This window comes from Paenibacillus barcinonensis, from assembly GCF_003217495.1.
Classification (GTDB): domain Bacteria; phylum Bacillota; class Bacilli; order Paenibacillales; family Paenibacillaceae; genus Paenibacillus; species Paenibacillus barcinonensis.
The window spans coordinates 1-230,686 of sequence record NZ_QJSW01000001.1 but is presented as its reverse complement, the minus strand read 5'-3'; the positions used below and the strand labels follow the sequence as shown (position 1 = coordinate 230,686).

The 230,686-nt window shown below is 47.7% G+C and carries 212 protein-coding genes (1 of these 212 cut by a window edge); 194 read left to right on the top strand and 18 right to left on the bottom strand.

The annotated features are described in order from the left end of the window. Both DFQ00_RS01065 and DFQ00_RS01060 read right to left on the bottom strand, forming a co-directional pair. Positions 1–1,906, bottom strand: the 5' portion of a protein-coding gene (locus DFQ00_RS01065; RefSeq protein ID WP_110893296.1) for a non-ribosomal peptide synthetase family protein. The gene continues 1,796 nt to the left of window position 1, outside the view; 1,906 of the gene's 3,702 nt are visible here — the first part of the coding sequence; the start codon lies at positions 1,904–1,906; its stop codon lies beyond the left edge, outside the window. Between the two features lie 43 nt (positions 1,907–1,949). Further along, a complete protein-coding gene (locus DFQ00_RS01060; RefSeq protein WP_110894037.1) occupies positions 1,950–3,692 on the bottom strand; it encodes a methyl-accepting chemotaxis protein in 1,743 nt (580 codons plus the stop codon). Positions 3,693–4,193: 501 nt separating this feature from the next. Here DFQ00_RS01060 and rpiA point away from each other — a divergent pair. The 10 genes from rpiA to DFQ00_RS01010 all read left to right on the top strand — a co-directional run bounded on the left by rpiA (position 4,194) and on the right by DFQ00_RS01010 (position 16,056). Beyond that, positions 4,194–4,865, top strand: a complete 672-nt coding sequence (gene rpiA / locus DFQ00_RS01055; RefSeq protein WP_110893294.1) for a ribose-5-phosphate isomerase RpiA — start codon at positions 4,194–4,196, stop codon at positions 4,863–4,865. A 71-nt stretch (positions 4,866–4,936) separates the two neighbouring features. Continuing rightward, positions 4,937–5,398 carry a MarR family winged helix-turn-helix transcriptional regulator gene (locus DFQ00_RS01050; protein ID WP_110893292.1) on the top strand — a complete coding sequence of 154 codons (462 nt, stop codon included), beginning with the start codon at positions 4,937–4,939 and terminating at the stop codon, positions 5,396–5,398. A 273-nt stretch (positions 5,399–5,671) separates the two neighbouring features. Beyond that, positions 5,672–6,772: a cobalamin B12-binding domain-containing protein gene (locus DFQ00_RS01045; protein ID WP_110893291.1), complete on the top strand. Its 1,101-nt coding sequence runs from the start codon at positions 5,672–5,674 to the stop codon at positions 6,770–6,772. A gap of 4 nt (positions 6,773–6,776) precedes the next feature. Continuing rightward, positions 6,777–8,543: an ATP-binding protein gene (locus DFQ00_RS01040; RefSeq protein ID WP_110893289.1), complete on the top strand. Its 1,767-nt coding sequence runs from the start codon at positions 6,777–6,779 to the stop codon at positions 8,541–8,543. Positions 8,544–8,612: 69 nt separating this feature from the next. Continuing rightward, positions 8,613–9,554 carry an alpha/beta hydrolase gene (locus DFQ00_RS01035; protein WP_110893287.1) on the top strand — a complete coding sequence of 314 codons (942 nt, stop codon included), beginning with the start codon at positions 8,613–8,615 and terminating at the stop codon, positions 9,552–9,554. Between the two features lie 216 nt (positions 9,555–9,770). Beyond that, positions 9,771–10,208, top strand: coding sequence for a GNAT family N-acetyltransferase (locus tag DFQ00_RS01030; RefSeq protein ID WP_110893285.1), 438 nt, complete (start codon positions 9,771–9,773; stop codon positions 10,206–10,208). Positions 10,209–10,448: 240 nt separating this feature from the next. Next, positions 10,449–10,907: a MarR family winged helix-turn-helix transcriptional regulator gene (locus tag DFQ00_RS01025; protein WP_110893283.1), complete on the top strand. Its 459-nt coding sequence runs from the start codon at positions 10,449–10,451 to the stop codon at positions 10,905–10,907. Next, positions 10,904–14,071 carry an MMPL family transporter gene (locus DFQ00_RS01020; RefSeq protein ID WP_110893280.1) on the top strand — a complete coding sequence of 1,056 codons (3,168 nt, stop codon included), beginning with the start codon at positions 10,904–10,906 and terminating at the stop codon, positions 14,069–14,071. The genes DFQ00_RS01025 and DFQ00_RS01020 overlap by 4 nt, the downstream gene beginning before the upstream one ends. Positions 14,072–14,277: 206 nt before the next feature. Beyond that, entirely contained in the window at positions 14,278–14,904 is a 627-nt protein-coding gene (locus DFQ00_RS01015; protein ID WP_110893278.1) for a GDSL-type esterase/lipase family protein, read from the top strand. 210 nt (positions 14,905–15,114) lie between these two features. Next, complete coding sequence (locus tag DFQ00_RS01010) at positions 15,115–16,056, top strand: phosphotransferase (protein ID WP_110893277.1); 942 nt, start codon at positions 15,115–15,117, stop codon at positions 16,054–16,056. 100 nt (positions 16,057–16,156) lie between these two features. Here DFQ00_RS01010 and DFQ00_RS01005 read toward each other — a convergent pair whose 3' ends face one another. After that, complete coding sequence (locus DFQ00_RS01005) at positions 16,157–16,834, bottom strand: tetratricopeptide repeat protein (protein ID WP_174812287.1); 678 nt, start codon at positions 16,832–16,834, stop codon at positions 16,157–16,159. 88 nt (positions 16,835–16,922) lie between these two features. Further along, the gene (locus DFQ00_RS01000; protein WP_208643736.1) at positions 16,923–17,861 is read right to left on the bottom strand and encodes an AraC family transcriptional regulator; all 939 of its coding nucleotides are present in this window, start codon (positions 17,859–17,861) and stop codon (positions 16,923–16,925) included. Between the two features lie 140 nt (positions 17,862–18,001). Here DFQ00_RS01000 and DFQ00_RS00995 point away from each other — a divergent pair, with 140 nt between their 5' ends. Both DFQ00_RS00995 and DFQ00_RS00990 read left to right on the top strand, forming a co-directional pair. Further along, positions 18,002–19,522 carry a tagaturonate reductase gene (locus DFQ00_RS00995; protein WP_110893273.1) on the top strand — a complete coding sequence of 507 codons (1,521 nt, stop codon included), beginning with the start codon at positions 18,002–18,004 and terminating at the stop codon, positions 19,520–19,522. After that, entirely contained in the window at positions 19,519–21,033 is a 1,515-nt protein-coding gene (locus DFQ00_RS00990; RefSeq protein ID WP_279630380.1) for a UxaA family hydrolase, read from the top strand. Before DFQ00_RS00995 ends, DFQ00_RS00990 begins: the two co-directional genes overlap by 4 nt. 163 nt (positions 21,034–21,196) lie before the next feature. Here the strand turns inward: DFQ00_RS00990 and DFQ00_RS00985 are convergent, their stop codons facing one another. Continuing rightward, entirely contained in the window at positions 21,197–23,227 is a 2,031-nt protein-coding gene (locus tag DFQ00_RS00985) for a beta-galactosidase (protein ID WP_110893271.1), read from the bottom strand. 150 nt (positions 23,228–23,377) lie between these two features. Between DFQ00_RS00985 and DFQ00_RS00980 the strand changes: the two genes are divergently transcribed. The 17 genes from DFQ00_RS00980 to coaD all read left to right on the top strand — a co-directional run bounded on the left by DFQ00_RS00980 (position 23,378) and on the right by coaD (position 44,386). After that, the gene (locus DFQ00_RS00980) at positions 23,378–24,211 is read left to right on the top strand and encodes an AraC family transcriptional regulator (protein WP_110893269.1); all 834 of its coding nucleotides are present in this window, start codon (positions 23,378–23,380) and stop codon (positions 24,209–24,211) included. Positions 24,212–24,350: 139 nt separating this feature from the next. Beyond that, a complete protein-coding gene (locus tag DFQ00_RS00975; protein ID WP_110893267.1) occupies positions 24,351–25,139 on the top strand; it encodes an alpha/beta hydrolase in 789 nt (262 codons plus the stop codon). A 90-nt stretch (positions 25,140–25,229) separates the two neighbouring features. Next, on the top strand, positions 25,230–25,889 hold the full coding sequence (locus DFQ00_RS00970) for an SGNH/GDSL hydrolase family protein (RefSeq protein WP_110893265.1): 660 nt from the start codon (positions 25,230–25,232) through the stop codon (positions 25,887–25,889). A 16-nt stretch (positions 25,890–25,905) separates the two neighbouring features. Beyond that, positions 25,906–26,799, top strand: a complete 894-nt coding sequence (locus DFQ00_RS00965) for an SMP-30/gluconolactonase/LRE family protein (protein WP_110893262.1) — start codon at positions 25,906–25,908, stop codon at positions 26,797–26,799. 328 nt (positions 26,800–27,127) lie between these two features. After that, positions 27,128–30,205 (top strand): X2-like carbohydrate binding domain-containing protein, encoded by a 3,078-nt coding sequence (locus DFQ00_RS00960; protein ID WP_425270997.1) that lies wholly within the window; start codon positions 27,128–27,130, stop codon positions 30,203–30,205. 263 nt (positions 30,206–30,468) lie between these two features. Beyond that, positions 30,469–32,007 carry a response regulator transcription factor gene (locus tag DFQ00_RS00955; RefSeq protein ID WP_110893260.1) on the top strand — a complete coding sequence of 513 codons (1,539 nt, stop codon included), beginning with the start codon at positions 30,469–30,471 and terminating at the stop codon, positions 32,005–32,007. A gap of 54 nt (positions 32,008–32,061) precedes the next feature. Then, positions 32,062–33,834, top strand: coding sequence for a cache domain-containing sensor histidine kinase (locus DFQ00_RS00950; protein ID WP_110893258.1), 1,773 nt, complete (start codon positions 32,062–32,064; stop codon positions 33,832–33,834). A gap of 334 nt (positions 33,835–34,168) precedes the next feature. Next, complete coding sequence (locus DFQ00_RS00945; protein ID WP_208643735.1) at positions 34,169–35,467, top strand: extracellular solute-binding protein; 1,299 nt, start codon at positions 34,169–34,171, stop codon at positions 35,465–35,467. A gap of 131 nt (positions 35,468–35,598) precedes the next feature. Continuing rightward, the gene (locus tag DFQ00_RS00940) at positions 35,599–36,498 is read left to right on the top strand and encodes a carbohydrate ABC transporter permease (RefSeq protein WP_110893256.1); all 900 of its coding nucleotides are present in this window, start codon (positions 35,599–35,601) and stop codon (positions 36,496–36,498) included. Continuing rightward, positions 36,491–37,321: a carbohydrate ABC transporter permease gene (locus DFQ00_RS00935; protein WP_110893253.1), complete on the top strand. Its 831-nt coding sequence runs from the start codon at positions 36,491–36,493 to the stop codon at positions 37,319–37,321. Before DFQ00_RS00940 ends, DFQ00_RS00935 begins: the two co-directional genes overlap by 8 nt. A 165-nt stretch (positions 37,322–37,486) precedes the next feature. Beyond that, entirely contained in the window at positions 37,487–40,537 is a 3,051-nt protein-coding gene (gene lacZ / locus DFQ00_RS00930; protein WP_110893251.1) for a beta-galactosidase, LacZ type, read from the top strand. Between the two features lie 233 nt (positions 40,538–40,770). Next, positions 40,771–41,076: a hypothetical protein gene (locus tag DFQ00_RS00925; RefSeq protein WP_110893249.1), complete on the top strand. Its 306-nt coding sequence runs from the start codon at positions 40,771–40,773 to the stop codon at positions 41,074–41,076. Between the two features lie 138 nt (positions 41,077–41,214). Then, the gene (locus DFQ00_RS29390) at positions 41,215–41,532 is read left to right on the top strand and encodes a hypothetical protein (protein ID WP_208643734.1); all 318 of its coding nucleotides are present in this window, start codon (positions 41,215–41,217) and stop codon (positions 41,530–41,532) included. A 54-nt stretch (positions 41,533–41,586) separates the two neighbouring features. Further along, positions 41,587–41,892 carry a hypothetical protein gene (locus DFQ00_RS00915; RefSeq protein ID WP_110893245.1) on the top strand — a complete coding sequence of 102 codons (306 nt, stop codon included), beginning with the start codon at positions 41,587–41,589 and terminating at the stop codon, positions 41,890–41,892. A gap of 213 nt (positions 41,893–42,105) precedes the next feature. Further along, complete coding sequence (locus DFQ00_RS00910; protein WP_167433562.1) at positions 42,106–42,990, top strand: AraC family transcriptional regulator; 885 nt, start codon at positions 42,106–42,108, stop codon at positions 42,988–42,990. A 279-nt stretch (positions 42,991–43,269) separates the two neighbouring features. Then, the gene (gene rsmD / locus DFQ00_RS00900) at positions 43,270–43,878 is read left to right on the top strand and encodes a 16S rRNA (guanine(966)-N(2))-methyltransferase RsmD (protein ID WP_110893241.1); all 609 of its coding nucleotides are present in this window, start codon (positions 43,270–43,272) and stop codon (positions 43,876–43,878) included. Between the two features lies 1 nt (position 43,879). Beyond that, positions 43,880–44,386 (top strand): pantetheine-phosphate adenylyltransferase, encoded by a 507-nt coding sequence (gene coaD / locus DFQ00_RS00895; protein ID WP_110894027.1) that lies wholly within the window; start codon positions 43,880–43,882, stop codon positions 44,384–44,386. Here the strand turns inward: coaD and DFQ00_RS00890 are convergent. Continuing rightward, positions 44,364–45,734 (bottom strand): nucleoside recognition domain-containing protein, encoded by a 1,371-nt coding sequence (locus DFQ00_RS00890; protein ID WP_110893239.1) that lies wholly within the window; start codon positions 45,732–45,734, stop codon positions 44,364–44,366. The two genes, coaD and DFQ00_RS00890, sit on opposite strands and share 23 nt — an antisense overlap. A gap of 247 nt (positions 45,735–45,981) precedes the next feature. On the opposite strand from DFQ00_RS00890, the gene DFQ00_RS00885 reads away from it, so the two are divergent. Next, complete coding sequence (locus DFQ00_RS00885) at positions 45,982–47,022, top strand: SepM family pheromone-processing serine protease (RefSeq protein WP_110893237.1); 1,041 nt, start codon at positions 45,982–45,984, stop codon at positions 47,020–47,022. A gap of 98 nt (positions 47,023–47,120) precedes the next feature. Here the strand turns inward: DFQ00_RS00885 and DFQ00_RS00880 are convergent, their stop codons facing one another. Beyond that, positions 47,121–48,365, bottom strand: coding sequence for a nucleotidyltransferase (locus DFQ00_RS00880; RefSeq protein ID WP_110893235.1), 1,245 nt, complete (start codon positions 48,363–48,365; stop codon positions 47,121–47,123). A 654-nt stretch (positions 48,366–49,019) separates the two neighbouring features. On the opposite strand from DFQ00_RS00880, the gene DFQ00_RS00875 reads away from it, so the two are divergent. The 19 genes from DFQ00_RS00875 (at position 49,020) to trmD (ending at position 66,992) form a co-directional block, all read left to right on the top strand. Then, entirely contained in the window at positions 49,020–49,526 is a 507-nt protein-coding gene (locus DFQ00_RS00875) for a YceD family protein (RefSeq protein WP_110893233.1), read from the top strand. A 65-nt stretch (positions 49,527–49,591) separates the two neighbouring features. Beyond that, entirely contained in the window at positions 49,592–49,765 is a 174-nt protein-coding gene (rpmF, locus tag DFQ00_RS00870; RefSeq protein WP_090923906.1) for a 50S ribosomal protein L32, read from the top strand. A gap of 370 nt (positions 49,766–50,135) precedes the next feature. Continuing rightward, positions 50,136–50,753, top strand: a complete 618-nt coding sequence (fapR, locus tag DFQ00_RS00865) for a transcription factor FapR (protein ID WP_110893231.1) — start codon at positions 50,136–50,138, stop codon at positions 50,751–50,753. Then, positions 50,750–51,745, top strand: coding sequence for a phosphate acyltransferase PlsX (plsX, locus tag DFQ00_RS00860; RefSeq protein ID WP_110893229.1), 996 nt, complete (start codon positions 50,750–50,752; stop codon positions 51,743–51,745). The genes fapR and plsX overlap by 4 nt, the downstream gene beginning before the upstream one ends. A gap of 8 nt (positions 51,746–51,753) precedes the next feature. Continuing rightward, complete coding sequence (locus tag DFQ00_RS00855) at positions 51,754–52,743, top strand: beta-ketoacyl-ACP synthase III (RefSeq protein WP_110894025.1); 990 nt, start codon at positions 51,754–51,756, stop codon at positions 52,741–52,743. A gap of 26 nt (positions 52,744–52,769) precedes the next feature. Beyond that, on the top strand, positions 52,770–53,711 hold the full coding sequence (gene fabD / locus DFQ00_RS00850) for an ACP S-malonyltransferase (RefSeq protein WP_110893227.1): 942 nt from the start codon (positions 52,770–52,772) through the stop codon (positions 53,709–53,711). A gap of 151 nt (positions 53,712–53,862) precedes the next feature. After that, entirely contained in the window at positions 53,863–54,612 is a 750-nt protein-coding gene (fabG, locus tag DFQ00_RS00845; RefSeq protein WP_110893224.1) for a 3-oxoacyl-[acyl-carrier-protein] reductase, read from the top strand. Positions 54,613–54,763: 151 nt separating this feature from the next. After that, positions 54,764–54,997: an acyl carrier protein gene (gene acpP / locus DFQ00_RS00840; RefSeq protein WP_024630176.1), complete on the top strand. Its 234-nt coding sequence runs from the start codon at positions 54,764–54,766 to the stop codon at positions 54,995–54,997. A gap of 175 nt (positions 54,998–55,172) precedes the next feature. Further along, entirely contained in the window at positions 55,173–56,411 is a 1,239-nt protein-coding gene (fabF, locus tag DFQ00_RS00835; protein ID WP_110893222.1) for a beta-ketoacyl-ACP synthase II, read from the top strand. Positions 56,412–56,424: 13 nt separating this feature from the next. Further along, the gene (gene rnc / locus DFQ00_RS00830) at positions 56,425–57,123 is read left to right on the top strand and encodes a ribonuclease III (protein ID WP_110893220.1); all 699 of its coding nucleotides are present in this window, start codon (positions 56,425–56,427) and stop codon (positions 57,121–57,123) included. Positions 57,124–57,311: 188 nt separating this feature from the next. Continuing rightward, positions 57,312–60,881, top strand: coding sequence for a chromosome segregation protein SMC (smc, locus tag DFQ00_RS00825; protein WP_110893218.1), 3,570 nt, complete (start codon positions 57,312–57,314; stop codon positions 60,879–60,881). An 84-nt stretch (positions 60,882–60,965) separates the two neighbouring features. Then, complete coding sequence (gene ftsY, locus DFQ00_RS00820; protein ID WP_110893216.1) at positions 60,966–61,979, top strand: signal recognition particle-docking protein FtsY; 1,014 nt, start codon at positions 60,966–60,968, stop codon at positions 61,977–61,979. Between the two features lie 147 nt (positions 61,980–62,126). Then, positions 62,127–62,774 (top strand): PAQR family membrane homeostasis protein TrhA, encoded by a 648-nt coding sequence (gene trhA, locus DFQ00_RS00815; protein ID WP_110893214.1) that lies wholly within the window; start codon positions 62,127–62,129, stop codon positions 62,772–62,774. A gap of 267 nt (positions 62,775–63,041) precedes the next feature. Next, the gene (locus DFQ00_RS00810; RefSeq protein WP_110893212.1) at positions 63,042–63,392 is read left to right on the top strand and encodes a putative DNA-binding protein; all 351 of its coding nucleotides are present in this window, start codon (positions 63,042–63,044) and stop codon (positions 63,390–63,392) included. Positions 63,393–63,457: 65 nt separating this feature from the next. After that, positions 63,458–64,834, top strand: a complete 1,377-nt coding sequence (gene ffh / locus DFQ00_RS00805; protein WP_110893210.1) for a signal recognition particle protein — start codon at positions 63,458–63,460, stop codon at positions 64,832–64,834. 54 nt (positions 64,835–64,888) lie between these two features. Then, positions 64,889–65,161 carry a 30S ribosomal protein S16 gene (gene rpsP / locus DFQ00_RS00800; protein WP_056700527.1) on the top strand — a complete coding sequence of 91 codons (273 nt, stop codon included), beginning with the start codon at positions 64,889–64,891 and terminating at the stop codon, positions 65,159–65,161. A gap of 23 nt (positions 65,162–65,184) precedes the next feature. Further along, positions 65,185–65,415: a KH domain-containing protein gene (locus DFQ00_RS00795; protein WP_024630185.1), complete on the top strand. Its 231-nt coding sequence runs from the start codon at positions 65,185–65,187 to the stop codon at positions 65,413–65,415. 301 nt (positions 65,416–65,716) lie between these two features. Then, complete coding sequence (gene rimM, locus DFQ00_RS00790) at positions 65,717–66,229, top strand: ribosome maturation factor RimM (protein WP_110893208.1); 513 nt, start codon at positions 65,717–65,719, stop codon at positions 66,227–66,229. A 1-nt stretch (position 66,230) separates the two neighbouring features. Continuing rightward, a complete protein-coding gene (gene trmD, locus DFQ00_RS00785) occupies positions 66,231–66,992 on the top strand; it encodes a tRNA (guanosine(37)-N1)-methyltransferase TrmD (protein WP_110893206.1) in 762 nt (253 codons plus the stop codon). Positions 66,993–67,127: 135 nt separating this feature from the next. Here trmD and DFQ00_RS00780 read toward each other — a convergent pair whose 3' ends face one another. Then, positions 67,128–68,075 (bottom strand): polysaccharide deacetylase family protein, encoded by a 948-nt coding sequence (locus DFQ00_RS00780; protein ID WP_110893204.1) that lies wholly within the window; start codon positions 68,073–68,075, stop codon positions 67,128–67,130. Positions 68,076–68,476: 401 nt separating this feature from the next. Here DFQ00_RS00780 and rplS point away from each other — a divergent pair, with 401 nt between their 5' ends. The 8 genes from rplS to DFQ00_RS00740 all read left to right on the top strand — a co-directional run bounded on the left by rplS (position 68,477) and on the right by DFQ00_RS00740 (position 75,550). After that, positions 68,477–68,818 (top strand): 50S ribosomal protein L19, encoded by a 342-nt coding sequence (gene rplS / locus DFQ00_RS00775; RefSeq protein ID WP_110893202.1) that lies wholly within the window; start codon positions 68,477–68,479, stop codon positions 68,816–68,818. 303 nt (positions 68,819–69,121) lie between these two features. After that, a complete protein-coding gene (gene lepB, locus DFQ00_RS00770) occupies positions 69,122–69,742 on the top strand; it encodes a signal peptidase I (RefSeq protein WP_110893200.1) in 621 nt (206 codons plus the stop codon). A gap of 35 nt (positions 69,743–69,777) precedes the next feature. Beyond that, the gene (ylqF, locus tag DFQ00_RS00765; protein WP_110893198.1) at positions 69,778–70,641 is read left to right on the top strand and encodes a ribosome biogenesis GTPase YlqF; all 864 of its coding nucleotides are present in this window, start codon (positions 69,778–69,780) and stop codon (positions 70,639–70,641) included. Positions 70,642–71,056: 415 nt separating this feature from the next. Continuing rightward, positions 71,057–71,767 (top strand): ribonuclease HII, encoded by a 711-nt coding sequence (locus DFQ00_RS00760; protein ID WP_110893196.1) that lies wholly within the window; start codon positions 71,057–71,059, stop codon positions 71,765–71,767. A gap of 30 nt (positions 71,768–71,797) precedes the next feature. After that, positions 71,798–73,849, top strand: coding sequence for a DNA ligase (locus tag DFQ00_RS00755; RefSeq protein ID WP_110893194.1), 2,052 nt, complete (start codon positions 71,798–71,800; stop codon positions 73,847–73,849). Further along, positions 73,846–74,157 (top strand): EscU/YscU/HrcU family type III secretion system export apparatus switch protein, encoded by a 312-nt coding sequence (locus DFQ00_RS00750; protein WP_110893192.1) that lies wholly within the window; start codon positions 73,846–73,848, stop codon positions 74,155–74,157. Before DFQ00_RS00755 ends, DFQ00_RS00750 begins: the two co-directional genes overlap by 4 nt. Beyond that, the gene (locus DFQ00_RS00745) at positions 74,151–74,549 is read left to right on the top strand and encodes a YraN family protein (protein WP_110893190.1); all 399 of its coding nucleotides are present in this window, start codon (positions 74,151–74,153) and stop codon (positions 74,547–74,549) included. The genes DFQ00_RS00750 and DFQ00_RS00745 overlap by 7 nt, the downstream gene beginning before the upstream one ends. Before the next feature lie 449 nt (positions 74,550–74,998). Then, positions 74,999–75,550: a nitroreductase family protein gene (locus DFQ00_RS00740; protein ID WP_110893188.1), complete on the top strand. Its 552-nt coding sequence runs from the start codon at positions 74,999–75,001 to the stop codon at positions 75,548–75,550. A 132-nt stretch (positions 75,551–75,682) separates the two neighbouring features. Here the strand turns inward: DFQ00_RS00740 and DFQ00_RS00735 are convergent, their stop codons facing one another. Further along, positions 75,683–77,302: a YifB family Mg chelatase-like AAA ATPase gene (locus DFQ00_RS00735; RefSeq protein ID WP_110893185.1), complete on the bottom strand. Its 1,620-nt coding sequence runs from the start codon at positions 77,300–77,302 to the stop codon at positions 75,683–75,685. Positions 77,303–77,640: 338 nt separating this feature from the next. Between DFQ00_RS00735 and DFQ00_RS00730 the strand changes: the two genes are divergently transcribed. From DFQ00_RS00730 to DFQ00_RS00210, 104 genes are all read left to right on the top strand, one after another. Then, positions 77,641–78,096, top strand: coding sequence for a MarR family winged helix-turn-helix transcriptional regulator (locus DFQ00_RS00730; protein WP_110893183.1), 456 nt, complete (start codon positions 77,641–77,643; stop codon positions 78,094–78,096). 250 nt (positions 78,097–78,346) lie between these two features. Next, complete coding sequence (gene sucC, locus DFQ00_RS00725; RefSeq protein WP_110893181.1) at positions 78,347–79,507, top strand: ADP-forming succinate--CoA ligase subunit beta; 1,161 nt, start codon at positions 78,347–78,349, stop codon at positions 79,505–79,507. A gap of 63 nt (positions 79,508–79,570) precedes the next feature. Continuing rightward, positions 79,571–80,500, top strand: a complete 930-nt coding sequence (gene sucD / locus DFQ00_RS00720) for a succinate--CoA ligase subunit alpha (RefSeq protein WP_110893179.1) — start codon at positions 79,571–79,573, stop codon at positions 80,498–80,500. A gap of 243 nt (positions 80,501–80,743) precedes the next feature. Then, entirely contained in the window at positions 80,744–81,874 is a 1,131-nt protein-coding gene (gene dprA, locus DFQ00_RS00715) for a DNA-processing protein DprA (RefSeq protein ID WP_110893177.1), read from the top strand. A gap of 188 nt (positions 81,875–82,062) precedes the next feature. Then, positions 82,063–84,162 (top strand): type I DNA topoisomerase, encoded by a 2,100-nt coding sequence (gene topA, locus DFQ00_RS00710; RefSeq protein WP_110893175.1) that lies wholly within the window; start codon positions 82,063–82,065, stop codon positions 84,160–84,162. Positions 84,163–84,187: 25 nt separating this feature from the next. Next, the gene (gene trmFO, locus DFQ00_RS00705) at positions 84,188–85,522 is read left to right on the top strand and encodes an FADH(2)-oxidizing methylenetetrahydrofolate--tRNA-(uracil(54)-C(5))-methyltransferase TrmFO (protein ID WP_110894023.1); all 1,335 of its coding nucleotides are present in this window, start codon (positions 84,188–84,190) and stop codon (positions 85,520–85,522) included. A 24-nt stretch (positions 85,523–85,546) separates the two neighbouring features. Beyond that, positions 85,547–86,089 (top strand): ATP-dependent protease subunit HslV, encoded by a 543-nt coding sequence (gene hslV / locus DFQ00_RS00700; RefSeq protein WP_110893173.1) that lies wholly within the window; start codon positions 85,547–85,549, stop codon positions 86,087–86,089. Positions 86,090–86,206: 117 nt separating this feature from the next. Next, positions 86,207–87,613 (top strand): ATP-dependent protease ATPase subunit HslU, encoded by a 1,407-nt coding sequence (gene hslU, locus DFQ00_RS00695; protein WP_110893171.1) that lies wholly within the window; start codon positions 86,207–86,209, stop codon positions 87,611–87,613. Positions 87,614–88,591: 978 nt separating this feature from the next. After that, on the top strand, positions 88,592–88,999 hold the full coding sequence (gene flgB, locus DFQ00_RS00690) for a flagellar basal body rod protein FlgB (protein ID WP_110893169.1): 408 nt from the start codon (positions 88,592–88,594) through the stop codon (positions 88,997–88,999). A 5-nt stretch (positions 89,000–89,004) separates the two neighbouring features. Continuing rightward, positions 89,005–89,457 carry a flagellar basal body rod protein FlgC gene (gene flgC / locus DFQ00_RS00685; RefSeq protein ID WP_110893167.1) on the top strand — a complete coding sequence of 151 codons (453 nt, stop codon included), beginning with the start codon at positions 89,005–89,007 and terminating at the stop codon, positions 89,455–89,457. A 54-nt stretch (positions 89,458–89,511) separates the two neighbouring features. Next, positions 89,512–89,823 (top strand): flagellar hook-basal body complex protein FliE, encoded by a 312-nt coding sequence (gene fliE / locus DFQ00_RS00680; RefSeq protein WP_110893165.1) that lies wholly within the window; start codon positions 89,512–89,514, stop codon positions 89,821–89,823. Positions 89,824–89,954: 131 nt separating this feature from the next. Then, the gene (gene fliF, locus DFQ00_RS00675) at positions 89,955–91,541 is read left to right on the top strand and encodes a flagellar basal-body MS-ring/collar protein FliF (protein WP_110893163.1); all 1,587 of its coding nucleotides are present in this window, start codon (positions 89,955–89,957) and stop codon (positions 91,539–91,541) included. An 11-nt stretch (positions 91,542–91,552) separates the two neighbouring features. After that, positions 91,553–92,569, top strand: coding sequence for a flagellar motor switch protein FliG (gene fliG, locus DFQ00_RS00670; RefSeq protein WP_110893161.1), 1,017 nt, complete (start codon positions 91,553–91,555; stop codon positions 92,567–92,569). Next, on the top strand, positions 92,562–93,419 hold the full coding sequence (locus DFQ00_RS00665; RefSeq protein ID WP_110893159.1) for a FliH/SctL family protein: 858 nt from the start codon (positions 92,562–92,564) through the stop codon (positions 93,417–93,419). Before fliG ends, DFQ00_RS00665 begins: the two co-directional genes overlap by 8 nt. Next, complete coding sequence (gene fliI / locus DFQ00_RS00660; RefSeq protein WP_110893157.1) at positions 93,406–94,725, top strand: flagellar protein export ATPase FliI; 1,320 nt, start codon at positions 93,406–93,408, stop codon at positions 94,723–94,725. Before DFQ00_RS00665 ends, fliI begins: the two co-directional genes overlap by 14 nt. Before the next feature lie 11 nt (positions 94,726–94,736). Further along, complete coding sequence (gene fliJ / locus DFQ00_RS00655; protein ID WP_110893154.1) at positions 94,737–95,189, top strand: flagellar export protein FliJ; 453 nt, start codon at positions 94,737–94,739, stop codon at positions 95,187–95,189. Between the two features lie 45 nt (positions 95,190–95,234). Then, positions 95,235–96,173 carry a MotE family protein gene (locus DFQ00_RS00650; RefSeq protein ID WP_110893152.1) on the top strand — a complete coding sequence of 313 codons (939 nt, stop codon included), beginning with the start codon at positions 95,235–95,237 and terminating at the stop codon, positions 96,171–96,173. Between the two features lie 30 nt (positions 96,174–96,203). Continuing rightward, a complete protein-coding gene (locus DFQ00_RS00645) occupies positions 96,204–97,565 on the top strand; it encodes a flagellar hook-length control protein FliK (RefSeq protein WP_110893150.1) in 1,362 nt (453 codons plus the stop codon). A 19-nt stretch (positions 97,566–97,584) separates the two neighbouring features. After that, a complete protein-coding gene (locus tag DFQ00_RS00640; RefSeq protein ID WP_110893148.1) occupies positions 97,585–98,157 on the top strand; it encodes a flagellar hook capping FlgD N-terminal domain-containing protein in 573 nt (190 codons plus the stop codon). Further along, positions 98,154–98,537 carry a TIGR02530 family flagellar biosynthesis protein gene (locus tag DFQ00_RS00635; RefSeq protein WP_110893146.1) on the top strand — a complete coding sequence of 128 codons (384 nt, stop codon included), beginning with the start codon at positions 98,154–98,156 and terminating at the stop codon, positions 98,535–98,537. The genes DFQ00_RS00640 and DFQ00_RS00635 overlap by 4 nt, the downstream gene beginning before the upstream one ends. A gap of 81 nt (positions 98,538–98,618) precedes the next feature. After that, positions 98,619–99,434, top strand: coding sequence for a flagellar basal body rod protein FlgG (gene flgG / locus DFQ00_RS00630; protein ID WP_110893144.1), 816 nt, complete (start codon positions 98,619–98,621; stop codon positions 99,432–99,434). A 60-nt stretch (positions 99,435–99,494) separates the two neighbouring features. Next, positions 99,495–99,716 (top strand): flagellar FlbD family protein, encoded by a 222-nt coding sequence (locus tag DFQ00_RS00625; protein ID WP_056700597.1) that lies wholly within the window; start codon positions 99,495–99,497, stop codon positions 99,714–99,716. Continuing rightward, a complete protein-coding gene (locus DFQ00_RS00620) occupies positions 99,716–100,177 on the top strand; it encodes a flagellar basal body-associated FliL family protein (RefSeq protein WP_110893143.1) in 462 nt (153 codons plus the stop codon). The genes DFQ00_RS00625 and DFQ00_RS00620 overlap by 1 nt, the downstream gene beginning before the upstream one ends. A 39-nt stretch (positions 100,178–100,216) precedes the next feature. Next, complete coding sequence (fliM, locus tag DFQ00_RS00615) at positions 100,217–101,215, top strand: flagellar motor switch protein FliM (RefSeq protein ID WP_110893141.1); 999 nt, start codon at positions 100,217–100,219, stop codon at positions 101,213–101,215. Beyond that, complete coding sequence (gene fliY, locus DFQ00_RS00610; protein ID WP_110893139.1) at positions 101,205–102,506, top strand: flagellar motor switch phosphatase FliY; 1,302 nt, start codon at positions 101,205–101,207, stop codon at positions 102,504–102,506. The genes fliM and fliY overlap by 11 nt, the downstream gene beginning before the upstream one ends. A 28-nt stretch (positions 102,507–102,534) precedes the next feature. Then, complete coding sequence (locus DFQ00_RS00605; protein WP_090923862.1) at positions 102,535–102,900, top strand: response regulator; 366 nt, start codon at positions 102,535–102,537, stop codon at positions 102,898–102,900. Positions 102,901–102,911: 11 nt separating this feature from the next. Further along, on the top strand, positions 102,912–103,448 hold the full coding sequence (locus tag DFQ00_RS00600; protein ID WP_244213668.1) for a flagellar biosynthetic protein FliO: 537 nt from the start codon (positions 102,912–102,914) through the stop codon (positions 103,446–103,448). Further along, entirely contained in the window at positions 103,445–104,200 is a 756-nt protein-coding gene (gene fliP, locus DFQ00_RS00595; RefSeq protein WP_110893136.1) for a flagellar type III secretion system pore protein FliP, read from the top strand. Before DFQ00_RS00600 ends, fliP begins: the two co-directional genes overlap by 4 nt. Positions 104,201–104,225: 25 nt before the next feature. Next, positions 104,226–104,495, top strand: coding sequence for a flagellar biosynthesis protein FliQ (gene fliQ, locus DFQ00_RS00590; RefSeq protein ID WP_110893134.1), 270 nt, complete (start codon positions 104,226–104,228; stop codon positions 104,493–104,495). 10 nt (positions 104,496–104,505) lie between these two features. Beyond that, positions 104,506–105,294, top strand: a complete 789-nt coding sequence (fliR, locus tag DFQ00_RS00585) for a flagellar biosynthetic protein FliR (RefSeq protein ID WP_110893133.1) — start codon at positions 104,506–104,508, stop codon at positions 105,292–105,294. After that, entirely contained in the window at positions 105,291–106,400 is a 1,110-nt protein-coding gene (gene flhB, locus DFQ00_RS00580; protein WP_110893131.1) for a flagellar biosynthesis protein FlhB, read from the top strand. The genes fliR and flhB overlap by 4 nt, the downstream gene beginning before the upstream one ends. Before the next feature lie 24 nt (positions 106,401–106,424). Continuing rightward, positions 106,425–108,458, top strand: a complete 2,034-nt coding sequence (gene flhA, locus DFQ00_RS00575) for a flagellar biosynthesis protein FlhA (protein ID WP_110893129.1) — start codon at positions 106,425–106,427, stop codon at positions 108,456–108,458. After that, positions 108,455–109,819 carry a flagellar biosynthesis GTPase FlhF gene (gene flhF, locus DFQ00_RS00570; RefSeq protein WP_110893128.1) on the top strand — a complete coding sequence of 455 codons (1,365 nt, stop codon included), beginning with the start codon at positions 108,455–108,457 and terminating at the stop codon, positions 109,817–109,819. The genes flhA and flhF overlap by 4 nt, the downstream gene beginning before the upstream one ends. Then, complete coding sequence (locus DFQ00_RS00565; protein ID WP_110893126.1) at positions 109,816–110,703, top strand: MinD/ParA family protein; 888 nt, start codon at positions 109,816–109,818, stop codon at positions 110,701–110,703. Before flhF ends, DFQ00_RS00565 begins: the two co-directional genes overlap by 4 nt. A 32-nt stretch (positions 110,704–110,735) precedes the next feature. Next, positions 110,736–112,175, top strand: coding sequence for a protein-glutamate methylesterase/protein-glutamine glutaminase (locus DFQ00_RS00560; protein ID WP_110893124.1), 1,440 nt, complete (start codon positions 110,736–110,738; stop codon positions 112,173–112,175). Between the two features lie 32 nt (positions 112,176–112,207). Beyond that, positions 112,208–114,289: a chemotaxis protein CheA gene (locus tag DFQ00_RS00555; RefSeq protein ID WP_110893123.1), complete on the top strand. Its 2,082-nt coding sequence runs from the start codon at positions 112,208–112,210 to the stop codon at positions 114,287–114,289. 42 nt (positions 114,290–114,331) lie between these two features. Further along, positions 114,332–114,793, top strand: coding sequence for a chemotaxis protein CheW (locus DFQ00_RS00550; RefSeq protein ID WP_110893121.1), 462 nt, complete (start codon positions 114,332–114,334; stop codon positions 114,791–114,793). A 37-nt stretch (positions 114,794–114,830) separates the two neighbouring features. Beyond that, positions 114,831–115,424 (top strand): chemotaxis protein CheC, encoded by a 594-nt coding sequence (locus DFQ00_RS00545; RefSeq protein WP_110894021.1) that lies wholly within the window; start codon positions 114,831–114,833, stop codon positions 115,422–115,424. Then, positions 115,417–115,914, top strand: coding sequence for a chemotaxis protein CheD (locus DFQ00_RS00540; protein WP_110893120.1), 498 nt, complete (start codon positions 115,417–115,419; stop codon positions 115,912–115,914). The genes DFQ00_RS00545 and DFQ00_RS00540 overlap by 8 nt, the downstream gene beginning before the upstream one ends. A gap of 4 nt (positions 115,915–115,918) precedes the next feature. After that, positions 115,919–116,359 (top strand): TMEM16 family protein, encoded by a 441-nt coding sequence (locus DFQ00_RS00535; RefSeq protein WP_244213650.1) that lies wholly within the window; start codon positions 115,919–115,921, stop codon positions 116,357–116,359. A 15-nt stretch (positions 116,360–116,374) separates the two neighbouring features. Beyond that, a complete protein-coding gene (locus tag DFQ00_RS00530; RefSeq protein ID WP_110893116.1) occupies positions 116,375–117,163 on the top strand; it encodes a FliA/WhiG family RNA polymerase sigma factor in 789 nt (262 codons plus the stop codon). 60 nt (positions 117,164–117,223) lie between these two features. Then, entirely contained in the window at positions 117,224–118,633 is a 1,410-nt protein-coding gene (locus tag DFQ00_RS00525; RefSeq protein WP_110893114.1) for a DUF342 domain-containing protein, read from the top strand. Positions 118,634–118,685: 52 nt separating this feature from the next. Then, complete coding sequence (locus tag DFQ00_RS00520) at positions 118,686–119,000, top strand: hypothetical protein (protein WP_110893112.1); 315 nt, start codon at positions 118,686–118,688, stop codon at positions 118,998–119,000. Between the two features lie 63 nt (positions 119,001–119,063). Beyond that, complete coding sequence (locus DFQ00_RS00515; protein WP_110893110.1) at positions 119,064–119,657, top strand: hypothetical protein; 594 nt, start codon at positions 119,064–119,066, stop codon at positions 119,655–119,657. A 3-nt stretch (positions 119,658–119,660) separates the two neighbouring features. Continuing rightward, on the top strand, positions 119,661–120,287 hold the full coding sequence (locus tag DFQ00_RS00510) for an endolytic transglycosylase MltG (RefSeq protein ID WP_110893109.1): 627 nt from the start codon (positions 119,661–119,663) through the stop codon (positions 120,285–120,287). Between the two features lie 241 nt (positions 120,288–120,528). After that, the gene (gene rpsB / locus DFQ00_RS00505) at positions 120,529–121,227 is read left to right on the top strand and encodes a 30S ribosomal protein S2 (RefSeq protein ID WP_024630243.1); all 699 of its coding nucleotides are present in this window, start codon (positions 120,529–120,531) and stop codon (positions 121,225–121,227) included. A gap of 116 nt (positions 121,228–121,343) precedes the next feature. Beyond that, positions 121,344–121,994 (top strand): translation elongation factor Ts, encoded by a 651-nt coding sequence (gene tsf, locus DFQ00_RS00500; RefSeq protein ID WP_110893107.1) that lies wholly within the window; start codon positions 121,344–121,346, stop codon positions 121,992–121,994. Positions 121,995–122,225: 231 nt separating this feature from the next. After that, positions 122,226–122,954, top strand: coding sequence for a UMP kinase (gene pyrH, locus DFQ00_RS00495; protein WP_110894019.1), 729 nt, complete (start codon positions 122,226–122,228; stop codon positions 122,952–122,954). Next, positions 122,954–123,508, top strand: coding sequence for a ribosome recycling factor (gene frr, locus DFQ00_RS00490; RefSeq protein WP_110893105.1), 555 nt, complete (start codon positions 122,954–122,956; stop codon positions 123,506–123,508). The genes pyrH and frr overlap by 1 nt, the downstream gene beginning before the upstream one ends. An 89-nt stretch (positions 123,509–123,597) precedes the next feature. Continuing rightward, entirely contained in the window at positions 123,598–124,365 is a 768-nt protein-coding gene (locus DFQ00_RS00485; protein ID WP_110893103.1) for an isoprenyl transferase, read from the top strand. 16 nt (positions 124,366–124,381) lie between these two features. After that, a complete protein-coding gene (locus DFQ00_RS00480) occupies positions 124,382–125,176 on the top strand; it encodes a phosphatidate cytidylyltransferase (protein ID WP_110893101.1) in 795 nt (264 codons plus the stop codon). 89 nt (positions 125,177–125,265) lie between these two features. Then, positions 125,266–126,405: a 1-deoxy-D-xylulose-5-phosphate reductoisomerase gene (locus DFQ00_RS00475; protein WP_110893099.1), complete on the top strand. Its 1,140-nt coding sequence runs from the start codon at positions 125,266–125,268 to the stop codon at positions 126,403–126,405. A 113-nt stretch (positions 126,406–126,518) separates the two neighbouring features. Next, on the top strand, positions 126,519–127,790 hold the full coding sequence (gene rseP / locus DFQ00_RS00470; protein WP_110893097.1) for an RIP metalloprotease RseP: 1,272 nt from the start codon (positions 126,519–126,521) through the stop codon (positions 127,788–127,790). A gap of 62 nt (positions 127,791–127,852) precedes the next feature. Continuing rightward, on the top strand, positions 127,853–129,307 hold the full coding sequence (gene proS, locus DFQ00_RS00465) for a proline--tRNA ligase (protein ID WP_110893095.1): 1,455 nt from the start codon (positions 127,853–127,855) through the stop codon (positions 129,305–129,307). A gap of 150 nt (positions 129,308–129,457) precedes the next feature. Continuing rightward, the gene (locus DFQ00_RS00460; RefSeq protein ID WP_110893093.1) at positions 129,458–133,780 is read left to right on the top strand and encodes a PolC-type DNA polymerase III; all 4,323 of its coding nucleotides are present in this window, start codon (positions 129,458–129,460) and stop codon (positions 133,778–133,780) included. A 301-nt stretch (positions 133,781–134,081) separates the two neighbouring features. After that, a complete protein-coding gene (rimP, locus tag DFQ00_RS00455) occupies positions 134,082–134,543 on the top strand; it encodes a ribosome maturation factor RimP (RefSeq protein WP_110893091.1) in 462 nt (153 codons plus the stop codon). Between the two features lie 123 nt (positions 134,544–134,666). Further along, on the top strand, positions 134,667–135,764 hold the full coding sequence (gene nusA / locus DFQ00_RS00450) for a transcription termination factor NusA (RefSeq protein ID WP_090923835.1): 1,098 nt from the start codon (positions 134,667–134,669) through the stop codon (positions 135,762–135,764). A 26-nt stretch (positions 135,765–135,790) separates the two neighbouring features. Then, the gene (gene rnpM, locus DFQ00_RS00445; RefSeq protein WP_110893089.1) at positions 135,791–136,099 is read left to right on the top strand and encodes an RNase P modulator RnpM; all 309 of its coding nucleotides are present in this window, start codon (positions 135,791–135,793) and stop codon (positions 136,097–136,099) included. Next, entirely contained in the window at positions 136,092–136,421 is a 330-nt protein-coding gene (locus tag DFQ00_RS00440; RefSeq protein WP_110893088.1) for a L7Ae/L30e/S12e/Gadd45 family ribosomal protein, read from the top strand. The genes rnpM and DFQ00_RS00440 overlap by 8 nt, the downstream gene beginning before the upstream one ends. Continuing rightward, a complete protein-coding gene (infB, locus tag DFQ00_RS00435; protein ID WP_110893086.1) occupies positions 136,414–138,969 on the top strand; it encodes a translation initiation factor IF-2 in 2,556 nt (851 codons plus the stop codon). The genes DFQ00_RS00440 and infB overlap by 8 nt, the downstream gene beginning before the upstream one ends. Positions 138,970–138,994: 25 nt before the next feature. After that, complete coding sequence (rbfA, locus tag DFQ00_RS00430; protein WP_110893083.1) at positions 138,995–139,354, top strand: 30S ribosome-binding factor RbfA; 360 nt, start codon at positions 138,995–138,997, stop codon at positions 139,352–139,354. Between the two features lie 19 nt (positions 139,355–139,373). After that, the gene (locus tag DFQ00_RS00425) at positions 139,374–140,351 is read left to right on the top strand and encodes a DHH family phosphoesterase (RefSeq protein ID WP_110893081.1); all 978 of its coding nucleotides are present in this window, start codon (positions 139,374–139,376) and stop codon (positions 140,349–140,351) included. Next, entirely contained in the window at positions 140,345–141,268 is a 924-nt protein-coding gene (gene truB, locus DFQ00_RS00420; protein ID WP_110893079.1) for a tRNA pseudouridine(55) synthase TruB, read from the top strand. The genes DFQ00_RS00425 and truB overlap by 7 nt, the downstream gene beginning before the upstream one ends. Before the next feature lie 70 nt (positions 141,269–141,338). Further along, entirely contained in the window at positions 141,339–142,277 is a 939-nt protein-coding gene (locus DFQ00_RS00415) for a bifunctional riboflavin kinase/FAD synthetase (RefSeq protein WP_425271001.1), read from the top strand. 186 nt (positions 142,278–142,463) lie between these two features. Beyond that, entirely contained in the window at positions 142,464–142,733 is a 270-nt protein-coding gene (rpsO, locus tag DFQ00_RS00410) for a 30S ribosomal protein S15 (RefSeq protein WP_056700672.1), read from the top strand. 260 nt (positions 142,734–142,993) lie between these two features. Then, a complete protein-coding gene (gene pnp / locus DFQ00_RS00405; RefSeq protein WP_110893075.1) occupies positions 142,994–145,096 on the top strand; it encodes a polyribonucleotide nucleotidyltransferase in 2,103 nt (700 codons plus the stop codon). A gap of 173 nt (positions 145,097–145,269) precedes the next feature. Beyond that, positions 145,270–146,265, top strand: coding sequence for a polysaccharide deacetylase family protein (locus DFQ00_RS00400; RefSeq protein ID WP_244213649.1), 996 nt, complete (start codon positions 145,270–145,272; stop codon positions 146,263–146,265). 101 nt (positions 146,266–146,366) lie between these two features. Further along, positions 146,367–147,647 (top strand): M16 family metallopeptidase, encoded by a 1,281-nt coding sequence (locus tag DFQ00_RS00395; protein WP_110893073.1) that lies wholly within the window; start codon positions 146,367–146,369, stop codon positions 147,645–147,647. Next, a complete protein-coding gene (gene dut / locus DFQ00_RS00390; protein WP_174812288.1) occupies positions 147,604–148,056 on the top strand; it encodes a dUTP diphosphatase in 453 nt (150 codons plus the stop codon). The genes DFQ00_RS00395 and dut overlap by 44 nt, the downstream gene beginning before the upstream one ends. A 198-nt stretch (positions 148,057–148,254) precedes the next feature. Then, on the top strand, positions 148,255–149,154 hold the full coding sequence (gene dpsA / locus DFQ00_RS00385) for a dipicolinate synthase subunit DpsA (RefSeq protein WP_110893068.1): 900 nt from the start codon (positions 148,255–148,257) through the stop codon (positions 149,152–149,154). Next, on the top strand, positions 149,151–149,747 hold the full coding sequence (locus DFQ00_RS00380; protein WP_110893066.1) for a dipicolinate synthase subunit B: 597 nt from the start codon (positions 149,151–149,153) through the stop codon (positions 149,745–149,747). Before dpsA ends, DFQ00_RS00380 begins: the two co-directional genes overlap by 4 nt. A 232-nt stretch (positions 149,748–149,979) precedes the next feature. Then, positions 149,980–151,197, top strand: a complete 1,218-nt coding sequence (gene dapG, locus DFQ00_RS00375; protein WP_110893064.1) for an aspartate kinase — start codon at positions 149,980–149,982, stop codon at positions 151,195–151,197. Between the two features lie 49 nt (positions 151,198–151,246). Next, positions 151,247–152,125: a 4-hydroxy-tetrahydrodipicolinate synthase gene (gene dapA, locus DFQ00_RS00370; RefSeq protein WP_110893062.1), complete on the top strand. Its 879-nt coding sequence runs from the start codon at positions 151,247–151,249 to the stop codon at positions 152,123–152,125. Between the two features lie 511 nt (positions 152,126–152,636). Continuing rightward, complete coding sequence (locus DFQ00_RS00365; protein WP_425271000.1) at positions 152,637–154,286, top strand: ribonuclease J; 1,650 nt, start codon at positions 152,637–152,639, stop codon at positions 154,284–154,286. 298 nt (positions 154,287–154,584) lie between these two features. After that, entirely contained in the window at positions 154,585–155,292 is a 708-nt protein-coding gene (locus DFQ00_RS00360; protein ID WP_174812342.1) for a ClpP family protease, read from the top strand. Beyond that, the gene (locus tag DFQ00_RS00355) at positions 155,289–155,522 is read left to right on the top strand and encodes a YlzJ-like family protein (protein ID WP_110893058.1); all 234 of its coding nucleotides are present in this window, start codon (positions 155,289–155,291) and stop codon (positions 155,520–155,522) included. Before DFQ00_RS00360 ends, DFQ00_RS00355 begins: the two co-directional genes overlap by 4 nt. Positions 155,523–155,612: 90 nt before the next feature. Further along, complete coding sequence (locus DFQ00_RS00350) at positions 155,613–158,387, top strand: FtsK/SpoIIIE family DNA translocase (protein ID WP_110893056.1); 2,775 nt, start codon at positions 155,613–155,615, stop codon at positions 158,385–158,387. 180 nt (positions 158,388–158,567) lie between these two features. Further along, positions 158,568–159,398: a spore cortex-lytic enzyme gene (gene sleB / locus DFQ00_RS00345; RefSeq protein WP_110893054.1), complete on the top strand. Its 831-nt coding sequence runs from the start codon at positions 158,568–158,570 to the stop codon at positions 159,396–159,398. A 130-nt stretch (positions 159,399–159,528) separates the two neighbouring features. Beyond that, positions 159,529–160,809 carry an EF-P 5-aminopentanol modification-associated protein YfmF gene (gene yfmF, locus DFQ00_RS00340; protein ID WP_110893052.1) on the top strand — a complete coding sequence of 427 codons (1,281 nt, stop codon included), beginning with the start codon at positions 159,529–159,531 and terminating at the stop codon, positions 160,807–160,809. A 2-nt stretch (positions 160,810–160,811) separates the two neighbouring features. Beyond that, positions 160,812–162,092 (top strand): EF-P 5-aminopentanol modification-associated protein YfmH, encoded by a 1,281-nt coding sequence (gene yfmH / locus DFQ00_RS00335; protein ID WP_110893050.1) that lies wholly within the window; start codon positions 160,812–160,814, stop codon positions 162,090–162,092. A gap of 139 nt (positions 162,093–162,231) precedes the next feature. Then, complete coding sequence (ymfI, locus tag DFQ00_RS00330) at positions 162,232–162,963, top strand: elongation factor P 5-aminopentanone reductase (protein ID WP_110894013.1); 732 nt, start codon at positions 162,232–162,234, stop codon at positions 162,961–162,963. A 193-nt stretch (positions 162,964–163,156) separates the two neighbouring features. Further along, positions 163,157–163,420 (top strand): DUF3243 domain-containing protein, encoded by a 264-nt coding sequence (locus DFQ00_RS00325; protein ID WP_110893047.1) that lies wholly within the window; start codon positions 163,157–163,159, stop codon positions 163,418–163,420. A gap of 197 nt (positions 163,421–163,617) precedes the next feature. After that, positions 163,618–164,385, top strand: coding sequence for a DUF3388 domain-containing protein (locus tag DFQ00_RS00320; RefSeq protein WP_110893045.1), 768 nt, complete (start codon positions 163,618–163,620; stop codon positions 164,383–164,385). Between the two features lie 69 nt (positions 164,386–164,454). Then, positions 164,455–165,534, top strand: a complete 1,080-nt coding sequence (locus tag DFQ00_RS00315) for a helix-turn-helix domain-containing protein (protein WP_110893043.1) — start codon at positions 164,455–164,457, stop codon at positions 165,532–165,534. 73 nt (positions 165,535–165,607) lie between these two features. Continuing rightward, the gene (locus DFQ00_RS28940; RefSeq protein ID WP_167433561.1) at positions 165,608–165,772 is read left to right on the top strand and encodes a hypothetical protein; all 165 of its coding nucleotides are present in this window, start codon (positions 165,608–165,610) and stop codon (positions 165,770–165,772) included. A 152-nt stretch (positions 165,773–165,924) separates the two neighbouring features. Then, the gene (locus DFQ00_RS00310; RefSeq protein ID WP_110893041.1) at positions 165,925–166,416 is read left to right on the top strand and encodes a YajQ family cyclic di-GMP-binding protein; all 492 of its coding nucleotides are present in this window, start codon (positions 165,925–165,927) and stop codon (positions 166,414–166,416) included. A 364-nt stretch (positions 166,417–166,780) separates the two neighbouring features. Next, complete coding sequence (pgsA, locus tag DFQ00_RS00305) at positions 166,781–167,368, top strand: CDP-diacylglycerol--glycerol-3-phosphate 3-phosphatidyltransferase (protein WP_110894011.1); 588 nt, start codon at positions 166,781–166,783, stop codon at positions 167,366–167,368. Positions 167,369–167,473: 105 nt separating this feature from the next. Next, positions 167,474–168,730: a competence/damage-inducible protein A gene (locus DFQ00_RS00300; protein ID WP_110893039.1), complete on the top strand. Its 1,257-nt coding sequence runs from the start codon at positions 167,474–167,476 to the stop codon at positions 168,728–168,730. A 244-nt stretch (positions 168,731–168,974) separates the two neighbouring features. Continuing rightward, on the top strand, positions 168,975–170,039 hold the full coding sequence (recA, locus tag DFQ00_RS00295; protein ID WP_110893037.1) for a recombinase RecA: 1,065 nt from the start codon (positions 168,975–168,977) through the stop codon (positions 170,037–170,039). Positions 170,040–170,426: 387 nt separating this feature from the next. Next, positions 170,427–171,191, top strand: coding sequence for a regulatory protein RecX (locus DFQ00_RS00290; RefSeq protein WP_244213648.1), 765 nt, complete (start codon positions 170,427–170,429; stop codon positions 171,189–171,191). 312 nt (positions 171,192–171,503) lie between these two features. Then, positions 171,504–173,045, top strand: a complete 1,542-nt coding sequence (gene rny / locus DFQ00_RS00285; RefSeq protein ID WP_110893035.1) for a ribonuclease Y — start codon at positions 171,504–171,506, stop codon at positions 173,043–173,045. Positions 173,046–173,125: 80 nt separating this feature from the next. Beyond that, complete coding sequence (locus tag DFQ00_RS00280) at positions 173,126–173,920, top strand: TIGR00282 family metallophosphoesterase (protein WP_110893033.1); 795 nt, start codon at positions 173,126–173,128, stop codon at positions 173,918–173,920. A gap of 117 nt (positions 173,921–174,037) precedes the next feature. Next, positions 174,038–174,298: a stage V sporulation protein S gene (locus tag DFQ00_RS00275; RefSeq protein WP_007430104.1), complete on the top strand. Its 261-nt coding sequence runs from the start codon at positions 174,038–174,040 to the stop codon at positions 174,296–174,298. A gap of 119 nt (positions 174,299–174,417) precedes the next feature. Continuing rightward, positions 174,418–175,395, top strand: a complete 978-nt coding sequence (locus DFQ00_RS00270; protein ID WP_110893031.1) for a dipeptidase — start codon at positions 174,418–174,420, stop codon at positions 175,393–175,395. A 150-nt stretch (positions 175,396–175,545) separates the two neighbouring features. Next, positions 175,546–176,118 carry a phosphate propanoyltransferase gene (gene pduL / locus DFQ00_RS00265; RefSeq protein WP_110893030.1) on the top strand — a complete coding sequence of 191 codons (573 nt, stop codon included), beginning with the start codon at positions 175,546–175,548 and terminating at the stop codon, positions 176,116–176,118. A gap of 377 nt (positions 176,119–176,495) precedes the next feature. Further along, on the top strand, positions 176,496–178,052 hold the full coding sequence (gene miaB / locus DFQ00_RS00260; RefSeq protein WP_110893028.1) for a tRNA (N6-isopentenyl adenosine(37)-C2)-methylthiotransferase MiaB: 1,557 nt from the start codon (positions 176,496–176,498) through the stop codon (positions 178,050–178,052). Positions 178,053–178,835: 783 nt separating this feature from the next. Beyond that, positions 178,836–179,249, top strand: a complete 414-nt coding sequence (locus DFQ00_RS00250; RefSeq protein ID WP_253298943.1) for a YlbF/YmcA family competence regulator — start codon at positions 178,836–178,838, stop codon at positions 179,247–179,249. A 281-nt stretch (positions 179,250–179,530) separates the two neighbouring features. Then, complete coding sequence (locus tag DFQ00_RS00245; protein ID WP_110893022.1) at positions 179,531–179,935, top strand: PaaI family thioesterase; 405 nt, start codon at positions 179,531–179,533, stop codon at positions 179,933–179,935. Between the two features lie 139 nt (positions 179,936–180,074). Then, complete coding sequence (locus DFQ00_RS00240; RefSeq protein WP_110894007.1) at positions 180,075–180,836, top strand: NUDIX hydrolase; 762 nt, start codon at positions 180,075–180,077, stop codon at positions 180,834–180,836. A gap of 48 nt (positions 180,837–180,884) precedes the next feature. Next, positions 180,885–181,442 carry a cysteine hydrolase family protein gene (locus DFQ00_RS00235; RefSeq protein WP_110893020.1) on the top strand — a complete coding sequence of 186 codons (558 nt, stop codon included), beginning with the start codon at positions 180,885–180,887 and terminating at the stop codon, positions 181,440–181,442. A 90-nt stretch (positions 181,443–181,532) separates the two neighbouring features. After that, on the top strand, positions 181,533–182,987 hold the full coding sequence (locus DFQ00_RS00230) for a nicotinate phosphoribosyltransferase (RefSeq protein ID WP_110893018.1): 1,455 nt from the start codon (positions 181,533–181,535) through the stop codon (positions 182,985–182,987). A 366-nt stretch (positions 182,988–183,353) separates the two neighbouring features. Continuing rightward, a complete protein-coding gene (locus tag DFQ00_RS00220; RefSeq protein WP_110893014.1) occupies positions 183,354–184,037 on the top strand; it encodes a hypothetical protein in 684 nt (227 codons plus the stop codon). Positions 184,038–184,050: 13 nt separating this feature from the next. Further along, the gene (locus tag DFQ00_RS00215) at positions 184,051–185,058 is read left to right on the top strand and encodes an acrylyl-CoA reductase family protein (RefSeq protein ID WP_110893012.1); all 1,008 of its coding nucleotides are present in this window, start codon (positions 184,051–184,053) and stop codon (positions 185,056–185,058) included. Between the two features lie 89 nt (positions 185,059–185,147). Beyond that, positions 185,148–185,783 (top strand): hypothetical protein, encoded by a 636-nt coding sequence (locus DFQ00_RS00210; protein ID WP_110893010.1) that lies wholly within the window; start codon positions 185,148–185,150, stop codon positions 185,781–185,783. A 4-nt stretch (positions 185,784–185,787) separates the two neighbouring features. Here the strand turns inward: DFQ00_RS00210 and DFQ00_RS00205 are convergent, their stop codons facing one another. Then, positions 185,788–186,306 (bottom strand): MogA/MoaB family molybdenum cofactor biosynthesis protein, encoded by a 519-nt coding sequence (locus DFQ00_RS00205; protein ID WP_110893008.1) that lies wholly within the window; start codon positions 186,304–186,306, stop codon positions 185,788–185,790. A 184-nt stretch (positions 186,307–186,490) separates the two neighbouring features. On the opposite strand from DFQ00_RS00205, the gene DFQ00_RS00200 reads away from it, so the two are divergent. The 4 genes from DFQ00_RS00200 (at position 186,491) to DFQ00_RS00185 (ending at position 190,870) form a co-directional block, all read left to right on the top strand. Continuing rightward, entirely contained in the window at positions 186,491–187,597 is a 1,107-nt protein-coding gene (locus DFQ00_RS00200) for a CobW family GTP-binding protein (protein WP_110893006.1), read from the top strand. A 110-nt stretch (positions 187,598–187,707) separates the two neighbouring features. Further along, positions 187,708–188,043 carry a four-helix bundle copper-binding protein gene (locus tag DFQ00_RS00195; RefSeq protein ID WP_110893004.1) on the top strand — a complete coding sequence of 112 codons (336 nt, stop codon included), beginning with the start codon at positions 187,708–187,710 and terminating at the stop codon, positions 188,041–188,043. 453 nt (positions 188,044–188,496) lie between these two features. Next, positions 188,497–190,200 carry an arginine--tRNA ligase gene (argS, locus tag DFQ00_RS00190; RefSeq protein ID WP_425270996.1) on the top strand — a complete coding sequence of 568 codons (1,704 nt, stop codon included), beginning with the start codon at positions 188,497–188,499 and terminating at the stop codon, positions 190,198–190,200. A gap of 127 nt (positions 190,201–190,327) precedes the next feature. Further along, positions 190,328–190,870 carry a hypothetical protein gene (locus tag DFQ00_RS00185; protein ID WP_110893002.1) on the top strand — a complete coding sequence of 181 codons (543 nt, stop codon included), beginning with the start codon at positions 190,328–190,330 and terminating at the stop codon, positions 190,868–190,870. A gap of 101 nt (positions 190,871–190,971) precedes the next feature. Here the strand turns inward: DFQ00_RS00185 and DFQ00_RS00180 are convergent, their stop codons facing one another. Then, entirely contained in the window at positions 190,972–193,065 is a 2,094-nt protein-coding gene (locus DFQ00_RS00180) for an ABC transporter ATP-binding protein (protein ID WP_110893000.1), read from the bottom strand. A 12-nt stretch (positions 193,066–193,077) separates the two neighbouring features. Then, positions 193,078–194,823 (bottom strand): ABC transporter ATP-binding protein, encoded by a 1,746-nt coding sequence (locus DFQ00_RS00175; protein ID WP_110892998.1) that lies wholly within the window; start codon positions 194,821–194,823, stop codon positions 193,078–193,080. Positions 194,824–195,339: 516 nt separating this feature from the next. On the opposite strand from DFQ00_RS00175, the gene DFQ00_RS00170 reads away from it, so the two are divergent. Together DFQ00_RS00170 and DFQ00_RS00165 are read left to right on the top strand one after the other, a co-directional pair. After that, positions 195,340–195,639, top strand: coding sequence for a HesB/YadR/YfhF family protein (locus DFQ00_RS00170; protein ID WP_110892996.1), 300 nt, complete (start codon positions 195,340–195,342; stop codon positions 195,637–195,639). A 172-nt stretch (positions 195,640–195,811) separates the two neighbouring features. Next, complete coding sequence (locus DFQ00_RS00165; protein ID WP_110892994.1) at positions 195,812–196,276, top strand: NUDIX domain-containing protein; 465 nt, start codon at positions 195,812–195,814, stop codon at positions 196,274–196,276. A 162-nt stretch (positions 196,277–196,438) separates the two neighbouring features. Here DFQ00_RS00165 and DFQ00_RS00160 read toward each other — a convergent pair whose 3' ends face one another. The 3 genes from DFQ00_RS00160 to DFQ00_RS00150 all read right to left on the bottom strand — a co-directional run bounded on the left by DFQ00_RS00160 (position 196,439) and on the right by DFQ00_RS00150 (position 198,594). After that, positions 196,439–196,951: an ADP-heptose synthase gene (locus DFQ00_RS00160; protein ID WP_110892992.1), complete on the bottom strand. Its 513-nt coding sequence runs from the start codon at positions 196,949–196,951 to the stop codon at positions 196,439–196,441. 174 nt (positions 196,952–197,125) lie between these two features. Then, positions 197,126–197,569, bottom strand: a complete 444-nt coding sequence (locus DFQ00_RS00155) for a DUF441 domain-containing protein (protein WP_110892990.1) — start codon at positions 197,567–197,569, stop codon at positions 197,126–197,128. Between the two features lie 5 nt (positions 197,570–197,574). Further along, the gene (locus DFQ00_RS00150; protein WP_110892988.1) at positions 197,575–198,594 is read right to left on the bottom strand and encodes a YpdA family putative bacillithiol disulfide reductase; all 1,020 of its coding nucleotides are present in this window, start codon (positions 198,592–198,594) and stop codon (positions 197,575–197,577) included. Positions 198,595–198,771: 177 nt separating this feature from the next. Between DFQ00_RS00150 and DFQ00_RS00145 the strand changes: the two genes are divergently transcribed. The 5 genes from DFQ00_RS00145 to DFQ00_RS28935 all read left to right on the top strand — a co-directional run bounded on the left by DFQ00_RS00145 (position 198,772) and on the right by DFQ00_RS28935 (position 202,574). After that, the gene (locus DFQ00_RS00145) at positions 198,772–199,365 is read left to right on the top strand and encodes a DUF2087 domain-containing protein (RefSeq protein WP_110892986.1); all 594 of its coding nucleotides are present in this window, start codon (positions 198,772–198,774) and stop codon (positions 199,363–199,365) included. 696 nt (positions 199,366–200,061) lie between these two features. After that, a complete protein-coding gene (gene rsgA, locus DFQ00_RS00140; protein ID WP_110892984.1) occupies positions 200,062–201,036 on the top strand; it encodes a ribosome small subunit-dependent GTPase A in 975 nt (324 codons plus the stop codon). Positions 201,037–201,093: 57 nt separating this feature from the next. Next, complete coding sequence (locus tag DFQ00_RS00135; protein ID WP_110892982.1) at positions 201,094–201,432, top strand: L,D-transpeptidase; 339 nt, start codon at positions 201,094–201,096, stop codon at positions 201,430–201,432. Between the two features lie 73 nt (positions 201,433–201,505). Continuing rightward, entirely contained in the window at positions 201,506–202,048 is a 543-nt protein-coding gene (locus DFQ00_RS00130; protein ID WP_244213647.1) for a GNAT family N-acetyltransferase, read from the top strand. 376 nt (positions 202,049–202,424) lie between these two features. After that, positions 202,425–202,574, top strand: a complete 150-nt coding sequence (locus tag DFQ00_RS28935) for a hypothetical protein (RefSeq protein ID WP_167433560.1) — start codon at positions 202,425–202,427, stop codon at positions 202,572–202,574. A 268-nt stretch (positions 202,575–202,842) separates the two neighbouring features. On the opposite strand, the gene DFQ00_RS00125 is transcribed toward DFQ00_RS28935, so the two are convergent. Continuing rightward, the gene (locus DFQ00_RS00125; protein WP_110892980.1) at positions 202,843–203,082 is read right to left on the bottom strand and encodes a hypothetical protein; all 240 of its coding nucleotides are present in this window, start codon (positions 203,080–203,082) and stop codon (positions 202,843–202,845) included. Between the two features lie 421 nt (positions 203,083–203,503). Here DFQ00_RS00125 and DFQ00_RS00120 point away from each other — a divergent pair, with 421 nt between their 5' ends. From DFQ00_RS00120 to DFQ00_RS00070, 11 genes are all read left to right on the top strand, one after another. After that, entirely contained in the window at positions 203,504–203,824 is a 321-nt protein-coding gene (locus DFQ00_RS00120; RefSeq protein WP_110892978.1) for a hypothetical protein, read from the top strand. Between the two features lie 54 nt (positions 203,825–203,878). After that, positions 203,879–207,883, top strand: a complete 4,005-nt coding sequence (gene essC, locus DFQ00_RS00115; protein WP_110892976.1) for a type VII secretion protein EssC — start codon at positions 203,879–203,881, stop codon at positions 207,881–207,883. A gap of 16 nt (positions 207,884–207,899) precedes the next feature. Further along, entirely contained in the window at positions 207,900–208,730 is an 831-nt protein-coding gene (locus tag DFQ00_RS00110) for a hypothetical protein (protein WP_110892974.1), read from the top strand. Between the two features lie 6 nt (positions 208,731–208,736). Next, positions 208,737–209,285: a WXG100 family type VII secretion target gene (locus DFQ00_RS00105; protein WP_110892972.1), complete on the top strand. Its 549-nt coding sequence runs from the start codon at positions 208,737–208,739 to the stop codon at positions 209,283–209,285. Between the two features lie 184 nt (positions 209,286–209,469). Continuing rightward, complete coding sequence (locus tag DFQ00_RS00100) at positions 209,470–209,745, top strand: WXG100 family type VII secretion target (protein ID WP_110892970.1); 276 nt, start codon at positions 209,470–209,472, stop codon at positions 209,743–209,745. A gap of 179 nt (positions 209,746–209,924) precedes the next feature. Beyond that, entirely contained in the window at positions 209,925–211,976 is a 2,052-nt protein-coding gene (locus DFQ00_RS00095; RefSeq protein ID WP_110892968.1) for a hypothetical protein, read from the top strand. Positions 211,977–212,010: 34 nt separating this feature from the next. Continuing rightward, entirely contained in the window at positions 212,011–212,763 is a 753-nt protein-coding gene (locus DFQ00_RS00090; RefSeq protein WP_110892966.1) for a vWA domain-containing protein, read from the top strand. A 10-nt stretch (positions 212,764–212,773) separates the two neighbouring features. Next, positions 212,774–213,616: a protein phosphatase 2C domain-containing protein gene (locus tag DFQ00_RS00085; protein WP_110892964.1), complete on the top strand. Its 843-nt coding sequence runs from the start codon at positions 212,774–212,776 to the stop codon at positions 213,614–213,616. Between the two features lie 134 nt (positions 213,617–213,750). Then, positions 213,751–214,557, top strand: a complete 807-nt coding sequence (locus tag DFQ00_RS00080) for an SDR family oxidoreductase (protein ID WP_110892962.1) — start codon at positions 213,751–213,753, stop codon at positions 214,555–214,557. A 336-nt stretch (positions 214,558–214,893) separates the two neighbouring features. After that, entirely contained in the window at positions 214,894–217,416 is a 2,523-nt protein-coding gene (gene hrpB / locus DFQ00_RS00075) for an ATP-dependent helicase HrpB (RefSeq protein ID WP_110892960.1), read from the top strand. A gap of 200 nt (positions 217,417–217,616) precedes the next feature. Continuing rightward, entirely contained in the window at positions 217,617–218,219 is a 603-nt protein-coding gene (locus DFQ00_RS00070) for a general stress protein (RefSeq protein WP_110892958.1), read from the top strand. Positions 218,220–218,429: 210 nt separating this feature from the next. Here DFQ00_RS00070 and DFQ00_RS00065 read toward each other — a convergent pair whose 3' ends face one another. Continuing rightward, positions 218,430–218,807 carry a YidH family protein gene (locus DFQ00_RS00065; RefSeq protein WP_110892957.1) on the bottom strand — a complete coding sequence of 126 codons (378 nt, stop codon included), beginning with the start codon at positions 218,805–218,807 and terminating at the stop codon, positions 218,430–218,432. Positions 218,808–218,898: 91 nt separating this feature from the next. Between DFQ00_RS00065 and DFQ00_RS00060 the strand changes: the two genes are divergently transcribed. The 5 genes from DFQ00_RS00060 (at position 218,899) to DFQ00_RS00040 (ending at position 224,045) form a co-directional block, all read left to right on the top strand. Beyond that, complete coding sequence (locus tag DFQ00_RS00060) at positions 218,899–220,077, top strand: acyltransferase (RefSeq protein ID WP_279630379.1); 1,179 nt, start codon at positions 218,899–218,901, stop codon at positions 220,075–220,077. A 203-nt stretch (positions 220,078–220,280) separates the two neighbouring features. Further along, positions 220,281–220,655, top strand: a complete 375-nt coding sequence (locus DFQ00_RS00055; RefSeq protein WP_110892954.1) for a replication termination protein — start codon at positions 220,281–220,283, stop codon at positions 220,653–220,655. A 2-nt stretch (positions 220,656–220,657) separates the two neighbouring features. Further along, the gene (locus DFQ00_RS00050; RefSeq protein ID WP_110892952.1) at positions 220,658–221,677 is read left to right on the top strand and encodes a Gfo/Idh/MocA family protein; all 1,020 of its coding nucleotides are present in this window, start codon (positions 220,658–220,660) and stop codon (positions 221,675–221,677) included. Positions 221,678–221,951: 274 nt separating this feature from the next. Next, positions 221,952–223,208 (top strand): MFS transporter, encoded by a 1,257-nt coding sequence (locus DFQ00_RS00045; protein ID WP_110892950.1) that lies wholly within the window; start codon positions 221,952–221,954, stop codon positions 223,206–223,208. Between the two features lie 90 nt (positions 223,209–223,298). Beyond that, positions 223,299–224,045, top strand: coding sequence for an ArsR/SmtB family transcription factor (locus DFQ00_RS00040; protein ID WP_110892948.1), 747 nt, complete (start codon positions 223,299–223,301; stop codon positions 224,043–224,045). A gap of 368 nt (positions 224,046–224,413) precedes the next feature. Here the strand turns inward: DFQ00_RS00040 and DFQ00_RS00035 are convergent, their stop codons facing one another. Next, positions 224,414–224,980: a TraR/DksA C4-type zinc finger protein gene (locus tag DFQ00_RS00035; RefSeq protein WP_110892946.1), complete on the bottom strand. Its 567-nt coding sequence runs from the start codon at positions 224,978–224,980 to the stop codon at positions 224,414–224,416. A 199-nt stretch (positions 224,981–225,179) separates the two neighbouring features. Between DFQ00_RS00035 and DFQ00_RS00030 the strand changes: the two genes are divergently transcribed. The 6 genes from DFQ00_RS00030 (at position 225,180) to DFQ00_RS00005 (ending at position 230,364) form a co-directional block, all read left to right on the top strand. Continuing rightward, entirely contained in the window at positions 225,180–225,557 is a 378-nt protein-coding gene (locus tag DFQ00_RS00030; protein ID WP_110892945.1) for a DivIVA domain-containing protein, read from the top strand. Positions 225,558–225,599: 42 nt separating this feature from the next. Beyond that, positions 225,600–226,046: an Rrf2 family transcriptional regulator gene (locus tag DFQ00_RS00025; protein ID WP_110892942.1), complete on the top strand. Its 447-nt coding sequence runs from the start codon at positions 225,600–225,602 to the stop codon at positions 226,044–226,046. Positions 226,047–226,067: 21 nt separating this feature from the next. Beyond that, complete coding sequence (locus DFQ00_RS00020) at positions 226,068–226,565, top strand: metallophosphoesterase family protein (protein WP_110892940.1); 498 nt, start codon at positions 226,068–226,070, stop codon at positions 226,563–226,565. Between the two features lie 311 nt (positions 226,566–226,876). Then, entirely contained in the window at positions 226,877–227,797 is a 921-nt protein-coding gene (locus tag DFQ00_RS00015; protein ID WP_110892937.1) for a sugar phosphate isomerase/epimerase family protein, read from the top strand. Further along, positions 227,794–228,966: a Gfo/Idh/MocA family protein gene (locus tag DFQ00_RS00010; protein ID WP_110892935.1), complete on the top strand. Its 1,173-nt coding sequence runs from the start codon at positions 227,794–227,796 to the stop codon at positions 228,964–228,966. Before DFQ00_RS00015 ends, DFQ00_RS00010 begins: the two co-directional genes overlap by 4 nt. A 300-nt stretch (positions 228,967–229,266) precedes the next feature. Continuing rightward, positions 229,267–230,364, top strand: coding sequence for a Gfo/Idh/MocA family protein (locus DFQ00_RS00005; protein WP_110892933.1), 1,098 nt, complete (start codon positions 229,267–229,269; stop codon positions 230,362–230,364). Positions 230,365–230,686: the final 322 nt, after the last annotated feature.

Sequence of the window (230,686 nt, the reverse complement as noted above, 5' to 3'; positions counted from 1 at the left end):
GACCACGAATTTTAAGCTGAGAATCACTACGTCCGACATATTCCAGCAAGCCTGTATCAAGGACCTTGGCAATGTCACCCGATTTGTAAATTTTTTCTCCGATAGCAAACGGATTATCAACAAATGATTGCTCAGTGCGCTCGGGCTGGTTCAGATAACCTTTGGCAAGTGCAGGTGTTGCGATATATACTTCACCGGGCACGCCGACCGGACAGAGCTGCTGCTCTTCATTGACGATATATACTTTGTAATTATGAATCGGTTTGCCAATCGGTATGTTAACGATATCAAGGGGAACTTGCTCACTAATCCGATGAGTCGTGGTGGCTACTGTACATTCAGTAGGCCCGTAGACATTAACAATATCAATCTGATTGCCAAATTTACGCTGGAAGGCCCGAACCTGCTCGCCGTAGAGTGCTTCTCCGGCTACGGTGATGATACGTACCTTCGCCAGCTTGTGAAAGCCTTCGTCAGACAGATAGGATGCCAGCTGGTTGAAGAAAATCGTTGGCAAAATTGTAATGATTGTTGTTCCTGTACGTTCAACAGCTGTTGCAAACTCTTCGATGGATACACGTTCTTCAGCAGATAACAGATAGAGCTCCGCACCATAGAACAGAGCGCCAATCGTATCCCACACAGATGCATCGAAGCTATATGTGGCAAACTGGGTCAGCACGTCTCCGGGTTGAATGTCGCAGTCGCGCTGTACAACGCTACCCAGATTGGTGACTCCCCTGTGGGCAATTAGCGCACCCTTAGGTTTGCCGGTAGAACCAGAAGTATAGATGATATAAGCCAGATCGTCCGGCTTGATATCCAGATTCGGATTGCTGGCCGCAAATCCTGCAAGACGACCATCGACAGAGAGAATCTGGCGTACGGTCGAAATACCGGAGAATAACGCTGCAGCTTGCTCATACGATGCTTCAGTAGTCAGTACGAATGATGAGGCAGTATCTTCGACAATGTAGCTGTTGCGCTCCTCTGGATGTTCAGGATCAATCGGTACATAAACACCGCCTGCTTTTAATATACCAAGCAATGAAATGATCGTTTCCAGACTTCGATCCATAAAGATGCTTACAAACTCACCTTGCTGTAATCCATTGGACATTAACACCCGAGCAACCTGATTCGCCCGCTCGTTCAGTTCCCGGTAGGTATAACGTGCTGAAGGAGAAGTGATCGCCGGGAAATCTGGATACGCAGCGGCAGTTGCTTCAAACCAGCCATGGATTGTTGAATGGGCTGGTTCCAGCATCGCAGTATCATTCATCTCGCGGTAGATCAAACGATCCGAAGGAGACAGGATATCTACCGCGCCAATGGCTTTGTTGTCGTCACACAGCAATGCGATAAGCAACGTCTGAAAATACTCTGCATATCGCAGCACGGTGGATTCCTTTAACAAAGAACGGTCGTAGTACATGTCGAGAATAACCTCATTCTGATTATCACGAATGTTCCAGTTCATCACCTGAGGCTCCTGGGGCAGCTGCACACTATTCAACATAAACAGTGTCTCGGGGTAGCCTCCAGTCTGCAGTGTATAATGAATTTTCAACTGTTCTGTAATTTGTTCCATCAGTTCATTAAACGTTGTCTTGCCCTGAAGCTGTAATGAAATATAGGAAGCTGCCTGATCTGGAGCGAATACTCCAATGGCAAGCTCCTGTTCAGCAGACAATCGGAATAACAAGGCCGCATAGGCTGAAAGGAATGCAGGATACACCATCTTTTCCCCAAACCTCTTTTGAAGTTCACGACTCAATGACGCTTGCAATGTAATATGAGTAGACTCATAAGAAAAAGTTTGCGCACGGCGACCATAATCGAGTGGAATCTGAAGAACAGGCAAGCCAGATTCCGCTAAGTGGGATGATGATTGGTTTTCAATCACTTCAGGTATCCTCCTTGGTTGAAACCGAGTGTTGGTTTTATTATTATTGTTTGCTTACATGGAAATGGGAGATCAGCTCGTTCAATTCCTCAGACATATCGTTCAATCGAGTAGAGGAATCTACCAGTGTAATCAAGGAAGCTTTCTGTTCATCAACAGATACTGAAATTTGCTCACTACTCTCTGCTGTTTTACTTACGCTTGAGGACAAGTCATCTGCAGTGGCTGTCATCTCTTCCGTGCCCGCTGAAATTTCCTGTGTTGCACTCGATACTTCCTGAATTTGTTGTGATACCTTTTTGGCTGCTTCCAAGATGTCGTCGAACAACTGACCGGTTTGATCTGCTACCGTAAGCCCTGTATCCACTTCCGAGGTACCTTGTTCCATCGCCCGAACGGCTTGCTTAATACCCGCTTGAATCTCTTGAATCAGCACACCAACCTGGCTGGTTGCTTGTTCGGATTGCTCGGCAAGTTTACGGACTTCACCGGCAACTACAGCGAAACCTCTGCCTTCCTCACCGACACGTGCAGCTTCGATGGATGCATTAAGAGCCAGCAGGTTGGTTTGGCTGGATATACCCGAAATAATGTTGAGGATATCGCCAATCTCCTGGGAACGGTTCTCCAATACTTCAATGGCAGATGCTGTATTTTTTACTGATTCAGTAATCAGATTCATCTGTTCTGATACTTGTCGTACTACACTGTTACCCTGTTGTGAGCGGCGTTCCATCTCATAAGCCTCATCCGCTACACTAGCGGAGCTGCTTGCAATCGTCTGAATCACGGTTGCCATCTCGGCCATCGCTCGTGCGCTGTCCCGTGTAGCTTGCTCCTGTGAACGAATGTTTGATGTAATCTGGGTCACATTATGGTTAATAGAGTCTGCGTTGTCGCTGTTGCGTTCAGACACTTCATAGAGTTCCTTGGCAGACGCATTGACTTCCTGAGAAGTGATTTGCACCTTTACGATAGTGTCATTAATCTTGCGAACCATGACGTTGAATTTCTCGTTAACAAGTCCTAGATCGTCTTTACCTGTCGGGATGTTGACATCCAGGTTACCCTTGCTCACTTCGTCTATACCTTTGATCAGGTGACGAATCGGAGAAAGGGTGCTTTTAACAACCAGGTATTGAATAATCAGGATGAATAACAGGAAAGCAAGGAGAATAATTGATCCATTTAACAGCAAGGAATTCAGACCGGATGGCACCGCACTTGCATCGGCATCAACAGCGAAGTAAGCGAAAATCTTGCCATTGCTGTCTTTGATCGGATAAGCAATCGTTGTCCAGGTTCCAAAATCATCCGAATAATACGTAGTGAATGTTGGACGGTCTGTATTCAGCATTTCTTTGAGCGCATTGGCGACCACAACAGGCTGCTCGTACATATCACCAATATTTACGTTATCACTCTGAAAAGCCTCTCTCAGGTTTGTTGGCATCGCGACAAGGGAGGTTAGCCGCTTGTTATCGCCGCCAAGCTCAACACCAAAAATATAGGCTTGTGCAATGTTAGGATAATATTTTTGCATTTCATCAAAATAAGCTCTTAGCTTTGTCTGTGTTTTGCCATCATAGCTTTTTTCGCTAATTGCGGCTTGTACATCAGCAGGATTAATATCTTCGGCCCACTTTTTCGTAATCTGTGCTACTTGTCCATGTAACTGATCGACCAGAATCGTTTTTTGGAAGTAATAACTGCTTGCAATCAAAGCTACACCAATGATGATAATGTTGGTAAATGAGAGCAATAGGTTTTTGGAGAAAAACGACATGTTTTTCCAGCTGAATGATTTCACTAAATTCCACTCCTGATCTCTTTTTAGTTAAGTGCTGTAAGCTATACTTTTGAGCAAGCTATCTCATCTCGTCATCTCCTTCTGAAAATATGCGACAATGGTCTTGGTTTCCTAGCTGCGTATCGAGACTTATGTACCTCTTGAAACCATAGGTGTCTAATTATTAAAACACATCTCTATCTATTATGTCGTGTAAAATGTCGATAAATTGAAGACTTTTATTAAAACTTTTTTAATTTTCTACGTATTTATGGACATATCTCTTAAAAAATAGGTATTTAGAACTGTTTGTTGTTGTAAATTGCCATTTTTTAGTTTCATTCTGTATTCTATAACATAGTGAGTAAAATTACACTATCAAACATCAAGAAATGAACACGTACTACATCTGAAGCATGGATATACATTACATAAGGTTTTATCTATAATAACTACTATATGGTTTTTTACAAATTGAGAGCAGGCGGGGGTAAAACGATGAATCTGAAACAAATTGCGGCCGAGCATGCGGCATCATTCGTTGAAGATGGAATGAAGGTTGGTTTGGGTACAGGCTCAACCGCATATTATGCGATATGTCGAATCGGGGAACGAGTTCGGGCAGGGCTGAACATTCAGGCGGTGGCTACCTCGGAGGCTTCAGACAAGCTGGCAAGAGAATGGGGCATTCCGATCATTCCTTTTGATCAGATTGGGCGTCTGGATCTGACGATTGACGGAGCAGACGAGGTTGATCCGGATTTCAATCTGATCAAAGGCGGCGGCGGCGCTCTTTTACGCGAAAAAATAGTGGCAGCAAACAGCGATAAACTGATTATTGTTGCTGATGCCAGTAAGGCTGTACAGAAGCTGGGTAAGTTCCCGCTGCCTGTAGAAGTTGTACCTTTTGCTTCCGAATGGACTTTTCAGGCGCTTGAAAAAATGGGATGTCAGCCACGGTGGAGAATGGACGGGCAAGAACGTTACCTTACTGATAACGGCAACCTGATTGCGGATTGTCATCTGGGCACAATTGAGCATGCATCAGAATTGAACGTGCAGCTGAATATGCTGCCGGGTGTTGTAGACAACGGATTGTTTGTGGATATGGCGAGCCTTGTTATTATCGCGAAAGAGGATGGCACGATAGATGAGCTTCGTCGTCCGTGATCATTGAATGGGAGCAGATGTGTGCCCTGACGGCGGACAGAAATGTAAACAACTGATGGAGGATTATAGAAATGCTGAACACGGAGGATAACCGGGACCTGTCATTGCAATTATTCGTTGTACTTATTCGGGCGTATAATTCGGTGACATCACGCTCCAATCGGGACATCCAGAGCCATGGACTGAATTCAACAGAGTTTGGTGTGCTTGATCTGTTGTATCATAAAGGTCCACAGGCTTTGCAGAAGATTGGTGAGAAGGTGCTGATGTCCAGTGGAAATATAACGTATGTTGTCGATAAGCTGCAAAATAAAAATCTGCTGTTTCGCAGACCTTCTAAGGAAGACCGGCGGGTGATTTACGCTGAGTTGACGGAAGAAGGTAAGCAGTTGTTTACACAAATCTTTCCACAGCATCATCAGGTGATTATTGATATTTTGAATGGACTTGAAGCTTCCGAGAAGGTGGAGGCGATACGTCTGCTAAAAAAACTTGGGCTTGCTGCAGAAGGCAAAACGGACCTGCGTTCATAACGTAGATCCGTTTTTTTTATGTCCATAAACGGGCGCTGGTTCTAGCTATATGACTTGCGTGCAGCTGCATAATATAGGAAGATTGTTATGTGCATTCCAAAGAATATGAACTCTTGTTCGTGTATAATAGAATAGTGCAATTGTGTGAAGCGGAGCTAAACCTTAATGAAAGAAAGCTTGGGATAACAGGTTATTCTGTCATCGGAGTGTTGGTTTTAATATCGGGAGTGGGGTTCATACGGCTGCAGGATGCAGACAGAGGAGGAATGCTCTATGAGTCATCGGGAAGCTGGAGAGCGTTTACTTCAAAAGGCAGGCACCTTGGCTGAGAAAATAACCGAAAAGCAATATCGGTTGCAGCCTGATTTAATGGAACGCTTCGGTCCAGTCGGAAAATTACGAACGAAGGAGGACTCACGGTACAGTCTGAGTTATCTGGCAGAAAGTGTGCTTGTGAAGAGCCCGGGTTTATTTACTCACTATATAGCCTGGTTAAAAATTCTGCTTGCTGGTTATCGGATATCTGCCGAGGACCTGGAAGTGAACCTGCTGATGATTAAAGAGTCATTAGAAGAGGAGTTCGAGCCTCCTTACCTTGAATTTCTTCTGGAGTACCTTGAAATGGGCATTGAAGCGACCCGCAAGTCGGAATCGCAAAGAAGCTTTATTCATGCCTCCTTGCCTTATGGGCTGGAGGCTCAGGTTTATATACAGCATTTATTGGACAATCGACGGAAGGAAGCTTCTGAACTGATCGAAGCAGAACTGGATGCTGGCGCCTCCATTCGTGACCTGTATCGTTACATTTTTCAGCCAGTGCAATACGAGATCGGTCGCTTGTGGCAGCAGGGCGAGATTAGTATCGGCCAGGAGCATTTTTGTACAGCGGCAACGCAATCGCTCATTTCAAGATTGTATTCCAGATGGCTGCTTCAGCCTAATCAGGGGAAAAGGCTGGTTGCTGCCTGTGTCGGGAGTGAGCAGCACGAGATAGGATTACGTATGCTTACAGATGTATTTGAGATGGAGGGCTGGGATACGTATTATCTTGGTGCCAATGTTCCAAATGATAGTATTGTGGAGGCGATTTGTCGGCATGAAAGTGATGTAGTGGCAATCTCCGTTACGATGACTTATCATCTTCATCTGGCCCAAGATTTAATCCAGCGTATTCGCAACCATGCAGAAACAGCACATGTCAAAATAATGGTAGGCGGTTACCCGTTTAATATAGATAAGGAGTTATGGCGGGAAGTCGGCGCGGATGGTTATGCACCGGGAGCAGAGGAGGCTGTTGCTGTTGCGCAGCGTTTAGTTATTCCTCCGGTATCGCTTGACAATGTGAGTGCGGCAAGTGAAGCAGGAAAGGGGTGAAGTGATGTCTAATGACAATGAGGAGATACAGAAGCTGCGTCTAACGATTGAGCAGTTGTCAGACCAGATGATTCGTAGCAAAGAGCAGGAGGAGCGCACGCTCTCTGCATTTTCGGCAATAAATAATGAATTGGTCACGCTCCAGCGGCAACTTGCCAAAAACAATGCGAGTCTGGAGGTGGCACGGCAGCAGGCCGTGGAATCGGATGAGTCCAAAAGTGCTTTTATGGCGGTTGTCAGCCACGATTTTCGTACACCGCTGAATGGGATATTGGGCATGGCTGAATTGTTAGCCTTATCGCCTCTGTCCGACGAACAGAAAAATTCAGTGAATGTCATTCAGGAAGCCGCAAAGTTGCTGCTCAAATTACTCCAGGATCTTCTGGATCTATCCAAGCTTCAAGCAGGGCAGATGCGTCTTGAGCACGGTGAAGTCAAGCTTCAAGAGATATTGGACCAGATTTCGCAGCTGCTTCAACCACAGATTGAGAAGACGGGAAATCGGTTGTTGATTGATTATGATGCTAAAGTAGCGTCTGTGCTGCAAGGGGATTCGACGAGATTAACTCAGGTGCTGATCAATCTGATCCAGAACGCAAACAAATTCACGACGGATGGCTTGGTGGAAGTGCGGGTGAAGCTTCTGAAGCAGCAGGCTCATCATGCACAGCTTATACGTTTTGAGGTGCAGGATACCGGGATCGGTATTTCAGAAGCAGATCAGGCCCGTCTCTTTGAGCCTTACGTACAGACAGAGCAGGGGCGTGCCAAAAAGTATGAGGGCACGGGGCTTGGCTTGTCTATATGCAAATCATTGGTCACCCTGATGAACGGGCAGATTGGCATCAGGAGTAAGGAAGGACAGGGCTCTACGTTCTGGTTTGAAATAGAGCTGGGTGTGCAGGTGGATAAAGGCAATGAAGCTGTGCAGCGAGCTGCGGGAGATGGTACCCGTGTTCATTCAGATGCTCCGAGTCATGATGATAGCTGTGCTCCTAGTCCGGGTTTTCCTGACGCGTCAGAGAAGGCTTCGTTTTCGCTACCTATTTTGCTGGCTGATGATAATGCAATTAATCGCCAGCTGGTGCAGTTACAGTTAAAGAAGCTTGGATTTACCCATGTGGAATGTGTATCCAACGGGGAGCAGGCGCTAGATGCATTTCGGCATACAACATACAGCCTGATTCTGATGGATAGCATGATGCCTGTGATGGACGGAATCGAAGCTGCTCGCCAGATTCGGATGGTAGAGCAGAATGAGATGCGCGAACCGACACCGATCATTGCGATGACAGGTAATGTGATGAAAAGTGAGCAGGACCGATGTTATGCAGCGGGAATGAATGATTTTATAGGCAAACCATGCACCCTGGATGTGCTTGGAGCTGCTATTCGAAAATGGCACGCGGCATCCAAGCCTGTTGAAATCTTAAATATGAACGTTGTTCGTGAAATTGCGGCTTTAAATACGGACGGGAATGAAACACTGCTCGTCATGTTGCTGGAGATGTACCGTGCGGAAACACCTGGCAAGATTGAAGACCTGCGCAGGCATGTGGTTTCTGCGGATCATGCAGCGGCAGTCGAGACGGCACATGACTTGAAATCAGGTAGCCTGAGTCTGGGGATCAGCTATCTTTCAAGCTTGTTTAGTCAGATTGAGGAATATGCCAAAAAAGAGCAGACACATCTCGCAGAGCCATTGCTGGACAAGCTTCTGCCGGCGTACCAAGCGGCATGTGCGGCACTGCGGCAGGCTAATCCGAATTAGAGTTTCCACACGTTTAATATGTTAGACAGGGTCGCTTACCTGCACGTTAACTGAGGGAGGATTGTATTCATGATCATCTATGGGCTTGCGGCTCTGATTATAGGATTATTGGCTTTATTATGGTTTGGTGGACTCTATTTCTTCAAAACGGCGATTCGCCGTACTCCCAAAGCATTTTTGGTGGACAATCCTCATTTGAAAACAGAGGCGTCGGAGGAATTGATCAGCAGTGCTGCAGATCTGCACTGGCTTGATGCACAAGAGAGCGAGCAGGTTATGATTCGGTCTCATGATGGTTTAAAGCTATACGGAATCTGGCTGTCTGCGAGGCAGCCTTCTGACAAAACGGTGATTCTGGCCCATGGATACTCTGGAAGAGGCAGAGAAATGGCCGGTTTCGCCAGATTTTATGCTGAAAAGCTCGGTTATAACGTATTAATGCCGGACGATCGCGGGCATGGTGAAAGCGAAGGAGATATTATCGGCTTTGGCTGGCTGGACAGGAAAGATTATGTTCAATGGATCGGATGGGTGCTTCAACATGCAGGTCAACATTCAGATATGGTGCTGCACGGCATTTCCATGGGTGGGGCGACGGTACTGATGACAGGGGGAGAAGAGCTTCCCGCTCAAGTCAGAGCGATTGTGTCGGATTGTGCGTACACTTCAGTCGAAGAAGAGCTAACGTTTCAATTAAAGCAGCTGTACAGGCTGCCTGCCTTTCCTTTTATTCCGATAACCAGTTTGATCACCAAGTGGAAAGCCGGGTATTCATTTAAAGAAGCATCGGCATTAAAGCAGCTTGCCCAGGTTCGCGTTCCGGTGCTGTTCATACATGGTGAGGCAGATACATTTGTGCCGACGGCCATGGTGTATAGGTTGTATAACGCTTGTGCCACAGACAAGGAGCTGTTGACGATTCCTCGCGCTGGCCACGGGACGGCATTTCAGATAGATCCAGACCGATATAGGTCAGTGTTGGAAGCTTTTTTGCAGAAGCATATATCCTAGCTTCAAATCATGGTCGCCATCACCGTTCGCGATCTGGTGAACGTTGCTGTGAAGGCCTAAATCCGTTTGTGGAAAGACTAGTGTATTCATCTTGAACTTTGTAAAAATACAGTCTACAATACGATAACGGGTTTGAGAATGTCTTGACGAGGATAGCGCTGACTAAGCTTTGAAGCATTCTCGACTGTGAAGTACGTATTTATTGGAGGAATTGTTTTGTTGAAAAATTTGAAGCCACGGCTGAAGGAGCCGGAAGTGCAGGAATTGCTGTCCTACTCTGTCTTTCCGGACCCGGATCAGGTCAATCAAGCGATACAGGAGTATGAAACACAGGAGACATTGTTTCTGTCCGGTTATGAAGACGAGGAACAGCTGGTTGGCCTCATCGGGTACGAGCACACCGGGTCAAGCGAGATTACAATTCGCCATATTGCTGTGTTGCCGGAGAACCGGTTCAAAAATTATGGCCGCGGTATGATTTCACAGCTGCTTGCTGCACATAATCCGGATACATTGATTGCAGAGACCGACCAGGAAGCGGTTGAGTTTTACCGAAACAGTGGGTTTATCGTATACAGCCTAGGCGAGCTATACCCGGGAGTGGAACGATTCCGCTGTGTATTAGAGAAAGAGGAAGATGAGTATAACGAGTAGCCCATGCATATAATGATATGAAGTCTTCAAAAGCATGAGAAGTTGCATGCAGTTGCTTCATGCTTTGATGCAACGAGACAGGATATCGGACTTGGTGAATGTGCTGAGTCAGATGTCCTGTTTTATTTGTTTTTAAAATTGAAATATATAAAAGTATTGCTTTGTTACATAGTTTCATTATAGAATAGTTTCGTTGCTGAATAGTTCGTTATATGAACTAGTTTGGAAGGGAGGATATCAATGAGTGCCACGGATGCAAAAAGTTTGGTCAATCGTTATTTGGACGCCTGGTTTTTGGTGACCAAGCGATTTGATACTCAGATAAGGGAAAAGGTAGGCCAGACGGTCACAACGGATCAGTTCTGTGCATTGCGTCTTATTCATGAGAAACCTGCCTGTACGCCCTCCGATCTGGCAGAGCTTCTATGTGTAGGCAAGAGCAGCATCACTGCGCTGGTCAACAAGCTGGCAGACCGTAATCTGGTGCACCGTACAGGTGACGAGCGTGACCGTCGTGTCATCTATCTCACCTTGAGCGATGCGGGATTGAAGATTTACAAGGAGACAGAGCAAGAGATCAAGAACCTTCTGGAGCCTTATTTGAAGCATTTTAAACCAGAAGCCGTTCAAAATTTTATTGAATCATTTGAGAAGTTGGCAACGCTGCTAACACAAGAAGAAGGGCTGGAGAACCAATGAGAGCAATTTTGAAAGGACGCTGGTGGATCATGGGGCTGTGGATTGTCGCAGCTGCTGTGCTGATGTTCACCGCGCCGAATATGAGTGAGTTAATTCGTGAGAAGGGACAGTTTTCCGTTCCGGAGGGGTATTCTTCCACCAATGCTGCAGCAATTCTGGAAGAAGCTGCTGCTCAAAAAGGGGAACAGAAGGGAACTTCTGTCGCACTTGTATTTCATAATCCGGATGGACTCGGTACCACAGGCAAACAAGAGGCGGAGAAGGCGATCAAGCTGCTCGAGGCCGATAAGGAAAAGCTAGGTATTCTGTCGATTCTGGAGCCCTTTTCCCAGCCTGAACTGTCGGACAAAATGATTTCGGCTGATGGCAAAACTATTCTGACTTCACTCTCGATTGAGATGGGCGGACGCACCGTCAAGGAAATGCGCGAGGACCTGAATGGCGCACTGAAGTCAGTCAATGTTAAGCATTATCTTACAGGTAAAGGTCTGATTGACGAAGATACGATTGAGAGCTCTCAGGAAGGACTCAAGAAATCGGAATACATTACAGTTGTCTTCATTTTGCTTATTCTTTTCCTGGTATTCCGCTCGTTTGTAGCTCCGTTTGTACCGCTGCTTACGGTGGGCATCAGTTACATCGTATCCCAGCAGATTGTAGCATTCCTGGTAGACGCGGTGAACTTCCCGATATCCACATTTACACAGATCTTCATGGTTGCGGTCATGTTCGGGATTGGTACGGACTACTGTATTCTGCTGATCAGCCGGTTCAAGGAAGAACTGGCACATCATGAGAACACGTGGGATGCGATTATTGCTACATATCGCACCGCAGGTAAAACGGTATTTTTCTCGGCACTTGCGGTATTGGTTGGATTCGTGGCCATTGGTTTTGCGCAGTTTATGCTGTACCGCTCTGCGGTTGCTGTAGCTGTAGGTATAGCCGTGATGCTGATTGCACTGGTAACGATTGTACCCTTCTTCATGGCAGTGCTGGGAAGAAAGCTGTTCTGGCCATCGAAAGGTTCACTGGATCATCCAGAGAGCAAAATCTACGGTGCAGCAGGTAAATTTTCACTTAAACGTCCGTGGGCAGCCCTGCTGATTGTTGCAGCGGTTACTGTGCCTCTTCTTATGACGTACGATGGTAAATTGTCGTTTAATAGTCTGGATGAGATTGGCGACAAATATGATTCGGTTAAAGCATTTAACATTATTTCGGACAGCTTTGGTCCGGGTGAATCCCTTCCGGGTCAGATCGTCATTCAGAATGACGAAGCGATGGATAACGCCAAATATATGGCTGTAGCGGAGAAAATCAGCCGCGAAGTGGAGAAGGTTCCCGGTGTTGCGGGTGTAAGAAGTATGACACGCCCGACAGGGGATGAAATCAAGGATTTTGCAGTGACCAAACAGGTAGGTACGTTGTCTGATGGTCTGGGCGAGGGTAAGACAGGTCTGGACAAAATCAGTGATGGACTTAGCAAAGCAAGTAATGAATTAAGTAAAAACGAGCCTCAGCTCAAAGAAGCGGCGAACGGAGCTGGGGCGCTGACCAAGGGCACAAGCCAGCTTCAATCCGGCATTACACAGCTTAGCGATGGGCTGAAGCGGATTGAAAAAGGCATTCGGGATGGTTCATCGGGTGCAGGCGATCTGAAGGCGGGTCTTCAGCAGGCCAAATCCAGTGCAGAGCAGCTTGCAAAAGCCAATGACCAGTTGCTGCAGGCATATCGTCAAGCTGGAGCTGGTGTGGCCGCACTGGGCGATGGAACGAAGGAGCTGGAGCAGCAGTTGACCGGGATTTCCACAGCTTTGACAAGTCTGACAGAATCCTTCTCTGCTCTTGAGCAACGTTTCCCTGAGCTGCAGCAAGATGCTGATTATCAGCGCATCAAGGGTACGATTGGTCAAACCGGTTCAGGCACAGCGCAGCTTGCGCAGGGTCTGTCCCAGATTCAAAGCAATTTGAGTGCAGCAGCAGCCGGAATTAATCAAGCCAATGAAGGTTTTGCTACTGCAGCCTCCGGACAAAAGGCGCTGGCTGATGGTCTCGGTCAGATCGTGACAGGTATTGGTCAACTGGAGACAGGACTGAAACAGGCTGCTGATGGTCAAGGTAAAGTAATCAAGGAGATTCCTTCTATCCAGAACGGTCTGGGTCAGCTTCAGGGAGGACAGGAGAAGATCCAGAAAGGTTTCTCCGACCTGAGTGGTCAATTGACACAACTGACAGATGGTCTGAACCAAAGTGTAGACGGGATCAAGAAAGTATCAGGCGGCCTGGATTCTGCGCAAGATTATTTGTCGGAATTGCAAAATTCACCGGATTCGGAGCTTGCAGGCTGGTACGTTCCTGAGGAAGCCCTTGGCAACAAGGACTTCAAAAAGGTTTTTGATACGTATCTGTCCAAGGACCGCAAGACGATGACGATGGATGTCATTTTTGCAGAGAATCCGTATGGTAAAGCAGCGATTGACCGTGTGCCGGATATCGAAGCGGCGGTTAAACGTGCAGTTCAGGGCAGTGCGCTTGAAAAATCGGACGTAGCTATCGGCGGTGTGACGAGTACGTTTGCAGATTTGCAGTCGATCTCGAATAAGGACTACACACGCACCGTTATGCTGATGCTGGCAGGAACCTTCATTATTCTGGTGATCCTGCTTCGTTCCGTCATCATGCCGATTTATCTCATTATCTCGTTGTTGCTTGCATACTTCACATCCATGGCACTCACGGAGGCTGTCTTTGTGAACATTCTCGGCTATGCAGGAATCAGCTGGGTTACTCCATTCTTTGGCTTTGTTATGCTGATTGCGCTTGGTGTGGATTATAGCATCTTCCTCATGGATCGTTTCAATGAAAACAAAGGAATGCGCGCACAGGATGCGATATTGTACGCCATGAAAAACATGGGAACCGTCATCCTGTCCGCAGCGGTAATTCTAAGTGGAACATTTGCCGCGATGTACCCGTCAGGGGTGCTTTCGATGATGCAGATTGCTACGGTTGTGCTTAGTGGTTTGATTTTGTACTCACTGTTATTCCTGCCATTCTTCGTACCGGTTATGGTGAAGACGTTTGGGCGGGCGAACTGGTGGCCATTCCCGAACAAGGAAAATGCCGAATCTTCGGATTCCAATCATACTGTGGGGATGTAATATGCTGGACGAATAATATAGCTATATTGATGTTGAAGGAGGCTCTGGCGCATATTGCGGCAGAGCTTTTTTCTTCCTTTCAATTAACATGGCAAAGAGGGGTGTCTGCCTAAGGACATTATCCCGCGCTTTGGCATGCTGACTCTCATATGATATATGGCAGTTCTTTATAGAGCTGGCAGATCAACAGAGAGAGGGGCGACGGGATGGTATATCGTTATGTAGCTTTAGGAGACTCTTTGACTGTAGGTACGGGGGCGCTGCTTGGAACCGGGTTTGTGCCCATCTACCGGCGAATGGCCGAGATGAATCTTCGTACATTTGTATCGCTGGAAAATTTAGGGGTGAACGGGTTGACCTCCGGGGAACTGCTACAGATGATCCATAACCATCCCCGAATTCGTCAGGCGGTGCGCGAGGCAGACATCCTTACGATATCCATCGGCGGCAACGATCTGATTCGAACGTTTAAGGCAAGCGGCGGTGTGCCAAGTGCCGGGAAAATGACACAGATCCTGGGCGATACACGTCATCATGTATCTCTGATTATGAAACAAATTCGGCAGCTCAAAGGCAACGAAAATTATTTTGTCCGTTCGATTGGGTTATACAACCCGTATCCGCAATCTACAGAGGCTGCATACTGGGTTCGACAATACAACGCTTATCTGAATGGCGCAGGATCGGGCAATTATGCGTGTGCCCAGGTATATGACAAGTTCGAAGGGCGTGAGCGTGAGTTGTTGTTTTGGGACAGAGTGCATCCCAATGCGAGAGGATATCGTGTCATTGCAGAGCAATTGAACCGGACTGGATATAGTCCTTTTGTGTAGCGGAAATGTGGAGGTTACACAAGGCTAGACCTGTGATCGGAGTTCCGATATGATGAGAGGTATATTTCAAATCATCGGAACAGAGGGGTTACAAAGGTGTCTGACTTCCAGAACAAGGGTCTTTCTTTGACCGAACAGCAATTAATCTCTAACGTGTTGACCTTATACGGGATAACATCGGGGTGGCAGGGTAAGCGTAGTGAAGGGGGTATGAATAATTCCACCTTCATGCTTCATACAAATGGAGCAACTTATATGATGAGACAATATGAAACACATAATGACCAAGCCAAAATAGCCTTTGAACATGGCGTGCTTACTGCACTGCGGCATACGGATTTTAAATTGGATTCGCCTAGACCTGTTGTATCTGTCAAGAATCATAAGACGTATCAGGTGGTTCAGGCTGATGCTGAAGGCAGAACCAAAATAGTGACATTGTTTCACTATCTTGAAGGTGTCAATCCCTTATGGGAGCAAGCGGATCAGCTACTGCAATTGGGGCGTGCAGCCGGCCATTTATCTTCATCGCTCGCCAAGCTGGATCTGAAGTCCGAGCCGGTCTATCCACCATATTATCGGATTGATGAGGCCTATCCGCTCTGTTCACCGTCCAGGCTAATGGAGCTGTGTGCTTCGCCGCCGGAGACACTGACTGCTTGTGCTGCCCAACTGGCACAGCTACGGGAGGAACTTCCGGGTCTTTTTGAAGCATTGCGGGGCATGGATCAGTTGCCGCACCAGCTTGTACATGGAGATGTGAACGCCTCGAACGTGCTGGCTGATTCACAAGGACGCATCTGTGCAATTCTGGATTTCGAATTTGCCACATGGGATCTGCGAGTGATGGAGCTGGCGGTTCCGATGTCTGACATGCTGACAATGGACAAGAGTGAAGCCTGGATGTGGAAGGCGCAGGCCAGACTGGTTGAGGGATTCCGGGAAAAGGTGGAACTTACAGCTCAGGAGCTGAGAGCGATCCCTCACTTGATTCTGCTGCGGAGTCTGGACGTGGTGATGCATTTTATCAGCCGCATGATGGAAGGAACAGACGAGCCTCGAGTCGCTGTAGAGCAGATTGTGAAGCTGAAGCAGCGAATGGACTGGATGCGGCTGAACGAGCGGCAGTTACGAACACTGTTAACCGAATAATCATTATTAATAAAAGTGCACTGGTTCGCTGCGCCGTTAATGGGCAGGGGCCAGTGCATTTTGTATGTGTTCAAGTTTTGAGATATCGGATGTCAGGAAGTTATATCGTCATCTTACGGAACCAGCTGCGAACAGCCCAGCGCCGTTCCTGACGTTTCTTATATCTAGGTAAGGAACGATACACATTCAGGCATTGATCATAGGCCTGCTTGGTATCATCCATACGTCCCAGTGAACGATAGACGGAACCGAGCAGATAAAAGGCCTCGCTGGAGGAGGAGTGAATCTCCTGAAATTGCTGCACATAGTGAAGTGCTTTGTCGCGATCTGTATCCTTGAAAGCTGTTGCAAGAGTAAGATAAGGCTGCCCGTATTTTACTCTCGGGTTAATCTCCAGTGCGTGTAAAATATGACGTTCGCCTTCCGCTGTGTTTCCCAGATATAGCTCGGTTGTGCCTAACGCGTCCCAGTATTCCGCCGACTGCTCATAGGGACGCTCCAGTTCAAGCAAATAAGCATGTGCTTCACTGTAACGTTTACGTTCGATCAGCAATCGGGCGAGCTCCAGCTTGGAAGACACTTCGTTAGGGTTTAGCGCAAGCTGCTGCTTCAGTCGCGATATGTTCCGCATACGTTTCAGCGGCTTGGTGAAGCTTGGGAATACACCTACAAAGCGCCGGTCCAGAACATACAGAATGACGAGCAGAATGAGAATGGCAAGGAATGGATTGCCGATGATCTGCCAAAGCAGACCGAAAATAAGGAATTTAATAATCACAAATTCAACTCCAGTAACAATTTGATCGTTTTGCGTAAGCCTTGATTATCATACCATATATTACCTCCGAATAAAGTGTGAATGCATATTAACGATTACGAATCATCGCTCTCCGGTAGGCGGCAGGGGTCGTACCCGTCAGTTTTTTGAACTGTCTGTAAAAATGAGGAAGGCTCTCAAAGCCGCAGGCATCTGCAACCGCCGCCATCGTGGCATCCCCTTGCACAAGGTGTTCTTTCGCCATAATTACCCTGCGAGCTAACACGTAGTCCGTTAGCGTCATCCCGGTATAACGTTTGAAGGCACGGCTAAAGTGTGCAGGAGAAACCGCCGCTTGCTGCGCAAGCTCGGGTAAGGATAAGCCGCTTCTCAGTTTATGATCAATGTTGGACAGTGTAGATGAAAGCCAGGATGGAGCCGGGAGTGATGCTTTAGTATGAACCGGTCCGGCAACGGACTCTGCTTCCAGCCGTTCCAGAAAGATGAGCAGTAACTGTAGACGCAATTGTGCTGCGTGAGCACTCAGATGATGGTCTAGCTGGAATTCGGCATGAATGTCATCAATTAATGCAGACACTTGTGCACGCTCGTCTTTGTTAAGATGTCTCTTGTATACTCGCCGTTTACGGCAGCGCTCGAATGGATGCAGCAGCGCAGAGGACATGCCTCCGGCAGACGAAAACAGCAGTCCGGGGCTGAAAAACAGTGCTGACGAAGTGACGGGATTACCTGCATCCGGCAAAGCACGGTGCACCGTGCTACCTGGAATGAGGAAGAGATCACCCTCTTGCATCTCTTCAAGACCCGTATCAATAAAAATACTGCCTTGTCCCCGGTAGACATAAATAATTTCATGCCAGTCATGGAGGTGATCAGGCAGCTCATTTTGGGGGGATTTGGTGTCACTATAGACGAGCCGCAGGGGGATGCCAGAATCGGTCTGTATGGTAGTGCGTACAGGTGAGTGCTTCATAAAAATACTCCTTTTGGAGACAAATGTCTCTGGTGAGATATGAATTCTAGTCATGAAAGAGTACATTTAACGCAAAATAAGCAATTTAATTTCCTTTTATTGATGATACAATGAATTTAAAGCGTTTACAATAAAAGGATGACAGCTTTTGATGTGCATTCTGGGTTTACAAATAATCGGTGAGGTGAATGTCCATGTCTGCAAGCACGAAGCGGCCAAGGTTAAAGCTGCATTTGCTCGGCAATGATAGTCAGCGCAAATGTAAAGAAATGATGGAACGTCCCGTCAAGGTATTGCAGATCGGGGAAGGGAATTTTTTACGAGGTTTCGCAGACTGGATGCTGCATGAGAGCGCAAGGCAGGGCAAGTTTCATGGCAGTGTAGCTGTGACGCAGCCGCGGCCCGGCGGGAAGGCCAAGCTGGAGCAAATTCGTGATCAGGATGGATTATATACGATGATTACGCGTGGGCTGTCGGATGGGAAGCGTGTAGAGCGTACAGAAATGGTGTCTGTTTTTTCACAATATATTAATCCATACGAGGAATGGCAGACGTTTCTGGAGCTGGCGGAGCTGCCGTCGCTTGAGTTTGTCATCTCGAATACAACCGAATCCGGGTTGAAATATTTCGCGTCTGACTATGTCCCAGGTGAGCCGGTACAGTCCTTTCCTGGTAAATTGACGGTTTTCCTGCATCAGAGATATGTACGATTTGGTGGAGATCCGACGCGAGGTCTGATCCATCTCCCATGTGAGCTGCTGGAGGGCAATGGAGATGTATTGCGGAGCTGCGTGCTTCGTCACAGTGAGGATTTCGGATATTCCGACAGCTTCCGTTCGTGGATCGAGCATCATAATTTGTTCCTGAACAATCTGGTGGATCGCATTGTGACGGGTGCACCGACACAGAAGGAAGCAGAGGAGCTTGCAGATCGCTGGGGATACGAGGACCAGTTAATTAATACGGCAGAGCCTTATCACTTCTGGGCGATCCAGGGTGAGGAGTCATTGGACAAGAGGCTTCCGCTCAAGCAGGCTGGGCTAAACGTGCACTGGGTCAAAGATTTGAAGCCTTATCAGCTGCGGAAGGTCCGCATTCTGAACGGTTCACATACGCTCATGTCCTCCCTTGGCTTGCTTCGGGGCAAGCAGCATGTCAGAGAAACGATGGAAGACCCACAGTTCAGCTCATGGATCAGGGAGGCGGTGCTCGAAGAGATCGTGCCTGCCCTGGATATGCCCGAGCTTGGACTTGAGCAGTATGCAGAAGAAGTGTTCGAGCGCTTCCTGAATCCCTATATTGATCACAAGCTGCAGGACATTGCCTTAAATACCGTTGGCAAAATCAAGGTGCGTGTGTTGCCGACTCTTCTGGCTTATGAACAAAATCAGGGAAGCTGGCCTGAACGGTTGGTGCAGGGCTTATCGGGCTTCCTGTACTTGTATCGTCCGATTCAAACAGAGGACGGATACAAGGCTCGGCTGTTGAATGGTGAGATGATTTCCTTGCGGGATGATCCTGATGTGCTCAAGGCGCTGGCTGCTCACTGGAACGGGTATGACAGTCTGAGTGGCACAGCGACAACTGAACTGGAGAACAGGGTTGCTGCCGTATTGTCTGATGCAGGAGTCTGGGGAGAGAATTTGAATGAAAAAGAAGGGCTGCGTGCAGCGCTTGTGCATGAAATCGGTAAACTGGAAGGTGAAGCGAAATGAGTACGACCACGACAATGAATGACTGGATTGCAATCCAGCCGCAGGATGATGTCATCATAGCACTTCGGGACTATGTGAAGGGAGAACAAATTGTTCTGCCGGACGGTGTAGCATTTGCTCTGCTGCACGATGTGCCCAAAGGACATAAAATTGCAGTACATGACCTCGCACAAGGTGCGGATGTAATGAAATACGGCTTTTCCATCGGTATCGCCCAGGAGCCGATTATGCAGGGCAGCTGGATACACAGCCACAATCTGAAGACAGGGCTGCACGGACTGCTTGAGTACGAATATCAGCCTGGACAAAAAGCCCCTATGGATATGCCGCCTGAGCATCTGCGCTCCTTCGATGGGTATTTGCGCCCGAATGGCGAAGCGGGGATTCGCAATGAGATCTGGATTGTAAATACCGTTGGATGTATCAACAAGGTGTGTGAAGCCCTGGCCCGTATGGGGCAGGCCCAGTTTGGCAGCCGTATTGACGGTGTGTACCATTTTCCACATCCATTCGGATGTTCCCAGCTTGGAGATGACTTGAAATACACCCAGCAGCTGTTAGCCTCACTTGTGGAGCATCCGAATGCCGGAGGTGTGCTTGTCATCGGTCTGGGATGCGAAAATAACCAAGTGGATCAGTTCCGCGAATGTATTGCTTCTGAATATCGGGAGAAGGTACGTTTTCTTAAAGCGCAGGAGACCGAGGATGAGCTTGAGGAGGGACTGCGTTTAATGGAAGAGCTGGTCGAGATGGCCGAGCAAGAGCAACGTCAGCCGCTGCCGCTAAGTAAACTCAAAATTGGTCTGAAATGCGGGGGATCGGACGGGTTATCCGGGATTACAGCGAATCCGCTCGTAGGTTCTGTTGCTGATCTGCTCGTTGCTGCCGGAGGAACGGCAATTTTGACAGAGGTACCCGAGATGTTTGGAGCGGAGACGATTCTGATGAATCGTGCAGCGGATGAGCATGTGTTTAATGATCTGGTAGACCTGGTAAATGGCTTCAAGCAATACTTTGTGAATCATGGTCAGAACATCTATGAAAATCCTTCACCGGGCAATAAGGCAGGCGGTATTACAACATTGGAAGAGAAATCACTCGGCTGTACGCAAAAGGGAGGACGCTCCTCGGTCGTCGATGTATTAAGATACGGTAAACGAGTGACCAAAACCGGTCTGAACATTGTAGAGGCACCGGGCAATGACCTGGTTTCGGTGACGGCATTATCTGCAGCGGGAGCGCATATTGTGCTCTTTACAACAGGCCGCGGCACACCTTTTGGTGGTCCAGTACCTACACTGAAAATTGCGACACAATCTGATCTGGCGAAACGCAAAAAACATTGGATCGACTTTAACGCAGGCCAGCTGCTCGAAGGCCAATCCATGGATGAGGTCAAGCTGCAATTATTCACTCAGATTATTGACATTGCTTCAGGGCGTGCGAATACACTCAGTGAGCAGCATGGTTTCCGCGAGATTGCTATCTTCAAGGACGGAGTTATTCTGTAAATGAATAGTTCAACTTTATAGCAATGATGACGATTATAATAAATCAAACCAACAACCGGATTGTCTGCATACAAGCAGACATCCGGTTGTTGGTTTGTTCAGGCCAAAAGCATTGGTGTCGAACACAGCCAGCAAAATCACCATATTCTTCATAAACCGTTTGTTAAGTGGTCCATTCCAATATGTGCACGCCGCGTGCCTCGATTTCAGTAGGGCCTGTATAATGTTGGCCTGTTAACAGCTCACGCACTTTAGCTTCGCCCAGATCATAGGATTGTGCAGACGAATTATGATTCATGACAAACAGATAGGAGCTGCCGCTTTTGGTGCGGGCGCTCACCTCTACACCTTGCGGGGTTTCCAGCAAAGGTTGTATATGTTTGGCTGCTGTCAGCTCACCCAGCAAACCGTCAAGGAACATGTCATCCGGGTCTGTGGCTACATACCAGGCTTCTCCTTGACCATATACGTTGCGGGTAAGCGCAGGCATACCTTTATAGAAGTCTTCTCCATACTCGGCAATAACATCGGCACCTTCGCTATGTAACAGGTCGCAGAGCATGCCACATTCATAAGCCCCAGTAAGTGTACCGAAGGATTCTTTCATTACGATGCTGTTTTTCTGTTCAGGCAATAGCGCATCAATCTCCTCAACCCAGATGCCGAGCAGGCTTCGCAGCTCGCCTGGATAACCGCCTGTGGTCACGAGATCATGCTCGTTAACGATGCCGCTGAAGAAGGTGGTGAGGAAAGTGCCGCCATCAGCAACAAACTGTTCCAGCTTGGCAGCGAAGCCTGGTTTAACCATATAAAGCACAGGGGCAAGCACCAAATCATAGCTGCTAATATCCGTGTCCACACTTACGATATCCACTTGAATGTTTCGACGGAAGAAGGCTGCATAATATTTGTGAATTTGCTCGACATAGTTCAACGCGATCGTTGGCCCGCTTGATTTCTCAATGGCCCACCAGTTATCCCAGTCAAATACGATGGCGACCTTGGACTGCACTGTCGCATCGAGCGTAGTATCGCCAAGGCGTTGCAATTCCCCGCCCAGCTGCGCTACTTCGCGGAACACTCGTGTATTTTCATGTCCGGCATGCTCGATAACAGCGCCATGATATTTCTCGCAGGCCCCGATTGAGCGACGCAGTTGAAAGAACATAACGGTATCCGCGCCATGTGCGATGGACTGATAACTCCACAATCGCATAACACCTGGACGTTTCAGCGAATTGTAAGGCTGCCAATTCTGCTGGCTTGGTGTCTGTTCCATCAGCATGAACGGCTGACCATCCTTGAGTCCACGCATGAGATCATGTGCCATTGCAGTATAGCTGACCGGTGTAGCAAGACCCGGATAACTGTCCCAAGAGACGATGTCCATATATTTGGCCCATTTGAAGTAGTCCAGCTGTTTGAAAAAGCCCATCAAGTTGGTTGTGACCACGGCGTCAGGAATATGCTTTTTGATGGCATTGTACTCCAGCAGATAACATTCAAGCAGGCTGTCCGAGTTAAACCGGGAGTAATCCAGCGAGATGCCTTGGAACGAGGAGCTGTTGTGTCCCCAATGCTCGCTCAGATTGCTCGGAAGCACAATTTCGTCCCAATCATAGAACGTATGCCCCCAGAAGTTGGTGTTCCACGCTTTATTCAGCTGTTCAATGGACGTATAACGTTTCTTGAGATACACGCGGAATGCCTTCTCACAATTCTCACAGTAACACTCGCCGCCGTATTCGTTGGAGATATGCCACACGAGCACAGCGTCATGATCCTTGTAACGGGCTGCCAGCTTGTCTGCGATGATCTCGGAGTATTTGCGATAGGTTGGACTATTCGGACAGGAGTTGTGCCGACCGCCGAATTTTCGTTTGCGACCGTCCGCATCTACACGTAGCACGTCCGGGTAATTTTTAGCCATCCATGCCGGATGAGCGGCTGTGCTTGTGGCAAGGCAGATGTATACCCCGTTTTGGTGCAGTCGATCAATCAATTGATCCAGATCCTCAAAGTTGTAGGTTACTTCATCAGGCTGAATAAGCGCCCACGAAAAAACGTTAATGGTAGCGATATCAATTCCTGCCAGCTTAAACATACGCAGGTCCTCCAGATGGGTCGCATGGTCCCATTGTTCAGGGTTGTAGTCCCCTCCATAGAACATTTTGGGCAGTTTGCTGCTAATCAACACACTCACCTCTTGTATAAGAATAATTCTATACTATATGATGCATATAACTTTTAAAATATAACAAAAGTGATAACCTATATAAGAATATGGAACTCTATTTTACTATATTGAGCTTGTAATTACGGTTCAGTTCAAGGAGGCTGTTGTATGCTCATTTCGCCCCGACATCAACGTTATTTTATGACACCACGGGATCAGTCGCTACCGCTGTATATCGAGAGCATCGGGTATAACGGAAATCAGGAGAAAGTCTACAGACCCGCAGGTTACCCGTATTATCACTGGCTGCAAACGGTGAAGGGAGCAGGTGAACTCAAGCTGGCCGGAGTTTCGGCAATGCTCGGGGAAAACGCGGGTATTCTGCTTCCGCCAAATCTGCCGCATGAGTACGTCCGTGTTCAGAAGGAGTGGGAGACGATCTACATTACCTTTGGCGGATCGCAGTGTGCTGCAATTGTCGATTCACTTGGTCTGGGTGAGCCTGCTTTCCAGCAGTGGGACATGGACAGTGTTCTGAATCATCATGCCAGGCATGTGCTGGATTCTATCGGAAGTGACCACGATTTATCGGGGCTTGAAGCGTCGGCTGACATGTACCGTTTTTTGATTTTGCTCAAAAAACATGGTATGACTGGCAATCGCTCCTCGATCTCGCAGGCAGTAGCCAGGCTGGCTCCGCTTCTCGCATTTATGGAGCAGCATTATCATGATCCCGACATTGGACTGGAGCAGATGGCATGCATTACCGGAATTTCATCGAGACATCTGAATACGCTGTTCAAGCAGTCTTTTGGCATGACGGCCTACAGTTACTTTATTTTGCTACGGATACGCAAATCCAAAGAGATGCTGACAGGCAGCAGAGCTTTGACGATCAGGGAGATCGCTATTCGGGCCGGATTTCGGGATGCCAGCCATTTTGTCGCCACCTTTCGCCGAATGGAGGGGGTTACACCCGAACAGTTTCGCAACTTGTATTAATTAAAGCAGGAGGAATGAAAAGATGTGCTGGAAGGTATTGATGCTTTATCCCGTTACCGTTATGATGGTATCGAATCCTGATAACGAAAACGATTAAACGGATATATTTCCATGCTAACGAGAAAGGATGAGCCATCTCATGAGTTCAATTATTCCTTTGTGGGATCAGGCAGCACCGCATGCGGCTGCAGGTCATGAAGACGAAATGCCACATCTGATTCCTTTTATTCAACCTGGTTCCGAGAGCGCTGTCATTGTGTGTCCCGGAGGCGGCTACGGTCATCTGGCAGACCATGAGGGTGCACCTATTGCTGAGCTGTTGAATCGCGCAGGTATCAGTGCATTTGTACTGAAATATCGCGTCGCCCCTCATCAGCATCCTGCTCCCAAGGCCGACGGTCAGCGTGCAATCCGTTATGTGAGAGCGCATGCGGAGCACTATGGCATTCATCCGTCCAAAATCGCTGTCTTAGGTTTCTCGGCAGGAGGACATTTAACAGCCACATTAGGCACCCAATATGATGCTGGGCACCCGGATCACGAGGACTTTATCGAGCGGCAGAGTTCACGTCCAGATCGTGTAATTCTATGTTATCCAGTGATTACAATGGAGTCATATGGACATTCCGGTTCAAGAATAAATCTGTTGGGCGAAGCTGCGTCACAGGAGCAGATTCAGGCCTTTAGTGCAGAGCAGCAGGTCAAGGCAGATGCTCCTGAAGCATTCATCTGGCATACAAGTAATGATCAGGCTGTCCCTGTAGAGAACAGCTTGCGTTACGCGCTCGCTTTGGGTCAACACGGAATTGCGTATGATCTGCACGTATTTGAGAAAGGGCCGCACGGTTTAGGCTTGGCTGAGAACGATGATACGGTTCGAGTATGGTCTGACCTGTGCCTGACATGGCTTAAAAATCAAGGCTGGTAACGGCAGAAACCTGGAGAGGTATGGAAAAGTAAGCATGCCGCTCTAATTAGGTACTCATGGATTTCATATTAAACGAAGGAGAGCTGGTCTATGAAATTGCATAAGCATGACAAGCTTCTATTCATTGGTGATTCCATTACCGATTGTGGACGTGCACATCCTGTAGGGGAGGAAAGTTCAGGGCTGGGCCACGGATATGTCGCACAGGTGTATGCCTTGTTACGCTCTATTTATCCCGAACTGATGCTGCGGGTACAAAATGTGGGTAATAGCGGGAATACAGTCCGTGATCTGAAGCAGCGCTGGGAGCGCGATGTGCTGGAGCTGAAGCCGGACTGGCTGACCATCATGATTGGTATTAACGATGTGTGGCGTCAGTTTGATCATCCGCTGGCAGAATCACATGTGTTTCTGGACGAATACGAGGCCACACTGCGTGAACTGGCGGCATCCGTTCGCCCGAGGCTGAAGGGGCTTGTGCTCATGACACCATATTATCTTGAAGCAAATCCCGAGGATCCGATGCGGGCTACGATGGATGTTTATGGAGCAGCTGTTCGCAGAGTAGCATCGGAATATGATGCTCTGCTTGTAGACACCCAGGCCGCTTTTGCACCATTCTGGGATCACTATTATACATCGGTGCTGACACATGACAGAGTGCACCCGGATGCCACAGGTCATATGGTATTGAGCAAAGCTTTTCTGGATGTGATTGGATTTGAATGGTCTGGTAATAAGAAATCCTAAAATAAGGAGTGCTGATATGAATAAAGTAACTGTAGTCGTGGATACCCCTGCATTATTAGGAGAAGGACCAAGCTGGGATGCAGAAAATAACCGTTTGTTATGGGTGGATATCGAAGGGTTCAAGGTGCATGCATTCGATCCGGCGACGGGTCAGGATCAGGTCTATGACGTGGGTGAGCACGTCGGGGCTGTCGTTCCGTATCGCGGCAGTGAAGTGATTGTTGCGCTTCACACCGGATTTTATACATATGATCTGCTAACAGGCGCACGTCAAGCAATTGCCGACCCGGAACAGGATAAAACGACCAATCGGTTTAATGATGGGAAGTGTGATGCGAATGGACGGTTCTGGGCGGGTACAATGAGCCTGAATAACGAGCAAAAGGCCGGATCGTTATACTGTCTGGAGGAAGGACAGCCTGTACGTACAATGGTGCAGCAGGTGTCTACGTCGAATGGGCTCGGCTGGAGCCCGGACCGTCAGTTTATGTATTATATTGATACCCCAACACGTTCTGTGGATCGTTTTAATTTTGATCTGACTTCAGGCACAATCTCGGATCGGACCAGCATTATCTCTGTTCCTGAAGAAATGGGATTCCCGGATGGCATGACTGTGGATGCTGAAGGCATGTTATGGGTTGCGCACTGGGGTGGGGGGAGAGTTACTCGCTGGAACCCGGAGACCTCAGAGCTTCTACAGCAGATTGAAGTACCCGCGGATCAGGTGACCTCCTGTTGTTTTGGCGGACAAGATCTGGAGGAACTCTATATAACTACTGCACGGATCGGGATCAAGGAAGAGCGGCTGCTGGAAACGCCGCAAGCAGGTTCACTTTTCGTTGTGAAGCCGGGTGTGAAAGGGCAGGCAACCCATGCGTATGGGCAAAAAGGCCAGGAAGTCTGCTGAACAACATATGATGTCGGGTGCTGCGAAGGCAGCACCTTTTTTGCGTTTCGAAGCCAGGATGAGGGAGCAAAAATATTTTTGAAATGTCGCCTTGAAAGAAAGGTAAAAAACGTTTTCTATCGAATGTTAATTATTGATGTATAAACTATTTTATGGATTTATTTTCAGATGTTTTGTAAGCGCTTAACATCAATGTGAAGGGAGGTGATATTTCCGCATAAGCAGCTTTTCTATGGATTCGTCTGGAACGCATCATCATCAGGATGAGACAGCTGGGATAGACCGAATTACAGCAGATATTGAAGCATGAAAAGGAGGACAAGTTGAGATGAAAACGTGGATAAGAAAGTTACGGATGATTGGTTTGAGCATGGCCATCGTAACAGCTTCATTGGGTGCAATAGGCGTGTCTGGGACTGCGGCGGCGGCTCCAAGTGAAGCTTATGAATGGAAAAATGTTGTGACTGGTGGAGGAGGGGGATATATACCGGGTATTATCTTTAACGAATCCGAAAAGGATTTGATCTATGCCCGTACAGACATTGGGGGAGCTTATCGCTGGAATCCCGCAGACAGTAGCTGGAAACCGCTAACCGATTTTGTAGGGTGGGACGACTGGAACAACAATGGGGTGGACGCACTGGCTACGGACCCGGTGGACCCGGATCGTGTGTATATGGCTGTAGGCACGTATACGAATTCATGGGTGAAGGATAACGGATATATTTTTCGATCCACAGACCGGGGAGATACATGGCAGCAGACAGAACTTCCCTTCAAGGTAGGGGGTAACATGCCTGGCCGCTCCATGGGAGAACGTTTGGCGATAGACCCGAATGATCATCGAATTTTATATTTTGGTGCGCGCAGTGGTAACGGGTTATGGAAAAGCACCGATTATGGAGTAACCTGGAGCAAAGTGACCAGCTTTCCGAATCCGGGGAACTATGTTGAGAATCCGGGCAATGAATACACGAGTGACATCACAGGCTTGGCCTGGATCACGTTTGATAAAACAACTGGCTCAGCAGGACAGGCAACACAGACAATCTATGTTGGAGTAGCGGATAAAAGTGAAAGCATATATCGCAGTACAAATGGCGGCTTGACCTGGACTGCAATTCCTGGGCAACCGACCGGTTATCTGCCTCATCATGGGAAGATGGATGTTGATGGCAGTCTGTATATTACCTATAGTAACGGTGCAGGCCCCTATGATGGCACAAAGGGAGAGGTCTGGAAGCTGAACACAGTCACAGGAATGTGGAAAAATATTAGCCCTGTGCCGAGCATTAGTTCGGATAATTATTATGGTTATGGTGGTCTGGCTATTGATGCACAGGAACCTGGTACTCTCATGGTAGCCACGATGAATTCCTGGTGGCCTGATGCGATTCTGTTCCGAAGCAAGGATGGCGGGGATACGTGGACACGCATCTGGGATTTCGAAGGATATCCTGATCGCAAATTCAGATATACACAGGATATTTCGGCAGCACCTTGGTTAACTTTTGCTGTTAATCCTGCACCACCGGAAATCTCGCCTAAGCTTGGCTGGATGATTAGTGCACTGGAGATTGATCCGTTTGATTCAGATCGAATGATGTATGGGACGGGTGCAACCATCTATGGCACAAACAACCTCACGGATTGGGATCAGGATGAAAAAATTCATATTACAGTTATGGCCAAAGGCATTGAAGAGACCAATGTGCTTGATCTGATCAGCCCGCCAAGCGGAGCGAATCTGGTCAGTGCTTTGGGCGATATTGCGGGGTTCCGTCATGATGATCTGACTCAAGCACCAGCGAAGATGTTCTCGAATCCAAACTATCCTTCCACGGAAAGCATTGATTTTGCAGAATTAAGTCCGAATACGATGGTGCGGGTGGGTAAAGCCGATTACACGGTTGATTCCAATGCCAGATCCATAGGGCTATCCAGTGATGGAGGCAGCACATGGTACAAAGCAAGCGCAGAGCCTTCAGGCACGACAGGAGGCGGGACTGTTGCTATCTCGGCAAGTGGCAATCGCCTGGTGTGGAGCACATCCGATCGAGGCGTGTTTCACTCTGCGAGCGGTGATTCATGGACGGCCAGCACGGGAATCCCTGCACAGGCCAAAGTGATCTCCGATCGGGTGAACCCGAACAAGTTCTACGGCTTCGCAGTCGGTAAAGTTTATGTAAGCACCAATGGCGGAGCCTCGTTCACCGTATCACCAGCTACAGGGCTTCCGGTGGAAGGCAACTCGGACCTTCATGCTGTGCCGGGAGTAGAAGGTGAATTGTGGTTCGCAGGAGGTAATGAAGAAGAGGGCCCTTACGGTCTGTGGCACTCAACAGACTCAGGAGCAACCTTCACCAAGCTTGCCAATGTTGAAGAAGCTGACAGCATCGGATTTGGTAAAGCAGCTCCGGGGCAAAGTGTTGTTGCCTTGTATACCGTGGCACAGATTGATGGAACACGCGGGTTTTTCCGCTCCGATGACGGCGGGGCGAGTTGGGTGCGCATTAACGACGATCAGCATCAATATGCCCGTGTAACGACAATTACAGGCGACCCGCGTATATACGGCAGAGTATACCTGGGTACCAATGGACGCGGAATACTCTATGCAGATCCGGTTAACGGAAATGGCGGAGGGACTACCCCTGTGTCCAATTCAACGATTAATCCTGCGACAGCTCAGTTTGATCTAAACCCTGATCATCAGGCCGATATCCCTGTGATGTTAACACTTAATGGAAATACACTGCTCTCTGTCCGCAATGGAAACACAATCCTTGAGGCCGGAACCGATTACACGATAACAGGTAATCAGGTTATGCTTAATAAAGCCTACCTGGCTACATTACCAAAAGGAACAGCCACATTAACGTTCCAGTTCAGTGCAGGCAATCCTGCCATATTAAGTCTGACTATCAAGGATACAACAGTGGTGATTCCAAGTGGTACGATTCGGATCGAGATGTATAACGGCACCACTGCTGCTTCCAGCAGCTCCATTAATCCCAAATTCAGACTGACGAATACAGGCACGGCTCCACTGAATCTGTCGGATGTGAAAATTCGATATTACTATACAATTAACGGCAACCAGCCACAAAATTTCTTCTGTGATTGGGCCGCTGTGGGCAACAACAATATAACCGGTACCTTTAGTGCCTTGACTCCAGGGCTGCCAGGAGCGGATCATGTGCTGGAGATTGGCTTCAAAGCTTCGGCTGGAACGTTGAATGCAGGACAAAGCACTGAGATTCAGACCCGTTTTTCCAAAGACAACTGGACCAATTATAACCAAACGGATGATTACTCCTTCGCAAATGCACTTACCTCATATACGGACTGGTCGAAAGTAACCGGATATGTAGCTGATCAGCTGCAATGGGGAGTGGAGCCTTAATACTGGATTTCTGCAACAAGCATAACAGAATAACCGAAGAAGTCCCTGTACGTCTGACTAGGTCATGACTTTTTGGGACTTCTTTTCTTGTCGAAATATAGTGTACACTATGGATAGTTACTATTGCTTAAACATAGGATTTAAGATATAACAAGATGTACAATTATTTTAATGTTAATGTAACCGCTAACAAGGGCAAGCTTCACTACAAAGGCTAAACAGTATAGAGATAGAGTGAGATACAAGACAGGGGGGTCGCGATCATGAACCGGTTGTGCAAGGTGCTGATTGTTGACGATGAGTTTCTGGTTAGACAAGGTATAAAGCACCATATGAACTGGGAAGCCGAAGGCTTTAACATCGTTGGAGAGGCCTCCAATGGCGAAGAGGGTTTGCAGCAGGTAGAGCTGTTGAAACCGGATATTGTCATAACCGACATCGTGATGCCTGTTATGAACGGTGAAACATTTGTCCGTACACTCAAGGCGGCTTATCCGCAGATTGAGGTTATTGTGCTGAGCAGTTTTAGTGAATTTGAGTATGTTCGATCGACACTGCAGCATGGAGCAGCGGACTACATATTGAAGCCAAAGCTGGACACTAACGAACTGCTTGAAGTGCTCAGACGCACGGCTGGAAAAATTCCAGAGCTTCACTATGAGCCTTCACATGATGGCTATCGAATCGGTCAACTGATGGAGAAAATGTTATCCGGGTTTACGCTGGATGAAGAAAACGAGATGCCGAAGGTGCGGGAAACTTTCCCGCTAGGCTCCTTTCGTCTTTTCGCTTTTCAGCCGGAGAACGGACTGAAAAATCAGGAGCATGAGCGGATTGAAGCAGAATTACGAAAACGTCTGCCTGAGGTTGGATGCGCAATCTTGCCTGCGGAGAGTAGCCTGCCTGTCCTGCTGCTGAATGTAAAACCAGAGCAGGATGAAGAAATGGTTGAACAGATTCGGGAGTGGGCTAAGGAAGCGGGAACGGGGAATGACACTTCGGTATGGGTGCTCAGCGAGAAATTTGGTTCATTTGAAAAGATGGGAGAAATCTATCGTGAGCGAATGGTTAAATTAATGGAGTTTTCGTTCTATTATACAGATCGCTCAATTCTGGTGGATGGCGAGCTTCCGCCGATGCATCCCGCAGGATATCAGTTCAATGTAAACATGTTTTTGCAGCATGTGAAACGCAATCGGGTAGAGGCTGCCAGAGAATATTTACGTGATCATACAGCGTCGCTCGGGCGGGACTATATCGCGGATGTATTTGAGATCAAATCCTTTCTGGGCAACCTGATCTTCAATGTTACTATTACCTTGGCAGATATGGACGTGCAATCTTCAGGACTCGAGGAGAGCAAGTATACGTATTTCAAAAACGTCGATGGGGCTTCAAGTCTGAGCGAATTGATGCAGGAGCTGGATCAATTTATGACCGAGGTCGAGGAATGTGTCTCCGGCTCAGGAGGCAAACGAAGTGATCCCAATATGAAAATGCTGCTGGATTACATGCATGAGAACTTCGATCAGCCACTGGGCCTGTCCGAGGTGGCGAAGCATTTTCATTTTAACCCCTCGTACCTGTCCAGTTATTTCTCGTCACACAAAAAAGAAGGTTTTAATGAATATTTGAACAAAATTCGCATTGAAAAGGCTGAGGAGCTACTGCGTTCAGATGATGTGACGATATCGGAAATCAGCAGTATGGTAGGATACTCAGATCACAGCTATTTCTGTAAAGTGTTCAAAAAATTCACTGGACTATCACCAAGCCGATACCGGCGCAAATTCTGGGCTTAAACTCCCGTGCCAGATTCCGGGATAGAAGGTTAAAGAAATGGATGAGATGTATTCATGAAAAAATGGTTGAACAGCGGCTTGTCTCGTCTTGGACTGTTTCCGAAGCTGATTCTGGTCATGGTCGTCAGCATTGTACTTGTCTCTGTGCTTATCTTATGGACAACAATTCATATGTCTACCAACCTGTTTACAGAAACGTTCAGCATCACGAATTCCAAGGTGCTCAGCCAGATCAAGACAAACTTTGATGCGTTTAACGATTCAATTGCCGCAGTGACCAATAACGTATCGCAAAGCGCGGCGATACGCGGCTTTTTATCAGAAGGGGACGGGGATTCAGTCACCTTGTCCAAATCATACTATAATATGCGGGAAACGATGAAGCGAGTGCAATCCATGATTGAGTTTTATGAGGTAGGCATTACCATTGCGGGTGCGAATGGACGCTCCTTCTCAACCAACCCCTCCTATATCCAGAAAACGGCAGAAGAGCTAAGGCAGGAGCAGATTACGAAGGCGGCCGCCCAGTCGCCGAGCAGATTAATTTTTGACGACTATCAGAGTAAAACCAAAGAGGGCGAGCTGCAGATGATCTCTGCTACGAAGGCTTTGACAGACCGAACAAGAAACCGCATGTACGGTACGGTATATATTACGATGAGAGAAGAGGCATTCCGTCAGTTCTATGACAATTTTACGAGTCGGGGTAACGATGTGGTCATCATGAACGAAAAGGGAGAGATTGTCTCCTCGAACCGGGAAGACTGGATTGGCACGATCCAGCCTGAATTATTATCATATGCCGAGACGATAAAAGAAAATGCTCCCAAGAACATTACGGCACGTGTAATGGGACAGGAGAGCATTATCATATCGGAATATTTGCCATTCTACCGTTTTTATCTAGTCAACATCCTGGATAAGAAGTCTGCAATGGGGCAGCTCATCGACATGAAGACGGTAGCTTTAATCTGTGCTGCGATTGTCATCGGAGCTCTACTGCTGGTGTTTCTCATTACAAATCAGATGACGAAATCACTGCGCAGACTTGTGAAGCAGATGTCCAACGTTACGAAAAGTGATCTGGACAACTATATTCCGGTTAGCGGCAGTTATGAGAGCAGACAGCTCGGGCATGCGTATAATTACATGTTAGATGAGCTGCATGACTATGTGGATCAGCTTGTGCAGACTCAGCGTGAGCAGCGTAATGCTGAACTTGCTGCATTGCAGAGTCAGATTAATCCGCATTTCCTCTATAACACGCTGGCTTCGATCAAAGTTCTCGTGCAGCAGGGCAACAAGGACAAGGCTGCGGAGACCATCAATGCGCTAATCGGGTTGTTACAGAATACGATTAGTGATGTAAGCGAGACCGTTACTGTAGAGAAGGAAATTGAGAATTTGAAAAACTATGTCTTCATTAATCATGTGCGTTATGGAGGTCGCATCAAAGCTGCCTTCTATGTAGCGCCGGATTGTACACATTATCATGTACCCAAGCTGGTCATTCAGCCTTTTATTGAAAATGCCTTCTTCCACGGGTTTATCAAAAAAGAAATGGGCACCATTCATGTCATGGTGTCCCGTGCAGGAGAATCACTCATCTGCGAAATTATGGATAATGGTGATGGTATTGAAGGCTTGAATATGGAGGGAGCACTGCCTAATCCCCAAAATAATCGTCAGCTGTTCAGCGGTATAGGAATCCGTAATGTTCATGACCGGATTGAGCTTCTGTATGGCTCTCCATATGGGGTAACAATTATGAGCACCGTTGGAGAAGGAACGAGAGTGACCGTAACACTGCCTTTGATTACAGGTTAGGTAGAGCACCATAGGATGCCTAAAATTACACAAACCCTTCATTTCTGTTGTTTGGAGATGAGGGGTTTTTCTATGTAAATTTATGAGCCGTCTGCATAGTTGTAAAATATTCAGCTCAAAATAATACAAAATCAAAAGAAAGTACAAAAAGCTAAATTAAGTGCAACCGTTTTCTGTAAAGGTTTTCATTGTGGCAATAAGAAGACAAATCTGCACAAAATTTTTACTAACGAATGGAGAAATGGGAATGATAAGATGAATACATCGAAAGCAACCGCTTTCAGAAAACGCAAACAAATTTACAAACAAAGAGGTCGAAGGGGAGTTGAATGGTTTGAAAAAAATGTGGGTTTTGATGCTCGTAACCGTATTGCTGTTGTCCGCATGTTCATCCGGCGGTGGAGGTAAAGAAGCTGCAAGCGGTGGCGGCAGCGAGAAAGCTAAAGAAATTACGATCTGGGCTTGGGATAAAGCATTTAACGTAGGTGCTCTGGAACAGGCTAAAGCGATTTATCAAAAAGAAAATCCTGATCTGAAGATCAACATCATTGAAAATGCTCAAGATGCGATCATTCAGAAGCTGAACACAGGCTTGAACTCCGGAACAAGCAGCGGTCTTCCAAACGTTGTCTTGATTGAAGACTACCGTGCACAAAGCTTCCTGAGTGCTTACCCGGATGCGTTCAAAGATTTGTCTTCTACAATCAAAGCATCTGACTTTGCAGATTACAAAATCGGGCCAACTTCTTATGAAGGTAAACAATACGGAATTCCGTTTGACTCTGGCGTAGCTGGTTTGTACTACAGAACAGACTTGCTTGAGCAAGCAGGCTACAAAGCCGCTGACCTGCAAGACATCACTTGGGACGATTACATCAAAATCGGTCAAGATGTAAAAGCAAAAACAGGTAAAGAGCTGCTGTCTCTTGACCCGAACGACCTGGGTATCATCCGTATGATGATCCAAACTGCAGGTAAATGGTACACAGCTGAAGACGGTAAAACACCTGATCTGAACAACAACCCTGCGCTGAAAGAAGCGTTCGAAACATACAAAAAAATGATGGATGCTAACGTTGTTAAATTGCACTCTGACTGGAGTCAATTCGTTGCCAATGCCAATAACGGCAGCGTAGCAACAATTCCTACAGGTAACTGGTTCTCACCATCTGTACGTCAAGAGGCTTCCCAATCCGGTAAATGGGCTGTAGCTCCAATCCCGAAAATGGCTGGTCAAGCGAACTCTGTACACGCATCCAACTTGGGTGGTAGCTCATGGTACATCATGAACAATGTTCCTGGTGCAGATCAAGCAGCTGACTTCATGGCTAAAACGTTCGGTTCCGACAAACAACTGTATCAAGATCTGTTGACTAAAATCGGTGCGATCGGTACGTACAAACCAGCTGTTGATGGTGAAGCATACAACAAACCAGACGAGTTCTTCGGTGGTCAAAAAATCTTCGCTGATTTCGCTAACTGGACTAAAGAAATTCCAAAAGTAAACTATGGTAGCAACACTTATGCAATCGAAGATATTCTGGTTGTTGAAATGCAAGCATATCTGAACGGTAAATCACTTGATGATGTTCTGAATGATGCACAAAAACAAGCAGAAGCACAATTAAACTAAACCAACCAAGGTAACTTATAGAACCTAGGAAACAATGGAGCCATCTCCCTTGTCTGGCGCAAGTCGAGCTGGACATGGCGAGAGGCTCTGTAGGTTCTACCCATGTTGCATGGAGAGAGAGGAGCCATACTGTGAAAGCCATAAATACAGGAGACAGTCTCCAAAAGAAAAATAATTTGACTGGATGGGCTTTTGTTTTGCTGGCTGTTGTCGGAATCGTAGCCTTCTACTTTTATCCGATGATCGAAGCGCTGCTCTTATCATTCAAGTCTGGCAAAGGTGCCAACCTTGAGTTTTCGGGCCTTGCGAACTACAAAAGATTGCTTGTAGATACAACGTTTCGCACAGCATTATCCAACACGTTTATTTACTTAATCATTCAAGTACCTTTAATGATCGTTCTCGGTTTGTTCATTTCTGTATTGCTGAATGACAGCACACTGCGTTTCCGCAGCTTTTTCCGAACTGCTATCTTCTTGCCTTGTGTAACTTCACTTGTTGCTTACTCCGTTGTATTCAAATATTTGTTTGCACCGGATGGTATGGTGAACCAGGCATTACTGGGATTACACATTATCGGCACACCCATTCAATGGATTACTGACCCGTTCTGGGCTAAAATTACGATCATAATCGCCGTTACTTGGCGTTGGACCGGATATAACATGATATTCTATCTGTCATCCCTGCAAAACATTGATCAATCCATCTATGAAGCAGCGAAGATTGACGGAGCGAATGCCTTCACACAATTTTTCAAAATCACTGTTCCATTGCTTAAACCAATCATTCTCTTCACCTCCATTACATCAACGATCGGTACATTGCAAATCTTTGACGAGATCATGAATATTACCAAAGGTGGACCGGGTAACGCGACCATGTCGATTTCCCAATATATTTACAACCTTTCGTTCAAATATTCACCAGACTTCGGTTACGCAGCAACCGTTTCGTATTCCATCGTAATTCTGATCATTATTTTGTCCATTATCCAGTTTAAAGTGGCAGGTGATAATAAAAATGGCTAAAACAAGAGCAAAACGCATTTTCACATATGTCTTCCTGTCCATCGTCGCTTTTATTTCCATTTTCCCATTTTTCTGGATGATCGTCAGTGCTACAAACAAATCGGTAGACGTGACTAAAGGCACCTTGTTGCCAGGCTCAGCGTTAATCGACAACATTAACAAGCTGCTTGACTCCACTAATCTGGTTCAGGCACTGGGTAATTCAGCGATTATCTCGATCGTTTCCACTGTCCTGGCTCTATTGATTGGTTCCATGGCAGGTTACGGGTTTGAAGTATATCGTACGAAATCCCGTGATTTGGTATTTAACATCTTGTTGATGTCGATGATGATTCCATTTGCAGCAATTATGATTCCGCTCTATCGTATGTTTGCAACCATTTCGAGCACAGTACCAGCAATCGGTATCAACACCATGGGATCCGTTATTCTGCCGACCATCACAACAGCGTTCCTGATCTTCTTCTTCCGTCAGAACACCAAAATGTTCCCGAAAGACTTGCTGGAAGCTGGACGTATTGACGGTCTGAGCGAATTGGGTATTTTCTTGAAGATCTATATGCCGACGATGAAAACAACCTATGCAGCAGCGGCGATCATTACGTTCATGAGCAGCTGGAACAACTACCTGTGGCCGCTCATCGTATTGCAAACGCCGGATCAGCAAACCATTCCGTTGTTGATTTCCAACCTTGGCGCAGGTTATGCTCCTGACTATGGGGTTATCATGACAGCCGTGGTTATCGCAACTCTGCCAACAGCACTAGTGTTCTTCATTATGCAGAAACACTTTGTTGCAGGTATGGTTGGTTCGGTAAAATAAAGTTAACCGCATATGACGTCCATAAGGACGAATGCAGGAAAGAAGGGAGGACGCCTGTACAGGCGTACCTCTGTCTTTTTTGTATAAAGCAAAGATTAGGTACATTCTGTTGTAAGCTTGAAATAACTCAAAACGATATTCGTTCTAAAGAGGGAGAGAGAGCCGATGAAAGCAACAAAGGCAGATATCAACTGGCTGGGAGATGTAAGTGTATTTGAGGTGAACCGTCTTCACGCATACTCTGATCACCGTTATTACCGCACGATGGAAGAGGCTGTCGCTAACGCTTCTATGTCGATGCGTTATGATCTGAACGGAACCTGGAAATTCAACTATTCGATCCGTCCAGATTGCCGTCCTGAGCTGTTCTATACTTCTGAATATTCCAGTGAGGGTTGGGATGATATCGAAGTGCCCGGACATATTCAACTTCAGGGATATGGACAGATTCAATATGTGAATACACAGTATCCATGGGACGGTCTGAATGAGCTTCGTCCACCAGCACTGCCACAGGACAAAAATGCGGTGGGTAGCTACATTCGCACATTCCATCTGCCAACAGGCTGGGAAGCAAATCCGGTATATATTTCATTCCAGGGTGTGGAATCGGCATTTTATGTATGGCTGAACGGGCAGTTTGTCGGTTACGGAGAAGACAGCTTTACACCATCTGACTTTGACCTTACACCATTCCTTCAGGATGGAGAGAACAAGCTGGCTGTTGAAGTATATCAACGCAGCACCGGCAGCTGGCTGGAGGATCAGGACTTCTGGCGTTTCTCCGGTATTTTCAGAGATGTATATCTGTATACCGTGCCAGCTGCACACGTTCGTGACGTTCATGTTCGTACGGATCTGGATGCTTCGTATACAAATGGAACATTGGAACTCGATTTGAAACTGGAAGGAAAAGCGGCAGCAGGTGCACGGATCGAAGCTGAACTTGTGGACAAGGACGGAAATACGGTCAAAAGTATGGGCGGTAATGAAGTGGGTAATGGTCTGGTGCAACTTCGAGAAGAAATCGGTAAAGTAAACCTCTGGAGTGCAGAAATTCCGTATCTGTATCGTTTATATATCCGTGTATATGATGCAGCAGGCAACCTTGTGGAAGTTGTTCCGCAAGCAGTTGGATTCCGTAAATTCGAAATGATCGACAAAGTGATGCATATCAACGGCAAACGTATCGTGTTCAAAGGCGTAAATCGTCACGAGTTTAACCCGCGCCGTGGACGTGCTGTAACGAAGGAAGATATGCTGTGGGATGTACGTACGATCAAGCAGAACAATATGAACGCGGTTCGTACATCACACTATCCAAATCAGAGTCTGTGGTACGAGTTGTGCGACGAATACGGGCTCTATGTCATTGACGAGATGAATCTGGAGACTCACGGCTCCTGGCAGAAGCTTGGCGTGGTAGAACCTTCATGGGTTATCCCTGGCGACAAGCCAGAGTGGCATGACATTGTTATGGATCGTGCAATCTCCATGGTGGAGCGTGACAAAAACCATCCGTCCATTCTGATCTGGTCCTGCGGTAACGAATCTCATGGCGGTGAAGTGATCTACAAAGTGTCACAGTATTTCAAATCAGCAGATCCAACACGGATGGTTCATTATGAAGGTGTATTCCACGATCGTCGTTTCAATGACACAAGTGACATGGAATCCCGGATGTATGCGAAACCGGCTGACATCGAAGAATTCCTGAACGATAATCCGACCAAGCCATATATCAGCTGTGAATACATGCATGCCATGGGTAACTCCATCGGTGGTATGCATAAATACACGGAACTTGAAGACAGGTACCCGATGTATCAGGGTGGATTTATCTGGGACTACATCGACCAATCCATCTACAAAAAGGATCGTTACGGTAAAGAATATTTGGCATATGGTGGAGACTTTGGAGACCGTCCATCGGATTATTCCTTCTGTGGCAACGGGATTGTTCATGCAGATCGTAAAGTGACGGCCAAAATGCAGGAGGTTAAATTCCTGTATCAGAATATCAAGCTGTTCCCTAGCCGTGACGGCGTTAAAATTGTAAACCAGAACCTGTTCGCAGATACATCAGCGCTTGAACTGGTGTACAGCCTTGAGCGCGAAGGACATGAAGTGCTGCGTGGCACACTGGATGTGAATGTTGGTGCGGAAAGTGAAACCGTAGTTGAACTTCCTTTGAATGCAAAGGCTCTTGAAGGTGGCGAATATGCTGTCAACGTGGCGTTTGTGCTCAAAGCAGCAACATTATGGGCTGACAAAGGTGACGAAGTGGCATTTGGCCAGTTTATTTTCACTCAAGAAGGAAGCCAAGCAGCGGTTACAACGGACAAAAACGTTGTGAGCAATATCCAGGTGGTTGAAGGCGACGTAAACATCGGCGTTCGTGTTGGTCAAACACATGTGTTGTTCTCCAAACACTTTGGAACGTTGGTTTCCCTGAAATTCTCTGGCCGCGAAACCATTGCAATCCCGCCTGCACCACTGTTCTGGCGTGCAACGACAGACAATGATAAGGGTACCGCGATGGGCTTTGAGCTTGGTGCATGGTATGCTGCCAGCCTGTTGCCTCGTTGTGTGGAATGGAAGCATGAACAGAGTGCGGATCAATACCGGATCGAGTTCACGTACAAACTCAACATCTCGACAGATGTAGAGGTTAGAGTGATCTATACCGTGCTTGCCGATGGCAGTGTGCATGTGCATAACACGTACAAAGGCACCGAGGGTCTGCCGAACCTGCCAATGCACGCGCTTTCGTTCAGAACGTCGCCGGACTATGAAAATGTGGAATGGCTGGCGATGGGACCAGAGGAGAATTACTCCGATCGTGCATTTGGTGCACGTCTCGGCATTCATGGCAGCAAGGTTGCGGACACGATGGCTCCGTATCTTGTACCACAGGAGTCGGGTAACCGTACAGGCGTACGCTGGGCCAAGCTGACGGACAATGCTGGATGCGGGTTTAAGATAGAAGCTTCCGGTGCTCCGGTAGAGCTGAATGTGTCACCATATACAGCGTTTGAACTTGAAAATGCACAGCATGTATATGAACTGCCACCTGTTCACTATACTGTAGTGACCGTAGCTGGCAAACAAATGGGTGTTGGCGGTGACGACAGCTGGGGCGCTCCGGTGCATCCAGAATATCAAATCCCTTCCAACGGTGAGCTGAGCTTCGAATTTGTCATTCGTTCACTGTAAGAGAAGGTTAATTAAAACTCGGTGCGCAGGCTTATATTTCAAGTCTGTAAGCCGTAGTTTGCAGTAAAAGCCAAAGCAGAGGCTCCTCAATGATGAGGGCCTCTGTTTTGTTTTATTTTGAATAAAGGAGAGGGTAGAAGATTGAGGCAGGCAACGGAGCATAGGTATGATTGAAACCGTTCTCGTTCGGTTCTCGTAATGTACATAAACAAAGAGATGAAGGAGGGAACAGGATGAGCAAAAAAGCAAAAGTGGGCGTATGGGTAACGGTGCTGGTCGTTCTGGGTATTATTGTTGGATCATTTATCTGGTATTTCAATACGGCTTCTGGTGAGCGCGCACTCAAAACGATGCGATCCAATAATGCTGGAGGACTGGAGCGTGTAGTGAAGGTATACAGCAGCTCGGGTGAGCTGATTCAGAGTTACGAAGGCAAGATTGATGTTCAGGATACGGAGTATGGTAACAAGGTGCTCTTTGACCTGAATGGCAAACGGATTGTGATCTATAATGCAACCGTGGTAACGGAAGAGAAGTAAAGCAGTGAAGCGAATGGAGAGCTAGATGCAAAGTGACGAGTGTTCGGGCGGTCCAGAGCAAGGCCGACCAGCATGAGGAGACATATCTCTGCTTCTGTAGTAAAATTAAGGAAAATAAGAATTGAGTGATACAGAATGATGATTTTCTTGGTTGCTCTTGCTTTGCTCGGCATGTTTGCTTTTTATAGTTTGCTTGCTTATTTTTTAATCCGTTTGATATCTAAAAAAGGGTTTAAAGTGACGTTGACGAAATACGAAATTTTAGAAATGATGACTTGGCTTGCTTTAATATGTATCGTTGTTTATAGCATTAAATCTTGGTCCTCTACTACAATCTTACCGGCTATCATGCTTATCATACCATTAAGGAATATGCGGATTTCGAATAGAAAGCATAGAGAGCGCATTACACGGGAATCAGCTCCATTCGCAGTGAATAAGGAGGGCACGCTGTGATTCCGGGCAAAACAACAGATACGTCAGGGCTGACCAAGGTTGCGGAGCTATCGGATGAGTTACAGCTGCCTGCCTGATGAATATGGACGTAACTCCAGCGTCAGGCACGTAAAGGCGGAAAGGGTAATCTCCTTTGATCTGACGGTCAGTGAAGACCGTTATAAGACCTGGAGCGTAAGCAAACAGCGACATGCCTTGAGCCATGCGTTTTATACATTTTTGGGTGAAAAGATGAAGAAGTACAAGATTGAGCACTTGGATACAGAGGAATTCACTTCGGATATGGGAATTTGGCTCAAGGAAATTGGATGGATGCAGACGGAAGAGGAAGCAGAGCTGGGCGAGAAGTATGGATTATGAATATCGGAATTACGATGGTGTTGAGGAGAAAAAAAGAGATGAGGCAAATCAGGCTCCTAAGGAGCTTATTTTGCTTTTATATTAATTCGACGACCAATACATATGAGAGTGAATCTCTTTCTGTACGAATAGACAAATTGGAGCATTTCTGAACAAGAAGATATTCAGGGATTCTTTTACACTGTAGGAGAAAGGAGATGAGAGATTCTGGAAATGTTTAAGCTGCTGAGCCAGTCCATTGATTACGTGGAACAGCATTTGCACCTGCCGATTGAGATTGAGGACATCGCTAGGGCAGCGATGAGTTCGAAGTACCATTTTCAACGAATGTTCCATGCAGTAACTGGTGTAACCGTGACCCAATACGTGAGAAACAGGAGGCTCACGCTTGCTGCACAGGAATTAGCGGGAACGAATTGTAAAGTTATTGATGCCGCGCTGAAGTACGGTTATGAGAGCCCGGCAGCTTTTACGAAGGCATTTCAAAGAATGCAAGGGGTAACACCGCTTGAGGCCAGGAAAATGAATGTGAAGCTTAAAGCTTTCCCTCGAATCTCCTTTCAAATTCAGGTTAGAGGGGAAACCGAGATGAATTATCGGATGGTTGAGGAACAAGGCTCTACTGTATGTGGAAAAAGTGTTGACATCCATAAGGATGCGTACAAAGAGATCCCTGTGTTTGTGGAGCAAATCTGGAAAGATGGGACTCATGATCAGATTAACGAGCTGTTAGGGAGACCTGCTGGCGCATTGCTATATGGTTATCATTTTGATTTTGCTGAGGATGGTTCGAGGCGTTATTTAATGGGAGCAGAAGTGCCGGATGATATTCAGGTTCCGGATGGGTTTACCGTTCTTCATATACCGGATCAAACCTATGCGGTTTTTGACAGTCACGGGACGATGACCGATGGTGTCGAAATTGATTTAAGTATTATGGATGTCTGGAGACGAATCTACACCGAGTGGTTTCCGTCAATGAGTTTTGAACAAGCGGAAGGAGCATGTATCGAGAAATATGTCTGGGTTGATGATCGGCAGCAGGATTTCATCACAGAAGTGTGGATTCCGGTTCGTAAAAAGGCTGATGACATTTGATATTTTAAGAGATGATCAGCAGTCAGCATTCCAACAACAAAAAGAAGCCCTCTTTCGAGAGCTTCTTTTTCATGGGAGAGGAGAAACCGGATGAAGAGCTTATGGGGAAACGTAAGTCTTCTCCGCGGTTGTCTACGACACTTGTGATGTCGATAATTATAGAATGCCCAAGGCTTTCCTTTTTATACATATTGGTCAACAGTATTTTTCAAACTGAACCTGATTGTGGTACGATAGCTTTATCAATAAACTTACATAGAGAGAAAAGGTGACTCAGTTGTGAGAGTGGTATCTGGAAGTGCGAAGGGCAGGCCGCTGAAGGCTGTTCCCGGCACAGGTACGCGACCGACCACGGACAAGGTGAAGGAAGCGTTGTTTAGTATGATTGGCCCTTATTTTGAGGGTGGAGCAGCATTGGATCTGTTTGCGGGCAGTGGGGGTCTCGGCATCGAGGCGCTGAGCCGGGGCATGGACAAGGCTGTTTTTGTTGATCTTGAACCGAAAAGCATTGAGGTAATCCGTGCAAATCTGAAGGCTACGAAGCTGGAGGATCAGGCGGCTGTATATCGTAACGATGCCGGGCGTGCGCTCAAAGCGCTTGCCAAGCGGAACACAGCGTTTGAGCTGGTGTTTCTCGATCCGCCGTATCGTATGAAAAATGGACATGAGCTGATGCTCATGATGCACGAGCTGGAGCTGCTTGTACCAGATGCAACCATTGTGCTCGAATATGAATCGAAATATGAGTATCCTGAGCAGTTCGGGCCATTTGAGCAAACGCGCAAGGCGGTATATGGGGAGACAGCGGTATCCATATATGAATATGTGCCACATGCTTCAGCGGATGACGAGAACAGCAGCATAGAAGAGGAGGCTCCTCATGACTGAAATGATTCAGCGGAAGGAACGCATTGCTGTATATCCAGGCAGCTTTGATCCCGTAACGATGGGGCATCTGGATATTATTGCAAGAGCATCGAAGCAGTTTGACCGTGTCATTGTAGCGGTATTGAACAATATGAGCAAAAATCCACTCTTTACGGTAGAGGAGCGCAAGGAACTGATTCGAACGGTAACCAGCGATCTGCCCAATGTGGAGGTGGACAGCTTCCGTGATCTGACGGCCAATTATGTGCGGCAAAAGGAAGCTCAGGTCATTGTTCGCGGCATTCGCTCTGTGACGGATTTTGAGTATGAGCTGATGCTTGCTTCCACCAACAGCAAGCTGAACCCGGACGCGGAAACGATTTTTATGATGACCAATCCGAAATACTCCTACCTTAGCTCCAGCATTGTGAAAGAAATTGCTCATTATCACGGGGATGTAACCGATCTGGTATCCCCTGAGGTGGAAGCGGCACTTCGTCAGAAAATTAGCGAGAAAAGCGGCGGGTAAGCCACAGGGTTATGCCTGATAAACTAATCATAATGACTAGAAGCAAGCTGAGGCTTGCGGCTGCGACAGGGAAGGCGCTTCCGATAATCTGAATTGTACTGGTGGTGTCAAAAGCATGCTTGAACCACTGTAACAGCACAGGGTGTGACTCGCTGGCTGCCCCGTTCTGCCATGCAGTCCAAGCTTCTGTCGAATATTGGCTGAATGGATTCCATAGCCAGAGTGCAAGGCCAAAGGACGTCAGGGCATGTGCCAGCCGAACGAGTACAAAATACAGTACAGATTGGCGTCCGGGCATGGCGTTTCTTAGCATGGATGTCACTTGTAAATGAGAGCACACTCCACCCCAGCCGAGCGCTGCTGCCAGAAGGGCCATTAGCATGGAGGGGGCCAAGGTGGCTTTGCTAATATGATAAGTACCCAGGTGCAGTTCAAGAATAGAGGGCCACAGTGCTGCCGAGATGCCAGGGGTCAGATACAGAGAAAGCAGTCGGATGAATACGGCGAAAACGATAATGTACCCTCCGGTTAACATTAACGTTTGTACGGCATGGGAGACTGTGTCACCGAGCAGTTTGCCGAACCCCCGCGCATCCCGGCTGTGTGCTTCTCTGGCGGCCTGCAGCATGCGGGTGAATACACCTGGCTTATGGGGCGCTTGAGATGGTTCAAAGGTTGCTTGAGATAAGGAGGATGACGGTTTCTCGGTTATCTGATCTTGATGTTGAGCTGGTGGGATAGCGGTATATTTTGTTGCAGGGGTAGACATCGAAATGGACGTTGAGCCTGACTTGAGGCTGTCCTTGCGAGCGGCAGGCTGCAATCGGACGACTACGGCTGCTGCAATCCAGCCGCTAATCCAGTGTATAGCCAGCAGGAAATACCCGGCTGCAGGCTGATGAAGGAAAGCGGCCCCTATAACGAGCAGAATCATCATCGGATTTGCAAAGTGAGCTGTGGCAACAACGATAACCGCCTGTCTGGCGGTCATTTGCTTATCCTGAATCAGATGAGACACCGCATCAGCGGCGGCAGGGAACCCTCCACACATACCTACAGCAAGAGCAAAACCGGCGTTGCCGGGCAATTTGAACAAACGCTTCATCAAGGGCTCCAGCAGCACTCCGATGGCGTGGGTGAAGCCAAAGGCAGTCAGCATTTGCGACAACATCAGGAAGGGCAGCATGGCGGGGAATACGATTTTCCACCAGATATCGAGTCCCTGGATGGAGGCGTCAAATGCTTCTTTAGGAGAGGCGACTACTGCAATAACAAGTATTAGCGCACTGCTGCTCAGAAACAGGGTGCGTAACACACCTGTGCTTCGAATCTCACTTGATACACCCATGGTCTCACCTCTTTATTAAATGCGCCTTGAGCGGCATTCACATTATTGTGGACGGCCGAAGCACGTCCGTAAACGGCTCGGCCTTGACCAGACAGACTGCCAAAAAGCAGCGGCCTGCCCGGCCTGTACCATTGTATGCAGGAGTGCCAAGGTGTTAGAATGAAAAGCACATTAAATTAGGAAAATAAGATGAGCTAAACAGTTACACGCAAGCATATCTTGGGGAGATGGAACGGAGGCTCATGGGATGAATCGAATCCGCAAAACGGGCGGTTTCAGAGCTTCGATCTATGTGATCACGGTGGCTCTGATCGTCTATCTTACCGTGTATATGCCAACGCCGTATATCATATATACACCTGGCAGCGCGGATGAAGTTAAACCGATGGTTACCGTAAAGCACGGTGACCGGGATGAACGAGGCGTATTCATGATGACAACCGTGTCGGCGACATATGCAAATTTATTTTTGCTAGGAACCTCGTTGTTTGATAAAAATGCGCAAGTGGATAAAAAGGAAGATCGTCTTCGCGGCAAAAGCGAGGCGGAATATTCCGCTGAACAGGTGTGGTTCATGAGTGATTCACAATCCTCTGCGATGGAAGCTGCATATGAGAAAGCTGGTGTTGCGTATTCCATCGTGCCGGAGCATATCTTCGTATTTGGTCTTTCGGAGGACCCGAAACCGGATGGGGATATTGAGCCGGGTGACATTATTCTGGGTGTGAACGGTACAGCTACCCCGGATAATACAGTTCTGGCGGAGCAGCTCAATGGGAAAAAGGCCGGAGATACGGTGGAGATGCAGCTCGAACGCGGCGGTGAGACGATTAGCAAGGACATCACGCTGGTTGAGGTCAAGGACAGTCAGACGGGAAAAACCCGACCGGGACTCGGAGTGATGATCGGTGCTGTGCAGAAGGTCAAGCCTGAAGATGCAAATAAACAGATTACATTTACAAGCACCCAGGTGGGCGGGCCTTCTGCCGGGTTGATGTTTACACTGGAGATTTACAATCAGCTGACGCCGGGTGATTTGACGAAAGGGCATCGGATTGCGGGAACAGGCACGATTACGAAAGATGGTGTTGTAGGGGCAATTGGTGGTGTGCAGCATAAAATTGTAGCCGCTGACCGTAAAAAGGCCGAAATATTTTTCGTACCCAAGGACAATTACAAGGAAGCCGAAGCCAAAGCCAAAGAAATTCATACCAGCATGAAGCTTGTGCCTGTCAGCACACTTGATGATGCTCTGAATTATCTGAATACCTTGTCCGTGAACTCTTGAACGGAATGATTAAATCCCTTGTTGCTTCAGCGTTGTCCAGCTGACGCAACAAGGGATTTTTTAATGGGTGGAAATGTGCTGGAGGGTGGGAAGATCATCTAGATTCGTACTGGCGACTCGTAGTAATCACTGTACATGGCACGTGATATGTCAGGTGAATGACCTTGCTTATACGCGAGAGCATAAGCGGCCTGCGCCTGAATGTCGAGTTCCAGCTGATGATGTGTGAATGTTGAGGGCTTTATCACGATCGGCAAGGCCGCTGTTTTTTTCATTATTTTGAGCAGGTGTTGTCCCGCTGATGTGAACCCGAGGACACGCAAATATCCGGGTCCTTCAGCTAGCTGCTCCGGGGCACACTCATGCTTGGTGTGATTCAGGAGCAGGTGGGCCAGCATGCGCTGCAGCTTGGTGCGCGTGTATCGCTTTGTTTTGAGCGCATTCAGGAGAGCTTCGACGGAAGGCTCCTTGAGCTGGGCGAGTGCACGAAGGAGCCGATGCTCCAGCCCTTCCGTGACTTCGGCGATGCGTTCCAGCTCGCAGGCACGGCGGGTAGCCGCGATGTGCAGCAGCGGCTGTGCAAAACGCTCCCAGTGTATGGGAGCGCGTCCCTCCTGCCATTCGCGCTGCAGAATGGCAAGAGTAGCCGCCGGCACGTATGGTGCGGCGGCGGCAGGGCCGTCCGCCAGCAGCAGGCGGCGGACGGCTGTGGCACTGGCGATCGCCCCCGGGCCGGGCGTCGCCTGGTGATAGGCGGCACCGGTACGCGCCGCCGTCAAGGGCTGGATCGCGCTGCCTAGCCGCTGCAGCGCGATGAGGTAGTGCAGCCCAAGCGAATTGTTGGGCTGCTCCAGCAGTGCCGCGGCGTCGTCAGCATCGACGCCGCCTGGCGCCAGCGCTGCCGCCGCGCCAGCGTACGCGGCGGGGTAGCTGGCGCCTTCCCGCAGGCGGCGCGCGATATCCTCGCGCAGCCCTGCGGGCTCAACAGCCAGCACGCGCGCAATGCGCTGCAGGCTGTCGATGTCACCGGACTCGCTGCCGAAGCAGAGCGAGTCCACAGCCCCGGTGCGGTGCAGCAGCGATACCGCACCATAGGCAAACCACTCAGCCGGTTGAACTGCGTAGGCAACCGGCAGCTCAAGCACCAGATCGGCGCCCGAATGCAGCGCCATCTCGGTGCGTGCCCTTTTACCAACGATGGCGGGTTCGCCACGCTGGAGAAAAGGGCCGCTCATCACAGCGACAACGGCGTCTGCTCCGCTAAGCCGCCGCGCTTCATTCAGATGATGCACATGTCCATTGTGCATCGGGTTATATTCCACAATAACGCCTACAGCTTTCATAAGCGGATGCTCCTTTCCATTATTGTGTGTATAAATTATTTTTTCTGAAAATAGACCCCAAACGGATAACGTTGCGATTCTGAACTTCTATGTAGACGCGCAAATAATAAGAGCTTGAAAATGTACGTTCTCAATTACAACATATCAGCTTGACGAACCAGCCAGCGGTTGATCCATGTCCATGCCTCTTCCATCATAGAGGAGAGCTTGAATTAGAGCAAATTACATCAAGACATAGACAACAAAGAGACAAAAGCAGCAGCATGGGCAGACGCGATAAGCTGTGTGACACAGAATGCATCATGTGTTAACGCTTCGTGACGGATTTATGGCGCAAAATTGCTGGAGATGTCGATGATAAACATGACTTGTAGTTATGGTGCAGGAAGTCTATAATAGTTTAGATGTGATGACTTCATCAGCAATATCGGTTTTCGGATAGGGTGTAAAGTTAAAAGTGTTGACAAACCTCTTCAGAAATCGGTATAATGATTTTTGTTTGTTAAGTCAATTTCATAAATCTATCTGCGATTGAAAACCGGATTACATACAGTCAGGAATGAACGCACATATTAGGATCATCTTGAACTGTATATTGCCGCCATTCGTCTGGACAACTATTTATGAAATTGGTTTCGTTTGGAGTGATGAAACATGTTAATGCCATTTCGCAAAGTGGCAACCAGTGATCGCCCCCTGCATCTTAACGAACAGTGGGATATCAAACATCTGGTTTCTAACCGACAAGATATCACAGCCGTTACCCCGCTGACTGCGGATTTGTCTGCAGAGATCAGAGAGGGGAACGTTGTGGATGTTCATGGCAAACTGACGGTAGGGGCGGACATGTTATGCTCCCGTTGTCTCAAGCCGCTAAGTGAACATTTTCATATTGATTTTCATGAGCAATTCAAGCAGGGAAAACAGCCGGAGCAATTGCCGGAAGATGATGATACCCTCTATGTGGATGAGGATAGCGTTGATCTGAAAGGTTATGCCGAGGAAGCTTTTCTGCTGGATCTTCCGTTTGTGCCGCTCTGCAGCGATACATGTAAGGGACTTTGTCCCAAGTGTGGCCATGAGCTGAACGAAGGTGACTGCGGTTGTGATAACCAGGTTATTGATCCGCGGCTTGCAGGACTCAAGGATTTTTTTAAATGAGCATGATTGAAAATCGAACGTAACAACTACCTGCAAAGGTTGATTTTGATAAGGAGGTGGGAATAATGGCAGTACCTCAACGGAGAACGTCCAAGACGCGTCGCGACAAACGTCGCACTCACTTTAAATTGGCTGTACCGGGCATGGTGAAATGTGAACAATGCGGCGAATTGAAGCTTGCTCACCACGTGTGCAAAGTGTGCGGAACGTACAAAGCAAGAGAGATCATCTCTCAATAATAGCTAGACATGGAGCAGCACTTCATTTTGATGAGGTGCTGCTTTTTTGTGCTTGCAGGGTTGGAATACATCACGTATGGGAGCTGTTGGACTCGGTGTGAATTGAACAGAAATCCGATTGTGGCGGGCCGTTCGATGTTAAATGAAATGGTCACAGAACACTTTGCTGAAGGGATATGGTTTTTGTGAGACCAGCCTTTCTTTTTGACACAGGATGAGATATACTATAGTTTAGTACCAGGTTCTAAGATTTGACGTTACATACAGATAAACATATACTTTCGTCAGAAACAGCTCTGGTTGATCGGAGATTGAATTGTATAGAGATGCGGGATTCGAAGGGTGAACGAGTCATAGAGTGGTTTTGGAAATGATACAGCAGGGGGTGTCAGGCATCGAGCGATTACCGAAGAGACAGAGGCAACAGCAATTAACGAAAATGATAGATGAGAACCCGTTTGTGACCGATCAGGAGCTTACACGTCAATTAAAGGTAAGTATTCAGACGATTCGTCTTGATAGACTGGAACTCGGAATACCTGAGCTTCGGGAACGTATGAAGCTGATGGCAGAGCGCTCGTATGATCAGGTGCGCTCTTTGCCCCTGCACGAGATTATCGGTGATATCGTGGATTTGCAGCTGGACAAGAGCGGCATATCGCTATTTGAGATCAAGGAAGAGCATGTGTTCTCCAGAACAGGCATTGCGCGTGGGCACTACGTTTTCGCACAAGCCAACTCACTGGCCGTAGCCGTTATTAATGATGAGATCGCGTTAACGGCTTCAGCTGATATACGTTTCGTGCGCTCGGTTCGTCTAGGCGAGAAATGCATTGCCAAAGCTTATGTGAAATCAATCCCTGGACAGAAGGGTAAAGCCAAGGTTGAAGTATTCACTTATGTGGGCGAAGAAATGGTGTTCCAGGGCAATTTTGTTATCTATCATTCAGGTGGAGAAGACAGCAAAGAAGGAGGGCATTTGGAATGAGGATCGTCATTGATGCGATGGGGGGAGACAACGCCCCTGCGTCAACCGTAGAAGGCGCTGTTGCTGCCGCTGCGGAATGGACGGATACAGAGATCGTCCTGGTTGGCGATGAAGCCCAGCTTGAACCTCTTTTAAGTCAGTCAGGAGCAAGACCGGCCAACTTGAGCGTTCGGCATGCTTCCGAAGTTATTGGTGCGGAGGATGAGCCGGTAAGAGCGGTGAGACGTAAGAAGGATTCCTCGATGGTCGTTGCGGGACGAATGGTCAAAGAGCGTGAAGCGGATGCTATGATCTCTGCTGGCAATACCGGAGCGTTAATGACTGCAGGATTGCTCGTGGTAGGTCGTATGGAAGGCATCGAGCGCCCGGCACTTGCCCCTATGATTCCAACGATGGATGATGTGGGCGTGCTTGCACTTGACCTTGGTGCGAACATGGATGCCAAGCCGGAACATTTGGCGCAATATGCGTTGATGGGCAGTTTGTACCGACAAAAGGTGCAGGGTATTGCTTCCCCTCGGGTGGGCTTGCTCAATGTCGGAACAGAGGCTGGCAAGGGCAACGAGCTAACCAAGCATGCTTATCCGCTGCTGGAGCAGCTGCCGATTCGTTTTGTCGGCAATGTTGAGGCGCGTGATGTGCTTACGGGAGCTTGCGATGTGCTGGTATGTGATGGATTTGCAGGCAACATTCTGCTGAAATCACTGGAAGGTGCGGCCGGAGCAATTTTTGGTCTGCTCAAAGAAAAGTTTACTTCATCTTTTAAAAATAAATTGGCTGCCGCTATGCTGATGCCAGAGCTGCGTGGCTTAAAAAGCAAGCTGGATTACACGGAGCACGGCGGTGCCCCGCTGCTCGGTTTGAGCGGGCTGGTCGTGAAAAGCCATGGATCGGCTGATGGCAATGCCATCAAAAACGCAGTGCGTCAGGCACGCATTGCAGTACAAAATCAGCTGGTGGACAGCATATCTAAGGAAATTAGCGGGAAGTGAGTGACGATATGAATAATTTGCGCCCGGTAGGGGTTATTGGAACAGGTAAATATGTGCCTGAGAAAATTTTGACAAATAGTGATCTGGAAAAAATGGTAGATACCAATGACGAGTGGATTGTCAGCCGTACAGGTATTAAGGAGCGACACATCGCTGCACCGGATCAAGCGACATCCGATCTGGCCTATGAGGCGGCGTTAAAAGCGCTAGAATCCGCAGGTATGACGGGCAGTGATCTGGATCTGATCATCGTTGCAACCATTACACCGGACTCTGCGTTCCCTTCGACAGCCTGCATTCTGCAAGATAAACTGGGAGCAAAAGGAGCTGCTGCATTCGATCTGTCCGCTGCCTGCTCCGGTTTTGTCTACGGCCTTGCAACAGCGACAAGCTTTATCCAGAGTGGAATGTACAACAATGCGCTCGTCATTGGTGCAGACTGCTTGTCACGCATTACAGATTACACAGACCGCAACACTTGTGTGCTCTTCGGGGATGGAGCCGGCGCAGTTATTGTCGGTGAAGTACCGGAAGGTCGCGGCTTCAAAGCATTTGATCTCGGTGCTGAAGGCGCAGGCGGCAGTCTGCTTCAGATCGAAGGCGGAGGTTCGCGTCTGCCAGCAAGTGCAGAGACAGTTGAGAATAAAAAGCATTATATCTACATGAATGGTCGTGAAGTGTTTAAATTTGCGGTTCGTGTAATGGGGACTGCCACAATTGAGGTGCTTCGCAAAGCCGGTATGGATCGTTCGGACGTTGATTTGTTCGTGCCGCATCAGGCGAATGTTCGTATCATTCAATCCGCAATGCAACGGCTTGAGCTTCCTGAAGAGAAAGTGGTTGTGAATGTGCACAAATATGCGAATACTTCGGCTGCATCCATTCCGCTGGCACTGGTTGAAGCTGCTGAAGAAGGACGCATGAAAGCTGGAGATACCGTTTTGATGGTTGGTTTCGGCGGCGGTTTGACATGGGGCGCATCCGTACTCGTATGGTAAACTAGACAGCTGGAGGATGAAATGACATGGGTAAAATTGCTTTTGTATTCCCTGGACAGGGGTCACAGACTGTAGGTATGGCGAAGGATGCGTATGAGTCTGTGCCTGCTGCCACCGAAATTTTTCGCACAGCGGATGAAGCATTGGGCTTCTCGCTGAGTGGCCTGATCTTTGAAGGGCCAGAGACCGAGCTGAAACAGACATCCAATACACAGCCGGCTCTGCTTACAGCAAGTATCGCTTTGCTGGAGGCATTCAAAGAAAATGGGATTGAGCCTGACTATACAGCAGGACATAGTTTGGGTGAATACAGCGCATTGGTAGCGGCGGGTGTTCTCTCTTTCAAGGATGCGGTTCAGATTGTTCGGGCGCGTGGTCAATATATGGAAGAGGCTGTTCCAGGGGGACAAGGAGCAATGGCTGCTGTTCTGGGTGCAGATCGGGAAGCGCTGGGGGTGCTTTGCCGTGATGTGTCCGAGAGTGGTCATGCAGTAGAACTTGCCAACATCAATTGTCCTGGGCAGATCGTCATTTCGGGTGTAAAAGAAGGCGTTGCTGCCGTTTCGGAACGGGTAAAAGAAGCGGGCGGTAAACGTGCTATTGCACTTGAAGTGAGTGGTCCGTTCCACTCTTCATTAATGAAAGGCGCAGCAGAGAAGCTGGCAGACAAGCTGAGCACCGTTACGTTCTCACCTGCACAGGTTCCTGTGGTAGCCAATGTTACAGCTCGTCCTGCGGAAGAAGGACAATTCCAACAATTGCTGACGACACAGGTCTATTCTCCGGTTTTATGGGAAGACAGTGTGACATGGCTCATTGAGCAAGGTGTGGATACGTTTATCGAGATTGGCTCAGGCAGTGTATTAACCGGTTTGATTAAAAAAACAGATAAAACCGTAAAGTTATACAATGTTAACAGTCTTGAAGCGTTGGAAGTAACTGCTGCTGACCTTAAAAATACTAATTAAATCACCTAAGTAGAACTATTTGTTTACCCTTTAACGGAGAGGACAGAAAAACCTGGGGTTAACAGCGATTGGAAGGTTATTCTGTCACCTTGGTGCTTGTGTAAATAACCCAAGTTCAACTTGTGTAGATTCAGAGAGAGGAGGAATGGTTATGTCTAAACCGTTAGCAGGTAAAAATGCATTGGTAACTGGAGCATCGCGTGGTATTGGTCGCAGCATTGCACTTGCTTTGGCTGAAGCTGGTGCAAATGTAGCTGTCAACTATGCGGGGAGTCAGGCTGCCGCAGAAGTTGTAGCGGAAGAGATTCGCGCTAAAGGGGTACAGGCCATTACAATTCAGGCGAATGTAGGTCTGATGGCTGAGGCGGAACAGATGGTCAAAACGACGCTTGAAGCGTGGGGAAACGTTGATATTCTGGTAAACAATGCCGGAATTACGCGGGACAATCTGATTATGCGTATGAAAGAAGAGGAGTTCGATCAAGTTATCGAAACGAATCTCAAAGGGGTATTTAACTGCCTCAAGGCAGTTACTCGTCCAATGATGAAGCAGCGCTCAGGAAGAATCATTAACATTTCTTCTGTCGTGGGCGTGCTCGGTAATCCCGGACAAGCGAACTATGTTGCAGCCAAGGCTGGTGTTATTGGTTTGACCAAAGCCTCTGCACGTGAGCTGGCTTCTCGCGGAATTACCGTAAACTGTGTTGCACCAGGGTTCATCGAAACCGATATGACAAAGGAGTTGTCTCAGGAACTGGTTGATGGTATGCTTAGCGGCATTCCGTTATCACGTCTGGGACAGCCGGATGAAATTGCCGGTGTGGTTACATTCCTTGCATCTGAGGCTTCGTCTTATATGACAGGCCAGACGCTGCATGTTGATGGCGGCATGTACATGTAAAAATTCCTGGACTTGAATCAAAGTCGGGGAACAGGCGCTGGACGATCCGAAATGCCGGAAAAAGGCCGGGTTCCCCGGCCGGGAGCCGCATATGTCTTCTATGGCATTTTGCCTGCGATTCTCGTATAATACCAAGGAGGAGGTGAACCGGATGTCCGATGTATTGGAGCGTGTAAAACGCATCGTCGTCGACCGCTTGGGCGCAGACGAAGCTGAAGTTACACTTGAAGCATCTTTCAAAGAAGATTTGGGTGCTGATTCTTTGGATGTAGTGGAATTGGTCATGGAATTGGAAGATGAATTCGATTTGGAAATCTCTGATGAAGATGCAGAAAAAATTACGACCGTAGGTGAAGTTGTAAACTACATACAATCTCATACCTAAAGTCAATTCAGTCCCGCTCCTGTTGTCAAACAGGCGGGACTTCTCATCATTCATTGGTTTTTCACATCCCGCAGACGAGCTGCTTCGTTTATCTTCGGAAAGACGCCATGCATACTCGTCTGCGGCTATTCCCACAAAATACTTGCGTAATGCAGTCGATATAGAGGTGAGTCGGTTGAAACAAAGAGTCGTAATTACCGGAATGGGCGTAATGACATCGCTCGGAAAAGATTTAGAAACGTTCTGGGGCAGTTTAATGGCAGGCAAGTCCGGAATCTCTCAGATTGAGGCGTTTGATGTTAGTGAATACACGACACAGATTGCAGCCGAGATCAAGGATTTCAACCCAGAAGAGTACATGGATCGTAAGGAAGCGCGCAAAATGGACCGTTTCGTTCAGTTCGCTGTAGCTGCCGGCTTCAAGGCCGTAGAGGACAGTGGCTTGAAAATTAACGAGAACATTGATGCAGAGCGTTTTGGCGTATCCATTGGTTCAGGAATTGGTGGCCTGGGAACCTGGGAAGACCAGCACAATGCACTTCTTCAAAAGGGTCCCAAACGTGTCAGCCCGTTCTTTATCCCGATGATGATCTCCAACATGGCCTCGGGCCAGATGTCGATTTCATTGGGTGCGAAAGGTCCGAATATTAACGTGGTTACCGCTTGTGCTACAGGAACACATTCCATTGGCGATTCATTCAAGCTGATTGCGAACGGGGATGCAGATGCGATGATCTGCGGTGGTGCGGAAGCAACCATCCGTCCTACGGGATTGGCAGGCTTCTGTGCTATGCGTGCGATGTCTACACGTAATGATGATCCTGCAAAAGCGAGTCGTCCTTTCGATACAGGTCGCGACGGATTTGTTATGGGTGAGGGTGCAGGTGTTCTGATTCTGGAATCGCTGGAGCATGCTCAGGCACGCGGAGCGCGTATCTATGGTGAGGTCATTGGTTATGGTCTGACGGGTGATGCGCATCATATGACAGAACCGGATCCGGATGGAGCGGCGCGTTGCATGACGATGGCACTTCGCAATGCAGGCATTAAGCCGGAAGAAGTGGATTACATCAATGCACATGGAACGTCAACGCCTGTTGGAGATCGTTCAGAAACGCTCGCCATCAAAAAAGCGTTTGGCGATCATGCGTACAAGCTCGCAGTAAGCTCTACCAAATCCATGACAGGTCATATGCTTGGTGCTGCGGGTGGTGTTGAAGCCGTGATCTGTGGATTGTCTCTGGCACATCAGACGCTGGCTCCGACGATTAATCTGGAGAACCAGGACCCTGAATGTGATCTGGACTATGTACCGAACGTTCCGCGTCAAACCAAAGTAAATGTGGCGATGTCGAATTCATTTGGTTTTGGCGGTCACAACGCGACCATTATTCTCAAAAAATTTGAAGCATAAGGGGCTAGTTCGTTTGAGTGAAGATCTGAAGCAGTTACAACAAAAACTTCAAATCAAATTTGACAACAGACAGCTTCTAAAACAAGCGTTTACCCATGCTTCTTATGTAAACGAACATCGGTTCAGTCAACATCAGGATAATGAACGTCTGGAGTTTCTGGGCGATGCTGTATTGGAGCTGACTGTATCGGAGTACTTGTATCATCTGTATCCTAACCGTCCGGAGGGTGAGCTGACAAAGATGCGGGCATCCATTGTCTGCGAACCTTCCCTCGTCAAATTTGCTGAAGCGCTCGGTTTTGGACAATATGTACTTCTTGGAAAAGGTGAGGAATTAACCGGAGGACGTACACGTCCAGCTCTTCTCGCGGATGTGTTCGAGTCATTTATCGGTGCATTATATCTTGATCAGGGTCTTGAGCCTGTGCGGGCATTTCTGGATCAGCATGTGTTTCCGTTAATCGTCGTTGGCAGCAAGCTGCAAATGAGCGATTACAAAACAGAGCTGCAGGAGCTTACACAGCATCACAATATGGGGGCTCTGGAATACCGGATCGTAGAGGAGCGGGGACCAGCCCATGAACGTGAGTTTGTCTCGGAGGTCCATATGGGTCAGGAACGGCTTGGCCGAGGTACGGGACGTTCCAAGAAAGAAGCGGAACAACAGGCAGCATCCGCGGCGCTTGAACGATTGAAGCTTCCGGAGGCCTGAACGAACCAGGCGGCGCATAGACAAACGAAGAGCAAAGAGCAGCCCGCGGGTCCGCCCCGGCGGAAGTAATTGGCCGGACTGCTTTTTGCTCTTTTTTTTGTAAAGAGACTCGGAGTGTTTATTCGAATCTTTAACGAGGCGCTGAAGCCGATATACGAAATTTGCAAGAGGAGGTGACGAGAAGCCCTATGTTTCTGAAACGAATAGAATTGGGTGGATTCAAGTCATTTGCCGACAAAACGGAAATGGAGTTCGTTCGGGGGATTACAGCTGTTGTAGGCCCGAACGGAAGTGGTAAAAGTAATATCTCTGACGGCATCCGTTGGGTGCTTGGTGAGCAAAGCGCCAAGTCTCTGCGTGGTGGCAAAATGGAGGATGTTATTTTTGCAGGCAGTGATGCGCGAAAGGCTGTTAACTATGGCGAGGTTTCGCTTACGCTGGACAATGAGGATCATGCGTTAGCTCTTGATTTTGGAGAAGTGACCGTGACCCGGCGTGTGCATCGCAGTGGGGACAGTGAATATTTTATTAACAAACAATCCTGCCGCCTGAAAGATATTACCGAGCTGTTTATGGATACAGGTATCGGTAAAGAAGCTTATTCCATCATTGGACAAGGACGAATCGAGGAGATTTTGAGCACGCGCTCTGAGGACCGTCGGGGAATTTTTGAAGAGGCTTCCGGTATCGTCAAATATAAATCACGCAAAAGGGATGCTACGCGCAAGCTGGATGAGACGGAGCAGAATTTGCTTCGTATCCACGATCTCGTAACCGAGCTGGAGGACCAGATTGGTCCGCTGAAGGAGCAGTCCGAGAAGGCGGTGCATTATAAACAGCTGCGTACAGAGCTCAAATCGAAGGAAATTTCGATGTATGTGTACCAGATTGAACAGATTCATGCTTCATGGAGCAAAGCAAGTGAACGACTGGAGTCGCTGAAGCAGGAGGAGGTTGGCCTGGCTGCTATTGTGTCGACACATGATGCGAAGCTTGAAAATGATCGTAATGCGCTGCGCCGACTGGAAGACGAGACTGAGGAGCTTCAAGCGACTTTGCTGCATTTCAGTGAGGCGACCGAGAAGAGCGAGGGGCTCGGAGAGTTGCTTCGGGAACGTGCACATCATTTACAGGCGAATCAGGAGCAGTTGAAGGAAACGCTGGCCGTGAGTGAAGAGAGACATCGTGAACGTGAAGCTGAGCTGCTTGCTCTGCGTGAGAAGTTTGGCAAGCTTGAGCATGAACTGGCTGATGTGAAAAATCGGTTGTCCGAAGAAGAGGCCAAATTGGTCGGGGTAACAGGTGGCATAAGTCAGCAGCAGGAGGAAAGTCTGAAAGGAAACCTGCTGGAGCTTATGAATCAAATGGCGCAGGCGCGTAATGAAATCCGTTACGTGGACCAGCAGAAAGAAACGCTGGAGCGCAGAATGAGCCGTGCATCAGAGGAATCCGGCAAATGGGAAGAGCAGAAGCAAACGCTGGAAGGCCGCAAAGCTGAAATCCAGAAAAAGGTTGTTCAGCTAGGCAAGGAAATCAGCGAGCTGCGCGGAAATTACATTTCGGAAAGTGAGCGCCTGCAGTCGCTTCAGAAGCTGCTGGAGGAAAGTCGCGGCACTGTGCGTAAATGGGAGCAAAAGCGCGAGGCTCAGGTGTCCCGCCGGGATACGATGAAAGAGATGCAGGATGATTTTGACGGATTTATGCTAGGTGTCAAGGAAGTGCTCAAGGCTTCGCGTAAAGGTGTACTGAACGGCGTACATGGCGCGGTAGCTGAGCTTGTCAAGGTGCCAGAGAAGGTTGAGCTTGCCGTAGAGACGGCCATGGGTGCTGCCTTGCAGCATATCGTTATGGAGAATGAAGCGGTATCAAGACAGGCTATTGCCTTTCTGAAGCAGCGTCAGTTGGGACGCGCGACCTTTCTGCCGCTTGACGTTATTCGCCCACGTGCCATTGGTACAAGCGAGCGCTCCATGGTTGAGGGGATGGAAGGTTTTGTTGGCATAGGTGCCGAGCTTGTGCAGTATGAAGAACGGTATGCTTCTATTATTGGCAGCTTGCTTGGCAATGTGATTATTGCAGAGACGCTGGAGTTTGCCAATAAAATTGCAGCGCGCTGCCAGTATCGCTTCCGTGTGGTGACGCTGGAGGGCGATGTCGTTAATGCTGGTGGTTCCATGACAGGTGGTAGTCAGCATAAGAAAAACGGCAGCCTGCTCAGCCGCAAGCGGCAACTGGATCAGCTCGATCAGGATATTGTGGACACCGAGCAGCAGATTGTGAAGCTGCATCGCAGTGTGGATGATGTCAAAGCACAGTTAGAGCAGTGTCAGGACAAGCTGGATCAGCTCCGTCAGTCTGGTGATGATACACGGAATGCAGAGCAGCAGACCTCCATGGAGATGAAGCAGGTTGAGCATGAACTGCGGCACGTGCTGGAGCAGGTTGCTGTAGCAGGACAGGAGAAAAGCGGGTTCACGGAAGAGATCAAGGAGCTCGATCAGTCCAGAATTGAAGCGGAGAAAAAGCTGGAGCAGCTGGAGGAAGAGGAAAAGGCTACACATCGTGCGATTCATGCAGCAGAGTTTGCCCGGAAAGCCAATGAGTCAGCCAAGGAAGAGTTGCAGAGCCAGTTGACTGAACTGAAGGTCCGTGAGGGCAAGCTGGATCAGGAGCGCTTCTCCAATGAGGAGCAGCTGCGCAGACTGGAGCGCGAGGTGGAGTCGCTTGTCAAGGATCTCCGGCAGAATCGCACACTTCTGGCTTCCATGGAAGCAGATTTCAAGAAGACGCAGAGCGAAAGCGTGAAGCAGATTGAGGATCTGAATGAATACAAGCTTAAAAAGGCAAAGGCCTCTCAAGAGCTGGATTTCAAGCGTGCAGCACGGAGTGAACTGTCGAAGAAGCTTGAACTGGCGGAGAGTGAAACCAAGGAGCAGCGCACACAGCTCAAAGCTGTGGAAGAACAGATGCGTCAGACCGAAATTTCGGTTAACCGCCTCGATGTGGAGCTTGAAAACATTTTGCGCAAGCTCACCGATGAATACGAGTTGGGTTATGAGCTCGCGAAGGAGCGTTATCCGGTTCCCGACGATGTGGAAAGCACGCAGGCAGAGGTCCAGAAGCTGAAACGTGCCATATCGGCTCTTGGCGATGTGAATTTGGGTGCCATTGAAGAGTTTGAGCGGGTCAATGAGCGGTATGAATTCCTGAATGAGCAAAAAAATGATCTGGTCGAAGCCAAAACAACGTTGTATCAGGTTATTCGTGAAATGGAAGACGAGATGGCCAAACGCTTCAAGTTTACATTTGATGCGATTCGCCGTGAGTTCGGCACCGTATTTACGAAGCTGTTTGGCGGGGGGCGTGCTGATCTTGTGCTGATGGACCCGGAGCGGCTGCTTGAAACAGGGATTGATATCGTAGCCCAGCCGCCAGGCAAGAAGCTGCAAAATCTGCAGCTGTTGTCCGGTGGAGAGCGGGCCTTAACGGCTATGGCACTGTTGTTTGCCATTTTACATGTGAAGCCTGTGCCCTTCTGTGTACTGGATGAAGTCGAGGCCGCGCTGGATGAAGCCAACGTTGTTCGTTTTGCCCAATACTTGCGTGAGTTCTCTGAACAAACACAGTTCATCGTTGTAACCCACCGCAAGGGTACGATGGAAGAAGCAGATGTCCTCTATGGGGTTACGATGGAGGAAGGTGGAGTCTCCAAGCTGGTTTCGGTTAAACTGGAGGATGAGGAAGCTGAAATCGCCTAATCAGGCTGGTGAAACGGGGAGTACAGCTATTCATAGGTTTTACACACCATAACGATTCGATTATGCACACGATGGAGGGGCTTTATGAGTTTCTTTAAAAAGCTGAGAGACAGCATTGCAAGTAAAACGGAGTCGGTTACCAAACAATTCAAGGATGGACTTGAGAAAACCCGTAAAGGGCTTGTGGAAAAAGTAACCGATCTGGTCATTCGCCGCAAAAAAATAGATGAGGAATTTTACGAGGAGCTCGAAGAAATTCTGATCGGGGCGGATGTAGGCGTTAATACCGTCATGAATCTGATTGAAGATCTGCGTGTAGAGGTTAAAAAACGCAGAATTGAGGATGCGGCTGAATTGCAGCCTGTATTATCAGAGAAGCTGACGGATTTGCTTCGCGGCGAGCAAAATAACGAGTTGAAGATGAATCCGGATGGCATTACCGTTATTTTGTTTGTTGGTGTGAACGGTGTTGGTAAAACAACAACGATTGGCAAGCTTGCTCACCGCTTCAAGCAGGAGGGTAAAAAAGTCATTATGGCTGCCGGAGATACGTTCCGTGCCGGAGCGATTGAGCAGCTTGAAGTCTGGGGACAACGTGCGGGTGTTGATGTGATCAAGCAGCAGTCCGGCTCTGATCCTGCGGCTGTCATGTTTGATGCAGTGCAGGCGGCCAAGCAGCGCGGAGCAGATGTGCTGCTGTGTGATACTGCGGGCCGTTTGCAAAATAAAACAAATCTGATGGATGAGCTCAATAAAATCTATCGTGTCATTCAGCGCGAAATTCCAAGTGCTCCGCATGAGGTGTTGATGGTGCTGGATGCAACGACAGGTCAAAATGCATTGAATCAGGCCAAGCTCTTCGGTGAGAAAAGCGGTGTAACCGGTCTGGTGCTTACCAAGCTGGATGGAACAGCAAAAGGCGGTATTGTTGTTGCCATTCGTCAGGAGCTCGATTTGCCTGTGAAACTGGTTGGACTCGGGGAGAAAATTGATGATCTGCAGCAGTTTGATTCTGAACAGTTTGTGCATGCCTTGTTTGCGGGTCTGATCCAGGAACAACCGGCGCAGGATGCTCAGGAGGAGGAAACGCAAGGCTGAAGCAGCATCTGATAGCACGTTGAATCAAATACAGAATGTTCACCGTATTGCCGTTGCATCATGTGATAGCTCACGTGTATTGTCATCGGCAATACGTGTATAATGAGAAGTAACCGAGATAGTAATGGGTTAGAAAGGAAGGCAGATATGGCCAATACCTATACCTACTCCCGTCGTGAAGAGGTTGCTAATGCAGTAACACATGGCATTGGTGCAGCGCTGAGTGTAGCTGCTTTGGTGCTGTTAATTGTATTTTCCAGTATGAAAGGCACCGCCTGGCATGTGGTCAGTTTTACGATTTATGGCATTACGATGCTGTTGCTGTATACGAATTCAACACTGGTTCACGCGCTTAAAGAGGGAAAAGCGAAGGATTTGTTTGAGTTTTTTGACCACTCCTCCATATATTTGTTTATCGCAGGCACATACACGCCGTTTTTGTTCATTGCTGTGCGTGGAACGCTGGGCTGGACACTATTTGGCATCATCTGGGGCATTGCTCTCGCCGGGGTGATCTTCAAAGCCTTCTTCACGAAGAAGTTTTTGTTCATGTCCACCATTTTTTACATCGCGATGGGTTGGCTGATTGTTGTAGCCTGGAATCCGCTTATAGCAGTCATTCCAACGGGGGGCATCGTGCTGCTGGTTGCAGGAGGACTGATGTATACGCTGGGCACACTGTTCTATGTATGGAGAGGATTTCCATTCCACCATGCGATCTGGCATTTGTTTGTGCTGGCAGGCAGCATTCTTCACTTCTTTGCCGTGTTGATCTATCTGACTCCACTTCGCTAAACGTCTAACGAATCGCCTCGTTATATCGAGTCGTTTCGTTTTTTGTTTTTTAGGCAGGGTATTAAAGACAAATAACAGAATGCCTAACGTGTGAAAATGGACTTAGAAAAGGCCTGCTAACGGCGTTTAAGCCCGTTGATAACCCGGAATGGCTACTCTTTTTATTGTGACAAGTATTTTTGCTTGACATCCTGTTTAGTTTTAGGTATTATTAGGAACGTTGCAAGAGTGTAAAGTGTTTTTCCTTGACGAAGGGAGTGCCCCGATATGAGTCAAGAAAACCGGCTTGAGAAGACAAACCGGATTAACTTGCTGTTTGCGTTTTACGAATCGCTGCTTACAGAAAAGCAGCAAACCTTTTTGAAATATTACTTTCATGATGATTTTTCACTTGGCGAGATCGCAGCCGAGTTTGAGATCAGCCGCCAGGCGGTATACGAACATATCAAGCGTGCTGAGCAAGTGCTGGAAAACTACGAAAGCAAGCTGGGCTTGCTGGAGAAGTATGATAGACGCAGCCGCTGCCTTGAAGAGTTACAACAAGCATTGGAACGCGCTGGCGTTACGATGGATAACAACAAACCAATACACGATCTCGTTGCACAATTGGGTGAATAACCGTTGCACATGGATTGTGACGAGACGATTCGACAAACGTATGTAAGCTTAAAGGAGGTGGGATCATGGCATTTGAAGGATTAACGACCCGATTGCAGAATGTGTTCAGCAAGCTGCGCGGCAAAGGCAAGGTGTCTGATGAGGACGTTGCCGAAGCGATGCGTGAAGTGCGTCTGGCATTGCTTGAAGCGGATGTAAACTTCAAAGTGGTCAAGGAATTCATCGCCAAAGTGAAAGAGAAGGCTATTGGCAAAGAAGTAATGGATAGCTTCACGCCCGGAATGGTCATCATTGACATTGTTAACAAAGAGCTGACGGAGCTCATGGGTGGAAGTCAGGCCAAGCTGGCCAAGTCAAATAAACCCCCTACAGTCATTATGATGGTCGGCTTACAAGGTGCCGGTAAAACAACAACGTCTGGTAAACTGGCAAAGATGTTGCAAAAGCAAAACAGCAGACCTTTGCTTGTGGCCGGCGATATTTATCGTCCAGCTGCAATCAAGCAGCTGCAGGTGCTCGGAGAACAGCTGAATGCGCCGGTATTCACACTTGGTGATCAGACAAGCCCGGTAGAGATTGCTCGCCAGGGTCTGCAGCATGCCAAAGATAACGGCAATGATTATGTCATCGTTGATACGGCAGGACGTCTGCATGTCGATGAAGAGCTGATGGAAGAGCTGCGCCAGATTCACAGTGTTGTGAATCCGGATGAAGTGTTGCTGGTTGTTGATAGTATGACGGGTCAGGACGCAGTTAACGTGGCAGAACACTTTAACCAGCAGCTTGATCTGACAGGGGTTGTGCTGACAAAGCTGGATGGTGATACACGCGGTGGTGCGGCGTTGTCTGTCAAAGCAGTCACAGGCTGCCCGATCAAGTTTGCTTCTCTGGGAGAAAAGCTGGATGCACTCGAGCCATTCCACCCGGAACGTATGGCTTCCCGGATTCTTGGTATGGGGGATATGCTGTCTCTGATCGAGAAGGCACAGTCCAATATTGATACCGAGAAAGCGAAGGAAATGGAACGTAAGATGCGTAATGCTGAATTTACGTTCGAAGATTTCCTTGAGCAGATGGATCAGGTGAAAAAGCTTGGACCGATTGACCAGATCATGGATATGATTCCGGGTATGGGCAAGATGAAACAAGCGAAGGACCTGAAGGTGGATGACAAACAGATGGGCCGAATCGAAGCGATTGTATATTCCATGACAACCGAAGAGAAACGTAACCCGGATATGATCAACCACAGCCGCCGGAAGCGGATTGCTACCGGAAGCGGAACAACGCTCGCAGAGGTGAATCGTCTCATCAAACAATTTGATGAAATGCGCCGCATGATGAAGCAGTTCTCGGATATGATGGGCCCTAAGGGCGGTAAAAACAAAGCGATGAAGCAGCTCAAAGGTCTTGGCAAAGGAATGAAATTTCCTTTCCGTTGATTAAAAAGCAGTTTACATGATAACCAGATTTCATTGAAGGAGGTGAATTTTCAAATGGCAGTTCGTATTCGTCTGAAACGTATGGGTGCTCACAAAGCTCCTTTCTACCGCGTAGTGGTATCGGATTCCCGTTCCCCACGTGACGGTCGTTTTATCGAGGAGATCGGTTACTACAACCCGGTTGAACAACCGGCTGTTGTTAAGATCGATGAAGATAAAGCATTGCAATGGCTTCAAAACGGTGCGCAAGCATCCGACACTGTCCGCAACTTGCTGAGCAAAGCGGGCGTGATGAAGAAATTCCACGAGTCTAAATTATCTAAATAAGGTGCTGATTCGGAGGGTCATCTATGGAAGAATTAGTAAGCATAATTGCTAAGGCTTTGGTCGATCATCCGGAAGATGTGGCGGTTCGGACGGTTGAGAAAGACCGGCTTGTCGTTTATGAGTTGACGGTTCATCCCGACGATGTCGGAAAGGTGATTGGCAAACAGGGACGAATCGCAAAATCTCTTCGTACGGTCGTCACATCAGCAGCAGTTAAGATGGATAAACGGGTCACCGTAGATATCATATCTTAAAGATATACGAAAGGGGGTTAGGATGCATGTCCTAGCCCCTTTTCGTGCATGCTGAACTTAATATGTTGGATTAGTTATTGAATTAAAATATTTTGTGGTATGAGTTACTTCGGAGTAGTGCAGGGGACGGAATCGATTCTGGAGAAGCGTTAGCGTTCGCCTTTATCACCTCATTTTCACCTTTTATAATAGTTCAAAAAATGAGGGGGTAACAGCGATCGGAAGAACGAACCGTCGCCGGAACGGCCGTATGAGAGTCGAAGTACCTGTTTATTTTGATTGAATACCGTAGGAGGATTGTATGGCAGAGTTTATGAATGTAGGTAAAATTGTAAATACACACGGGATTCGCGGCGAGCTGAGAATCATGCCATTGACTGATTTTCCTGAGGTTCGTTTTGCTAAAAATGCCGAGCTGTTTCTGTTTACTTCGGATAACCGTCCGGTGCCGGTTACGGTGGAATCTGCGCGTTTGCATAAAAATATGTATATTGTTCGCCTGAAAGAATACGGCAACATTAACGAAGTGGAAAAGTTCAAAGGCGGCATAGCGAAGGTATCCAAGGAAAACCTTGCTGAACTGGAGGAGGGTGAGTATTACTTCCATCAGATCGTGGGATGTGCCGTTATTACAGAAGACGGGGAAACCCTTGGTAGCATTACGGAAATTCTAACACCAGGCGCCAATGACGTATGGGTTGTCAAAACGCCGGCAGGCAAAGAAGTGCTGATTCCGGTTATTGATGATGTTGTACTGGATGTGGATGTGGAACAAAAGCAGGTCAAGATTCACCTGATGGAAGGACTGCTGTAACATGAAGGTGGATGTTTTAACGTTATTTCCCGAAATGTTCGACGGCGTATTCGGTACGAGCATTTTGGGTAAAGCGCAGGCCAAAGGGCTTGTTTCGCTTGGCGCGACCAATTTCCGCAATTATGCAACCAATAAACATAATACTGTGGATGATGCGCCTTATGGCGGAGGTGGAGGCATGGTGCTCAAGCCTGATCCAATCTTTGCTGCGGTAGAAGATGTACTGGGGCAACGTGGAGAAGCCGCAGCGGCGATGAAAGCTCCACGGATTATTTTGATGTGTCCGCAGGGGGAAACATTTACACAGAAGAAGGCGGAGGAGCTCGTTCAGGAGGATCATCTGATCTTTATCTGTGGTCATTACGAGGGGTACGATGAGCGAATCCGAGAATTTCTGGTTACGGATGAATTGTCGATTGGCGATTATGTGCTTACTGGCGGCGAGCTTCCTGCCATGGTAGCCATTGATAGCATTGTGCGGCTGATTCCGGGCGTGCTGGGGAACGAGACAAGTGCGGTAACAGATTCATTCAGTACAGGCCTGCTTGAGTATCCTCATTACACGCGTCCACCTGAGTTTAGAGGTATGAAGGTACCTGATATGCTTCTATCGGGCCATCATTTGAATATTGAGGCTTGGCGTAGAGAACAGTCGCTGATTCGTACGCTGGAGCGCAGACCTGAGTTACTGAAGACGGCAGAGCTGACCGATAAGGAACGCAAATGGCTCGAACAGTATAAGGCTGAACGTGAGAAGAAATAATGTAAAAGATGTAGAGCAAATGATATTGATCGGAAGAAAGAAAAAGCCGAGAGGACAGCTAAGTGCTGTCTCCATCGGCTTTTTTGATGAGGTGGGAAGGGTGAGCTGTAACTTGGGAGGCAAGCTAATATGCTTCTATGGCTTCTCACTTAGGATATTGGAGCCTGTACGCAGCAAGGTTGCCATATCGGTATCACTTGTGACCGTCAAGCGTGGTAAAACCATAGGGGAATCGCCGGGATGAACGAATCCGGGGCGAACGGTGAATCCCATACGATATCCGTGCTGGTGCAGCTTGTATATCATCTGTTCGCTAAAGTATCCATACGGATATGCGATATAAGGTGTATTGATACCGATTTGTTTGATCCGCTCAATATCGTGGTCCAGCAGGCTCGTGTCCAGTGTGACGGGCAGATCATCTCCACACACCATATAGCCTTTATGATGCAGGTCGTACGTGTGACTGTTGTATTCAAATACATCACTTCCGGCCTTCATCTCAGGCCAGGAAATATCGCTTTTTTTGCGTGGATCAAACTTTACCGGCTTCGACGGAATTCGACTTCCAATCACAAAGAGCGAAGCATGGAAATGATATTTTTTAAGCACGGGATAAGCTAATGTATAATTGTTCTGATACCCGTCGTCAAAGGTGATTACAAACGATTTCTCAGGCAAAGAAATCTCACCGTTAACATACTTTTCAAGCTGGGCGAGAGTGACTGTTCTGTATCCGTTATCGTATAGGTACTTCATATTCTCTTCAAACGAGTCCAGATCAATGATTGATTTATTGTGAGGCTCGTGATTGTCCAAGCGTGGGGTAACATAATGATACATGAGTACCGGAACTTCCTTTGCCGTGCCTGGTTTGATAACAAAGCTTGAGCGATCGAGCTTGGAGCGCATGGAAAAGTCAGGGTGAGATAAGGTGAACATTTTGCGCTGTACGACATTCCAGGACGAGCAGGCTTTGTGGGATAACGCGTTCGTTGGATGGTTGACAGCATATGCGTATAGAGTAATGGTGCATGTGAGCAGTGCAACGGCGATAAGTAGAATTTTTTTCGTGTACTTCATGTTTCTCTGTTTCTCCTTTAACATTCATCTATGTCTGTAATGAGTATAAGCTGCTCGCGAAACGAGTCTTTTACTACATGATAGACGATCTTCTATGTCGGAAAGTTACATTATTTTATCCGGCTCAGAGGTTGACTTTTATATCGGATAGAAATCCACTTCTACAGTTATTATAGGAAGCAGGGCGTTTTTTAAATCGTATGTATTAAATTATGGAAGTTGTCCAGAGCAAAGTCTGCTACGCTTCTGCAAATTACTGTTTAATATTTCTTGTGTTTTGGTATGCTGCATGATATAATAATTCTGTTGTGTGGAATACGGCGGTCCTCTATGGATAATGAAGGAGACAAGGTGATCTCTGGAAGAAGTATGAACGCCTGTACGGAAGGAGGGAGTCATAGATGAATATCGTTCAAGCGATTACACAAGAACAACTTCGTAAAGATATTCCGAGTTTTCGTCCTGGTGACACTTTGAAAGTGCACGTTAAGGTAATCGAGGGAACTCGTGAGCGTATCCAATTGTTCGAAGGTGTTGTGATTAAACGTCGTGGTGGTGGAATCAGTGAGACTTTTACAGTTCGTAAAATTTCTTACGGTGTAGGTGTGGAAAGAGCTTTCCCGCTTCATTCCCCTAAAATCGAGAAAATCGAAGTGGCTCGCCGTGGTAAAGTGCGTCGTGCGAAGCTTTATTATCTTCGTGAACTACGCGGTAAAGCAGCGAGAATTAAAGAAATTCGTTAATATAACGGATACCGGGAAGGGCTTGGAGACAAGCCCTTTTCGTTTTTGTCCGGGAAAAGTTGAACCGGAGGTACACTTCCGAGTAAAATGGTATGGCGGATATGCGGCGCAAAGTCCGGGAGGATTGGACATCAGTTATCAAAGGCATTTAAAATTGTGGTTGAATGTACTGTAATGCTTGGCTGCAAGAATTACATAACTGAGTTGAGTGTTTTGCCTTCTATATGCGTAATGCTGGGATACGGCAAAAGACTGGATGTATACTGCTATAAACATGTACTGTGAAGAGAGGAAGATCTTGATATGGAACAAGAAGTTCAACAGGACCAGGGCATTCCTGCCGAAGAAAAAAATAATCGATCCAAAAAAGCGAAAAATGAAATTGTCGAATGGCTGAAAGCCATTGTCATTGCACTGGTGTTGGTCATTCTGATTCGCTGGCTGCTCTTTAAACCATTCGTAGTGGACGGTCCGTCCATGCAGCCAAACTTCTCGACAGGAGAACGTGTCATAGTCAATGAAATTCTGTACGATATGCGTGAGCCCAAGCGTGGTGAAGTTATCGTCTTCCATGTACCTTCCGAAGGTCGGGATTTCATTAAACGTGTCATTGCGGTAGCTGGGGATACAGTGCAGGTACAGGGAGATACGGTAACGGTTAATGGACAGAAGGTTAACGAAACGTATATCCAGGGCGCTATAGATGCAGCCGAGGCGAATGGCGGGACATATAACGTGAAGGATTTCCCGAATGAACAATTCCCGGATGGCAAGGTGCCACCAGGGCATGTGTTCGTCATGGGAGACAACCGTCCGAACAGTACAGACAGCCGGATGATCGGTTATGTGTCATTGAAAGATATTATTGGCCGTGCCGATGTTATTTTCTGGCCAATTGGAGAGATTAAGTGGATTAACCACTAAGATTTAAAGTATGTATTAAATGAGGTGAAGACAAGGTGACGATACAATGGTTTCCAGGTCATATGACCCGAGCCAGACGCCAGATTCAGGACAAGTTGAAGCTCATTGACGTGGTCATCGAACTATTGGATGCCCGTCTGCCTGTCTCCAGCCGTAATCCGATGATCGACGAGATTTTGATGGATAAACCGCGTATGATTTTGCTGAACAAGTCGGATTTGGCGGATGCCAAAGTGACGCAAGAGTGGATTGAATATTTTAAAAAAGAAGGCATAACTGCTTTTCCTGTAGATGCTTCCACAGGTACAAATGTAAAAGATATTCCTGCTCAGGCAAGACTTCTTCTGAAAGAGAAGATTGATCGTCAACTGGCAAAAGGCATTAATCCCCGTGCTGTTCGAGGGTTGATTGTTGGTATTCCAAACGTAGGCAAATCGACATTAATCAATCGGCTGGCTGGACGCAGCATTGCTGCGACAGGAGATCGTCCAGGTGTAACGAAAGGCCAGCAGTGGATTAAAGTGGGCAAGGAGATGGAGCTGCTGGATACACCCGGCATTCTGTGGCCGAAGTTTGAAGATCAAAATGTCGGCTACCGTCTAGCTGTGACGGGTGCCATCAAAGAGGAAATTTTAAATGCAGAGGACATTGCGTTCTTTGGCATCAGTTATCTCATGCGTTATTATTGGGATGCGCTTGAGGAACGATACGGCCTTCAGGAATTTTCCAGAGATGCAGACGATTCTGACAGTGTAATTGCTATCATGGAACAGGTTGGTCGCATCCGCGGCTGTGTCATTAGCGGCGGACGTATTGATCTGGAGAAGGCATCGCGGGCGTTTTTGCGGGAGTTACGCGCAGGCAAGATGGGGCGTTTTTCGATGGAAGCTCCTTATTAATAAAAGATAGCTATACAAGAGCCGAAGGAAGCGGCCGTTACCGGATTACCGGGAACGGTCGTTTTTGCGTTCAAAGGAAATTAAATAGCGGTGCTGACGTGTTGTTCTGGAAGAGAATTCAAGCAAAGGCTGCTTGGTGGAATCGGCTGTTCTGTATATGAGTGGACTTGTAATCATGTTATGATAAATGGTAGTGAAAATTTGCTGAAACATCGGTTTGCATGTATTCAATTTCACTCGATTACAACCGATAAATGAAGACATCACGATGTTGCTTTATTTTTTTTACAAGCAAGCGATATGCAGGTATTTGACTCAATGGAAACAAAGATACGAGTGTCAACGTCAAACTTTTAATAGATGGTGTGAGATTGCGCAGATGTATGAAATCAAGGTGTAAAGGAGATGAAAAAGCATGGCTGTTAACAATGAAATGTTTGAGCTGCAGCTGCCTGATGAGCCGGGCAAACGGAAGAAAAAGAAAAAGGAAAAGAAAGCAATCGAACCGCAGGACCTGTTGTTATATGAGCGGGAATATTGGGGCAGTGGTTTTGAATATATTGCCGGCATAGACGAAGTGGGACGTGGATGTTTGTTCGGAGATGTTGTTGCGGCAGCGGTTATTTTGCCTCCAGGACTTATTCTGGAAGGGGTTAATGATTCCAAAAAGCTGTCTGAGAAAAAGCGCGAAGCTCTGTATGACATTATTATGGAGAACGCACTGGCGGTTGGCGTAGGATATGCAGATGCCGAAACGATTGATCGGATGAACATTAAGCAGGCGGCCAGACTTGCGATGAAACATGCTGTAGAGGCACTCAGTGAGACCCCTCATTATCTGCTGGTTGATGCTGAGAAGGTGGATGTAAATATTCCGCAGCTGTCGATTATTAAAGGGGATGCTAACAGTCAATCTATTGCAGCGGCGTCCATTGTGGCGAAAGTAACGAGAGATCGCTTGTGCAAGGAAGAATGGGATGCGTTATACCCGGACTATGGTTTGTCGGTACATAAAGGCTACGCAACGCAATTTCATCGCGAACAGATTATGGCGTTAGGGGCTACGCCGATGCATCGGCGTAGTTTTCTCGGTAATTTGTTAGGAGAGCAGCAAACGCTGTTTTAAATAGAGCATGTTGGAAGGAGGGGCAGAGAGTTGAATATTAGCTCTATGATTCGTGGTTTGATTGGGGATGGCAAACCAGGAAATGCGAGGCCGCTCGAATTAAAGGAAGGTCAGGTTGTTCGTGGCTCCGTTGTTAGTGTATCGGATGATGGAGGCGAGGCGGTGCTGCAAATTCAAGGCGTGCAGGTACGTGCCAAACTGGAGACGCCGCTCCGTCCGGGTGAAACGACACTGCTGCAGGTGCAGCCTCCAGGTGAGAACGGCGTGACCGTTATGAAGCCGGTTGGAGGTTCTCTAACAGAGCTGCCGCAGGCTTCATTGAACAATTTGATGCAGGAGGTTGGCCTGACTGATACGAAGGACAATCGGGAATTGCTGCTGGCGATGCAGCGTAGCGGTCTGCCTTTGACCAAGGATAATGTAGCGATGGTACAAACGATGATGGCAGCCAAGCCTGCACAAGTGCCTGTGGAGGAGTGGGTACAGGCAACGGGTATTGCTTTTCAGCGCGGACTTCCTGTGACAGCAGAGACAGTAAAAGGATTACATCAGACTGTATTTGGGCCTCCGTTACATCAGCTGCTGAGCGGGTTAGCGGATCAGTTGGAGTCGCTGATATCTCAGACAACAGGTAAACCGGTTCCGGGAGGCGAGGCAGCGACCAATGCGAAACCGGGGATTGTGACAGCACAGCAGGGCACTGCTGCACAGCAAGTTCAGCCAGATGGGGATACAGCTACAGCGGCGGCCCTTGTGAATCGTCCGGTGGCGGGAATGCCAGCGGCATCTGCTTTGCCATCCCAGCAGCAGGCTCAGACTATGCAGGCCGCTAATGCTGCAGCAGCGGCGAGTGGTGCGGAAGTAGTCGCTGATGATGTGAATCAGACGTCTAAGGGCAGCATGCCGCAGCAGACGAGTCAGGCGCAGGCCAGTCCTGAGGCTGGCGCAAAAGCGGCTGGCAGTCAGGCTGAAGCGGCTGGCAGAGGCAGTGCAGGTATTCCGGCGGGTAGCGGAATACCCGGTGAGAGCCCGCGAGCTACGGACGCGGGCATAAGTGGCAGCCGCCCGGGAGCTCCGGGGGCGGCGGAAACGGGTGCTGGCCGTGGAAGTGTCGGCCAGCCCGAAGACGCGGCCGTGCGTGCAAACGGCCGCGAAAACACGCCTGCTGCTGCGGGGCCACAGTCCGCAGCAGGCCAGGCCGCGCCAGCGGCGCCTACGCCAGCGCAGCTGGCGCCGAAGCTGCTGGCGCTGCTGGACGCGCTGCGCAGCGCGTCCGCTGCCGCCCCGGCACAGCCTGGCGCGGCAGCTCAGGCCGCCCCTGCTGCGCAGCAGGGCGGCCAGGTGGCTGCGGCTGCCGCAGGCTCGCCGCAGCCCTTGCCTGCCGCCGCACCTGCGGGTGCGGCGGCGAACGCGCCTGTCACCCACGGGGGAGACCCGTGGGTGGGGCGCGTGCTAAAGCTGCTCGGTGCGGAGCACGAGCAGCAGGCCGTTCACGGCGCGGCGATGCAGCCGCGCGTGGGGGACGCAGCGAGTCCGGCGAATGCGGACTCGCTCAAGGGCTTGCTGCTGCAGCTTGCCAGCAGCGACAGTGCCCCGGCGGCACTGAAAGATGCCGCCGCCCAAACGGTGCAATATCTGACAGGGCAGCAGCTATTGCTTACGACTGATCGCGGTGCAACGTTTGCACAAATGCACTGGTTTATCCCCATCACGGGTCCGGATGGAGAGCAGACGGCCTCGGTGCAGATCCAGTCGCGACGTGGTCAGCGCGGTGAGCTGGATGCGGCTAATTGCCGCTTGCTGTTTGATCTGGACATGAAGAGCCTGGGACATACGCTGGTGGATGTGCATGTGGTGAATAACATTGTCAGTCTGCGTGTGCTTAATGATAATGAGGGGATGGGAGCCCTGCTGGAGAGTGGTCGTGAGATGATTCATCAATCACTTGACAAGCTGGGGTACCAGTTGCTGACCTTCAGGGCAGAGCCTTGGCCCGCAGGGCAGGCGGCTGGAGCAGAGCGAAAGGTGAGTGCAACAGACTACAGCCCTGAGCGATATAAAGGGGTGGATTTTAAAGTATGAAAGAGGAGTTACCACAGCCGGATGTATTATCCAAAAAAGCAGTGGCCTTAAAATATGTTCCCGGAGAAAATGAAGCGCCAATTGTTGTGGCCAAAGGCCGCGGTAAAGTAGCTGAAGCTATTCTGGATAAAGCCAAGGAAAATGGAGTCCCTGTGCAGGAGGATGCAGCACTGGTGGAGGTGCTCTCCAAGCTGAATCTGGATGAACAGATTCCAGCAGAACTGTACCAGCTGGTCGCTGAGGTGCTGACCTACGTGTACCGGGCAGATCGGCTTGCCTCTGGCCTTGATGAGGAAGAGACATGGTAGACTCCGGATCGGGTCGAAAGTCGAATGGCAAGCTGAATCGTCAACAGAAGGGGCGAATTGGAGAAGAAGAGGCCTGCCGCTGGTTAGAGCAGCGACAATATCAGATTCTTCAACGAAACTGGCGCTGTCGTAGCGGAGAAGTGGATATTATCGCATCTCACGGGGATTTGCTGATTTTTGTCGAAGTTCGAAGTCGTAGTTCACAGGCTGTATTCGGGACTGCGCAGGAGTCTGTTGATCAGCGCAAAATGCAGCAGGTGCGCTCCACCGCTGCCGTTTACATACAAATGACTGGAGAGCATGCTTGTCAGATTCGCTTTGATGTCATAGCTGTTACGATGCGTTCTACGGGTGAGATCATATCTGTCAATCATGTGGAGAATGCCTTTTAAACCTTTAAGCTTCGATAATTAAACGATATTAGTCGATCCAAGCATGCTTTAGATGGACATGTCGATGGTAGAACAGCCTGGAGAATAACGATAATCATCTGTATTTGCTGCCTGTTTGCAAAGGCGGGAAGTCAGGTGATAGACCTACACTGCGATGCGGCTTTCGTGCAGACAGCCTTCAGAGCAAAGGCTTCGTTTTCTTCAGGTTTTTCTGTCCTTTATTTGTTATAGGGATGTTGTAGCTGCGTCGACAGTGCAGGGAGCATGCCACTTGTTAACGGGCTCTATATGTTGCGAGCGGTGCATTATAATTAGTGTGAGAGCACAGGGAGCCAAGAGGATCAGCCGATGCAGGTCTGATTATCGGGTCGTTTTGAATCTCAGCAGCAGAAGCGTGTATAATGGAGGTTGTAACCTGCAAGTATGATGTGGAGAGGGAGGCATGACCCATGAGTAAAACGACAAACACAGGCAATGCAGTCCGGCATGCGATCCAGAGTCGCCGAACCGTCAAAAAGTTTAAAAAAGAGGCTGTTCCAACGGAGCAGATTATAGATTTGCTGGATACAGCAGTGTGGGCGCCCAACCATAAATTGCGCGAGCCATGGAGATTTGTACTGTTTAGTGGCAAAGGACGTAAAAAACTCGCAGAGGCCATTGAAGCCGAGATGGGCGAAGATAACAAGTTTTCGGCCAACGTGCTTCAGGTACCCTCCATTATGCTTGTTGTGATGGAGGAGGACCCGAGACAAGCGATCTGGGATGAGGATTTTGCAGCGGCCAGCGCGCTGGTTCAGAACTTTATGCTCGCAGCCTGGAGTGAGGAGATTGGCACGTTTTGGGTAACAAAGCCATTTCTGTATGCACCCAAATTCCGTAAGGAGCTCGGCATCAAGGCTGGAGAGAAAATTATAGGTATGCTCTATATAGGATATCCCGACGTGATTCCATCCTCGAAAGAGCGCACGCCTGCCAAGGATAAGCTAACATTGTTTGAATAACAGCCACTTTTACCGACAATATAACAGGAATCATAGGTGAGCTTTTTAAAGGCCGTATCAGACTCTTCATGAAACAGACATGGAGAGCTCTCATACGGCCTTTTAGGTTTCGTTACGTTAGATCCCGCAGCATTAAAATATATTCAGGTCTAACTGTCGGTACTGGATCGCTTCCGCAACATGAGCTGTTTGAATAATGCCTTCATGATCCAGATCTGCGATCGTCTGAGCCATCTTCATAATTCGATCACGTGCACGCATGCTTAGTTGAAGGGTGTTCAACGTTTCGTCTAACAGCAGCTCCGCTGAAGGAGGCAGGTGAATCGTTTTTCGCAAAAAGGTGCCCGAGAGCTGACTGTTCCAGCGAACCGGATGGTTCGCGTAACGTTTGGCCTGAATAGCATGGGCTGTAATTACTTTGTTTTGCATGTCTGCGGAGGAAGGGGAGACTCCCGACTTGCGCCAATCTCCTGGTGGAGGACCCTCGATCTGCAGGTCTATACGATCAAGCAGTGGACCCGAAATTCTGGCACGGTATGCGGCTACACGAGCAGGGGTGCAGATGCAGCGCTGATCCTCGGCATGGACTGATAAATATCCGCAGGGACAGGGATTCATAGAGCTGGCAAGCATGAACTGTGCAGGAAACGTGAACGCGGCTCTTGCACGACTAATCGTTACCGCCTGATCCTCCAGTGGTTGTCTGAGAACCTCCAGCACCTGACGCTGAAATTCGGGCAACTCATCCAGAAATAATATTCCGCGATGAGCGAGACTGACTTCGCCCGGCTTCGGAATACCCCCGCCTCCAATCAGGCCGGACGCCGATATCGTATGATGGGGCGAGCGGAACGGTCTGGCTGTAATCAGTCCCTGTGGCGCTTCTTTCAGCTGTCCGGCTGCACTTAACACTTTGGTTACTTCAAGCGCTTCAGCTTCCGACAGAGGTGGTAAAATGGTCGGCAGTCGTTTGATTAACATCGTTTTACCGGTTCCAGGCGGACCCACCAGCATAATGTTATGCATTCCGGCAGCGGCGATCATTAAGGCACGCTTGACATGATGCTGCCCCAGGACATCGCTATAGTCTTCATAAGACAACGGAGAAGCTGTCTTGCCTTGATCCCGTTGTGTACTGTCATTCCGGCAGCGGCGCAGATGATCATAATTTTTCAAGATGGTCGGGCCGGCATTGGTTGTTCCCCTCATTGTGTGGGTTACATCGTTTGGGGAAGGGTCAGAACGATTTGTTAAGTCAGGTGTCAGTTCCTTCAGATGACGCAGACCGTGGATTGCGATTCCGCGAATGAGGCGAGCCTCCTGCACATTATCGGAAGGTAATAGAACCGAAGTGAAGCCTTGTCTTTTGGCCAGATCAACCATGGATAAAACGCCAGGCACAGCTCGAATTGAGCCGTCCAGTGCGAGTTCTCCGAGCACCAAAGTGCGCTCCTCTGGAGGCAGTATAAGCTGACCACTGGTTGTAAGCAGAGCGATAGCAATGGCGAGGTCGAAGGAAGAGCCTTCCTTGCGCAGGTCAGCGGGAGCCAGATTAATCGTAATGCGCTGTAAAGGATACTGGTATCCGCAGTTTTTAATCGCAGCACGGACTCGTTCAACAGCTTCACGGATCGCTGAATCAGGAAGCCCGATGATGGAGGTCATAGGTAAACCATTGGAGAGATCCGTTTCCACCTCAATCAATACACCGTCAATGCCATAGAGACACGCGCTATATAACTTTCCGTACATAACAAAGAAACACCTCACTCGGTTAGTCAGCCCCGCATGCGGGCTGTTCTTCGAATTAAGGTGCTTCCTCAGCTTCTAATTGCATTTTATAGAAAAGCGATCAGAGCGTCAACCCGTCAGCATATTTAGTCCCCTTGATTACATTGTATGCAACTTAATTTATGATGATTTAATAGGTTTATAAAATAATTTGTGCTCAATTATTCTTCTTTTTATCTATTTTGTGATAAGATAGAACCAAGGAACCTGAATCACTGTAAGTTATATGGAAAGCAGTGAGGATAGCCTTGGATCAATTCAAGCAATTTAATGTACATTAGGCAGGTGAGACAGACAACATGCAGACAGATCGTTTGAAGCTGGATAATCAATTATGCTTTGCCATATACGCATGCTCACGTGAGATTACCAAGCTGTACCAGCCTTATCTGGAGGTATTGGGGGTAACATATTCCCAGTATCTGGTTCTAATGGTATTGTGGGAACGCCAGGAATGCACAGTGAAAGAGATAGGTGAGGCTTTATATCTCGATTCAGGCACACTCACCCCTCTTCTGAAGCGTTTGCAGGCAGCCGGATTCATCCATCGGGAGCGTTCCGCACAAGACGAACGCAAAGTATTAATTACATTGACTGATGCAGGACGTGAACTTAAAAATAAAGCTCTTAACATCCCGGATGCCATTCAGGGAGATGCTTGCCTGAACAGTACAGAGTTTGAAGCATTGCTTGGTCAGTTCAAGGGCCTGTTGCATAAAGTGCACGAGACTAATACAAATGCAGCGAAAAAATAAAATGTTAAGCTGTTATTCACACTGAACCTTAGCTATTCCAGCTAAGGTTTTTTTTCCATATATATCCAAGCATTCACAAAAAGGGATCATATCCATATCAAAAAGCTGTCTATTAACCATTAATTTTTTAAGGAAAGCGTTTTAAAAACATGTTACAATGAATTGGGTTTAAGTGAAAATAGTCAACATTTGTCTTTTGTTCGTCTACCAACCCGCCTTGTTGCAGTCATGTTGATAGGAGGATTCGAGAATGAATATCCATGAATATCAAGGAAAAGAAGTACTGAAACAGTATGGAGTTACCGTTCCAAATGGAAAGGTTGCTTATACAGTCGATGAAGCGGTTGCGGCCGCAGAGGCACTGGGCAGTCCGGTGACTGTAGTTAAAGCGCAAATTCACGCAGGGGGTCGGGGTAAAGCCGGCGGCGTGAAAGTGGCAAAGAGCTTAGAGGAAGTTCGTGCCTATGCATCCGAAATTTTGGGCAAAGTATTAGTAACCCATCAGACAGGACCAGAAGGTAAAGAAGTGAAACGTCTTCTCATTGAAGAGGGCTGCGATATCCGCAAAGAGTATTACGTGGGTGTTGTAGTTGATCGTGCTACAGGTCGTGTAGTCATGATGGCTTCTGAAGAAGGCGGTACGGAGATTGAAGAAGTAGCTGAAGCTACACCTGAGAAAATTTTCAAAGAGGTTATTGACCCTGCAATCGGGTTGCAAGTGTTCCAGGCACGCAAGCTTGCTTACAGCATCAAAATTCCGAATGAACTCGTGAATAAAGCTGTGAAGTTTATGCTGGCGCTGTACACGGCATTTGTTGAAAAAGATTGCTCGATCGCCGAGATCAACCCGCTGGTTGTTACCGGAGATGGAAACGTTATCGCACTGGATGCCAAGCTGAATTTTGACTCCAATGCTCTCTTCCGTCACAAGGATATTCAAGAGCTTCGTGATCTGGACGAGGAAGATGAAAAGGAAATCGAAGCATCCAAATATGACCTCAGCTACATAGCGCTTGACGGCAACATTGGCTGTATGGTTAATGGTGCAGGACTTGCGATGGCGACGATGGACATCATCAAATATTATGGCGGCGACCCTGCCAACTTCCTTGATGTTGGGGGCGGTGCGACCACAGAGAAAGTTACGGAAGCATTCAAGATTATTTTGTCTGATGCCAAAGTAGCCGGTATCTTTGTTAACATCTTCGGTGGTATCATGCGTTGTGATGTCATTGCCAACGGTGTAGTTGAAGCTGCGAAGCAGCTTGGTCTGACCAAACCGCTGGTTGTTCGTCTTGAAGGAACTAACGTGGAACTGGGTAAACGTATTCTGGGCGAATCCGGCCTGAATATCGTTCCAGCTGATTCCATGGCCGATGGTGCACAAAAAATTGTTGCCCTCGTAAAATAAGTTCATTCCTTCGTACCGGAGCTGTCCGGGAATTGAAAAATAACCGTAAGGATGTGAAGCAACGTGAGTATTTTGATTGATAAAAATACAAAAGTCATTACGCAAGGCATTACGGGTTCAACGGGAATGTTCCACACGAAGGGCGCATTGGACTATGGAACCCAGATGGTAGGCGGTGTTACGCCGGGTAAAGGCGGAACTAATGTTGACATCACGCTGGAAGACGGTTCAGTAGTCAGCCTGCCGGTATTCAATACGGTGCAGGAAGCGAAGGAAGCTACTGGCGCAACAGCGAGCGTCATTTATGTTCCTCCCGCATTTGCGGCGGATTCCATTATGGAGGCTGTTGACGCAGAGCTCGATCTTGTCATCTGTATTACCGAAGGTATTCCTGTTCTTGATATGGTCAAAGTGGACCGTTTCATGGAAGGGAAAAATACAGTATTGATCGGTCCTAACTGTCCAGGTGTTATTACACCAGGCGAGTGCAAGATCGGGATCATGCCTGGATACATCCACATGCCAGGACACGTTGGTGTTGTTTCCCGTTCGGGAACACTGACGTACGAGGCTGTTCATCAGCTTACAACTCGTGGCATCGGTCAGTCTTCTGCGGTAGGGATAGGCGGAGACCCTGTTAAAGGCTCCGAGTTCATCGACATCCTGAAACGCTTTAATGAAGATCCTCAAACGCATGCTGTAATCATGATTGGTGAGATCGGTGGTACAGCGGAAGAGGATGCAGCCGAATGGGTAGCGGCCAATATGACGAAACCGGTGGTTGGATTCATTGGTGGTGTTACAGCGCCTCCGGGTAAACGTATGGGTCACGCGGGAGCGATTATCTCTGGTGGTAAAGGTACAGCCAAAGAGAAAATTGCGAAGCTTGAGTCATGTGGCATCAAAGTTGCTCCAACACCAGCCGAAATGGGCTCTACTTTGGTAAGTGTGCTTGAGGAACGCGGCATTTTGAATCTGTGCACGACACATTAATCCTATTCCGTTATAATAGAAGGAACGGCTTGGAAATGTTTAATTTCTGCAGCCCTTGATTCAGGAGACGGTAAAGGTAAGCAACCTTTTGTCCTTACTACAGGACGAAGGGTTGCTTTTTTTGCGTTTTTTTGAAGAAGTAATCCTGGCTGTAAGGATAAAAAAAGTGTAAACGCTTGCAATTTTTCGAAACTTATCACACAATATGAGAGAGTTTTTCTCTCATCACGGGAGGTAAACGAGATGGAAGAACGCTGGATTTTGTTCGGACTGCATGAAATGGAAGGCATCGGAAGAAAAAGCATCTCCAAATTGATGTCAGGTTCACAGTCACTGACGGAACTGTTCGATTATGAAGAAGCAGATTGGATTGCAGCTGGATTGAGAAAAGATCAGGCAGCTCGGCTGGTCAAAGATTTTAATACTGGCTGGATTGAATATAGAAGAGAGCAGGTTTATAATCGCGGCATCGAGGTTATAACTTATCTGGATTCCAATTATCCTATATTAATGAAGGAAACCGTTCAGCCTCCCTGGATAATGTATGCCAGGGGGGATTCCCAGTTGCTGCATTCTCCTGCGATTGCAATGGTCGGAACTAGAATGCCTACCGTTTATGGACGCAAGGTAGGTGAGAAGCTTGCATCACAATTATGTCAAGCTGGACTAACCATTGTCAGCGGTCTAGCGAGAGGAATTGACCGTGTGTGCCATGAGACTGTTGTACGAGAAGGAGGCAAAACGATTGCCGTCTTTGGTACGGGAATGGACTATATATATCCTCCCGAGAATACAAGCCTTGCGGAGCAAATTGCCGAAACGGGCCTGCTTTTGTCGGAATACCCACTCGGGACGAGAGCACGGCAGGGGTTGTTTCCCGAGCGAAACCGAATCATAGCCGGCATCACACTGGGTACACTTGTTGTTGAAGCGGATATACGCAGCGGTTCACTGATTACCGCGGATGCGGCGCTTGAGGCAGGCAGAGATGTATTTGCTGTTCCTGGACCCATTACTTCTCCGAAGAGCCGCGGGGCACATAATTTGATTCGTCAGGGGGCAAAACTGGTCACTTGTGCAGCGGATTTGTTGGAAGAGTATCGTTTGGACTTGCCAAATACCGAACAACTTCCTTACAATAGAGGACGTTCGGCAGAAATGCAGGGGCATGCAGAACAAGGGCTGTTTACGAAAGTACAGCTGTCTGTAGATGAACAGCGGATTATCGTTTTACTTGAGCAGGAAGAGCAATCCTTTGATCAACTGATTGAGCAGTTAGGCTGGGATTTTGGACATTTACATTCAGTTCTGTTATCTTTAATCATAAAAAAGCAGATTAGCCAATTACCTGGAACCAAATATGCAAGGGTATGACGATGCTGCAACCTGTGCAGTATGTGGAATATATAAAATATGAAAATGAAAGTACATGAACTATATAAGTTGAAACATCATTTACACTCATATTCGAAGGTAGCTTTGTCATCGGAGTGTCACGTGTAAATCCAAAGTTCAACTTATATGGCAAGAAACAGTTTCATGACTGGGAGGAGGATGGACCTATGGCGGATGCACTCGTAATCGTGGAGTCGCCCTCAAAGGCGAAGACGATTGGCAAATACTTAGGCAGCAAGTTCATCGTGAAAGCTTCAATGGGACATGTTCGCGATTTGCCAAAAAGTCAGATCGGCGTTGAGGTAGAGAACGATTTTAATCCGAAATATATTACGATCCGCGGTAAAGGTTCAGTATTGAAGGAACTCAAGGATGCGCGCAAAAAAGTCAAAAAAGTATATCTCGCAGCCGACCCCGATCGTGAGGGAGAAGCGATTGCCTGGCATCTGGCACATGCGCTTGAACTGGATGACACGGCCGACTGCCGGGTTGTATTTAATGAAATTACGAAGCAGGCAGTTAAGGACGCATTCAAAACGCCGCGCAAAATTAATATGGACCTCGTCAATGCACAGCAAGCCAGACGTATTCTCGACCGGCTTGTGGGCTACAAGATCAGTCCACTATTATGGAAGAAAGTCAAAAAAGGCCTTTCCGCAGGGCGGGTTCAATCCGTTGCGGTCAAAATTATTCTGGATCGTGAGAACGAGATTGATGAGTTCGAGCCGGAAGAATACTGGAGCATCACTGCTAAACTCAGTGCAGATGGTAATCCGTTTGAAGCGAAGTTCCATAAATTAAACGGTACGAAAACAGAGCTGGGCAGTGAAGCGGAAGTACAGGCCATTCTCAAACAGATTGAGGGCGCTGACTTTACGATCAAGGAAGTGAAAGAAAAGGAGCGTACGCGTAATCCTTCGGCTCCCTTTACAACGAGCTCCCTGCAACAGGAAGCGGCGCGTAAACTGAACTTCCGGGCTTCCAAAACGATGTCGGTTGCACAGCAGCTCTATGAGGGTGTAGACCTTGGTAAAGAGGGCACAGTTGGTCTGATCACGTATATGCGTACTGACTCGACACGTATTGCAGCTTCTGCTCAGGAAGAAGCGAAGGAATATATCACTGGTAAATATGGAGAAGCTTTTGCACCGGAAAGCCCGCGCAATTATTCCAAAAAAGCTTCCAATGCTCAGGACGCACACGAAGCGGTCAGACCAACCTCTGTATTGCGTGACCCGGATTCGATTAAATCCTTTATGAGTCGTGATCAGTTCCGATTGTACAAACTTATTTGGGAACGCTTTGTAGCAAGTCAGATGTCCTCGGCTATTCTGGATACACTTTCGGTAGATATCGCTGCAGGAGATACCATTTTCCGGGCGGCGGGTTCCAAAGTCCGCTTTCAGGGCTTTATGAAGGTGTATGTTGAAGGTAATGACGATGGTACTACCGAGGAAGATCGCTTACTGCCTCCATTAAAAAGCGGAGATGTGCTTGATCAGCAGGGAATTGAGCCGAAGCAGCATTTTACGCAGCCACCGCCGCGTTATACAGAGGCAAGACTTGTTAAAACGCTGGAGGAGCTGGGCATAGGCAGACCAAGTACATATGCGCCAACACTGGAGACTATTCAGAAACGCGGATATGTGGCTATCGAAGAAAAGAAGTTTATGCCAACCGAACTCGGAGAGCTTGTCATCGAGCAGATGGAAGAGTTTTTCCCGGAAATATTGAATGTTGAGTTTACCGCAAACATGGAAGGTGATCTCGACCATGTAGAGGAAGGCTCCGAAGACTGGGTAAAAGTTCTGGCTGAATTCTATGAATCTTTCGAAAAGCGGCTGGAGTTTGCCGAGGAAGAAATGAAAGAGATCGAGATTGAGGACGAGGTATCCGATGAAATCTGTGAGAAGTGCGGCAAGCCGCTTGTTTACAAGCTGGGGCGTTTCGGAAAGTTTCTTGCCTGCTCAGGTTTTCCAGAATGTCGTAATACCAAACCGATCATCAAGGATATCGGAGTAACCTGCCCCAAATGTAAAGAAGGGCATGTTGTGGAACGTCGGAGTAAAAAAGGACGTATATTCTATGGATGTGACAAGTATCCTGAATGTGATTTCGTATCCTGGGATAAACCTTCGGCCAAGCCTTGCCCTAGCTGTGGATCTTTAATGATCGAGAAACGAAACAAAAAAGGAACCAGATTACAATGTACTTCATGTGATCATCAGGAGCCGGTGGAAGAAACGGAAGATGAATCAACGGATTAGCATATTATGGGGGTAAACGATTTTGATAAGTGAACAACAAGTAACGGTGATTGGTGCTGGACTGGCTGGATCAGAAGCAGCATGGCAGATTGCCAGCCGTGGTGTGCGAGTTAAGCTATATGAGATGAGACCGGTTGTCAAGACGCCGGCTCATCATACCGATAAATTTGCCGAACTGGTCTGCAGCAATTCGCTACGTGCCAATGGCCTTGCGAATGCAGTAGGTGTTTTGAAAGAAGAAATGAGAATGCTGAACTCTCTGGTTCTTGGCGCTGCTGATCGGCATGCTGTTCCAGCAGGCGGTGCTTTGGCGGTGGATCGGGATGGCTTCTCGGGTGAAATTACATCCACGCTGCATCGGCATCCGCTTATCGAAGTGGTGAATGAAGAGCTCACGGCTTTGCCTGAAGACGGTATTGTCGTTGTAGCTACAGGGCCGCTTACTTCGCCAGCGTTGTCTGAGCAAATCAAGGCACTGATGGGTGAGGAATATTTCTATTTTTATGATGCAGCAGCACCGATTATTGAAAAAGATTCAATTGATATGAACAAGGTATATCTGGCCTCCCGTTATGATAAAGGAGAAGCCGCTTATCTGAACTGTCCGATGACGGAGGAAGAGTTCGACATCTTCTACGAAGCGCTTATTAACGCCGAGGTTGCCCAGCTTAAAGAGTTTGAGAAAGAAATTTATTTCGAAGGCTGCATGCCGATCGAAGTCATGATGAAGCGTGGTAAACAAACCGCCTTGTTTGGTCCTATGAAGCCAGTAGGGCTGGTTAACCCGCATACAGGTGAATTGCCGCATGCTGTAGTACAGCTCAGACAAGACAACGCGGCTGGCACACTCTACAATCTGGTTGGTTTCCAGACCCATCTGAAATGGGGAGAACAAAAACGGGTATTCTCTCTGATCCCAGGTCTTGAGAATGCAGAGTTTGTACGTTACGGTGTGATGCATCGTAATACGTTTATTAACTCACCGAAGCTGCTTCGTCCAACATACCAGTTCAAAGAGCGTCCGAATCTGTTCTTTGCAGGCCAGATGACAGGAGTGGAAGGGTATGTGGAGTCTGCGGCATCCGGTCTGATTGCCGGTATGAACGCGGCCAAAGCGGTACTGGGTCAGGAACTCGTCGTACTGCCAGTAGAAACTACGCTAGGAAGCATGGCTCAATATATTACAACAGCCGACTTCAAGCACTTCCAGCCGATGAACGCAAACTTTGGCTTGCTTCCGAAACTGGAAACTAAAATTCGAAACAAAAAAGAAAAAAATGAAGCACTTGCCAAGCGTGCCCTGGATGGGATCGCCCGGTTTGCTGCTTCCGAAGGTCTAACCGTTCCAGAACGCGTATAAATTATTCGTGGGGAGGCAGATTTCATGGATATGTCATTTCATGCGACAACGATCTGTGCTGTCCGTCATAATGGCAAGGCGGCGATTGCAGGCGATGGTCAGGTAACGATGGGCCAGAGCGTTGTAATGAAAAATACAGCCAAAAAGGTAAGACGTTTATACCGCGGACAGGTTGTTGCCGGATTCGCAGGTTCTGTGGCCGATGCAATTACATTGTTTGAAAAATTCGAGGGTAAGCTTGAAGAGCATCACGGTAATTTGCAACGGGCTGCGGTAGAACTAGCGAAAGACTGGCGGCAGGACCGTATTCTGCGTAAGCTTGAGGCACTGCTGATCGTCATGGATAAAACGGGCATGCTGCTTATTTCAGGCGGAGGCGAGATTATTGAACCGGATGATGATATCATCGCGATCGGTTCAGGTGGTAATTTTGCGCTGTCTGCTGCGCGGGCGTTGAAACGTAACGCTGTGCAGATGGAAGCGAAGGACATCGCACGCGAATCCCTTCAGGTGGCTTCAGAGCTATGTGTATATACGAACAGTAATATTATTGTGGAAGAATTGTAGAAAAACAAAGAAATCTCCCGTAAAGGGGCAAGATGCTGCATCTGCTCTGGCTTACGTTAAGGAGATTCTTTGTTCTTGTAGTTTACGAACTTTAACATACATGCAGGAGGGAAGCGTATGAATACTCAAGCCTTAACGCCAAGACAAATTGTTGCCGAACTGGATAAGTATATCGTAGGCCAGAAACAGGCGAAAAAATCAGTGGCAGTAGCCCTTCGTAATCGTTATCGACGCAGTCTTTTGCCAGAGCACACACAGGATGACATTGTACCTAAAAATATACTGATGATTGGACCTACAGGCGTTGGTAAAACAGAGATTGCACGCCGTCTTGCCAAGCTGGTGGGAGCACCATTTGTCAAAGTGGAGGCTACCAAGTTCACAGAGGTAGGATATGTAGGACGTGATGTGGAATCCATGGTCCGCGACCTGATTGAAACATCACTGCGTATGGTGAAGCTTGAGCGTACAGAAAAGGTGAAGGACAAGGCAGAGGAAGCGGCGAACGAGCGCATTGTACATATTCTGGCTCCGTCTCAGTCCAAGTCCAAAAATCAGCGTAACCCGTTTGAAATGATTTTTGGCAACAACAATGCAGGTAATGCTTCGAATGAGCAAGACGAGCCAGAACCTGATACAGGGGTGGCAGAGCGCCGTCGCAAAATCAGATTTGATCTGTTGTCGGGTAAACTGGAAGATGACATCATTGAGATTGATGTAGAGGATAATACGCCAAACATGATGGATATGTTTGCTGGTCAAGGCAATGATCAGATGGGTATGAACATGCAGGAGATGTTTGGCAGCTTGCTGCCGCGTCGTACGAAGAAGCGTAAACTGGCGATTAAGGAAGCGCGTAAAGTGCTGATTCAGGAAGAAGCAAGTAAATTGATTGATATGGATGATGTAACTCAGGAGTCCATAAGACGTGCAGAGCAGACAGGCATTATTTTTATAGATGAGATTGATAAAGTAGCGAGTCAGGGACGTGGAAGTGGCCCTGATGTATCTCGTGAGGGGGTACAGCGTGATATTCTTCCCATCGTAGAAGGTTCGACGGTGATGACCAAGTATGGTCCGGTCAAAACGGATTATATTCTGTTTATGGCTGCCGGTGCGTTCCATGTAGCCAAACCTTCGGATCTGATTCCTGAGCTCCAGGGGCGTTTCCCGATTCGGGTAGAGCTTAATAGCCTTTCACTGGATGAGTTTGTGTCTATTTTGACCGAACCTCAGAATGCATTAACGAAGCAGTATGTGGATTTGCTGCGCACAGAGAACATCGAGATCGAGTTCTCCGATGAAGCGATTCGCGAGATTGCGAAGTTGGCAGAATCCGTTAACCAGAATACAGAAAATATAGGTGCTCGCCGGTTGCATACCATTTTAGAGAAACTTCTGGAGGATCTGTCCTTTGAAGCTCCTGAGCTCACGCTTGAGCATATGGTGATTACACCAGAGTATGTACGTGAGAAATTAAATGATATCGCAACTGATCGCGATCTGAGCCAATATATTCTGTAGCCGTCTCTTTTGTAAGGGGTTAAGGCAAGTTATTATGCTTGGGTTGACCTATAAGTTTTAATGTAAAGCTAGTTAATGAGCATGTATTAGAACGGATATGTTATATGTCATCTGTGAACTCTCACGGATGACATTTTTTTTATTTTTATGAATAGCTAAACCTTTCTTACGAAAACACCGATATAAGAGAAGTAACATATTGAAAAGGCTGAAAAGTAGGACTTGTGCCGCAGATTAATCAGGGCAAAGGACAGAGGACCGGTAGGTTATTCATATAAAAATAAAACCAAGTATTTCCATTAAAAGAATTTTAAATGTTTTATTTGAATTTATTATACAAGTGAAGTATGAGGAAAAATTGCACAAATGCGCAATATGTTGATTTTTAGAAAAGTGAGCAACCATTAAATGTTTCCCAGATATAAATTAGAAAGAGTAAACGTAATTGTTAAGAAAGTGTTGAGGAAGAAAAGGGGTTCAGATGATTTTTTGACGAGGAATGATCAAGTGATGCAGAAGTAACTTCTTATAAGAGACGCTTTCTAGTAGCTATAAACCTTAATATGGCGGTAAAAAATACTAAAGATAACAAATAGTCAAGCTTCCAAAATAGCTCTGATTATGTCTCACCTTGTGAGAAACAGCGATTAACAGTTTCACAATAATTTTAAAAATGTTTAAGCTAGTTTTTCAACATTGTTAACACATTTTTGATTTGGGACTGAATATTTACGAAAAAATTCATAATTTACTGAAAACACACAAAAAGCTCTCTCTTTCAGAAAAGATAGGGCTTTTTTCTTATTGTAATATATCCCAAACTCGAAGAAACTTATGTTATACGACAACATCAGAGTTAATTCTACCAAAGTCCTAGAAAAACGCATAAAGACGAATGTTTTTGTCGAAAAAACATAAGTGATTTCGCGTAAAAAGATTCAATCTTTTTCCATAAATTCTAAAGAGAGGAGGGATATCGTGAATCTTTTAAATGATATCAGCTTTAAAAGATTGCAAGGTGCACTCGATGCGTCAAATATCAGACAACGAACGATTGCTGACAACATCGCAAATGCCGATACCCCGTATTTCAAGCGCTCAGACGTTTCTTTTGAAGAAATGCTGAAGGAACAGATGAACGGTGATCTGCCTGTTCTCAAAGGTAAAGTAACGGATCCAAGGCATTTTGTCATAGGTCCTTCCTCTTCCATACCAACGCCAGTAGTTAATATGGACCAGTCCACTTCTATGAATAACAACCAGAATAACGTGGATATTGATCGAGAAATGAGCCTTCTGGCGGACAATCAATTGCGTTACAACGCTTATATCCAGCAAGTAAACGAACAGATTAAAATGATGCGAATCGGCGTAGAAGGGAGATAACATCGTTGAATATTAGTAACAGTTTTGGAATCAGTGCTTCAGCTCTAACAGCTCAACGGTTACGAATGGACGTCATCTCATCCAACATTGCAAACGCGGAAACAACGCGCGCGAGCGTGGTTAACGGGGTTGCAGTTCCTTACAAAAGGAAAATGGTTGTAATGGAGCCGAATAAATCGTCCTTCAGTACGATGCTGCAAAATCAGATGCAGGGTGGAGGAGCGGGGAACGGTGTCAGAGTAACCGAGATCAAAGAGGATCCGTCACCACTGAAGCCCGTCTATGATCCGACTCATCCTGACGCAAACGCAGAAGGTTATGTATACATGCCGAATGTGGATATTGCAAAAGAAATGGTCGATATGATCTCGGCTTCACGTTCTTACGAGGCTAACGTTACAGCACTGAATTCAACCAAAGCGATGATTCAAAAAGCTTTGGAGATCGGAAGATCTTAATCTGTTGCATCCTTCGACAACAATTGAAACCAAGAGATAAGGGGAGGGACATTCATGATTCAGAATAATATGTTTAACATTCAAGGCGCCCAGCAGTTGCAGATGAAGAGCACTGTTGAAAATAAACCTTCCACACCCGCCGAGAGTATTCAGAGCTTCGGTACATATTTACAAAATGCGCTGGGGTCTGTCGCTGCACAGGAGTCTCAAGCGCATGAAATGTCTAATCAATTTTTAATCGGCAAGGCGAATGTAGATCAGGTGATGATTGCATCAGAACAAGCCTTGTTAAGTCTGCAACTGACCTCTCAGGTTCGAAACAAAGTGGTTGAAGCATATCAGGAGATTATGCGCACGCAATTATAAGACACACTTGCGCAGGCAATAGCGCTGATCATTACGACAAGCAGCTGCGATGCTGCTCCTCACGCAGGCCAATGGAACGCTAAGGCCTTGTGTAAGGACAGACTAAGCAAAGTTTCGGATGGGGTGACAGAGTGAATGAGAGAATTGCCCAGTACAGGGACAAGGCATCACAGTACTGGAACAGCTTTAGCAAGAAGCAAAAAACATTATTTATTTCAACCTTCCTTTTTCTGATTTTGGCAGCAGTCGTTCTGACGATGCAGTTATCCAAAACAGAATATGAAGTTGCGTTCACTGATTTAAATGCAAGTGATTCAGCGGGTGTAATCAACTATCTGAATTCTTCCAATATTCCTTACAAACTAAGCGCGGATGGAAAAAGTATCTCTGTGCCCAGTACAGATGTAGCGCTGACAAAAGTGAATATCGGATCGCAAGGTATCATTCAAAATGGTTCACTTGGTTATAAAGCATTTGAAAGTTCTTCATCGCCTATTGGCATGACGGACAAAGAGTTTGATGTGAAGTACAACAATGCATTAAACGGAGAAGTTGAAAAGTTACTTGAGCGCATGCAGGGAATTCAGGATGCTAAAGTGCTTGTTAACATGCCGAAAGATAACATCTTTGCAGGTCTCGAAGAACAAGACAAAGCTTCGGCCTCTGTAGCATTGCAGTTCAAACCTGGTTATCATCCGAACCAAGCAGCTGTAGACGGATACTTTAATTTGGTTAAAACGGCTGTGCCAAACCTGCCGATTGAAAATATCACCATCACCAATACGGATGAGGCTGAGCTCATTCCGACGGCTCGTGGTGGCAGTGGCGGGTTGTCATCAGAAGTTCAAGAAAATATGGCTTTACAGAAAAAGTTTGAAAGTGATGTGCGAAACAACGTTAAACAGTTTCTTTCTCAGATCGTGGGTGAGGATAAAGTTAACGTGCTCGTAGCCTCCAAATTGAATTTTGATAAGGTGACCAGCAAAGAGAACATGGTTACACCTGTCGATCAAGAGAACATGAAGGGCATCGAGATCAGCGTGCAACAAATTCAAAAAAGCTATACCGGAGGAGCTACACCTTCCGGTGGTGTTGCAGGAACCGGTCAACAGGACGTTCCGGGTTATCCTTCCTCGGATACGAACAGCAACGGAAATTCGGAGGAATCCTCCAGTACAATTAACTATGAAGTTAATCGTATTGCCAGAGATATTGTTCAAAGCCCATATACTGTAAAAGATTTAACCATTAACGTCGCTGTTGAACCGCCTGCAGGACAAACTGAATTACAGCAACCGGTTAAGGATGCGATTGAAAACATTCTGGTTAACATCGTCCGCGCGTCTTTGGCAGATTCAGGAACTACAATAACGGATGCAGATTTGACTAAGAAAGTTTCAGTCATGTCACAAGGGTTCGCAACGGCTGCCGATACCAATAAGGGCTTCCAGCTTACACCTGCAATGATGTGGGGTGGCGGAGCATTGATTGCAGCATTGATTGCTACAGTCGTGATCTTGTTAGTGCGTCGTCGTCGTAAACAAAATGAAATTGAGGAAGAAGAGGATATCCCGCTTCCAGTTGCAACAGAGTTCCCGTCCATAACATTGGACAGTGTGACGAACGAAAGTCAAGTGCGCAAACAATTGGAGAGTTTGGCGAAGAAAAAGCCGGACGAATTCGTCAATCTGCTGCGTACGTGGCTGGCTGACGAATAGAGGTGAACACATTGGCAAAAGCAGGAAGTCAAACATTGACTGGCAGACAAAAAGCAGCAATTTTGTTAATTACATTAGGTCCCGAAGTGTCAGCTCAAATCTTCAAGCATTTACGTGATGAGGAAATCGAGCAACTAACTTTGGAAATCGCCAATGTGCGAAAGGTGGATGCTTCGGAGAAAGACCTCATTATGTCCGAGTTCCATCAGATTTGTTTGGCACAAGAGTATATCTCTCAAGGCGGTATCAACTATGCCAAGGAAATTTTGGAGAAGGCGCTCGGCTCCACCAAAGCGCTTGAAGTTATTAATCGTTTGACCGCTACACTGCAAGTCAGACCGTTTGATTTTGCGCGTAAAGCAGATCCGAACCAGATATTGAACTTTATTCAGAATGAAAGTCCGCAAACGATCGCTCTGGTCTTGTCCTATTTGCAATTTGAACAAGCCGCGGCTATTCTGTCTTCTCTTCCTCAAGAGAAGCAAGCGGATGTCGCTCGCAGAGTAGCGGTAATGGACAGCACTTCACCGGAAGTTATTTCACAGGTGGAGCGTGTACTGGAGCAGAAGCTGTCATCTACAGTAACGCAGGACTACACGAATGCGGGTGGTATTGAATCTATCGTTCAGATTTTGAATGGCGTCGATCGGGGGACAGAACGTACAATTTTGGATTCCCTCGAAATTCAGGATCCGGAGCTGGCAGAAGAAATCAAAAAACGCATGTTCGTTTTCGAAGATATTGTCAATGTGGACGATCGTTCCATTCAACGTATTATCCGGGATATCGACAATGCCGATCTGCAGCTTGCACTCAAAGTGGCAAGCGAGGAAGTTCGGGAGGCGGTGTTCCGAAATATGTCCAAACGGATGTCCGAAACATTCAAGGAAGAGATGGAATTTATGGGACCTGTGCGGTTGCGTGATGTGGAGGAAGCTCAGACACGTATCGTAGGTACAATCCGCAGACTGGAAGAAGCCGGTGAGATCATTATCGCACGTGGCGGAGGAGATGATATCATTGTCTAATTTGATTAAATCTTTCCAGTATGTTCCTGTCGAAGACCATAAAAGGCTCGAAAATCATCACTACTATGGTAGTGATGAAGAGTCCGGATTAGATGGGGATGGCGCTGCAGTTTCCGAAGCAGAAGTGCTTCGTGCACGAGTGGATGAAGAGACGGAACGTCTCACTGCCGAGATGCTGGAGGATGCCAAGGAGTTTGCAGAAAAGCAGGTGCGTGATGCTTCGGAAGAAGCAGAACGAATGCTTCAGGAAGCCCGGGAACAGATTGAACGCTGGTGGCAGGAACAACGAGAGCAGGATGAGCATCTGACCGAGGCTCTGCGATCTCAAGGTTTCCAGCAAGGGTTTGAAGAAGGACGAGCACAAGCTGAAGAGGCGCTCCAGGTGAAGATCGAAGAGATGATGAAAGAAGCACAAGAGGTGCTTCAGGAAGCGTATGTTGCCAAAGAACAGATTATTCAGGAAGCAGAGCCCTTCCTTGTTGAACTGGCGTGCGGCATTGCCGAGAAGGTCATTGACAAGCAACTGACGGTAGAGCCTGATCAAACACTCGAACTGATACGTCAGAGTTTATCGAGAAAAAGAGAACAGGGACAGATTACACTTTGTGTAGCACCTGAACAGTTTTCTTTTGTACAAGCTGCACGGGAAGAACTGGCTCTCTCCATTGATTCGCAAGCGGAGTTGCAGATTCTACCAGATGCAACGGTGAAGGATAAAGGATGTGTGATCCGTTCTTCCTTCGGGAGTGTTGACGCCCGGATTGATACACAGCTTGCCGAGATAAAAAAAGAGCTGATCCGCCTGGCACTTGAGGATGAGGAGCGAAGACATCAACATGAAGGTTCTTAGTTCACAGCGTTATATGGAGCACCTAAGGCAATTTGATCCTGTTCGGATTAACGGCAAAGTGACTCAGGTGATAGGGCTGATGGTGGAATCCGAAGGCCCTGATGCCAGCATCGGCGATGTCTGTTACATCTACCCTGGAAAATCTGCCAAGCCGCTTCAAGCTGAGGTTGTGGGGTTCAGGGATAACAAAGTGCTGCTAATGCCGCTTGGAGAGCTTCAATCTATTGGACCTGGCTGTGACGTTGTAGGGACGGGGAAGCCTCTCGGAGTGCAGGTGGGCTCTGAGCTTCTCGGCAAGGTTCTGGATGGACTTGGACAACCGCTTGATGGTTCGCTGTTACCTTCCAGAATGCCGATGTACTCTACCTCGAATACACCCGTAAATCCGATGGACCGCCCGCGTGTCCTTGAAACGATGAGTGTGGGTGTCCGAGCAATTGACGGCTTGCTAACAGTAGGCAAAGGGCAGCGGGTTGGTATTTTTGCAGGTTCGGGTGTTGGTAAAAGTACATTAATGGGTATGATTGCCCGGAATACCGCAGCCGATGTCAATGTGATCGCACTTGTCGGAGAGCGTGGGCGTGAGGTTCGGGATTTTATTGAGCGGGATCTGGGTCCGGAAGGTCTGGAGCGTTCTGTAGTTATTGTGGCAACATCAGATCAGCCTGCCTTGATCCGAATCAAGGGGGCCGTTATTGCAACGACGATTGCGGAATATTTCCGGGATCGGGGCATGAATGTCATGTTAATGATGGATTCGGTAACTCGTTACGCCATGGCGCAGAGGGAAGTTGGTTTGGCTGTAGGCGAACCGCCTGCAATGAGAGGTTATACTCCTTCGGTATTTGCAAGTCTGCCTAAACTTCTGGAACGTGCAGGCACAGGACCAACGGGTTCAATTACAGCATTTTATACTGTACTAGTCGACGGGGATGACATGAATGAACCGATTGCAGATGCGGTCCGTGGGATACTGGATGGTCACATTGTGTTAAATCGTGCGATCGCGAACAAGGGTCATTTTCCTGCAATAGATGTGCTTGCCAGCATCAGTCGTGTCATGAAGGACATTGCACCTGAAGAACAGATTGATGCGGTAAACAATATGAAACGTCTCATGGCTGTGTATAAGGAATCAGAGGATTTGATCAACATCGGAGCTTACCAGCGTGGATCGAATGCCGCGATAGATGAGGCCATGGATCAGATTGATCATATTTGGGAGTTTACGAAGCAGAAGGTTGATGAAAAGACAACGTTAAGTGAGGTACAGGAGCGGTTGATTCTGGAGTTCGCAAGGAGATGAATGGGTAAACGATGAAATTTCGATATCATTTCCAGAAGGTTGTTGACCTGAAGAGCAATGAGAAGACACAGGCAGAGTGGATGTTATCTTCAGCCATTGGCAAATTGCAAACAGAAGAAGAGCATCTGATGCAACTAATTAATGATCGGAACAGTCTGATGGACATCATTCAATCTTCTGCAGAGAGTTGTGCATCAGCGTCCAGTTTGCAGGAGCTGCAGCGTTATGCATATCATCTGGACGAATGTATTTCACGGAAGAGCAGTGATGTCAAGCATGCTCAGGTGAATGTGCAACGGAATCAGACCTTTCTGAATGGCAAAGTAATAGACGAAAAAGTGTGGCTTGGAGCGAGAGATAAGGCCAAAATCAGATTTCAGCAGGAGATGCTCCTCAGGGAACAGAACGATCTGGACGAGATGGCTACTGTACGCTTCGCTGCCAAAGCCGGACGCGCGAACTGATATGTGAGCCGGACGCGAAGTTGTCTCGTGAAGGAGGAATAAACGGTGGCTGTAAAAGACACTGATATCGAAAAAGAATCCGGGAGTGGATGGGAAAAGTTTCTCATGATTTCCATTCCGATTGTATTTACAGTTGTATTGCTAGGTGTTCTGCTTACTCTTTTTAATGTAGATATTCGAAATAACGCACTTGAACTAGCCCAGAAAATACCTTTTGTGAAAAATTGGGTGCCCGATCCGGTGCTTGACCCGGAGAAAGAAAAACTAAAGAGCTCGGAAAAGCAGGTTGAGAGTGCCGAAGCGACGATAGAAAAGCTGAAGTCTCAAGTTACGGCCAAAGATGCAGAGATCAAAGCGGCCAAAGCTGCAGCAACTGCCGAAACACAGAAAACGGCTGATCTGCAAAAAAAACTGGATGATGCCAAAAAGGCTGCTGAAACGGCCGCGACGACAGAGCCAGAAGCGGAAAGTGATTATCAGAAGCAAATTAAAAGTTTAGCCAAAATGTATGCTGATATGAGCCCAAGCAAAGCTGCACCGATTTTGCAAAATATGACGAATGAAGAAATGGTGCAGATGTTAAGTGCGATGCAGTCCACGGCACGCACGAAGGTGCTGGAGAAAATGGACCCCAAAACCGCAGCCGATGTAACGATGATGATGAAGGATGCGAAACCTTCAGGCGATCTTGCCCTGGATGCACTGCAATCCCGACTGAAAAAGGAAACAGCTACCGCATCTGCAACAACATCGACCAACAGCAAAAATCTGGACAAAAACCAGTTAAGCCAAACCTTTGCTTCCATGTCTGCATCCAGCGGAGCGAAGCTGTTACTGGAAACATACAAAATAAGTCCAGACAAAACACTTACGATACTAAATTCTGTTAATGATGCAACTCGTTCACAACTGCTTGAAAACATGTCAAAGGAAGATTCGGTAGAGACCGCTAAAGTTTTGAATCGGTTGATGGGCAATAAGTAATGGTGAACGGTAGGGGAGGGAGGTGAAAAAATGTCACTCGTATTTCAGATGAACTCCACAGCTTCCACTACAAAAGCTGCGGGTTCAACTCAAGTGTCTGGTCCTAACTCCAAAGGTGCCGTTACCTCTGGTGGCGAGTTTTTGCAGACACTGGCAATGTCATTGGCTGGAGCAGGTGGGAATGGTGAAGGCACAGATACTGCAAATGGAGCGGCAAGCCAGAAGGCTAATCCGCTTGTGTTTACTTTTGCAACCGATAGTGAAGGAGAAAACTCTGCTCTAAGTGAGACGTTGAGTTCGTTGTTTGCCGATGCAGACAAACTGGATATTAGCGATAAGCTGAAGAAACTTTTTGGTGATCTGGATGCTTTGGAAGAAACTTTGGAAAATGACCCAGCCCTGCTCGCAGGTCTTCAAACGTTAATTCAACAGCTATACACCCTGTTAAATAAGGATTCGAACAACAAGCAGCAAGGTTCTACAAATGATAATGCTGATGACCAGGCTAATGCGGTTAAGTCTGCACCCGCCTTGGAACTCTCTCAACATCCAGCTGCTATACGTTTTGTCCTACAGGATATGCTGACTCAGCTTACAGCAGAAGTTCATAAACCGGATCGTTCTTTTTTGCAAGCTGCTCCTGAATTCAAGCAGCTGCTTGAACAACTGCAAGCTCAATTGAAGCAGGCGGGTGTTGAAACGGATGGTAAAAAGGGCTGGGCTGAGCTTAAATCAATCCTGAATGCGTCCAGTGCAATGAAAGAGCAGCCTGTTCAAACGGTGAATACGGATGATAAGGCGAATTCAGTTCAGACAGAGGCACAGATTCATAATACAGCTATCGTAACCGCTGGAGAGCTGTCCTTACGGAGCTCAGGTACAGCAGCAGGAAAACCGGCTGAGCCTGTAATGCAAGCCTCCCTTTTTGCTAAAGAGATGACGCAGTTTGTAGTAAACAAGCTGGATATTGTGCAGCAAAAAGGATTCTCCGAGGCTACGATCTCCCTTCGTCCTGAGCATTTGGGCAAATTGGATGTACAGATTACGTTGCAGAACGGGCAATTGGTTGCTCGCTTTATGACGGAGCATGTGATGGCTAAAGATATGCTGGAGCAACAGATGATGCAGCTGCGTTCATCGCTGCAATCTCAAGGAATTCAGGTAGAACGACTTGAAGTTACCCAGAACAGCTCACTTGGATCAGAGATGTATCAGGATGGCGGGCGTCAACAAGGAAGTCAGTCTCAGCAGCAACGGCGTTCCCGTGAACGTGCTGAACAGACCGATGAAGCTGTAAGCGCAGCAAGTCTTCAAGAAGAATTGCGCAACTGGCGTAGCGAGCAAGTGGAAGGTAGCGATGTGAAGCGTGATTCATTTAGTGCAGAGGCTTAAACAGGAATGAGGTGAATCTATGGCAAATGAATTTATTTCTACGAACAATGTTTGGCCCAATTACTCGGCTGCCAACAAAGCAACAACGAATCCTGCAACCAAAGAGCTGGGCAAGGATCAGTTTCTCAAAATTTTAATTACGCAGCTGCAGAATCAGGACCCGATGCAACCGATGGAAGATAAAGAGTTCATTGCACAAATGGCTCAGTTCAGTTCGGTGGAACAGCTGGTGAATATTTCATCGCAGTTAAAAACGTTGAATCAGTCACTTGGAGCTGTCTCTGGTATGATCGGCATGGAAATCAGCTGGCTTTCTGCAGATAAATCAGACAACGGTACACTGCGTCAAGGGATTGTTGACTCAATTATTGTACGAGATGGTGTGCAGTATGCCAAGGTAGGCAAGGACGAGATCAAGCTGGACGAGATTATTCAGGTGAATCGTGCAAAGCAGACTGACGGTACTGAAACATCTGTGCAGAATGTACAGAATAATGCTGAAAATTCAAGTGGCGCACATGGTGCTGATGGCAATGCGTCGGCAGCTACTAACGAGACGGGTAATGTCGAAGATCGTGAGCAAACGATATGAGTGATCGCATAACTGTTGGACACTTGTATGCAGGACGGGTTACTCCCGGGATTCTTCGAAAAAACCAAACGGGAGAGATTGCCAACGCTCCTACAAAACCTTTCGCAGAAGTTTTGGAAAGTAATCTGCTGAAGCTCAGTAATCATGCGGCTAAACGGTTGGAACAGCGTGGTATTGAGTTGAAATCAGAGCAGATGAAACAGATTGGCTCGGCACTGGACAAGGCTGCTGCCAAAGGAGCCAAAGAGTCTTTGATTTTGATGCAGGATATGGCTTTTATCGTCAATGTCAAAAATCGCACCGTAGTTACAGCCATGGACAGTGAAAGTATGAAAGATAACGTCTTCACTCAGATTGATAGTGCTGTAATTATTTCTTAACCGGCTGGCCCTTCTCGGGAGCCGGAATGCCGCTAACCGACTGATGCGGTAACCAAATTAAGACTGGGAGGATTTTGTAAAATGTTGAAATCAATGTACTCAGGCGTTTCCGGGATGCGGGGTTTTCAAACCAAACTAGATGTCATTGGTAATAATATTGCCAACGTAAATACCGTTGGATTTAAGGGAAGCCGAGTGATGTTCAAGGACATTATGAGCCAAACGACTGCGGGCGTAACTGCTCCGGGTGATACAAACGGTGGTGTCAATGCCAAACAAATTGGTCTAGGCGTCTCTGTAGGTTCCATTGACACATTACACCTGGCGGGCAGTCCAATGACTACGAATAATCCAACCGACCTGCGGATTAACGGAGATGGTTTTTTTCTGGTTCGTCTGAGTGAAGACCAGGAAGTGCCCTATTTGACTCGTGCGGGTGACTTCCATGTGGATGCTGCACGCAACCTGGTCACTTCTGACGGGTTGTTCGTGTTGGACAACGGTGGAGGAAACATAACGCTTGGGGATGATGTTGTTTCGTTTACGATTGGACAGGACGGAACGATTAATCAGACGATGGCTGACGGAACAATTCAGGCAGGAGCGCAGCTTGGTATTGGTAAAGTTGTCAACCCTTCGGGTCTGGAGAAAATCGGCGGCAATCTGTACCGTATGACAGCCAATGCCAATCCGGATGGGGCACTTGATCCAGTAACTGCCAACAGCACTGAAAATGGAACAGGAGCTATCATTGCTGGTCAGCTTGAGATGTCAAATGTAGATTTGACAAGTGAGTTTACCGAAATGATTGTTGCACAACGCGGATTCCAGGCCAACTCCCGGATCATTACAACGTCTGATGAAGTGCTTCAAGAGGTTGTTAACCTGAAACGTTAATAGCTGATTTATGAAAAGGTGGGGGAGCTTGCTCCTCCACTCTGATTGAGGGGGGTTAGCATGATTTCAGTTACGCGGTTAAATGGTTCTCCCATGTGGTTAAATGCGCTGATGGTCGAGATTGTAGAGGAGACGCCGGATACGTATATTACTCTGGTAACAGGAAAAAGGCTGATTGTGCTTGAAAAAGCCGATGAAGTGATTTCCAAGATCAAAGAATACAACCGTGAAATTGGAGTTCAGGCGGCCACGATTAAAGTGCAGCAAACGGAGGAGTCCTGATGAAAAAGATGATGCCCTGGATTGCAACTGCATTGCTTGCAATCACACTTATTGTGGTCGTAGTTTTTGTGGTTATCAAGTTACAGCCAGACAAGAACGACAATACACATACGGCGGCAGCAGCTGAAGAAAAAAAGATGACTGCGGATGAAATTGTAGAGGTGTCGTCAGAGCTGCCACAGATTAAAACGAATCTGGCTGATCCAGATCGTATTATTATGGTTAGTTTTTCATTCAAATTATCTGATAAAACCGCCAAAGAAGATTTTGAGAAAATTAAAAGCATCACTGTGAAGCCTATTATTATCCAGGCGCTTGCTGATACCAAGGCTGAGGAACTGAATACGGCCAAAGGCATGAAACAATTCAATGAGAAGCTGACAGGTCTAATTAATGAGGCGTTGCCTGAGCCAAATTTGAAAAGCACCAGCATTTCAGACATTGTGATAGCACCAATGTAATGAACAGAACACGCTGTAGACTTGTAAGGGGGTGAGGACATGGTGGATGTATTATCACAGAATGAGATTGACGCCCTTTTAGCAGCCCTTTCTTCAGGTGAAATGGACGCTGAGGAACTGAAAAAGGAAGAGACTCAGAAGAAAATCAGATCCTATGATTTTAAACGGGCAGTGCGTTTCTCCAAAGATCACATTCGAAGCCTGACTCGTATACACGAGAACTTTGCGCGCTTTCTCACCACTTATTTTTCGGCCCAGCTGCGGACGTTCGTTCAGATCAATGTCGTTCAGGTAGAACAGTTGCCTTATGATGAGTTTATTCGTTCTATTCCCAAAATGACGATTTTGAACATTTTCGAAGCAGAGCCATTACAGGGGAGAATGGTGCTGGAGGTTCACCCTAATGTGGGTTATGCCATGCTGGATCGTCTTCTGGGCGGTACCGGCAGTGCTCCGACTAAAATTGCCAGCATGACGGAGATTGAAACGACAATTATGGAGCGTATATTCAGCCGGGCTTTTGAAAGTTTACAGGAAGCGTGGAAAACGGTACTGGATATTTCGCCAAGATTGGAAGCGCTGGAGACGAATCCGCAGTTTATGCAGATTGTGTCGCCCAATGAGACGATTGCCTTGATCTCACTTAGCACCAAAATTGGTGACACTACGGGCATGATCAATTTATGTATACCACATGTCGTTCTTGAGCCTATTATGTCCCGGTTATCAACACATCAGTGGTTTGTTTCGGAGAAGAAAACAAGAGCTCCGGAGGAATATGAGGCGTTGAAATCACGTGTGAATAAAGCCAAATTACCGATTGTAGCCGAGCTTGGCGAATCCAGAATTTCGATTGCAGAATTTTTGGGATTATCGGTTGGCGATGTGATCACGCTGAATAAACCGGTAGAAGAGGGGCTTTCCATCAAAGTTGGTGACAGACTGAAGTACATTGGTAGTCCGGGGACGATAAAGGACCGTGTGGCTGTGCAAATAGATCAAATTGTCACCGAAGGAGTTGAAGAATTTGACGAGTAAGGATTACTTATCCCAGGAAGAGATCGACGCGTTACTCAGGCAATCTGAATCCATAACCAGTTCAGAACCAGCTCAGAAGACGGTAGATGATTTTCTGACAGAGCTTGAACAGGATGCCTTGGGTGAAATTGGTAACATCACATTTGGCAGTGCCGCAACAGCGTTATCTACGCTGCTGGGTCTCAAGGTAGATATTACAACACCTAAAGTGTCGATTATTAGCCGAACACAGTTTGAAGAAGCTTTTCCTAAACCGCATGTTGCTGTTCATGTGAACTATGTTGATGGATTCGAGGGCATTAACTCTTTGGTTATCAAAAAGAGGGATGCACAGATCATTGCCGATCTGATGCTTGGCGGTGAAGGGAATCCGGCCGACGAAGAGCTGAACGAAATTCATATCAGTGCGGTCCAGGAAGCGATGAATCAGATGATGGGCTCTTCGGCTACATCGATGTCGACCATCTTTAACCGATTTGTTAATATTTCGCCTCCAGGGATTGATATTCTCAACTTGGAAAGTGGAGAGGGTGTCACCAATCTGCCACCAGATGAAACACTCATTCAAGTTTCGTTTCGTCTGTTAGTTGGTGATCTGATTGATTCCAATCTGATGCAGCTACTTCCTGTGCATTTCGCTAAAAATATGGTGGATATGTTGATAGGAGGTGCTCAAGAGTCTACAGCCAGTGCACCTGTTGCTTCAACTCCAGAGCCTGCGCCTGCACCCGTTGCGACTCCAGCTCCAACACCGCCGCCGGTTATGGAGCAGCAACCGCCGCCAGTTCAGCACGAGGCGCCTCCACAGGCTCCACAGCAGCCTGTTCCCGATTATGGTGGATATGGACAAGCTCCGATGGGAATGCCCCCACAGCAGCCATACGGAATGCCTCCACAGCAGCCATATGGAATGCCTCCAGAGCAACCTTATGGTGTCCCTCAACATTACGGTGGTGCACCGAATAGAAATGTGAATGTACAGCCTGTTCAATTTGCAAATTTCCAAAATGGGACTTTTGGTCAGGTAGACGAGAACAATTTGAATTTATTGATGGACATTCCCCTTAAAGTCACCGTAGAATTAGGGAGGACCCAGAAGCAAATTAAAGATATATTGGAACTATCACAAGGTTCGATTGTCGAACTGGATAAGTTAGCGGGAGAACCTGTCGATATTTTGGTCAATAACAAATTGATCGCCAAGGGAGAAGTTGTTGTTATCGACGAGAACTTTGGTGTTCGTGTTATAGATATCGTAAGCCAATGGGACCGAATTCAAAAATTACAATAAGCACAATTTAGGGAGGACTTGAATCAAGATGGCAAACCGAATTTTAGTCGTAGACGACGCTGCATTTATGAGAATGATGATCCGGGACATTTTGTCCAAAAATGGGTATGAGGTTGTTGGAGAAGCACCAGACGGAGCACAAGCTGTTGAAAAGTTTAAAGAGCTTCGCCCTGACCTGATCACAATGGATATTACGATGCCTGAGATGGACGGAATCGCCGCATTGAAAGAGATTAAAAAAATTGATGCGAATGCAAAAGTAATTATGTGCTCTGCGATGGGCCAGCAAGCAATGGTTATTGATGCAATTCAGGCTGGTGCGAAAGACTTCATCGTTAAACCGTTCCAATCTGACCGGGTTATCGAAGCGATCAGCAAAACACTGGGCGCTTAATAAACATGATGATGGCTCTGGGTGATTCTCCAGAACCAGCTGGCGCAGGAATCAATTACTATCTACAGCTTGTATGGGTGATTGTTGTCCTGGCCGTCATCCTGGTTCTGATTGTTTATTTGATCCGATTCCTCAATAAAAGGAATCAGCAATGGTTCCGAAGCGGAACGATTCGTATTATGGGCGGGGTCGGTCTGGGACAAAACAAGTCGCTGCAAATTATCGAGATTGGCGGAAACGTTTATCTGATTGGTGTGGGCGAAAACATACAGCTGCTGGATAAAGTTTCGGATATGGATGAAGCGAAGCGAATAATTGATTCGTTTGAACAGGATGCTGCTGCACAGCAAGGGAGCCTTTCGCCTATCATTGCCAAACTAGCGAAACGTCTTCGTAAAGAAGAGCCGCCTCGGGAAATGGAGATTGAGGACACAGCTTCTTTTCATGAGATGTTTGAATCCAAACTTCGGCAGATGCCTAACCGTAAAGAGAAGATGGAGAAGCTCCTGGATCAAGACAATACTACAGATCGGTCGAGGGATTCATGAAGAAAAAGATTTGGTTAGCGTGTTGTTTCATAGGACTTATCAGTCTGGCATCTGTTACGGTGGCTTTTGCCGAGCCGATTCCTAACATTGATATCCAGATCGGGAACGGTGACGGAAGTGCGCCAAGTACAAGCTCATTATCTATTATTTTATTAATTACTGTGCTTAGTGTTGCGCCTGCCTTGCTGGTGCTGATGACCAGTTTTACACGAATTGTTATCGTGCTTGGCTTTGTACGGACCTCACTTGGAACACAACAGATGCCGCCGAATCAGGTCTTGGTTGGTCTTGCACTTTTTCTGACACTTTTCATCATGTCGCCTACTATCTCCTCTATAAATCAGGTTGCACTGCAGCCTTATCTTAAAGGGGATTTGACACAAACCCAGGCGCTGGAAAAAGCAGCAGATCCGATAAAGAAATTTATGTTCACACATACGCGTGAAAAGGATCTCCTGCTGTTTATGAAATACAATCAGACAGAGAAGCCCAATTCGTATAAAGATATTCCGATTACGGTGATGGTACCGGCTTATGCAATTAGTGAGCTTAAAACAGCATTCCAGATGGGATTTATGATTTTTATTCCGTTTCTGGTGATTGATATTGTTGTTGCGAGTACACTCATGGCTATGGGTATGATGATGCTTCCACCGGTCATGATTTCATTGCCCTTCAAAATACTGCTCTTTGTGCTGGTAGACGGATGGTATCTGGTAGTCAAGTCACTGTTGCTAAGTTTTAACACTTGAACCGGAGAGTTAAAGGAGGACGGTCATGACTTCGGAATTTATTATCGGTCTGGCCGGAAAAGCAGTATATACGTCATTGCTGGCCAGTGCACCCATGCTTATACTAGCTCTGGTTGTAGGACTCATTATTAGTATTTTCCAAGCTACAACTCAAATTCAGGAGCAGACGCTGGCATTTGTGCCAAAAATTATCGCTGTACTGCTGGCGGTGCTTATGTTTGGTCCGTGGATTTTGAACATACTTGTCGATTTTACGTATAACATACTCGATAACTTATACAGATACATAGGGTAGGCTTTAGCTGATGGAGACATTATTGCAAAGTTTCCCTGTTGCTCTGCTTATGTTTTGTCGAATTGCATCATTTTTTGTAACCGCACCCGTTTTTTCTGCTCGAAATGTGCCCACATCGTTTAAAGTAGGTATATCCGCCTTTGTTACGTTGACGGTATATATGACTTTTGGCATACATCAAACGGTTCCAGCGGATTTGAGCTACATTTTGCTGGTTATCAGAGAAATTCTTATAGGTTTGCTACTTGGATTTACAGCTTATCTGCTGATGACAGCCGTACAGACTGCTGGGGCATTTATTGATATCCAGATTGGTTTTGGTATAGCAAACGTATATGATCCGATGACAGGGGCATCTGCTCCGCTTACAGGTAACTTTAAATACGCATTTGCTGTGCTCTTATTTCTGACCATGAATGGTCATCATTATCTGCTGGATGGCATTGTGTATAGCTACAGGTGGATACCATTGTCCAATTTGTTTTTCTTGAGATTGGCTAATGGAAGTGTTGCAGAGTTTCTTGTCCGTACATTGGGAGAATCGTTTATGCTTGCTTTCCAGATGGCCGCTCCGATTGTTGTTGCGTTGTTCCTGACGGATGTGGGGCTGGGGTTTCTAGCCAAAACCGCACCACAGTTTAATGTATTTGCTGTAGGTATGCCGCTTAAAGTGCTCGTTGGAATTGCGATTTTGCTTTTGCTGGTGCCTAGCTTTGCCTTTGTGTTTGGCCAATTGTTCGAGGTGATGTTCCGGTCGATGGAAAAACTGCTTGGAACGATCGGACAAAGGCCGGTATGAGTGAAACGGAGGACAGGATTCACATGAAATTTCAACTCGACCTCCAGTTGTTTTCAGGGGAGAAGACAGAGAAGGCTACTCCGAAAAAACGGCAGGATACACGGAAAAAGGGCCAAGTCGTCAAAAGCATGGAGTTATCGGGAGCATCGATTCTCCTGTTTACTTTTCTAGTCATGATGATGTTTAGCGATTTTTATAAGGAACGAATGGTTAGATTGTTTACGGATATCTTTATCAATCGGCTAAGTATGGAGATTACCGAAGGAAATGTAATGGAATTAATGATGCGTTACGGAATCGAAGTGATGCTCCTGCTTGCTCCTGTGCTACTTGGTGCAGCATTGATTGCATTAATAGTGAATTACATGCAAGTCGGTTTTCTTTTAATTGGTGAGGGCTTAAAGCCTAAGCTGGAGAAGCTAAATCCTATTAAAGGATTTAAAAATATCTTTTCACTTCGTTCACTTGTGGAATTTGCAAAGTCTGTACTGAAAATGACGATTATCGGCTATCTTGTGTACAGCACAATTACCAGTTATCAAGCAGAAATTGCTTCGTTATCTCATTTTTCAATGGACGCTATACTGCAGTTCGCCGCTTCAATTACATTAAATCTTGGTATCAAAATTGCTGTTGCACTGCTTGTGCTGGCGATCTTCGACTATATGTACCAGAAGTTTGACTATGAGAAAAATATACGTATGTCCAAGCAGGATATCAAGGACGAATATAAGAAAATGGAAGGCGATCCGCTGATCAAAGGTAAAATTCGGGAGCGTCAGCGTCGCATGGCTATGCAGCGTATGATGCAGGAAGTACCGAATGCCGACGTAATTATCACGAATCCGACTCACTTTGCCGTAGCGCTAAAGTATGAAGGTTCCGAGATGGAGGCCCCGCAGATTATTGCGAAAGGTCAGGATTACGTTGCTCTGCGTATCAAAGAAATTGCCAAAGAGCACGGCGTGATTACGATGGAAAACAAACCGCTGGCACGGGCATTGTTCCAGAGAGCCGAGATTGGCGACGCCATACCGGCCGATTTGTTTCAAGCGGTAGCTGAAGTGCTGGCTTACGTATATAAATTAAAGGGCAGAGTGAAATAAAAGGGATCGGAGGTCGTACATTCATTGAAAACAAAAGATTTAGCTGTCCTTGCGAGTATTATCGGCATAGTGTTGATGATGATTCTTCCGATCCCGGCCTGGTTACTGGATATGCTGCTCGTTGTCAACATTTCCATTGCCTTGATGATACTGCTTGTTGCCATGAACAGCAAAGAAGCATTGCAGTTTTCGATCTTCCCTGCGTTGTTGCTGATTACGACCTTGTTCCGACTGGCACTGAATATCTCGACGACCAAGCTGATTCTGGGTAAGGGAGATGCAGGCGCGGTTGTAGCAACCTTCGGAAGCTGGATTGCGGGTGGAGAAATAGCAATAGGTTTTATCGTGTTTTTGATTCTCGTTGTGGTTCAGTTTATCGTTATCACCAAAGGATCTGAGCGCGTTGCTGAAGTAGCGGCAAGATTTACGCTCGATGCCATGCCAGGTAAACAGATGAGTATTGATGCCGACTTGAATGCTGGGCTAATCAATGAACAGCAGGCTCGCGAGCGTCGATCCAAAATTGAACGCGAAGCCGATTTTTATGGAGCAATGGATGGTGCAAGTAAATTCGTCAAAGGGGATGCAATTGCAAGTATTATCATTCTCTTAATTAATCTGATTGGCGGCTTTATTATCGGTATGACCGTTCATGGTCTCGATTTTGCAACATCACTTTCTACCTATTCGGTACTGACAATCGGTGACGGATTGGTTAGTCAAATTCCCGCACTCCTTATTTCAACGGCGGCGGGGCTAATTGTTACCCGGGCTTCATCGGAAGGCAACCTGGCAGATGATATTACGAGCCAGCTGTTTACATATCCGATACTGATCTATATTGTAGCTTTTGTTATCGCGATGCTGGGTTTCTTCACACCAATTCATATTATTACAACGTTGCCGCTGGCAGGCATGCTCGCCTTTGCCGCCTGGAGAATGCAGAATAATCTGAATCTCAAACAGGAAGCGGAGGAGCAGCTGGAAGAAGAGCAGCAGATTGAAGAGGTTAGAAGTCCTGAAAGTGTCATTAACTTGCTTCAGGTGGATCCCATTGAATTTGAGTTTGGATATGGCTTGATCCCGCTTGCTGATAATCAGCAAGGAGGAGACTTGCTTGACCGGATTATCATGATTCGGAGACAATGCGCTCTGGAGTTGGGGCTGGTCGTTCCTGTTATTCGCATCCGGGATAACATTCAGCTCAGGCCGAACGAATATGTTATCAAAATTAAGGGAAATACGGTTGGCGGTGGCGAACTGCTTCTCAATCATTACCTGGCGATGAGCCCAGGGTATGATGAGGAGTCTGTAACAGGAATTGAGACGACAGAGCCTGCGTTTGGACTGCCGGCGTTATGGATTGATGAAGTAACCAAGGACCGGGCAGAACTTGCTGGCTATACTGTTGTTGATCCGCCGTCTGTAGTGGCGACACATCTTACAGAACTGATCAAGAAGCATGCTCATGAGCTGCTTGGAAGACAAGAGACGAAGGCGCTTGTGGATAACCTCAGAGAGAATTATGCCGCTCTTGTGGATGAGTTGATTCCTTCCGTTCTTTCGATTGGTGATGTACAGAAGGTTCTTGCCAAGCTGCTGCGTGAAAAAATATCCATACGTGATATGGTAACGATTTTTGAAACACTTGCAGATTACGGGACATACACAAAGGACCCTGATGTGCTGACCGAGTATGTGAGACAGTCATTGTCTCGTCAGATTACACAGCAGTTTTCTCAAAAAGGCGAAACGCTTCGAGTCATTACCGTTGGACCTGGACTGGAGAAGAAAATTGCTGAAAGTGTGCAGCAATCGGAGCAAGGTAGCTATTTGGCGCTGGACCCGGTGTCCACTCAAAGTGTTTACCAGAAGCTGAGTGAGCAAGTGAACCGTTTAATTCAATCGGGCCAACAACCCATCGTATTAACTTCTCCAACGATTCGAATGTATCTGCGTCAGGTTATTGAACGAACGATGCAGGATATTCCGGTGCTTTCCTACAGCGAACTGGAGCCGAATGTTGAAATTCAAAGTATCGGGGTGGTGAACTTATGAGAGTAAAACAATACGTTGTTGAGACCATGCCCGAAGCTATGCTTCAAATTCGCAAAGACCTGGGGAGCGACGCCGTCATTCTATCCACCAAAGAGATCAAGGTGGGTGGAGTGCTGGGAATGTTTCGTAAGAAGCGGATCGAGGTTGTTGCAGCAGTAGATAACGAACAGACAAAACAAGCAAAAAAAACATCTGCATCAACGGTTCGAAATTCATTTACACCAGTGCCTCGCGCATTTGTGCCTGAAGCGTATGCTCAAACTGCGCGTTCATTTGTCGTTGCTTCCGAGGACGAAGCGGTGGCAAACACAGTTGATCATAATACACAGGATAAACCAAATACGGTTCCAGTTGTGTCCAGATCAATTGATGTGAATGCACAGACGGATAAGGACTCTATTTCTTCGAGCAGTGAGCATAAACCGCGACCGCAAGGGGCGGATTTTTCGGGTTCAACTTCTACGAAGTCAGAGTCTGGTTCGGAACAACAGCAGGACAAGCTACTCAGTGAGCTTCAGGATCTGAAGCAAATGATGACCAAACTTTCCAGGCAGGGGACTTTGGTTGAGAGTTTTCCTGAGGCATTACAGAGCTGTCGTCAGCAATTGACAGAGCAGGAGATCTGGCCGGAAGTGTGGGAGTCCTGGCTCGAACCCATTCAGGAGCAGTTAGCTGAGGGTGAGATGGATGAGCGGAATATAGAGCAGGCATTGCAATCACAGGTCATCCGTTTTTTGAACGAGCGCATTCAGGAGGGCATTTTGCCAACGACCCGTATTGTGTATGTAGCTGGTCCAACAGGTGTTGGTAAAACAACAACAATTGCCAAGCTTGCTGCGGAGCAAATGTTTAAAAAACAACGTAAGGTCGGCTTCATAACCTCAGACACGTATCGAATCTCAGCAGTGGAGCAGCTCAGAACGTATGCGTCTATCTTGAATGTGCCGCTTGAGGTGGTGCAGTCTCCGGGGGATACCCAGCGTGCCATTTCCCGTCTAGCTCACTGTGATCTGATCTTTATGGATACAGCGGGCAGAAATTATAGAAATGAGCTGCTTGTGTCAGAGCTGCAAAGTCTGCTCGCTCCTGTAGAGCACAGCGAAACTTTTCTAGTGATGAGCATGACTGCCAAAAGCGCGGATATGGTGCAAATTACTGAACACTTCAGCAAATACGGTTTAGACAAAGTGATTTTCACTAAAATGGATGAAACAGGAACGTGTGGTCCGCTCTTCAACCTGCTTCATCGTTTTCCTCTCAAGCTTGCTTATGTGGCCAACGGTCAGAATGTGCCGGATGATCTGCTCAAGCCTGATGCAGAATGGCTGTGCAAGGCACTACTGGGAGAAGGAAAACAATGAAGGATCAGGCTGCGTCACTTCGAAGTATGGTCTCCGGACCTGAGGGAGGCAATGAAAGCAGAACAACCCCTCGTTCCTCCAAAATTATTACTGTAGCAAGCGGCAAGGGTGGGGTGGGCAAGTCCAACTTCACGTTGAATTTTGCACTAACACTGCACTCCCTGGGCAAGAAAGTGCTCGTTTTTGATGCGGATATTGGTATGGCGAATATTGATGTTTTGATGGGAACTAGGTCTTCCTATAATCTGTATCATCTTTTGTACCGACATAAAACTATAAGGGAAATCATACAACTTGGTGCAGACGGGCTTCCTTACATTGCAGGGGGGTCGGGGATGAAAGAGCTGTTCTCCTTGTCTGATCGTGATCTGGAGTTTTTCGCCAGTGAAGTAGAGGATATCGCACAGGAGATGGATTATGTCATTTTCGACACTGGAGCGGGTCTGTCCAAGGAAAATATGAGATTCATCGGCGCTGCCGATGAATGCCTGATTGTAACTACACCTGAACCGACTTCAATAACTGATGCTTATGCCTTAGTCAAAGTAATGCACAGCCAGGAGCACTCAACTCCCTTCCGTATGATCGTAAACCGGGTTGAAGACGAAAGGGAGGCGGAGCGTGTGGCAGACAAAATAGCTGGAGTAGCAAGCCGGTTCTTGCAGACCGATATTCCGCTCTTGGGTTATATATCGGAGGATGCACAGGTGATTACAGCGGTAAAGAAACAGATGCCCTATCGCCTGGCTTATCCAAACTGCAAAGCTTCCAAAGATATACAGAGGCTTGCCCTTCGTTATTTGGCTGTACCTGCAGCTTCGGAATCCGGAACCTTGTCAGGAATCAGGGGATTTATGAAAAAGTGGCTTAAACGAACAACATGATTTCTGAATAAAGGAAACAGAGGTGACACAATATGGCGGTCTATCAAGTATTGGTTGTCGATGATTCCGCTTTTATGCGCAAAATTGTGACGGATTTAATTGAAGCGGACTCAGAGTTTAAAGTTACGGCAACAGCGTCAAACGGGAAAGAGGCCATCCAGAAATCATTAGAGCTAAAGCCCGATATTATCACGATGGATGTTGAAATGCCCGAGATGAACGGGCTCGATGCACTAAAAACAATCATGGATACATCTTTTATACCTGTAATTATGCTTTCCGGCATTAATGAACAAGGAATGAAAGAAACGATTATGGCTCTGGAAGCTGGTGCATTTGATTTTATTCGTAAACCATCTGTCGTGCATGATCAGGATATTGCTCAGGTTGGCAAGGCACTCGTGGAACGAATGCGTGCTGCCATGCAAGAAGTCAAGCGAAAAGCCGAACGTAAAGAAGCAATCCAAAAGATGGATGCGTCTCGTAGCTCCGTGGTGAATGCAGCTCAGACGTCGAAGAAGGAGACGCCATCTAGGGACGTAAGTGAACCGCTGAATAAAACGGCTTCACCTGCTGTTCCGAAGATTCAGCCTTCATTAGAGGCGCGTACAGATGCAGTTCAGGCTAAAAAGCAAACGAGTGCGCCGCTATCTCCTGCAAGGCCCGATCGTTCGTTGATTAGAGAGGAAAACCCGGTGAAGCAGAATCAGCCAGCTCGCAAGCCTACAGCAGACAAACCGAAGGCTAGTCCGCTGCAAGCTCGCAAGGAGGCGAAATCGGCGAATGCCCCTCGTCTTACGTCAGACCAGCCAGTGGCTGGTAAGGCATCCGTACCTGCGAAGGAGATAACAAAACCAAACACGGTTTATAAAGCTTCAACAGGCATGGAGGGATCCTTCAACAAACTTGTTGCAATCGGGTCTTCAACGGGGGGGCCAAGAGCGCTTAAAACTTTGTTGGAACAGCTGCCTGCAGACCTGCCAGCGCCAGTCATTATCGTGCAGCATATGCCGCCTAACTTTACGCGTTCACTGGCCCAACGGTTGAATACCTTCAGTCCGCTACATGTGGTGGAGGCTGAGGATGGTATGCAGCTAAAAAAAGGAACGGCATACATTGCGCCAGGTGGCTTTCATCTGAGAGTTCACAAGGCGGGGGATGGAAGATTCATCCTGAAGCTGAGTGAAGATCAACAGGTGAATGGGCACAGACCTTCAGTGGATACAATGTTTGAGTCGCTTCTGCCGTTTACATCTTTACAGCGACATCTTGTTCTTCTGACAGGCATGGGAAGTGACGGAGCACGTATGATGAAAAAGTTATACGAAACGGGAGTTACTTCTACTTTTGCCGAAAATGAAGAAACTTGTGTTGTCTATGGTATGCCGCGTTCAGCTGTTGAGCTGCAATGCGTGCGTCATCTTCTGCCATTGCAGGAGATTGCGCCAAGACTTGTTCAAGCAGTGAAATAACGGAGTGTAACTTACGGAGGAGGTGCCTCACAATGGACATGAACCAATATTTATCCATGTTTATTGATGAGTCTAATGATCATCTGCAATCCCTTAACGAAAACATGCTACAACTTGAAGCGAATCCGGAGGATCTGGGCATAGTGCAGGTTATCTTCCGCTCTGCTCATACTCTCAAGGGTATGGCGGCAACTATGGGATTCGAAGATCTGGCTTCACTGACGCATAAAATGGAAAATGTACTTGATATGGTACGTAACGAGAAGCTGAAAATGCAGGATTATATTTTTGATACCATGTTTAAAGGCCTTGATGCTTTGGAAACTATGGTTCAGGATATTACGGGTGGCGGGGAAGGTAAAGCGGATGTCTCCTCCATCGTGGCTTCGCTCCAGGCTATCGAAAGCGGTGAATGGAAAGGCGGAAGTGCACCTGCGGCCAAAGCAGAGAAACAATCCAGCGGATCCATTTCCAATGCAGTTGAACTGGACGAGTATCAATATTCAGTGCTCGATCAGTCTATTGCAGAAGGTCACCGTGTGTTCTATGTTGATGTCTTGGTGAGTGAACACAGTCAGTTAAAAGGTGTTCGTGCTTACATGGTGTTTGACATGCTTGAGCGTTCAGGTGAAGTGGTTAAGGCATATCCTTCGGTTCAGGATATCGAGCAAGAAAAGTTTGAGCGCAGTTTCTCGTTGTATTACATAACGACCAAAGAGGCGCAAGAACTGGAAAAGGGCATTATGAGCATCTCCGAGATTGAGAGTGCCAAATTGATTCAACTGGATCAAGAGACACTGCAACAGATGACAAACCAGGTAGCTGCAGCAGCTGCCACGGTTGAAGCTGAGCCAGTTCCCGTCATTGTGTCCGATGCCCCGGCTGCAGGTTCTGCGCCACAGGAAGAAGTAAAGGCGGCTTCAGCTTCTGCGAAGACAGCCGCGCCGAAACAGGCAGCCTCGCCTTCACGTACCATTCGTGTTGACATTGAGCGGCTGGATGTACTGATGAATTTGTTCAGTGAATTGCTGATTGACCGGTCCCGTCTGGAACAGCTCGCAAGTGAGACTGGAAACAATGATCTGTCTGACACTGTAGCACACTTGAGCCGAGTGAGCACAGATTTGCAAAATATCGTATTGAAGCTTCGGATGGTTCCGGTAGACACCGTATTTAACCGTTTCCCGCGGATGATTCGTGACCTTGCCAAAACGCTGGACAAAAAAATTGATCTGGTTATCACGGGTGCTGAAACGGAGCTGGATCGAACCGTTATTGATGAGATCGGCGATCCACTCGTGCACTTGTTGCGTAATGCGGTCGATCATGGCGTAGAATCCATTTCGGAACGTATTGCTGCTGGCAAGCCGGAGATGGGTACCGTTAATTTACGTGCCTTCCATAGCGGCAACCATGTATTTATTGAGATTGAAGATGATGGTAAAGGGATTTATCGTGACAAGCTCCTGCAAACGGCGATCAAACGTGGCGTTGTGACGGAGGAGCAGGGTGCGAAAATGAGTGATGATGAAGTCAATCAATTGTTATTCGCTCCCGGCTTCAGTACGGCTGATAAAATCTCTGACATTTCGGGTCGCGGTGTAGGTCTGGACGTTGTAAAATCCAAAATCACTTCACTTGGCGGTAATGTAACGATTACGTCTACGCCGGGCAAAGGTACGAACTTCTCCGTACAGCTTCCACTGACGTTGTCTATTATTGCGGCAATGCTTGTGAGACTGGGTTCAGAGAAGTATGCAGTACCACTGTCTTCTATTGTAGAAACAGCGATTGTACAGCGTGAACAAGTTCGCAACATCCATGGCAATAAAATGATTACGTTCCGCGACTCTCTGATTCCATATTTGTCATTAAGCGAGGTATTTGGCGTACCGGATTTCAACGATGCGGATGAGAAAGAAACCGAAATTGTTGTCATTCGAAAAGGAGAGCGTCTGGCAGCTGTCGCTGTAGAAGAGTTCATCGGTCAAAGCGAGATCGTTCTCAAGTCTATGGGAACCTATCTTCCAGCGATTGAAGGAATCTCCGGTGCAACGATACTTGGAGATGGACAAGTAGCTCTGATTCTTGATCCTAACGCATTTATTAAATAAACAAAGCGTGTGCGTCTTACATTTAATAGGGAGGTTTTTAACATGGAAGAAGAGTTGAAAGTCATCGTCTTTAGATTAGGTTCTGAGGAATACGGTATTGAGGTAGACAAAGTTGAAACGATTGAGCGCATGATGCCGATTACCCGTGTTCCCAAGACCCTTTCTTTTGTAAAAGGGGTTATCAACCTGCGCGGTGTCGTGATTCCGGTCATTGACCTGCGCGGTCGCTTCGGCCTTCCTGAAACGGATTATACCGATCAAACGCGGATTGTAATCGTAGGTGTAGATGATATGCAGGTTGGTTTTATTGTAGATTCGGCTAATGATGTTATTGATATCAAAAGCAGTTCAATCGACACTCCGCCTGAAGTGGTTGGAGGCGTTAAGGCCAGATATCTGCGTGGTGTTGCCAAACTCGAAGATAGCCGCTTGTTGATCATGCTCAACCTCAATGAAGTATTGAATAAAAGCGAGATTGTACAGCTGGAAAGTGTTGAGGGCTAGCACCGTGGATATATTCAACCGATTTGAGGGTTTCCAGATGGATGTGCTCAAAGAGGTCGGTAATATTGGAGCAGGCAACGCCGCTACGGCGTTGTCTCAACTCCTTAACAGACCGATTGACATGGGTGTGCCTACTGTTCAGATGCTCCCGTTTGAGGAGATTTCGGAAAAAGTGGGTGGCGACGAGCGTATTGTAGTGACAATCTTTCTTCGCGTAGAGGGTGAAGCGCCCGGCAATCTTTTTTTTATGATGACGCCAGAGGCTGCCAAGATGCTGTTGAACCGTCTTGCGGGTTTTGAGTTAAAAGAAGGCTTGAATTTTACTGAGATGGAACATTCAGCTCTGTCTGAGATTGGAAATATTTTGGCTGGATCATATTTGTCTTCCTTGGCTGATTTTACAAAGCTTTCGATGTATCCAACAGTCCCTGGGCTGGCTATTGACATGGCTGGTGCAATTTTAAGTTATGGACTGTTGCAATTTGGAGAAATGGGCGATGCTGCATTATTAATTGATACGTCTTTCTTTGAAGGCGAAGACCAGGTAGAGGGACAATTTTTCCTGATTCCTGATCCATCCTCGTTTGCAAAGATTTTTGAATCGCTAGGGGTGCCATTGGACTATGATTGAGGACAAAAGCATCGTTAAAGTCGGTATGGCGGATCTGAATATCGCTAAACTTCCTGGCGTAATCCGTACAACTGGCTTAGGGTCGTGTGTAGGACTGACGATGTATGACCCGCAATTAAAGCTGGCCGGGATGGCACATGTTATGTTGCCTAGCTCTGATATTGCCCGTGAGGGCAAGCTGAATACTGCTAAATATGCAGATACAGCACTGCCTGAGCTGCTTGAGAAGATGTTGAAAATGGGCGCATCACAATCGCGAATTGTATCAAAGATGGCAGGGGGCTCACAGATGTTTGCATTTTCGGGCGCTGGCGATACGATGCGTATTGGACCACGGAATGCCGATTCTTGCCGGGAAATGTTGGAACAGCTCAAAATTCCTCTGCTGGCGGAAGATACAGGAGGAAATTACGGTCGCACCATCGAAATGAATTGTGAGACGGGACTTTTAACTATTCGTAGCGTACAAATGGGTGTAAAGGAACTATAATATAATGATAGGAAACTACCGCATTAATCTTGGAGCAGGCATAGTCGGATTTGTTCTGACTTTTTTTGTAGCATTCAGCAGCAATGTGCTGACAACCAGTTTAATACGTGGCTTGATTGGGTTCGCAGCCTGGTATGTGCTTGCATATGGTCTGCGTTGGGGATTGGGAATATTGCTTAGCCCTCGTATAGAAAACGGATCAACTTACGATGCAGCGAGTGCTCAAGATCTAAGAGGTTCACAGGTGGACATCAAACTCGAAGACGATGGACAAGAGCTGAATGACTTGCTCAAGAATGGACAGAGCGACTCCAATGGAGAGGGTCAACCGCCATCTGAGACGAAAGCTCCAACGGGATTTGCCCCTTTGGATCCGCCTAAACTCGTCCGGACCAAAGACCCGGAGGAATTGGCGCAGGCCGTTCGTCACCTGACAGAAAAATAAGGAGGGTGAAAGCAGTTGAACGAGCGTAAAGCTTCACATTTGAACCATTCTGATCTGTGGGAAAAGTGGAAAGAACATGGAGATCTTGAAGCCAAAAAGATGTTGATCGAAAGATATCTTCATATTGTAAATTATGTGTCAGGCCGACTTGCAGTTGGTTTACCCAAAAATGTTCCAAAAGATGATCTTGAAAGCAATGGGGTAATGGGCCTTATTGATGCGCTCGAAAAATTCGATTATGAACGAGGTCTGCAATTTGAGACTTATGCTTCATGGAGGGTACGCGGAGCTATCCTTGATGGATTGCGTCAAGGTGACTGGGTTCCCAGATCAGTACGAGAAAAAGCAAAACGGATTGAAGATGCCTATCAGCAGCTGGAGCAGACCTATCTGCGTTCTGTCAGCGATGAAGAAATGAGTCAGTATCTGGACGTGTCAACCAAGGATTTTCAACATATGCTCCAGGAGGTGGCTGTGATGTCGCTCTGTTCGCTGGAAGATCCAATTCGTGAAGAAGAGTCTGAAACCCGTCTATCCCTAATGATTGATGAAAAGGCTAAAAATCCGGATTATAAAGTCAATGAGTTTTATCTGAAGGAAGCGCTGGTGCAGGGGCTAGAGAAATTGACAGTGAAAGAACGAACGGTAGTTTCACTTCTGTATTATGAAGATCTTTCTCTAAGTGAGATCGCAGAGGTCATGTCTCTTTCGCCGTCTCGTATCTCCCAATTACATTCCAAAGCCATTTTGCGTCTGCGAGGCACATTGGATAAACAAAAAGATTTGCTGATGCGTAAAGACTAGAGAGCAGAAGTTAACCAAACAAATAGGGAGTGGACAGGCTAATAAGGAGGAAGATCTGCGTTGACACAACGGACTGTTATGGAAAAATGTCTGAACGTCGTTTTATCGGATGATAAATGCACGGCTTACCTTGAATATTACAACGAAGAAGAGGGATTTTCCTGTAATATGGAAGAGCTTGAACAATTTATTGAAAGCAAGGGCATTAAATATGGTCTGGCTCGCGAAGCTTTGTTGCTCTTTATAAGTAATCCATCTGCTTACCTCAAAGATAAATGCAAGATCGCCGAAGGCATTCCTCCCGTTCATGGAACGGATGGATATATACATGTTCTCATCGGCAGGGAAGATGATCAGGAGCAACGTCCTCTGGAAGCGGAAGACGGAAGTGTCGATTACAAAGAGCTGATTCGATTAGACAATGTACGCACAGGCCAGATCATTGCAGAGCGGATTGCCCCTGTTGATGGCTTGTCAGGCAAAGCAGTGACTGGTGAGGAGATTCCTTTTCGTCCTGGTAAGGAAGCAAGATTCAAAGTTGGTAAAAATGTCGTAGTCAACCCTGAAGGTTCTGCCATGTATGCAGCATTGGACGGACTGGTCAGCAGAACAGAGGGGAATAAACTCAATGTGTTTCCCGTATACGAAGTCAATGGGGATGTAGATTACAAACATGGAAATATTGACTTTGTAGGTAATGTTGTCATCCGCGGGAATGTACTGACCGGCTTTAAGGTAAAAGCGGCTGGTGATATTCGCGTTGTTGGCGGTGTCGAAGGAGCGGAACTGGAAGCAGGCGGCTCAATCGAAATTACCGGTGGGATCATCGGGTATAACAAAGGGGCGATCCATGCCGAGCATCATGTGAAATGCTCTTTTATTCAGGAAGGCAATGTTGATGCTGGTGAAGATGTTCTCGTGTCCCAAAGTATTATGCATTCCAATGTTCGTGCTGGTCATGCTGTCATCTGTGCAGGGACAAAGGGACTTATTGTCGGTGGCTCCACACAGGCCGGAGAGCATGTGTCTGCCCGTGTCATAGGTAACACCATGTCTACAGTAACCTCTATTGAAGTCGGTGTCCTTCCGAGACTTCGTAACGAAATGAATGAATTACGCAAAGAGCTCCGCGAGCAAATGGACTCTTTGGATAAAGCCAAGAAAGCATTGACCTTGCTCGATCAGCTGGCTGCAGCTGGGCAACTGACCCCGAACAAGACAGCGATGAGAATTCAATTGATTGCAACTCAAAAATCAGGTCTTCGTCAGACTGAGGAAATGAAAATGCGTATCCTGGAAATTGAAAAGGTACTTGAAGATACAAGCAGAGCTCGTGTGGATGTTCTGAAGATGATCTACGGAGGCTCTAAAATAGTTATCGGCAGATATACGAAATTTATTAAAGATCCGGTCAGTCGAATGTCATTTTATTATCAGGACGGGGATATCACGATGGTTCCGTACGCATAAAATGCAAGAGCAGGCTTGTGAGGGAATCCATTCGAAACCGTGAGGTGAGCGTATGAGTTTCAAAGCAGTGGAGCTTCAGATTGCGGTGCCGCGTACCAGCGAGGCTGGACGTTATCAAAGTGAAGCTCAGCAGAGGCCAGTGACCGATCAGAATTTACTTGCAGAACAGACGATTAAAGAAGCAAACGAGGCTAGGCAACGCAGTGAAGCCATGGCTGAGACTGCGCATACTTCGGTACGTGATGGTCATACAGGTGGTGGGGAGCATCACAGCGAAGCTGGTGGGCATGATGGAGCTGTGGAACAGGATAACATCAAGCCTGCTGAGCATCCATACAAAGGCAAACATATTGACCTGTCTATGTAGGAGAAGCATGAGCAAATGAATTGCCTGTATCCTCGGTGTTCGGAACAAAAGGAGAGAAGCAACTTGGCACCATGGATCATTATTGTCATACTAGGAGCTTGCGCTATCGCTTATGCAATGATTATGCCACGAAAAGACAAGGCGCAGGAATCATCACAACAACTGGTACATGAGATGGAGTCGACGCTTGAGCATTATATGACGGAGATTGAGCGGGATAACGATACACTGATTCAGCGTGTTGCTGAGCTTAAGGGCGAGGCGACTGCAACCGACCAGCGTATGATGTCACAGCTTCAGGAGTTGCAGCAGCGCCTGGATCAACTGGAACGGGAAAAAACAAGGTTATCTGAGCCTTCTGATCAAGGTCAGGCCAAGATTTTGAATAGCAGGCCGTCTGCGGAAGGACTTCAGGCGCAGGGGCTCATGGACAGCGTCAGAGCAGAGGCTGATCAACAAGCTTCAGCTACAGTAGATTTGCAACACATTGAGCAAGAGTCTCAAGAGACACGACGTGAATCTATCAAAGATCGTTACACAGAGCTGTTCAGACTGTATGATGAAGGCAAGTCTATGGATGCAATCTCAAAACAAACAGGCATACAGCTAGGTGAGGTACAGTTAATACTTCAGCTGGCAGAGCGGGAGGAGAACTGAGCCATGGACAAGCGATCTTTGTGGATAGGAATAGGCAGTGGCATGATGATTGGGGCCATTCTACTTCAACTTGCCACAGTCGGACAAAAAGCGTTATCAGACACAAATTTGGACCCAGCTCAGTCTGCCAATATGACGAAAGAACAACTTGAGTCAGCAGCAAAGAGTCTGGATATGAAGCTGGTCAATGCGGCGGACGAGCTGTATACGGAAGAAGAGTGGTTGCAGAAGAAAAAGCAGGAAAGCAGCCAAATGCAGGGCAAAACAGCTGTAACCCCTAACAAGACAAGCTCTGCTACACAGCCGACGAAGCCTGAACAGCCACAGCAGCCAAAGTCAGACAATGTAAAGGAACAATCAGAGGTCAAACAACCGACTATGACTGAGCCTGAGGAGCCGTCACAGCCTAAAGGGGAAATTGTTACATTTAAGGTGAGATCAGGGAACAGTCTGGCTATGGTTGCCGAGAATCTGAAACAAGCCGGTGTTGTGAGTGATGCAGAGGCTTTTATTCAAGCCGGTAGAGCAGAGGGCATTAACCGCAAGATTCGAGTAGGCACATATACTCTCGAAAAGGGAGAGAGCTTTAAGTCGATAATTACCAAAATTACTAAAGAACCGTCAAGCTGAGCATGCTCGGACCAGACGGTTTTTTGATTTCTGTGTGCTTGAAAATGTAGGGCTTAACCTCTGCTGAAAATTTAGATTCGTATAATGTTGCAACGGGCTGTCAGTTATGCTATATTATATAACGGTGTTAAAACACACGCTGTGCTAATTTTGTTGAGGGTGCTTTCCTGATGGAGAGTCTTAGCGAAAAATGATGCTGGCGGAGGACACAATAAAAAACCATATTAGGAGGTGTGTGAAGATGGCAGTAATCTCCATGAAGCAGCTTCTTGAAGCTGGGGTACACTTCGGTCACCAGACTCGTCGTTGGAACCCAAAAATGGATCGTTATATCTTCACTGAAAGAAACGGAATTTACATCATCGATTTGCAAAAAACGGTGAAAAAAGTCGAAGAGGCTTACAACTTCGTTAAAGGAATCGCAGGCGAGAATGGTACTATCCTTTTCGTAGGTACTAAAAAGCAAGCACAAGATTCCGTTAAAGAAGAAGCTGAACGCGCTGGTCAATTCTACATTAACCAACGTTGGCTCGGCGGTACCCTGACTAACTTCTCTACTATTCAAAAACGTATTGATCGTTTGAAACAGTTGGAAGCTTGGGAAGAAGACGGTACTTTCGCTGTTCTGCCTAAAAAAGAAGTTATCTTGCTTCGCAAAGAAAAAGATCGTCTTGAGAAATTCTTGGGCGGTATTAAAAATATGAAAGGCCTGCCAAGCGCCCTGTTCATCATTGATCCACGCAAAGAGCGTATCGCTGTTGCAGAAGCTCGCAAATTGGGTATCCCAATTGTTGGTATCGTTGATACTAACTGCGATCCGGACGAGATCGATTATGTTATCCCAGGTAATGACGACGCGATCCGCGCTGTTAAATTGCTGACAGGTAAAATGGCTGACGCAGTTATCGAAGCTAACCAAGGCGAAGAAACTTCCGCTTAATAGTTTCGAACATATCATTCATGAATTAAATGAAAAGGGTGGTTGGTAGGTGGATAACCTCTCACTGCCCTTTTTTTAGAGTGTACTTACAATACTTAATCTGGAGGGAATTTATAATGGCAGTTAATGCGAGTGCAGTAAAAGAACTTCGCGAAAAAACGGGCGCAGGTATGCTCGATTGCAAAAAAGCATTGGAAGAAGCAAACGGTGATATCACAAAAGCCGCTGAATTGTTGCGTGAGAAAGGTCTTTCCGCAGCAGCTAGCAAAGCAGGACGTGCAGCTACTGAGGGTGTTGTAGAATCCTATATCCACGCTGGTGGTCGTATCGGTGTTCTGGTTGAAGTTAACTGCGAAACAGACTTCGTTGGTAAAACAGACCAGTTCAAAGACTTCGTTAAAGATGTAGCAATGCAAATCGCAGCTGCTAACCCTAAATTCGTTACACGCGAAGAAGTTCCTACAGATGAGCTTGAGAAAGAAAAAGAAATTTTGAAGGCTCAAGCGCTCAACGAAGGTAAACCAGAGAAAATCGTTGAAAAAATGGTTGAAGGCCGTATCGGTAAATACTACGAAGAATACTGCCTGATGGAGCAATCTTTCGTTAAAGATCCAGACAAAACAATTGCTCAATTGCTGAATGAAAAAATCAGCCAAATCGGTGAAAATATCTCTATCCGTCGCTTCGTTCGTTATGAACTGGGTGAAGGTTTGGAGAAAAAAGTGGATAACTTCGTAGAAGAAGTTATGTCCCAAGTAAACAAATAAGACGGTTGTAGACCGACAAGCAGGAATGATTTTCGAAGATATAAGAATGATGAAACTTCGAAGCGCAAACTCCCTTATATCTCAGGAAAACAGTGACTGATCGGTTGAACGTTTTTCCTAAAAAGAACGGAACACTCCTGTGTTCCTTTCTTTTTAAGCAGGAGTCCATGCGCGAGAAGTTTTGTTGGTTGAACACTGGGAGGTGTTCAATTCAAAGTGGAGGGTGAACAATTGGAACAGCCAGTATTTAAACGTGTTGTCTTAAAGGTGAGCGGAGAGTCTCTTTCCGGTCAAAACGGCTATGGTATTGATGCAGCAACGATCTCATCCATTGCTGAGCAGGTCAAGGATGTAGTTGCACTTGGAGTACAGGTTGCGATTGTATGTGGCGGCGGAAATATCTGGCGTGGTATTGCTGGCAGCGAGAATGGCATTGATCGTGCAACCGCTGACTATATGGGAATGCTCGCGACGGTGATGAACTCATTGGCGCTGCAAGACGCACTGGAGCAGATTGAAGTGCCTACTCGCGTGCAGACATCAATTGCTATGCAACAAATTGCAGAGCCATACATTCGTCGTAAAGCCATTCGTCATCTGGAGAAAGGCCGTGTCGTTATTTTTGCAGCAGGTACAGGTAATCCGTTCTTCTCCACGGATACAACAGCAGCACTGCGCGCAGCGGAGATTGAGGCAGAAGTGATTTTGATGGCGAAAAATAAAGTTGATGGTGTCTATTCGGCAGATCCATTTAAAGACAGCACAGCTGAGAAATTCGAACAGTTGACTTACCTGGATGTACTTAACAAAAACCTTGGCGTAATGGATTCAACGGCGTCCTCGCTTTGCATGGACAACAACATTCCGTTGATCGTATTCAACATTACAGAACAAGGTAACATCAAACGCGTTGTTCTTGGTGAGCGCATCGGGACAATCGTTAAAGGGAGTGTAGATTAATGCCACAAGCAGTGAAACAACATGCCGAAGAGCGGATGGAAAAAGCAATTCAAGCGCTTCGCCGTGACCTGGCAACTTTGCGTGCAGGCCGTGCCACACCTGCTCTTCTGGATCGTGTACAAGTTGAGTATTATGGAGCAATGACACCTTTGAACCAGCTGGCTAACATCAGTACACCGGATTCCCGTACACTGATGATCCAGCCTTGGGACAAATCGGCGATGAACGATATTGAACGTGCAATCATGAAATCTGATCTGGGACTTACTCCGGCTAATGATGGTAGCATGATTCGTTTGTCTATTCCTCCGTTGACGGAAGAACGTAGAGCTGAGCTTGTCAAGCTGACTAAACGGTTTGGCGAAGAGGGTAAAGTTGCCATTCGTAACATTCGCCGTGATGCAAATGATGATATCAAGAAAATGGAAAAGTCAGAGATCTCTGAGGATGAATCCCGCAGACATCAGGATGACATCCAGAAGTCGACCGATAAATATATCGCTGAAGTCGATAAGGTACTTGCTGCCAAAGAAAAAGAAATCATGGAAGTGTAAGACAAGCGCAGCCCCTCCATTACGGTGGGGTTTTGTCTCTTTTTCCAAGCTTCAGATGAAGAAACTTCAGGGATTTTGGAGGAACAGGAATGATCAAACGGGTTCGGTCGTGGTGGAATGGGGCTGACAAGCAGGAAACGCTGACTATATCCGAGGATAATATCCCGCAGCACGTCGCCATCATCATGGACGGCAATGGAAGATGGGCCAAACGTTTGGGGCTTCCGCGCATCGCCGGACACCAGAACGGCATGAAGGCAGTTAAACGTGCAACCATCGCGGCGGATGAACTGGGCATCAAATATCTGACGATGTACGCTTTTTCGACAGAAAACTGGACGCGTCCAAAAGAAGAAGTGGATTTTCTGATGAGACTTCCGCAAGAGTTTTTGGCTATTGAGCTGGATGAATTGATAGAAAAAAATGTGCGCATTCGTATGATGGGACATGAAGAGCATTTGCCTTCACATACCGTGAATGCTTTGCGCGAAGCCATTCGTCTTACGGAACATAATACAGGTCTTGTGTTGAATTTTGCGATGAACTATGGAAGCCGCCGAGAGATGACGGAATGTGTGAAAGATATTGCTTTGCAAGTACAGTCGGGTGAACTGGCTGTCGAAGATATCACACCTGAACTCATTGACAAGCATATGCTGACTGCAGATATGCCCGATCCGGATTTATTGATTCGGACGAGCGGAGAACTGCGTCTGAGCAATTTTATGTTATGGCAGCTTGCATATAGTGAATTATGGTTTACGGATATATACTGGCCCGAATTTGGCAAACAGCATTTACATGAAGCAGTAGCCGAATATCAGCGCAGATCAAGGCGTTACGGCGGTTTGAAATAGATGGAGGATGAAGCCGTTGAAACAGCGAATAACGACAGGAATTATAGCAGGTGTGTTGTTTTTGGGGTTTTGCATGCTGGGGGGGCCTTGGTATCACGGGTTGGTCCTGCTTATGGCTCTCATCGGTTATTACGAGTTTGTTAAAATGACCGGGGTGAAGCCTTTTTCAGGTGTAGCCCTGATCGGATATGCGGGAATCATCTCCATCGTATTTCCTTGGGAAATGGTATGGGAGGTAAGGCCGTTATCCTTGTTTCAAGTGATCTGGATTGTCATGTTGCTTCTAATGACAGTGTCCGTTGTCACCAAGAACAGACTGCCAATTAATACGATAGCGATGCTTTTTATAGGCGTATTGTATATCGGAACAGGTTTTTATTACATTGCAGAATCCAGACATTTGGATCATGGTTTGTTCTGGACCTTTTTGCTGCTCGGCTCGATCTGGGCGAGTGACGCTGGAGCTTATTTTGTAGGAAAGTGGATTGGGAAAAACAAGCTTTGGCCTTCCATTAGCCCGAACAAAACCGTTGAAGGGGCTCTGGGCGGTATTGCTATCGCAGTGGTTACATCCGTAATATTTGCGCTCGTTTCTGACGGACTGATCTCCTGGCAAAGAGCTGTTGTAATCGGAATTGCCTGTGCAGTCGTCGGCCAGATGGGGGATTTAATTCAGTCCGCTTACAAACGTGTATACAACATCAAGGATTCAGGCAATCTTCTTCCTGGGCATGGGGGTATTTTGGATCGGTGCGACAGTTGGATTGTGGTGTTTCCATTTGTACATATACTGATGCTATTGCCTTATTAGAGGATAGGGATTTGCTTGGGAAGAAAGTGGCCTGAGCAGACAGGATTGACACCGATAGGCATTGGATTCATTAGAGGTGAGGTGCAGCAATGAAAAAAATAGCGATACTCGGTTCGACAGGTTCAATTGGAACGCAGACGCTGGATGTTGTCGATATGCACCCGGAGCATTTCCAAGTGGAAGCCCTGGCTGCTGGAGGCAATATAGATCTGCTGATTGAACAGGCGAAACGTTACCAGCCGAAGAAGGTCTCGGTAGGCTCTAAGGAGTTAGCTGAAAAAGTAACGCCTCATATGCCAGCGGGTACGAAAGTATATTATGGTGCAGAGGGTCTCATTGAGATTGCGGCAGGAACAGACGCAGACACCGTAGTTACGGCTGTTGTCGGCAGTGTCGGACTTGAGTCTACGCTTGCCGCTATAGAGGCCGGTAAACAGATTGGACTCGCCAACAAAGAAACACTGGTTACAGCCGGGCATATCGTTACAGCGAGAGCTAGGGAAAAAGGTGTTTCGATCCTGCCTGTTGATAGCGAACATTCAGCTATTTTTCAGTGTTTAAATGGTGAGAACCGCTCAAGTGTGGCGGGGATTACACTGACTGCGTCGGGGGGCTCTTTCCGGGATCTCACACGTGAACAGCTGCAACAGGTGACAGTAGAGGATGCACTCAAACATCCAAACTGGTCTATGGGCTCCAAAATCACGATAGACTCTGCAACGATGGTTAACAAAGGTCTTGAGGTCATCGAAGCCCATTGGTTGTTTGGTCTGGCTTATGAACAGATTGATGTGCTGCTTCATCCAGAGAGTATTATTCATTCTTATGTGGAATTCGAAGATACAAGCATCATTGCACAGCTCGGCACTCCAGATATGCGGGTTCCGATTCAATACGCATTGACCTATCCTGATCGTATGCCTTCTCCAGCGAAGCGACTATCTCTTGCACAGATTGGGAAGCTTCATTTCAGAGAGATGGACATGGGACGTTACCCGTGTTTAAGAATGGCATATGAATGTGGTAAAATGGGAGGAACGGCAACAACGGCGTATAACGCAGCCAATGAGGTTGCAGTAGCCCGTTTCTTGCGCAAGGAGATTGCGTTCCTTAAAATAGAAGATATCATTGCTTCTGTGCTGGAGGCGCACCGCAATGTGGAGCGGCCTGATCTGGAGCAGATTGCTGCTTGTGATCAGGATAGCCGCAAGCTGGCGTCCTTGTTGTAATCTCTTTTTTCGAGACGATCGGGAAGAAGTGATTCTCTTGTGCGGCATTAGAGAATAATGATAATCTAGAGGGACAGACTGCGGTACGTGCCGTGAAGGAGGATGGATAGGGATTGGAAACCATACAAGTGGTATTTCTAACGGTGCTCATGTTCTTTGTCATCGTGACGGTGCATGAATGGGGGCATTATTATTTTGCCAAACGCGCCGGCATTCTTGTACGGGAATTTGCGATCGGTTTTGGTCCCAAATTATTCTCATATAAAAGAAACGAGACACAATTTACACTGCGCTTGTTGCCCTTTGGCGGATATGCTCGGATGGCGGGAGAAGACCCGGAACTGATTGAAATTCAGGAAGGACAGACCATTGCGGTTCGAGCTGTGGAGGATGAGGTCAAATGGATCTATCTGGATCAGCTGGACAATCGCAAAAATGTCATTCGTGGAGAAGTGATCTCCATTGATATGGAGAATGCGCTCAGACTTCAGCTGGATGTAGATGGTGAAATGCAGAACTATCGTATTCATCCTCAAGCGATGCTGGTGAGCCGTGGCAAACAGACGCAGATTGCTCCAAAGGATCGGCAGTTTGGCAGTAAAACGGTAGCTCAACGCGCGATGGCTATTTTTGCAGGGCCTTTGATGAATTTCATTCTTGCTTTTGTTTTGTTTGCTGTATATGCCCAGATGGCAGGAGTCCCGGTGGAAAATCCGAAAAACCTGCAGATTGCTGAAGTACTGAAAGGCGGAGCTGCAGATCAAGCGAAATTGCAAAAGGGTGACATCATCGAAACGATTAATGGTACAGCGATCGGCACAGATTCACGCCGAATGGTGGAGATGATTGCTAAATCGCAAGACAAGCCTATGGAGTGGACGCTGCGTCGGGGTAATGAGACGTTTAATATCACGATCACACCTCGAGCGGTGGAAGGACAGGAAGGCGGCAAGGTTGGCATTGTGCCTACACTGCCTACACGTTCTGTAGGCTTTGTGGAAACCTTTAAAGTGTCAGGAGTGGCTATGGTGGATACCACCAAAGTTATTTTCGAAGGATTCAGACACCTTATCAATCAATTCAGTATGGACGACATCGGTGGTCCTGTGCGTACGTTTGAAGTTACAGGACAGATTGCAAAGCAGGGGATTGAGCAATTAACAAGATGGGCTGCAATTCTCAGCCTCTATCTCGGTATCTTTAATTTGCTTCCGATTCCTGCGCTGGACGGCAGTCGTCTCGTTTTCTTGGGTATTGAAGCGCTTCGCGGTCGTCCGGTTGATCCAAATCGGGAGGGCATGGTGCATTTTGTTGGATTTGCAATGCTCTTTGTGCTGATGCTGGCGGTAACATATAATGATATACTACGTTTAATTAACGGATAATTACGGTTTGACTACGCTCTGAATATTCAGTGCTGGTCTTTATGGGAGGACGCTGGAGTCTTATGTCAAAGGAAAACGATAAGCAATTCGTGACTGAAATTACACCTCAGGGTGAAGATTTCTCACGCTGGTATATTGATGTGATTAAAAAGGCAGATCTCATGGACTATTCACCGGTTCGTGGCTGTATCGTATTTAAACCAGACGGTTTTGAAATCTGGGAACATATCAAAGATGAAATGGATCGTCGCTTCCGTGAAACGGGCCATCGCAATGCGTACTTCCCGATGTTTATTCCTGAGAGCTTTTTTCAGAAGGAAAAAGAGCATGTTGAAGGTTTTAATCCGGAGCTGCCTTGGGTTACTGAAGCTGGAGGGGAAAAGCTGGAAGAGCGTTTGGCGATTCGTCCAACCTCCGAAACCATTATTGGGCATATGTATTCCAAGTGGATTCAGTCCTATCGTGACCTGCCAGTATTGATCAATCAATGGGCCAATGTGGTTCGTTGGGAAAAGAGAACACTGCCGTTTCTTCGTACAAGTGAATTCCTGTGGCAAGAGGGTCATACGGCTCATGAGACTGAAGAAGAAGCTCGCGAAGAAACGATGAAAATGCTGGAGATTTATCGTGAAGTTGTAGAAGAGTACCTTGCGATTCCGGTTATTACAGGCCAGAAAACAAAATCCGAGAAGTTTGCCGGTGCGGTGGACACGTTCTCGATTGAAGCGATGATGAAAGATGGGCGTGCCGTTCAAGCAGGTACCTCTCATTACATGGGCACAAACTTTGCCAAAGCGTTCGAGATTCAATATTTGAGTCGGGAGAACGTGCTGGAGCTTGCTCATACCACATCATGGGGAACGAGCACGCGGTTGATCGGAGCTTTAATTATGGTTCACGGAGACGATCGTGGTCTTGTATTGCCACCAAAAGTGGCACCGACTCAAGTGGTTATGATTCCGATTGGACCTCCTAAAACACGTGATGCAGTTGTAGGTCGTGCCGATGAGCTGTTCTCAGAGCTGAAAAAAGCGGGTATTCGTGTGAAAATGGATGATCGCAGCGACGTTCGTCCAGGCTGGAAGTTTAATGAATATGAGATGCGCGGTGTTCCAATTCGTCTGGAAATTGGCCCTCGTGATATGGAGAACGGTGTATGCGTGCTCGTGTCCCGGATCACAGGTGAGAAAAAGGTTGTGGAACAGGCCAATCTCGTGGAGGAAATCCAGGCCATGTTAACACAAGTGCAGTCAGATATGCTTCACCGTGCACGTAAGTTTATGTCAGACAATTTCTATTCCGTGGATACACTGGATGAAATGAAAGAGCTGATGGAGAACAAGCGTGGATTTACACTTGCTGGCTGGTGCGGTTCCGAGGTGTGTGAGGACAAAGTAAGAGAAGTTACGGGGGCAACAAGCCGGAACATTCCGTTCCAGCCTGCGGAACATAAGCATACTTGTCTCGTTTGTGGTGAAAAGGCACAACATACTGTTGTGTTTGCAAGAGCGTACTAGTCAAAATAGCTTGACCAAGAGAGCTTATTCACCGGTTTAGTCATGAATGAAGAGCTTCTGTCGGATAAAATGGATCGGTGCGGGTTCGGATCGGGGACATTTTTGAATACAGAGGCTTTTCATGTTTTAAGGGGGCGCAGGAGGAACACGATGAGTGGATTTGAGGAGAAGAGAAAACGGTTTGAGTTGTTGATGAAACAGGCAGAGCTTCCAGCAGGTTTGACTGATCCTTATTTTCTGGATGGATGGATTGAACAGGTAGAGACGAATCGCACCAATCGCGAATGGCACATTCAGATCGGAAAGGATACACTTGTGCCTGCACCGATCTATCGAACGTTTAGTCTGCATATTCAGGAGAAAATGAATCATATCGCGAAGATTACGTTTGGTTTTAAATATACGGATAAAGTTCTGTCCGGTGATATCGTGAATGAATACTGGAATTTGTTTCTGGAGTGGGTTACTCGCGAGATTCCGTCGGTCAACGGCTGGATGAATCGTGCCATTGTAGAGTGTGAGGCTGATTTGCTGCAGCTGACCATGAGTGACTCCACGTCAATGGAGCTGGCACGTAAGAAGCAGATTGATCAAGCCATCGCTACTTTTTATGACAAATATTTTCACTTGCCGCTACGCATTAAGATTCAGGTTGGTGAAGCGGGGAGCAACAAAGAGGCGATGGAGCAGTTCCAGGCGCAGAAGAAGGTTGAAGAGCGGCAGGTTATTGAGAAGATGATGAGCGAAGTCATTGAGACCGAATTGCCGGAGGAAGAGGATCAGGGTGATGTACGTCTGCAGATGGGCTATGAGATCAAAGAGCCGGCTGTGCCTATGCAGGAGGTTCAGGATGAAGAGAAGAAAATCACGCTTCAGGGTACGATCTTTGGTCTGGACCGCAAGGAGCTGCGCAATGGCAATACGCTGTTCACATTCTATCTGACGGATTTTACGGATTCCATGCAAATGAAGATGTTTGCCAAAACAAAAGAGGATGTCAAGATTCTCAGCCTGCTAGCCAATGGGAAATGGGTAAAGGTGCGCGGACGCGTAGAATACGACCGGTTTATGCAAATTCCTGAGCTGGCCATGATCCCGTCCGATCTGACCGAAATGAAAGCACCGCCATCCCGCAAGGACACTGCGGAGGAGAAACGGGTTGAATTCCATCTGCACACTACGATGAGCACGATGGATGCCGTCACATCCATTGATAAATACGTGAAGACAGCTGCAGACTGGGGGCACAAAGCCATCGCTGTTACGGATCATGGCGGCGTGCAGGTTTACCCGGAAGCAGCCAAGGCAGCGAAGAAAAACGGAGTTAAAATGATTTATGGCTTGGAAGCCAATGTGGTAAATGACTCCGTAGCTGTTGTCCTAAATTCACAACCATTGGATCTGAAAACGGCCACTTATATCGTCTTTGATATCGAGACCACAGGTCTTTCCGTTACACAGAACAAAATTATTGAGATTGCGGCGGTCAAAGTGCAAGAGGGGAAAGAGATCGACCGATTCGCAACGTTTGTGAATCCACATGAACGAATTCCCTATAACATTCAGCAGCTGACCAATATTACGGATGAGATGGTCAAAGATGCTCCTGAACTGGAGCCCGTCATTCGTGACTTTGTTGCTTTTGCAGGTGACGGCGTACTGGTTGCGCATAACGCGCGTTTTGATATGGGCTTTATCCAGGCTTCGCTCAAAAATCTCGGTATGCCCGAGATGCCAAACCCGGTGCTCGACACCTTGGAACTGGCTCGGCTGTTATATCCAAAAATGAAAAATCACCGGTTGAATACGCTGGCGGATAAATATAAAGTTGCGCTGGAGAGCCATCACCGGGCGATTGATGATACGATTGCACTTGCAGGTATCCTGAACGGACTTGTCAATGATGCAGCTCAATTAAAAGGCTTGACGATGCTGGACCGTTTGAACGATTACGTTGGAGTGGATCTTTCCAATACACGACCTTTTCACTGCGGAATTTACGCCTTGAATGATGTGGGCAAGAAAAATCTGTACAAGCTGGTTTCCCTGTCTCATACGGAATATTTCAAACGTGTTGCATGTATACCGAAATCCAAGCTGGTAAGCTTGCGGGAAGGCCTGGTCGTTATATCGGGCTGTGAAAAGGGAGAATTTTTCGAGGCTGTCCTGAACAAATCGGTAGAAGAAGCGGAGGAGATCGCAGAGTTCTATGACATTCTGGAGATTCAGCCGCTCACCATGTATATGCATTTGGTGGACAAGGGGCTCGTGGCTACGCCAGAGGAGCTTAAACTTGCGGTTCGTAAAGTTATAGATATCGGGGCTAAATTAAATAAACCAGTTATTGCGACGGGGAACGTGCATTATCTGGAGCCAAGGGACAAAATTTACCGCGACATCACGATTCATGGAATAACAGGCTTCAGCCCGCTTAAGGATCAGCGGAAGCCGGATGCGCACTTTAGAACGACGGCCGAGATGCTGGAGGAGTTCCAGTTCCTCGGGCAGGATAAAGCTTATGAGGTAGTTGTGACTAATACGATAGAGCTTGCCGACCGTTTTGAAGAGATCAAGCTATTCCCGGATAAACTGTTCACGCCAATTCTGGAGGGTGCGGATGAAGAGATTCGCAATACCTGCTATAACACAGCCAAGTCCATTTACGGAGAAGACTTGCCAGAGGTCATCGTGGCGAGGCTTGAGAAGGAGCTACAGCCGATTATCAAGTATGGTTTCTCAGCCAACTATCTGATCTCGGAGCGACTGGTGAAAAAGTCAAACCAGGATGGTTATCTCGTAGGTTCACGGGGCTCGGTTGGTTCATCCGTTGTAGCGACCTTCCTTGGTATTTCAGAGGTTAACCCGCTTCCGGCGCACTATATCTGTGTAAATCCTGAATGTAAACACAGTGAGTGGTTCCTGGACGGAAGTGTACCGAGCGGATTTGACCTTCCGGAGAAACCTTGTCCGAAATGCGGAGGCAAACTGAAAGGCGAAGGACAGGATATTCCGTTCGAAACCTTCCTTGGGTTTAAAGGGGACAAGGTTCCCGATATCGACTTGAACTTCTCGGGGGATTATCAGCCGCATGCCCATAACTATACAAAAGTGCTGTTCAGCGAGAAGAGTGTATTTCGCGCAGGCACGATTGGTACGGTTGCCGAGAAAACAGCGTTTGGCTTTGCCAAAAAATATGAAGAAGAACATCACAAGAAATGGCGTGGGGCAGAGCTTAATCGTCTGGCGTCCGGCTGTACGGGGGTGAAACGAAGCACGGGGCAGCACCCCGGCGGTATTGTCGTTGTACCTGATTATATTGAAGTGGAAGATGTCACTCCGGTGCAGTACCCGGCAGATGATGTTACAGCAGAGTGGAAAACAACCCACTTTGACTATCACGCCTTTGAAGAAAATTTGCTCAAGCTTGATATTTTGGGACACGATGATCCGACAATGATGCGTATGCTGCAGGATCTGACAGGTGTTGACCCAACGACTATTCCAATGAATGATCCCAAGGTGATGAGCATGTTCAACTCTACGGATGCGCTTGGTGTAACGCCGGAGCAGATTCGTTCTCCTGTTGCAACCTTTGGTGTACCCGAGATGGGAACCAAATTCGTGCGTCAGATGCTTGTCGAATCGCAGCCGTCGTCTTTTGCCGATTTGCTGCAGATTTCGGGACTCTCTCATGGAACAGGAGTTTGGCTGGGCAATGCACAGGATCTCATCAAAAATGGCACATGTAATATCAAAACGGTAATTGGCTGCCGGGATGACATCATGTTATTCTTGATCTACAAGGCTGGAATGGATGCGAGCCTGGCGTTTAAAATTACAGAAAGTGTGCGTAAAGGACGTGGACTGCCGCAGGAATGGATTGATGAGATGAAAAATTGCAAGGTGCCACAATGGTACATTGATTCCTGTCTCAAAATCCAGTACATGTTTCCGAAGGCCCATGCGGCCGCCTATGTTATTTCCGCGGTACGTACAGCCTTTTTCAAGCTGTATCATCCGATCGAATATTATGCGACATATTTTACTGTTCGTGCAGACGAGCTGGATATCGAGCTGGTGTGTCAGGGTTATGATGCCATCTATCGCAAAATTGTAGAGATTGAGCAGCTCGGTTTTCAGGCACCACCAAAAGAAAAAAACATGTTGCCTGTTCTTGAAATGGCGCTGGAAATGAGTGCTCGTGGCTTCTCGCTTAAACCGATTGATCTGTACCGTTCCGAAGCGACAAAATTCATTGTGGATGGGAAATCATTGATTCCTCCATTCTCTGCACTGGCAGGTATCGGGGATAATGCGGCTCGTAACATTGCAGCGGCCCGCGAACACGGTGAGTTCCTGTCAATCGAGGATTTCCAGCAAAAGTCAAAAGCGACCAAAACAATCGTGGAGCTGTTGACCAACATGGGATGTTTCCGAGGTTTGCCAGAGAGCAACCAGCTTTCGCTGTTCTAGGACCGGGCGATCCGTTGAGCTCAGCCAGCTGCAAGGCTTGAAGCGGATGTTATTGTTCAGGTCAGTTAGTGATTTTGTTTCAACGGATCTGAATTTTGTACATTCGTGCTGCTGGCCCGCAAAGGATGGCTTACTTGTCACTATTACCAGACTATGTTATAATTTTTGAAGTGAACGAGATAGTACGAATTTCTGAAGAGTGGGGAAACCCACTCTTTAGTCTTTGGTATACAAGAATCTTGGGTATTTAATCATCTGCCAGCGATACAGCTGGTGTAACCTAAGTTGGAGGTTATCGGTTTTGAGCACAACGAATATTAAATCTACCGTGGAAGAAATGATCCAACCCTACTTGAACGAACAAGGCTTCGAGCTGGTTGACATCGAATACGTCAAAGAAGGCAGCAACTGGTTTTTACGGGTGTATGTCGACAAAGAAGGTGGAATTGACATCGACGATTGTGTCTTGATCAGCGAAAAGCTGAGCGCCAAGCTGGATGAGAACGATCCGATTCCATCTGTCTATTTCCTTGAAGTGTCTTCTCCCGGTGCGGAACGTCCACTGAAAAAAGCGGAGGATGTTGCCAAAGCTGTAGGTAAAAATGTGTTTGTTACAACCTACGAGCCGGTGAATGGAATGAAGGAGTTCGAAGGCAAGCTGATTTCCTTTGATAACGGGGAGCTTGTCATTGAAGCAGGCAAGAAGCAGCATACCGTTTCTTATGAAAAGGTTGCCAGTGCGCGCCTGGCTATTTTGTTTTAAGTGCCTTGTTCACTTGATTAATGAAAAAGACACATCTCACGATAACGGCAAGGTGCTCACAAGTTTCGAGCCTTTCGCCGTTTTACGTATGAGATGCCATGTTTGAAAGGGGGATCAACATTCATGAGTATGGATTTTATTGAAGCAATGAATGAATTGGAACGGGAAAAAGGGATTAGCAAGGATGTGCTGTTTGAAGCAATCGAAGCTGCACTTATCTCCAGTTACAAGCGTAATTTTAACACGGCCCAGAACGTACGTGTTGACATGAACCGCAATACGGGGGTTATTCGGGTATACGCTCGTAAGCTGATCGTGGAAGAAGTTCTGGATTCGCGCACGGAAATCTCGTTGCCTGCTGCACGGGAGATTAACCCACACTTCCAGCTGGAAGATATTGCGGAGATTGAAGTTACGCCGCGCGACTTTGGACGTATCGCCGCACAGACGGCCAAACAGGTTGTTACCCAGCGAATTCGTGAAGCCGAACGCGGCCTGATCTACAATGCTTTCGTAGATAAGGAAGAAGATATCGTTACGGGAGTAGTGCAGCGTCAGGATTTGCGCAATATCTACATCGATCTGGGCAAAATCGAAGCGGCACTTCCTCTTACCGAGTTAATGCCGAACGAGAAGTTTGTTCACGGTGATCGCATCAAGGCGTACATCACTAAGGTAGAAAATACAACCAAGGGGCCACAAATCATCTTGTCCCGTACTCACCCTGGCCTGCTGAAACGTCTCTTTGAACTGGAAGTGCCTGAAATTTTCGACGGCGTAGTGGAAATTCGTTCCGTTGCTCGCGAAGCTGGATTCCGTTCCAAGATTGCGGTTCATTCCCGCAACGAGGAAGTTGATCCGGTTGGCTCTTGTGTAGGTCCAAAAGGAATGCGCGTGCAGACCATTGTGGGTGAGCTGCGCGGTGAGAAAATCGACATCGTTCGTTATTCCGAACAAGTGGACGAATATGTGGCTAATGCCCTGAGTCCTTCCAAGGTCTTGGAAGTTCATGTGTTCGAGGAGGAAAAGATGGCTCGAGTGATTGTTCCTGACTATCAACTGTCCCTTGCCATTGGCATCAAAGGCCAAAATGCCAGATTGGCAGCCAAATTGACAGGCTGGAAGATCGACATTAAGAGTGAGAGCCAGGCGGAGCAGGAATTCGGTAGAGAAAAAGATTCTTCTTCGGAAATGCACCAGGATTCCGTCTCCGTCGACTAAAGGAAAGCACGGGGGGGCGCTGACGTATGAAACCAAAAAAAGTGCCGATGCGCAAATGTGTGGCTTGCCAGGAAATGATGCCTAAAAAGCAGCTGATTCGCATCGTTAAAACGCCTGAGGATGAAGTGCTGATCGATTTGACCGGTAAAAAGTCTGGACGTGGCGCATATCTGTGTGGCAAAGAGTCCTGTTTCAAGCTTGCACTTAAAAATCGGGCGCTGGACCGGGCGCTGAAAAGCAAAGTTTCACCGGAGATTTATGAGCAGCTTGCTGCTGATTTCATTGCAGTAGAGGATGAATTCATAGCTGCACAGGGGCGTGAAGAAGATGAGTGATATTAAAGTATTATCCTATCTTGGTCTCTCGATGCGTGCTGGCAAACTTCTCACAGGTGATGAGATTGTGCTGAAAGCGGTCCGTTCAGGTGAAGCCAAGATGGTTATAGTTGCAGGTGACGCCTCAGCGAATACACAGAAGAAATTTCGCGACAAATGTGGTACTTACAAGGTTCCGCTTCTTATCGGATTGGATCGCGACCGCATTGGGTCAAGCATCGGTAAAGATACGCGGGTGGTTCTTGCAGTAACAGACCTTGGGTTTGCAAAAATGATCTCCAAGCAAGTCGGTATAATGTCGGAGGTGGAGTATATTGAGTAAACAGGAAAACAAGGAAAAATTGCGAGTTTATGAATATGCGAAGTCCCTTAACATGAGCAGTAAGGAAATTATAACCATTCTTAAAAAACTGGATATTCCCGTTAACAATCATATGAGTGTAATGGAGAATGGATCAGTGAGCAAGGTGGAACAATTTTTTAAAGATATCAAATCCACTGCCGCATCCAAACAGGGTGGCGAAGCCAAATCGGTAGCCACATCGTCTGTGCGCAGTGACAAACCAGTGGACAGCAACAAGCCGGGCGGCGGAGTGAACACGCCGAAGAGCAATAGTACAACCGGTAGTCCCGTACAAACAAAAATACAACAGGAAAAGCAGGTAGGTATGAACAATAGACCAAATTCCAACAATAACAATGGCGCTCAAAGACCAAGCGGCCAAGATAGCCGCAACAGAACCAATTCTTCTTCAGGCTCAAGCCAGGGAACACAATCAGCAAATCGTCCAAGACCAGCTTCTGGCGGTCAAGGTAACGCAGGTTCCCGTCCGCAAGGAGCGGGTCAACGTCCAAATAACGGTGGAGGCAACTCCAGCAGCACTGGCAACCGTAGTGGTGGCCAAGGACAAGGCCAAAGCCAGGGACAAGGTGGCCAACGCAGAGGCGGCCAAGGCAACACAGGCAGCAACAATGGAAATCGCTCCAACAATAGTGGCGGTGGACGTCGTTTTGATGACAATCGCGGAGGCGGAGGAAACTTCCGCAATAACCGTGGCGGCAAGAACAACCGCAACAGAAATCAGCAGCAGTATGTACAGCGTGAAAAAATTGATAACACACCGAAAAAAATCATCGTTCGTGGTGATATGACAGTTGGTGAAACAGCGAAGCTGCTTCATAAAGATGCTTCCGAAGTTATCAAAAAGCTGATTGGTATGGGTGTTATGGCAACCATTAACCAAGAGCTTGATATTGATACCATTCTTCTGCTTGCAGGTGAGTTTGGTGTCGAAGTTGAAGTGAAAATCGTGCTTGAAGATGACCGTTTTGAAACCGTTGAAGAAAATGATGATCCTGCGGATCTTCAATCCCGTCCTCCGGTTGTAACGATTATGGGTCACGTTGACCATGGTAAAACAACATTGCTGGATGCGATTCGTTCTACGAATGTAACTGGCGGCGAAGCGGGCGGAATTACGCAACATATCGGTGCATATCAAGTTGAGATTAACCACAAGAAAATTACGTTCCTGGATACACCGGGTCACGAAGCGTTTACAGCGATGCGTGCTCGTGGAGCACAGGTTACGGACATGACAATTATTGTGGTAGCTGCAGACGATGGTGTTATGCCACAGACGGTTGAGGCGATTAACCATGCCAAAGCTGCTGGTCTGCCGATTATCGTTGCAGTCAACAAAATTGACAAACCGGGTGCTGATCCTGATAAAGTGAAGCAGGAACTGACCAACTATGAACTCGTTCCAGAAGAGTGGGGCGGAGATACCATCTTTGTAAACGTATCTGCGAAACAAAGAATGGGTCTGGAAGGTTTGCTTGAAATGATTCTGCTCGTTGCAGAAGTAAATGAATACAAAGCAAATCCAGATAAACGTGCTAGAGGTACGGTGATTGAAGCCGAACTCGATAAAGGACGTGGACCTGTTGCACGTATTCTGGTTCAGCATGGTACGCTGAAAGTCGGCGATGCTTTCGTTGCAGGTAACTGCTTCGGACGTGTACGTGCGATGGTGAATGACAAAGGTCGTCGTCTGAAAGAAGCTGGACCTTCTACACCTGTTGAGATTACAGGTCTGACAGAAGTGCCAGGTGCAGGTGATCCGTTCATGGTGTTTGAGGATGAGCGCAAGGCTCGTTCCATCGCTGAAAAACGTGCGATTACACAACGTGAGTCAGATTTGGGCACGAACACACGTGTAACTCTGGATGATCTGTTCCAGCACATCAAAGATGGCGAGATCAAAGATTTGAACGTGATCATCAAAGGTGACGTACAAGGTTCAGTGGAAGCATTGAAAGGTTCCCTTGCGAAGATCGAAGTTGAAGGCGTACGCGTGAAGATCATTCATAGCGGTGCCGGAGCGATTACGGAATCCGATATTATTTTGGCGGCAGCTTCTAATGCCATCGTGATCGGTTTCAACGTTCGTCCTGAAAATCAGGCGAAAATTACTGCGGATCAAGAGCAAGTGGACATTCGTCTGCACCGCGTCATCTACAGTGTTATCGAAGAGATTGAACAAGCAATGAAAGGTATGCTTGATCCGATCTACAAAGAAAAAGTTATTGGTCATGCTGAAGTGCGTAATACCTTCACGATCAGTAAAGTGGGAACCATTGCAGGTTGTATGGTTACCTCGGGCAAAATCACTCGTTCTGCGGAAGCGCGTCTTATCCGTGATGGTATCGTCCTTTACGAAGGTAAGCTGGATTCCCTGAAACGCTTTAAAGACGATGCCAAAGAAGTGGCTCAAGGTTACGAGTGTGGTATCACATTGGATAAATACAACGATCTCAAGGAAGGCGATGTTATCGAAGCCTTTATTATGGAGACCGTACAACGATAAGCAAGGAAGTATGAGGTGAACAACCATGGCTAAGATTCGTACAGGTAGAGTGGGCGAGCAGATCAAGAAAGAATTGAGCTTGCTTATCCAGTCAGAACTGAAAGATCCACGTATCGGTTTTATTACCGTTACGGGTGTTGAAGTGACTGGCGACTTGTCGCAAGCCAAAGTTTATCTAAGTGTCTTCGGTGAACAGGAGCAGAAGGATAATTCCCTTAAAGCACTTGCGAAAGCAAACGGCTTTCTGCGCACGGAACTGGGCAAACGTATCCGGTTCCGTCATGTTCCCGAATTGATATTTAAGATCGACGAATCGATTGCATACGGTAGCCGGATTGAAAAGCTGCTGGGCGATATTGGTTCCGACAAAAACGAATCCCAGTAACAGAATAGAGGAGACGGCAATGCACACTTATGAACAGGCGCTCCAGGCAGGAAAACAATTCCTGCTGGAGCATGACGATTACCTGGTCGTGTCGCATGTACAGCCGGACGGTGACGCAGTCAGCTCGACGGTAACGGTGGGCTGGCTGCTGTCATGTCTGGGAAAGACATTCACCATGATCAACGAAGGTGAAATTCCGCAGCGCATGCGTTTTTTATGGCAGGCGGATGCCATTGTGAACATGACCGAACAACCCCCGATGCGTAAGTATAAAGCGATCATCTGTGTTGATTGTGCTGACTTTGCCAGAGTGGGGCTTACCCGCCAATATTTTGAAGATGACGCGATGATTCTGAATATTGATCATCATCCGACGAACAACGGTTATGGAGCAGTAAATATCATCAAATCAGATGCGGCAGCAACTGCCGAAATTTTGTTTGATTTTTTACAGCTTTTCGATATTACGTGGAACAAGGATATTGCAACGTCTATATATACGGGTCTGTTGACAGATACGGGTGGATTTCGATATGCCAACACAAGCCCGAATGTAATGGCCGTGGCTTCACGTCTGCTGGAACATGGTGTGAATGGTCCTTATCTTGCGCAAACGCTGCTGGAAGAGGTTACGCTTCCCCAGGTTCGCATTCTGAACAAGGCTCTCTCTTCTTTGCAGATGACGGAAGATGGCAGAGTGGCCTGGGTGGTTATTACACCAGATGACATGCAGGCATGCGGAGCAGTTAATGAGGATTTGGAGGGCATTGTGAACTTCACTCGCAACATTCGTGGAGTGGAAGTGGGTATCTTTTTCAAAGTTATCAATGACAATGCAGTAAAGGCCTCCATGCGTTCAGCTGGTAAAATAGATGTTGCAGCGCTAGCACAGACCTTTGGTGGTGGCGGACATGTGCTCGCAGCGGGCTGCCGTTTGGAAGGCAAGTTAGAAGAAGTCGTGGAAAAAGTGCTGAAGCAGGTGAACTCACAATGGTAAAGCCGTTTGAAGGTGTGCTGCCGGTGTATAAGCCAGCGGGGTTTACTTCTCATGACGTCGTAGCCAAGATGCGCCGTATTCTAAAGATGAAACGCATTGGTCACACGGGTACGCTTGATCCTCAGGTGACCGGGGTTCTGCCGCTCTGCCTAGGGCGGGCTACACGAGTAGTGGAGTATATGCAGGAGCTTCCTAAGGAATATTTGGCAACGCTCAGGCTGGGACTTGCGACGGATACAGAGGATCTGACGGGCGAAGTCATTGAACATTCATCCTCTGCTGTAGAAGTGACACGGGATCAGGTACAACAGGTTCTGGAGCAGTTCCTTGGCACGATCTCACAGGTTCCGCCTATGTATTCTGCGGTGAAGGTTGATGGCAAACGTTTATATGAACTCGCACGCGAGGGCAAAACGGTCGAGCGCAAGAGTCGTGAAGTTACGATCTATGAACTGGAGCTGACGGGAATAGAGAGTAATGACGGCACAACCGACATCTCTTTTCGTGCCTTATGCTCGAAGGGAACGTATATCCGTACATTATGTGTCGATATCGGCCGCAAGCTGGGGTTCCCGTCTACCATGGTGAAGCTCGAACGTACTGTATCTGCAGGAATATCTGCAGAGCATTGTCTCCATATAGAAGAGGTGGAAAAGCGCATGGCCGAAGGCACGCTGGCAGAGGCACTGATCCCGGTAGATGAAGCGATTCCTTCTATTCCAGCCCATAAGGTCGGAGAAGAGCAGATGAAGGGCGCCCTTCAGGGTCAAAAGTTGTCCGCTCGTCTTCTGGAGCCGCCAGTGGAGCAGCCTGGGCTGCTTCGTCTCTATGCTCAGGACGGCACGTTTCTGGGGATATTTGAACGAGATGAATTGAAACCAACCGTGAGGGCTGTTAAAGTTTTCTTGCCGGAATAAAAAGGTACCAGGCTTGGAGTGATGATGAGGTTCAAGCTTGGCCCATCAAGTGAAATGCAGGTGAATGATTGTGAAAACCGTAATGTTAACCTATCCGCAGACATTACACTCTGCGGAACTGAGTACACATCCCCAAGTGTTGGCAATAGGTCAATTCGATGGGCTGCATCTCGGCCATGCAAGCGTCATTCTATCCGCCGTTCGCATTGCTCGGGAAACGGGTAAGAAGGCGGCCGTCATGACCTTTCACCCCCACCCGAAAGAAGTTATGCGCAAAGGGGATTACGAGGGATACCTTACTCCGCTGCGAGACAAAGAAGAGATTTTGGCTGGTATGGGAGTGGATATTCTGTACGTGGTTGAGTTTAATGAGTCTTTTTCAAAGTTATCGCCGGAGCAATTTGTGCATGAATTGTTACTTCCTCTTCAAACGCGAACAGCTGTTGTCGGATTTGATTTTCGTTTCGGGCATAAAGGCGCGGGCGATGAGCAGATGCTGCGTACATTGGGTGCAGGCGATATGACGGTAGAGACGGTGCCTCCGTTTCTGCTTGGCGGGGAGAAGGTGAGCAGCTCACTCATCCGTGCTCTTCTGAAACGTGGCGAAATGTATGAGGCAAGTCAGTGGCTCGGCCGTCCATACAGCGTCAGAGGGACAGTTATCCATGGAGAAAAACGTGGGCGTACCATTGGTTTTCCAACGGCTAACCTTGAACTTGTCGATCATTATGTTACCCCAGCCAAAGGGGTATATGCTGTGCGGGTGAATGTCGGGGATCAACAGCTCGCTGGTGTGATGAACCTGGGTGTCAAACCGACTTTTCACGAGAATGGCATGAAACCGACCTACGAAGTGCACTTGCTTGATTTTGACGGTCAAATCTATGATCAGGAGCTGAAGGTGGAATTGGTGCATTACATTCGAAATGAGCAAAAATTTGACTCCATTGATGCCTTGATTGCTCAGATTCGCCAAGATGCACTGACCGCTGCTCGTCTGTTATCCTGAAATATAGAATTAACGTATGAATGTTTACATTTTTCATTTAAATTGATGTTTACATTTACTTTGTCCGGGCAACTATGATATAATGTACTACGTTGTCGGTTAAGACGACATTAACCTTAGCTTGGTTGCAGGCTCTCACCGGCGGTGACGAGGCTAATGGCGATTATAATGAAGGAGGTGAATAGGATGGCATTGACTCAAGAACGTAAACAACAACTGATCGACGAGCACAAAACTCATGAGTCCGATACTGGATCACCTGAGGTGCAAGTTGCTATCCTTACGGAAAACATCAGAAGTTTGACAGACCACTTGCGTACGCATAAGAAAGACCACCACTCACGTCGTGGACTTTTGAAAATGGTAGGTCAACGTCGTAAGCTTTTGGCTTACGTGAAAAACAAAGATGTTAAACGTTACAGCGCACTGATCGAAAAACTCGGATTGCGTCGTTAATTATCGTACATGTTTTCAAACTCAACCTGGCTGTTATCCGCCTCTTCTTTTGTCTAAAAGGACAAGCGGACCTCACAGCCGGGTTGTTTTGTAGATGAACATGTTGCCATATATTTGTAGCTGAGGGCTCCGCAAGGAGCTTTTGTTTTGCAAGTATGCCTGTCTTCAAGGCAACCATTGTTAATGAATGCCGAACAAGCAGGAAATACTATGAATATGCAGAATCCATTGTGATAGGAACGAATTAAAGGAGGGATTTCATGGAACAGCGTGTTGAAATGCAGCTTGGTGGAAGAAAGCTTACGCTTGAAACTGGGCGTTTGGCCAAGCAGGCGAATGCTGCCGTTAAGGTGACTTACGGAGATACCGTCGTATTATGTACCGTGACAGCATCCAGTGAGCCGAAAGATTTGGACTTTTTCCCATTAACGGTGAACTATGAAGAAAGATTGTATGCTGTAGGTAAAATCCCTGGTGGATTTATTAAGCGTGAGGGCAGACCATCCGAGAAAGCGATTTTGGCAAGTCGTCTGACAGACCGTCCGATTCGCCCATTGTTCCCGGAAGGTTTCCGTAATGATGTACAAGTATTGAACATCGTGATGAGTGTGGACCAGGACTGCGAACCACAAATCGCTGCGATGATCGGTACTTCGGCAGCACTGAGCATCTCGGATGTTCCGTTCAGCGGGCCGATTGGCGGTGTGAAGGTTGGTCGTATTGATGGTGAATTTATCATCAATCCTACCATTGCTCAGCTTGAAGTGAGCGATATTGAACTGGTTGTAGCCGGAACAAAAGACGCGATTATGATGGTTGAGGCTGAAGCGAACGAAGTGCCTGAAGAAGTGATGCTTGAGGCAATTATGTTCGGGCATGACGAGATCAAAAACATTGTAACGGTGATTGAACAGCTGGTACAGGTTGCAGGAAAAGAAAAAATGGAAGTGAAGCTCCATGCTGTAAACGCAGAAGTGAACAGCAGTGTGCGTGAGTATGCAAGTGCACGCCTTGTGGAAGCTGTTAAAATTGCGGAGAAACACGCTCGTCAGGATGCAATTGATGCTGTGAATGACGAAACGGTTGCTCATTTTGAAGAGAAATACCTTGAAACACCTGAATTGCTGAAAGATGTGAAAGAAGTGCTGCACGATATCGTCAAAGAAGAAGTGCGCCGTCTGATCACACACGATAAAGTACGTCCCGATGGACGTGGCCTTGCCGAGATTCGTCCGATTGAATGTGACACTTCCTTGCTGCCGCGTACACACGGTTCAGGCTTGTTCACACGTGGACAAACTCAGGCACTTAGCATCTGTACACTTGGTGCGCTTGGAGATGTTCAAATTCTGGACGGCATCAGTCTGGAAGAAACCAAACGATTCATGCATCACTACAATTTCCCGCCGTTTAGCGTAGGTGAAGCTCGTCCGCTTCGTGCGCCAGGACGTCGTGAGATTGGACATGGTGCGTTGGGTGAACGTGCGCTGTCCAAAGTCATTCCTTCAGAAACGGATTTCCCTTACACCATTCGTTTGGTATCAGAAGTGCTGGAATCGAACGGTTCTACGTCCCAAGCAAGTATCTGTGCAAGCACACTTGCAATGATGGACGCGGGCGTACCGATTAAAGCTCCGGTAGCTGGGGTAGCAATGGGTCTGATCAAAGACGGAGAGCATGTATCTATTCTGAGTGATATTCAAGGTATGGAAGATCACCTGGGTGACATGGACTTCAAAGTAGCGGGAACACCTGATGGAGTAACCGCGATTCAAATGGACATCAAAATTGATGGTATTGACCGTCAAATTTTGTCCGAAGCGCTGGCACAGGCGAAAGAAGGACGTATGCACATTTTGGGTAAAATGACCGAAGTGATGAAAACGCCGCGTGAGCAGTTGTCGCAGTATGCGCCTAAAATTACAACAATGCACATCAATCCGGACAAAATCCGTGATGTTATCGGTGCTGGCGGTAAAATTATCAATAAAATCATCGAGGAAACCGGTGTTAAAATTGATATTGAGCAGGATGGCCGTGTCTTTATCGCTTCTTCCAATCAGGAGATGAATGATAAGGCCAAAGCGATCATCGAAGGCATTGTACGCGAAGTGCTGGTTGGCGAGATCTATGTCGGCAAAGTAAAACGCGTTGAAAAATTCGGTGCATTCGTTGAAGTGCTGCCTAACAAAGAAGGTTTGGTTCACATCTCACAACTGTCTACAGAGCGTGTAGCAAAAGTGGAAGATGTGGTGGCAATCGGTGATTCGATTACGGTAAAAGTAACCGAGATCGACCCGCAGGGCCGAATCAACCTGTCCCGTAAAGCGGTATTAACGGCGGAAGCTCCTGCGCAATCCTAAGCAGCGGATGGCGGAATAAACTGAACGATTGAATGAAGAGACAGAATGCGAATTTCTGGCTCTTTTTTTAACGTTTAAATTGCAGCGAATGCAGCAGGTGGATTGCGGGATTTAATCATAATCCTGCCCTTGTCCTCATATGATGGGGACAAAGACGGCGGGAGGATGGAGCTGTGAGAAACCAATCCAAAAAACTGGCGGTTGTTCTCGCGGGTGTGGCATCGGTCATGCTAATCGGACAAGTCGGCAGTGTACGTACATACATTACGGAGATCCGCGATGGACCAGGCACACAGAATGCGTTTGATATGTTTAAAGAAGCGACGGGGGAAGAATCATTATTAGCTGCGATTAAGGATAAAGCGGCCGAGACCCGGATTGCACCGGTGAATGCCAGAGTTGATCGTGTATGGAAAGCGATTCCGGGTTACAACGGTCTGGAGATTGACGTGGAAGCGACCTATCGGAAGGCGCTGAGTGGCACATGGAATACCAAAATTCCATACGTCTATCGCCAGATTGAGCCAGATATCCAATTGAAAGACCTGGGTGCGCATCCGATCTATCGAGGCAATGCCAATAAACCGATGGTTTCTTTTATGATCAATGTGGCATGGGGGAATGAATTCCTCGTTCCGATGCTGGACACGCTGGATGCCGAAAAGGTGAAGGCTACTTTTTTTCTGGATGGCAGCTGGCTGAGCAAAAATGCGGAACTTGCCAAGGAGATCCAAAAACGCGGACATGAGATATCCAACCACGCGTATTCCCATCCGAATATGAGCCGATTAAGTGCGGAGCGGGCAAAACTGGAGATCAGTAAAACGCAGGAGCTGCTGCACCAGACGCTTGGTGTAGAGAATCGCTGGTTCGCACCTCCTTCGGGTGATTTTAATCAAAAGACAGTAGATATCGCGGCTTCAATGGGCCTGAAAACGGTGCTCTGGACGGTAGATACCGTGGATTGGCGGAAACCAAGCCCAGATTCCATCATAGCCAAAATAACGAGAAAAACCGAAGCCGGTTCATTAATCTTGATGCATCCTACAGCTTCCTCGGCAGGTGCGATGAAGGGCATGATTGATTCTATTCGTGCCAAGGGACTGGTGCTTGGAACCGTAAGTGAAACGTTGTCTTCGGAACGGGTGAAAGGCAATGCGGTTGAGTGAATGCTGTTTTTTTGTTAATATCAAAAAGTTAGGACCTAATGTCGATGGCAATCTGCAAGGATTGAGATCATGGCAATTATAGAGATGTAGGAGGGCCAACCGTGAAAAAAATTCAGCTGGGCAATGGCCTCAGAGTTGTAATGGAGCAAATTCCGACTTGTCGTTCCGTGTCTTTCGGAATATGGGTCAAAACAGGTTCGCGTAATGAGCGTACCGAAAATAACGGGGTATCCCATTTTATTGAACATATGCTGTTTAAGGGAACAGAGCGTTTCGATGCCAAGGCGATTGCGGAGCAATTTGATGCCATTGGCGGTAATGTGAATGCATTTACGTCCAAGGAGTATACCTGCTATTATGCTAAGGTCCTTGATGAGCATCTGCCAATTGCAGTTGATGTGTTATCTGATATGTTCTTCCGTTCCAACATGGATGAGGGTGAACTGGCCAAAGAGAAAAATGTCATTCTGGAAGAGATTTCGATGTATGAGGACACACCTGATGATATGGTTCACGATCTAATGGCCCTTGCCGCATACGGAGAGCATCCCCTCGCATATCCGATTCTGGGTACAGAAGAACGTCTCAAGGCGATGGATTCCAGTCATTTGCGTTCTTATATGAAGGAGCATTACACAATCGAAAACACGGTGATCAGCATTGCGGGCAACATTGATGACAGTGTGATTGATCTGATGGAGAAGCATTTTGGCGCATTTGACGTTAGAGGGGTGTCCGAGGAAGTAAAGGCACCAGCTTTCCAAAGCGGACAGCTTTTCCACAAAAAGAAAACGGAGCAGAACCACATTTGTATCTCGTTCCCTGGGTGCAAAATCGGTGATCCGTTACAATATGCCATGGTGGTCTTAAATAACGCTATTGGCGGAGGCATGAGCTCCAGACTGTTTCAGGAGATTCGTGAGAAGCGCGGACTCGCCTATTCTGTTTATTCGTATCACAGCTCTCATGCGGACAGTGGACTGTTCACCATCTATGCGGGCACAGCTCCAAAGCAGACGAAGGAAGTGCTGGACTTGACCAAAGAGGTGCTGCGTGACCTGGCTGTCAATGGTTTATCCGAGGATGAACTCCGTAAAGGCAAGGAACAGCTGAAGGGCAGTCTGATTCTGAGTCTGGAAAGCACAGGTAGTCGAATGAACCGGCTTGGGAAAAATGAATTGATGCTTGGCAGACATTTGACGCTGGATGAGATGATCGTCAAAATTGAGCAAGTGAAGATGGAGGATATTGATGCTGTACTTGATCTGATGTTTGCAGAGCCGTTTGCACTTGCTATGGTAGGCGCTTCAGACAAGACGATTGCTGGACTGAGAAGGGATGATTTGGTTGCATTACGTTCAAATAAAGAAGTTACCGGGTAACGAGGATATTAAGCTGCCGCAAAAAATGTCTGAGCTGGCTGCCGGCTTTGATGTTGTGGCTGCATTGGAGGAAGAGGTTGTCCTGAAGCCCGGGCAGCGCACGCTGATCCCGACCGGACTTGCGATGGCGATGCCAGCTGGACTGGAGGCTCAGATTCGTCCACGCAGTGGCTTGGCCTTCAAACACGGGATTACTTGTCTGAATACTCCCGGAACGATTGATGCGGATTATCGTGGCGAGGTGAAGGTGCTGCTTATTAATCTGGGGCAGGAGCCGTTTACAATTGTACGCGGGGAACGTATTGCCCAGATTGTATTCCAGACGGTGCCGGCGATCGAGCTGACGGAGGTTGCTGAACTTTCGGAGACGGTACGAGGAGAAGGCGGCTTCGGTCATACAGGCAAGTAATCATCATTTTTTTTCATTGCTAAGAAATAGGATTAGAAGTGAAATGCTTCATAGAAGCAGTATTATGTATTTTTGGTCGTCCCTTTGTGGGGCGGCTTTTTTATGTTCTGGCATCAACTGCTGCATTTATTGTTTTCACCCCCCTGTGGGCCGCTGCATACGATAAGGCATACATGTGGTGAAAGGAGTGACGTCCCGATGCTGACCGGAGTCCGGATTGTCGTTCTGGGCGGAGATGCAAGGCAGCTTGAAGTCATTCGAAAGTGCGCCGAACTGGATGCAACGGTAAGTGTGGTAGGCTTTGACCAACTGGAGCAGGTTATTCCGGGCATTGAGCACTGTGAACTTGAGGATGATGTGTTTGCTTCCGCAGATGTGCTGGTGCTGCCTGTGGTAGGCTGTGATGATCAAGGGAAAGTAAGCTCTTCGTTTAGCAATGCTGCAATTGTTTTGAAAAAAGAACATATGGCTGCTTTGCCGGAGCACTGCACCGTGTTTACAGGTATGGCAAAGCCGTTTTTGCGTGAGCTTTGCCAGGAAAACGGCCTGCGCCTGGTCGAAGTGCTAGATCGTGATGACATCGCACTTTGTAATTCCATTCCGACAGCGGAGGGAGCCATCGCCATTGCAATTAAGGAAACCGATATTACCATTCACGGCTCTGAATGCATCGTGCTGGGCATTGGTCGAACGGGGTTTACGCTGGCGAAAACACTGCAGGGGCTGGGAGCCAATGTGCGGGTGGGAATCAGGCGGAATGAAGATGCAGTTCGGGCAACCATCATGGGCTGGAAGCCTTTTATGACAACGGATTTGGCCGCTCAAACCGGGGAAGTTGACTTGCTTTTTAATACGATACCGACTATGATAATCACAGCACAGATCCTGTCCAGAATGCCTCAAAAAGCAGTCATTATTGACCTCGCATCCGCTCCCGGCGGTTGTGATTTCAGGTATGCCGACAAGCGTGGCATCAAGGCACTGCTCGCACCAGGCCTCCCCGGTATTGTTGCTCCCAAAACGGCTGGCGGCATTATTGCCGACGCATTAATCCGTTTGCTTTTGGAAGAACAGAATGCACGGGAGGTTAAATCATGAACTGGCAGGGTAAAACGGTAGGTTACGCAATTACGGGGTCTCATTGTACGTTTGAAGAGGTTATGCCGGTCATTAGCCGCTTTGTTGCTGAAGGAGCCAATGTCATTCCGATTATTTCGAACTCGGTGCTGACGACGGATACACGCTTTGGAACAGCGCAGAATTGGCAAAAACAGTTGAAAGATATAACGGGTAATGATATCATTTCAACAATTGTTGAGGCGGAGCCTTTAGGGCCCTCTAAGCTGCTTGATGTGCTGGTCATTGCTCCATGCACGGGGAATACAACGAGCAAGTTGGCTAATGCAATGACTGATAGTCCGGTACTTATGGCTGCCAAAGCGCAGATGCGTAATCAGCGTCCGCTTGTGCTGGCTATATCGACAAACGACGGGCTCGGCTTGAATGCGGCAAATATTGCAAAACTGTTAGTGGCGAAATATTTGTATTTTGTGCCGTTTGGCCAAGATGATCCAGTGAAAAAACCAAATTCGTTAGTTGCCAAAATGGAGCTGATCCCAGAAGCTTGCTGGAGTGCACTCGAAGGCAAGCAGCTGCAGCCTATGATTGTGGAGCGTGCTTCACAGGCATAGAGGTGATCTGTAGTCAGGGCAATAACGGTTATGCGCTCGAAGAATTGAAGAAGGGTTCGAGAGACAAAGAAAATCATGGTGCACGATAGCTGGCGTGAACAGCTACCTCTGACCACGTTCCTGTTTGTTAGGGCATTCCCTGCATTATCGCATTGGAACGCTCCTTAGGGTGATCCATTTGTTGATCTGACTCGTGTCCAGTCTTCTTGCGTACACAAATGGAGGAATAAAGATGCGCATTATGGTACAAAAATTCGGAGGCACGTCTCTCTCTACCGTTCAGGCGAGAGAGCATGTGCTCCGGCATGTTAAACGTGAGCTTGAAGCAGGGTTTAATCTGGTTATTGTGGTATCAGCTATGGGGCGCCGTGGCGAGCCTTATGCAACAGATACATTGCTGGACTGGGCAGCACAGAATGGGAATGCACTATCTGCACGCGAAAAGGATTTACTGCTGTGCTGTGGTGAAATCATCTCAGCAACCACGCTCAGCAGCCTGCTCGAACATGAAGGCATTCCAACCTCAGTGCTGACCGGTGCACAAGCGGGCTTTGTGACGGACGACAATTTCGGGAATGCCCGGATATTGGATGTCCGTCCTGTTCGTGTGCTGGAACAGTTGCAGCAGGGGCGAGTGGTTATTGTGACCGGATTCCAGGGACAGACGGAGAAGGGGGATTTCACTACGCTGGGCCGCGGAGGCAGTGATACATCCGCAACAGCTTTGGGTGCTGCACTACGTGCCGAAATGGTGGATATCTATACCGATGTTAATGGTATTTTGACGGCTGACCCCCGGATTGTTGAGGATGCTCGTCCATTAACGGTAGTCAGCTATGCGGAAATTTGCAACATGGCTCACCATGGAGCGAAGGTCATTCATCCACGTGCAGTTGAGATCGCCATGCAGTCTCAAATTCCGGTTCGGGTAAGATCAACCTTTGCAGATACAGAGGGAACACTTGTAACGCATCCGGAAGGATTCAAGGATGTACAGACAGGTATTATTGATCGTTATGTGACAGGTATTGCTTATGTCAGCAATGTCACTCAAATTACGGTGGACGTTCCTGGTGGAGCGGATCGCTTGCAATTGAAAGTGTTCAAAACGATGGCTGAGAACTCTATCAGCGTCGATTTTATTAATGTTACCCCTTCGGGAGTAGTGTATACGGTATTTGATAGTGATTCCGAGAAGGCAATACGTGTCTTGCAGGAGATTGGTCTCAAGCCGCAGAGCTTGTCTGGCTGTGCCAAAGTTTCGGTGATTGGCGGGGGAATTAATGGTGTACCCGGCATTATGGCACGTATTGTGGAGTCCTTGACCCTTGCAGATATTCAGATTCTGCAATCAGCAGATTCCAATACAACGATCTGGGTGCTTGTCAAAAAAGAAGATATGGTTCAGGCCCTGAGGGCTCTTCATGCCTCATTTGAACTTCACTTATAAATCACCGGAGGTTAGCGGAGCCAGACCTGTTTTAAGGGAGGAAATCGAATTGGACTTTGGAAGATTGATTACAGCAATGGTTACCCCGTTCAATGCAGTAGGCGAGATTCATTGGGAGGAAACGGCACGTCTCATTGATTATCTGATTGTAGATCAGAAGTCGGAGACTCTCGTGGTTTCGGGTACGACTGGGGAGTCGCCAACACTTAGTGATGCAGAGAAAGTTCAATTATTCGAGTTTGCCGTGAAGCATGCGGCTGGGCGATGCAAAATTATTGCGGGAACAGGCAGCAACAATACGGCGCATTCTATCCATCTGACAAAGGAAGCTGAGCGCGTAGGGGCAGATGGCGTTTTGTTAGTTGTCCCATACTACAATAAACCGAGTCAGGAAGGCATGTACAGACATTTTGAAGCCATTGCTGCCGCAACATCACTTCCGGTAATGCTGTACAATGTGCCTGGTCGTACCGTAGCCAATTTGTCTGCTGCAACGACGTTGCGGCTGGCACAGATTCCGAATATCGTGGCAACGAAGGAATGTGCTTCGATGGAGCAGGTGACATTGATTGCTGCCGGGGCACCTGATCATTTCAGAGTATATTCGGGAGATGATGCAGCGGGACTGCCAGCTATCGCTGTGGGAGCTCACGGGATCGTTAGTGTGGCCAGTCATGTCGTAGGCGCCGAGATGAAGCAAATGATTGATGCTTTTTATGGTGGAGATGCTCTGAGGGCTACACAGATCCATCAGAAGCTCTTTCCGCTGTTCAAGGGACTCTTCGAGTGCCCGCAGCCCTTGCCGAATCCGGTAGCCGTAAAATATGCGCTGACATTGCGCGGTCTGAATGTAGGGTCAGTTCGTTTGCCTCTTATTCCGCCAACAGAAGAAGAGCAAACCTACATTGAAAATTTGCTTGATATGTAAATAAAAGTTGAGTTTCTGCCATCGTTTATTAATTATAAGCATGAAAGCTTTGTTTAACGAAGAGCCGCACCTCTTGAGCCGAGGCAGCGGTTCTTTTTTTTACGACCGCTGTAAGGTTTCTTTTCTTTCATGAGGGGGAAACCTACAGGTTAACGAGAGAGTGACTTGTTTTTTCTGTTTTTAATCATGTATAATGATGTCAAGTGACTGGGTGCGGTATTTTTTTGAAATTGAAAGCGACATCGTTTCGGTGGTGTGGCTTTGCGGTGAAAAGGGAAGGAACGGCTAAGAGGGGCAATTCAGATCCAACTTGTTGGTGACGGGAATAACTTCGAAGAACTTCTTCCAAATATCGTGAATAAAGGTGTTCTTTTGCATTCATCCCTATTTATGGGCTTGTGATGTATGAACTACTTTTCTTAACTTACAATAAATAATAAGGTACGACGTCCAACTACCATAGGAGGTTCAGATTCATTTGTCTAAGAAAAATAATAATAACGAAAAGCTGATGATTTTTGCATTGGGCGGCGTAGGCGAAATTGGTAAAAATATGTATGTTATCCAATACGCTAACGACATTGTTGTCGTAGATGCCGGTCTCAAATTCCCGGAAGAAGACATGCTTGGTATTGATATTGTCATCCCTGACATTTCGTATTTGACGGAGAACCGTGACAAAGTAAGAGGTATTATTCTCACTCACGGTCACGAGGATCATATCGGCGGCCTGCCATATGTTCTCAAACACCTGAATGTTCCAGTATATGGAACGAAGCTTACACTGGGTCTTGTAGAGAATAAACTGAAAGAAGCAAATTTGCTTGGTGAGACAAAACGTATTCTCATCAATGCAGATTCCGAGATTGAACTTGGTTCTACACTCAAAGCATCTTTCTTTGCTACTAACCATAGTATTCCGGATTCCGTCGGGGTATGTGTAGAAACACCGGAAGGTGCAGTCGTTCACACGGGTGACTTCAAGTTCGATCATACACCAGTCAATGGTCAATATGCTGACTTACAGCGTATGGCACAGATTGGAACAAATGGCGTACTTGCGCTGCTGTCTGACAGTACCAATGCAGAGAAGCCAGGCTTTACTCCATCCGAGAAAAACGTAGGCATCGTGCTGGAAGATATCTTCCGCAAAGCAAGCCAGCGTGTTGTTGTTGCAACCTTTGCATCCAACGTACACCGAATTCAGCAGGTAATTAACGCTGCAGAGGTTACTGGACGTAAAGTTGCTGTCATCGGACGCAGCATGGTCAACGTGGTTGGCATTGCTTCTGATCTGGGCTATCTGGAAATTCCAGATGGCATGATCATTGAACCGGAAGAAGTAGGCAAGATGGCAGCGGATCGTGTTGTCATTCTGTGCACAGGAAGCCAAGGCGAGCCGATGTCCGCATTGACACGTATGGCACGTTCCACACACCGCAAAGTGGATATCCTGCCTGGTGATACGGTTATCATTGCAGCAACTCCGGTTCCTGGCAACGAGAAATATGTAGGCCGTACGATTGATGAACTGTTCCGTCTTGGAGCACACGTGCATTACAGCGGTGCAAACAGCGGCGTTCACGTATCAGGTCACGGTAGTCAGGAAGAGCTGAAGCTCATGCTTAACCTGATGAAACCGAAGTATTTCTTGCCAATCCACGGTGAATTTCGTATGCAGCGTCGTCACGCCGTTCTGGCTGAATCTGTGGGCATCGACCCGGACAACATCTTCATTACAGACATTGGTGAAGTTGTAGAGATTCAAGGTGGAGCAGCGCGTAAAGCAGGTAAAGTGACTGCTGGTAATGTATTGATTGATGGTCTGGGTGTAGGTGATGTAGGTAACATCGTACTGCGTGACCGTAAACTGTTGTCGCAAGATGGAATCCTTGTAGTTGTGGTAACACTCAGCAAACAGGATGGAAAAATTGTTTCTGGTCCTGATATCATTTCTCGCGGTTTCGTATACGTACGTGAATCAGAAGGACTGCTGGATGAAGCTAACCGAATCGTTAGCAGCACGCTGCAGAAGCTGATGAGCGAGAATGTGAACGAATGGGCTTCGCTCAAAACGAACGTTAAAGATGCATTAGGGCGCTTCCTGTATGAGCAAACTCGTCGTAGACCGATGATTTTGCCAATCATTATGGAAGTTTAACATAAGGGTACACAAACATATATTCTGGCACACAGTCGCCCCTTCTCTACAAGTAATATTGGACGGTTCCTTGTAGAGAAGGGGCTTTTTTTTGCGTTTGGCCCATTCAGGCAGTGCTTGTGCGAGGGATTAAACAATTCATTAGGCGATGAAAGTATAAGCTTGTTGGTAGATTCCCCATACTAAGGAAAAGGAAAGCATTACACTTTTCAGGAGAAGGGGATTACATTTCATGAATGAGCAGATGAATGACAAGCAAATACCACGTTCCAATCAGCCGGATGCAGAGGCCCCGGATATGCCGGTACAGGAGGAGAAGCAGGCCTCTCCAGTAACGGAGTCCATTCAGCAGTTTGGCCAGACACAGTCACCGGCTGCGGAATCCAACATTTTCTGTATGACCATTATCGGTCAAGTCGAGGGACATTTGATTTTACCTCCGCAAAATAAAACGACAAAGTATGAGCACATCATCCCGCAGCTCGTTGCAGCAGAACAGAACCCGAAAATTGAAGGCATACTTATTATTCTCAACACGGTAGGTGGAGATGTAGAGGCTGGACTTGCGATAGCAGAGATGATTGCTTCCCTCAGCAAACCTACGGTAACTGTTGTTATCGGAGGAGGACATAGTATAGGTGTGCCGATTGCGGTCGCCTCGACGTATTCGCTGATTGCCGGAAGTGCAACGATGACCATTCACCCGATTCGTATGAACGGACTTGTCATTGGTGTGCCGCAAACGTTTGAATATATGGAGAAGATGCAGGAGCGAGTTGTTCGGTTTGTGACTTCACACTCCAATATTTCCGAAGAGATGTTCAAAGAGCTGATGTTTAAGACGGGGGAGCTGAATCGGGATATCGGTACAGCGGTAGGTAGTGCAGATGCAGTGAAATACGGACTTATGGATGCTGTTGGAGGGATCGGACAAGCTATTGCACAATTAAATCAGCTTATGGGAGACAGGAAACAGATGCTTCAGGCAGGAGGATACACTCAATGACAACGATGTATACAGTCATGCCCCCGGAGCAGTTGTGGTCGGGAATGTGGACAGAAGCTGCGGATACCAAAGAGATTCGCATGAATGGTTTGTTGATGCAGGTTAGACCTGTAAATGACACCGAAGCGGTTATCGTGCGTCTGCTGGATTGTCCGCTCGAAGCGTATCTGGACCCGGCTAATCAGCCGGGTTCCACGGTTCTCCTTTCAGGTAACGCAGGTCTATCATAACGCGACGAAATCAGACAAATGGTGCAGAAAAAGAACATATGTACGGAATATATTTGTATGGTATAATATTCTTCTGGGGGTGACCTGATCTTGGCCAGAAGAAAAAAGAGGAAAAAAAAGGGCGCCGGATTTAGCGGTGTCTTAAAATATGAAATTTATGGTATTGTGCTTATTACGCTGGCAGTTATAGCACTATCGGGTGAAGCCACTGTTGGACGCTCGCTTTCCAAGATGTTTGGACTGCTGCTGGGCAAGTTCTATTTTGCAATTCCGCTGGTAGGTATTTATTACGGTCTGATGGTGATGATCCATCGCAAATGGCCGAGCGGCTGGACTACTCGCAAAACCGGCCTGGTGCTATTGGTCTTCGCTTTAACGCTGATGAGTACAATCTCCGCGATGCACCAGAAGCTGATTCCGGTTGGTGCGCTTGAGCCGGGTGCTGTTCTGACCCAGGTACATAATGATATGCAAACAGAGCTGTTAACACCTGCCACACCTGGTGAACGCGACTCCATGCTGAATAAAGATATTAGCGGTGGATATATTGGAGCTGGACAGTATGCCTTGTTCTTGTGGCTGTTCGGCAGTCTTGGTGCAAGACTGATCATGATTGTGATGTTTGTGATCAGCTTTATGCTTGTGACCAACCTGTCCTATGTTGATCTGATCCGCATATTTAGGACTAAAATATGGGATGCCGGAACCTCCATGTACAAAAAGCTGGAGGCCAGACCCGTCAGACGCACAGCGTCGAGTGCTGCAGGAGTCAAGAAAGGCAATACACGTAAATTAACACCTGTACCTGTGCAGGATGACGAGTATGATGACGATGAGGAGCTACAGAATGACCGGGAAGGACAACTTCCAAAACGCAAGGCTCCTATGTTTTTTCAATTGTTTGGCAAATGGGGGGCAAACCGTCAGGCATCCAATACTGTTAACAGACCAGATGAGCTGCATGAGCTGGAATCCGAACAGGTTGTATATCAAGCCAGACAGGATGAGACGTCCGAAGCATGGTATGGTGAGTCTGAGTCCGTAGCGCATGGAACAGGAGCTGCTTCCGTTGGTGCGGGTGCAGCGATTGCTTCACCGAAGGCGGACTCTGCGCCAATCATTCGTGACTTTTTTGAGCATGTCAGGGCAGAAGGTGCGGATAAGGATGATGACCTGGATGACGCATACCCGTATCCGGATGATCTCGGAAGCAATGATAATAACGCAGACCAGGTGGACAGAGCTGATATCAAATTTACAGATGAGCTGGTCGAAGCAGACTGGTCTGATGCACATGGTGCAGCAGAACTGCTTCAAACGGAGCATAAGCAGGGGCTGACGAAGACAGAGGATTCAGATGGAGCAGTGGACTCCGCAACAGAGAAGCCTGCTGCAGAAGGGGCAGATGTGCCGCCAGCGGTGGCCCCTCCTCCGCCTCCGAAGCCCTATAAGCTGCCGTCATTCCGTCTTCTAGCTAAGCCTAACAATGGTGGCAAGGGTGGAGACCAGAAGGATTATATGCAGACTGCACGCAAGCTGGAGGCAACGCTTGAGAGCTTTGGCGTACGTGCCAAGGTGCTTGAAGTGGTTCGCGGACCAGCAGTGACGAGGTATGAAATTCAACCTGATATCGGGGTGAAGGTCAGTCGAATCGTCAGTCTGACGGATGATATTGCTCTCGCCCTGGCTGCCAAGGATATTCGGATGGAGGCTCCAATCCCTGGTAAATCCGCAATTGGGATTGAGGTCCCGAATGGAGAAGTCTCAGTAGTAACGATGCGAGAAGTAATGGAGACGGCTACGTTCCAGGATGCAGAATCCAAGGTGACGATTGCATTTGGCCGAGACATATCGGGTCAGACGATCATTGGCAACCTGGCGCGAATGCCCCATCTGCTTGTAGCTGGTGCAACCGGCTCAGGTAAATCGGTATGTATCAATGGCATCATCACCAGCATATTGTACAAAGCGAAGCCGGATGAGGTTAAATTTTTGATGGTTGACCCTAAAATGGTCGAATTGAACGTATATAACGGTATCCCGCATCTGATGGCACCGGTTGTAACCGATCCGAAGAGGGCATCGCTTGCACTCAAAAAGATCGTGGTTGAGATGGAGAAACGATATGAATTGTTCTCCAAATCGGGTACGCGTAACGTGGAGGGATACAATAATCTGATGAAGGATAATCCGGCAGCGGTATTGCCTTATATCGTGGTTATTGTGGACGAGCTCGCCGACCTGATGATGGTAGCGGCTGGGGACGTAGAGGATGCGATTGCCCGTCTTGCACAGATGGCTCGTGCAGCAGGTATCCATCTGATTATTGCGACACAGCGTCCTTCTGTCGATGTTATTACAGGGGTCATCAAAGCGAATATTCCTTCGAGGATTGCGTTTGGAGTATCCTCACAGGTGGATTCACGTACGATTCTGGACATGGGCGGAGCGGAGAAGCTTTTGGGCCGCGGAGATATGCTGTTCATGCCGATGGGAGCATCCAAGCCGATTCGTGTTCAGGGTGCTTTTATGAGTGATGAAGAGGTTGAAAATATCGTGAATTACGTTCGGGGACAGGGCGAAGCGCAGTATGATGAAACCCTTGTTCCTGAGGTGGACGATTCCAGTCAGGCAACAGAAGAAGTGCAGGATGAGCTGTACGAGCAGGCTGTGCAGATTATTCTGGAGGCAAAGCAGGCTTCAGTATCTCTATTGCAGCGGCGAATGCGGGTAGGGTACACACGCGCAGCGCGTTTAATTGATTCAATGGAGGCCAGAGGGGTGATTGGTCCTTACGAGGGCAGTAAGCCGCGTGAAGTTCTGGTTTCGCTGGAACAGTATCAACAGAGCAAAATAAGCTCGTAAATGAAGTGACGTAGAAGCCTTCAACCATTAGGGTTGAGGGCTTTTTGTTATATCGTGACATGTGTGAGCTGCCATATGCTCCAGAGATCGGATGATTTGGTGCATAGGAAACAAGCAGGGTTGTCATAATAACGGTAGCGATTCTGTTAAATCCCACAAGAGAAAGGTAGAGCGTAGTCGATGCGAAAAATGAACCTATGGCTTTTCACTGCTATTTTGCTGATATCCGCGCTGGGAATCCGTTATTTGCTTCCTGAGCATGCTGCCAATCCAAGCACTGCTGAGAATAAGGTACAGGCAGAGGAACAGGCACTGCCCACATTCAGCAGCAACACGGTGAAGTATGGCAGTTACGGTCAAGATGTATACGAGCTTCAGGGTCGCCTGAAATATCTTGGATTCTACAACGGTAAAATCGACAGTAATTTCGGTAGCAGCACACTGAAATCGGTGAAATGGTTTCAATCTGAATTTGGTATGAAGGCTGATGGTGTGGTCGGTGCAGAAACAAAGCTCAAGCTTTATAATGCAACTGCCAAATGGTCACCTACTGAACCACCTCTGCATAAAGGAGGAGAAGGCGGGGAGACGGGTGGAGCTAAAAATACCGCCAATAATGAGCAGGACAATATGGGCTCGGCTAATGCGATGGGTCTCTCCGAGAACGAGCTGAAAATTATGGCGAATGCCGTTTATGGTGAAGCTCGCGGAGAACCGTTTGAAGGTCAGGTAGCGGTAGCCGCTGTTATTTTGAATCGGGTCAAATCACCGAGTTTCCCATCTACGCCTTCGGGTGTAATCTTTCAGCCAGGGGCATTTACAGCCGTTGCAGACGGACAGATCTATCTGGAGCCCAATGCTCAGGCCAAAAAAGCTGTAGAGCAGGCATTAAATGGCTGGGACCCTTCCGGCGGCTGCCTGTATTATTTCAACCCCAAAACGGCCACATCCAAATGGATCTGGTCACGTCCACAGGTGAAAACGATTGGGCAGCATATATTCTGCATGTAATTGGGCAGGGAAGCAACCAGAAGGCATCACTTCGGTTGCTTCTTGGCTTTTGAATCGTTTAAAATGATGGTTACATTTAAGTTCGACATAGGCCTGTTATCTAAATGACGCCGTAAAGGGGTTTTGACATTTGAATACCGCAGAATTTGAACGGGGCAATCGGAAACAGCTTCGAATTCACGTGCTTCCCACCACACGTTTCAAAACGTTCGCGATCTCCCTATACGCCGGTGTTCCTTTACGTGAGGACACGGTGACTCATACAGCGCTGATTCCGTTTGTGTTAAGACGAGGGACTGAATCATATCCGGAAACAACGCAGTTTCGAGAGCAGCTGGAGCATTTGTACGGAGCCGGGTTTGGCTTTGATGTGTACAAACGCGGCGATTATCAGATCGTGCAGTTCCGAATGGATACGATTAACGACTCTTTTGTCGGAGGGGAAGAGCAGCTGCTGGATCGCTCGTTTGCTTTTCTTGGCGAGGTGCTTACCAAGCCTGCGCAGGAAGATGCACATTTCAAAGCCTCATATGTTCAGGCTGAACGCGAGACGGTTCGCAAAAAGCTGGAGTCCATTGTGAACGACAAAATGCGTTACGCCGCTGAGCGCTGCATTGAAGAGATGTGCAAGGATGAGCCTTACAGGCTACACCCGCTTGGTGAACGAAAGGCACTGTCATCTATAGAGCCTGCGGAGCTAACAATGGCTTATCAGAACTGGCTGAGCGCAGCAAGCATGGATCTATATGTGGTGGGTGATACGACACTTAAAGAAGTGGAAGAACTTGTGGAGCGACATTTTAGTCTGGAACGTACAGTTTCTTCAGATTATCAGGCCCAGAAGGCGGTGCGCGGGGATCAGGATGTGAATACGGTCATTGAGAAGTTAAATATCGGCCAGGGCAAACTGAACATGGGTCTGCGTACTTCCATAACGTATGAAGATGACAATTATGCCGCAGCTTTGCTGTACAACGGTATCCTTGGTGGTTATCCGCATTCGAAGCTGTTTGTGAATGTTCGTGAAAAAGAGAGCCTTGCCTACTATGCATCTTCCAGATATGACGGGCACAAAGGCATTGCCACCATCCAATCCGGCATTGAAATTCCTCATTATGAGAAAGCAGTTGCTATTATCAAGCAGCAGCTTGAGGAAATGCGCAGTGGCAACATTACCGATCTGGAGATGTCCCAGACCAAGGCGATGATTCGCAATTTGCTGAAAGAGATGCAGGATGCTGCGTTTGAGATCATTGCCTATGACTTTAATCGTCAGTTATCTGGCAAGGATAGAACAGTGGAAGAATTGCTCGCACAAATCGAGCAGGTCAGCAAGCAGGATGTTCGTGAGGCCGCAGAGCAGTTCCGTCTGGATACGATTTATTTCTTGCGGGACGAGAAGGAGGAATAGTCGTGGAGAGCATTCGGTATGAACATCTGCAGGAGACGTTATATTACGAAGTGATGGATAACGGACTGCACGTCTACGTGCTGCCCAAACCGGGTTTTCAGAAAACGTATGCTACATTTGCGACCAAATACGGGTCTGTAGATAATCATTTTCAGGTGCAAGGGCAGTCTGAAGTGATGGTGCCGGACGGGATTGCACATTTTCTGGAGCACAAAATGTTTGAAGAGCCTACGGGTGATATTTTTGCAACATTTGCCTCTCAGGGGGCTTCTGCAAACGCTTTTACAAGCTTTGACCAGACGGTTTATTTGTTCTCGGCCACAGAAAATGTAAACGAAAACATACAAACATTAGTTGATTTTGTGCAAAATCCGTATTTCACCGATCAAAATGTGAACAAGGAAAAAGGCATCATTGAACAAGAGATCAATATGTATGCTGATAGTCCGGATTGGCGAGTATATTTCGGCTTGATTGAAGCGATGTATCAAAAGCATCCGGTGCGCATTGACATTGCGGGAACCGCTAAATCCATTCAAACCATTACGAAGGAAACGCTATACACCTGTTACAATGCCTTCTATCATCCGAGCAACATGCTTTTGTTTGTTGTGGGGGGTGTTGACCCGGAGCAGGTGATCAGCATGGTGCGAGCGAATCAGGCACGGAAAAAGTACGAGCCACAGGGACAGATTCAGCGCTTCTTTGACCCTGAGCCTGCACAGGTAGGAGAGGCAAGACGTGAAGCTAAACTGTCGGTTTCCCTGCCAAAGTGTCTCTTTGGCTTCAAAGAGACGGATGTTGGACTAACGGGAAAAGAACTTTTGCACAGAGACACGACGACACAGCTAATGATGGACCTTTTGTTTGGCTCCAGCACACGGCTGTTCCAGAAGCTTTATGATGAAAATCTGATCTCGGACAGCTTCGGGTTTGAGTACATCAGTGCACCTGAATATGCGTTCTCGGCTGTGGGCGGGGATACTCCAGACCCTGATCAACTATTGAAACGGATACGTGAAGAAGTGGATGTCATTGTGCAAAAAGGATTTGAGTCTTCCGATTTCGAGCGTGCGCGTAAAAAGAAAATTGGCGGTTATTTACGCATGCTGAATTCACCGGAGAACATTGCAAGTGAATTCACACGCCAGCGGTTCCGCGGCGGTGACTTTTTTAATATGCTCTCCTTGTATGATACGATTACGCTGAATGATGTAAATCAAAGATTGAAGCAGCATATTCGTTGGGATCAGCTGGCGGTTTCACTCGTGTTAAGTCCTTGATGTGGGGAGAGATTTGGGATACTTTTAAGGTAATAGTGAAATAGGAACCAGGTGAGATGAAGAAAGAAAGAGTAAAGTGTAATGGGGGAAGCGGACAGTGAAAGGGATTGGGGAAGCAACAGTGAAAGCGATTGGGGAAATGACGGTACTGGTTACCGGTGCAAGCGGGGGGATTGGGGCTGCCATTGCAGAACGGTTCGCCAGTGTGGGCATGAATGTTGTGCTGCATTATATGAAATCGCATGAGGCAGCCAATGAAGCAGCGAGACGTTGTATGGAGAAGGGCAACGGACGCATTATGACTGTGTCAGCTGATCTGCGCAGTCGGGAGCAAATTCAGCGTATGCGGGACAAGCTGGCATCCCATGAGCTGCTGCCGGATATTCTGGTTAATAACGCAGGCATATCTCATTATGGTCTGCTGTCTGATGTAACAGATGAAATTTGGGATGAAGTGATGGCCATTAATTTGAAAGGCACCTTTTTGTGTACACAGGAGATGATGCCGCATATGATCTCTCAGCGATATGGTCGCATAATTAATGTGTCGTCAATCTGGGGACTATCCGGTGCATCTTGTGAGGTGTTATATTCGACCACCAAGGGCGGTGTGAATGCCTTCACCAAGGCGCTTGCCAAAGAACTAGCACCTTCAGGCGTTACCGTTAATGCTGTTGCTCCGGGTGCGGTTCAAACGACGATGTTGGATCATCTGGATCAAAGTGAACTACGGATGCTGGAGGACGAAATCCCGGCAGGCAGACTGGCGCAGCCGGATGAAATTTCGTCACTGGTTTATTTTCTCGCGCTGCCCGAATCAGGATATATTAATGGTCAGATTATCAGTCCTAATGGAGGCTGGCTGACTTAGCTGGAAGCAACAATGCTGTTTGGGTTGAAATTCGAAAATCCGCGTTGTCTGAATGCAACAATGATGCGCATTGCTCGTGCCAGGAATACACGGGCCGTGTTTTTATTTCAAAAGTTTGTATATAAAATGTCCCGGAAGCACATATTACAACTGTTGATTTTAAATCTCATGCGTCAGCTAAGGAGGATTTATCATGTCAACAGAAAAAACGGTAGTTTCCAACTTTGACACGTGGAAGAAGTTTCTGGGGGATCGCGTGCTGCAAGCCGAGAAGATGGGCATGAGTGAAGAAACCATCAACAAACTTGCGTACGAGATCGGTGACTTTCTGGATGAGAAGGTTGATCCGGCGAACCATTCCAACCGGGCATTGAAGGAACTATGGGATGTCGGCGATGCCGATGAGCGTCGTACGATTGCGTGCCTGATGGTCAAATTGGCCAAACAAAACGCATAAGGCCAAAGATGAAGAGCTCCCGCAAGGGGGCTTTTCTCTAATGATTACAAACGGATTACAGAGCTGTTCTTGTAATTCATTTTCATTTTATATATCATTAACGTGACCCATTTTTAGAAGATGACTCCGAATTTCGTTCAGTGGACGTGTTCAGATGTTGTCGAATAATGTGGAATAATGCATTACGGGGTGTATAAATGGAAACTAAACAATGGTACATGGAATATAAAATACATAAGAACAGACCTGGTCTTTTAGGGGATATTGCCTCAATGCTGGGGATGCTGGAAGTCAATATATTGACCATCAACGGTGTGGAAGGCAAAACAAGGGGCATGCTGCTGGAATCTGATGATGACGAGAAGATCCGTCTGCTTGGAGATATGCTTAGCAAAGTCAACAGTATTACGGTATCGGCGTTGCGTCAGCCCAAGCTGGTGGATATTCTTGCTGTTCGTCATGGCCGTTATATTGACCGTGATTCGGATGATCGCAAAACATTTCGTTTCACTCGTGACGAACTTGGGTTGCTTGTGGATTTTTTGGGTGAAGTATTTAAAAGGGAAGGCAATCAGGTCATTGGTTTGCGCGGCATGCCGCGTGTAGGCAAAACAGAGTCAATCATTGCAGGCAGCGTATGCGCCATGAAACGATGGACCTTTGTATCCTCGACACTGCTTCGTCAAACCATTCGGAGTCAGATGTCCGAGGATGAGCTGAATCCCAACAATGTATTTATTATTGACGGTATTGTGAGCACCATTCGATCCAGCGAAAGGCATTATAATTTGCTTCAGGATATCATGACGATGCCAAGCACGAAAGTGATTGAGCATCCTGATATTTTTGTGCAGGAATCGGAATACGATTATAATGATTTTGATATTATCATTGAATTGCGTAACAATCCTAACGAAGAAATTATTTATGATACGTTTACGGCAAGCTACACCGATGAATTGTAAAGCCCCGTACGAAATCATGAAATAGATGATGAACAACTATTGAAGAGATAAACATAAGGAGGAGATGGCATGTCTGAACTGGGTCAGCAGTTAAGAGAGGCCCGGCTGCAAAAAGGGATGAGTCTTGACGATGTGCAGGAAATGACTAAAATTCGCAAGAGGTATCTGGAGGCGATAGAAGCAGGGGACTATAAAGTGTTACCTGGCAGCTTCTATGTGCGTGCATTTATAAAAACCTATGCGGAAACCGTGGGACTGAATCCGGATGAGCTGCTGGAAGGACATAAAAAGGATGTGCCTGCAGAGGCGGCAGAAGCAACGATGGAGCCTGTTATTCAGAAGCGGTCCAACAGACCGGTGGAGCGGAGCAATCGTTGGATGTCTGTTGCTCTCATGTGGACATTCCCTATTCTGATTATCGTTCTTTTGTATGTTTACATGGCAAATAATAAAGCTGATGATACGAATCCGCAAGGTTTGGATAATACGAAAATTACCGACAGTCAGAAGCCGGCTAATGACAAGCCTGATCCATCGACTGACAAGGGTCAAACAGCGAATCCGCCTGCAACGGACTCTGGCTCGCAGGAGACGGGCAAAGGTGAAGCAGGTGGCAACGGTGGTGGCACGGAAAATAATGGTCAGACGGATTCACAAGGCAACGGACAGACCGACGGGCAAACGGATGGACAGACTGGTGATAATCAAGGAGAACAGACACCTCCAAGTACACCAGGCTCAATCACCGTTTCAGAAGATGGCAAGTCAGGTAACATTACTAACTTCAAGGTTGCCGGAAGTGCAGGTCAGCCTGTGACGGTGACGATTAAAGCGACGGGGAACAGCTGGCTGGAAGTATATAAAGGCGAGAATTCAAGCGGGGAGAAACTGCAGTATGGCAATACGGCAGACGGTAATTCGTTTACTTTTACGCTGGATAGCGCAGGGATGTATATTAAGTCTGGTTATGCAGCAGCAACTACCATTGAGGTGGGCGGTCAAGTGGTAACGGACGGCAAAGCGACAAACCGTATTCGTCTCAAGCTAGATACGGACAGTGCTGCTTCTTCTGCGGGAACTGAGAGTACAGGTGCAAGCAGCTCCGGCGACTCCACAGAGGGTGGAACTTCAAGCTCAAGTGGCGAATAACCAGGTGAACTGCTGGAGACAATAACGTTGTCTCAACTTGCAGTTAACTTATGGTGAAGTGAGGTGGACGGCCATGACAGTCAGCTGGATCGTAACCGGTTTAGGTATTATTGTCAGCCTCCTGGGTTATTACCTGACTCCAAATGCCTGGGGCTACGGTATATTGGGCTTTGGACTTGCACACATCATTCTTGGTGTGCTGGATATGTTCAGACAGCCTGACCGCAGCCGATATTAGAGGGCAGCTTAACCAGCAAGCATTTTTGGCGACCGAAAGGTACGCCAGAAATGCTTTTTTCTATGGTTAAACCGGGCTGGAGATTAGACTTTTGTGTGAGATTTACTCTATAATGTTACAGAACATATGATTAACTGAAAGGGTGACTCGATTTGAGTTCAGAAAATTCATTTGATATCGTGTCCAAAATGGACTTGCAGGAATTGACAAACGCTGTTACACAAACGGAAAAGGAAATTGGCACTCGATACGATTTCAAGGGCAGCAAGAGCAGCCTGAAGCTTGACAAAGATGCTCTGACAATTGTGTCAGATGATGAAACCAAATTAAAGGCTGTTATTGATGTGCTGCAATCCAAAATGGCCAAGCGCGGTTTGCCGCTGAAAAATATTGATTACGCGAAGGTAGAGCCCGCTTCATCAGGAACGGTTCGCCAGCGCTTGAATTTTAAACAAGGCATTGATCAGGATGTCGCCAAAAAAATTAATATTCTGATTCGTGATTCCAAGCTGAAAGTAAAGAGTCAGATTCAAGGCGACCAGCTTCGGGTTACAGGTAAAAGCAAAAATGATCTGCAGGCCGTAATGCAGATGCTTAACGGGGCTAACTTGCCACTGGATCTGCAGTATACCAACTTCAAATAGAAGTTGAGAGGGCAGCGCGGATTTACAGACCAGTGCAGAATGTCTTTCAGACATAATACAATAATGCTTTTTGACACTATATTGATACGTATATTATACTGAATGTGCATTGCTGGCAGTCATGCATCAAGTCCAGTCCTCATCGTTTGCTGACTTTGTGAAAAGCAGTACACTTCTGGAAGTCACCGGAGCGTTTCAAAGCGGTTTTGCGTTTGAGCGGTAGACTTTATTTTTTGCGTTTCTACATAGGGTTTCATGTGTATACAAGTCGAACGGTTGAAACGTTTTTGCCATGCTTCAGATGATGAATACGGGATTAAGATGAATGTTTGAAGTAATGGAGGATACAAAGGGAGGGCGTCTTGTGAATTTACCCAACCGGATTACGCTTGCACGAATTTGCTTAATCCCTTTTTTAATGGTGTTTCTGCTTGTGGATTTTCCATTTTATCCCGAGCCGTTACAGCTTGGAAGCCTTACGCTTCCGTATAATCAATTAATTGCTGTTTTCATTTTTATCGTAGCTGCAAGCACGGATGGAATAGACGGCTATCTTGCAAGGAAAAACAATATGGTCACCAATCTGGGCAAATTGCTTGACCCTCTTGCAGATAAACTGCTGGTTACCGCTGTATTGATCTCGCTGGTGCAGATGGGTAAGCTGGATTCCTGGATTGCCGTAGTCATTATCAGCCGTGAATTTGCTGTAACCGGGCTTCGTCAAATTGCTTTGCTCGACGGTTCGGTTGTTGCTGCGAGTGCTTGGGGCAAACTGAAAACGGTGGTGCAGATTGTGGCGATTGTTTTGTTGCTGCTTAACAATTTTCCGTTTTCCTACACAGGTATCCATGCGGATGTCATTGCAGTGTGGGCAGCAGCGCTCATCACGATCTGGTCGGGGATCGACTACTTTATCAAAAACAAAGATTTGCTTCATCTATCCAAAGTGTAATATTTTACGCTGAAACGGGTAATGACTCATCGGGTCAAAGGGCAATAGGAGCTTATCCTATTGCCCTTTGATTACTCAACACATGCGTACAGGAGGATACTGATAATGAAGGCAGAGATTATTGCAGTCGGAACGGAGCTATTACTAGGACAAATCGTCAACACCAATGCCAGATATCTTTCCAGAGAACTTGCTGCAATGGGAATTGACGTATACTTTCAAACCGTGGTTGGAGATAATCTGAATCGGCTTAGTGAAGCGATCCGTATTGCGCAGGGACGAGCTGATGTGATTTTATTTTCAGGGGGCATCGGTCCGACTCAGGATGACTTGACCAAAGATGCACTCGCAGCTGTGCTTCAACGAAAGCTGCACACGGATCGTATGGCAATGGACAAAATTGAAGGCTTCTTCCGTGAACGCAATGTGGAGATGACAGAGAACAATCGGCGCCAAGCCATCGTTATTGAAGGCGGAACTCCCTTGGCAAACGAAACGGGTCTTGCGGCAGGCAATGCGATTGCTGACAATGACAAATTTTATGTAGTGATGCCTGGACCACCTAAAGAGCTCATTCCAATGTTTGAGCAGGAGGTCAAGCCTTGGCTGCTACAGCATGTTCTTACGGAAGAAATGCCTATTTATTCACGAATGCTCAAGTTTGCAGGTATTGGTGAATCGGCTCTGGAGGATCGCTTGCTTGATCTAATTGATGCACAGACCGATCCTACCATCGCTCCGTATGCGAGTGAGGGGGAAGTTACTGTACGCGTATCAACCAAGGCGCCAAGCGAAGGAGAAGCGAAGCTGAAGCTGGATGCGATGGAGGTGCAGATTCGTGAGCGCTTGGCCGAGCATCTCTACGCGAACGAGGATGTGCCTATAGAGTACACGATTGTGACGATGATGTCTGATATGGGACTAACCCTCAGCGCCGCTGAGAGCTGCACAGGAGGGCTTGTGATGCAAAGCCTCACTTCTGTGCCGGGAAGTGCCTCGATGCTGAAAGGGGGCATCGTGTGTTATTCCAATGAAATCAAAGAAAAGCTGCTTAACGTGCCGCACAGCTATCTGGAGGGCGAGGATGCACCAGGTGCAGTCAGTCCTGAGGTGGCTAAAGTGCTTGCGGAGCAGGTCCGTATGATTGGGGATGCTGACTTCGGGCTGGCGATTACAGGTGTGGCGGGTCCGGGGTATTCGGAGCGCAAACCACCTGGGCTTGTGTTTATCGCTTTGGCTGAGCGTGGAAAGGATACTGAAATTCATGAGCTGCGCATTAACGGTAACCGGGAGACCGTCCGCATTCGTTCGGCAAAAGCGATCCTGTATCGCTTGTGGCAAAAGTTAGTGGCCATTGACTGATGCATGGACACGTAACGGTTTGCTTTTATGGATTGAAGGAAGTATAATGGGTGAAGACGGAAGAACCGTAAAATTGGGCTACACAGCCTTGTTTACGGTTCTTTTTCTATTTCCTGAATGTATTTCGTTGAGGAAGAGGCGCCTCTTCGTGAACAAAAAAACGAATGTATGTTCGAAAAAAAGCTTGGCAAACGAGTAAAAACAAGGTATCATTATATTATAAACAGTAAAGGGTGTGAGTTTATTGTCAGACCGTCGTGCCGCGCTTGATATGGCGCTCCGTCAAATAGAGAAGCAATTTGGGAAAGGTTCCATCATGAAACTGGGTGAGTCAACTCACATGAATGTGGAAATTATTCCCAGCGGATCATTGGCTTTGGATATTGCATTAGGAACAGGCGGCTTGCCTAAAGGCCGTATTGTTGAAATATATGGACCTGAATCTTCAGGTAAAACAACTGTAGCGTTGCATGCGATTGCCGAGGTTCAACGTGTGGGTGGACAAGCAGCATTCATTGATGCGGAACATGCGCTTGATCCGAATTATGCAAGCAAATTGGGTGTTAACATTGATGAGTTGCTCTTGTCCCAGCCGGATACGGGAGAGCAGGGCTTGGAGATTGCCGAGGCACTTGTACGCAGTGGTGCAGTAGATATCATCGTTATTGACTCGGTAGCAGCTCTTGTACCAAAAGCGGAGATTGAAGGAGAGATGGGGGATTCCCACGTAGGCTTGCAGGCACGTCTGATGTCACAGGCACTGCGTAAATTGTCCGGAGCGATCAGTAAGTCCAAAACGATTGCAATCTTCATCAACCAGCTTCGTGAGAAGGTTGGCGTAATGTTTGGTAACCCTGAAACGACGCCTGGTGGTCGTGCACTGAAGTTCTATTCTACGGTTCGTCTCGATGTGCGCCGTATTGAGAGCATCAAATCCGGTAATGACATTACAGGTAACCGTACCCGTATTAAAGTGGTGAAAAATAAAGTAGCACCTCCGTTTAAACAAGCGGAAGTTGATATTATGTACGGTGAAGGTATTTCCAAAGAGGGAAGTATCATTGATATCGGTACAGAGCTGGATATCGTTAATAAAAGTGGTGCCTGGTATTCTTACGAAGGCGAGCGTTTAGGTCAAGGTCGTGAGAATGCAAAGCAATTTATGAAAGAGCATAAAGAAATTGCGGATGTAATTGAGCAAAAAATTCGCGAAGCCAGTAATTTGACAACGGCCGTTCCTGCACCAACGAACGAAGAACAAGAAAAAGAAGCGGCTGAGGAACAAGAGTTATTCGAAATTAATGAGTAATTTTATGTCGGGTGCAGACTCGTGCACTCCGATCTGTTGAATCTGTATGAGCGGGCAATTATGCTTATTTAGCTAGGGTGTGTCTGAAAACGCTGGAGGAAGCCAATTTTGCTGAATTTTCGTTCCAAGCGGGAAAGTTTACCGCAGTCGTGCCGGGGCACGTCAAGGGAAAGTGAAACAGCACGGGGAGCAAAGGCGGGAAAAGATGTGCTGTAGCAGGTTTCAAGACAAGCTCTAAATAAGATTGGTTTCTCGTGATGCTAACAGCCTCTGTCCATGCCGGACAGAGGCTGTTAGCATCTATGCCATGTGAAGAATATTAAGGATAGAGCAAAGCGAATTATATCTTGACATGAGTACGGAATAACTAGGAAGGTGAAGGACGCAGTGAGGCATCGCCAAAACCAGCATGAATATGATGAACATGAAGAGGAGCTGCACGAGCGAGTAGAAATGGATGGGTTCTCCCAGCTCCCAGATGATGAAGAGCTGGAAATTACAAAGGTAGAGCGAACCAAGAGCAGGGAGGCGCGTTATCGGATTTCATTTGGTATGTATTCCATTACCGTTCTGGAAGATGTGATGATTAAGTACAGGCTTACTCGGGGAAATACCTTTATGAAGAAGGATCTGGAGGATATCCTGCTTGCAGATGAACGCCAGCGAACGTATGTACAGGCTTTGCGGTTTCTGGAATTCAAGCAACGAACACGGCATGAGTTGAGCCAAAAGCTAAAACAGAAGGAGTTCGCGCCGCCAATCATTCAAGAGGTTCTGGAGCGGCTGGAGCAAGAAAAGCTCGTTGATGACGACCTTTTTGCCAAGGAATGGACAAGACAGCGTATGGAGGGCCAGCGGAAGGGAAAACTGTGGATACGGCAGGAACTGCGTCAAAAAGGCATCGCGAATGAACTTATAGCAGAGGTGCTGGATGATGTGAGCGCTGAGGCAGAGCTAGACACTGCATTGACAGCTGGCCAAAAAAAATGGAAACAGGTACGGGGAGACGTGCAGGAGAAAAAGCGCAAAACGTTTGCTTACTTGATGCGGCGCGGTTTTAGCATGGATCTGGTGCGCCGGGTTGTGAATCGCTTAATTGAAGAAGACGGAGCGGACGAGGCCGAAGATGATGCAGCGTGGATGTGGGAGTAAACGAGAAGACTAACAATCCTGCATTCTCTTGACAATTTCTTTCGTCAAATACTAAAATGGACATGAGTCTGTAAGAAAAGGACAACCCTTTTTCCTTCCAAAAAAGCGGTTTCGGCTTCTGCAGATTTATACCATTCCTGATTATGGGTTCACTGGAAGCAGTGAATAGTACATGTAGTCATGTACATGTGAAATGAAAATCGGCGGGGGATCGCCGTGAGTATTCTTTATTCCCAAACTTATGCAAGGTATGAAAACAGAAAAAGTTGACCCAAGGAGTGCCTTGGAGGAACCAACGAGGAGGTGAACAGTATGGAAATTGCTATCACGATCGCTCTCGTTGTGGCCGCGCTCGTCATTGGGTTCGGAGTCGGATATTTTATTCGCAAATCTCTTGCAGAGGCTAAAATCTCTAGTGCGGAACAAGCTGCCGTACAAATCGTGGAGAACGCGAAGAAAGAGGCAGAGGCACTGAAGAAAGAAACGGTGCTGGAAGCGAAGGATGAGATCCATCGCATTCGCGCCGAGGCTGAAAAAGACACTCGTGAACGTCGGAACGAAATTCAACGACAAGAGAGACGATTGTTGCAAAAAGAAGAGTCGCTGGATAAAAAATTGGAATCACTCGAACGTAAAGAAGAGCAAGTGGCAAACAAAGAGAAACGTATCGATGAAACACAGCAGCAGATCGAAATGATCTACAAAAACCAGGTGACGGAGCTTGAACGGATCTCCAATCTCACGATGGAAGATGCACGCAGTATCATACTGTCCAACGTTGAACAGGAAGTCCGTCATGAGACGGCTCAAATGATCAAGGACATTGAACAACAAGCGAAGGAAGAGGCGGACAAAAAGTCCCGCGAGATCATTACACTCGCCATCCAGCGCTGTGCGGCTGACCATGTTGCGGAGACCACCGTGTCGGTTGTAACGTTGCCTAATGAAGAAATGAAAGGCCGGATTATCGGTCGTGAAGGACGTAACATCCGTGCGCTTGAAACCCTTACCGGGATTGACCTCATTATTGATGATACGCCAGAAGCTGTTATTCTGTCGGGCTTTGACCCGATTCGTCGTGAAATTGCCCGCACTGCACTGGAGAAGCTGGTGGCAGATGGACGGATTCACCCGGCTCGTATTGAAGAGATGGTTGAGAAATCCCGTAAAGAAGTGGATGAGCGTATACGTGAATACGGTGAGCAAGCTACCTTTGAAGTGGGTGTGCACGGTCTGCATCCAGATCTGATCAAGATTCTGGGCCGTCTGAAGTTCCGTACCAGTTACGGTCAAAACGTCTTGAAACATTCGATGGAGGTCGCTTATCTGGCAGGATTGATGGCGGGCGAACTCGGAGAAGACGTCACTTTGGCAAGACGTGCAGGTCTATTGCATGACATCGGTAAAGCGCTGGATCACGAAGTGGAAGGATCACACGTCGAAATTGGCGTGGAACTGGCGAAGAAATACAAAGAACATCCAGTGGTTATTAACAGTATCGCTTCCCACCACGGGGATTGTGAAGCCACATCGGTTATTGCGATGCTGGTTGGCGCAGCAGATGCGCTGTCGGCAGCAAGACCGGGTGCACGCCGTGAAACGCTGGAAACGTATATCAAACGACTGGAGAAGCTGGAAGAGATTTCAGAATCCTTCGAAGGTGTCGAGAAATCGTACGCCATTCAGGCCGGACGCGAAGTTCGTGTCATGGTGCAGCCTGAGAAGATTGATGACGCTGAAGCCTTCCGTCTCGCACGTGATATTACGAAAATGATCGAGAATGAACTCGATTATCCAGGTCATATCAAAGTCACCGTTATCCGGGAAACCCGGGCGGTTGAATACGCCAAATAAAGTATTACGGAAAAGTGGCCGCATCTGCGTGCCACTTTTCCTGTTCATAAGCGATGTAGGAACTTGAGGAGGCAGTAATCGTGAAAGTTTTATTTATCGGAGATATCGTAGGAAATGTAGGACGTAAAGCACTCAAGGAAAATTTACCTTATCTGAAATCGAAATATAAACCCCATGTCATCATTGTAAATGGGGAAAATGCGGCAGCAGGTCGCGGAATTACTAGTGCAATCGCCAATGAATTTTTTAACTGGGGTGTGAATGGCATCACGCTGGGCAACCATACTTGGGACAATAAAGACATTTTTGATTTTATAGATGATGAACCTCGCATGATTAGACCGGCTAATTTTCCACCAGGCACACCGGGTCGCGGTTATACGGTGGTTAAAGGCGAGGGCAAGGAGCTTGCCATTGTTAACCTGCAGGGCAGAACGTTTCTGCCTGCGATTGATTGTCCTTTTCGAGCAGCTGACGAGATTGTGGACGAGCTGCGCAAAAACTACAAATGCATTCTAGTGGATATGCATGCGGAAGCGACCTCTGAGAAGATTGCCATGGGGTGGCATCTCGATGGACGAGCATCCTTCGTTGTAGGTACACATACCCATGTGCAAAGCAATGACGAACGGATTTTGCCTGGAGGTACAGCGTATTTGACGGATGCAGGTATGGTTGGCCCGCGTGACGGTATTCTGGGTATGGAGCGTGAAGCGGTGCTTCGCAAATTTTATACCCAGCTTCCGGTTCGGTTTGTTGTGGATGACGGGAAGTGGCATTTTCACGGTGCTATGGTTGATATTGACGAAGCGACCGGAGCGGCTACGCGTATTGAAAAGATTCGCTTGATGGAAGACGAGTGGCGTATGGAATAGGGGCATTGTCCCATTTTGCCGGGAAAGCCTGTTAAAAAGAAGGAATTTTTTTGCCTCCCGCGAATAACATCTAGTAAGTGGAAACAAACTTTCAACATTCCCAGGGAGGTACTTACCATGGATGTATTAAAAGTTTCAGCAAAGTCCAACCCTAACTCTGTAGCCGGCGCTCTTGCAGGAGTTCTTCGTGAACGTGGAAATGCTGAACTGCAGGCAATTGGAGCGGGAGCACTGAACCAAGCCATTAAAGCGGTAGCGATTGCCCGGGGATTTGTAGCACCAAGCGGAGTTGACCTGATTTGTATTCCAGCTTTTACAGACATTGTGATTGACGGTGAGGACCGAACGGCCATCAAGCTGATTGTGGAGCCCAGATAATACATGTATCAAGCGTATGCATGAGCCTGTTTACGAACGAAGTAGACAGGTTTTTTTGCGTTATTTTCAGACTTTCAGGAGAAGCTTTGGGTAATTTATAGTTAACAGGAGGATGGGCGATGTTGAGAACAGACTGGCGAATAGCTGATTTTCATTGTGATGCATTGAGTAAACTGCTGATGAAGCCGGAGCTTTCATTCGAGACCGCTTCCGAGCTGGATGTGAATCTGCGTCATATGCAAGAGAGCGGGGTGGGACTGCAGGCTTTTGCAATCTATTTACCCGAGGTGCTGGGTCGTGGAAAGTTTGAGCATGTGATGGGACAACTGGACCTGTATCGTAAAAAGGTAGAGTATAGTGCAGAGCGCTCCAGTGGGGTTCAAACGCTGCTTTGGCGTGAGCAGGCTGTACAGATACAACAAGGGGTGAAAAACGCACCCTGGGGCCTTATTACGCTTGAGGGCGTCGATGGGCTTGAGGGTAACCTCTTTTACCTTGAGCTATGTTTTCAGATGGGCGTGCGCATCGTGGGGCTCACATGGAATCATGCGAACTGGGCGGCGGATGGCATTATGGAAAAACGCGGAGCGGGTCTGAGCGATAAAGGCAAGGAGCTGGTGCACCTCTGCAATCGGGTAGGGATGCTGCTGGACGTATCTCATTTGTCGGAAAAAGGGTTCTGGGAACTGGCCGATCTGAGCGAGCGTCCCTTCATAGCCTCTCATTCCAACAGCTACAGCGTATGCCCGCATATACGTAATCTGAAGGATGATCAGATCCAGGCCATCATAACCAGAGAAGGACGCATTGGTCTAACCTTTGTACCGTGGTTTGTCAAGGAGCAAGAGCAAGTGCACGTTGAGGATTTACTGCCGCATATTGAGCAGATCTGTTCACTCGGCGGGGCACATCATCTGATGATGGGTTCAGATTTTGACGGAATATCGGTGAAAATACATGGGCTGGAGCATGCGGGATGTTACCCGAAACTGATCGAGGTTTTGCTGAAGCACTACGACGAAGCACTCGTACAAGGATGGTTATGGGAGAATGCAATGCGGTATCTGGGAGAACACTTGCCAGAGGCAAGACCGTGAGAGACTGAAATGGAAAACAGATTACTAAAATAAGTGTATTTCATGAATTTTCATCAGTTCGTTTTCATTTCACGGTAAAAAGGAGTATAATACCACTTGGATTGCAAGAGCCTGTCTACAGGCCACAGATAAACAAGGAGTGAATTTAGGATGAGTAAAACAGTACCTGTGGGCGTATCTGCCCGTCACATTCATGTATCTCAAGAGCACGTTGATATTTTGTTTGGCAAAGGTTATGAACTGACTGAATTTAAACCACTGTCCCAACCAGGACAATATGCTGCTAACGAAACCGTAGCGGTAATTGGCTCCAAAGGGCAGTTTGATAAAGTGCGTATTCTCGGCCCTGTCCGCCCTGAAACACAGCTGGAAATCTCCATGACAGATTCTTTTGCGATTGGTGTTAAAGCACCTGTACGTGAATCCGGTAGCATCGAGGGCACACCAGGTATTACAATCAAAGGCCCAGCGGGCGAAGTAACCATCGACAAAGGTGTTATTGTTGCGGCCCGTCACATTCACTTCCACACGTCCGATGCTGCTAAATGGGGCATTGAAGACAAACAAATGCTGAAAGTGCGCTTGGGTGGAGCGCGCGGTCTGGTACTCGAAAACGTACTGGCTCGTGTATCCGATTCCTTTGCACTGGATATGCACATTGACACAGATGAAGCGAATGCTGCAGGCGCACGTAATGGCGACACAGCTGAAATTATTGATTAATTGATCTTGAACGACCTTAATGCACCGTATCTGGTGTATGAGGAGAATGTTTAAGCTATGCAAGAAACCTGAGTGTTCTGGCGCAGGCAGTTCTTTTGTTGAACTGGCCGTCAGGTGGCTCAGGTTTTTTTGCTATCTGTATGGCTCTGTTTATTGCGAGGGGCAGTCTTAATTTTTTTGTTAGGTGAAGTCTTGAGCAGAGCTTTATGTGGTTAAACAGGCAAGGCAGCGGTGCTGTTTGCATGTGGAACTGCAGCCCAATTCATGTTATAATTTGCTGTAATGCTCTTTTGATGCATGAGAATTGAAATGCTTGTAAATCCATGAAGAATTGAACGCTTTTTATGAATAGAGGCTGTAAGGAGTGACCGAAGGAAATGGCTAAAGACTCAAAAAAGGATTACTCCCAATATTTTGATTTCTCCGATGCCAAAGTAATTTCGCAAGATGAATTCAGCAAAAAAATTAGAATTCGTGGCCGTGAGATTAATATCAAGGCGGAACCGAACCATCGTCAGGAGAAACAAAGGGGCAAGGAAGATATTCAGGTTCTGTATGACACTGCCGTACCTGATGAGCTGAGAACGATCGGCAAGGGCAAGCGTTATATTGTATATACCTATGGTTGTCAGATGAACGAGCATGACTCGGAGACGATCAAGGGCTTGTTGGAAACGATGGGTTATGAAGCTACAGAGGATCGTAAAGAGGCAGATATTATTCTGCTTAACACTTGCGCGATTCGTGAGAATGCAGAGGACAAAGTGTTTGGAGAACTGGGCCATCTGAAAGCGCTGAAGTTTGAAAATCCGGGCCTGCTATTGGGTGTATGCGGTTGTATGTCTCAGGAAGAGGGCGTCGTTAACCGGATTATGCAGAAGCATGGTTTTGTCGATATGATCTTTGGTACACATAATGTACACCGTTTGCCGCATCTGATTCAGGAAGCAAACTTCAGCAAAGAGATGGTTGTTGAGGTGTGGTCCAAAGAGGGCGACATTATCGAGAATCTGCCGAAAAAACGTGAAGGCATGCGCGGCTGGGTAAACATTATGTACGGTTGCGACAAGTTCTGTACATATTGCATCGTGCCGTTTACCCGAGGCAAGGAACGCAGCCGCCGTCCAGAGGACGTCATTGCGGAAGTAAGAGATCTGGCCAGACAGGGCTTCAAGGAAATCACCCTGCTGGGTCAGAATGTCAATGCGTATGGCAAGGATTTTACAGATCTGAAGTACAGCTTCGGTGACCTGATGGACGATATTCGCAAAATAGATATACCGCGTGTACGCTTTACAACGAGCCACCCGCGTGACTTTGATGATCATCTGATCGAAGTGCTTGCCAAGGGCGGCAATCTGGTGGAGCACATCCACTTGCCGGTTCAATCAGGCAGCACAGAAGTACTTAAACGCATGAGCCGCAAGTATACTCGGGAACACTATCTGAATCTGGCGGCGAAGATCAAGGCGGCTATTCCGGACGTTGTTTTGACGACCGATTTCATTGTTGGCTTCCCTGGTGAAACGGATGAGCAGTTCGAAGATACGCTTTCACTCGTTCGTGAAGTTGGCTATGATTTTGCATATACCTACATCTATTCTCCGCGAGAGGGCACGCCTGCAGCAGTAATGGAGGATAATGTTCCAATGGAAGTGAAAAAGGAACGTCTCAAACGTCTGAACGAAACCATCAACGAGTACAGCCACCGCAGTAATGAACAGCAACGCGGCAAGATTGTTGAGGTGCTTGTAGAAGGCGAGAGTAAACGGAACTCGACAGTTCTGGCTGGACGTACACGCAGCAACAAGCTGGTGCATTTTGAAGGGCCTAAAGAATTGATCGGTACGTTTGTGCAAGTGGAAATTACTGATCCGATGACGTTTTATATTCGCGGTAATTTGCTTACCGAGCCAGTAGCTGCTAATCAGTGAGACAGTAGGCTTTTAACGACATTGCTCGCAAAAGCAGTAACCTACAAAACTCACCGAACAGGATGAGCATTACAGGTTAAATATCAGGTTTGGACATCGGCTTGCTGTAGCGAAGGGGAAGGAAACGATTCTGAAGAAGCGAAGTGTTCGCCTTTATCCGCGGATTTTTCCCTTTGAGAAGGGGATCAGAGAAATCCGGGGATAACAGCGATCGAAAGAACGATCCGAACCCGGAGTGTCCACTCAAGCCGAAGAAATACTAAAACTCACCGAACAGGATGAGAGTTTCAGGTTAAATATCAGGTTTGGACATCGGCTTGCTATAGCGAAGGGGAAGGAAACGATTCTGAAGAAACGAAGTGTTCGCCTTTATCCGCGGATTTTCCCCTTTGAGAAGGGGATCAGAAAAATCCGGGGATAACAGCGATCGAAAGAACGATCCGAACCCGGAGCGTCTATCCAAGCCGTACTATACAAAACTCACCGAACAGGATGAGAGTTTCAGGTTAAATATCAGGTTTGGACATCGGCTTGCTATAGCGAAGGGGAAGGAAACGATTCTGAAGAAGCGAAGCGCTCGCCTTTATCCGCGGATTTTCCCCTTTGAGAAGGGGATCAGAGAAATCCGGGGATAACAGCGATCGAAAGAACGATCCGAACCCGGAGCGTCCACTCAAGCCGAAGTCCAAACAAAGGGTTTAACCGCATTCTCATCTTATATCATCTCATACGAATGGAGCGATCTCAGTGGCGCAGGAAGAAGTGCAGTACAACCATTATGGAATGCCTACCTACGATACGCGCAATCTGGTTATACGCGACGACATTATGGGAAAGGCCAAAGAATTGGCGGACATGCTCGGAACGAGCGAGGAAGTGAAGCAGTTCCAGCAGGCGGAAGCCAAAATTCGAGATCATGAGCGCATTCAGCAATTGATTGCAACGATCAAGAAAAAGCAGAAGGAAATTGTAGCTTTTGAAAGCTTCAATAACAGTGCAATGGTGAGCAAAATTGAACAGGAAATTGATGAATTGCAAAACGAACTGGACAGCATTCCGCTCGTGACGGAGTTCCAGCAGAGTCAGAGTGACATCAATTATCTGCTTCAGCTTGTTATCTCTGTCATTCGGGATACAGTATCCGAAAAAGTCAACGTCGAAGCCGGAACGGATTCACCTCCAACCAGCTGCGGTTAAATGAACGGAAGGGTGCGGACGCAGTCCGCGCCTTTTTTGACATCAGCCCGGAGGCACGTATTATTACTTTAGTGGAGTTACAGGTATGGAGCGGCGATCATCTGCACACATCAGAAATGTTGAAGGATCATGCTCCACACTGTGGGGTTATTTGGTTTGGGGACGTGTGGCATATGCGGATGAATACAATACATGTGAGGACAGTAAACGCATTTAACAGATCAATAGGATGACACCTAGAGCTGGTCAGACAACAAGCGTAGCAAAAGGAGAAATGAAACATGAGCATTTTGGACAAAATGGTGAAAGACGGAGACGGACGATTTTGGGGATTTCTCGGGTGCCGGTACATCAAGGGCAGTAAACAAGAGGTTCAGATTGGGCTCACAGCAGGTGAGCAGCATACCAACTCCATGGGCATCATTCATGGTGGTGTGCTCACCTCATTGATGGATCAGGCGATGGGCATGGTGGCTACAGCCGCTATGGAGGTCGATGGTTGCGTGACAACAAACCTGAATGTGCATTTTCTTGCACCCATGAGACAGGGCGAGTTAATTGTAACGTCGACTGTGTTGCATCAGGCTGGACGCAGCATTACGACCCAGTCCGAGGTGCGGGATGAATCGGGAACGCTGGGATGCATGGCTACAGCCACATTTCGTGTAGCGAAACCGAGAGCCTGAAGACAGAAGACAGAAGGTTATATCCACGGTTGACAAAAGATATTATTATGTCATAATGAGATTATCAAAATGAAAATAGTCGGTGGTGCCCATGAGCGAAAATAACAAACATGTTAACACGGAACCAGATCAGGATGAAATGGAAGCACGGAACTATAGCTCCAAGAAATATCGCACCCCGGATGGGGTTCCAGCGGACATCGTTATGTTCACGCTGACGAAGAGGGAACGCAAGACGGTAACGAAAACTCTCCCGATCCGGGAGTTGAAGGTTATGTTAATTAAACGCAAGGGTTGGCCCTTTGCAGGACGCTGGGCGTTACCGGGTGGTTTTTGCCAAGAGAATGAGTCTATATACGGCGCAGCGAAGCGAGAATTGATGGAGGAGACCGGGGTGGACGGTGGACACCTGGAGTATCTGAACGTGTATAGTCAACCTGGACGTGATCCAAGGGGCTGGATTATCTCACATGCGTTCTTCGCTCTTGTAGAGGAATGGATGCTTGAACACCGGCAGGCAGCAGATGATGCCCAGGATGTCGGATTGTTTACTATTCAGGAAGCGCTGGAAGAACTGGAGCTGGCTTTTGATCACAGAACGATTATTGAAGATGCGTATAGACGTATACAGCAGCAAATGCTGGAAACCACGATTGCCAGACAGTTTCTGCCGCGTGATTTTACGTTAAGTGAATTATATCAGGTCATCCAGAGTGTTGTGCCGGATTTTGAAGAGCCTAATTTTATTCGGAAAATTACATCTACACGCAGCCGTAAAGGCATTGTCGAGGAAGTGCGTGATGAAGAGGGCAATCTGGTCAGCTCCAATCAATATTCTCAGCGCCCGGCACAGCTGTATCGGTTTACCGAGCTTGTGCCACGTTTATCCATCTACACCTAAAATGACGGAAGATGCATTCAACCCTATTCAAACAAGGGAGTGTGGACGATGAAAGCATTAATTGTTATTGATTTCACCACGGATTTTGTTACAGGTGCGCTACCTGTTGGGCAGCCGGCTGTGGACATTCAAGAGACGATTGCGGCGATTACGGAGGCATACTGTAATAACAAAGACGAAGTGATTATGGCTGTAGACCTGCATGAGGCAAATGATCCGTACCATCCGGAGACGGTGCTTTTCCCGCCGCATAATATCCGGGGCACGGAAGGACGAGAGCTATATGGCCGCCTGGCCGAAGTTATGGAAAAGCGCAAAAGCGAGATTCGTTGGATGGATAAAACGAGATATAGCGCGTTCTGTGGCACGGACCTGGAGCTCAAGCTGCGTGAACGAGGTATAACGGATATCGCACTAATCGGGGTATGCACTGACATATGTGTATTGCATACCGCTGTGGACGCGTATAACAAAGGGTTTCATATTACGATTTATGAAGATGCTGTTGCGAGCTTTAACCCGGCAGGACATGATTGGGCGCTTGGACATTTCCGTTCCAGCATGGGTGCACAGGTGGTTAAGGCAAGTGAAACAATTTTGGCCTGATTCGTCAGCCAAGATTGTGGTGTAATCAGCTTTAAGCCCGTATTCAGGCATGGGCCTGGGAACGAGCGGAAGTCAGAGAGGATGAGACAAATGCAGACAACAAGCCTGGCTTTACATACGGATAAATATCAGATCAACATGATGTATGCGCACTGGGTCAATGGTACACACAAACGGAAGGCCGTATTTGAAGCCTATTTCCGCAAGCTTCCTTTTGGCAACGGATATGCCGTATTTGCCGGACTGGAGCGTATTGTGAATTATATCAGCCAGCTTCGCTTCACAATGGAGGACATCAAATTTTTATCCAAACAACCAGAGAATTATGATCCGGTCTTTCTGGAGGAATTGGTTCAGTTCTCGTTCCAGGGAACGATTCATTCCATGAAAGAAGGTGCAATTGTTTTTCCTGACGAACCGCTCATTCGGGTTGAAGGCACCATTATGGAGACACAGCTGGTGGAGACGGCCATCCTGAATTTTATGAATTACCAGACACTGATCGCAACAAAGGCTTCTCGTATCAAACAGGTGGCGCAGCAGGATACGCTGCTCGAGTTTGGAACACGTCGTGCACAGGAAGCGGATGCTGCCATCTGGGGCGCTCGAGCTTCATATGTAGCCGGTTTCCATGCCACATCCAATATGCTTGCTGGTGAACAGTTTGGCATTCCGACAGCAGGCACACATGCGCATTCCTGGGTGCAAAGCTTTTTGACCGAGCAGGAGGCATTTGATGCTTATGCAAGAGTGCTGCCGGATCAGGTGACGCTGCTGGTGGATACGTTTGATACCCTGAACAGCGGTGTTCCGCATGCGATCAAAACAGCTAAATGGCTGGAGAGCCAGGGTAAAAAGATGAATGCCATCCGTCTGGACAGCGGTGACCTGGCTTATCTTTCCATTCAAGCTCGTCAGATGCTGGATGAAGCCGGCCTGGATTATGTGAAAATTGTAGCCTCGAATGATCTCGATGAAAACACCATTTTCAACTTGAAGGCTCAAGGTGCACGGATCGACACTTGGGGTGTCGGTACACAGCTGATTACGGCGTCCGACCAGCCATCGCTCGGTGGTGTATACAAGCTGGTGGAGCGTGAAGTGAACGGAGAGATGCTGCCTACGCTTAAAATCTCTGCCAACCCTGAGAAGGTGTCCACTCCGGGCAAAAAAGAGGTTTTTCGGATCATTGATCCGAAGCATGGCAAGGCGATCGCAGACTATATCTGCTACCCTGAGGAAGAGCAGCCGCTGCAAGGCGGACCGCTCAAGCTGTTCAACCCGCTACACCCTTATCTCAAAAAGACGGTTACCCGCTATGAAGCGGTAAATATGCTGGAGCCGATCTTTGTAAATGGGCGCAAGGTGTATGAGCTGCCTACGCTGGATGAAATTCGTGCCTATCATAAGGAACAGCTGAACCTGTTCTGGCCGGAGTACCAGCGGAAGCTGAACCCGGAGATTTATCGTGTGAACATCAGCCCGGCGGCATGGAATATGAAGCAGAAGCTGATTGCTGAACATGTGAAGTCTAACGAAGAATAGATGAATGAACGGATTTGCAGCATGCATTTAGAAGGCATAACCAGTGCGTATAAAGACTGGCTTATGCCTTTTTGATATGGACTGGAGAATGAACAAGGCAAGAAGCCAGCCATGACTAAAGCATTGAACTGTGTGCTGCTTCATAGAGTTTTGAGGCAGAAAGCAGTATATTATTTCTCGGGAAAGCGCAGGAAACGCCAAATCCCGCCACATTCCGAAATACGTTGCCGATATGCTGAAATCCGCCAGATCATCTTGAAATGTGCTTTTAAAAAGATGGAAGGTGATGAACAGCTCCTTGTCCTTGAGATGATCTTGTTTCAAGCTGCTGTCAGCAGGGGATGAAAAGGTAGAGGAGGGGAGTGCATGAGATACAGCCTGGGACTGCTTTGGCTAGTTTTTATCGTTTATGCCCTGTTTATGGCGCCGGGAAATTCCCCAGGGAATGATCCGGTATTCAAGGGATTGCTTACATTGCAGAGCAAGGAGGCGTGGCTGCTGACCGTGTTTTCGTGGCTGGGTATTTTTCCTGCCGTGTACGCCTGTCTTTTGCTCCGAAACTCAGTGAAGGCTGGGGGCAGGGAGGGGAAGCGATCTGTTCCTGCCTGGCCTTTCGTCTTGTTTTCTTTCGGCTTGGGTGCATTTGCATTGCTGCCCTATTATGCGTGGGTATGGACTTTCCCTGTACGAACAGGATCGGCTTACCAAGTGAATAATCATCTTCCTGTGCCTTCTGCTGATAGTAGCAAGACGGGGGTCGCTCGTGTGGCCGCCAGCAAGCTGACACATCTGGTCCTGCTGTTATTAACGCTCGGATTGGCTGTTTATGCCATCACCCAAGGCAACCCGGAGCATTATGCGGAAGCGTTCAATCAATCCTCGTTTGTCCATATTATGACGATTGATTTGGGGGTACTCACGCTGTTGTCCACTCTCGCAATATTTCAGGATGCCAGAGATAACGGGCGTGCAGCTTACTGGGCCTGGCTAGGGTTGTTGCCACTTGCAGGGCCATTGATATATTTGCTCACGGAATCTGAACAACACTAAGGAGAGGATATAAATGAAAGAACAATTTCAAGCCTATGTACTTCGCCAGCATGATCAAGAGGGAGTCACGGCCAGTATAGAACAGCTGAAAAAGGAGGATCTGCCTAACGGTGATGTTACCGTACAGATACACTATTCCAGTGTGAATTATAAAGATGGCTTGGCAACACTTGAGAAAGGCGGTGTAGTTCGGCAGTATCCGATGGTGCCTGGCATTGATCTGGTCGGAACGGTAGAAGAATCGGTGAGCGCAAGATTTGCACCTGGTGATCGGGTGATTAGCACTGGATTTGAACCCGGTGTTTCTCATTATGGGGGTTACAGTGAATATGCCCGTTTGCAGAGTGAATGGCTGGTGCCTTTGCCGCAAGGTTTGAGTGAACAGGAAGCGATGGCGATCGGTACAGCGGGCTTTACTGCGGCACTTTCGGTGGACGCTTTGATACATGCGGGCATTTCGCCGGATATGGGCAAAATTTTGGTTACAGGAGCGACTGGCGGGGTGGGCAGTATGGCGATTGCCATTCTTGCCAAACTCGGCTATACAGTGACCGCAAGCACGGGCAAAAAGCAGCAGGAAGAGGCTCTTCTCCGCAGTCTGGGAGCGTCCGAGGTGATTTCGCGTGAAGAAGCAGATGCACCGATCAAGGGAGCGATGGGTAAACAGCAATGGGCGGCTGTCGTTGATCCGACAGCAGGGCCGGCACTCGCGGAGCGATTGAAGCAGGTGCAATATGGAGGGGCAGTAGCGGTATCTGGTTTAACTGGAGGCAGTGATTTTGAGTCGACGGTATTTCCGTTTATTTTGCGAGGTATTCAGCTGATGGGTATTGATTCCGTATACTGCCCGATGACAAAGAGAGAACGAATCTGGGCCAAGCTGGGTGGAGAATGGAAACCCGATCGTGCACTTGCGCTAGGTGTTCGGGAGATCACGCTGGGGCAGCTGCCGCATACCTTGGAGAACATATTACGAGGTGGTGCGGTAGGGCGTACCGTTGTGCGAATCTGCTCCGAATAGATCTCTGGAATAAAAGGGGTATCTCTTAGACATGCTAATTCTACCTGAGAGAGTCACGTTGCTGTGGCTTATGGAAAGGGAGGGTGTGCATGTCTAAAAGTATGGAGAGAAATGGAAATACGAAGCGAAAACAAAGAAAAAACAGACAAGAGGACATAGGCAGGCTGAGCCTGGCGTGGCTTAACGCAAAAGGGATTATGGTCATCGGTACAGCTGTGATGCTCAGCGCAGCCTTTTTGACTGCCTGCACAACATCGTCTATTGAACAGGAACGAAAGCTGTATAATGGTCAAGCAGCCACAGAAGGCAATTTTCGAGCGAAACAGCAAGGACATGGGTTAAACGGTGCGTTAGCAAGAGAGCTGACAGCTGGTTTCGATGCAAAGCACATTAAACTGATGAATAATATGTTCGAGGATGATGGCGAAGGCGGCATGTCCTATATGTATTTATTAAACGGCAGTGCACGGCATATCGTCAAAGTGCATATCTATCGCGATGCTCAAACAAGGGCTGCACGGATGGAGGAGATGTATGGCGAGCGCAGGGAAAATGCGGTCTTGGAGAACGCACTCGGCAAAACAACGATTCGCAGTCAAGGGCATGTCTCCTTTGTTTATACGGCCTCTGGTGGAGAAAAAGATGTGTACGAACGGGATGTACTGCAGGTTTTTGGACAGGTGCTGAATCAAATAATGAAAAATAAAAACGACAAACCCGTCTGAGACATCAGACGGGTTTGTATATTTCACGCATGACATGGCGTAGCTCCGGCAAAATAATGCGCTCCATCGCCAATTTGACGGCCCCGCGGGAGCCTGGCATGGAAAATACAGCTGTCCGCCCAATCGTGCCTGCAACAGCCCGGCTCAGAATAGCTGCAGAACCGATGTCCTCCGTAAAGCTGAGATATCGAAAAATCTCTCCAAATCCCGGCAGCTCCTTGTCCAGCAACGAGGATACGGCCTCGTACGTGGTGTCTCGGGGAGCGATGCCTGTTCCTCCGCTCAGTAACACGGCTTCAATATCCTCTCGTACAGCGGCATCCTGCAAAAGGCTTTGAATACGTTCTGTCTCATCCGGTGTAATGATATACTCTACAACCTGATAACCGGATTCCTGCAAAAGCTGGTGCATAAGCTGACCGCTAGTATCGGTTTCTTTGGTGCGTGTGTCCGAGACGGTAACAATCATGCAGGCTACCGTTTGCGGTGCCTCCTGTCTATGCTGTTCGACTGAATTGGTCATTTCGTAACCCCCTTGAATACATATGTCCTCATAGCATAGAGCATTCAGTGGAATCAGGCAATGGAGTGTAGCAGAGGAAAGGATAGAACGAGTATATTGCAGAACATTTGATGGATAGTGTACACTCGCTAGATAGAGTAAGCTCAGAATCAGATTGCATGATGGACAGAAAGGTGTGTAGAGAATGAGTGGGATCCTAGAAAAAGAACAAAGCATTCCTGTATATATTTTGTCAGGCTTTTTGGGGAGCGGCAAAACAACGTTACTCGTAAAGCTTATCGAACACTGGAAAAATCAGAACCTGCGGCCCGCTGTCGTAATGAACGAACTGGGTGAGGTTAATCTGGACGGTCAGATCGTAGATGAAGCTGTGCCGATGGCGGAAATGCTGGGCGGCTGTATCTGCTGCACGGTGCGCGGTGATCTGGGAATACAGCTGGCGGATCTCGTTCAGGAAGAATCACCTGATATCATAGTTATTGAAGCGACGGGCGCGGCTAATCCGATGGAGATTCTGGATGCTGTAACCGAAACCTCGTTATACATGCGTCTGGAACTAAAGAGCTTGATTACGGTGGTGGATGCGGCACATCTGGCCGGATTGTACTCGGAGCAGAAGGGCAAAACCTTCAAGCTGATGCAAGAGCAGATTCGCTGTGCTTCCGTGTTATTGCTGAATAAAACGGATCGTGTGCAGGCACAGCAGCTTCAGGAGCTGGAGTTGCTGCTGAACAAGTGGAACGGCTTTGCCCCCGTAATTCCTTCGATTCGATGTGAAGTGAATGTGGAGCATTTGCTGCATACTGGTACTGATGTTCACCTCCAGCAGCCCGCCGAAGCAGCTGGTGCATCCCAATTAGAACATGCAGCGGAGTCACATGTGCATACAGAAGCTTGCCATACTCATGGATGCAGCCATAACCATGACCATGCTCATGAACATGTTGAAGGGCATCACCATGAGCATTCTTCCAAGGCTCATACTTCACACGAGCATGTGATGGTATATACACATTATTTTGAGAAGCCGGTGAACAGTGAGGCCTTTGAACAGTTTGTGGCGGCCTTGCCCCGTGATATCTATCGGGCGAAGGGTATATTATCATTCAGTGACACGGCCAGCCGCTTCTGGTTTCAGTATGCTTACCGGGAGTCCGATTACATGAAGATTACACCACAAGGTGATGTGCCGAATGTTGCAGTTTTTATCGGTGAACATTTTGATCAGACACGTATTCGAGAGAAATTGCTGGAACTGGAAGCAGCAAATATTATGAATGAGCTAAAATAACTAAACTCCGAATGCTCTCGAAGAACCGTGGTAGTAAGTCTTATGGTTCAAAGTTCCTCCGTATTGGGTATTAGGAAGCATAGCAAACTTTGCCTGGGAGGTAACTTTTAATGACACAACAACAATACCAACAATGTATCGCTGCTTGTCTGGAGTGCATGAATGCTTGCAACGTATGTTACATATCCAGTCTGAAAGAATATAATCTGGCGATGCTGCGTGATTGCATTCGTGTGAACCGTGAATGTGCAGATATTTGCGCATTTGCTGCACAGGCCATGACACGTGGCAGTGATTTTATCGGCGAGATCTGTGAATTGTGTGTGAAGGCATGTGAAGCCTGTGCGGCTGTATGTGGCAAACATGAGCATGATCATTGTCAAGCCTGTGCCGAAGCTTGCCGCAAATGTGCGGAAGCCTGCCGTGTAATGGCTGCTGTGGCCTAATCTCTATTTTTGAAACGTACTTGCTCATGCCAATGAGTCTAATACAGGTTGCCAAGGCATACCCGGATATGTATAATGATGTGAAATGAATGCAATACAGCAATATCAGTGATCGGGAGAGTAGCCAGATTCAACCAGACAGCGAGCCGGGGCAGGTGGAAGCCGGTATGGCATGGAATGAGTGAACCGCACCCGTGAGATGGTTATCCGAAGCCGTATATCTTCTCTGAGAGAAGAGACTTATGGAACCTGAGGGTAACTCGGTATGCAACCGTTATTTGCACCGAGCGGATCGGTTATACTTGGCGTGCAGCTTTATGCAATTCAGGTGACTGTTCACTTAGAGTGGTACCGCGGGAACTGTTTATACAGCTCTCGTCTCTTATAAGAGACGAGAGCTTTTTTGCGTTTAGTATTTAGCGCATATACAAAACTGGAGAAGGAGTGTTTGCTGTGTTGATGAAACAGGCAGCAGCCCGGATTGCACCGTTGACCGGGCTTGCACAGGAAGAAGTGTTAAAATTAATGGAGGTACCTCCGCAGGAGACGATGGGGGATGTGGCCTTTCCCTGTTTTGTTCTGGCCAGAACGCTAAAGAAAGCACCAGCGGTAATTGCTGGCGATGTTGCTGCTGCATTACAAGGCGAAGGTATTGATGCGGAAGCGGCAGGACCTTATGTGAATATTCGTTTTGACCGGGACGTGTATGCTGCGGACATGCTTGAGGAACTGGGCAGTGAGAGCTTTGGCAAGCTGCAGCTGGGGCAAGGAGAACGTGTTGTGATTGATATGTCTTCACCTAACATTGCCAAGCCTTTCGGCATCGGCCATTTGCGTTCGACTGTTATCGGTGCAGCATTGTACCGTCTCTATAACGAGGCGGGTTATACATCGGTCAGTGTGAATCATCTGGGGGACTGGGGAACCCAGTTTGGCAAGCAAATTGCAGCTTATAAGCGCTGGGGCAGCGAGCAAGCACTGCAGGCTGATCCGATCCGTAATTCGCTTGAGCTGTATGTTCGTTTTCATGACGAGGCGGAGAAGGACCCTACTCTGGAGATTGAGGCACGAGATTGGTTTCGCAGGCTGGAGCAGGGGGATGAAGAAGCAAAGCAATTATGGTCCTTTTTTGTGAACGTAAGTATGCAGGAATTTAACCGGATGTATAAACGATTGAATGTGACATTTGATCATACATTGGGTGAGAGCTTTTATAATGACAAGATGGGAGCGGTAGTCGAGGAACTTCAAGCCAAAGGGTTACTGGAGGAAAGTGATGGCGCACTCGTCGTAAGGCTGGATGAAGAGAACATGCCGCCTTGTCTTATTATCAAGAAGGATGGAACAACGATCTATCCTACCCGTGATCTGGCGACAGCGATCTATCGTCATCATGTGATGAAGGCGGATCGGCTGGTATACGTGGTTGGCGGGGAGCAGAAGCTTCATTTCAATCAGGTGTTTACGGTTTTGTCCAAAATGGGTCACGAATGGGCAACAACCTGTGAACATATTCCATTTGGGCTGATGCGCTTTGAAGGACGGAAGATGTCGACACGTCGGGGCAAGGTGGTTTTTTTGCAGGAAGTGCTGGATGAAGCCGCTGCGCGTGCTCTGCAGATTATACAGGAGAAAAATCCGAATCTGGAGCAGCCTGAGCTGGTGGCCGAGGCTGTGGGTGTTGGGGCTATTGTCTTTGGGGATCTGCGCAACAACCGGCTGAACGACGTTGACTTTTCATTGGAGGATGCCGTGAGTTTTGAAGGGGAAACAGGGCCTTATGTGCAGTATACGCATGCCCGGATTCAAAGTGTGCTCGCGAAGGCTGCGGAGACCGGGACCTATGATTCTTCCGCGGCACAGGAAGGCACATCAAACAGCAGTGGAATTGTAGGTGATACGTCATGGTCACTGCTGAAATTACTGTGCGACTATCCCGCTTATCTGGAAAGAGCAGTGCTTCGCAGTGAGCCTTCCGTCATTGCCAAGTATACGATTGATGTTGCTCAAGCCTTTAACCGCTTCTATCATGCGGAGCGAATCGCAGATGCTGCACCTCAGGTGAAAAGCTTCCGGGTGAAGCTGGCGAAATATACGGCAGAACGTCTCGCCTGCAACTTGTCTTTACTGGGCGTGCAGGCTCCCGAGCGGATGTGATCTGGGGATCGGGGAAGTGCGAGGTTAAACGCCGCCGTTTCAGATAACTTGAATGTTGAGTTCTGTTTGGGTACGATAGAGGCAGAATAAACATTTAAGATGCCCGGATGGAAAGGAGCGCTCGCATATGCAAAACACGGATCTCCAGAATGGCTTCATGCTGGACAGCGAACACTCCAGAGAACTGTTTGCTTACTATGGCTTGGCTGTATATTATGGACAAGCGCTGGAGCAGCAACTTGTTAATCTCATTCTGCTAACCAAGATGTCTCAGGGCAAAGTGGTAACGGAGGAGGAACTAGAGGAACTGTATGAACGGAAGATGAGCAGCTCCTTGGGACAGCTGATTCATGAGGCTCGTCATCATTTTACGTTCTCAGAAGAGGAGACGGACAGGCTGAATGAATTATGGCAGCAGCGCAATCGCATTGTGCATCATTATTTCAAGGAACGGATTCATGAAACCTTCAGTCCGGAAGGGCGCTCACGTATGATCAAGGAACTGGATGACTTTAAAGAACGGGCTCAGGAACTGGAGATCACGCTCCAGCAGTATACCGGTGCCTGGATTGCAGAACTGGGTCTGAATGCTGAATCTGCTGCTGCGTGGGCTGATCTGGAACGCATGCATGCTGCAAGTCTGCAGGCACAGCGCCTGAATGAAACGTAGAATTCTTGGAGGATACAACAAACCCGCTCTGACAGCAACCTGATGGCTGCTGCACAGAGCGGGTTTGTTATGTTTGTTTAAGGTGTATGCATGCTGAAGAGTTAAGCTTTTCCTCCTGCAAGCGATGCCGAAGCCGCGCTGAACGCGTTCGCTGACTGCGCCGAACCGTCGATAACGGCCTCCCCTTGAGCCCCTTGCTGCAACTGATACATCTGGTAATATCGCCCTTTGAGCTCCATCAGCTCATGATGTGCACCTTGCTCCACAATTCTGCCTCGATGCAGAACGAGAATTTGATCCGCGGAGCGAATAGTAGATAGACGGTGAGCGATGATGAAGGTGGTACGTCCTTTTTTGAGGACCTCCAGTGCATTCTGAATCAGCGCTTCCGTCTCTGTATCAATGTTGGCGGTAGCTTCATCCAGAATAAGGATTGCCGGATCAAAGGCCAGTGCGCGGGCAAATGAGATTAGCTGCCGTTGTCCAGCAGATAACGTCGCGCCTTTCTCGACAACCGGCTCGTCAAAGCCCTGCGGCAGATGAGCCAGAATTCGTTCAGCACCCACATCACGCAGCGCCTGTTCAATGCGTTCACGAGAGATTTTTTCATCGCCCAGACTGACGTTGGAAGCGATCGTGCCCGTGAAGAGATATGGGTCCTGCAGCACAATGCCCATATGCTCCCGAATCCACTGCTTCGGCAGCTCCTTGACATTTTGCCCGTCAATTGTAATCTTGCCTTTTTGTGGATCATAGAACCGGAAGAGCAGGTTGATGATGGAGCTTTTGCCTGAACCGGTATGACCGACCAGAGCCACCGTCTGTCCTTGCGAGGCCTTGAACGAAATGTTGTTCAGCACATAGTCCTTTTTATAAGCAAATGATACATTGTCAAACACGACATTACCTTTATATCTTGGCATCGAGCCATCTGTCACGGGTTCTCCTTTTTCGTCCATCAGCTCAAATACACGTCCGGCGGATACCATAGAGGAATCCAGATTTGCAAGCTGATTCACCATACCGATAATCGGCTGGAACAACCGGCCGAGAACATCGACAAAGGCATAGAGTACACCAAGTGAGATGATGCTTGTGCCCGTAATCGCACCTGTCCCGAAGTACCACAGCACGACCGCAAAGGCGATATTTCGCAGGACGTTAACAAGGTTATGGGAGGTAAAGGCGTTCAGGTTGAGCATTTTGTTCTGATGTTTCATATAATCTGCATTCAGCTCTTCGAATTCCTGGCGCGTTTGCTTCTGACGCCGGAAGACACGAATGATCGACATGCCCTGAATGGATTCGTTAATGATCGCATTAATCTCACTCAGTCGTGAGCGAATAATTGTATTGTATCGAGTAGCATATTTGCGATAGAGCACAATCCATGCAATAAGCATTGGCACAACAAACAGTGATATTAGACCCAGGCGAACATCGAGCAGGAACAGAGCGATATATACCCCTGTAATCGTAATGATGCCTGAGAAAAAGTTAGATAACACGGCGACAAAAAGATCTTTGACCGCCTCGGTATCATTTGTAACCCGGGATACCACCTTACCTGCGGGCAGATTATCAAAAAAATTCACCGGCAGCCGCTGAATGTGTGCGTACACATCATTGCGAAGCCGCTGGATGACCTTATTGGCAGAGGATTGCAGCCAGAAGGTTTTACCAAACTCCATAATAATGGAGATCACAAGAAAGATCAGATAATACACAATCAATTGATAGATGCCCGGCATCTCGGGCTTGTAAAAAGCAAACAGTTCACCAGCAGACAGCGGAGCAGCCGCGTACTGCCCAACAACTTCACCTGAGCGGGTCACGGTTAACGTGCCGTTTGCATAGGTTCGGTCGCCCTCAGGAGCGCTGACAGGCTCATTTACAAAATAAAAGCTTTTGCCGGCTTGCAGAACACGTACCTCTGCTCCTTTGGATTCATTGGGTGCGAGCAGTGCTTCACGTTTATAGTTTTTTCCTTGGTAGACCGCCGCATTTTCGGAAGAAGCGGTCTCATAAAATGGCTGCTCGATAGCGAGCAGATGATTATCAATCATGGATTTGGCGATAAAGGGTCCGGCAAGCTCTGCCGCAACACCAATCGTCAGCATGATTAAGGCAGCGATGAATGTGCCTTTGGCTTTCAAGGCATACTGCAGCAGCCTTTTACCTGTATTAGACTTCAATGCGTTGACCTCCTACGTGGAAAGATTGGACTCCACCTGTTGCCGTTCATATTGTTCACGGTACCAGCCGTTCATGGCGAGCAGTTCCTGGTGAGTGCCTTCTTCCGTAATTTTCCCTTGCTCAAGCACGATGATCCGATCTGCGTGCTCAATGGCGGACAGGCGGTGAGTCGAGATCAGCGTTGTTTTACCCGCACGTTTGCTGCGAATATTTTCAATAATTTTAGCTTCTGTCCGTGCATCAACGGCGGATAAAGCGTCGTCGAGAATCAGAATGTCGGGATCGGCGATAAAGGCGCGTGCCAGAGATACCCGCTGTTTCTGTCCACCGGACAGTGCAATACCTTTTTCGCCTACGAGTGTATCCAGTCCATCAGACAGCGTGCCCAGATCCCCGTCAAATGCAGCGGTACGAATGGCTTCCATGATCACGTCATCCGAAGCGTCCGGTTTACCGAACTGGATGTTCTGACGAACAGATTTGGAGAACAAAATTTGCTCCTGCGGTACGTATCCAATCCAGCTGTGCAGATCATCCTTGGCGATATCCTCAATGGAATGTCCGGAAATGCTTAGTGTGCCTGCACCTGTAGGGTATTCGTGCAGCAGCTGCTTCAGAAGTGTAGATTTACCACTTCCTGTACGTCCTACAACGCCAAGGGTCTGCCCGCGCTGTAGCGAAACGTTAATATGACTGAGATTATCCACAGTGGAGCTTGGATAGCGGAACGTCACGTCTTTCATTACAATCTCATTCGGATTCGTAATATGAACAGGCTGTTCGCGATCCTGCACAGCAGGTTCAACCGATAAGGTTTCGTTCACCCGGTCCAGAGAAGCGCTACCACGTTGCATCAGATTAATTAATTCGCCTATGGCAAACATCGGCCAGATCATCATCCCCAGGTACATGTTGAACGATACGAGATCCCCCAGGGTAATTTCATTGTGAAATACAAGATAAATGCCGTAGGCGAGTGCGATTACATAACTAAGTCCTACGAATAACCGAATCGTCGGCTCGAACAGCGCATCCATGCGGGCAACGGCCAGGTTTTTGCGATATACATCTTCCGTTACATCTGCAAAGCGTTTCTCGTCCAGTCGCTCTTGAACGTACGCGCGTACAACGCGGATGCCAGCAATTGATTCAAGCACCTGATCGTTCATGTCGCCGAAGGCGTCCTGTGCCAGTGTATAACGCTGATGCACAGCTTTGCCGTAGATCATCATCGCAATTGCGATGAAGGGCAGGGGAAGGATTGCGGCCAAAGTCAGCTTCCAGCTGACCAGGAAACCCATGGCGAACAGTACAGTCAGCAGAAAGGCTGTCGAGTCTGTCAGGGTAAGCATACCGAAACCTGCGGTCGTTGCAATGGAACGAAGATCGTTGGTGGCGCGAGCCATGAGATCGCCGGTTCTGTTTTTTTCGAAAAAGGGAGGTGTCATCCGTAGCAAATGGTCCATGAAGCGGGAGCGCAGCAGTCGCTCGACCAGGTTGGCTCCACCAAACAGTTTGTGCATCCATATGTACGTTGTCAGATAGATAATGATAACTGTCCCTAGAATCAGCAGGATGTAACGGGTTAATGAGGCGCTGGTAATGGAGCCGCGCACGATTTCATCAATGGCGTTCCCCAGTAGGCGCGGGGGCAGCAGCTCAGCAATGCCCACGAGAATGAGCAAAATGACACCAATCAGGTATCTTTTGCGTTCCAGCCGGAAGAACCAGGCCAGGTTTTTAAGTACAGAGAACAAGTGTTATCCCTTCCTTTCAATATCCAAGAAATGCAGCTTTCGTTCAGAATTACAGTTAAATCCTGTTAAAATGGACATGAAACTCACTTTTAATCCACAAAAAAAGACACACCGCACGCAGGCGGTATGTCTTGATTTCTTCATACGGCAGCATGACTCCGAGAGCAGAGCCACCGCCGTACATAAGATTATAGTGAGCAAACTTCACAAGAGTCTTAAAAAAGACACCTGAAGTGCTGTCTTATGAACGAAATAATGATTTCGGGGATACTCCGGTATTTAATTGTGTGTGAATATGGACAAGCTTATGTCTTTTAAACACCGTAATCACCCTTTCTTGTTAATGGAAATTAATGCAATGTAGACCTCGTATGTTTGCATCTTACCACCGCATTTTACAATCTGTCAAACATTTTTCACAAGATATTATGCCTATATATAATTTACAGGGTTTGTGTTCAGGACGCTCTAGCGATATGATGTAACATATATACACAGAGAAGGAGCTGACAGCATATGAGTACCCTACATGTATCCGAACAAGCTGCTCGCTGGTACAAAGAAGAGTTGAACCTGAATGAAGGAGATAGCATTCGCTTCTTTGCGAGATATAGCTCTGGCGGAGGTCTTCACCCTGGATTTTCGCTCGGAATTGCCGTGGAAAAGCCAAGGCATCCTGCCGAACAGACGGAAGTATCAGGCATTCAGTTTTTTATGGAGGATCACGATTACTGGTATCTGAAGGGGCATCAGCTGCATGTCGATGTCGTCGATGAAGGCCATGATATTGAATACCGTTACACGGAAGTGAAGTAAACACCAAGCAGCAGAGAGTACACGGGGCACGGGACACTGGACACAATTGGAATTTTAACGCTCCGTTTTTGTTCCGGCTCGGTGTCTGAACCTGATGCAAATTATAAATTTCAGCCCGGAGCATGTAGATTCTCGGGTGATCACCATCTTTTTCGGGAAGGAGGGATGAGGAGTGGATCTGCCAGCTCGAGATATAGGCCAATATATTGCCAAGCGTGCAAATATTGTGGTCAAAGCAGCTATTAAGGCTGTAAATGAACAGGGTGAGCTGCTGCTCATCCAGCATGCCGAACAGGGACATTGGCGTCTGCCTGTTGGAGAGATGCGTCCTGGGGAGACGATTGAAGGGGCTGCACATCGTGAACTTTGGGAGGAAACAGGATGGACCACGGATTCCATGATCTTTAGTTCGTTATATTCTGGCCCGGAGCTGCGTCAGGTGCATGCCAACGGGGATGAAGAATATGATGTTATTGCCCTGTTCCATGCCCTGATCGTTCAGGATGAGCTTGTGGAGGCAAGAGTGAACAGCGATGCAGGATTGAAGTTTTTTGACCCATCCGCACTGCCAGCCATGAATGGAATCAGTCAAACCCTGCTGCGGCGTTCAGGTTTGACAGTACAAGCACCAGATTGAACTTATGTTATCGGTTACTGCAAATGCTCCAAAATATTAAAGACCTCGATATTCGCTGTACAAGCGGGTACCGAGGTCTTTGGCGTTTATCGTAAAATTACATAGCTGTATTGATCCGGCTTATCGGAAATATGCTTCTGATCAGATCCTCTATAAGCGCGATCACACTTGATCGAGCGGTTCATCGTCCATGGCAAAATCAAAATCATCAATATCAAATACTTGTACCGGTGATTCGGATTCGATGATTCGGGCAATCAATTCCACCTGATCCGTCAAAATAGGAATGCCCAGACGTTGGGAGGTAAGCAGCAGCTCTGTCTCGATCGGATCAAAAAATTCTCCAAACTGTGCAGTATCCATCGCATTGATAATCGTAAGGGACACCTGGTCACCAAACAGGATTGAAGGGCTTTTGGCCCAAGGAACAGAAAGCGCACGTTCAATTTTTTTCTTGTTTAAAGGTTCCTCGAAGTAGGAGATCAATTCACCAATTTTAGTTTTAACATGCTGATCATCTGCCGGATTATCCATCATCGGATCAGCACTGCTTTGAAATTCATATAATTCAAGGATGGTGGTGTAAGGAACGATATATTCCACAGGCGCTGATGGCGCAAGTAATTGACCGTAGATGGCCACCATCACGGCTTCGGTAACAAAGGGACGTGACATGGTTCCTGAATCCTCCTGAGGACGATTATTGTCGTTGATGAATTCATCTGACAAGGCGAAAGATGATGTTTCCTTGCATCAGATGCATGTACCTGAATTGCATGAATAGAAGTATAGCATACAACGGTGGGAAATACATCCAATCCGCAAAAGTGTACATGGGTATGCTGCGGTTCAGGATTTACCTAATAGCATGGCCAGAATACCTGCTGCAATCAGCGGTCCGACCGGCACCCCTTTGAACAAGGCAACCCCGAGAACGGTGCCAATTAGCAAGCCTGCTACAACAGTGGGCTGTGCAGTCATCAGCGAAGCACCTCGTCCGCCGAGGAAAGCAACGAGCATGCCTACGCCAATAGCGAGCAGTGATTTCCAGTGCAGAAACGATTCACCGACCGTCTGCAGACTGATCTTACCGCTGGCAAGTGGTGCCATGACACCAATCGTCAGAATGATAATACCCACGGTGAGCCCGTACTTTTCAAGCCACGGAAAGGCCTGGCTCACATTCATCACACGAAGCAGCAGCAAAAATACCATCGCAACAGTCACCGGGGTATTGCTGCTGATGATGCCAAGTGCTGCAAACCCAAGCAGCAGGAGGGAGGTCATGTCCATTGATTTCATTGCCCCTCGGATTGTGCGCCTGATGTGCTGTTCATATGCTCTGATTTGCTAATGATATGTTCGGCGATATATCGCCCATGCCAGCGACCTGACTCGATAAATACTTCGTTGGCATTACGCCCGGATGCGATAACACCGCCGACGTAGATGCCGGGTACACTGCTTTCCATCGTTTGCGGATTGTACATCGGTTTATCCATATCTTCGGACATTTCTACACCGATGGAAGTCAGCAGCTGGCGATCCGGTCTGAAGCCGGTCATGGCGAGCACAAAGTCATTGTCCAGTTCGCTCTCTGAACCGTCGGCGTGTACGATGCGGATCGAATGATCCAGAATTTCATTCACCCGAGAGCCCAGATGCAGCGTAATGTGATTTTTCTGTACCATACTTTCGAATAATGGACGAACCCAGGGTTTAATGTGGTCGGACAGACCTGTACCTCGGTAGACCATATCAATATGTGCTCCGACCCGGACGAGCTCCATGGCAGCATCTACGGCTGAATTGCTTCCACCGATAATGGCTACACGCGTCCGAGTGTATGGATGGGCTTCACGGAAGTAGTGGGTGACCTTGTCCTTCTCTTCCCCGGGAATGCCGAGATAATTCGGGTGATCAAAGTAGCCCGTTGCTACAACGACGTGACGACCTTGATGCACAATCGCTTCGCCGCGCCGGTTAACTGTATGTACCTCGAATGTACCGTCTTCTTTGCGTTTAATCTCACGGGCTTCCTCATAATTATGAACACGCAGGCCGAAATGTTCGGCGACTTTGCGATAATAGGCAAGGGCTTCATAACGAAACGGCTTGTCATTCGGACTGCTGAAAGGCACGTTCCCGATCTCGAGCAGCTCGGCTGTACTGAAAAACTGCATATGGGTGGGGTAGAGATAGATGGATTGTACGATATTGTGTTTCTCAATGATAACCGCTGATAAACCGACCCGTTCACACTCAATTGCCGCGGACAGACCGCATGGGCCTCCGCCAATAATAATGACATCTTCCATGTTCATAATCCTCCTTCATTGCAAGCAATATAATCCTACCGTAAATAACACTTCAATGCCAGTTTTGCCCCGGGCATGAGATGAGAAAAGTCGAAAAATAGATAGGATTGACTTCCCTAACAGAATAGACTAACATAAAATTAGATGATCATCTAATTAGTAAAGAGGTGCATAGCGATGCAACTGGAGAAAATAGTGGCCTATCACAAAGCCTTGGCTGATCCTACACGGCTAAGACTGCTGCTGCTTTTGTCCGAAGGAGAACTGAATGGACAGGCGCTGGCTGAGCGTCTAAATCTGTCGCAGCCCACTGTAACACATCATGCTGCCAAGCTGAGAGAAGCAGCTCTCATTCAGGAGCGACGAGAGAAAAATACGGTGTATTTCACATTAAATCCTTCGTTTATCCGGGAGCATGCGCAAGCTTCGGTTGATTTTATTTTCAAGAGAAAGGAGCATGCTGATATGACCGATGTTAACGAGACGCTTAAAGCCTCTATCATGAGAAATTTCTTCTCCAAGGATGGCCGACTTCGCCAGATCCCTGCACAATACAAGAAAAAGCTGGTTGTGCTGGAGCATCTGATGGAGCAGCTTGAATTCGGGCGCAAGTACAGCGAGAAGGAGATCAATGTATTTATTCAGCATTACCACGAGGATTTCGCCACATTGAGACGGGAATTTATTATGCATCAGTTCATGTATCGTGAAGACGGAGTGTATGAGCTGAATCCCCGTGAAATGTGGACTCGCTGGGATCAAGTGAAGTAGAGTACAGAGCGGTTTCAATTCAATATGATTTCAAATGCAATTCGAAATAGGCTTGACAATTGTATATATGACTGTGTAACATGATGGCATATTCTACAAGGGAGGCGATGTTAAATGACAAATCTAACGGCACTATACGTGGACTTGAATAGAAACAGCGTCTCCGGAACGGATCAAGGTATATTCATTGTGTTGTAGCAGGATAGGGATAGTCCTATTTATGCGAAGCTAATAATGATAATACCTTCAGACAAGTCACGGGTGACGTACCCGTGGCTTTTTTTGTGCCGATGGGGGAATAATGGGCAGGTTTGGATAATGGAGGGATGCAGAACAACCGTTATCCTATATCTGTGCGACCTTCTCTTTATTTGGATGACTTGAAGCTGCCACGGGTGTGTAAACGCTCGTGGTTTTTTTTGTTGGGATCTGTAATCGGAGAAGCGGGACAAATGACAAACATGCAGGCTGTGCAAAAGAGCAAACATTTTATCGTGGAATGTATACGAACTGGGAGGAATTTTTATTTTAAATCAGGATAATAAGGATAATAACAAGGTTAACGAGAGTTATCGTTTTGCAGAGAATGGTATTGCAAGATATGGATGGTCTGCGGCATGGGAAAAAGTATGGGTAGAGGAGCAGCAGGAAGCGGCCTCCAGACAGCCTGCCCGAATTATAGCGGATCATGGTCACATGCAGCGTCTGGTTACAGCAGAGGCGGAATATTGGGGCAAGGTGTCAGGACGGCTTCGACATGAGAGTCTGGAGTCAGGCGTTTCCCCGGCTGTTGGTGATTGGGTAGCCGTAACATGCAAACCTGGTGAGGAAGTTATTATCCATCACCTGTTGCCGCGTCAGAGTCGTGTGTCCAGACAGGCAGCGGGTCCGGTAACGAAGGAGCAGCTCATCGCTGCCAATGTAGATACACTATTGATTGTGGCTGCACTTAATCATGATTTTAATCTCAGAAGACTTGAACGATATGTATTAATGGCCTGGAATGGAGGCGTAACCCCTGTTGTTGTTCTGAGTAAAAGTGATCTCTGTGACGATGTACACACCCGAATCAGCCAGGTAGAGGGTATTGCTCCAGGAATTGAGGTGCTGGCAATCTCGGCAATCGAAGGACAAGGGAAAGAGCAACTGGAAGCCTACCTGAAGCCTGGAGCAACAGTAGCACTCACCGGCTCATCGGGAAGTGGCAAATCTACATTAGTTAACTGGATGATGGGCAGAGAGGTGCAGATGACACAGTCTGTTCGTGAAGGGGACAGCAGAGGCAGACATACAACGACACATCGGGAGATGTTTGTACTGCCGCAAGGAGCCGTCTTGATTGATACGCCGGGGATGCGGGAGCTTCATCTGTGGGACGAAGGAGAAGATGGGTTGTCTCAGGCATTTGGCGAGATTGAGGAGCTGGCTGCTGCATGTAAATTCATGGATTGCAGTCATACGAAGGAAGAGGGCTGTGCGGTCAAAGCGGCTATCGAGAGCGGTGAACTGGAAGAGAAGAGGCTGATTAATTTTCTCAAGATGCAGAAGGAGCTTCAGTATCAGCGGCGTAAGGAAGAGGTGGCTTCGAGAAAACGAACAGCGTCAAGTAAGCCGGCCAAAACACGCAAGGCCAAGCATGCACAGCGGGTCAAGGATTGGGAGCAGTACTGATAGGAGCCGGGGCATCCGCATCTGTCCTGCATAGGATAGGGCAGGAGGGATGACTTCATGCCGAATTATAGAATTATTGTAGATCTGTCTGACCATATGTTGTATCTGCTGGATGGAGACCAGGTTGTGAAGGGATATCCTGTAGCCACCGGAAAGATGCTTACGGAGACGCCAAGCGGTGAGTTTACCATTGTAAATAAACAAGAGAATCCGGGAGGCCCCTTCGGTGTGCTCTGGATGGGACTGTCTGAGCCGCATTATGGCATCCACGGCACCAACCAGCCTTGGTCGATAGGCAAGTCCGTGTCGCATGGCTGTATTCGTATGTACAATTCAGACGTGCTGGACCTGTCCTCCAAGGTGCCAGTAGGAACGAGAGTCACAATCCGGCCCTAGGCCGGATTGCTGTACCTCACCCAAATACCGTATCTCTAATGAATGGAAAGAAAGTAGAGAAGGGAGCAGGCAAATGATACAGATCAGACAAGCGCGTCAGGGGGACGCGGAGGGAATCGCTTATGTACATACAGAGAGCTGGAAATCAACTTATCAAGGAATTGTGCCCGATCATGTTTTGCATCATTTGACGACTGAATCGCGAGTGCCGCAGTGGGAGAAGCAAATAGGCTCTGGCGAAAAAGATCAGATTCTGCTTGTGGCCGAGCAGCAGGACGGGGATATTGTCGGTTTTGCTACCGGTGGAAAGGAACGGGAGGGGAAGCTACCCTATGAAGGCGAGCTTTATGCTATCTATCTGTTGCAGTCCTATCAGCAGTCAGGAATAGGCAGACAACTGGTCGGGCGGGTAGTTCAGCATCTTCAGAGATTGCAGATGCGTACGATGCTCATCTGGGTGTTGGAGCGTAATCCGGCTTGCCGGTTTTATGAGAAAATGGGTGGAATCCCTGTTCACACGAAGCGGATTCGTATCGGGGATAAGGATGTCACAGAGGTTGCTTACGCCTGGTCTGACTTGAGCGTTTGCCTGACTTCGAACGAGGTGGATGAATGAGACAGCGTTTTTTCATAGGTACGTTCTAGGCCAAGGATCAGAGGCGTGCGTAATGACTTTCAATGGATAATGAACGTACAGCAGCTTGCACGAAGCAATATATCAATATTGTGACGATCCGCGTGTGAAATGAGTCGAATAAACATGAAAGCAAGGGAGCTTCCTGATCATAGAGGTGTGTTCGCTATAAAGTGACAAGAACGGTGTGAAGCCTGTATGAACGTTGTTGGGACAGGCTTTTGCATCATTATACAATCGCTTTAATCCCTGTGTTTTTTGCATAAAGCAAGGTGTTTGGGCTCGTTGTGATCTGGTTATTTATGGATACACGGAACGAAGTGCTCCGTAAATATTATGGCAAAGGGGCTTGGAACTCATGTCCATTGACCGCTTTATTTTAAGGAAAATAAATACCTGTCAGGAAGAGCATACACGAGCCAATCTGGTCAGACTATTCGTAATTCGTATTCGAAAAGCCGAGATCGCCGAGGAGCATGAGGTGGCCTACACTCTTGAGAAGATGTAATACATCAGGAATGTGTGCGGGTCGAAAGTTGTAAAGATGCAAAGAAGGTGCGTTAACATGCCAAAGTGCTCCTGAATGTAATAAATGAACTTTTTCAGGACTCTATTCTTTCATTAATGTAAAATCAAATCAGTATGCTTTAATGTAGAATCAAATCAGTATGCTTTGTTAGACCATGCAAAAAAGGAAGCTTGTCCCTTGAAGGGAGGCTTCCTTTTTCATGGTAAGGTATAAGCGAAGGAGAACGGATTCTTCTTCAATGTGTCCTTCAATATAAGGATAAAGCAAGAGAGTCATTTTCACTGCGGCTATGAAGGATTGCTTCGCCACCTACAATTTCAATACTAATCAATGAGTGCAGACATTTTTGCAAAGCGCGTTTACCGTTGCTGATCTTGTGTTCCAAAGCACTGCTCAGCAATCTTAATGTTTTTTGCACAGGTTGTTTGTTTTCTTGATTAAAGTATACAGGGATTGATTTGTTTTGAAATGTTATTAGAGTTCTCACTTGAAATCACCTCACGAGAGTTATTTCATACAGGTAATATTAAATACCAATGCTTAAAATTACCTTAAAATCAGCTTATGAAAACATAAAGGTGCACAAAGTTTGAAAAGTGTTCACAATTCAATTGTGGACGAAACAATAAAAGTCCTATTTAGTATACTATAATCTGCAAATAAATGGAAGAATATCCGAAGCTTTCGCATCGTTGCATTTCTGAACTCCAACAATGACACGAAAGTTCTGAGTCGAATGAACGATATTTTAATATATACGTGGGTCATATGTAACAAAATTACAGCGGATACGTTGCAAACAAGGGTTTTATATAAGAAAATAGGGTGGAATAGCGTTTCATCCGCATTTTTTTGATTTAATCTGACATTAGGACAATTTACATATGAGACTTTTGGGAGGGATTCACATGATACTAACCGTGTATTCCGGCCGGGAGGAAGGCGAATGGTTCGACATTGATGTTCCTGATGAATGTACCATTGAACATCTGAAGACGCTGCTTGGTGTACGAATTTTCGGACAGGCCCCTGGTGACGGCGTTCAGTATATCCTTGAGGCTAAATTTCCGGAGGGACTCTGGTTTACCCCGCATAATTCCCAGCAGTTAATGGAAACAGGGCTCCGTCAGGGAAGCTGCGTGCGTGTCCAGCGTGCATTTTCAACCACTTCCGAAGAGGCGCCGATCTATGGAAGACGCTCCTTATTTCAACAAGAGAGCAACGAATAGCGCTTTGAGGCGTATCATTCATTAATTGAACGACTAAAAGGAGGTCTTTTCTTCGTGAATGTGTTATATCAGCGTTCTCCAAGAATGACACCGGTTCTAAAGGAAGAGAGTCTCGAAATTCTCAGGCCGCCTTCGGAACCGAACAAACCTACGTTTTCAATGATCTCAATTATTATTCCTGTGATGATGACCATGGTCAGTATCGGTTTCTATGTATATATCAATATGACTGGCAAAATGAACAACAATACTTATATGATGTTTCAAATGATGACAGTCATGATGATGCTCACCTCGTACACCATCCCTTTTTTCGTATATCTGAGCAACAAAAAGACATATCGCGAAAAGATTGAGGAACGTAAAACGATGTATCTTGCTCAACTGGGCAAGCACCGTGAAGAGCTGAAGGAAGCGCAGGCGGAACAGGTAAAGAGTCTGCATGAGATTCATGGTGATCCGTCCGTATGTTTGCAGGTTGTGAAGAACCGCAACAGTTCGCTCTGGGAGCGTTCGCCGGAGGATGATGACTTTATGCAGGTGCGGATCGGTACAGGAGAAATTCCGTTTCGGATCAAACTCCAGGTTCCGCGTATTGATGGATATGAGAAGGATGAGCTGATTGAAGCAGCGCATGAACTTGCTGCTGAGTTCCAGACGGTTCCTGATGCCTCCATCACCCTGCCGTTGTTTGAGTCCAAGGTGATGGGACTTGTCGGTGATCGTGAGGAAGTCATGGCATCGCTCCGGGTCATTGTATCCCAGCTGACGGTAAGGCACTCCCCGGACGAGCTGAAGCTTGCTGCTTTTTATGAAGAAAAGGATACGAAGGAATGGGAATGGCTTCGCTGGTTGCCACATATCTGGGATGAGGATCAGGGGCAACGGTACATGGCCGACAGGCACAGCAGTGCGCATCAGTTGGCGGACAGCTTGTTTTCCGTATTAAACCGCCGCCGGAACAATAAAGAGGAGCGTTACAAAAAAACGGTGCAAACGCCGTGTTATGTCGTCATTCTGTCAGACACCCAGCTGATTGAAGAGGAACCCTTGTTGCCGTTGCTGCTGGAGGCTGCGCAGGAGATTGATGTGTGCACGATTGTACTGGCGAACCGCAAACAATCGCTTCCTATGCATTGTCAGTTAATTATGGAGGCGGGCAAAGGCAAAGGGCTTTATATCAAAAAAACGGAAGATGCAGATGTCATTCAGCAGACGTACAAACCGGATGTCATCTCCAGGGAGACGGCTGAGGCATTGTCCCGTTACATGTCACCGATTCGTCTCAAGCGTTCATCGGCTTCGGAGATTCCACAGGTGCTGCCATTGTTTGATATGCTCAGCACTACGCGTGTGGAGGATCTGGATGTCGTATCCCGCTGGGGACAGACACGGTACCCGGATACTCTTCCCGTACCAATGGGAGTAAGAGCCGGAGGCAAGAAAATAGCCATCAATCTGCATGACAAAATTGAGCGGCAGGGCCACGGTCCACACGGTTTGATTGCCGGTACGACCGGTTCAGGCAAAAGTGAGGTCATCCAGTCGATCGTTGCTTCCCTGGCTGCGGAGTTTCATCCTCATGATCTTGCATTTATGCTGATCGACTACAAGGGTGGAGGTATGTCCAATACGTTTGTTGATCTGCCGCATGTGGTGGGCACGATCACCAATCTGGACGGCAATCTGATCGAGCGAGCGAATGTGTCGCTTCGGGCGGAACTGGTCCGAAGACAGAAAATTCTGAATGATGCTGGAAATCTGCAGCATATTGATGAGTATTACAAAATTTTGCGCTCCAGACATGAGCAGCCGTTGCCACATCTCGTGATTATTATTGATGAGTTCGCTCAATTAAAGCGGGATCAGCCGGAATTCATGGATGAGCTTATCAGTATCGCAGCAATCGGTCGGACGCTGGGCGTTCACCTTATCCTGGCAACTCAGAAGCCAGCCGGTGTTGTGGATGATAAAATATGGAGTAACTCGCGTTTTCGTATCTGTCTTCGTGTGCAGAGTGAAGGAGACAGCCGGGATATGATTAAAATTCCGAATGCTGCCTGGATTACAAAACCGGGACGTGGTTATTTTCAGGTTGGCAGTGATGAAGTTTTTGAAGAGATGCAATTCGCCTGGAGCGGAGCGCCGTATAACCAGCAGGAGGACACAACGACGGTGCTGCCTGTCATGGAGGTTCGTTTGAATGGTAAACGGGAGCCTCTCCTGACGGGTGAGCGAAGAGCTGTGCTCAAGGGGGATGATGTTCCTAAACAGCTACAGGTATTTATTGATTATGTGGCCAAGGCGGCTGCAGATGCGGGGATTGAGCGATTGCCTGGACCATGGCTGCCACCGTTGCCGGAGACGCTGGAGCTGGAGAGCTTGCATGATGGGAAGCAGGGGGCCAAGAGTGAGCTTCTGCTTGATGGCGGCGCAAATGGTCTCAAACCCGTCGTAGGCATGCTGGATGACCTGCCGAATCAACGTCAGCTGCCGCTGGCATTGCCTATGGATCAAGGACACCTTGTAGTATACGGGATGCCTGGTCTTGGCAAAACAACGTTTGTTCAGACGTTACTCATGTCTCTTGCCAGCGCAGAGCGAACCGAGCCATGGAATGGATATATTATTGACATGGGCCGCATGATGAAGGATTTTGCAGGGCTGCCGCAGATCGGCGGTGTGATGATGGCAGAGGAGGAGGACCGGATCAAGCGGTTATTCCGTTACATTGTCAAAATTTCATCACAGCGCAAGGATATAATCTCTGAGGCAGGTGTTAAAACGATTTCCGCTTATCGTCGAACGGCTCATACGGTTGTGCCACAGATTATAGTGGTTATTGACGGATATCTGTCGTTCCGCAACGCTTACCCGGATGAAAATGAACTGTTAGAGACGATTTTGCGTGAAGGCGGAAGTCTGGGAATCACCTTTGTGCTCACAGCGAATCGCGTAACAGATATTTTTGAAAAATTCAGAAGCAACATTCCGAATGCAGTTTCGTTCGAGTTGTCTGATCCGAGTGATTACTATTACGCTGTAGGACGGCCGTCGAAGGCTCCAAGTCAGCTGCCCCCCGGCAGAGGTCTTGTGAAAGGTCAGGTGCCTCCTTTGATGTTTCAGGCTGCACTGCCTTCAAGCGGAGGGGATGAGGGTAAACGATCTTCGGCACTTCGCCGCACCATTGCAGCAATTCGCGAAGGCTGGACGGGTGAAGAAGCCCCGCAGATTGCACCACTTCCAGATGAAATCAAGCTAAAGGACCTGCTTGTGAGTACAGGCTCCTTCGGTAAGGCTTGGGAGACTTCAACCGTAAATGTGCCCGTCGGGCTGCTTACGGACGATCTGGAGCCGTTTGAACTGAATCTGCGTGAAGGCCCGCACTTTTTGGTAACCAGTCCGATGGAGGGCGGAAAAACGACATTTTTGCAAACCTGGATGTTGTCTCTGGCCTATCATGCTTCACCCAAGGATGTGCAAATCTACACGGTTGATATGAGGTATGGCTCAGGCGGCTTGGGCGAGATCAGCAGTTTGCCCCATGTCCGGGGACATGTATCACGCGAAGAACAGCTTGCACCTGTCATTCAGGAGTTGTACGATGAAGTTCTGAAGCGTGGGGAAATTGCGGGAGGACCGGCCATCGTGCTCGTCGTTGACGATGCGGATACACTGTCCAAGCAACTAACGGACTTTAATGTAAAAGATCAGCTAGGAGCCATTGTTCGTCAAGGAAGAGACAGGGGCATTCATGTTATCCTGTCTGGTGTGCCTGCAGACTTTCCGACGTTTGGTTCCGATTGGGTAAGTGATGTAAAGGCTTCTCAGAGTGGATTGCTGTTCGGGACTTTGGACCCTAATGATCTATCGTTCTTCCGTATTCCCTATTCGGAATCCGGGGGCAGTACAGGTGGGCTGAAGGTACTGCCCCCAGGTCAGGGTTATTATATAAAACGCAAATATTCCAGGGTTAAAGGTGCAGTTCCATGCGATAACAGCTGGAAAATGAACAATTGGATTTCTGAAATTCGTGACCGATGGCATGTTGTAGTTTGAGGGGAGGTGGCTCATAATGTTGACGGTTCATGATTCTAAGCAAAAGGTAGTCACACTGCAAATTAAGGAACTGTTTTTCCTTGCAGGCATACTCGGTTCTGATCGGCTGCTGGGGGTGGAAGACCCGTTTCGCGGTTATATGGCAGAGGAGATTGCCAGGGAGTGGGAGCATGTTAAAACCGCCTTGCTGGACAAAGGCTACTTGATTCAGGATCAAGATACCAATGAGCTGATCATGACTCCAACCGTTTTTTCCAGAGTAGCTATAGCAGGATTGTCGGACAGAGCATGCTGGCTCCGCTATACCGTTTGTGGCAAGTCGCATGAAAGTTATATTCACTGTACGGATGAACGGGTTGTTGAAGTCAGCCGGGCTTCGGATGCTCCGGATTCATTCCGTCTTCGTGATCTGGGGAATGTACGTGAAGCTATTGATATCCTCATTGAGCGGATGAACTGGAGTGGTCATTCTCCAGCGGAGAAGCCGGCATTAATGTGTTCCAAGAAAAAGTTTTACGATGTGATGAGCGGGCTTGAGAGCTGTGAGGTACAGTCTGTGGCAGATGAGCTCTCACAGGAAACAAGTGATCCAGAAGGCTCGCTTGCACTGGCCCGTTGTCTGAAGAGTAGGCAATCGGACGGAGAGCTGAGGTTACTCGTATGGGGACAGGAGGGATGGCGGTCACAATCGGCCGCATTTACCGCTAGTCCTGCTTCTAACTGGTTATTCCGTATGAGCACAACAGCTTCGGATGATTGGCTTGTTGCAGCGCTCACAACAAAAGAACAGTTTCACGAAATGCTGCTGGACTGGCTTAAACAGCCTGCAGGGGAAGAGGAAAGGTGATGGTAAATGCGCATTCGTGTGGAACCGGATGTGCTTCGGGCACTGAGCAGGCAAATTCAGTATGCAGCGGAGCAAATACAGCAAAAAATGGCAGTGTTGGATCAGGCAATTCATTCGCTGGATTGGGATATCGAATCCCGTGCGGCGGTGATGAGCGAATGGGAGCGTAGTAAACGTCTGGGTGAAGATGCTCTGCTTCGATTGATGGACTTAAGTGTACAGTTAGGTCGCAAGGCATTGTTGTTCCAACAAGTAGATATGGAATATCGTTCCGTGCTGAGTCATGTCAATGTTGCCTATGGTAATGCAGTCAACATGCTGAATGTTCTTCAAAGCAGCAGTGCGGGCGAAATCCTGCCTGCGCATGCGGCTGATGTAGCTGTTGTATCCGATCCCCTTTCCGCAATGGCGGCAGTGTATCGAATACAGGATACAGCCCCGCCTGACGGCTCTCCTGCTACTCTTGTTCAGGCGATGCAGCCTGAGCCTGTCGCCTGGAGATTCAGAGATCCTTCCTTTCGGGACAGAAGAGGAACTGAACCTGTAGTTTCCTAAGTATACTGTGAAGCGAAGGTACAGCAGAAAGTGAATTTAATTGTAAATAGGCTGTTAGTTGAAGTTTCATACGCTAAAAATGGGGTAAATAGGATTAGGTCCTTCGGCTTTTGTCCGATTGATCCTTGTATAGTACAATTTGAACAAACCAAAACAATTGCACACATCAAGGAGGAATTTAACAATGGCAGGACGTATTTTAGTTACCCCGGAGCAACTGGATCAAGTGTCCAACCAATTCAAGCAAAGTGGAGAGCAAAGTCAGCAGATCGTATCTACTTTGACTCAATCCATTACTAGCATGGAAGGTCAATGGGAAGGTATGACGAAGCAACGCTTCTTCCAGGAGTTCCAGGAAGCCAGCAAACAAATGCAGTCTTTCGTTCAAACACTCAACAGCATCAGCGCAGAGCTGTCAGCAATTGCGACCAAATTCCGCACTGCAGACCAAGCTCGTTAATCTGCTGTACATAGATCAGGACGATGAGAATAATGCAATCGCCCTGAATTTATGTGGGCAGCAACAACAAGGTTGTGCAATTTATCAAGAACAGGGATTGTACAATTACAGCGAAACCGGGTGTATTTACGCCCGGTTTTTGTTGCAACTATGACACAAAGACAAAGAGAGGGATACGCATGTCTTTTCAACCGAATCCCGGGGATGAAGTGGTAATCAATGACATTGCTTATACGATTGGGCAGCATCCGGCCGCTCCGGGGCTTGCTTATGCCCAAGCCGGGAGGCAAGGGATAGTTTATCAGTTAATTCCCCGCGACGGCTCCGTATATGGGGCCAAAGCACTAAAAGTGTTTTTTCCGAAATTTCGTATCCCGGCGATGGTATACCAGTCTGAGCATATGGAGCCATATAGTGAACTGCCGGGGCTGCAAGTATGCAGACGTGAAGTGCTCACTCCGGAAAGAAACGGAGCGCTTATTGGAGAACATCCTGATCTGCTGTATGCAGTGCTGATGCCATGGGTACAGGGGCTTACCTGGTTCGATGTGATCAGTGACCAAAAACAGCTGACATCGGAGGAAAGCCTGAGGCTGGCAAGAGCACTTGCCGGAACAGGTTCTGCGATGGAGCAGCGCGGACTGGCACATTGCGATATGTCTGCGCCCAATGTAATGATTCCGTTTTTTTCCGAAGTGCAGAACTCGGAGCTGACTTCCGCGGTTGAACTCGTTGATGTGGAGCAGATGTATGGTTCGAAGATGGATCGGCCAGATGCGCTGCTTGCGGGTTCACCCGGTTATGCTGCCCATCGCACGGTGCACAGCGGTCTGTGGAGCTCCTACGCCGACAGGTTTGCTGGTGCTGTCATTATTGCCGAGATGTTGTGCTGGTCAGACCCGGTTATCGTCGAAAAGGCATGGGGAGAAAGCTACTTTGATCAGCATGAGATGCAGACTTCCAGTGAGCGATATTTTGCCATGCGGAGTTCTTTGGAGAAACGCTGGGGCTCCAAATTATCGGATCTTTTCATCCGGGCTTGGGAAAGTCATGATCTAAGCAGCTGTCCAACATTTGGTGAATGGTACATTGCTCTTGCCTCGGCAGATACAGAGCAGGCGGATGCGCTATTGGCTTCACCTGTCGAAATGCAAGAGGATGCAGAGCATTTGTCAGAAGCCCATTCGCACATGGGAACTGCGCGTAATGCGGCACAGTCGGATAATGACGGTGAGACCACCGCGGACTTGTCCGGCGCAAAACAAGCTCCAGAACAGGAAGCTGTGGTGAATCGTTTGTTTCTTCAAGCCAGAGCATTGGAGGATGAACACAAACCGGCTGCTGCACTGGAGGTATACCGCTCGCTGTATCATTTCATTCCAAGCAACAGTGCGATGCAGATGGAAGTGGAGGCAGCGATCAAGGAGCTGGAAGAACGGATTCACGGGAACAAGGAAAGCACAGAGCCGGTACCGATTCCTTTCTACCGCTCCAAAAAATTTATGATCTCTTCAGCGGTGATTATTGTGCTGCTGGTCGGGGGAGTGCCTACCGTTAAGATTCTTGCGGATCAGGCTGAGGTAAAACAGCAGGAGGCTACGCGTCTCGCTGAAGCGAAGGCTGCCGAGCAGGCCGCTGCTGCCAAGCTCCAGCAGGAGGAGCATGACAAGCAAAAGGCCGATGAGGCTGCGAAGCTTAAAGCCGAGGAACAGAAGAAGCTTGCGCAAGCCAAGCAAGAGGAAGCGGAAGCGAAGAAAAAAGAAGAAGAGCGCAAGGCGTTGCAAGAAAAGTATGATAAGCAGGCCAAATATGAAGCTCTCCTGGCGAAGCAGGAGCAGCAGCAGAAGGAAGCGGCAAGAAAGGCATTGCAGGAAAAATACGATCAGCAGGCGAAATATGAAGCCTATCTCGTTTGGAAAAAAGAAAATGATGCTAAAATCGCCAAACAAAAGGCCGAGGCTGAAGCGAAGCGAAAGCAAGAGCTTGCTCAGAAGGAAGCACTCAAGAAAAAGCGTGCACAAAACGTGGTAACGCTGATCGCACATTATAACAAGGCTTATAACGCACAAAAAGGCAGAAAAACGGATAATGCCCTTTCGTATGCCCGGGATTTCAAAAATCTGTATAATACCGACGCATCATACTTCAAGGGTGTAGGAAAAGTGGCTGCACGGATGAGTGCAATCAACAAATTTTTGGGCAATTCCAAGTATGTGCTACCTGATCTGTAACTTTATATTAGAAAATAGAGGTGACACACTCTAGATGAACTACACAATTCAAGCATCACAGCGTACACCCGCACTTATTATCTATTTAATTGATATTAGCGCCTCGATGAACATGGTTCTGGATAATCGGCGGCGCATTGACATCGTATATGATGCTTTATCTTTGGCGATTCGGCAGATGGTGTTCCGCTCAACGAAAGGGAATCGGCTGACGCCGCGATATCGAATTGCTATTTTGGCATATAGCGATGATGTATATGATGTGTTAAACGGCATTAAAGGAATAGACGAGATTGCCGCGGTGGGCTCGTTGCCTGATTTGACACCAAGGCGCTTCTCGGATTCTGCGAAAGCCTTTCTGCAGGCAGAGAAAATTTTGCAGGCAGAAATACCGAACATGCAGGACTGCCCTGCGCCACTCGTATGTCATATGACAGACGGCGTTGCAACTGGTGAAGACCCGGAGCCGATTGCGAAACGCATTATGGGCATGAGTGTGCCGGATGGCAACGTTCTGGTGGAAAATATTTTTATCAGTGATCATCTGCTGGAAGGACCTATTACAGAACCAAGACGCTGGAAGGGCATCTCTCCAGAAACCATTCTTCAGGATGAGCATGGTGAGAAGCTGCGCAATATGTCCTCCGTGCTGCCTGAAAGCTATCGTGAAATGTTGGTGGAGGCCGATTATTTACTTGCACCGGGAGCACTCATGATGCTGCCTGGTACTTGTGCAGAACTGGTGTCCATTGGATTCCAGATGTCTGCTGCGACACCTGTAAGATAGGAGGGGAATCATGCGAGCAATGCGTATGGCTACAATGTCTGCCAGTGATCGGGCAGGTCATGCCAAACAGAGGCATGAACATTTTTGCTATGTAAGCGAGCAAACCGGCGAGCAGCCTTTAGCACGTTATCAAGGTAGGCTGAAATGTAGATATGGATACGGTCGGGCGGCGGAGACGGTGCATCAAGGTGATGCAGGTCAAGACTATGTTGCAATTCGCATGCATGGGAATATATGTAATTTTGTATTGTGCGATGGAGTTGGCATGAGTTATCTTGGGGATTTTGCAGCACGTTTCCTAGGCAACGCTTTGCTGGAATGGCTGGAAATGACCTCGAGTCCGACTGCTGAGGGCATTGAGAGCTATCTTCATGAAATAACAGATGCGGCTTCCAGACAGCTAGAACAATTGCAGCCTTTGGATAGCTCTCCGCTGCTGCTGCGTGAGGTATTAATGGAGAAGCGGAGCCAGGGAAGTCAGGCCATGTATATATGTGGACGCATTGAGCTGAACTCGAATGCACGTAAAAGCAAGGTATGGCTCGCTTGGCAGGGTGATTCCAGAATTCGGCTCTGGTGCAACGGTCAGGAACAGTCGGAGCAGTTTCAGAAGCATTGCAGCACCAATGAACGATGGTCAACACGCGGAGGGCCTATAGGCGGGAAACCTCATATTTTTGAGACAAAAGCGCCGGCTCATGATGTCTGTCGCCTTCAATTGTATACAGATGGATTGAATGATCTGGATGCCATTAATACGTACATTCCAGATGAACATATTCAGGTGCTGCTGGATGCCGTCCATACGGGCGGCTTGGAAGATGATGCCGCTTTCATTGAAATGGAGTGGTAAGTTTTATCCGAAAAAATGTTGCTGGTGTTGATTTAAAAGCTGCTCCTTTTGGGTAATCTTGTGAAGAATTGATTGAACATGAGGTTGGATCGAATCTTCTTACATAACTTCCAAATCGAAGGAGTGAATACGTGATGACACAACACAGCAGCAAGCCACAGTTTCAGGGGAAGGTAGCGATCATTACTGGAGCGGGCTCCGGGATCGGTAAAGCGACAGCACTCAAGCTTGCGAACGAAGGTGCGCAGGTTGCGCTGTTTGATCTGGTGAATGATCGGATCTCACAGACGGAAGCGGAGATTAATGCACAACATGAAGGGGCCGCAAGAGCCTTTGATGTGGATATTTCTGATCCGGCACGGGTTGAAAAGGCTGTGCTTGAAACGGTAGAGCTGTTTGGCGGTCTGGATATCGTATTTGCCAATGCAGGTATTAACGGGGTGTCCGCGCCAATAGAGGAAATCCAGGTGCAGGATTGGCAGCGGATTATTACAACAAATCTGGACGGTACGTTTTTCACTGTAAAATATGCACTGCCTCATCTGAAAAAACGTGGCGGGGGCAGCATTATCATTACGAGTTCGATAAATGGAAACAAGCGCTTCTCTAGCTTTGGAATGTCAGCCTACAGCACCTCGAAGGCAGGGCAGGTTGCTTTTGCCAAAATGGCTGCATTAGAGCTGGCGAAATTCAAGATCAGGGTTAATGTCATCTGTCCGGGGGCCATTGCCACGAATATTGATCAGAGCACCATTAAAACGGACGATCTGCAGGACATTATAATTCCAATGGAATTCCCTGAGGGGCAGCAGCCGCTCGCGGACGGACCAGGACAGCCTGAGCATGTGGCCGATTTGGTGAGTTTTCTCGCTTCGAATGCCTCCAAGCACATTACAGGGGCAGAGATTGTCATTGATGGAGCAGAGTCATTGCTCAGCTGACACACTAGAAGCACAAGGGTGGGAAACTGCTGCCAGCAGAAGTGAATATACGAACAAGATCAGTCATGTCTTCACATGTCTGTATGTTCGGATATAGTATAGTCGTTCCTTCGGGACGGCTTTTTTTGTTATAATGCTAAGGTTCCAATATTAAATGTAAGAGACTGATTACGGGATTGTTGAACTCGGGCAAATAATTGTTGAAATGAATTTAGGGAATCAAAGATGAAGTGATGGGAACTTATTAAGCTTGCGGAAGCAAGATTGAAATACAAAAATGATTATCCAAAGGACACAAGAAAACGAAGGGGTAAGACATCCAATAGGAGCGATGACATGTACACTGATTTACCGATACAAGCGGTTATTCCAGAATTGCAGCAATGTTTCCGTGAGCAGGATACAGGTGTTTTGATTGCTGAGCCGGGAGCGGGGAAAACAACGGTTGTGCCGCTTGCGATGTTGGAAGAGCCATGGCTTGATGGCAAAAAAATTATTATGCTGGAGCCGCGCAGGCTTGCAGCCCGTTCAGCTGCGTCGAGAATGGCAGCAGCATTAGGTGAAAAAACAGGACAGACGGTTGGATACCGTGTACGGATGGATACCCAGGTCAGCCCGTCAACACGAATTGAAGTGGTGACTGAAGGTGTGTTAACGCGGATGTTACAGCAGGATCAGGGGCTGGAGGACACCGCCATGATTATTTTCGACGAATTCCATGAGCGGCATCTGCACGGTGATCTGGGGCTTGCTCTTGCACTGGAATCAAGGGCGATGCTGCGTCCGGATCTGAAGCTGCTTGTGATGTCAGCTACACTGGACCCGGCTCCAGTGAGCAGTCTACTGGGGGAAGACACATGTGTGGTGCATTGTGCGGGACGTACATTTCCAGTCGAAACGAGATATGTGCCCAAACCGGCTGCCGTTGATCTGGAGAGCTGGACTGCACGTATCATTATTCGGGCATTGACGGAAGAGCAGGGCGATATTCTGGTGTTTCTGCCTGGAGCCAGAGAGATTCACCGTACGGAACGGCAATTGGTGCAGGCTTCACTTCCAGCGCAGGTGAACGTGCATACACTGTATGGCAGCATGGCTGCGGAGAAGCAGGATGAGGCAATCCGGCCCGCTGCCGAAGGCTGGCGCAAGGTTGTGCTTTCTACTTCGATTGCAGAATCAAGCCTTACCCTTCCTGGCGTAAAAGTGGTTGTGGATGCCGGGCAGAGCCGAGCGGCTTCGTTCTCGGCCAGAACGGGCATGAGCCGGCTTGTCACACTGCCGGTGAGTAAAGCGTCCGCAGATCAAAGGCGCGGACGGGCGGGGCGTATTGCCCCAGGGGTATGTTACCGGCTGTGGAGCGAGGAGGCTCATGGGGCGCTGCCAGATGCAGCACGCCCGGAGATTGCCTCCGCGGACCTTGCGCCGCTGGCGCTGGAGCTTGCCGCCTGGGGTGTCCAGTCTCCAGCCGAGCTGAACTGGCTGGACATCCCGCCTGACGCGGCTTACGCGCAGGCACAGGCGCTGCTGCGCCAGCTGGGCGGCCTGGATGACGCAGGCCGCATCACGCCCCTTGGGCGGCGGATGAACACACTTGGTGTTCATCCGCGGCTGGCCAGCATGCTGCTCCGCTCGGCGGAGCTTGGGCTGGCCAGCTACGCCAGCACGCTGGCGGCACTGCTGCAGGAGCCCGCCGGGCTCCGCAGCAGCAGCGCCAGTGCTGGCGGCGCGGGCGTGGACCTCCGCCCGCGCGTGGAGGCGCTGCTGGCCGCAGGCAGCAGCGGGATGCCGCATGCGGCCAGCGCAGACGGCGCTGCCGTGCGGCGCATGCTGCAGGAGAGCCGCCAGCTATGCTCGGTGCTCGGCGGCCCGGCGGCCGATCCGGTGCGGCCGGATGAGGACAGCTGCGGGCTGCTGCTGTCCTTTGCGTACCCGGACCGGATCGCGCAGCGCCGGGAGGACGGCCGCTATCTGCTGAGCAGCGGCCGCGGGGTGCGGCTCGGCGCGATAGAATCGCTGAGCCGTTCCGCTTATCTGGTCGCAGCCGAGGCAGACGACCAGGGCGCAGATGCGCGCATCCTGCTGGCTGCGCCATTGCAGGAGCAGACGGTGCTGCGTGCCGCGCAGCACCTGCTGCACGAGGAGATGCAGGTGGCATGGGACCGCACCACGCGAAGCGTGCGGGCACACCAAATGCAGCGCATGGGCGCGCTGATCATCAAGGAGAGTCCAGCTGCACAGCCGCCGGAAGAGCAGGTGCTGGAGGCGCTGTTAACGGGAATACGACTGGAAGGACTAGACATTCTGCCTTGGAGCAAAACCTCCCGCCAACTTGCGGATCGCATGCGTTTTCTGCACAAACATTGGCCGGATTGGCCTGATTTGATCGAGGACCATCTGACGGATGAACTGGCCGAACAGCTCATGCCGTATGTGGCAGGCATGCGCTCCGCCGCAGATCTCAAGAGACTTTCGATGCACGACGTATTGCTGGGCGGACTGAGCTGGACACAACGCCAGCAGCTGGACGAGGAAGCGCCGACCCATATTCAGGTGCCGAGCGGCTCTCGTATCCCGGTAGATTACAGTAATTCGGAGGACCCTGTTCTGGCAGTGCGTTTGCAGGAGATGTTTGGTCAGCAGGAGACACCGCGAATCGCAGGCGGACGCGTGCCGGTCACGTTACATCTGTTATCGCCTGCTCAGCGACCTGTTCAGGTCACAAGAGATCTGGCTAATTTCTGGCGCGAGACCTATTTTGAGGTGAAAAAAGACTTGAAGGGACGATATCCGAAGCATTACTGGCCGGATAATCCACTCGAGGCGATTGCAACGAATCGGGCCAAGCCACGAACCAGCTGAAAAGCCCAGCATCATTAACAACGAACTGGCTATATGGATTTAACATGTCTAACTGTCTCTGAAATATCATGTGACAAACTGGACTTCAGGTTGTAGAGATTAATATTGACACATGCGATAATCATCTTCCAAACGTTTGAAAGAAATAAAGACGGGTAATAACATAGCGAACCACTCAATCCAATGAGGAGGTATTCACTATGCAGAAGAAAATCGTAGGTGTGTTTAATACAGAGCGTGAAGCATCAGAGGCTATTGAAAGTTTAAAGGCGGAAGGATTTACATCCGATGAAATATCTGTCGTTACCCAGGATAGGGATGAGCTCAAAGCCATCCGGGAGGAGACGGGCACGAAAGCACCGGAGGGTGTAGCTGCTGGTGCAGCAACCGGCGGTTTGCTTGGAGGTATGGCGGGTCTGCTCGCGGGTATTGGCGCACTGGCGATTCCGGGGATCGGTCCAATTCTGGCTGCCGGGCCTATTGCAGCAACCTTTACAGGCGCTGCTGTAGGGGCAGGAGCCGGTGGACTGGTGGGCGGACTTGTTGGACTTGGCATTCCTGAAGAGGATGCGAAGCAATATGAGGAGTATGTGCAGAACGGTAAAATCCTGCTGCTGGTCGACTCCACAGATCGGGATACCGCTGTATACGACGTGTTTAATCTTTCCAGCCCGGACCATACGAACAGGGGTACCATGCACGGCGAAGATGTGAATGCCGTCCGTCCCGATCTGGATATGGAAGAGCGCCGAATGGAAGCACAGACCAAAGCAGCGCGCTATGGCAACAATACCTTTTTATAAAGGAAGTAGTTCGCTTCCATTCAGAACAGGTTTCTTGGCATCATGGATGTGAGCTTCAGGTGCACGGCAGCCGGTCTTCGCTGAGGAGGCCGGTTTTTGCACCTCATGCAAAGGATTATCCTATGTCTAGCGTCTATCGCATTGGGAGGATTGGGCTGTATGCTTATTAGATGTACCCGTGTTCATCTCAGAACCTTGTTTTTTACCTGATCAAGCAGGGAATAACAATACATAGAGCAGGATCGCAAGTGCAATGCCAATCACAAGCAAGATGAGACTGAGAAACGTAATAAGTCCGGTTGTGGCTTGGAATGTCTGCTCATTAATCTGTGTGCGCTTCCGGTGGTAGGCTGTCGCCGAGAACAAAATAATGCAGATGCCGCCCAGAAGAGACGTAATGCCGGTAATGATAGCCGCAAGATGTGCAAGACGATCATAAGCGCCCGAATGGAAGCCGAAACCGGCAGCGAGAAAACCGATTCCCGCCATGGCAATGCCCGTGCGCACCCATGCAAGGAATGTGCGTTCATTCGCCAAGTGCTGCTGCACATATTTGGATTCAGAAATATCGGATGATCTGTCGGACATGTGTATCGTGTACCTCCACTCAGGGATTGTACCCGATTTTTTTGTTTTACATGGCAAGTATGAACCAATATAGAAGGAAAGGCTGATCAATTTGCCTCGTAAAGAACGCATTATCGAATTAGAAACCTTAAGGGGAATGGCCTTTGCTGCTGTTGTGCTCCAACATTCCATTGCTCATTATTCGCTGGTTCCGCAAGCTGGACTTCAGGATGGTGTAGTGCTGGCTATGCTGCTGATGCTCGCCAAGTTTGCCGTACCGTTGTTTATATTTATAACCGGGATGGTTCTATTCTACAACACAGGAGATCAGCTACATTACGGCCAGTTTATGCGCAAAAGAGGTATGGACGTGATCTTGCCTTATGTCGTGTGGACGCTGATCTATTTTATACTTACCCCGAGCCATTGGACAGCCTTCGGCTGGCAGGAGCTCTCTGATCTTGCGCTGAAGGTGGTAACGGGCAAAACGGCTTCACATTTCTGGTACATCATTATGCTGATCCAGTTCTATGTGTTTTTCCCGTTGTTCCTGCGTGGCATTCGGTACATATATCAGCGTTTTCAAGCGAGGGGGCGTATGATTGCCCTGTTGATCTCAGGGATCGTTTATCTGATTCTGGCTGATCAATTGAGGACCATTGCTCGGTGGATGGAGCCGCTGCAGATTCCGGTGCTGACCGATGCTTTTACAACCTATGCAGACCGTAATTTTATTTATTTTTTCTTTTATTTTGTGCTTGGGGCTGCAGCAGGGTTATCTGTCCAGAGCTGGAGAGAATGGGTTCACCGTCTGCGCTGGGTATCCTGGCTGGTGTTTATTATCCTGGGTCTGCGGTTTATTTATCTATTGATGCTGGAATTTCAGAAGCCCGATGGCATTCAGATCACCTTCTACACCGTCAGCCTGATCAGGCCGGATATGATCCTGTTTCTGCTGGCTTCAATGCTGGTGCTGTATCAGTTAGCTCTGAAGCTTCAGCAGCCAAAGGTGCTGCAAGGACTGGCATGGATTGGCGGTCTATCCTATGGCGGATATCTGATGCATATGCTGGTGCTCCGTTATAGTTACATTCCAGATGAATGGTTATACGTGGCCTGGGGATGGAATCCGGTGGTTCGTATGCTCGTTACATGGCTTACTGCACTTGCAGCCTCCTGTGGGCTGACCTGGCTGATCTCTAGATGTAGATGGGGAAAATGGATTGTGGGCTCGGTGTCCGTCAAGCGCACAACAACCCAAGGAGCAACGGATTCATGGACGTCCAAGTGAATATATCATCATATGAAAAATTCATAATAATAAAGCCTAATTTCGCTGTGTTCTCGCCTCACTTGGAATTCCCCAACCGTTATCCTGCTTGCTACTCAAGCGTTTGTCACAAGGATGAGTGATGAGATCAAGAGTAAGATAGCAGGATAAGAACGTATGTTTTATAATGGGAGATAGACAGGTTCTGACAGGAGGGAAAGCTCATGGCTTTTATGATTGCACAGCGAGCATTTATCAAGGTTTATCTCATTACGATGGTAGAGCAGCATAGAGGGTATGGCTACGAGATGCTGGAGGCGATGAAGCAGGAATTCAAAGATTACGGATATGTACCGCCGCAGAGCGAGGTGTATCGGGCCTTACATGAGCTGGTGCAGCAGGGTATCTTTTATCGAACCAAGAAATTGAAGGGCAACGATCCGAAGGTGGATTTTCAGGAGATCGTGCTCTATCACTTCACGGATGAGGGTGCGGCAAAAGCCGAGTTATACAAAAAACAGGTCAAAGCCGATCTGGATCGTTGTCTTGGCATCTTACACAAGGCGGAAGCGGATAACTACGGTACGAAAGGGCGATGAGCATGAACAGACCTCTGCAGTGGGGTGTACTCGGAACTTCTACGATTGCCAAGAAAGCAATTATTCCTGCGATTCAGCAGTCCGAACGTGGTGAAGTGCTGGCGATTGCCAGCCGCTCGAAGGAAAAGGCGGAGGCCTTGGCTGAAGAGATGCATATTGTCAGAGCCTATGGCAGTTACGAGGAGCTTCTGGCTGATCCGGATATCCAGGCCGTCTATATTCCATTGCCCAATCATATGCACAGAGAATGGACGATCAAAGCTGCCGAGGCTGGAAAACATGTTCTATGTGAAAAGCCCGCAGCCCTGAATGCGGAGCAATCCGCCGAGATGATCGAGGCATGTGAGCGCCATGGTGTGTTGTTTGCTGAGGCGATCATGTATCGCTATCATCCGAAGCACAGACGTGTGCAGGAGATTATTGAGAGTGGCGAGATCGGAACGGTTAGAGCGATTCATGGCAACTTTACGTGTAATACCGCGGAGGACAAGGAGAATGTAAGGTTCAAAAAACATATGGGCGGCGGCTCTATTTTTGACCTCGGCGTATATCCGATCTCTGCTGCCCGCATGTATCTGGGACAAGAACCGGAAGCTGTTACAGTACATGCCTTGTTCTCGGAAGAGCATGATGGCGTTGATATGATGGCTTCAGGACTGATTGAGTTTCCGAATTCAGTGGCTCTGACCTTTGATTGTGGCATGTGGGCATCCGGGCGGGCTGAGATGGAGATTCTCGGTACGGAAGGGCGAATCGAGCTGCCCAAAGTGTTCGGCTGGGAGAACAGCGATATTCCACCGCAGATTATCATCCATACAGATTCGGTAAGCCGGGAGGAGCGTGTCTCCGTCTCGAACTCTTATGTGCTACAGGTGGAGATTTTTGCGGGGGCGGTACTGGAGGGCGAGCCTCTGCCATTTAGTCCGAACAACACCGTTCTGAATATGCGTGTGATTGATGCCTGTCTGGCATCCGCCCGAACGCGTCAGCGGGTGCTGGTGGACCGCAGTCCAGTGAAATAGACATTGTAGACGAAGTTTCGTTAGGTAGTGGAGCAACAGTCCAACAACAGTTTACTGAGGATTTTTAAAATAAATGTGTGATAGAAGGCTCCATCCATGAGGATGAGAGTCTTTTTTAGGTTAAAAACCTGCAAATGACCATCTTAAACATAACGTGAAAATGCATCCTCAACTCCATCGTTAAAAATATTTTAACGTTAGTATTGCTTTTCGCAAAAACTACGTTAAAATAAAATTAACATTAAAAATATTTTCACGTTAAGGAGTGGAGAAAATGAACAATAGCACAGCAATTGGCAAACAAGGACTAGGGGAGCTTATTCGTATCAGGCCTTACATGCAGTTTATTATGAGCAAAATGGTATCCCGATTTGGCGATTCCATGGATTCCATTGCATACAGCTGGATGGTGTACGTGTTGACAGGGTCGAAGATGCTGATGGGCACATTGCTGGCTGTTAATTTTCTGCCTAATATTCTATTCGGACTGTTTGCTGGTGCACTGGTGGATCGCTTATCCTCCAAAAAAGTAATTGTAATGACTAATATCGGACGTAGTGTGATGGTGGGCTTGACCGCTCTTTTGTTTGCTCTTGGTCAGCTTGAGGTCTGGCATTTATTCTTGTTCACCGTACTGAACTCCTTACTGGAATGTTTCACGTCACCTGCCGAGGTGTCCAGTGTGCCCCGTTTGCTTCCACCCTCCATGCTGCTATCAGGTAATGCGATAACCTCCTCCGCTACTCGACTGGCTGAACTTGCAGGTCTCGCTGCGGCAGGTGCATGCATTGCAACACTTGGCATCGCATGCACGATCTGGATTGATGCTGCGCTTTTTGCCTTCAGTGCTTTACTTATGAGCCGTGTGCAATATCCCGAAGGCACGTCCGCTCATGCTATATCTTCTGCCGCCAGAAGTTTGCTGGCCGAGATGGCGGATGCTTTTCATTTTCTACGTAAACATGCCTTGTTACTGGTCAGCTCTATTCTGTTTGCTTTTGTCAACTTCTGCCTGATGCCCTTTAATGTGCTGCGTACACCGTACGTGATGGAGACGCTGCACGCGGATGCCTGGGGGCTTAGTCTGCTCAGTGGATTGTTAGTCGGGGGGATTATCCTTGGTGGTCTGTGGATGTCACATTGGGGAACCCGTTATCGTAAAAGTGTGCTGATCATTACCGGCATTGTTATGGTTGGTTTTGGTTATGCGATGACAGCAGTTCCCGCTTATATGACGATGTTTCAACTCCCGATGGCAGGTTTCTTCTGTTTACTGATGGGCTTGGGCATTCCACTTGCGACGACTCCGCTGGTTTCTTATCTGATGGAGGTTACCCCGTCGCATATGCTTGGAAAAGTATCAGCTTTACAGAGCATGCTGGTATTAAGTGTGTCACCGCTGGGTAGTCTTCTCTCGGGTGTGCTTGCAGATTGGTTTTCGATGCCTGTGCTGTTTATTACGTTTGGTGTCTTGCTCGGTCTGTCTGCGCTTGTACTGCTTGGGAGCAAAAGTTTTCGCCAAGAGATGTGAGTGGTATACAGCTTTGACCGGGGTCCTGACTGAAAGGTATAATATAGAGAACGAAGGGCAGGCACGTACCCCGGAAATGAGGAACCAGGTATGCAGCAGCATAAAGTGCTTTCAACGATTGAAGAGATCAAAATATACTCTGATCCGTACCGGATACAGATTATGAATATGTTTAACAGGCAGGGAAGACCCTCCACGGTGAAGGAAATCGCCGATCTGATGGGAGAGGTGCCCGCCAAGGTTCACTATCATGTGAAGAAGCTGGAGAAGATCGGTCTTCTGAGCATGGTATCCACTCGTGAGATTAACGGTATTATTGCTAAATATTACGAGCCCTTCTCAGGTGAAATTCATCTGCGTCATAAGGATGAAGAGGATCAGAATTCCCCGCTGAAGCAGGTTTTTCGCTCAGAGACGTTAAAGCTGCTGAACGAGATGTTCGAGCAGAGCCGTCTTCGCTTCATGAATCAGGTAGAGCATGGGGAGCGAGAGAAACGTTTTATTTCGGATATGACACTTTACGCAACGGCAGATGAAGTAGATACGTTATATCAGAATATTGTGGAGCTGTGTCAACCCTATCTGACCAAAAACGAGAAGAATGCCGACCAACAGATTTTTCAGCTGTTTACAGCCCTGTCCAAAGATGTTCACATGGATTTCAAGTCTAAGGAAGTCGGGAAAAGGAAGATAACGACGGGAGGACAGAAGAAATCGTCTGCATCCGGGGCATCCGTTACATCTGAAGTCCCGCATGCTGTACCGGCCGATAAAGCCTCCAAACGTTCTGCCAAACGGAAGAGTCAGCAGTCACCTGAAGCTCAGTCTGAGAACTAAGCAGCCCTGTATAAATCTTCAAAAGCCTCCTCCATGTCATGCTTCATTGATCGCTTGTCGCAGCAGACACTGAAGGGGTGTAAAGAAAGTAAGGGAACCAAGTGAAGTTAGGAAGAACAAACGGAGTGAAGAGATGCAGCTGAAGTGTAAGGACACTCAGAGCACAACGTGTAGTAGCAAGTAAAGGTTAGCAGGCACAGACAGGGGCATGATAGTAGAAAAGCCGCCATCGGCGGCTTTTTAGTGTTAGATTGTGGCAGGTCGGATTGGTTCAGACCTGAGCTCATGAAAATTCAGCACAATCTGCGTTCTTCAGCGTCTTCCTACACTCCCTGACCTCAGAGCTAGGTACAACTTTTCAATTGAGCCTACATGTTCTCGTCGTAATTCTGCACATCCCGCTTGGCTGCCATTGCAGGTGAATTGGATGTCCCATACGCCTCGACGGCCTCCCAGGCCTCTGCGTTGTCAAACTTGCCTGCATTACGCTGTCTCACCTCTCCAGCACCACTCGGAGGCATCGTCATAACCTCTTCCTCTACAGGGCGGTCATTGCTTACGTCACGGTTTGATGCGTGATCAATACAATAGGTGGTATAAGGAATGGCCTGCAGCCGTTCAAAAGGAATCTCTTTTCGGCAAGATACACATGTGCCATAGGTTCCCTCTTCCATGCGTTCAAGGGCATCATTCACCTGATTGAACTCATCTGTCAAGGTATCATCTATGGCGAGGTCACGACTGCGTTCAAATGTTTCTGTACCTGCATCGGCAGGGTGATTATCATAAGAGGACAGCTCACCAGTGGAATTCTTGAGCGATTCGGCTGGTGCGCCATCCTCCATGCTGGACTCAAAATGATGCTGCAAATCTTTACGCTGCTCCAGCAGCGCCTGTTCTAATTCCTGACGTTGATCTTGGGTTAATGTACTCATAAGGACATGCTCCTTTCCCGCTTGGGGTTGTAGAGACTCCTTACCCGAAAACCGGGAGAGACAATCATTTTGCAATGGAAACATGGTTTCGTTTTATATCTGATGAATTATGTGTTATAAAAAATAGAGAGAGAAATTGCCGTGAGTTCTGTGTTCATTACATAGAACCGCTGCTCGGCTACAATGGAGGGTTGTCAAGATGGATGAACATATGAAACGAAGATTGGACAAACAGAGACAATTGTTCAAACAACTGGGTGTACAGCTGGATGCTTTATCCATTCATGAGAAGCAGTTTAATTATAAACTTCGTGGTTATGACCCGGATGAGGTCGATGCATATCTTGATCTGGTGATCAAAGACTATGAGCGCTTTTACGCCAATATCGCCGATTTGATGGATAAATGGCAGGAACAGCAGCTCACAATCCGCGATCTGAAAAACTCGGTCAAGCCTGTGAATGATCCGAACAAGATTGATCGCAAACAACTGGATGATATCGTAAAGCAATTGGAATATACAGTGCGACAGCTTAAGGCCAGAGCACGTCCTGAACAGGATCTGTTCACCGAATAGAGATGAATGATCCGGGATTATATTAAATAAAGGTGGTTAATCATGAGTACTCATTTTTCGGTCAGTGTGCATTGTTTGTTGTTACTGTCTCTCAGCGCGCCTGAACGAATAACGTCCGCAGATATTGCGGGCAGCGTGAATACCAATCCTGTCGTGGTCAGACGGATTCTGGGGGGGCTGAAGAAGGCAGGATTGGTCAATTCCTCCCCAGGCACCAGAGGATTTTATCTGGCGAAGCCGTCCAGTGATATTACACTGGATATGATCTATCAGGCAGCCAAGGACGAGGGGCCTTTATTCCCGATCCATGGTAATTGCAATCCAAACTGCGAGGTAGGCATCCAGATGGATAGTTTACTGACGAATCTGTATCAGATTGCGGAGTCCAAAGTGGAGCAGTTCTTTGCGTCTATTACCCTTGAAGATATGGAACGCTCCTGCTCGCAGCAGATCGAGACAGCTCGATTAGAGGCAGAGCCGAAAGCCTAACGAAGGGAAGGCGGTTGAGACATGAAAATCATAGTCATCTCTGATACACATCTGCCCAAAAAAGCACGAGCCTTGCCAGCACCACTGGTGGATGCTTTGACAGGTGCAGATCTGATCCTGCATGCGGGTGACTGGTCGGACTGGAGTGTGTATGAGCTGCTTAGCGGTTATGCTCCGGTGGAAGGCGTGGCGGGTAATACCGATCCGTCCGAGATCGGGGAGAAGCTTGGGTTCTCCCGAATTGTCGAAGTGGAGGGGCTACGGCTTGGCCTTGTGCATGGTCACCGAGGATCAAAGGGTACAGAGCAGAATGCAATCCAAACCTTTGCAGGTGAAAAGCTGGATGCCGTGATCTACGGACATTCTCATATTCCGGTGATGCATACCGTGGATGATCTGCTCGTATTTAATCCAGGCTCACCGACAGACCGTCGGTTCCAGAAGCAGTTTTCTTTTGGCATTATGACCGTAGAGGATGGGCAGCTGTCGGCAGAGCATGTATTTTTTGACCGGGATTAGATCGCGATTGTATGAAATAGTAAGGATACGGGTTAAACTGTCCCGACCTTGTCAGATATAAAAGCATTTCTGAGCAGAAGTAATTTCTGATTCGGAAGTGCTTTTTTTACTTTGCTTGGGAGCATTTTTCTTATTTTAATCGTGCTTGGCCTCGTATTGTAGTGCGAAACGTTATCTCTGAATGGGGAATATGTGCAGTTTGTTATCTGTCATTCATCTGTTTGCTGTATGCTCTATGGTGGTGTGCGTGAGAGTGATACAATGCGTTTATGACATGAAATGAATGCGTTTACATAGGAGGGTTCATGAATATGAAACTGTCCGTATTCACCGTTTCGGTTCCTGATCTGAATGCAGCGGAACTGGCTTCAGCCGCCGCAGCGGCAGGCATTGAAGGCATCGAGTGGAGATTTCGAGGAATACCAGAGGATGCGCTGTCCGAACAGCCCTCCTTCTGGAGATACAACCGCTGCTCGATTGACCCGGACAAGTGGCAGGAGGAGGTGCCTGTTTTTCGAGAAGCGGCAGCGAAGTACGGCAGACAATCCTTTGCACTCGTGCCTTATCTGGGCTGTGGAGACCTGCCGGCAACAGAGCAAGCATTCCAGGCTGCATCCAAGCTTGGTGCTTCAATGATGCGTGTGGGTGTTCCCGGTTATGATCGCACGACAGCATATCCCGAATTGTATGCAAAGGCTGTTCGGTATTTGAACGAAGTACAGGATATGGCGAAACAGTACAGCATTAAAGCAGTTGTAGAAACACACCATCAGACCATCGCACCCACCGCTTCTCTAGCTCACCGTCTTGTACAATCTCTTGACCCGGAGCATGTTGGGGTGCTCTATGATCCAGGCAATATGGTGCATGAAGGGTATGAGAATCATCGCATGGGACTTGAGCTGCTTGGACCTTATCTCGCTCATGTGCATGTGAAAAATGCCGGATGGCATGTGAAAGCAGCTATAGATGCTAGGGAACAGGCGGCATCAAACCCAAGCTCTGGTTATCATTTGGCTTTGAGCACATCCTGGGAATGTCATTGGGCTCCGCTGACGGAAGGGTTGGTGGACTGGGTGCAGATGGTACGTGATCTGAGAGCGGTCGGGTATAACGGTTATTACGGGATTGAGGATTTTAGCGGAGTGATGCAGTCTGGAGCGATGTTACAGCATTTTGCAGCAGTATTTGCTGCAATTGAGCGTCGTATAAACGAGGAGGAGCAAACATGAGTATTGTGCGAGTAGCGGTCATTGGTATTGGAAATATGGGTGCGTCACATGCCAGAACGCTGGCGGCTGGAGACGTTCCGGGTGCGGAGCTTGCGGCTGTATGTGATGTGAGAAAAGAGATGGAGGGCTGGGTAACGAGTAATCTCCCGTCTACCGTCACGTACTGGCAGGATGCGGAGCAGATGATGGCTTCAGGCACAATTGATGCCGTTATTATTGCTACACCGCATTATGATCATCCTGAACAAGCGATCCAGGCATTCCGGCATGGCCTGCATGTCATGATTGAGAAGCCAGCGGGCGTATATACCAAACAGGTTCGTGAGATGAACGAGGCAGCTGCGGCAAGTGGCAAAGTGTTCTCCATCATGTATAATCAGCGAACGAATCCGCTGTACATCAAGCTGCGGGACCTGATTGCATCCGGCGAGCTAGGCGAGGTACGACGTACCAACTGGATCATTACGAACTGGTATCGCTCTCAGAGCTACTATGATTCCGGCGGCTGGCGTGCAACATGGGCAGGCGAAGGGGGCGGCGTGCTGATCAATCAGGACCCGCATCAGCTGGATCTGTGGCAGTGGACCATTGGTATGATGCCTGTTCGTATGCGTGCGTTCTGCTCCTTCGGCAAATATCGGAACATTGAAGTGGAAGATGACGTGACAGCGTATGTGGAATATGAAAATGGAGCAACTGGCGTGTTTGTAACCACCACAGGTGAAGCACCAGGAACGAACCGTTTTGAGGTCAATGGTGACCGCGGCAAAATCGTTATTGAGGACGGACAGCTCACCTTCTGGCGGTTGCGGGAATCGGAGCCGGAATTCAACCAGCGCTTTACCGGAGGTTTCGGACAGCCGGAATGCTGGAAATGTGATGTGCCGATTACGGGCATCGAGACGGGGCATCCGGGCTTAATCCGCAACTGGGTCGATGCCATTCGCACTGGGGCACCGCTGATCGCTCCGGGGCAGGATGGAATACATGGTTTAACCTTATCCAACGCCATGCTGCTGTCCACCTGGACGGACAACTGGGTGAATCTGCCGATAGATGAAGATTTGTTCTACGAGCACTTGCAGGAGCGTATTGAAAATTCAACGACCAAAAAAGACAAGGCATATGCGGGCGGACAGCCTGCCGATCTGAGTCAGACGTTTAAATAGGATGTAGATGAGTTGGAATAGAGATTTACACGGAACACTCCGATGACAGAATAATTTTTCAATCGCTGTTATCCCCAGATTTTTTGATTCTCATTAATCAATGGGAAAATTCGGTGAACAGCGTATGCTTCTGATGCAGCTTTCTTGCAGGAAGCTTTCAGGCGACCTCGTCGCTTTTCCAGATTTTTTCTGTCCTCTCCGTTTCTGTGTAAATGAAAAGTCAAACTTATTGATGGATTCTAGGATATCAAAATGCTTGATCAAAATACATTAAATCCAACAAAAAGAGGATGGGTTAATATGGCAAAAGACGGAATGTTCTATGCACCAAAAAGTGTGACAAAAGAGGTTGTGTGTGGACCTGGCGAGTTTACCATCGCGGCAGTTGCTTTGGATCACGGGCATATCTATGGCATGGTTGGCGGTTTGCTGGACGCCGGGGCTACGCTTAAATGGGTATATGACCCGGACCCGGCCAAGGTGGAGGCATTCCGCAAGCAGTTCCCTCAGGCACAGATCGCTGCATCGGAAGCGGAAGTGCTTGCGGATGATGAGGTGCTGCTGGTAGCGAGCGCCGCCATTACATCAGATCGTGCACCACTTGGCATGAGAGTCATGGCAGCGGGTAAGGATTATTTTACGGACAAAGCGCCCTTCACCACGATGGAACAATTAGAGCTGGCTCGTGAAGAAGTGAAACGCACAGGCAAGAAATACATGGTGTACTACAGCGAACGTCTGCATGTGGAAAGTGCCATCTACGCAGGGCAACTGATTGAACAGGGCGCTATCGGTAAAGTGGTTCAGGTCATGGGTACAGGACCGCATCGCTTGAATGCTGGAGGACGACCAGACTGGTTCTTCAACCATGAGCAGTACGGAGGTATTCTCTGCGACATTGGCAGTCACCAGATTGAGCAGTTCCTGACCTTTGCTTCGTGCAGTGATGCACAGGTCGCCTTCAGTCGGGTTAACAATTTCAATCATCCACAGTTCCCGGAGCTGGAGGATTTCGGTGAAGCTTCCCTGATCGGTGATAACGGGGCATCCGGCTATTTCCGCGTAGACTGGTTCACACCAGACGGTCTCGGCACATGGGGTGACGGACGTACCGTGATTCTGGGCACAGACGGTTACATCGAGCTGCGCAAGTACATCGATATCGCCCGCGAGTCGGAAGGAGATCAGGTGTACTTGGTTAACCATGAGGGTGAGTTCAGGTACAATGTCAAAGGCAAAGTCGGCTACCCCTTCTTCGGTCAGCTCATCCGCGACTGTCTGGACCGCACCGAGACGGCAATGACACAGGAGCACGCTTTCAAAGCGGCAGAGCTCTGCCTGATTGCCCAGCATAAAGCCATGAGCGAGCGCGTAGTATGGAGTGTGAGTGGGAAGTAAGGTTTTAAGTATTGTAATTCAGGTGTAAGGCAGATGGTTCAGATGAGAAAAGCAGTCCCAACGTTACTGCAGCTGTGCTTGTTAGCACGATCTAACAAACACCGCAGTCTGGGGACTGCTTTTTGTCGATTTGTGACTTCGCAGATGGAACAAATTGGGGTATATTAGATGTAGTTAGGATATGAATTGAAATGAGAGGTATATACGAAGTTCGTAAATATGATGTAGAGAAATCATCGTGATATAATCAAGGCAAAAGAGAATAAGGCAGGCGAGACTAATTCATGGATGATTTTACGAAGAAGCGGATTATGAAGATTAT

Coding starts and splice junctions, on each gene's coding strand:
- DFQ00_RS00090 (WP_110892966.1), top strand. CDS start 212,011: ATGAACTACACAATTCAAGCATCACAGCGTACACCCGCACTTATTATC.
- DFQ00_RS00855 (WP_110894025.1), top strand. CDS start 51,754: ATGAATAATTTGCGCCCGGTAGGGGTTATTGGAACAGGTAAATATGTG.
- DFQ00_RS28935 (WP_167433560.1), top strand. CDS start 202,425: ATGTCCATTGACCGCTTTATTTTAAGGAAAATAAATACCTGTCAGGAA.
- miaB (WP_110893028.1), top strand. CDS start 176,496: ATGGCTAAAGACTCAAAAAAGGATTACTCCCAATATTTTGATTTCTCC.
- rsgA (WP_110892984.1), top strand. CDS start 200,062: ATGCAGCGTCTGGTTACAGCAGAGGCGGAATATTGGGGCAAGGTGTCA.
- DFQ00_RS00005 (WP_110892933.1), top strand. CDS start 229,267: ATGGCAAAAGACGGAATGTTCTATGCACCAAAAAGTGTGACAAAAGAG.
- DFQ00_RS00055 (WP_110892954.1), top strand. CDS start 220,281: ATGGCTTTTATGATTGCACAGCGAGCATTTATCAAGGTTTATCTCATT.
- fliM (WP_110893141.1), top strand. CDS start 100,217: ATGGTGGATGTATTATCACAGAATGAGATTGACGCCCTTTTAGCAGCC.
- DFQ00_RS00135 (WP_110892982.1), top strand. CDS start 201,094: ATGCCGAATTATAGAATTATTGTAGATCTGTCTGACCATATGTTGTAT.
- proS (WP_110893095.1), top strand. CDS start 127,853: ATGTCAAAGGAAAACGATAAGCAATTCGTGACTGAAATTACACCTCAG.
- sleB (WP_110893054.1), top strand. CDS start 158,568: ATGCGAAAAATGAACCTATGGCTTTTCACTGCTATTTTGCTGATATCC.
- DFQ00_RS00795 (WP_024630185.1), top strand. CDS start 65,185: ATGGAAGAATTAGTAAGCATAATTGCTAAGGCTTTGGTCGATCATCCG.
- DFQ00_RS00170 (WP_110892996.1), top strand. CDS start 195,340: ATGAGTACCCTACATGTATCCGAACAAGCTGCTCGCTGGTACAAAGAA.
- DFQ00_RS00925 (WP_110893249.1), top strand. CDS start 40,771: ATGAGCAAAAAAGCAAAAGTGGGCGTATGGGTAACGGTGCTGGTCGTT.
- DFQ00_RS00425 (WP_110893081.1), top strand. CDS start 139,374: ATGCACACTTATGAACAGGCGCTCCAGGCAGGAAAACAATTCCTGCTG.
- DFQ00_RS00760 (WP_110893196.1), top strand. CDS start 71,057: ATGGCTGTTAACAATGAAATGTTTGAGCTGCAGCTGCCTGATGAGCCG.
- DFQ00_RS00750 (WP_110893192.1), top strand. CDS start 73,846: ATGAAAGAGGAGTTACCACAGCCGGATGTATTATCCAAAAAAGCAGTG.
- DFQ00_RS00325 (WP_110893047.1), top strand. CDS start 163,157: ATGTCAACAGAAAAAACGGTAGTTTCCAACTTTGACACGTGGAAGAAG.
- hslV (WP_110893173.1), top strand. CDS start 85,547: ATGGATATGTCATTTCATGCGACAACGATCTGTGCTGTCCGTCATAAT.
- DFQ00_RS01015 (WP_110893278.1), top strand. CDS start 14,278: ATGGTATATCGTTATGTAGCTTTAGGAGACTCTTTGACTGTAGGTACG.
- DFQ00_RS01060 (WP_110894037.1), bottom strand. CDS start 3,692: ATGTCGTTTTTCTCCAAAAACCTATTGCTCTCATTTACCAACATTATC.
- coaD (WP_110894027.1), top strand. CDS start 43,880: ATGATTCAGCGGAAGGAACGCATTGCTGTATATCCAGGCAGCTTTGAT.
- topA (WP_110893175.1), top strand. CDS start 82,063: ATGGCGGATGCACTCGTAATCGTGGAGTCGCCCTCAAAGGCGAAGACG.
- DFQ00_RS00780 (WP_110893204.1), bottom strand. CDS start 68,075: ATGAAGTACACGAAAAAAATTCTACTTATCGCCGTTGCACTGCTCACA.
- DFQ00_RS00360 (WP_174812342.1), top strand. CDS start 154,585: ATGCCGGTACAGGAGGAGAAGCAGGCCTCTCCAGTAACGGAGTCCATT.
- DFQ00_RS00080 (WP_110892962.1), top strand. CDS start 213,751: ATGACACAACACAGCAGCAAGCCACAGTTTCAGGGGAAGGTAGCGATC.
- fabD (WP_110893227.1), top strand. CDS start 52,770: ATGGGTAAAATTGCTTTTGTATTCCCTGGACAGGGGTCACAGACTGTA.
- DFQ00_RS00885 (WP_110893237.1), top strand. CDS start 45,982: ATGAATCGAATCCGCAAAACGGGCGGTTTCAGAGCTTCGATCTATGTG.
- DFQ00_RS00910 (WP_167433562.1), top strand. CDS start 42,106: ATGTTTAAGCTGCTGAGCCAGTCCATTGATTACGTGGAACAGCATTTG.
- DFQ00_RS01010 (WP_110893277.1), top strand. CDS start 15,115: ATGAATAATTCCACCTTCATGCTTCATACAAATGGAGCAACTTATATG.
- lepB (WP_110893200.1), top strand. CDS start 69,122: ATGGAACAAGAAGTTCAACAGGACCAGGGCATTCCTGCCGAAGAAAAA.
- DFQ00_RS29390 (WP_208643734.1), top strand. CDS start 41,215: ATGATTTTCTTGGTTGCTCTTGCTTTGCTCGGCATGTTTGCTTTTTAT.
- fliR (WP_110893133.1), top strand. CDS start 104,506: ATGGAGACATTATTGCAAAGTTTCCCTGTTGCTCTGCTTATGTTTTGT.
- DFQ00_RS00635 (WP_110893146.1), top strand. CDS start 98,154: ATGAGTGATCGCATAACTGTTGGACACTTGTATGCAGGACGGGTTACT.
- DFQ00_RS00510 (WP_110893109.1), top strand. CDS start 119,661: ATGGACAAGCGATCTTTGTGGATAGGAATAGGCAGTGGCATGATGATT.
- DFQ00_RS00065 (WP_110892957.1), bottom strand. CDS start 218,807: ATGTCCGACAGATCATCCGATATTTCTGAATCCAAATATGTGCAGCAG.
- DFQ00_RS00995 (WP_110893273.1), top strand. CDS start 18,002: ATGTCTGCAAGCACGAAGCGGCCAAGGTTAAAGCTGCATTTGCTCGGC.
- DFQ00_RS00550 (WP_110893121.1), top strand. CDS start 114,332: ATGGAAGAAGAGTTGAAAGTCATCGTCTTTAGATTAGGTTCTGAGGAA.
- DFQ00_RS00440 (WP_110893088.1), top strand. CDS start 136,092: ATGAGTGATATTAAAGTATTATCCTATCTTGGTCTCTCGATGCGTGCT.
- DFQ00_RS00965 (WP_110893262.1), top strand. CDS start 25,906: ATGAATAAAGTAACTGTAGTCGTGGATACCCCTGCATTATTAGGAGAA.
- DFQ00_RS00565 (WP_110893126.1), top strand. CDS start 109,816: ATGAAGGATCAGGCTGCGTCACTTCGAAGTATGGTCTCCGGACCTGAG.
- dapG (WP_110893064.1), top strand. CDS start 149,980: ATGCGCATTATGGTACAAAAATTCGGAGGCACGTCTCTCTCTACCGTT.
- DFQ00_RS01020 (WP_110893280.1), top strand. CDS start 10,904: ATGAGAGCAATTTTGAAAGGACGCTGGTGGATCATGGGGCTGTGGATT.
- acpP (WP_024630176.1), top strand. CDS start 54,764: ATGTCCGATGTATTGGAGCGTGTAAAACGCATCGTCGTCGACCGCTTG.
- tsf (WP_110893107.1), top strand. CDS start 121,344: ATGGCAGTTAATGCGAGTGCAGTAAAAGAACTTCGCGAAAAAACGGGC.
- DFQ00_RS00105 (WP_110892972.1), top strand. CDS start 208,737: ATGCGCATTCGTGTGGAACCGGATGTGCTTCGGGCACTGAGCAGGCAA.
- DFQ00_RS00050 (WP_110892952.1), top strand. CDS start 220,658: ATGAACAGACCTCTGCAGTGGGGTGTACTCGGAACTTCTACGATTGCC.
- DFQ00_RS00040 (WP_110892948.1), top strand. CDS start 223,299: ATGCAGCAGCATAAAGTGCTTTCAACGATTGAAGAGATCAAAATATAC.
- DFQ00_RS00875 (WP_110893233.1), top strand. CDS start 49,020: ATGTTAATGCCATTTCGCAAAGTGGCAACCAGTGATCGCCCCCTGCAT.
- dut (WP_174812288.1), top strand. CDS start 147,604: ATGATTTGGTTGCATTACGTTCAAATAAAGAAGTTACCGGGTAACGAG.
- DFQ00_RS00915 (WP_110893245.1), top strand. CDS start 41,587: ATGAGTTACAGCTGCCTGCCTGATGAATATGGACGTAACTCCAGCGTC.
- truB (WP_110893079.1), top strand. CDS start 140,345: ATGGTAAAGCCGTTTGAAGGTGTGCTGCCGGTGTATAAGCCAGCGGGG.
- DFQ00_RS00980 (WP_110893269.1), top strand. CDS start 23,378: ATGCTCATTTCGCCCCGACATCAACGTTATTTTATGACACCACGGGAT.
- DFQ00_RS00205 (WP_110893008.1), bottom strand. CDS start 186,306: ATGACCAATTCAGTCGAACAGCATAGACAGGAGGCACCGCAAACGGTA.
- DFQ00_RS00095 (WP_110892968.1), top strand. CDS start 209,925: ATGTCTTTTCAACCGAATCCCGGGGATGAAGTGGTAATCAATGACATT.
- DFQ00_RS00200 (WP_110893006.1), top strand. CDS start 186,491: ATGAGTGGGATCCTAGAAAAAGAACAAAGCATTCCTGTATATATTTTG.
- DFQ00_RS00240 (WP_110894007.1), top strand. CDS start 180,075: ATGGAAGCACGGAACTATAGCTCCAAGAAATATCGCACCCCGGATGGG.
- DFQ00_RS00020 (WP_110892940.1), top strand. CDS start 226,068: ATGAAAATCATAGTCATCTCTGATACACATCTGCCCAAAAAAGCACGA.
- DFQ00_RS00880 (WP_110893235.1), bottom strand. CDS start 48,365: ATGAAAGCTGTAGGCGTTATTGTGGAATATAACCCGATGCACAATGGA.
- DFQ00_RS00810 (WP_110893212.1), top strand. CDS start 63,042: ATGAGTCAAGAAAACCGGCTTGAGAAGACAAACCGGATTAACTTGCTG.
- plsX (WP_110893229.1), top strand. CDS start 50,750: ATGAGGATCGTCATTGATGCGATGGGGGGAGACAACGCCCCTGCGTCA.
- DFQ00_RS00540 (WP_110893120.1), top strand. CDS start 115,417: ATGATTGAGGACAAAAGCATCGTTAAAGTCGGTATGGCGGATCTGAAT.
- trhA (WP_110893214.1), top strand. CDS start 62,127: ATGGCCAATACCTATACCTACTCCCGTCGTGAAGAGGTTGCTAATGCA.
- DFQ00_RS00235 (WP_110893020.1), top strand. CDS start 180,885: ATGAAAGCATTAATTGTTATTGATTTCACCACGGATTTTGTTACAGGT.
- DFQ00_RS28940 (WP_167433561.1), top strand. CDS start 165,608: ATGACAGTCAGCTGGATCGTAACCGGTTTAGGTATTATTGTCAGCCTC.
- DFQ00_RS00555 (WP_110893123.1), top strand. CDS start 112,208: ATGGACATGAACCAATATTTATCCATGTTTATTGATGAGTCTAATGAT.
- DFQ00_RS00120 (WP_110892978.1), top strand. CDS start 203,504: ATGATACTAACCGTGTATTCCGGCCGGGAGGAAGGCGAATGGTTCGAC.
- DFQ00_RS00035 (WP_110892946.1), bottom strand. CDS start 224,980: ATGAGTACATTAACCCAAGATCAACGTCAGGAATTAGAACAGGCGCTG.
- DFQ00_RS00195 (WP_110893004.1), top strand. CDS start 187,708: ATGACACAACAACAATACCAACAATGTATCGCTGCTTGTCTGGAGTGC.
- fliJ (WP_110893154.1), top strand. CDS start 94,737: ATGAAATTTCGATATCATTTCCAGAAGGTTGTTGACCTGAAGAGCAAT.
- DFQ00_RS00960 (WP_425270997.1), top strand. CDS start 27,128: ATGAAAACGTGGATAAGAAAGTTACGGATGATTGGTTTGAGCATGGCC.
- DFQ00_RS00890 (WP_110893239.1), bottom strand. CDS start 45,734: ATGGGTGTATCAAGTGAGATTCGAAGCACAGGTGTGTTACGCACCCTG.
- pduL (WP_110893030.1), top strand. CDS start 175,546: ATGAGTAAAACAGTACCTGTGGGCGTATCTGCCCGTCACATTCATGTA.
- DFQ00_RS00070 (WP_110892958.1), top strand. CDS start 217,617: ATGCAGAAGAAAATCGTAGGTGTGTTTAATACAGAGCGTGAAGCATCA.
- DFQ00_RS01000 (WP_208643736.1), bottom strand. CDS start 17,861: ATGACTAGAATTCATATCTCACCAGAGACATTTGTCTCCAAAAGGAGT.
- DFQ00_RS00320 (WP_110893045.1), top strand. CDS start 163,618: ATGGAAACTAAACAATGGTACATGGAATATAAAATACATAAGAACAGA.
- DFQ00_RS01050 (WP_110893292.1), top strand. CDS start 4,937: ATGCTGAACACGGAGGATAACCGGGACCTGTCATTGCAATTATTCGTT.
- DFQ00_RS00535 (WP_244213650.1), top strand. CDS start 115,919: ATGATAGGAAACTACCGCATTAATCTTGGAGCAGGCATAGTCGGATTT.
- fliI (WP_110893157.1), top strand. CDS start 93,406: ATGAAGGTTCTTAGTTCACAGCGTTATATGGAGCACCTAAGGCAATTT.
- fabG (WP_110893224.1), top strand. CDS start 53,863: ATGTCTAAACCGTTAGCAGGTAAAAATGCATTGGTAACTGGAGCATCG.
- DFQ00_RS00145 (WP_110892986.1), top strand. CDS start 198,772: ATGCAACTGGAGAAAATAGTGGCCTATCACAAAGCCTTGGCTGATCCT.
- DFQ00_RS00130 (WP_244213647.1), top strand. CDS start 201,506: ATGATACAGATCAGACAAGCGCGTCAGGGGGACGCGGAGGGAATCGCT.
- DFQ00_RS00640 (WP_110893148.1), top strand. CDS start 97,585: ATGGCAAATGAATTTATTTCTACGAACAATGTTTGGCCCAATTACTCG.
- DFQ00_RS00185 (WP_110893002.1), top strand. CDS start 190,328: ATGCAAAACACGGATCTCCAGAATGGCTTCATGCTGGACAGCGAACAC.
- DFQ00_RS00160 (WP_110892992.1), bottom strand. CDS start 196,951: ATGTCACGTCCCTTTGTTACCGAAGCCGTGATGGTGGCCATCTACGGT.
- DFQ00_RS00010 (WP_110892935.1), top strand. CDS start 227,794: ATGAGTATTGTGCGAGTAGCGGTCATTGGTATTGGAAATATGGGTGCG.
- DFQ00_RS00605 (WP_090923862.1), top strand. CDS start 102,535: ATGGCAAACCGAATTTTAGTCGTAGACGACGCTGCATTTATGAGAATG.
- rpsB (WP_024630243.1), top strand. CDS start 120,529: ATGGCAGTAATCTCCATGAAGCAGCTTCTTGAAGCTGGGGTACACTTC.
- DFQ00_RS00270 (WP_110893031.1), top strand. CDS start 174,418: ATGTTGAGAACAGACTGGCGAATAGCTGATTTTCATTGTGATGCATTG.
- DFQ00_RS00730 (WP_110893183.1), top strand. CDS start 77,641: ATGCAGACAGATCGTTTGAAGCTGGATAATCAATTATGCTTTGCCATA.
- DFQ00_RS00015 (WP_110892937.1), top strand. CDS start 226,877: ATGAAACTGTCCGTATTCACCGTTTCGGTTCCTGATCTGAATGCAGCG.
- fliE (WP_110893165.1), top strand. CDS start 89,512: ATGATTCAGAATAATATGTTTAACATTCAAGGCGCCCAGCAGTTGCAG.
- DFQ00_RS00745 (WP_110893190.1), top strand. CDS start 74,151: ATGGTAGACTCCGGATCGGGTCGAAAGTCGAATGGCAAGCTGAATCGT.
- DFQ00_RS00740 (WP_110893188.1), top strand. CDS start 74,999: ATGAGTAAAACGACAAACACAGGCAATGCAGTCCGGCATGCGATCCAG.
- DFQ00_RS00970 (WP_110893265.1), top strand. CDS start 25,230: ATGAAATTGCATAAGCATGACAAGCTTCTATTCATTGGTGATTCCATT.
- DFQ00_RS00300 (WP_110893039.1), top strand. CDS start 167,474: ATGAAGGCAGAGATTATTGCAGTCGGAACGGAGCTATTACTAGGACAA.
- ftsY (WP_110893216.1), top strand. CDS start 60,966: ATGAGTTTCTTTAAAAAGCTGAGAGACAGCATTGCAAGTAAAACGGAG.
- DFQ00_RS00990 (WP_279630380.1), top strand. CDS start 19,519: ATGAGTACGACCACGACAATGAATGACTGGATTGCAATCCAGCCGCAG.
- DFQ00_RS00560 (WP_110893124.1), top strand. CDS start 110,736: ATGGCGGTCTATCAAGTATTGGTTGTCGATGATTCCGCTTTTATGCGC.
- flgG (WP_110893144.1), top strand. CDS start 98,619: ATGTTGAAATCAATGTACTCAGGCGTTTCCGGGATGCGGGGTTTTCAA.
- fliQ (WP_110893134.1), top strand. CDS start 104,226: ATGACTTCGGAATTTATTATCGGTCTGGCCGGAAAAGCAGTATATACG.
- DFQ00_RS00600 (WP_244213668.1), top strand. CDS start 102,912: ATGGCTCTGGGTGATTCTCCAGAACCAGCTGGCGCAGGAATCAATTAC.
- DFQ00_RS00250 (WP_253298943.1), top strand. CDS start 178,836: ATGCCTACCTACGATACGCGCAATCTGGTTATACGCGACGACATTATG.
- rnpM (WP_110893089.1), top strand. CDS start 135,791: ATGAAACCAAAAAAAGTGCCGATGCGCAAATGTGTGGCTTGCCAGGAA.
- DFQ00_RS01040 (WP_110893289.1), top strand. CDS start 6,777: ATGTCTAATGACAATGAGGAGATACAGAAGCTGCGTCTAACGATTGAG.
- DFQ00_RS00735 (WP_110893185.1), bottom strand. CDS start 77,302: ATGTACGGAAAGTTATATAGCGCGTGTCTCTATGGCATTGACGGTGTA.
- rny (WP_110893035.1), top strand. CDS start 171,504: ATGGAAATTGCTATCACGATCGCTCTCGTTGTGGCCGCGCTCGTCATT.
- DFQ00_RS00625 (WP_056700597.1), top strand. CDS start 99,495: ATGATTTCAGTTACGCGGTTAAATGGTTCTCCCATGTGGTTAAATGCG.
- DFQ00_RS00475 (WP_110893099.1), top strand. CDS start 125,266: ATGAAAAAAATAGCGATACTCGGTTCGACAGGTTCAATTGGAACGCAG.
- lacZ (WP_110893251.1), top strand. CDS start 37,487: ATGAAAGCAACAAAGGCAGATATCAACTGGCTGGGAGATGTAAGTGTA.
- DFQ00_RS00950 (WP_110893258.1), top strand. CDS start 32,062: ATGAAAAAATGGTTGAACAGCGGCTTGTCTCGTCTTGGACTGTTTCCG.
- DFQ00_RS00030 (WP_110892945.1), top strand. CDS start 225,180: ATGGATGAACATATGAAACGAAGATTGGACAAACAGAGACAATTGTTC.
- hslU (WP_110893171.1), top strand. CDS start 86,207: ATGAATACTCAAGCCTTAACGCCAAGACAAATTGTTGCCGAACTGGAT.
- DFQ00_RS00085 (WP_110892964.1), top strand. CDS start 212,774: ATGCGAGCAATGCGTATGGCTACAATGTCTGCCAGTGATCGGGCAGGT.
- rpiA (WP_110893294.1), top strand. CDS start 4,194: ATGAATCTGAAACAAATTGCGGCCGAGCATGCGGCATCATTCGTTGAA.
- rpsP (WP_056700527.1), top strand. CDS start 64,889: ATGGCAGTTCGTATTCGTCTGAAACGTATGGGTGCTCACAAAGCTCCT.
- pnp (WP_110893075.1), top strand. CDS start 142,994: ATGGAACAGCGTGTTGAAATGCAGCTTGGTGGAAGAAAGCTTACGCTT.
- DFQ00_RS00230 (WP_110893018.1), top strand. CDS start 181,533: ATGCAGACAACAAGCCTGGCTTTACATACGGATAAATATCAGATCAAC.
- DFQ00_RS00460 (WP_110893093.1), top strand. CDS start 129,458: ATGAGTGGATTTGAGGAGAAGAGAAAACGGTTTGAGTTGTTGATGAAA.
- DFQ00_RS00620 (WP_110893143.1), top strand. CDS start 99,716: ATGAAAAAGATGATGCCCTGGATTGCAACTGCATTGCTTGCAATCACA.
- DFQ00_RS00155 (WP_110892990.1), bottom strand. CDS start 197,569: ATGGACATGACCTCCCTCCTGCTGCTTGGGTTTGCAGCACTTGGCATC.
- dpsA (WP_110893068.1), top strand. CDS start 148,255: ATGCTGACCGGAGTCCGGATTGTCGTTCTGGGCGGAGATGCAAGGCAG.
- DFQ00_RS00215 (WP_110893012.1), top strand. CDS start 184,051: ATGAAAGAACAATTTCAAGCCTATGTACTTCGCCAGCATGATCAAGAG.
- flhB (WP_110893131.1), top strand. CDS start 105,291: ATGAGTGAAACGGAGGACAGGATTCACATGAAATTTCAACTCGACCTC.
- DFQ00_RS00935 (WP_110893253.1), top strand. CDS start 36,491: ATGGCTAAAACAAGAGCAAAACGCATTTTCACATATGTCTTCCTGTCC.
- rpsO (WP_056700672.1), top strand. CDS start 142,464: ATGGCATTGACTCAAGAACGTAAACAACAACTGATCGACGAGCACAAA.
- rimM (WP_110893208.1), top strand. CDS start 65,717: ATGGCAGAGTTTATGAATGTAGGTAAAATTGTAAATACACACGGGATT.
- DFQ00_RS00975 (WP_110893267.1), top strand. CDS start 24,351: ATGAGTTCAATTATTCCTTTGTGGGATCAGGCAGCACCGCATGCGGCT.
- DFQ00_RS00485 (WP_110893103.1), top strand. CDS start 123,598: ATGATCAAACGGGTTCGGTCGTGGTGGAATGGGGCTGACAAGCAGGAA.
- DFQ00_RS00220 (WP_110893014.1), top strand. CDS start 183,354: ATGAGATACAGCCTGGGACTGCTTTGGCTAGTTTTTATCGTTTATGCC.
- DFQ00_RS00645 (WP_110893150.1), top strand. CDS start 96,204: ATGTCACTCGTATTTCAGATGAACTCCACAGCTTCCACTACAAAAGCT.
- DFQ00_RS00100 (WP_110892970.1), top strand. CDS start 209,470: ATGGCAGGACGTATTTTAGTTACCCCGGAGCAACTGGATCAAGTGTCC.
- DFQ00_RS00025 (WP_110892942.1), top strand. CDS start 225,600: ATGAGTACTCATTTTTCGGTCAGTGTGCATTGTTTGTTGTTACTGTCT.
- nusA (WP_090923835.1), top strand. CDS start 134,667: ATGAGTATGGATTTTATTGAAGCAATGAATGAATTGGAACGGGAAAAA.
- DFQ00_RS00315 (WP_110893043.1), top strand. CDS start 164,455: ATGTCTGAACTGGGTCAGCAGTTAAGAGAGGCCCGGCTGCAAAAAGGG.
- frr (WP_110893105.1), top strand. CDS start 122,954: ATGCCACAAGCAGTGAAACAACATGCCGAAGAGCGGATGGAAAAAGCA.
- smc (WP_110893218.1), top strand. CDS start 57,312: ATGTTTCTGAAACGAATAGAATTGGGTGGATTCAAGTCATTTGCCGAC.
- rpmF (WP_090923906.1), top strand. CDS start 49,592: ATGGCAGTACCTCAACGGAGAACGTCCAAGACGCGTCGCGACAAACGT.
- DFQ00_RS01035 (WP_110893287.1), top strand. CDS start 8,613: ATGATCATCTATGGGCTTGCGGCTCTGATTATAGGATTATTGGCTTTA.
- fapR (WP_110893231.1), top strand. CDS start 50,136: ATGATACAGCAGGGGGTGTCAGGCATCGAGCGATTACCGAAGAGACAG.
- DFQ00_RS00110 (WP_110892974.1), top strand. CDS start 207,900: ATGTTGACGGTTCATGATTCTAAGCAAAAGGTAGTCACACTGCAAATT.
- rbfA (WP_110893083.1), top strand. CDS start 138,995: ATGGCTAAGATTCGTACAGGTAGAGTGGGCGAGCAGATCAAGAAAGAA.
- ffh (WP_110893210.1), top strand. CDS start 63,458: ATGGCATTTGAAGGATTAACGACCCGATTGCAGAATGTGTTCAGCAAG.
- ymfI (WP_110894013.1), top strand. CDS start 162,232: ATGACGGTACTGGTTACCGGTGCAAGCGGGGGGATTGGGGCTGCCATT.
- sucC (WP_110893181.1), top strand. CDS start 78,347: ATGAATATCCATGAATATCAAGGAAAAGAAGTACTGAAACAGTATGGA.
- DFQ00_RS00150 (WP_110892988.1), bottom strand. CDS start 198,594: ATGGAAGATGTCATTATTATTGGCGGAGGCCCATGCGGTCTGTCCGCG.
- rplS (WP_110893202.1), top strand. CDS start 68,477: ATGAATATCGTTCAAGCGATTACACAAGAACAACTTCGTAAAGATATT.
- DFQ00_RS00955 (WP_110893260.1), top strand. CDS start 30,469: ATGAACCGGTTGTGCAAGGTGCTGATTGTTGACGATGAGTTTCTGGTT.
- trmD (WP_110893206.1), top strand. CDS start 66,231: ATGAAGGTGGATGTTTTAACGTTATTTCCCGAAATGTTCGACGGCGTA.
- DFQ00_RS00355 (WP_110893058.1), top strand. CDS start 155,289: ATGACAACGATGTATACAGTCATGCCCCCGGAGCAGTTGTGGTCGGGA.
- hrpB (WP_110892960.1), top strand. CDS start 214,894: ATGTACACTGATTTACCGATACAAGCGGTTATTCCAGAATTGCAGCAA.
- fliP (WP_110893136.1), top strand. CDS start 103,445: ATGAAGAAAAAGATTTGGTTAGCGTGTTGTTTCATAGGACTTATCAGT.
- DFQ00_RS00045 (WP_110892950.1), top strand. CDS start 221,952: ATGAACAATAGCACAGCAATTGGCAAACAAGGACTAGGGGAGCTTATT.
- dprA (WP_110893177.1), top strand. CDS start 80,744: ATGGAAGAACGCTGGATTTTGTTCGGACTGCATGAAATGGAAGGCATC.
- DFQ00_RS00365 (WP_425271000.1), top strand. CDS start 152,637: ATGATTTTTGCATTGGGCGGCGTAGGCGAAATTGGTAAAAATATGTAT.
- DFQ00_RS01025 (WP_110893283.1), top strand. CDS start 10,449: ATGAGTGCCACGGATGCAAAAAGTTTGGTCAATCGTTATTTGGACGCC.
- DFQ00_RS00245 (WP_110893022.1), top strand. CDS start 179,531: ATGAGCATTTTGGACAAAATGGTGAAAGACGGAGACGGACGATTTTGG.
- flhF (WP_110893128.1), top strand. CDS start 108,455: ATGAGAGTAAAACAATACGTTGTTGAGACCATGCCCGAAGCTATGCTT.
- DFQ00_RS01045 (WP_110893291.1), top strand. CDS start 5,672: ATGAGTCATCGGGAAGCTGGAGAGCGTTTACTTCAAAAGGCAGGCACC.
- DFQ00_RS00380 (WP_110893066.1), top strand. CDS start 149,151: ATGAACTGGCAGGGTAAAACGGTAGGTTACGCAATTACGGGGTCTCAT.
- DFQ00_RS00520 (WP_110893112.1), top strand. CDS start 118,686: ATGAGTTTCAAAGCAGTGGAGCTTCAGATTGCGGTGCCGCGTACCAGC.
- DFQ00_RS00545 (WP_110894021.1), top strand. CDS start 114,831: ATGGATGTGCTCAAAGAGGTCGGTAATATTGGAGCAGGCAACGCCGCT.
- DFQ00_RS00210 (WP_110893010.1), top strand. CDS start 185,148: ATGTCTAAAAGTATGGAGAGAAATGGAAATACGAAGCGAAAACAAAGA.
- DFQ00_RS00275 (WP_007430104.1), top strand. CDS start 174,038: ATGGATGTATTAAAAGTTTCAGCAAAGTCCAACCCTAACTCTGTAGCC.